184 protein-coding genes and 2 pseudogenes (1 of these 186 cut by a window edge) are annotated in these 230686 nt (G+C 66.7%); 96 read left to right on the forward strand and 90 right to left on the reverse strand.

What is annotated here, in order from left to right:
• The 6 genes from IBJ82_RS18690 to IBJ82_RS18715 all read right to left on the reverse strand — a co-directional run.
• A partial coding sequence (locus tag IBJ82_RS18690) for an MlaD family protein (protein WP_194827810.1) occupies positions 1 to 182 on the reverse strand: 182 nt, incomplete at its 3' end.
• 306 nt (positions 183 to 488) lie between these two features.
• Complete coding sequence (locus IBJ82_RS18695) at positions 489 to 1310, reverse strand: SDR family oxidoreductase (RefSeq protein ID WP_194827243.1); 822 nt, start codon at positions 1308 to 1310, stop codon at positions 489 to 491.
• Entirely contained in the window at positions 1307 to 2509 is a 1203-nt protein-coding gene (locus IBJ82_RS18700; RefSeq protein WP_194827244.1) for a cytochrome P450, read from the reverse strand. Before IBJ82_RS18700 ends, IBJ82_RS18695 begins: the two co-directional genes overlap by 4 nt.
• Positions 2499 to 4067 (reverse strand): bifunctional 3-(3-hydroxy-phenyl)propionate/3-hydroxycinnamic acid hydroxylase, encoded by a 1569-nt coding sequence (locus tag IBJ82_RS18705; protein WP_194827245.1) that lies wholly within the window; start codon positions 4065 to 4067, stop codon positions 2499 to 2501. Before IBJ82_RS18705 ends, IBJ82_RS18700 begins: the two co-directional genes overlap by 11 nt.
• Complete coding sequence (locus tag IBJ82_RS18710; protein WP_194827246.1) at positions 4057 to 4995, reverse strand: fumarylacetoacetate hydrolase family protein; 939 nt, start codon at positions 4993 to 4995, stop codon at positions 4057 to 4059. Before IBJ82_RS18710 ends, IBJ82_RS18705 begins: the two co-directional genes overlap by 11 nt.
• On the reverse strand, positions 4992 to 6128 hold the full coding sequence (locus tag IBJ82_RS18715; RefSeq protein WP_194827247.1) for a VOC family protein: 1137 nt from the start codon (positions 6126 to 6128) through the stop codon (positions 4992 to 4994). The genes IBJ82_RS18710 and IBJ82_RS18715 overlap by 4 nt, the downstream gene beginning before the upstream one ends.
• Positions 6129 to 6276: 148 nt before the next feature.
• Here IBJ82_RS18715 and IBJ82_RS18720 point away from each other — a divergent pair, with 148 nt between their 5' ends.
• Both IBJ82_RS18720 and IBJ82_RS18725 read left to right on the forward strand, forming a co-directional pair.
• Positions 6277 to 6924, forward strand: coding sequence for a TetR/AcrR family transcriptional regulator (locus IBJ82_RS18720; RefSeq protein ID WP_194827248.1), 648 nt, complete (start codon positions 6277 to 6279; stop codon positions 6922 to 6924).
• A gap of 229 nt (positions 6925 to 7153) precedes the next feature.
• Positions 7154 to 7762 carry a TetR/AcrR family transcriptional regulator gene (locus tag IBJ82_RS18725; protein WP_194827249.1) on the forward strand — a complete coding sequence of 203 codons (609 nt, stop codon included), beginning with the start codon at positions 7154 to 7156 and terminating at the stop codon, positions 7760 to 7762.
• Between the two features lie 92 nt (positions 7763 to 7854).
• Here the strand turns inward: IBJ82_RS18725 and IBJ82_RS18730 are convergent, their stop codons facing one another.
• From IBJ82_RS18730 to IBJ82_RS18740, 3 genes are all read right to left on the reverse strand, one after another.
• On the reverse strand, positions 7855 to 8199 hold the full coding sequence (locus tag IBJ82_RS18730; RefSeq protein ID WP_194827250.1) for a nuclear transport factor 2 family protein: 345 nt from the start codon (positions 8197 to 8199) through the stop codon (positions 7855 to 7857).
• A 1098-nt stretch (positions 8200 to 9297) separates the two neighbouring features.
• Complete coding sequence (locus tag IBJ82_RS18735) at positions 9298 to 10044, reverse strand: GAF and ANTAR domain-containing protein (RefSeq protein ID WP_194827251.1); 747 nt, start codon at positions 10042 to 10044, stop codon at positions 9298 to 9300.
• Positions 10045 to 10133: 89 nt separating this feature from the next.
• The gene (locus IBJ82_RS18740; protein WP_228537405.1) at positions 10134 to 10847 is read right to left on the reverse strand and encodes a GAF and ANTAR domain-containing protein; all 714 of its coding nucleotides are present in this window, start codon (positions 10845 to 10847) and stop codon (positions 10134 to 10136) included.
• Positions 10848 to 11197: 350 nt separating this feature from the next.
• On the opposite strand from IBJ82_RS18740, the gene IBJ82_RS18745 reads away from it, so the two are divergent.
• Positions 11198 to 12142 (forward strand): RNA polymerase sigma factor SigF, encoded by a 945-nt coding sequence (locus IBJ82_RS18745; RefSeq protein WP_194827811.1) that lies wholly within the window; start codon positions 11198 to 11200, stop codon positions 12140 to 12142.
• 392 nt (positions 12143 to 12534) lie between these two features.
• On the forward strand, positions 12535 to 12747 hold the full coding sequence (locus tag IBJ82_RS18750; protein WP_194827253.1) for a hypothetical protein: 213 nt from the start codon (positions 12535 to 12537) through the stop codon (positions 12745 to 12747).
• 185 nt (positions 12748 to 12932) lie between these two features.
• On the opposite strand, the gene IBJ82_RS18755 is transcribed toward IBJ82_RS18750, so the two are convergent.
• The 4 genes from IBJ82_RS18755 to IBJ82_RS18770 all read right to left on the reverse strand — a co-directional run bounded on the left by IBJ82_RS18755 (position 12933) and on the right by IBJ82_RS18770 (position 17311).
• A complete protein-coding gene (locus tag IBJ82_RS18755) occupies positions 12933 to 13295 on the reverse strand; it encodes a VOC family protein (RefSeq protein ID WP_194827254.1) in 363 nt (120 codons plus the stop codon).
• A gap of 224 nt (positions 13296 to 13519) precedes the next feature.
• Complete coding sequence (locus tag IBJ82_RS18760) at positions 13520 to 14452, reverse strand: SMP-30/gluconolactonase/LRE family protein (protein WP_194827255.1); 933 nt, start codon at positions 14450 to 14452, stop codon at positions 13520 to 13522.
• A 249-nt stretch (positions 14453 to 14701) separates the two neighbouring features.
• A complete protein-coding gene (locus IBJ82_RS18765) occupies positions 14702 to 16102 on the reverse strand; it encodes a cytochrome P450 (protein WP_194827256.1) in 1401 nt (466 codons plus the stop codon).
• A gap of 246 nt (positions 16103 to 16348) precedes the next feature.
• Positions 16349 to 17311, reverse strand: coding sequence for a helix-turn-helix domain-containing protein (locus IBJ82_RS18770; protein WP_370585374.1), 963 nt, complete (start codon positions 17309 to 17311; stop codon positions 16349 to 16351).
• A gap of 130 nt (positions 17312 to 17441) precedes the next feature.
• Between IBJ82_RS18770 and IBJ82_RS18775 the strand changes: the two genes are divergently transcribed.
• From IBJ82_RS18775 to IBJ82_RS18790, 4 genes and pseudogenes are all read left to right on the forward strand, one after another.
• Positions 17442 to 18635, forward strand: a complete 1194-nt coding sequence (locus tag IBJ82_RS18775; protein ID WP_194827257.1) for an MFS transporter — start codon at positions 17442 to 17444, stop codon at positions 18633 to 18635.
• Positions 18636 to 18926: 291 nt separating this feature from the next.
• Positions 18927 to 19562, forward strand: a complete 636-nt coding sequence (locus IBJ82_RS18780) for a TetR/AcrR family transcriptional regulator (RefSeq protein ID WP_194827258.1) — start codon at positions 18927 to 18929, stop codon at positions 19560 to 19562.
• Between the two features lie 192 nt (positions 19563 to 19754).
• On the forward strand, positions 19755 to 20198 hold the full coding sequence (locus IBJ82_RS18785; RefSeq protein WP_194827259.1) for a hypothetical protein: 444 nt from the start codon (positions 19755 to 19757) through the stop codon (positions 20196 to 20198).
• Positions 20199 to 20521: 323 nt separating this feature from the next.
• Positions 20522 to 20719, forward strand: a pseudogene (locus IBJ82_RS18790) (TerD family protein); the annotation flags it as partial.
• 38 nt (positions 20720 to 20757) lie between these two features.
• On the opposite strand, the gene IBJ82_RS18795 reads toward IBJ82_RS18790, so the two are convergent.
• A complete protein-coding gene (locus IBJ82_RS18795; protein WP_370585375.1) occupies positions 20758 to 21570 on the reverse strand; it encodes an SAM-dependent methyltransferase in 813 nt (270 codons plus the stop codon).
• 95 nt (positions 21571 to 21665) lie between these two features.
• On the opposite strand from IBJ82_RS18795, the gene IBJ82_RS18800 reads away from it, so the two are divergent.
• Complete coding sequence (locus tag IBJ82_RS18800; protein WP_194827260.1) at positions 21666 to 22847, forward strand: cytochrome P450; 1182 nt, start codon at positions 21666 to 21668, stop codon at positions 22845 to 22847.
• Between the two features lie 21 nt (positions 22848 to 22868).
• On the opposite strand, the gene IBJ82_RS18805 is transcribed toward IBJ82_RS18800, so the two are convergent.
• Entirely contained in the window at positions 22869 to 24197 is a 1329-nt protein-coding gene (locus IBJ82_RS18805; RefSeq protein WP_194827261.1) for a cytochrome P450, read from the reverse strand.
• 193 nt (positions 24198 to 24390) lie between these two features.
• On the opposite strand from IBJ82_RS18805, the gene IBJ82_RS18810 reads away from it, so the two are divergent.
• From IBJ82_RS18810 to IBJ82_RS18820, 3 genes are read left to right on the forward strand one after another with little or no spacing between them, the layout of a single operon-like run.
• Positions 24391 to 34536, forward strand: coding sequence for a type I polyketide synthase (locus IBJ82_RS18810; protein WP_194827262.1), 10146 nt, complete (start codon positions 24391 to 24393; stop codon positions 34534 to 34536).
• Complete coding sequence (locus IBJ82_RS18815; protein WP_194827263.1) at positions 34533 to 36878, forward strand: thioester reductase domain-containing protein; 2346 nt, start codon at positions 34533 to 34535, stop codon at positions 36876 to 36878. Before IBJ82_RS18810 ends, IBJ82_RS18815 begins: the two co-directional genes overlap by 4 nt.
• Entirely contained in the window at positions 36875 to 37942 is a 1068-nt protein-coding gene (locus IBJ82_RS18820) for an alpha/beta hydrolase (RefSeq protein ID WP_194827264.1), read from the forward strand. Before IBJ82_RS18815 ends, IBJ82_RS18820 begins: the two co-directional genes overlap by 4 nt.
• On the opposite strand, the gene IBJ82_RS18825 is transcribed toward IBJ82_RS18820, so the two are convergent.
• Positions 37925 to 38926: a Gfo/Idh/MocA family protein gene (locus IBJ82_RS18825; RefSeq protein WP_194827265.1), complete on the reverse strand. Its 1002-nt coding sequence runs from the start codon at positions 38924 to 38926 to the stop codon at positions 37925 to 37927. The genes IBJ82_RS18820 and IBJ82_RS18825 overlap by 18 nt on opposite strands.
• 46 nt (positions 38927 to 38972) lie before the next feature.
• On the opposite strand from IBJ82_RS18825, the gene IBJ82_RS18830 reads away from it, so the two are divergent.
• Together IBJ82_RS18830 and IBJ82_RS35385 are read left to right on the forward strand one after the other, a co-directional pair.
• A complete protein-coding gene (locus IBJ82_RS18830; protein ID WP_194827266.1) occupies positions 38973 to 40262 on the forward strand; it encodes a glycosyltransferase in 1290 nt (429 codons plus the stop codon).
• A gap of 3 nt (positions 40263 to 40265) precedes the next feature.
• A complete protein-coding gene (locus IBJ82_RS35385) occupies positions 40266 to 41495 on the forward strand; it encodes a glycosyltransferase (RefSeq protein WP_370585376.1) in 1230 nt (409 codons plus the stop codon).
• A 246-nt stretch (positions 41496 to 41741) separates the two neighbouring features.
• Here the strand turns inward: IBJ82_RS35385 and IBJ82_RS18840 are convergent, their stop codons facing one another.
• Together IBJ82_RS18840 and IBJ82_RS18845 are read right to left on the reverse strand one after the other, a co-directional pair.
• Positions 41742 to 42248 (reverse strand): hypothetical protein, encoded by a 507-nt coding sequence (locus IBJ82_RS18840; protein ID WP_194827267.1) that lies wholly within the window; start codon positions 42246 to 42248, stop codon positions 41742 to 41744.
• Between the two features lie 209 nt (positions 42249 to 42457).
• A complete protein-coding gene (locus IBJ82_RS18845) occupies positions 42458 to 43894 on the reverse strand; it encodes a DHA2 family efflux MFS transporter permease subunit (protein WP_194827268.1) in 1437 nt (478 codons plus the stop codon).
• 261 nt (positions 43895 to 44155) lie between these two features.
• Between IBJ82_RS18845 and IBJ82_RS18850 the strand changes: the two genes are divergently transcribed.
• Complete coding sequence (locus IBJ82_RS18850; protein WP_194827269.1) at positions 44156 to 44794, forward strand: TetR/AcrR family transcriptional regulator; 639 nt, start codon at positions 44156 to 44158, stop codon at positions 44792 to 44794.
• Here the strand turns inward: IBJ82_RS18850 and IBJ82_RS18855 are convergent.
• Positions 44791 to 45471 (reverse strand): SGNH/GDSL hydrolase family protein, encoded by a 681-nt coding sequence (locus IBJ82_RS18855; protein ID WP_194827270.1) that lies wholly within the window; start codon positions 45469 to 45471, stop codon positions 44791 to 44793. The two genes, IBJ82_RS18850 and IBJ82_RS18855, sit on opposite strands and share 4 nt — an antisense overlap.
• A gap of 329 nt (positions 45472 to 45800) precedes the next feature.
• Between IBJ82_RS18855 and IBJ82_RS18860 the strand changes: the two genes are divergently transcribed.
• From IBJ82_RS18860 to IBJ82_RS18890, 7 genes are all read left to right on the forward strand, one after another.
• Complete coding sequence (locus tag IBJ82_RS18860) at positions 45801 to 52334, forward strand: type I polyketide synthase (RefSeq protein WP_194827271.1); 6534 nt, start codon at positions 45801 to 45803, stop codon at positions 52332 to 52334.
• Between the two features lie 122 nt (positions 52335 to 52456).
• Positions 52457 to 53398, forward strand: a complete 942-nt coding sequence (locus IBJ82_RS18865) for a hypothetical protein (protein WP_194827272.1) — start codon at positions 52457 to 52459, stop codon at positions 53396 to 53398.
• Between the two features lie 13 nt (positions 53399 to 53411).
• Positions 53412 to 55190, forward strand: a complete 1779-nt coding sequence (locus tag IBJ82_RS18870) for an FAD-dependent monooxygenase (protein ID WP_194827273.1) — start codon at positions 53412 to 53414, stop codon at positions 55188 to 55190.
• Positions 55181 to 56518: a GDSL-type esterase/lipase family protein gene (locus IBJ82_RS18875; RefSeq protein WP_228537407.1), complete on the forward strand. Its 1338-nt coding sequence runs from the start codon at positions 55181 to 55183 to the stop codon at positions 56516 to 56518. Before IBJ82_RS18870 ends, IBJ82_RS18875 begins: the two co-directional genes overlap by 10 nt.
• Positions 56519 to 56529: 11 nt before the next feature.
• Positions 56530 to 62919, forward strand: a complete 6390-nt coding sequence (locus IBJ82_RS18880) for a type I polyketide synthase (RefSeq protein WP_194827274.1) — start codon at positions 56530 to 56532, stop codon at positions 62917 to 62919.
• Between the two features lie 39 nt (positions 62920 to 62958).
• A complete protein-coding gene (locus tag IBJ82_RS18885) occupies positions 62959 to 63981 on the forward strand; it encodes an NADP-dependent oxidoreductase (RefSeq protein WP_194827275.1) in 1023 nt (340 codons plus the stop codon).
• A gap of 1 nt (position 63982) precedes the next feature.
• Positions 63983 to 64861: an SDR family NAD(P)-dependent oxidoreductase gene (locus tag IBJ82_RS18890; RefSeq protein ID WP_194827276.1), complete on the forward strand. Its 879-nt coding sequence runs from the start codon at positions 63983 to 63985 to the stop codon at positions 64859 to 64861.
• Positions 64862 to 64915: 54 nt separating this feature from the next.
• Here the strand turns inward: IBJ82_RS18890 and IBJ82_RS18895 are convergent, their stop codons facing one another.
• The 5 genes from IBJ82_RS18895 to IBJ82_RS18915 all read right to left on the reverse strand — a co-directional run bounded on the left by IBJ82_RS18895 (position 64916) and on the right by IBJ82_RS18915 (position 76856).
• Complete coding sequence (locus IBJ82_RS18895; RefSeq protein ID WP_194827277.1) at positions 64916 to 66178, reverse strand: FAD-dependent oxidoreductase; 1263 nt, start codon at positions 66176 to 66178, stop codon at positions 64916 to 64918.
• Positions 66175 to 71619 (reverse strand): type I polyketide synthase, encoded by a 5445-nt coding sequence (locus IBJ82_RS18900; protein ID WP_194827278.1) that lies wholly within the window; start codon positions 71617 to 71619, stop codon positions 66175 to 66177. Before IBJ82_RS18900 ends, IBJ82_RS18895 begins: the two co-directional genes overlap by 4 nt.
• 33 nt (positions 71620 to 71652) lie before the next feature.
• Positions 71653 to 73806: an AMP-binding protein gene (locus IBJ82_RS18905; RefSeq protein WP_194827279.1), complete on the reverse strand. Its 2154-nt coding sequence runs from the start codon at positions 73804 to 73806 to the stop codon at positions 71653 to 71655.
• Between the two features lie 25 nt (positions 73807 to 73831).
• Positions 73832 to 74737 carry a menaquinone biosynthetic enzyme MqnA/MqnD family protein gene (locus IBJ82_RS18910; protein ID WP_194827280.1) on the reverse strand — a complete coding sequence of 302 codons (906 nt, stop codon included), beginning with the start codon at positions 74735 to 74737 and terminating at the stop codon, positions 73832 to 73834.
• Positions 74738 to 74807: 70 nt separating this feature from the next.
• On the reverse strand, positions 74808 to 76856 hold the full coding sequence (locus IBJ82_RS18915) for a LuxR family transcriptional regulator (protein WP_194827281.1): 2049 nt from the start codon (positions 76854 to 76856) through the stop codon (positions 74808 to 74810).
• A 382-nt stretch (positions 76857 to 77238) separates the two neighbouring features.
• On the opposite strand from IBJ82_RS18915, the gene IBJ82_RS18920 reads away from it, so the two are divergent.
• Positions 77239 to 78012, forward strand: a complete 774-nt coding sequence (locus IBJ82_RS18920; protein ID WP_194827282.1) for a thioesterase II family protein — start codon at positions 77239 to 77241, stop codon at positions 78010 to 78012.
• A 282-nt stretch (positions 78013 to 78294) separates the two neighbouring features.
• On the opposite strand, the gene IBJ82_RS18925 is transcribed toward IBJ82_RS18920, so the two are convergent.
• From IBJ82_RS18925 to abc-f, 6 genes are all read right to left on the reverse strand, one after another.
• Positions 78295 to 79752: an FAD-binding protein gene (locus IBJ82_RS18925; RefSeq protein WP_194827283.1), complete on the reverse strand. Its 1458-nt coding sequence runs from the start codon at positions 79750 to 79752 to the stop codon at positions 78295 to 78297.
• A 141-nt stretch (positions 79753 to 79893) separates the two neighbouring features.
• Entirely contained in the window at positions 79894 to 80184 is a 291-nt protein-coding gene (locus tag IBJ82_RS18930; protein WP_194827284.1) for a cupin domain-containing protein, read from the reverse strand.
• A gap of 21 nt (positions 80185 to 80205) precedes the next feature.
• Positions 80206 to 80670, reverse strand: coding sequence for a pyridoxamine 5'-phosphate oxidase family protein (locus IBJ82_RS18935; RefSeq protein ID WP_194827285.1), 465 nt, complete (start codon positions 80668 to 80670; stop codon positions 80206 to 80208).
• 65 nt (positions 80671 to 80735) lie between these two features.
• Entirely contained in the window at positions 80736 to 82220 is a 1485-nt protein-coding gene (locus tag IBJ82_RS18940) for an FAD-dependent oxidoreductase (protein ID WP_194827286.1), read from the reverse strand.
• Between the two features lie 231 nt (positions 82221 to 82451).
• On the reverse strand, positions 82452 to 83207 hold the full coding sequence (locus IBJ82_RS18945) for a dienelactone hydrolase family protein (RefSeq protein ID WP_370585378.1): 756 nt from the start codon (positions 83205 to 83207) through the stop codon (positions 82452 to 82454).
• A gap of 247 nt (positions 83208 to 83454) precedes the next feature.
• Complete coding sequence (gene abc-f / locus IBJ82_RS18950) at positions 83455 to 85071, reverse strand: ribosomal protection-like ABC-F family protein (RefSeq protein ID WP_194827288.1); 1617 nt, start codon at positions 85069 to 85071, stop codon at positions 83455 to 83457.
• A gap of 248 nt (positions 85072 to 85319) precedes the next feature.
• Between abc-f and IBJ82_RS18955 the strand changes: the two genes are divergently transcribed.
• From IBJ82_RS18955 to IBJ82_RS35390, 7 genes are all read left to right on the forward strand, one after another.
• Entirely contained in the window at positions 85320 to 87104 is a 1785-nt protein-coding gene (locus tag IBJ82_RS18955; RefSeq protein WP_194827289.1) for an amidohydrolase family protein, read from the forward strand.
• Positions 87101 to 87706 (forward strand): TetR/AcrR family transcriptional regulator, encoded by a 606-nt coding sequence (locus IBJ82_RS18960; RefSeq protein ID WP_194827290.1) that lies wholly within the window; start codon positions 87101 to 87103, stop codon positions 87704 to 87706. Before IBJ82_RS18955 ends, IBJ82_RS18960 begins: the two co-directional genes overlap by 4 nt.
• 11 nt (positions 87707 to 87717) lie before the next feature.
• Positions 87718 to 88536 carry an alpha/beta fold hydrolase gene (locus IBJ82_RS18965; protein WP_194827291.1) on the forward strand — a complete coding sequence of 273 codons (819 nt, stop codon included), beginning with the start codon at positions 87718 to 87720 and terminating at the stop codon, positions 88534 to 88536.
• 412 nt (positions 88537 to 88948) lie between these two features.
• On the forward strand, positions 88949 to 89989 hold the full coding sequence (locus tag IBJ82_RS18970; RefSeq protein ID WP_370585379.1) for a ThiF family adenylyltransferase: 1041 nt from the start codon (positions 88949 to 88951) through the stop codon (positions 89987 to 89989).
• Positions 89986 to 90618, forward strand: a complete 633-nt coding sequence (locus tag IBJ82_RS18975; protein ID WP_194827293.1) for a GNAT family N-acetyltransferase — start codon at positions 89986 to 89988, stop codon at positions 90616 to 90618. The genes IBJ82_RS18970 and IBJ82_RS18975 overlap by 4 nt, the downstream gene beginning before the upstream one ends.
• A gap of 173 nt (positions 90619 to 90791) precedes the next feature.
• Entirely contained in the window at positions 90792 to 91766 is a 975-nt protein-coding gene (locus IBJ82_RS18980) for a helix-turn-helix domain-containing protein (RefSeq protein ID WP_194827294.1), read from the forward strand.
• 202 nt (positions 91767 to 91968) lie between these two features.
• Positions 91969 to 92184: a helix-turn-helix transcriptional regulator gene (locus IBJ82_RS35390; protein ID WP_056820842.1), complete on the forward strand. Its 216-nt coding sequence runs from the start codon at positions 91969 to 91971 to the stop codon at positions 92182 to 92184.
• A 49-nt stretch (positions 92185 to 92233) separates the two neighbouring features.
• On the opposite strand, the gene IBJ82_RS18990 is transcribed toward IBJ82_RS35390, so the two are convergent.
• Complete coding sequence (locus IBJ82_RS18990) at positions 92234 to 93607, reverse strand: cutinase family protein (protein ID WP_194827295.1); 1374 nt, start codon at positions 93605 to 93607, stop codon at positions 92234 to 92236.
• Between the two features lie 447 nt (positions 93608 to 94054).
• Between IBJ82_RS18990 and IBJ82_RS18995 the strand changes: the two genes are divergently transcribed.
• Positions 94055 to 95122, forward strand: a complete 1068-nt coding sequence (locus IBJ82_RS18995; RefSeq protein WP_370585380.1) for a phosphotransferase family protein — start codon at positions 94055 to 94057, stop codon at positions 95120 to 95122.
• Positions 95122 to 96276: an acyl-CoA dehydrogenase family protein gene (locus tag IBJ82_RS19000; protein ID WP_194827296.1), complete on the forward strand. Its 1155-nt coding sequence runs from the start codon at positions 95122 to 95124 to the stop codon at positions 96274 to 96276. Before IBJ82_RS18995 ends, IBJ82_RS19000 begins: the two co-directional genes overlap by 1 nt.
• A gap of 67 nt (positions 96277 to 96343) precedes the next feature.
• Here IBJ82_RS19000 and IBJ82_RS19005 read toward each other — a convergent pair whose 3' ends face one another.
• Positions 96344 to 96901 carry a hypothetical protein gene (locus tag IBJ82_RS19005; protein WP_194827297.1) on the reverse strand — a complete coding sequence of 186 codons (558 nt, stop codon included), beginning with the start codon at positions 96899 to 96901 and terminating at the stop codon, positions 96344 to 96346.
• A 279-nt stretch (positions 96902 to 97180) separates the two neighbouring features.
• Here IBJ82_RS19005 and IBJ82_RS19010 point away from each other — a divergent pair, with 279 nt between their 5' ends.
• The 6 genes from IBJ82_RS19010 to IBJ82_RS19035 all read left to right on the forward strand — a co-directional run bounded on the left by IBJ82_RS19010 (position 97181) and on the right by IBJ82_RS19035 (position 103173).
• Positions 97181 to 98404: a cytochrome P450 gene (locus IBJ82_RS19010; RefSeq protein WP_194827298.1), complete on the forward strand. Its 1224-nt coding sequence runs from the start codon at positions 97181 to 97183 to the stop codon at positions 98402 to 98404.
• Positions 98405 to 98545: 141 nt separating this feature from the next.
• A complete protein-coding gene (locus IBJ82_RS19015; RefSeq protein ID WP_194827299.1) occupies positions 98546 to 99460 on the forward strand; it encodes an ABC transporter ATP-binding protein in 915 nt (304 codons plus the stop codon).
• The gene (locus IBJ82_RS19020; protein ID WP_194827300.1) at positions 99460 to 100197 is read left to right on the forward strand and encodes an ABC transporter permease subunit; all 738 of its coding nucleotides are present in this window, start codon (positions 99460 to 99462) and stop codon (positions 100195 to 100197) included. Before IBJ82_RS19015 ends, IBJ82_RS19020 begins: the two co-directional genes overlap by 1 nt.
• On the forward strand, positions 100194 to 101330 hold the full coding sequence (locus tag IBJ82_RS19025; protein ID WP_194827301.1) for a histidine kinase: 1137 nt from the start codon (positions 100194 to 100196) through the stop codon (positions 101328 to 101330). The genes IBJ82_RS19020 and IBJ82_RS19025 overlap by 4 nt, the downstream gene beginning before the upstream one ends.
• A 9-nt stretch (positions 101331 to 101339) precedes the next feature.
• Positions 101340 to 102002, forward strand: coding sequence for a response regulator transcription factor (locus IBJ82_RS19030; RefSeq protein ID WP_194827302.1), 663 nt, complete (start codon positions 101340 to 101342; stop codon positions 102000 to 102002).
• A 262-nt stretch (positions 102003 to 102264) separates the two neighbouring features.
• Positions 102265 to 103173: a hypothetical protein gene (locus tag IBJ82_RS19035; protein WP_194827303.1), complete on the forward strand. Its 909-nt coding sequence runs from the start codon at positions 102265 to 102267 to the stop codon at positions 103171 to 103173.
• A 93-nt stretch (positions 103174 to 103266) separates the two neighbouring features.
• Here the strand turns inward: IBJ82_RS19035 and IBJ82_RS19040 are convergent, their stop codons facing one another.
• A complete protein-coding gene (locus IBJ82_RS19040) occupies positions 103267 to 103875 on the reverse strand; it encodes a hypothetical protein (RefSeq protein ID WP_194827304.1) in 609 nt (202 codons plus the stop codon).
• A 308-nt stretch (positions 103876 to 104183) separates the two neighbouring features.
• Between IBJ82_RS19040 and IBJ82_RS19045 the strand changes: the two genes are divergently transcribed.
• Positions 104184 to 104795: a hypothetical protein gene (locus tag IBJ82_RS19045; RefSeq protein WP_194827305.1), complete on the forward strand. Its 612-nt coding sequence runs from the start codon at positions 104184 to 104186 to the stop codon at positions 104793 to 104795.
• Positions 104796 to 104831: 36 nt separating this feature from the next.
• Here the strand turns inward: IBJ82_RS19045 and IBJ82_RS19050 are convergent, their stop codons facing one another.
• Entirely contained in the window at positions 104832 to 105437 is a 606-nt protein-coding gene (locus tag IBJ82_RS19050; protein ID WP_370585381.1) for a TetR/AcrR family transcriptional regulator, read from the reverse strand.
• 149 nt (positions 105438 to 105586) lie between these two features.
• On the opposite strand from IBJ82_RS19050, the gene IBJ82_RS19055 reads away from it, so the two are divergent.
• The 3 genes from IBJ82_RS19055 to IBJ82_RS19065 are packed head-to-tail and all read left to right on the forward strand — an operon-like array spanning position 105587 to position 108692.
• Positions 105587 to 106966 (forward strand): NAD(P)/FAD-dependent oxidoreductase, encoded by a 1380-nt coding sequence (locus IBJ82_RS19055; RefSeq protein WP_194827307.1) that lies wholly within the window; start codon positions 105587 to 105589, stop codon positions 106964 to 106966.
• Positions 106963 to 107916 (forward strand): alpha/beta hydrolase, encoded by a 954-nt coding sequence (locus IBJ82_RS19060; protein ID WP_194827308.1) that lies wholly within the window; start codon positions 106963 to 106965, stop codon positions 107914 to 107916. The genes IBJ82_RS19055 and IBJ82_RS19060 overlap by 4 nt, the downstream gene beginning before the upstream one ends.
• Complete coding sequence (locus tag IBJ82_RS19065) at positions 107913 to 108692, forward strand: SDR family NAD(P)-dependent oxidoreductase (protein WP_194827309.1); 780 nt, start codon at positions 107913 to 107915, stop codon at positions 108690 to 108692. Before IBJ82_RS19060 ends, IBJ82_RS19065 begins: the two co-directional genes overlap by 4 nt.
• 49 nt (positions 108693 to 108741) lie before the next feature.
• On the opposite strand, the gene IBJ82_RS19070 is transcribed toward IBJ82_RS19065, so the two are convergent.
• The 3 genes from IBJ82_RS19070 to fadD1 are packed head-to-tail and all read right to left on the reverse strand — an operon-like array spanning position 108742 to position 112539.
• Complete coding sequence (locus IBJ82_RS19070) at positions 108742 to 109827, reverse strand: phosphotransferase (protein ID WP_194827310.1); 1086 nt, start codon at positions 109825 to 109827, stop codon at positions 108742 to 108744.
• The gene (locus tag IBJ82_RS19075; protein ID WP_194827311.1) at positions 109824 to 110948 is read right to left on the reverse strand and encodes a TIGR03857 family LLM class F420-dependent oxidoreductase; all 1125 of its coding nucleotides are present in this window, start codon (positions 110946 to 110948) and stop codon (positions 109824 to 109826) included. Before IBJ82_RS19075 ends, IBJ82_RS19070 begins: the two co-directional genes overlap by 4 nt.
• Positions 110935 to 112539 (reverse strand): fatty-acid--CoA ligase FadD1, encoded by a 1605-nt coding sequence (gene fadD1 / locus IBJ82_RS19080; protein ID WP_194827312.1) that lies wholly within the window; start codon positions 112537 to 112539, stop codon positions 110935 to 110937. Before fadD1 ends, IBJ82_RS19075 begins: the two co-directional genes overlap by 14 nt.
• A gap of 238 nt (positions 112540 to 112777) precedes the next feature.
• Between fadD1 and IBJ82_RS19085 the strand changes: the two genes are divergently transcribed.
• The 3 genes from IBJ82_RS19085 to IBJ82_RS19095 all read left to right on the forward strand — a co-directional run bounded on the left by IBJ82_RS19085 (position 112778) and on the right by IBJ82_RS19095 (position 117033).
• Positions 112778 to 114316, forward strand: coding sequence for an aldehyde dehydrogenase family protein (locus IBJ82_RS19085; RefSeq protein ID WP_194827313.1), 1539 nt, complete (start codon positions 112778 to 112780; stop codon positions 114314 to 114316).
• A gap of 88 nt (positions 114317 to 114404) precedes the next feature.
• Positions 114405 to 115310 carry an SDR family NAD(P)-dependent oxidoreductase gene (locus tag IBJ82_RS19090; protein WP_194827314.1) on the forward strand — a complete coding sequence of 302 codons (906 nt, stop codon included), beginning with the start codon at positions 114405 to 114407 and terminating at the stop codon, positions 115308 to 115310.
• Positions 115311 to 115365: 55 nt separating this feature from the next.
• Positions 115366 to 117033 carry an FAD-dependent oxidoreductase gene (locus IBJ82_RS19095; protein ID WP_194827315.1) on the forward strand — a complete coding sequence of 556 codons (1668 nt, stop codon included), beginning with the start codon at positions 115366 to 115368 and terminating at the stop codon, positions 117031 to 117033.
• Between the two features lie 55 nt (positions 117034 to 117088).
• Here IBJ82_RS19095 and IBJ82_RS19100 read toward each other — a convergent pair whose 3' ends face one another.
• From IBJ82_RS19100 to IBJ82_RS34715, 6 genes are all read right to left on the reverse strand, one after another.
• Entirely contained in the window at positions 117089 to 117943 is an 855-nt protein-coding gene (locus IBJ82_RS19100) for an LLM class F420-dependent oxidoreductase (RefSeq protein ID WP_194827316.1), read from the reverse strand.
• 20 nt (positions 117944 to 117963) lie between these two features.
• Positions 117964 to 119049, reverse strand: a complete 1086-nt coding sequence (locus IBJ82_RS19105; protein ID WP_194827317.1) for an S-(hydroxymethyl)mycothiol dehydrogenase — start codon at positions 119047 to 119049, stop codon at positions 117964 to 117966.
• 4 nt (positions 119050 to 119053) lie between these two features.
• Positions 119054 to 119605: a nuclear transport factor 2 family protein gene (locus tag IBJ82_RS19110; protein ID WP_194827318.1), complete on the reverse strand. Its 552-nt coding sequence runs from the start codon at positions 119603 to 119605 to the stop codon at positions 119054 to 119056.
• A 171-nt stretch (positions 119606 to 119776) separates the two neighbouring features.
• Positions 119777 to 119974, reverse strand: coding sequence for a hypothetical protein (locus IBJ82_RS19115; RefSeq protein ID WP_194827319.1), 198 nt, complete (start codon positions 119972 to 119974; stop codon positions 119777 to 119779).
• Between the two features lie 288 nt (positions 119975 to 120262).
• Positions 120263 to 120475, reverse strand: a complete 213-nt coding sequence (locus IBJ82_RS34710) for an SDR family oxidoreductase (RefSeq protein WP_370585413.1) — start codon at positions 120473 to 120475, stop codon at positions 120263 to 120265.
• A gap of 117 nt (positions 120476 to 120592) precedes the next feature.
• Positions 120593 to 121705, reverse strand: coding sequence for a GGDEF domain-containing protein (locus IBJ82_RS34715; RefSeq protein WP_228537408.1), 1113 nt, complete (start codon positions 121703 to 121705; stop codon positions 120593 to 120595).
• A gap of 175 nt (positions 121706 to 121880) precedes the next feature.
• On the opposite strand from IBJ82_RS34715, the gene IBJ82_RS19125 reads away from it, so the two are divergent.
• The 4 genes from IBJ82_RS19125 (at position 121881) to IBJ82_RS19140 (ending at position 125051) form a co-directional block, all read left to right on the forward strand.
• Positions 121881 to 122489: a TetR/AcrR family transcriptional regulator gene (locus tag IBJ82_RS19125; protein WP_194827320.1), complete on the forward strand. Its 609-nt coding sequence runs from the start codon at positions 121881 to 121883 to the stop codon at positions 122487 to 122489.
• A 47-nt stretch (positions 122490 to 122536) separates the two neighbouring features.
• Positions 122537 to 123700, forward strand: coding sequence for an oxygenase MpaB family protein (locus IBJ82_RS19130; protein ID WP_194827321.1), 1164 nt, complete (start codon positions 122537 to 122539; stop codon positions 123698 to 123700).
• Between the two features lie 47 nt (positions 123701 to 123747).
• The gene (locus tag IBJ82_RS19135) at positions 123748 to 124584 is read left to right on the forward strand and encodes an LLM class F420-dependent oxidoreductase (protein WP_194827322.1); all 837 of its coding nucleotides are present in this window, start codon (positions 123748 to 123750) and stop codon (positions 124582 to 124584) included.
• 257 nt (positions 124585 to 124841) lie between these two features.
• Positions 124842 to 125051 carry a hypothetical protein gene (locus tag IBJ82_RS19140; protein WP_194827323.1) on the forward strand — a complete coding sequence of 70 codons (210 nt, stop codon included), beginning with the start codon at positions 124842 to 124844 and terminating at the stop codon, positions 125049 to 125051.
• A gap of 57 nt (positions 125052 to 125108) precedes the next feature.
• Here IBJ82_RS19140 and IBJ82_RS19145 read toward each other — a convergent pair whose 3' ends face one another.
• Positions 125109 to 125852 (reverse strand): SDR family oxidoreductase, encoded by a 744-nt coding sequence (locus tag IBJ82_RS19145; RefSeq protein WP_370585414.1) that lies wholly within the window; start codon positions 125850 to 125852, stop codon positions 125109 to 125111.
• Between the two features lie 111 nt (positions 125853 to 125963).
• Between IBJ82_RS19145 and IBJ82_RS19150 the strand changes: the two genes are divergently transcribed.
• Together IBJ82_RS19150 and IBJ82_RS19155 are read left to right on the forward strand one after the other, a co-directional pair.
• Positions 125964 to 126557 carry a TetR/AcrR family transcriptional regulator gene (locus IBJ82_RS19150; protein ID WP_194827325.1) on the forward strand — a complete coding sequence of 198 codons (594 nt, stop codon included), beginning with the start codon at positions 125964 to 125966 and terminating at the stop codon, positions 126555 to 126557.
• Between the two features lie 41 nt (positions 126558 to 126598).
• A complete protein-coding gene (locus tag IBJ82_RS19155) occupies positions 126599 to 127252 on the forward strand; it encodes an NAD(P)-binding domain-containing protein (protein ID WP_194827326.1) in 654 nt (217 codons plus the stop codon).
• Positions 127253 to 127285: 33 nt separating this feature from the next.
• Here IBJ82_RS19155 and IBJ82_RS19160 read toward each other — a convergent pair whose 3' ends face one another.
• From IBJ82_RS19160 to IBJ82_RS19180, 5 genes are all read right to left on the reverse strand, one after another.
• Complete coding sequence (locus IBJ82_RS19160) at positions 127286 to 128044, reverse strand: MerR family transcriptional regulator (RefSeq protein ID WP_056820811.1); 759 nt, start codon at positions 128042 to 128044, stop codon at positions 127286 to 127288.
• Positions 128045 to 128148: 104 nt separating this feature from the next.
• Complete coding sequence (locus IBJ82_RS19165) at positions 128149 to 129669, reverse strand: NAD(P)/FAD-dependent oxidoreductase (protein WP_194827327.1); 1521 nt, start codon at positions 129667 to 129669, stop codon at positions 128149 to 128151.
• Positions 129666 to 130586 (reverse strand): ferritin-like domain-containing protein, encoded by a 921-nt coding sequence (locus tag IBJ82_RS19170; protein WP_194827328.1) that lies wholly within the window; start codon positions 130584 to 130586, stop codon positions 129666 to 129668. The genes IBJ82_RS19165 and IBJ82_RS19170 overlap by 4 nt, the downstream gene beginning before the upstream one ends.
• A gap of 1 nt (position 130587) precedes the next feature.
• Positions 130588 to 131487: an SDR family NAD(P)-dependent oxidoreductase gene (locus IBJ82_RS19175; protein WP_194827329.1), complete on the reverse strand. Its 900-nt coding sequence runs from the start codon at positions 131485 to 131487 to the stop codon at positions 130588 to 130590.
• Between the two features lie 2 nt (positions 131488 to 131489).
• On the reverse strand, positions 131490 to 132452 hold the full coding sequence (locus IBJ82_RS19180; RefSeq protein WP_194827817.1) for an alpha/beta hydrolase: 963 nt from the start codon (positions 132450 to 132452) through the stop codon (positions 131490 to 131492).
• 153 nt (positions 132453 to 132605) lie between these two features.
• Between IBJ82_RS19180 and IBJ82_RS19185 the strand changes: the two genes are divergently transcribed.
• Positions 132606 to 133649 carry a ferredoxin--NADP reductase gene (locus IBJ82_RS19185; protein WP_194827330.1) on the forward strand — a complete coding sequence of 348 codons (1044 nt, stop codon included), beginning with the start codon at positions 132606 to 132608 and terminating at the stop codon, positions 133647 to 133649.
• Between the two features lie 34 nt (positions 133650 to 133683).
• On the opposite strand, the gene IBJ82_RS19190 is transcribed toward IBJ82_RS19185, so the two are convergent.
• Positions 133684 to 134601 (reverse strand): DAPG hydrolase family protein, encoded by a 918-nt coding sequence (locus IBJ82_RS19190; protein WP_194827331.1) that lies wholly within the window; start codon positions 134599 to 134601, stop codon positions 133684 to 133686.
• Between the two features lie 138 nt (positions 134602 to 134739).
• On the opposite strand from IBJ82_RS19190, the gene IBJ82_RS19195 reads away from it, so the two are divergent.
• Entirely contained in the window at positions 134740 to 135639 is a 900-nt protein-coding gene (locus IBJ82_RS19195) for a fumarylacetoacetate hydrolase family protein (RefSeq protein WP_194827332.1), read from the forward strand.
• 11 nt (positions 135640 to 135650) lie between these two features.
• Here IBJ82_RS19195 and IBJ82_RS19200 read toward each other — a convergent pair whose 3' ends face one another.
• A complete protein-coding gene (locus IBJ82_RS19200) occupies positions 135651 to 136124 on the reverse strand; it encodes a MarR family winged helix-turn-helix transcriptional regulator (protein ID WP_194827333.1) in 474 nt (157 codons plus the stop codon).
• Between the two features lie 143 nt (positions 136125 to 136267).
• Here IBJ82_RS19200 and IBJ82_RS19205 point away from each other — a divergent pair, with 143 nt between their 5' ends.
• Both IBJ82_RS19205 and IBJ82_RS19210 read left to right on the forward strand, forming a co-directional pair.
• Complete coding sequence (locus IBJ82_RS19205) at positions 136268 to 137125, forward strand: dioxygenase (RefSeq protein ID WP_228537409.1); 858 nt, start codon at positions 136268 to 136270, stop codon at positions 137123 to 137125.
• A gap of 78 nt (positions 137126 to 137203) precedes the next feature.
• Entirely contained in the window at positions 137204 to 138139 is a 936-nt protein-coding gene (locus IBJ82_RS19210) for an NADP-dependent oxidoreductase (protein WP_194827335.1), read from the forward strand.
• Between the two features lie 102 nt (positions 138140 to 138241).
• Here the strand turns inward: IBJ82_RS19210 and IBJ82_RS19215 are convergent, their stop codons facing one another.
• Positions 138242 to 140056 carry an ABC transporter ATP-binding protein gene (locus tag IBJ82_RS19215; RefSeq protein ID WP_194827336.1) on the reverse strand — a complete coding sequence of 605 codons (1815 nt, stop codon included), beginning with the start codon at positions 140054 to 140056 and terminating at the stop codon, positions 138242 to 138244.
• Between the two features lie 77 nt (positions 140057 to 140133).
• Here IBJ82_RS19215 and IBJ82_RS19220 point away from each other — a divergent pair, with 77 nt between their 5' ends.
• On the forward strand, positions 140134 to 140538 hold the full coding sequence (locus tag IBJ82_RS19220; RefSeq protein WP_194827337.1) for a MarR family winged helix-turn-helix transcriptional regulator: 405 nt from the start codon (positions 140134 to 140136) through the stop codon (positions 140536 to 140538).
• Between the two features lie 61 nt (positions 140539 to 140599).
• Here IBJ82_RS19220 and IBJ82_RS19225 read toward each other — a convergent pair whose 3' ends face one another.
• On the reverse strand, positions 140600 to 141091 hold the full coding sequence (locus IBJ82_RS19225) for a carbonic anhydrase (RefSeq protein ID WP_194827338.1): 492 nt from the start codon (positions 141089 to 141091) through the stop codon (positions 140600 to 140602).
• Positions 141092 to 141478: 387 nt separating this feature from the next.
• On the opposite strand from IBJ82_RS19225, the gene IBJ82_RS19230 reads away from it, so the two are divergent.
• From IBJ82_RS19230 to IBJ82_RS19250, 5 genes are all read left to right on the forward strand, one after another.
• The gene (locus IBJ82_RS19230) at positions 141479 to 141961 is read left to right on the forward strand and encodes a nuclear transport factor 2 family protein (protein ID WP_194827339.1); all 483 of its coding nucleotides are present in this window, start codon (positions 141479 to 141481) and stop codon (positions 141959 to 141961) included.
• Positions 141962 to 142017: 56 nt separating this feature from the next.
• On the forward strand, positions 142018 to 142587 hold the full coding sequence (locus IBJ82_RS19235; protein WP_194827340.1) for a hypothetical protein: 570 nt from the start codon (positions 142018 to 142020) through the stop codon (positions 142585 to 142587).
• 46 nt (positions 142588 to 142633) lie between these two features.
• On the forward strand, positions 142634 to 143446 hold the full coding sequence (locus tag IBJ82_RS19240) for an alpha/beta fold hydrolase (protein WP_228537410.1): 813 nt from the start codon (positions 142634 to 142636) through the stop codon (positions 143444 to 143446).
• Positions 143447 to 143475: 29 nt separating this feature from the next.
• Positions 143476 to 144264: a MerR family transcriptional regulator gene (locus IBJ82_RS19245; protein ID WP_194827342.1), complete on the forward strand. Its 789-nt coding sequence runs from the start codon at positions 143476 to 143478 to the stop codon at positions 144262 to 144264.
• Between the two features lie 863 nt (positions 144265 to 145127).
• On the forward strand, positions 145128 to 145796 hold the full coding sequence (locus IBJ82_RS19250) for a DUF3159 domain-containing protein (RefSeq protein ID WP_194827343.1): 669 nt from the start codon (positions 145128 to 145130) through the stop codon (positions 145794 to 145796).
• A 55-nt stretch (positions 145797 to 145851) separates the two neighbouring features.
• Here IBJ82_RS19250 and IBJ82_RS19255 read toward each other — a convergent pair whose 3' ends face one another.
• From IBJ82_RS19255 to IBJ82_RS19265, 3 genes are read right to left on the reverse strand one after another with little or no spacing between them, the layout of a single operon-like run.
• A complete protein-coding gene (locus IBJ82_RS19255; RefSeq protein WP_194827344.1) occupies positions 145852 to 146124 on the reverse strand; it encodes a hypothetical protein in 273 nt (90 codons plus the stop codon).
• Positions 146125 to 146167: 43 nt separating this feature from the next.
• Positions 146168 to 146572 (reverse strand): group 1 truncated hemoglobin, encoded by a 405-nt coding sequence (locus IBJ82_RS19260; RefSeq protein ID WP_194827345.1) that lies wholly within the window; start codon positions 146570 to 146572, stop codon positions 146168 to 146170.
• Positions 146573 to 146590: 18 nt separating this feature from the next.
• Positions 146591 to 147832 (reverse strand): oxygenase MpaB family protein, encoded by a 1242-nt coding sequence (locus IBJ82_RS19265; RefSeq protein ID WP_194827346.1) that lies wholly within the window; start codon positions 147830 to 147832, stop codon positions 146591 to 146593.
• 418 nt (positions 147833 to 148250) lie between these two features.
• On the opposite strand from IBJ82_RS19265, the gene IBJ82_RS19270 reads away from it, so the two are divergent.
• Positions 148251 to 149099, forward strand: a complete 849-nt coding sequence (locus IBJ82_RS19270; protein ID WP_194827347.1) for an oxygenase MpaB family protein — start codon at positions 148251 to 148253, stop codon at positions 149097 to 149099.
• Here IBJ82_RS19270 and IBJ82_RS19275 read toward each other — a convergent pair.
• The 5 genes from IBJ82_RS19275 to IBJ82_RS19295 form a co-directional block, all read right to left on the reverse strand.
• Entirely contained in the window at positions 149007 to 150296 is a 1290-nt protein-coding gene (locus IBJ82_RS19275; RefSeq protein ID WP_228537411.1) for a CdaR family transcriptional regulator, read from the reverse strand. The two genes, IBJ82_RS19270 and IBJ82_RS19275, sit on opposite strands and share 93 nt — an antisense overlap.
• 315 nt (positions 150297 to 150611) lie before the next feature.
• On the reverse strand, positions 150612 to 151901 hold the full coding sequence (locus IBJ82_RS19280; RefSeq protein WP_370585382.1) for a serine hydrolase domain-containing protein: 1290 nt from the start codon (positions 151899 to 151901) through the stop codon (positions 150612 to 150614).
• A gap of 131 nt (positions 151902 to 152032) precedes the next feature.
• Positions 152033 to 152500, reverse strand: a complete 468-nt coding sequence (locus tag IBJ82_RS19285) for an SRPBCC family protein (protein ID WP_194827349.1) — start codon at positions 152498 to 152500, stop codon at positions 152033 to 152035.
• A gap of 390 nt (positions 152501 to 152890) precedes the next feature.
• On the reverse strand, positions 152891 to 153583 hold the full coding sequence (locus tag IBJ82_RS19290; protein ID WP_194827350.1) for a hypothetical protein: 693 nt from the start codon (positions 153581 to 153583) through the stop codon (positions 152891 to 152893).
• The gene (locus IBJ82_RS19295) at positions 153580 to 154137 is read right to left on the reverse strand and encodes a hypothetical protein (RefSeq protein ID WP_194827351.1); all 558 of its coding nucleotides are present in this window, start codon (positions 154135 to 154137) and stop codon (positions 153580 to 153582) included. The genes IBJ82_RS19290 and IBJ82_RS19295 overlap by 4 nt, the downstream gene beginning before the upstream one ends.
• Before the next feature lie 165 nt (positions 154138 to 154302).
• On the opposite strand from IBJ82_RS19295, the gene IBJ82_RS19300 reads away from it, so the two are divergent.
• The gene (locus IBJ82_RS19300; RefSeq protein ID WP_194827352.1) at positions 154303 to 155436 is read left to right on the forward strand and encodes an acyl-CoA dehydrogenase family protein; all 1134 of its coding nucleotides are present in this window, start codon (positions 154303 to 154305) and stop codon (positions 155434 to 155436) included.
• Between the two features lie 19 nt (positions 155437 to 155455).
• On the opposite strand, the gene IBJ82_RS19305 is transcribed toward IBJ82_RS19300, so the two are convergent.
• A complete protein-coding gene (locus tag IBJ82_RS19305) occupies positions 155456 to 156589 on the reverse strand; it encodes an AraC family transcriptional regulator (protein ID WP_194827353.1) in 1134 nt (377 codons plus the stop codon).
• 499 nt (positions 156590 to 157088) lie between these two features.
• Between IBJ82_RS19305 and IBJ82_RS19310 the strand changes: the two genes are divergently transcribed.
• The 6 genes from IBJ82_RS19310 to IBJ82_RS19335 all read left to right on the forward strand — a co-directional run bounded on the left by IBJ82_RS19310 (position 157089) and on the right by IBJ82_RS19335 (position 165188).
• Positions 157089 to 157841 (forward strand): DUF4239 domain-containing protein, encoded by a 753-nt coding sequence (locus IBJ82_RS19310; RefSeq protein WP_194827354.1) that lies wholly within the window; start codon positions 157089 to 157091, stop codon positions 157839 to 157841.
• Positions 157842 to 158605: 764 nt separating this feature from the next.
• Complete coding sequence (locus IBJ82_RS19315) at positions 158606 to 158752, forward strand: hypothetical protein (protein WP_194827355.1); 147 nt, start codon at positions 158606 to 158608, stop codon at positions 158750 to 158752.
• A gap of 260 nt (positions 158753 to 159012) precedes the next feature.
• Positions 159013 to 160434 (forward strand): family 2B encapsulin nanocompartment shell protein, encoded by a 1422-nt coding sequence (locus tag IBJ82_RS19320; RefSeq protein WP_194827356.1) that lies wholly within the window; start codon positions 159013 to 159015, stop codon positions 160432 to 160434.
• 4 nt (positions 160435 to 160438) lie between these two features.
• Entirely contained in the window at positions 160439 to 162715 is a 2277-nt protein-coding gene (locus IBJ82_RS19325; protein WP_370585383.1) for a germacradienol/geosmin synthase, read from the forward strand.
• Positions 162712 to 164103: a family 2B encapsulin nanocompartment shell protein gene (locus IBJ82_RS19330; protein ID WP_370585384.1), complete on the forward strand. Its 1392-nt coding sequence runs from the start codon at positions 162712 to 162714 to the stop codon at positions 164101 to 164103. The genes IBJ82_RS19325 and IBJ82_RS19330 overlap by 4 nt, the downstream gene beginning before the upstream one ends.
• On the forward strand, positions 164100 to 165188 hold the full coding sequence (locus IBJ82_RS19335) for a family 2 encapsulin nanocompartment cargo protein polyprenyl transferase (RefSeq protein ID WP_194827357.1): 1089 nt from the start codon (positions 164100 to 164102) through the stop codon (positions 165186 to 165188). Before IBJ82_RS19330 ends, IBJ82_RS19335 begins: the two co-directional genes overlap by 4 nt.
• A gap of 146 nt (positions 165189 to 165334) precedes the next feature.
• Here the strand turns inward: IBJ82_RS19335 and IBJ82_RS19340 are convergent, their stop codons facing one another.
• From IBJ82_RS19340 to IBJ82_RS19350, 3 genes are all read right to left on the reverse strand, one after another.
• Complete coding sequence (locus tag IBJ82_RS19340; protein WP_194827358.1) at positions 165335 to 165745, reverse strand: SgcJ/EcaC family oxidoreductase; 411 nt, start codon at positions 165743 to 165745, stop codon at positions 165335 to 165337.
• Positions 165746 to 165852: 107 nt separating this feature from the next.
• Positions 165853 to 166794, reverse strand: coding sequence for an RNA polymerase subunit sigma-70 (locus IBJ82_RS19345; RefSeq protein WP_370585385.1), 942 nt, complete (start codon positions 166792 to 166794; stop codon positions 165853 to 165855).
• An 81-nt stretch (positions 166795 to 166875) separates the two neighbouring features.
• A complete protein-coding gene (locus IBJ82_RS19350; RefSeq protein ID WP_194827360.1) occupies positions 166876 to 167547 on the reverse strand; it encodes a TetR/AcrR family transcriptional regulator in 672 nt (223 codons plus the stop codon).
• Between the two features lie 64 nt (positions 167548 to 167611).
• Here IBJ82_RS19350 and IBJ82_RS19355 point away from each other — a divergent pair, with 64 nt between their 5' ends.
• Positions 167612 to 167914 carry a hypothetical protein gene (locus IBJ82_RS19355; protein ID WP_194827361.1) on the forward strand — a complete coding sequence of 101 codons (303 nt, stop codon included), beginning with the start codon at positions 167612 to 167614 and terminating at the stop codon, positions 167912 to 167914.
• A complete protein-coding gene (locus IBJ82_RS19360; protein WP_194827362.1) occupies positions 167914 to 168309 on the forward strand; it encodes a hypothetical protein in 396 nt (131 codons plus the stop codon). The genes IBJ82_RS19355 and IBJ82_RS19360 overlap by 1 nt, the downstream gene beginning before the upstream one ends.
• Positions 168310 to 168509: 200 nt before the next feature.
• Here the strand turns inward: IBJ82_RS19360 and IBJ82_RS19365 are convergent, their stop codons facing one another.
• From IBJ82_RS19365 to IBJ82_RS19375, 4 genes and pseudogenes are all read right to left on the reverse strand, one after another.
• Complete coding sequence (locus IBJ82_RS19365) at positions 168510 to 169436, reverse strand: inositol monophosphatase family protein (RefSeq protein ID WP_194827363.1); 927 nt, start codon at positions 169434 to 169436, stop codon at positions 168510 to 168512.
• Between the two features lie 291 nt (positions 169437 to 169727).
• The gene (locus IBJ82_RS19370; RefSeq protein ID WP_228537412.1) at positions 169728 to 170468 is read right to left on the reverse strand and encodes a DNA-binding protein; all 741 of its coding nucleotides are present in this window, start codon (positions 170466 to 170468) and stop codon (positions 169728 to 169730) included.
• A gap of 183 nt (positions 170469 to 170651) precedes the next feature.
• Positions 170652 to 170843, reverse strand: a pseudogene (locus tag IBJ82_RS35395) (helix-turn-helix domain-containing protein); the annotation flags it as partial.
• A gap of 528 nt (positions 170844 to 171371) precedes the next feature.
• Positions 171372 to 171974: a TetR/AcrR family transcriptional regulator gene (locus tag IBJ82_RS19375; RefSeq protein WP_194827365.1), complete on the reverse strand. Its 603-nt coding sequence runs from the start codon at positions 171972 to 171974 to the stop codon at positions 171372 to 171374.
• Between the two features lie 150 nt (positions 171975 to 172124).
• Between IBJ82_RS19375 and IBJ82_RS19380 the strand changes: the two genes are divergently transcribed.
• From IBJ82_RS19380 to IBJ82_RS19395, 4 genes are all read left to right on the forward strand, one after another.
• Positions 172125 to 172976, forward strand: coding sequence for an alpha/beta fold hydrolase (locus IBJ82_RS19380; RefSeq protein WP_194827366.1), 852 nt, complete (start codon positions 172125 to 172127; stop codon positions 172974 to 172976).
• Complete coding sequence (locus IBJ82_RS19385) at positions 172973 to 175354, forward strand: glycoside hydrolase family 3 protein (RefSeq protein WP_194827367.1); 2382 nt, start codon at positions 172973 to 172975, stop codon at positions 175352 to 175354. Before IBJ82_RS19380 ends, IBJ82_RS19385 begins: the two co-directional genes overlap by 4 nt.
• 159 nt (positions 175355 to 175513) lie before the next feature.
• Entirely contained in the window at positions 175514 to 176755 is a 1242-nt protein-coding gene (locus IBJ82_RS19390) for an MFS transporter (protein WP_370585386.1), read from the forward strand.
• A gap of 162 nt (positions 176756 to 176917) precedes the next feature.
• A complete protein-coding gene (locus tag IBJ82_RS19395) occupies positions 176918 to 178081 on the forward strand; it encodes a serine hydrolase (RefSeq protein WP_194827369.1) in 1164 nt (387 codons plus the stop codon).
• A 31-nt stretch (positions 178082 to 178112) separates the two neighbouring features.
• Here IBJ82_RS19395 and IBJ82_RS19400 read toward each other — a convergent pair whose 3' ends face one another.
• From IBJ82_RS19400 to IBJ82_RS19415, 4 genes are all read right to left on the reverse strand, one after another.
• On the reverse strand, positions 178113 to 180602 hold the full coding sequence (locus IBJ82_RS19400; RefSeq protein ID WP_194827370.1) for an FAD-dependent monooxygenase: 2490 nt from the start codon (positions 180600 to 180602) through the stop codon (positions 178113 to 178115).
• A gap of 35 nt (positions 180603 to 180637) precedes the next feature.
• Positions 180638 to 187789 carry a non-ribosomal peptide synthetase gene (locus IBJ82_RS19405; protein ID WP_194827371.1) on the reverse strand — a complete coding sequence of 2384 codons (7152 nt, stop codon included), beginning with the start codon at positions 187787 to 187789 and terminating at the stop codon, positions 180638 to 180640.
• Between the two features lie 310 nt (positions 187790 to 188099).
• Positions 188100 to 190244 carry an MMPL family transporter gene (locus IBJ82_RS19410; RefSeq protein WP_194827372.1) on the reverse strand — a complete coding sequence of 715 codons (2145 nt, stop codon included), beginning with the start codon at positions 190242 to 190244 and terminating at the stop codon, positions 188100 to 188102.
• Between the two features lie 231 nt (positions 190245 to 190475).
• Complete coding sequence (locus IBJ82_RS19415; protein ID WP_194827373.1) at positions 190476 to 190775, reverse strand: hypothetical protein; 300 nt, start codon at positions 190773 to 190775, stop codon at positions 190476 to 190478.
• A 97-nt stretch (positions 190776 to 190872) separates the two neighbouring features.
• Here IBJ82_RS19415 and IBJ82_RS19420 point away from each other — a divergent pair, with 97 nt between their 5' ends.
• The 5 genes from IBJ82_RS19420 (at position 190873) to IBJ82_RS19440 (ending at position 197053) form a co-directional block, all read left to right on the forward strand.
• A complete protein-coding gene (locus tag IBJ82_RS19420) occupies positions 190873 to 192072 on the forward strand; it encodes a CdaR family transcriptional regulator (RefSeq protein WP_194827374.1) in 1200 nt (399 codons plus the stop codon).
• 160 nt (positions 192073 to 192232) lie between these two features.
• Positions 192233 to 193681, forward strand: coding sequence for a dihydrolipoyl dehydrogenase (lpdA, locus tag IBJ82_RS19425; protein WP_194827375.1), 1449 nt, complete (start codon positions 192233 to 192235; stop codon positions 193679 to 193681).
• 11 nt (positions 193682 to 193692) lie between these two features.
• Complete coding sequence (gene pdhA, locus IBJ82_RS19430) at positions 193693 to 194781, forward strand: pyruvate dehydrogenase (acetyl-transferring) E1 component subunit alpha (RefSeq protein ID WP_194827376.1); 1089 nt, start codon at positions 193693 to 193695, stop codon at positions 194779 to 194781.
• Between the two features lie 20 nt (positions 194782 to 194801).
• Complete coding sequence (locus IBJ82_RS19435; RefSeq protein WP_200950501.1) at positions 194802 to 195785, forward strand: alpha-ketoacid dehydrogenase subunit beta; 984 nt, start codon at positions 194802 to 194804, stop codon at positions 195783 to 195785.
• 26 nt (positions 195786 to 195811) lie between these two features.
• Positions 195812 to 197053: a dihydrolipoamide acetyltransferase family protein gene (locus IBJ82_RS19440; RefSeq protein ID WP_194827377.1), complete on the forward strand. Its 1242-nt coding sequence runs from the start codon at positions 195812 to 195814 to the stop codon at positions 197051 to 197053.
• Here IBJ82_RS19440 and IBJ82_RS19445 read toward each other — a convergent pair.
• Both IBJ82_RS19445 and IBJ82_RS19450 read right to left on the reverse strand, forming a co-directional pair.
• Positions 197037 to 197693, reverse strand: a complete 657-nt coding sequence (locus IBJ82_RS19445; protein WP_194827378.1) for a CoA transferase subunit B — start codon at positions 197691 to 197693, stop codon at positions 197037 to 197039. The genes IBJ82_RS19440 and IBJ82_RS19445 overlap by 17 nt on opposite strands.
• Positions 197690 to 198451, reverse strand: a complete 762-nt coding sequence (locus IBJ82_RS19450) for a CoA transferase subunit A (RefSeq protein ID WP_194827379.1) — start codon at positions 198449 to 198451, stop codon at positions 197690 to 197692. Before IBJ82_RS19450 ends, IBJ82_RS19445 begins: the two co-directional genes overlap by 4 nt.
• Positions 198452 to 198624: 173 nt before the next feature.
• On the opposite strand from IBJ82_RS19450, the gene IBJ82_RS19455 reads away from it, so the two are divergent.
• The 5 genes from IBJ82_RS19455 to IBJ82_RS19475 all read left to right on the forward strand — a co-directional run bounded on the left by IBJ82_RS19455 (position 198625) and on the right by IBJ82_RS19475 (position 204307).
• Positions 198625 to 199413: an IclR family transcriptional regulator gene (locus IBJ82_RS19455; protein ID WP_370585387.1), complete on the forward strand. Its 789-nt coding sequence runs from the start codon at positions 198625 to 198627 to the stop codon at positions 199411 to 199413.
• A 251-nt stretch (positions 199414 to 199664) separates the two neighbouring features.
• Positions 199665 to 201320, forward strand: a complete 1656-nt coding sequence (locus IBJ82_RS19460; protein ID WP_194827380.1) for a hypothetical protein — start codon at positions 199665 to 199667, stop codon at positions 201318 to 201320.
• Between the two features lie 240 nt (positions 201321 to 201560).
• The gene (locus IBJ82_RS19465; RefSeq protein WP_370585388.1) at positions 201561 to 202127 is read left to right on the forward strand and encodes a hemerythrin domain-containing protein; all 567 of its coding nucleotides are present in this window, start codon (positions 201561 to 201563) and stop codon (positions 202125 to 202127) included.
• Between the two features lie 74 nt (positions 202128 to 202201).
• Positions 202202 to 203566 (forward strand): hydroxysqualene dehydroxylase HpnE, encoded by a 1365-nt coding sequence (hpnE, locus tag IBJ82_RS19470; protein WP_194827381.1) that lies wholly within the window; start codon positions 202202 to 202204, stop codon positions 203564 to 203566.
• A gap of 195 nt (positions 203567 to 203761) precedes the next feature.
• Positions 203762 to 204307 (forward strand): DUF2637 domain-containing protein, encoded by a 546-nt coding sequence (locus IBJ82_RS19475; RefSeq protein ID WP_194827382.1) that lies wholly within the window; start codon positions 203762 to 203764, stop codon positions 204305 to 204307.
• Between the two features lie 13 nt (positions 204308 to 204320).
• On the opposite strand, the gene IBJ82_RS19480 is transcribed toward IBJ82_RS19475, so the two are convergent.
• From IBJ82_RS19480 to IBJ82_RS19495, 4 genes are all read right to left on the reverse strand, one after another.
• Positions 204321 to 205421, reverse strand: coding sequence for a trans-acting enoyl reductase family protein (locus IBJ82_RS19480; RefSeq protein WP_194827383.1), 1101 nt, complete (start codon positions 205419 to 205421; stop codon positions 204321 to 204323).
• A gap of 96 nt (positions 205422 to 205517) precedes the next feature.
• A complete protein-coding gene (locus IBJ82_RS19485; protein ID WP_194827384.1) occupies positions 205518 to 206390 on the reverse strand; it encodes a sugar phosphate isomerase/epimerase in 873 nt (290 codons plus the stop codon).
• Positions 206387 to 207577, reverse strand: a complete 1191-nt coding sequence (locus IBJ82_RS19490; RefSeq protein ID WP_194827385.1) for a dihydrodipicolinate synthase family protein — start codon at positions 207575 to 207577, stop codon at positions 206387 to 206389. The genes IBJ82_RS19485 and IBJ82_RS19490 overlap by 4 nt, the downstream gene beginning before the upstream one ends.
• Positions 207574 to 208740, reverse strand: coding sequence for a Gfo/Idh/MocA family protein (locus tag IBJ82_RS19495; protein WP_194827386.1), 1167 nt, complete (start codon positions 208738 to 208740; stop codon positions 207574 to 207576). Before IBJ82_RS19495 ends, IBJ82_RS19490 begins: the two co-directional genes overlap by 4 nt.
• Positions 208741 to 208914: 174 nt before the next feature.
• Here IBJ82_RS19495 and IBJ82_RS19500 point away from each other — a divergent pair, with 174 nt between their 5' ends.
• From IBJ82_RS19500 to IBJ82_RS19520, 5 genes are all read left to right on the forward strand, one after another.
• Positions 208915 to 209955, forward strand: a complete 1041-nt coding sequence (locus IBJ82_RS19500; RefSeq protein ID WP_062981991.1) for a LacI family DNA-binding transcriptional regulator — start codon at positions 208915 to 208917, stop codon at positions 209953 to 209955.
• A 222-nt stretch (positions 209956 to 210177) separates the two neighbouring features.
• The gene (locus IBJ82_RS19505) at positions 210178 to 210954 is read left to right on the forward strand and encodes an ABC transporter permease (protein WP_228537414.1); all 777 of its coding nucleotides are present in this window, start codon (positions 210178 to 210180) and stop codon (positions 210952 to 210954) included.
• A 46-nt stretch (positions 210955 to 211000) separates the two neighbouring features.
• Positions 211001 to 212041 (forward strand): ABC transporter substrate-binding protein, encoded by a 1041-nt coding sequence (locus tag IBJ82_RS19510; protein ID WP_194827388.1) that lies wholly within the window; start codon positions 211001 to 211003, stop codon positions 212039 to 212041.
• Positions 212042 to 212058: 17 nt separating this feature from the next.
• A complete protein-coding gene (locus IBJ82_RS19515) occupies positions 212059 to 212862 on the forward strand; it encodes an ABC transporter ATP-binding protein (RefSeq protein WP_194827389.1) in 804 nt (267 codons plus the stop codon).
• Positions 212863 to 212877: 15 nt separating this feature from the next.
• A complete protein-coding gene (locus IBJ82_RS19520) occupies positions 212878 to 214017 on the forward strand; it encodes a glycerate kinase (protein WP_194827390.1) in 1140 nt (379 codons plus the stop codon).
• Positions 214018 to 214043: 26 nt separating this feature from the next.
• Here the strand turns inward: IBJ82_RS19520 and IBJ82_RS19525 are convergent, their stop codons facing one another.
• On the reverse strand, positions 214044 to 214757 hold the full coding sequence (locus IBJ82_RS19525; protein WP_194827391.1) for a cutinase family protein: 714 nt from the start codon (positions 214755 to 214757) through the stop codon (positions 214044 to 214046).
• 253 nt (positions 214758 to 215010) lie between these two features.
• Between IBJ82_RS19525 and IBJ82_RS19530 the strand changes: the two genes are divergently transcribed.
• Positions 215011 to 216378: a hypothetical protein gene (locus IBJ82_RS19530; RefSeq protein WP_194827392.1), complete on the forward strand. Its 1368-nt coding sequence runs from the start codon at positions 215011 to 215013 to the stop codon at positions 216376 to 216378.
• 19 nt (positions 216379 to 216397) lie between these two features.
• Here IBJ82_RS19530 and IBJ82_RS19535 read toward each other — a convergent pair whose 3' ends face one another.
• Positions 216398 to 216817, reverse strand: coding sequence for an SRPBCC family protein (locus tag IBJ82_RS19535; RefSeq protein ID WP_194827393.1), 420 nt, complete (start codon positions 216815 to 216817; stop codon positions 216398 to 216400).
• A 13-nt stretch (positions 216818 to 216830) separates the two neighbouring features.
• On the reverse strand, positions 216831 to 217187 hold the full coding sequence (locus tag IBJ82_RS19540; protein WP_194827394.1) for a VOC family protein: 357 nt from the start codon (positions 217185 to 217187) through the stop codon (positions 216831 to 216833).
• Between the two features lie 115 nt (positions 217188 to 217302).
• Between IBJ82_RS19540 and IBJ82_RS19545 the strand changes: the two genes are divergently transcribed.
• The 3 genes from IBJ82_RS19545 to IBJ82_RS19555 are packed head-to-tail and all read left to right on the forward strand — an operon-like array spanning position 217303 to position 220384.
• Positions 217303 to 218097, forward strand: a complete 795-nt coding sequence (locus IBJ82_RS19545; protein ID WP_194827395.1) for an AraC family transcriptional regulator — start codon at positions 217303 to 217305, stop codon at positions 218095 to 218097.
• Between the two features lie 44 nt (positions 218098 to 218141).
• On the forward strand, positions 218142 to 218783 hold the full coding sequence (locus IBJ82_RS19550; RefSeq protein ID WP_194827396.1) for a TetR/AcrR family transcriptional regulator: 642 nt from the start codon (positions 218142 to 218144) through the stop codon (positions 218781 to 218783).
• Positions 218780 to 220384: an MDR family MFS transporter gene (locus IBJ82_RS19555; protein ID WP_194827397.1), complete on the forward strand. Its 1605-nt coding sequence runs from the start codon at positions 218780 to 218782 to the stop codon at positions 220382 to 220384. Before IBJ82_RS19550 ends, IBJ82_RS19555 begins: the two co-directional genes overlap by 4 nt.
• A gap of 67 nt (positions 220385 to 220451) precedes the next feature.
• On the opposite strand, the gene IBJ82_RS19560 is transcribed toward IBJ82_RS19555, so the two are convergent.
• Complete coding sequence (locus IBJ82_RS19560; RefSeq protein WP_194827398.1) at positions 220452 to 221288, reverse strand: SDR family oxidoreductase; 837 nt, start codon at positions 221286 to 221288, stop codon at positions 220452 to 220454.
• Between the two features lie 125 nt (positions 221289 to 221413).
• On the opposite strand from IBJ82_RS19560, the gene IBJ82_RS19565 reads away from it, so the two are divergent.
• Positions 221414 to 221887, forward strand: coding sequence for a MarR family transcriptional regulator (locus IBJ82_RS19565; protein ID WP_194827399.1), 474 nt, complete (start codon positions 221414 to 221416; stop codon positions 221885 to 221887).
• Positions 221888 to 221954: 67 nt separating this feature from the next.
• Here the strand turns inward: IBJ82_RS19565 and fadD11 are convergent, their stop codons facing one another.
• Genes fadD11 through IBJ82_RS19600 form a run of 7 tightly spaced genes read right to left on the reverse strand, consistent with a single transcriptional unit; the run spans position 221955 to position 230432 of the window.
• The gene (fadD11, locus tag IBJ82_RS19570) at positions 221955 to 223754 is read right to left on the reverse strand and encodes a fatty acid--CoA ligase FadD11 (RefSeq protein ID WP_194827400.1); all 1800 of its coding nucleotides are present in this window, start codon (positions 223752 to 223754) and stop codon (positions 221955 to 221957) included.
• Entirely contained in the window at positions 223751 to 224701 is a 951-nt protein-coding gene (locus IBJ82_RS19575; RefSeq protein ID WP_194827401.1) for an alpha/beta hydrolase, read from the reverse strand. The genes fadD11 and IBJ82_RS19575 overlap by 4 nt, the downstream gene beginning before the upstream one ends.
• Positions 224698 to 225570, reverse strand: a complete 873-nt coding sequence (locus IBJ82_RS19580; protein ID WP_194827823.1) for a short-chain dehydrogenase/reductase — start codon at positions 225568 to 225570, stop codon at positions 224698 to 224700. Before IBJ82_RS19580 ends, IBJ82_RS19575 begins: the two co-directional genes overlap by 4 nt.
• Positions 225570 to 227027: an NAD(P)/FAD-dependent oxidoreductase gene (locus IBJ82_RS19585; protein WP_194827402.1), complete on the reverse strand. Its 1458-nt coding sequence runs from the start codon at positions 227025 to 227027 to the stop codon at positions 225570 to 225572. Before IBJ82_RS19585 ends, IBJ82_RS19580 begins: the two co-directional genes overlap by 1 nt.
• A 3-nt stretch (positions 227028 to 227030) precedes the next feature.
• The gene (locus tag IBJ82_RS19590) at positions 227031 to 228503 is read right to left on the reverse strand and encodes an aldehyde dehydrogenase family protein (RefSeq protein ID WP_194827403.1); all 1473 of its coding nucleotides are present in this window, start codon (positions 228501 to 228503) and stop codon (positions 227031 to 227033) included.
• A 19-nt stretch (positions 228504 to 228522) separates the two neighbouring features.
• Complete coding sequence (locus IBJ82_RS19595; RefSeq protein ID WP_370585389.1) at positions 228523 to 229554, reverse strand: 2Fe-2S iron-sulfur cluster-binding protein; 1032 nt, start codon at positions 229552 to 229554, stop codon at positions 228523 to 228525.
• Positions 229551 to 230432 (reverse strand): metal-dependent hydrolase, encoded by an 882-nt coding sequence (locus IBJ82_RS19600; protein ID WP_194827404.1) that lies wholly within the window; start codon positions 230430 to 230432, stop codon positions 229551 to 229553. Before IBJ82_RS19600 ends, IBJ82_RS19595 begins: the two co-directional genes overlap by 4 nt.
• Before the next feature lie 99 nt (positions 230433 to 230531).
• On the opposite strand from IBJ82_RS19600, the gene IBJ82_RS19605 reads away from it, so the two are divergent.
• Positions 230532 to 230686 carry the start of a TetR/AcrR family transcriptional regulator gene (locus IBJ82_RS19605; protein ID WP_062981958.1) on the forward strand. The gene runs 463 nt beyond the window's last position, so the window shows 155 of its 618 coding nt (coding positions 1-155); the start codon lies at positions 230532 to 230534; its stop codon lies beyond the right edge, outside the window.

Consider the following 230686-nt stretch of genomic DNA (forward strand, 5'->3'; position numbering starts at 1 on the left):
GTCATGTGGACCTCGACGTAGGTGCCCTTGGGCACGATCTTGTCGACCTTGCCCACCGCGAGGCCGAGGACCATGATCTCGTTGCCCTCGTACATGCCGGCGATGTTCTCGAAGTCGGCGGTGATCTCGGTCGAGCGGTCGAGCCCGTCGTCGGTGGAAAACAGGGAACAGCTCAGCGTCATTGTCGCGGCGGCGGCCACCGCGACAATGCGAAACGGTCTGTTCACGGTGTTGTGCAGAAGCCCCACGGTGCGTTCCCTCCGGCCGTTGAAGACACGTACACCTCGACAGCCGCGTCCACGGGTCACCAAACTGATGAAATAGTCACATATGACTATTTACTCAGTCAAGGAAGCGGAGGAATCCTCACAACCGTGAGGGCTCCACGCTTGTGATGTCGGCGGATCCCCGCAGGATCGGATGATTTCGCTGTGGTGAATGCGGGCTAGCGCTGACGACGGCCGACCGACCTGCCTCGGCCCGACCGCCTACGGCGCACGTCGGGTTCGCACGGACCCGACGCCGTATGTCTTGGCCATGACGGCCTCGATTACTCTGCGCGGCAACAATCTACGGGCCAGGAACACTGCCGGTGCGTTGCTGCCGACGGCATAGAGCGGCAACGTCTGTTCGGCTTCGACAGCTTCGAGCACAGTGCGGGCGACCTCGTCTGCCGTTATTCCCTGGGCTTCCTTCGCGTCGAGGACGGCGATCGCCGAGGTGAACTGTTCGACGTAGGGGGAGTCGCTGCTGATGTATTTGGTGCGGCGTCCGGACAGTCCGGTTGCGATGGAACCTGGTTCGACGGTGGTGATGTCGATTCCGTACGGCTTCAGTTCATACCGCGCGGCGGTTGCGAAGCCCTTGAGGGCTGCCTTGGTTGCGACATAGGACGATCGGTAGGCGAGGGGGAAGCTCGCGAGCATCGAACCGATGTTGACGATCCTGCCGCGATGCTGCTGTCGCATCCCCGGCAGTAGTGACTGAGTCAGTTCGATGGCACCGAAAACGTTGAGCTGGAACAACCTCCGCACCGCATCCATCGGTAGCTCTTCGAGCGGTCCGCATTGGCTCTCACCGGCGTTGTTCACCAGTACATCGACGGCTAGGCCGTCGAGCGCGTCGACGAATCGGGCAATCGAGCCACGGTCGGTAAGGTCCAGGTCGCGGTAGTCGACGCCAGGCACGGGATCGGCCACGGTCGAGCTGTCGCGGCTTGTCCCGAGCACGCGGTAACCGCGAGCGACCAAGGCGGTGGCGACGGCCCGTCCTATTCCGGAGGACGCCCCGGTGACGATCGCTGTCTTCATGCCGACCTCCTGTCTGCTGGGACGAGCTCGAGCGGAAGACGTTCCAGCCTGCGAATGATGTTGTTGACGGCCCACTTCGGTGTGCCGACCAGCTCGATCCGTTCGACACGATCGGCCAGTGCCCGCAGAATCGAAGTGGTTTCGAGCCGTGCCAACGTCCGGCCCGCGCAACCGTGCACACCCCAGCCGAAGCCGAGCTGCCGGGCCGCGTCGCGGGTGATGTCGAAGGACTCGGGCTGATCCCATTCGGCCGGGTCCCGGTTGGCGGAAGCGAAGAGCACCAGTACGCGGCTTCCACCCGGGATCTTCACCCCACCGATGTCGGCATCGCGCGCGGCCGTGCGAGAGAACGCGCGCAATGGCGATTCGATCCGCACGACCTCGTTGACGGCATGGGGTATCAGTCCCGGATCCGACCGCACGGCCTGCCACTGCCTGGGGTTCTGTGAAAACAGGTAGAGCGCACTCGAGATCGCGCCGATGGTGGTGTCCAGAGACGGGGCCAGGTAGTCGATCATGAGTGCCGGGCACGACTTCTTGTCGATTCTGCCCTCGTCGGCGGCGCGGAGGACGTCACTGCCCATGCTGTCGACGAGAACCGAGCGATCGCGCGCGACACGGCGGGCGAAGGCTAGCATTTCGGAAGCCGCCTTCGCCGCGCCCACGGAGTGCCGGTTGATCGGCCCCATCGAGTCGAACGTCGCACTGGCCCAGCGCAGCAATTCCTCGCGCCCGTCGTGCGGCCAGCCGATGAGATCCGGAACCACCGAAAGTGGCAGTGCGGTCGCGAGATCGTCGACCCCGTCGATGCGGTTGTTCGCCAAGGCCTTGTCCACGACGCTGTCGGCGAAGCGCTCGACGGTATCGGTCACTTCCCGAAGCGCCCTCGGCGTCAGTCGGTGTGCGAGCACGGACCGTTTGATGGCGTGCTCTTCTGCGTCGCTGTTGAGCGTGGTACCCCGGCCGAGGCAGTTGGCAACGGGGTTCAGCGACACCCCCTTACCCGAGACGAAGGTCGCGTCATCCCGGAGGACGGCCTTGCACTCGGCGTATCGGGAGATCGCGAAGACGCGCTGGCGCGGAAGCCACACCACCGGACCGGCCGCGCGCAATGCCGCATAGTGCGGGTACGGATCGAGGATCGCCTCGGTGCTGAAAAGATTCTCGCGATACCGCGGGAGGGAAATGTCAACCGCCATGGGAACTCCTGTGTGTGGAAGTGGTGGTCAGAGCGGGGCAGCTCGGTACACGGGTGTGGAGGGAGGGGACCGATCGGGAGGTCGCCAGCACGGTTTTGTCCGGGCGCACGATCGCAGCCGTCGCGCGTCCGCGGCGCAGCCATTCGCCGAGCTCGGAGGATGCCGGTACCGCCAGGATCGCGGCGCCGCGCCGGTCGAGTTCGGTCCGCTGTTCGCGGGTGAGCGGGGTGGCCGCGAGGAAGAGAAAGCGTCCGGCGGCGATCTCGTCGACTCGTGTGCCGTCTTCGACAACGCAGTTCGGACACAGCGAGCCGGCCAGGTCGCGGGGCCGAAAAGCATGTCGCGCAACGAACATCGACCGGGAAAGGCGTGGTGTGGTGCTGTCGGTGACCTTGGATCTGATGACCGGAACGTGGCCGAGGAGCGGCCACATCCGCTTGCGGATCACCTCGCCCGCCGCTGCGCCACTCGTCATCGCCCATCCGACGGCGACGGCCAGACCGATCATCGAGGTGACGTGCGGTGCACGTTCGGATTGATAGGTGTCGAGGGCGTCGTCGCGCAGTTCCGCGCTCCTGACGGCGACCAGCTTCCAGATCAGGTTCTGGGCGTCACGCAGACCGGCGCCCATGCCCTGCCCGATGAACGGCGGGGTGAGGTGCGCGGCGTCACCGAGCAGAAAGATCCTGCGGTCCCGCCATCGGTCGACCACCTGGGCACGAAAGGTGTACTCGGTGGACCGGATCAGCGTCAGCTCGGGACTTCTCACCTCGCGCAGCCAGGGGGAAAGGAGCGGCTCGATGGTGTCGAGCGTGGCGAACCTGCCCGCGGCTTCGTCGTCGCGGAGGCGGAACTCCCAGCGGTAGCGTGATGCGCCGATGCGCATGTACGTCGCAGCGCGTTCGGCATCGCACACCTGATGCACGCCCTCCCACTGCCCGAGATCGGCGTCGGTGGCGATGTCGACCACCAGCCACCGCTGTTCGAAACCCAGGTCGCGCATTCGCGAACCGATCGACGCGCGCACGACACTGTTGGCACCATCGCAGCCGAGTACGAAATCCGCTGTGACAGCTCGTCGTTCACCTGTCTCGGCATCGCGGTAGGTCACGCGAGCGCGATCACGCAGGTTCGCCACCTCGAGCACTTCGCACCCACCCCGTATCCGCACGCCCTCCGTCGACGCCAGCCTGGACCGCAGCACGCGCTCGAGATCCGGCTGGTCGAACATGTTGGCCAGCGGGAACCCGTGCGGCATCCGGTCGGGGTCGCGGTCGAACTCCGCGAGCGTGGCGATCGCGGAGTCGACCAGCCGAAGGCCGCGGCCGGGCCGGGAGATTCCCGCGAACTCGTCGCTGAGTCCGAGATCGGCCAGAATGCGGTACACCTCGTCGTCGAGATGTACCGCTCGCGGCTGCGGGTACACCTCGTCCCAGCGATCGACTATCAGACACTCGATGCCGTACCGCGCCAGAAGCAACGCGGCGGTCATACCGGTCGGGCCCGCCCCGACGATCACGACCGGGTAGTGCTCGATCCGGCCTCTCTCAGTGCCCATACCGCACCTTCGTGCGCTGAATGCCGAGGTCGAGCGCGCCGTCGGGTGTCGAGACGGTCAACTCCACCACATCGCCGTCCTGTAGATAGCGGGGGTTCGACGCCTGCTTGTTGAAAAAGATCTTCCACTTGAGCGCAGGCGGTACCAGCGACCCGAGGATCTCGATGGGTTTGGCGGGAGCCTTCAGGGCCGTTCCGCCGGGGGTGCCTGTCAGCAGTAGGTCGCCCGCGTCCATGCGCTGGAATCGGGTGAGGGCGCGCAGGGTTTCGAGCGGACTGTAGATCATCTCTGCCGCCGTGCTGTGCTGGCGCACTTCGCCATTGACACGCAGTGTCAGGCAGAGATCGTGGAATCTGTCGTACTCGCCCGCCTCCAGCAGTAGCAACACCGGGCCGACCGGTGTGAATGTCGGATACGACTTGCCCTCGTAGAACTGGGTTTTGGGCAGTTGGACGTCGCGGGCGGACACATCATCGGTGATGACCAACCCCGTGATGACGTCGCCGATGTTCGAGCTGTCGAGTTCGGTGCCGACGGGCAGCGTCGCGCCGAAAACGAGCCCGATCTCGATCTCGTAGTCCAGCAATCGCACGTGCGCCGGTTTGACGATGTCGTCCTCGGGACCGCTGATGGACCCGGACGACTTCCGGAAGAACGTCAGCGGAACGGTCGCCGGGTTCATCCCCGAATCCTGCACGTGCGACACATAATTGGTCATCTGCGCGACAACCCGACACGGCGCGGTCACCGGGGAGACGAGCGCCAAGGTCTCCACGGGCGTGGTGTCGCTGCCGCCGCGCGCCGCTTCGATCGCGGCTCGGTCGGCCAGGAGTTCGCCTGTGGTCGTGGCGGCGGTGTCGATTCGGACGGCGCCGTGCGGGGTCAGTACCCACCATGCGTCGGCGGTACGCAGCACGGAAATGCTCATGAGTTGGCTACTTTCAGCAGGCCCCGCAAGCGCTGGGCGTCGAATTCGTTGTCTCGGTGCAGCGAAGAGAAGATGGACCGGAGTTCCCGCAGCGATTGGCGGCCCGGTGCTAGGCCGAGGAAGTCCTTGGTTGCCGGTGGGCCCCACTGCGCCAGGCCCGAGGCCGTCATCGGCGCCCAGCCCGGTTCCAGGGAACTGTCGAACAGGTCGCCGTCGCTGAAGTGCTCGACGAGGAAACCGTCGGGATCGCGCCAGTAGTCGAAGATCTGACTGCCCTGGATATGTCGTCCGATGCCCCAGGACCGGCGATAGCCGCGTTCGGCCAGGAACTCGCCTCCGGCTGCGAGCGCGTCCAGGTCGCACACCTGATACGCCGAGTGCACGTATCGGTCCGAGGGGCCGAGTGTCATGGCGAGGGTGTGATGGTCGGTGGGCGTGTTCCCGCGATCGCAGCGGATGAAGGCCATCACCGGCCCGCGTTCGCGCTGCCCGTCGTAATACAGGAAGTCGCTGACGATGAGTCCGAGATGCTCGAGATACCAGTTCAGGTTCTCCAGGTAGCGGGTGCGCGAGAGCACCACATGGCCGAGCCGCTCGACACCGGCGGGCACGCGCGGTGGCCGCTGCGTCGCATTGACCCGTGCAGCGGAGTCGCCGACGTTGAGGGGGTGGGCACGCTGCCCCGGTAGCTGCGGCAGCCGACGCGCACCCGCCACGACGCGCACGGTCTTGCCGCCCGGATCGTGCAGGGTGACGCCGATTCCGCCGATGCTCTCGGACAGCCGTTCGACGCGATGGCCCGTCACCTCGGCGAGCCTGAGCACGTCGGACTCCTCCGCGGCCAGGAACGCGGCGCCGACGAAGCGGGTGCGATCTCCCTTGCGAATGATCACGCACGCCGTGCCCGCCTGCGTGCCGCGCAGGTGGATCTCCTCCGAGGAGCGGTAGGCGACAGAGAAACCGAAGGCCAGCGCGAAGGCTTCGGCCTTCAATAGATCGGGCTTGCGGAACTCCAGCCAGGCGAGGTCGGCGACCTTGATGATCGGATCCCTCGCACGGCCGGGGTGCTCGCCCGGCAGCGCGCCCTGATCGACATGCAGGTCGCGATGTGCGTCGCTGCGGACCTCCGACATCCCTCGACTCCTCCGTGCGCGGTGACTTTCTGACGATATCGTCACCTATGACTCTATGATCAGTCAAGGGTTCTGAGGGAGTCGTCAGATTTGAAGGTGGACTAAGATCGCGGCAGCCGAAACCACTGCCAGAAGGTGACCAACGAAAATGTCCGCCACAGCGAACAGGCTCGAACGCCGCAAAGCTCGCACCCGCTCGGCTCTGATCGCCGCTGGGCAACGTTTCATCGCCGAGGGCAGGCTCAACGCGCCCATCCTCGAGATCACGCAGGCCGCGGACGTGGGATTGGGCTCGTTCTACAACCACTTCGACAGCAAGGAAGAACTGTTCGTCGCGGCGGTCGACAGCGCGTTGGAGTCGCTGGGCGACTACCTCGACTCACTCACAGCCGACCTCGTCGATCCGGCGGAGATCTTCGCCACGTCCTTCCGGATCGTCGGCCGGCTGTTTCGGCTACAGCCTGATCTGAGCCTGGTCCTGGTCAACTCCGGCGCCTCGCTGATCGAATCCGAGCACGGCCTCGCGCCTCGCGCCGCACGAGACATCGCCGCCGCGACACGCGCCGGACGCTTCGTGGTCGAAGACACCGATCTGGCGATGGCGCTGGTGACCGGATCACTGCTCGGCCTCGGGCGCCTGCTGCTACAGCAACCCGACCGCGATTGCGCCGTGACCGTGGACGAGATGACCGTGGGAATACTTGTCGCACTTGGCCTCTCGCGTGACGATGCCCAAGAATTATGCAGTAGACCGGTGTCGTTGGATGGCGAGACCGCGGCCGACGCTCCGAGCTGAGACTGCGACCACGGCAATGACATCGAATACCGGGCGACGGTCTCGCATCGCGACTCGGGGCCCGTCTGCGCAACTGGCTCGAGCCGGGAGATGTCCTCGCCTTGACTCTCGACGATATCGGCGAGGTCGAACACCTCGTCACCAGCTGATAGGAATCCGCCGCCTGCTGTCGGCGCTCGGCTGGGTGGTGGTGCGGCGTCGATAGAAGGTGCCACTACTGTATGGCCCCATGGCGCGAATCAAGGCCACGAACACCGGCACCGAGGTTACGCGACGGCAGGTGATCGCCGCCGCGGTGATCGACGTTCTCGCTGAACAAGGTCTTCGCGGGCTGACTCACCGCGCGGTGGACGCCGCCGCCGGATTCGGCAGCGGTGCGGTGAACTATCACGCCCCCACCCGGGCGCGCCTGGTCCATCTGGCACTGGAAGAACTGTTCGCTCGCGACGGGGTCGTCGCCGCCACTCATTTCGCCGATCTGATCAGCACCCCGCAGATTCCCATGGCCGTCGTGGTGGACCGCATGAGCGCGTTCGTGCAGGAAATGACGACCCCTCCGGCTCGTCAGCGTGTTATCGCCCGGCACATGTTGTTGGCGGAGGCTCAACGTGATCCACAGATCCGTGCGGAATTCGATGCGCAGCGTGGCGCGTTCGTGGAGTTCGCCGCGCATATCGTGACCGCGATGGATCACGACTACCCCGCGATCACCGCCGAGGTGGTGGTGATCATGATCGAAGGCTTGATCCAACGCCAAGTACTCATCGGGGCAACACCATTGGCTGATTCGTTGCATCCGATCATCGCAGGCCTACTGCGCTCATGGAACCTCGAGTAATTCCCACCTATTCGATGCTCCGACCCATGTGAAGATCAGGTTCGACGAATTCTTTCGGATGCGGTGAGCCAGGAGATCGACACCCGATAAGGCTAATCCGGCACCCTGTCGACAACGGTCACGATGTTGACGATCTTGTCCCTGTCGACCACGAGACGGTCCGCGCCCCGGCAGCGTAGACGGGGTGGTGCTGTGAGGTCGTAAATTAGCACTGCTGTGGTGTCGTTCCCGAAGGATGCGACCAGCGCCGCCCCTCGGATTGCGGGCAGACACTGTGAGATGAACTGCCTATACGCTCTAGAGCCGCTCACGCGCCTGCCTTGTGTGTCGCAGACTACGTCATCGGCGACATAGCGCATGGCCTTGCTGAGGTCGCCGGCTGTCAACGCGGTGAAGTAGTGCAGGGCTGTCTGTACCGCGACGGTGGACTCGGGCATGACTACTCCTTCAGGCGATGAACGCATCAGGGATCGCGCGGCGGGGGCGGCGTGGGCACCAGGGCGCGCCCCTCGGCATGTCACGCCGAGATGCTTGGATCTGGTCACTCAGTTGGGGCTCGGCGGGGCCGCCGATATCCCTTCGCGAGCGCATCGGGCGGCGGTGCGCTCCAACTCAGCCAACAGCGCACGCTCGGACGCATCATGCACCGTCGCAGCCAGCTCGATGCCCAGCAGTAGCGCGTCTTCCCGGTTCGACCGCACCTGGGGGTGCGGATCGGCGGGTAGTTGACAAGCTGCGGACGGTCTTGCATCGTCTCGCTCGATCGGATCGACCATCGGGATCACGTGTTCCTTTCGTTCATCGCTATCTCGGTCGACGAAGCGGTTTCGCTTTCGAACGCGAAGTACGGAAAGTCCTGTGGCAGAGCGAAATCAGTGACGATGTATCGAAAGTGTGGGTGTATCGGTCTGGTGGTCGACGAATCGTCGGCCGTGGCCGACAAGCGTCATCGCCTAGCGCGTCGAGCGCCTGACACTTTTCAACACCTGTTGAGGATAGGGGGAGTGTTGCGCGCGCAACCGGACCTTGCCAGTTTCGGTGACATGACACAAAGTTCGGGGGCCGAGTTGGTGCACCTCCGGGTGGCACGCGCATCGACAGGTCCAACTCCACGACAGTTGCCGTGAAAGGCCAAACATCACCCAGCGGTGACTCGCACCGCGCCGTGTGTGCGACCGTGGACACGCGCGATTCCGCGAAACCGTCCCCGGACCCGGCCGGCCAAGAGCCAGACTGAGGACACCCGCCAGCCCGACTATCGGCGGGGAGTAGAAGGATTCGTACCCCGCCCGCCTCTGGATGGTCCTCGGACACAGAACCAGGGATTCCGCGGCGCGGCGACGGGATTTCCTGCCCTGCGTGTGGCCAGAGGACGTCAGCGGCGTCTCATCTGGTACCGACTGGTGCATCCACCGGCCTGCCGCACGGTGGCGACCGGGCGGCACCGTCCGTCGAGCACCACCGCGCCGACCGCCTACTTCCTCGAAGAAGGCACTGCGCTCACCGAGGTCGCCGGGGCTGTTCTCGCCGATATGTCAATCGTCGAGAACTGTGCGCGCTGTGGTTACGCCGGTGACCAGTTGATGGGCAATATCGGAGAGTCGTGTGCTTCGTCGACGCCCGTAGGTGCGCAATGCTTGGAATGCCTGGTCCATATCAAGGTTTCCCGCGTGTGCGAGTACACCTTTGGCCTGTTCGATGGTGATGCGATTGGTCAGCGCGACTTGTAGTTGCTCGGTCAGTACCTCACCGCGATGGATCGCCCGTTCTTGCAGGATTCCGATCGTCGCGGTATCAGCAAGGGCTTGAGCTGTCCGAAGGTCTTTTGCGGGCATGGGTCCTGGTTCGCGGCCGAAGAGATTCAGTGCACCGATGGTCTCGCGGCGCAGTCGCATCGGTAACGCATGGACGGCGACGAAACCTTCGTCGAGAGCGCGGGGGACGAACAGCGGCCAGCGGGCGGCCGCGGTGCGGAGATCGGGGACCGAGACCGGTTCGCCGCCGTGCACGCAATCCCAACACGGACCTTCGCTGGTCTGGAGTTGATAGAGCTCGAGCATCCGGGTCTGTTCGGTCGAGGAGGCGAGCACTTGCAGATTTCCCCGTTGGTCGGACAACACGATTCCGGCGGCGGCGGCATCGAGGAGACGAACACAGTGCGAAACGAGCTCGTAGAGCACATCCACGATGTCGTAGTCGTCCACCAGTGTGTCCGCCATTTGGACAAACGCGTCCAAGAGACTGGCTTCTCGTTCTCTGGTCGACAGCGGCGCCTCGGGCATAGCGTTGTCTCCTTCCTCCAGTATCAAAGGTAATCCCCGACTCGCGGTTGCGCGCCTGCGGTCATCGATGGGCTTCGGGTGATCCGGGCTCACGGCTGCTCCAGGTCAGCGGGGGTCAATCGGCGGGCGACCAGATCATCGGCGACTTCATCGACCAAGCGTCCGGTGGCGAAGGAGTAACCACGCAATCGCGCGAGTGCGTGTGCCGCGGAGATACTGAACTCCGCGATGAGCATCCCCGTTGCTTGATGCACCTGGCCGCGGCTGGAGGGCAGGTCGGTCCACCACGGTTGATCCACCACGTTCATCTGCATCTCCAACACAGCCAGCGTCACGATATCCACCGTCTGCAGCGCGATCGCGACCTCGGCTGCGGACAACCAGCCGGGTTGCTCGCGGTAGAGATCCAGCGCGCCGAGGCTGATCGCACCACTGATCAAAGGAAACGCGAAGATCGCGCCGACCGGTTCGTTGATCATTTCCGTGGCGAAGACCGGCCAGGCCGTGCTGACAGCGTGCAGGTCCGCCACCAGCACCGGGCGGTGGGTCTTGAAGGCTTCGAAGCACGGACCTTCCCCGAGACTGAACTGCACCGCATCGATCCGGGCGACCACTTCGTCACTGGCGTACAGGGTTTCACGAATATCGGCATCGGCCATCAGTGATATCGAAGCACCGTCGACAGGCAGCAAGCCCACACACATCCTGCCTAGTCGTGCCACCGCATCCAAGCCGTCGCGGCTACTGTCCAGCGCGGACAGCAGGGCCGCGCGAGCTTCGAGGACCGAGTCCTGTTCAGTCAACGATCGTCGCCACCCCAGGCGGCAAATCAACGGCACCCGCTGCCACGTCCACAATGTGCATCGGTTGCCGCGATTCTCTGAGTAACGCATGGGACTGGTGGCGTACAAGCTACACGTCTCGGACGGAAGCAAACGACCAGTATGTGTTCGTCGGGTGACGGATACGGACTGCGAAAGTGGTCAGCACAGCGCCCGGTTTCGGGGTACCCCCGGGCGGCGCCTTCAACCTACCGTGGCCCAGCCGAAGGCTGTACACTTCGGTGCAGATGCACGATGTCGTGTGCATCGAAGAATTGCTGTCCTTGACCCTGGCAGTCGAACGCAAACACGCGACGACCGAAGGTGTCACCATGGGCAACAGATGGCTCGCTATCGAGCAACTGGACAGCCGAACTTCCGCGGCCGAACCGGTATCGGCAACCGATCAGCAGCTGCCGCCGCAGCAGCAAGTTGCCGGCTCGATCGACGAACACCGGCCTCACCCGAGCGCATCGAATCCCGCTGTCGCACCGGCCTCGCGGCACCTGCGTGGCAGCGACAGCTACGACAACATCGAACCGATACTCGAACAGCTGGCCCAGCTCGGAGCGCAGGATCCGCGCCGTCCGGTATTGCGCGAGAACATCATCGGCCGATGCCTGCCGCTAGCCGACCACATCGCCAGGAAGTTCGCCGGTCGTGGAGAAAACTTCGACGACCTCCAACAGATCGCTCGCCTGGGATTGCTCCAGGCAATCGACCGCTTCGATCCCGCTTACGGTGCGAGCTTCGTGGCATTCGCGGTGCCGACAATCATGGGTGAGGTTCGTCGCCACTTTCGCGACCGCACCTGGGCGGTACGGGTCCCGAGGCGGATGAAGGAAATTCAGCAGCTACTCGGCCCCGCGACCGACGCCTTGACCCATGAGTTGGGCCGCACACCCAAAGCGCGTGAAATCGCCGAGGAACTCGGTATCGATCTGCTCGAGGTCACGCAGGCCTTGATCGCGCGCAACGCTTACCACACGGCGCCGATCGATGCGCCTACCAGCAATGAAAATGACGACACATCACATTCGTTGCTCGACTTCCTCGGCGCCGAGGATCCCGAATACTGTCACGTCGAGGATTTCTTGGCCGTCCGGCCGTTGATCGCGGCATTGCCCGCCCTAGAACGCCAGGTGCTGCACCTGCGGTTCTTCCGATTCCGGTCCCAAGACCAGATAGCCCAACAGATCAGCGTCTCTCAGATGCAGGTCTCGCGCATCCTGTCCCGAACACTGAACACATTGCGAGAGAGCGCGTTACGCGACTGAAAGTGCCGAACGCACCGGGTTGGCTCGAGGCTAGTTGTGTCGTCGGGACAGCGCTACCTGATACCGCAGTCGGATGAAATCTGTGGTGCCGAACGCGTAGTGCCGCGACGGCGGGGAAGCGTTGACCGACAATAACATTCACTCGGATACCAACCTTGTTGCACGCCGGTTCTCGGGTGGTCAGATTGCGGCGTCACGCTCGGGTTGGTGCTGCCGACTGGGTCGTTCGAGCACCCGACTGTCGATGTAGCGACCGCGTGGGCAGCGTCTCGCGACGTGTCAACGGGCGAGCTGTTTGATGTTGTCCGAGAGGGGAATCCGCGTCGAATCAAACTAACAACATTTCGTCTCGTCGGTGACGCGCCGTGCGGGGGACACGCGAGGAGACCATCATGCAGATTTCGACTCCAGCTCAGCAGCTCGGCAGAACACCCGAGTACGGCGATACCGAACCCGCTGCGGCGACCGTGACACATGACAGCTACCTCGTCGGTCACCTCCAGGACCCGGGCCTGCGCAGGCTGTGTATGTGCGCGGCCGGATTAACTCGCCAGGCGCAGCGGCGGCTCGAGGCGGTGGCCGAAGCATTGCGGAGTACCGAATAGGACGCGTCTGCATGAAGTCTCGGCGGTCGCGCAGTTCCACTTGCTCGTGCCTGCCTGGCTCGTAGCTGGATCGGATGCGTATTGCTGTTTACCTGTCGCTCAATCGGTGAGTGGGTTGTGACCAGTGCGGTAGCGGTCGGTTCCAGTCGGGGATCGATCGCGGCGGTGGCAAGATCCTCCTGCTATCAGCCGACGACCAGGCAGAAGGGGTGACCTGCCGGATCCAGCAGCACCCGCCACCGGTCGCCGCCCGGCTGGTGGTCCGGCCTGGCCGCGCCGAACCCCAGCGCCAGCTTCTCCGCCGCGTCGAGGTCCTCGACCTCGAGGTCCAGGTGCAACTGCTGCGGCACGTTCTGACCGGGCCACAGCGGGGCCCGGTATCCGTCGACCTGCTGGAAGCCCAGGTCGCAACCCGAACCATCGGTCAGGGCGACGAACTCGTCAGCGTCATAACCGAGCTGCATGCCTGTCAGCTCTTGGTAAAACCGGGCCAGAGCCCGTGGATCGGTGCAGTCCAGAGTCACGCCTCGCAGTGTGGCGATCGGCATCGTCCACTCCTCAGTCATCCATGTTCGCGGGCCGCGTGGCGGCCCGCCGCAGGTAGTCATCCAACCGCACCGTCGTGGCCCGGCTCCACTCCTTTTCGGGCGGCGGACAACTCCAATCGGCACCACCTTCATCGGAGAGCGTCACCGGTCACGAGCACGCGATCGACTCGACACCCGTTACCGAGGCAACTTTCCTGGACGAGGCACTAGCCATCAGGGGCGGTTCAGGCATTGGAGTCGAAGGCACCTGGTATTTCGTAGATCGCGCCGGTGAAGGTGGCGGCGAACAGACGGCCGGCGGAGAAGCCGGTGGTACCGCGGCCGTAGGTGACGACGCTGGTCGACGGGGCTGCGGTGCCGAGGACGCAGTACCGGCCGGGTGAGTCGATGCGGACAATGCGGCCAGAGAGGTTGAAGGGGACGACGGGTCGATTCTGTGAGTCCAAGGTCAGCCCGTCGGGTGTACCTAAGGTGTCCGTGCCGGACAGGTCCAGCAGCGATTGTGGTGCGCCGGGATCGGCGGTGGGTATCCGGCTGACGCCAGGGTTGACGAAAGTACGGGAGACATAGAGGTATTCGTCGTCGGCGTCGAGCACGGCACCGTTGGCGCTGGGGAACCTCGCCCAGTCCGCCTGCACCGCGCCATTCGGGCTGACGCGGCCGACGAGGTTGCCGAAGTCGTTGGTGGCGTAGACGGTTCCGTCGGCGGCGACGTCCATGCCGTTGGCAGCGCTGAGGCCCGAGGCGAACGGCGTCACCGCACCGGTATCGGGGTCGACCTCGACGATGCCCGCCAGGCGCACCAGGTCGCCGATGACGACCCGAGCGTCCGCGCCGTAACCGACTAGCAGTTTGCCGTCTCGGGTCCAGGCGAGCGCACCGGCGCCGCCGCTGGGCACGGTGGCGATGACTACCGCAGGGGCGCCGGGGGCGTCGATCCGCAAGACGTGTCCGCTCACCAGGTCTGTGGCGTACGCGCGGCCCTGCGAATCGACGGTGAGACCTTCCAGGGCACCCGACACAGCGCCGACCTGCACCGCCGATTGACCGGCGCCCGGGCAGTCGGCGGCAGCTTGCGCGGTCGGTGCGGAGATGGCGGTCGCGGCGATGAACGCCGCTGCTGTGATGGGTAGGACAATTCGACGTAGGGCCTGCACTCGGTACCTCGCTATGTCGGGTGGCTCATTGTTCCACTCCCGCCGTCGGCGGCCACCGTCATTGTAGGAGGGCACCGTGATCGTCTGGGCGGGATGGTGTCATGCTCGCTGTCGAGGAAGACCGGCGCCGCCGAGCACCCCGCTGCCCGAGCCTGCGCCTTGCTGAGGTCGAGGGCTTCATCGACGGATGCCCGTGGTTGCTGGTGGATCGATTGATGTTGTAGCGCAACGCTTCACGATCGCGGACAGCTATTCGGCTTCGATAGTGACGGTGGTCTTCGGCTGCGTGCGGCGCCGGACGTGGCAGGGGACTTCGCCGATCGGGTGCAGGACCACGTCGGTGGTCAGTGCGATGTCGCCGGGTGGGGTTTCGAATTCGAACTCGCGAACCAGGATGGCCAGTGTCAAGGCGGCTTCGAGCATGGCGAAGCGTTGTCCGATGCATCCTCGCGGTCCATGCCCGAAGGGGAACCAGGCGAACTTGTGCCGTTGACCGTCGTGATCGACTTCGAACCGGTCCGGGTCGAACCGGTAGGGATCAGGCCACAGATCGGCACGGTGGTGGATGACCCACGGTGCGATCGTGATGTCGGCGCCGGCGGGGATGTGAAAGCCGCACACGTCAGCGTCCTGCACCGCTCTGCGGGACAGATACGGTGCCGAGGGATAGAGCCGGGTGGCTTCTTTGAGCACCATGGCCGTGTAGGTCAAGGCGTGGACGTCGGCGGCGGTGGGCGTAGGGCTTGTCAAGATCCGGTCGGCTTCCTCGCGCACCCGGGCTTGGGCATCAGGCGCGCTGCCGAGCAGGCGTAGTGCGAAGGTCAGCGCGGTCGCGGTGGTGTCGTGGCCGGCGAACAGGAAGATCTTCACCTGGTCGCGAATTTCGTTGTCGGACAAAGTGTCATCGCCGTCGCGGGCAGCGACCAACCGGCCGATCAGGTCCGAACCGGGCTCTGTCGCGGCTCGCCGATGCGCGATGATCTCGTCGCATGCGGCGTGGATGTGTTGCTGCGCGCGGGCGATGCGCCGGTTCGCCGGCGATGGCCAGTTCAAGGGGATCGGCGCGGGGGAGATGCCGCGCCACCGCGCCGCGCGGCCCAGGACCGGGAAGGTGGATCGCACGATCGGCACCAATCGGGCTGAGTCCTCGCCGAAGAGCACCCGCGCCACGATGGACAGGGTGAGTCGAGTCATCTCCGAACCCACATCGAGCACACCGTCTGGGCGTGCCCGCCATTGGGTTGTCAGGTGGTCGACTTCTTCGGCCATCGCCGAGGTGTAACTGTCGACGCTGCGCGCGGTGAACAGTGGTTGGATGAACCGCCGTTGGCGTCGCCAGGTCTCGTCTTGGCTGGTGACCAGACCGTTTCCGTACAGGTCACGCATCGGTTGATAGAACCCGCTGTCTTTGCGGAAATTGCGGTCATGAGGTGCGAGCAATACTTGGGCGGCGCCCTCGGGATCGCTGATGATGAAGTATTCGCGTCGCATCCCGGGCAGTCCGAAGACGTAGCGCACCACCTCACCGCACTCATCGAAACCGCGTGTACCCAAGCCGAGTGGATCGCGAAGAAACTCCCGGGTGGAGCCGAACAGCCACCCGCCCGACGCGGTCTTCGGCTCCCTCAGATGCGTCACATCGTTGCTCATCGACGACTCCTCAGATCGGTTACTTCGATCCTCGTCCGCCCAGGCAACAAAAGCGCGAGTAATTCACTACTTCATCTGGCGCGGGTGGGAGCAACGTCGGCCTGGTCTCGGGCTGAGCGGCGAGACCGCCGAGGATCGTAGATTGATAACTTGCGTCAGTCGCAACGGACAGTCCGCGCTGCTGCCGCGACGCCGTCGCACGCTCTGGATGTGCAAGAGGTGTCTCATGTGGCGGTGCGCGCCTTGTCAGCGCTGAAAGGACCGGCGGTAGAGCATCGGCGTGACGCCGACCGCACGAATGAAATGGTGTCGGAGGTTGCCCGCGGTGCCCATGCCGCAGAGTTGGCTGATGCGCTCCACCGACAGATCTGTGGTCTCGAGCAGTTGGCGGGCGCGGGCGAGGCGTTCAGCGTGCAGCCAGCGCAGCGGCGTCGTGCCGGTGGCTTCGGCGAAGCGGCGGGCGAGGGTGCGTGTACTGATCCCGGCGGTGCGGGCCAGTTGCGCGATGGTGAGTTGCTGATCGAGATTCTCGCTCGCCCATTGCAATACTGGTCCGAGTCCGTCGCCGTCGGATCGGGGCATCGGCTGCTCGATATATTGCGCCTGACCGCCCGCGCGGTGGGCTTGGACAACCATCCGGCGCGCCACCTGATTTGCGACGTCCGCGCCGAGATCGGTGCGGACGAGATGCAGGCACAGGTCGATACCAGCGCTGACACCCGCGCTGGTGAGCACGCTGCCTTCATCGACGTAGAGGACCGCCGGATCGAGCCGGACGCGCGGATACCGAGTCCGCATGAGTTCGGCATAGCGCCAATGGGTGGTAGCCCGCCGCCCGTCCAGCAGCCCCGCCGCGGCCAACGCGAACGCGCCGGTGCACAGCGAGACGATACGGGCGCCGCGTTCGTGCGCGGTCAGGACGGCGGCCGTCAATCGCGGATCCACAGTGCCTGCGGATACGTCCTCGGGGTCCAGTCCGGGCACGATCACCGTGTCCGCGCTCTCGAGGGCGTGCAGATCGTGTGGTGTGTCCAGGACGAAGCCGTGCGCGATACGCGTCTTGCCGGGATCGGCGGCGCACATGCGCAGCTGGTACCACGGATCGACGATATCGCGCCGAACGATCCCGAATACCTGTGTAGCAATGGATATCTCGAACATCGGCATACCGTCGGTGACGGCGACCGCGACGACTCCCAGGTTACCCACGACCCCAGCCTACTGGCAGAATTTTCATCAAGGTAGTCATTTCTGCCTCTCGTCGAGGATCGTTCCCGCGACGAGTCTGAATCTTGTGACTACGACTGATGTTTCGCGCATACCCCGGCTGTCTCATGAAGTGGCATTCGGCCTTGCCGCGGCGGTGATCGGCTTCTGCCTGGCAGCCTCCGCCGTGCCCTCGCCGCTCTACAAGCTGTACGCGGCGATCTGGCACCTCGACACCTCGACAGTGACGCTGATCTACGCCACCTATTGCTTCGGAGTCTTGGCCACCCTGCTGGTGGTCGGGCGCATCTCCGACGCCGTCGGCCGACGCCCGGTGATCGCTGCCGGACTGGCTGGTCTGCTCGCGTCGATGGTGTTGTTCGGCTATGCCTCCGATGTGATCTGGCTCTTTCTCGCCCGCGCCGTGCAAGGGCTGTCGACCGGTGTCGCCATCAGCGCTGCGGGTGCGGCGTTGATGGAGCTGTACCGAGGTGATAATCCCGCCAAGGCGGGTCTGTACAACGTCGTCGCGAGCTCGCTCGGGGTAGGGGCAGGTGGCATGGTCGGAGCGCTGCTGGTGCAATACGTGGCCCATCCGCTGGTAACGCCGTTCGTCCTGCTCGCGGTGTTGGTGACGCTCCTGTTGCTGGGCACGCTGCTGATGCCGGAAACCGTGGTGTCGCGCGACAGATTTCGGATCACCGCACCCGGTGTGCCGCGTGCGATCCTCGCGCCGTTCATCTTGGCGGGGTTGGGGATCGCGTGTGCGTGGTCGATCATCGGCCTGTTCCTCGGCCTGGTCGGGGCGATCGTCCCGGCTCTGCTGCACACCAGCAGTAATCTGCCCGCCGGTAGTTCGATCATGGTGATGGGCTGCGCGGGCGCGGTGGCCGCGGTGCTCACCCAGAAGACGGCACCGACGGCCCAGATCGCGTGGGGTATGGCGATCATGTCGGCGGGCATCCTCGGGCTGGCTGGGTCTGTGACCGGTGACGGGACCGCGGTGGGATTCCTCGTCTCCGGTGTCGTCATAGGATTCGGCATGGGTAGTGGAATGTTCGGTTGCTTGCGCACGATCGGCGCCGCGGCCCCGCCGGATCGACGAGCCCAGGTGATGGCGGCGTTCTACATCGTCGCCTACGCGGCCATCTCCCTACCGGCCATCGGCGCCGGCTACACGGCTCGCCACCTCGGGGCCGCGCACACCATCCAGATCTTCGGCGCGGGCATCGTCGTCACCTCGCTGGCGACCATGGCACTCGCCCTCACTCGACACCGCGCCGCGGTGAACACCACCAACACACCGCCATTGGTCTCCTCGTCATAGTCCGCGCCTGTCCAACCCCGGGCTGGGAATCCAGAGGACTCGATCGCCGCTTCGCTCAGGCCGACGCGACGCACGTACCTCGGCGGCCCGCGAGCGCGGTTGATGTGGCGACACCAGCAGCGCCCCACAGAAACCCCACACTTTTGACCGGAATCAATGCACAGGCGACGAACGCCTCCATCAAATGAGTGTTGCATTCGTTGTGATCGCCGATCATCAGGCCGGTGAGCCGCGGACGGCCTTTGCACACCTTTGCGCAGGTGTGGGATGGTGGTCGGTGAAAGGACGGACGTGACTGCGACGACGCACTCGACCACCGTCGGCCTCGGGCCGCGCGCACTGGCCAACCGGCGACGCATCGTCGCTGTGGCCGGGGACGAGTTGCTGCGAAATCCCCTGGCGAGCATGGAAGACATCGCCGTTGCCGCGGGGATGGTCCGCCGCACCCTCTACGGTCATTTCCCCACCAGGGAAGCGTTGATCGACGGCATGCTCGACGAGGCTTTCGAACAGGTCGGTCGCGCACTCGACGGTATCGACACCGCGCAACCGCCCGCCCGGGCGACCGCGGATATGACGGTCGCGCTGTGGGCTGTCGGCGACGAGTTCCAGCTGCTGCTGCGTCTGGACGAAGCCGGGTCGCGAGCCCGGATGGCCGACCGGCTCGCGCCCGTCCGTGCCCGGTTGATCACGTTGATAGCGGCTGGTCAAGCCGACGGAACCTTCGCTGGTCACCTTCCGCCCGCAGCGTTGGCCAGGGTACTCACGGCGCTGGTGCTCGAGTTGCTGAACGCGCACAGCGATGGTGAATGGGTCGGTGCCGAAGCCGCGCGTGACGCTGCCCTGGCTTGCCTGATCGCGGTCGGCGTCGACCGTTCGGGTGCTGCGGAAATCGCCCGAGCCGCCGCCGAGGCCGCGCAGCACTGATCGCAGGTGCGCTCGTCGGGGGATCGCTCGTCGAAACATGCTGTCCCCGAATGGATCCAAGGTGTGCTCTCCGGCACGTACCCGGGTGGGTGTGAGTCCCTTCACGAGTTCTTGCACATCGGTGTGCAATGAACGTAGTTTCACAGATACGTGCAATTGCACGAAGGTGTGAAAATGTCGAAGGAGCGGGATATGACCAGCCAGGTGGCAACTGTGCGTATGGCGTACGCGACCAAGACCTCCACCGGGGGTGCCCCCGTCGATGTGTCCTCGTGGACGCTGCGCGGAGTGGGCGCGATCCGCGTCCTGTACGGCCTCGTCCCGTTCGCCACGCTGATCCTGGGGATCGATGTCGGCACCGGAATGGCCGTCCCTGTCTTCGTCGTGGTCGGCCTGGTGTCCGTTTTGCTCGGCCTGGCCACCGTTGCGCTGACTCCTCGGCTACTCAGCCGCGACGACGCTGTCCTGGCCGCCGTCGGCGTCGACGCGATCCTCGTGGTGCTCGGCGTGGCCGCGCTCATGGTGGGCTGGGATCAGTTCACGGTCGCCGCCGCCGCGGTCGTCCTCGGTGGGGTGGTGATCGGGGCGTTGTCCGCGGCGGTCGTCGCGATCGTCACGGCGGTGCGCGAAGCCTGATCCGCTGACGCGGTGCGAAGTGCCCGAGCGGCGCCCTCGGAATTCCGGAGGCGCCGTTCGTGATTGGATGCGGTGCGGTTGATGCGGTCGCCGAAGGTGGCGACGACCACCCAAACGGCGCCGTGTTCCTTGAACGCCTCCACCGGTGCGGGGATTTCAGGGTCGTCATCCCCGGCAGCCGCCTCGACCGCGCGCAACGTCTGGGCGCCGATCGCACCCTCACTCCGTCGGAGTCCATCGCCGCCGATGTCACCGACGCACTCGACGGCCGCAAACCCGACGTCGTGATCGAGGCAAGTGGGGCGCCCGGACGCTGGCGGCGGCACTCGATTCGCGTCGTTAGCCGGGCCAACGGCAACGAACTGGCGCGCTACGACCTGTCCGAGGACGCGTCCACCGGGACGGCCATGGTATTCGGCGAGCTGTACCGCTATGGCGCCGAGTGGAATTTCCGTGCCATCGGCCAGGGGTACGCCTCGGGTCTGGAAGGGATTGCGCGCGACTTCGGCGTCAATCTCTGAGCGATGGTTGCGCCCTCGCCGGTCACCGGCGAGGGCGGTCAGGGAACCCTGGCCATGCCGCAGAGCATCGATACCGCTTCCCGGCGGGGATGCGCGCGCCATTCGGTCGGACGCCAGTCGATGACCGAGGTGATGCCGGGGGGGACCATTTCGAGGTCGTCGAAGAATCGGGTGAATTCGGCGGTGGAGCGGGTCTGGAACGGGACACCGCTGCGCTCGTTGGCTTCGACGGTCGCTTGGAGGTCCTCGACCGAGAGGTGGTCATTGGTGGCGTGGGTCAGCGTCACGTAGCTGCCTGACGGTAGGGCATCGCACAATCGACGGACGATGGCATAGGGATCCATCTCGTCGGTGATGAAGTGCAGGACCGCGCAGAGTATGAGGGCGACCGGCTGCTCGAGGTCGAGAGTGTCGACGAGCGCCGGGTTGTCCAGGATCGAGGCGGGGTCGCGCAGATCAGCATCGATATAGGCCGTCGCGCCGCTGGGATCGCTGTCGAGCAGCTCGCGGGCGTGGTAGAGCACGATGGGGTCATTGTCGACGTAGACGATCCGCGATTGCGGAACGACCGCCTGCGCGAGTTCATGGACATTGCCCGCTGTCGGCAACCCGGTACCGATATCGAGGTACTGCTCGATGCCCACGGTTGAGGCCAAGTAGTGGACCGCGCGGCGCAGGAACTTCCGATTCGCCAGTACCGAGCAGTGGATCGACGGAAACGCGACGGAGACGGCATCGGCCGAGCGCCGATCCGCCTCGAAGTTGGCACTGCCGCCCAACCAGTAGTCGTAGCGGCGGGCCGGGTGCGGTTTGGTGACGTCCACTCGATCAGCTGCCGCCTCGAAGTCCACGACTTCTCCCTATTCTCTCGACTACCGTCGTCCACATCAGTCGGAACGAGACCGGTGGCGTTCGCGTGCCACGCCGCCGCGAAAGGCTAACGACCATGCCCCCCCTGCATTACAGCCCCTATGACTTCGACGTCCACGCCGATCCCTACCCGTACTATGCCAGGTTGCGAAACGAGGCACCCGTCTACCGTAACGAGACCGATGATTTCTGGGCACTCTCGCGCCACGCGGACGTGCGTGCGGCGTTGCGTGACTCCGATCGCTTCTCCAGCGCCAACGGCATCCGCATGGAGCCCGCGTTCTGGGGACCGCAGGCGGAGAAGCTCTTCTCGTTCGTCGCGATGGACCCGCCCAAGCACACCAGAATGCGCGAGCTGGTGGTGCGGGCGTTCACCCAGCGGCGGATTCAGGCGCTCGCGCCGCGACTACGCGAGATCGCCCGCCAGACGCTGCAACCGTTGCTGGCGCAAGGCAGTTTCGACCTGATCGCCGACTTCGCCGGTCCGTTTCCCACCGAGGTGATCGCCGAGTTGGTCGGTGTGCCCGAAGCCGACCGCGAGCTGGTGCGCAAACTCGGCATGGAGATCATGTACACCGACGCGGAATCGACCGATCTGCGGCCGGAGGCGATGGCGGCGATCGGCGCGTTGGTCGGCTACTACACCGAGCTGACTATCGCTCGGAGTCAGCAGCGCACCGACGACCTGCTCTCCGGCCTGCTCGACGCGGCGGACGGTACCGACCGGCTCAGCCCGGAGGAGATCGTCGGGGTGCTGATCCTGCTCGTTGGTGCCGGCATCGAGACGGTCATGCTGACCCTCGGCAACGCCTGGTACAGCGCCGCGCAGTATCCGGAGCAGCGACAGGCGGCCTTCGGCGGTCGGATCGAGGACTGGATCGCGGAGTCGATGCGCTACGACCCGGCCACCCAGACCCAGCTGCGCACCACCACCGCACCGGTCGAACTGCACGGCGTCGAGATCCCGGCGGCTGCCCGGATCCTGCTGCTCACCGGATCGGCGCATCGCGACGAGATGGTCTTCGTCGACCCCGACACCTTCGATCTCGACCGCGACACCAGTGCCGCCTTCGCCTTCGGTGCCGGCCGACACCACTGCGTCGGGATGAATCTGGCGCAGGTGGAACTGCGGGTGGCGCTGGAGGAGATCGTCGCCGCGGTGGCCGACTACGAGATCGACACCGACAATCTGGTGCGGATCCACTCCTCGAACAACCGCGGCTTCGCCTCGCTGCCGACCACGGTTACCCTGCGCTGAACAAGGACGACAGGCGCGTAATCACCGGGGCAGCAGGGTGATTCGCGCGTTGTCGGCCGGGCTGAGGCCGGTGTGATAGCGGCGCGGTGGTTCCATCGGGCCGGCGATCGTTGCGATGCGGCGGTGCTGCAGGACGGTGCGGAACAAGATGCGGGCCTCGGCGAGGGCGAACTGCGCGCCGAGGCAGCGGTGCGCGCCGGCACCGAAGGTGAGCCAGGAGTGGGTGCTCGGTCGGTTGTCGAGGAAACGTTCGGGCTGGAAGGCCATCGGTTCGCTGTAGTGCCGTTCGGATTCGTGGATCAACAGGATCGGCACGATAACGATGGCGCCCCGCGGGATCGCGACACCGTTGATCTCGGTATCGCGCAACGCTCGCCGCCCGGTGAACGGCGACACCGGCCGCAACCGCATCACCTCGGCAACCACGGCGTCGAGGTAGGCGTCGAGTCGGTCGGTGTCACCAGCGTCGACCGCGGCGTCGACCTCGGCCATGGCCGCCGGATGGCCGGCCAGCATGGTGGCGATCCAGCCGAGGGTGATCGCGGTCGTCTCGTAGGCGCCGAGCAGGATGCCACGCATATCGCGGGCAAGCGCGGCGTCATCGTGTTGATCGAGGTCGGTGCCGATGTAGCGCGAGAGCACGTCACGCCGTTCGCTCGCCGCACCGGGAGTGGCGCGACGTGCGGCGATCTCTTCGATGACGACGGCGTCGACCTCGTTCTGGCGGCGCCGCAGCGGCGGGTAGGGCACCGTGTGGCCGCCGATGAACGGGGTGAGCAGGGTGACGGCGAGGAAGCCGCGACTCTCGATCTCGCCGAACCAGCCGCTCACCGCCGCCTTCAGCCGGTCTCGGCGGGCGGGCGCGACATCGCCGAACACGACGCCGAGCAGCACCCCGATGGCCAGGTCATAGCTGGCCGTCAAGAACTCGAACGGTGTACCGACCGGCCAGGCGGGCAGTTCCCGCTCGACCACCTCGACCATCAATTCCTCATAGGATCGCAGCGCGGCGGTCTGGAAAGGCGGTGCGTACAGTCGGCGTTCGCGACGGTGCTCGGCACCATCGAGGAAGATCATCGTCTGTTTACCGAACATGACATCGTGGCTCGAGAATCGGCTCAGCACCTGCCCGATCGAGAAGTCATCGTGATTAGCGAACAATGCGCGCACGTCGCCCATTTCGTGAGTGACCAGCATTGTCGGAAATCCCGGCGGTGTCACGACGAAACGTTCCCCGAGTTCGAGCAGGGGCGAGGCGTGAGTGCCCGGCCGCAGCAGTCCACCGAGTTGAGTGAGGTTGCGGGTGCGTAGCCGGGGCAGATCGCGTAGCGAGATCGCAGTGTTGGACACCCGGCCATCCTCACGGTTGGCTCTGCGACTTGCAATCATGAAATTACTTCCATAGCAATAAGAATCGATTCTGTGGTGCCCCTAATTCCGGGGGCTCACCATGACCGATTCTATTCCGATGGTCACGCTGTGTGCTGCCGTGACAGCTAGGGTGGGCGATGTTCCAGCGCTCCACGGTCAGAGGAAGTAGTTCGTGCTCAACACGTTCGTCGAAACACTGTTTGCCCGGGTAGAGAATCGCCAGGACGGGGCGGTGTATCGGTTCCTGGACAATGGTGACGTCGATGGTTCCGTTCGCGAAATGTCCTATGCCGAGCTGGGACGGCGCGCCCGCGCGATCGGTGCCGTGCTGCAGGATTCGGCGCCGCAACGGGCACTGCTGCTGTTTCCAGCGGGGCCGGAGTTCGCCGAGGCCTTCTTCGGCTGCTTGGTCGCGGGTGTCGTCGCGGTCCCCGCGCCACTGCCCGAACTCGACAACCGCTCGCTGCGCCGCCTCCGGCGGATGGTGGCGCACGCCGACGTCGATGTGGTGTTGGCCCCGCGGCGCGTTGTCGCGGAGTCAGCGGTGCTGTGCGCGGAGGTCCCCGAGCTGACCGGGGTGCCGTGGCTGGCCACCGACGAACTACCCGACGCCGCCGCGCTGCGCTGGCGGGAACCGGATCTGAATCCGGATTCGCCCGCGTTCATCCAGTACACGTCAGGTTCGACGAGCGCGCCGCGCGGTGTCGTCGTGACGCACGGGAACCTGCTGCACAACCAGGAGGCGCTCGCCGCGGGGCTCGGCCACGACCGCGACCTCGTTGATGGTTCCGACGGTGCGCTGTTCGCCAGTTGGCTGCCGATGTATCACGACATGGGTCTGATCGCGCCGCTGCTGCACACGGTCTATCTCGGCGCGAATTCGGTGTTGATGTCGCCGCTGCACTTCTTGCAGCGTCCTGAGCGCTGGCTGCAGGCGATTTCCACCTACCGCGCGCATACCAGTGGTGGTCCCAATTTCGGCTATGAACTGTGTCTGCGGCGGATCACCTCGGCGCAGATCGATGAGCTCGACCTGAGCCACTGGCGGGTGGCGTTCAACGGCTCGGAACCGGTGCGGGCCGCGACGCTACGGCGGTTCACCGAGACCTTCGCCCGCGCGGGCTTTCGCGCCGAATCTCACCAGCCGGTCTACGGATTGGCCGAGTCGACCCTGATCGTGACCGCGCCGTCGACCGCGGCGGCGCCAACACTGCTGACGGTTCCCGGCAGCCTCGGCGACGGATCACGTTCGCGGGGTGCGGAACTCGTCGGGGTCGGCCGGGCAGTCGTCGGCATGTCGCTCGCGGTTGTCGACCCGGACACCGGGGCCGCGCGTGGCGACGGTGTCGAGGGCGAGATCTGGGTCGCCGGCCCCAGCGTGGCCGCAGGCTACTTCCAGGACGAGCAGGCCAGCGCGGCGGTGTTCGGTGCGCGGCAGGTGGGCGACGATCGTCGTTTCCTGCGCACCGGTGATCTCGGAATCCTCGCCGATGGCGAGCTGTTCGTCACCGGAAGGCGCAAAGATCTGGTGATCGTGGACGGTCGCAATCACTATCCACACGACATCGAGTCGACAGTCGAGACGGCCCATAGTGATGTTCGCGCCGGGTGTGTCGCGGCGTTCTCCGTCGATCTCGGGGTGGACGGAGAACAGCCCGTCGTCGTGGCTGAAGTCCGCAGCACCGACCCCGCCGCGCTGTCGGCGATCGAGGGCGCGGTGCGTGCCGCGGTGGCTACCGAGCACGGGCTCACCCTCGCCGCGGTACTGCTGATTCGGCCGGGGACGGTGTTCAAGACCAGCAGCGGCAAGATTCAGCGGTCGGCGTGCCGGGCGGGGTATCTGTCGGGCGAACTGCTCACCCTGCTGGCCGGCCCGATGCGGTCACCGGAGGACGAGTTCGACTTCGAGATCGAGGCCACCGAGTCCGCCGAGCCGGACGAGGCCACCGAATTGTCGGCGGAGGCCGTGCGATCGTGGCTCGTGAGCGCCATCGCGCGGCAGGCGCTGCTGGATCCCGAGCGCATCGACGTGCATCGTCCGCTGGTCGAATTCGGTTTGGGCTCAGCTGATCTGGTGGAGCTCGTCGTCGATCTATCGGACTTCGTCGGCCGCTTCATCGACACCAATCTGTTCTTCGACCACCCGACGATCGACGGTGTCGCGGTGGTGCTGAGCGCACCGACTGACCCGAGTCCCGCGGTGCCCGAACAGGTCGAGGACATCACCACCGCCGACGCCCCTGACGCCCCCGACACCGATGACGCGATCGCGATCGTCGCGATGTCGTGTCGCTTCCCCGGGGCCGCCGATTCCCCCGAGGCACTGTGGCGGCTGCTCGACGGTGATGTCGACGGGCTCAGCGAGGTGCCGCCGGGCCGCTGGGACATCGACGGCCTCTACGACCCGGATCCCACCGCGACCGGCACGGCCTACACCTTCCGCGGCGGCTACGTCGATGGGGTCGACCGCTTCGACGCCGCCTTCTTCGGCATCGGCCCCCGCGAAGCCGCGGTCATGGATCCGCAGCAACGGATGATGCTGCAACTCGCCTGGGAGGCGATCGAACGGTCGGGTCGTGATCCGCGCACCCTGCACGGCAGCGCGACGGGGGTGTACCTCGGCGTGTACAGCACCGGCTATCTTGCCGATCCCGCACCAGAACAGCTCAACGGACAGGTCGGAACGGGACTTTCGCCGAGCGTCGCGTCCGGTCGGATCTCTTACACGCTCGGACTGCACGGCCCGGCCGTCACGTTGGACACCGCGTGCTCGTCCTCGATTGTCGCGATGCACCTGGCGATCCAGGCGTTGCGGGCGGGGGAGTGTGACCTCGCGCTGGCCGGCGGTGCGACGCTGCTGATGTCACCCATCGCCCATATCGAACTGTGCCGATTGGGTGTGCTGTCGCCGACCGGTCGGTGCGCGCCGTTCTCGGCCGAGGCCGACGGAACCGTGTGGGCTGAGGGCGCGGGGCTGGTGCTGTTGAAGCGACTCGGTGATGCCCGCCGTGACGGGGACCAGGTGCTCGCGGTTATTCGCGGGTCGGCGGTCAACCAGGATGGCCGCAGCCAGGGCCTGAGCGCGCCCAACGGTGCTGCCCAGGAACAAGTTCTGCGCTCGGCCCTGCGCACCTGCGGTCTGGCACCACATGACATCGACTATGTCGAGGCACACGGAACCGGGACGGCGCTCGGTGATCCGATCGAAGCGCGGGCCCTGGCACGGGTATTCGGGCCCGGTCGTGATCCACAGCGGCCACTGGGCATCGGGTCGTTGAAATCGCATCTGGGACATACCCAGGCCGCGGCGGGCGTGGCCAGCGTCATCAAACTCGTGCTGGCACTGCAGCACGAACGCATTCCGGCGACCTTGAACGCGAGTGTGCCCTCACCGCACGTCGATTGGGCGCGCAGCGGGGTCGCGGTGCACGCGCAGCCCGCGCCGTGGCGGCGTGGCGATCGGCCACGCCGGGCCGGGGTGAGTGCCTTCGGGCTCAGCGGGACGAACGCGCACCTGATCCTCGAGGAAGCGCCGACGGTCGAGGTGAGCTCGCCGTCGCCGGGTGACGGGCGGGTGTTGCTGCTACCGATCACCGCGCGCAGCGAGGCCTCGGTGCGGGGTCAGGCGCAGCGGCTACTCGACCTGGTTCGCGCCGACCCGACACTGCAACCGGGTCCGCTCGCGCGTGCGCTTGCCCTGCAGCGCACCCAGTTCGAGCGGCGCGCGGTCGTGCTCGCCGCCGACCGCGACGACCTGGTCGGTGCGTTGGGTGACCTGGTCGCCGCGACCTCGTCGGCGAATGTGGTGCTCGGTGCCGGACCGGTGCTCACCAATGCCAAGACCGCCTTCGTCTTCCCCGGGCAGGGCATGCAGTGGGTCGGCATGGGTCGCGACCTGCTCACCGACTCCGCGGAGTTCCGCGCGGAATTCGACCTGTGCGACAAGATATTCGGTGCGCACCTTGGTTGGTCGCTGACCGACCGGCTGACCACGATGAGTGCCGCGGACCTCGTCGACTTCCCGGTGGTCCAGCCGCTGCTGTTCGCCACGATGGTTTCGCTGGCGGCCACCTGGCGGGCGGCGGGGGTATCCCCGGACGCGGTCATCGGGCACAGCCAGGGCGAGATCGCCGCCGCCTACTGCGCGGGTGTGCTCGCACTCGATGACGCCGCCGAGATCGTCGTCACCCGCAGCCGTTTGATGCAGGCCATCGACGAACCCGCCGCGATGGCGATGATCGGTCTGCCCGAGGCCGACGTCGCCACGCGACTGCTGGACTTCGATGGCCGCGTATCGATCGCGGCGGTCAATGTGCGGCGGTCGACGATCGTGGCGGGGGAGCAGGCCGCGGTGACGCGACTGCTGGCCGAGCTCGACCGGGCCGGGATCTACACCAGGCTCGGTGCCGCCGGTCCCGGATTGGCCGGGCACTGCCGAATGATCGAAACGATCCGCGAGCCATTGACCGAGCAACTGGCCGACCTGACCACGGATTCGCCCGCGCTGCCGTGGTACTCGACTGTGACCGGTGCGCCGGTGTCCAGCGCGTCGATCGATTCGGAGTACTGGTACCGCAATGCGCGCGAGACCGTGCGGTTCGCGGCCACCATCGAGCAGATGATCGCCGACGGGTTCCGGTATTTCGTCGAACTCGGCGCGCACCCGTCGCTCACCGCGGCGGTGCGGACCGTGTCCGAGGAGTTGGCGCGCGAAGTGGTGGCTGTCGGCTCGCTCGTGCGCGATGAGGACGGACCGACCGCGCTGGCGCGGGCGCGGGCGCAACTCTATGTCGCTGGGCACGATCTCGACTGGACCAGGTTGGTGCCGGCGACCGGTCGCGTCGACCTGCCCACCTATGCCTTCGATGAACGCCGATTCTGGACCGAGGGAGCCAACCGCGCGAGCACCGCGCTCGGGATCGATGATCTGGCCCATCCAGTCCTCGGCGCCGTGGTGCCGCAGCCGGAGACCGGTGGTGTCAGCCTGACCGGTCGGTTCTCGCGGGCGCGCCAGCCATGGGTCCTCGATCACGCGGGCCCCGACGCGGTGCTGGTACCAGGGGCCGCGCTCGTCGAATGGGCTATTCGCGCCGGTGACGAAGTGGACTGCCCCGCCGTGCGCGAGCTGGTGCTGCGCGCCCCACTGCTGGTCCCCGAACAGGGGTCGGTGCAGATCCAGACGGTGCTCGGTGGTCCCGACGCCGACGATCGCAGGGCCGTGCGCATCTACGCCCGCGACGAAGGTCAACCCGACGCGCAGTGGACGCTGCATGCCGACGGAATCCTGGGCGAGGAACCAGTAGCGGTCTCGACGCAGCAGGACGGCGCGGTATGGCCGCCGACCGATGCCACCCGCGTCGATGTCGATGACCTGTACGGCCGCCTGTACGACCGAGGCCACCACTACGGCCCGCTGTTCCGGGCGATGCGGGCGGCGTGGCGGCGTGGCGACGAGCTCTTCGTCGAGGTCGAACTCGACGAATCCGCGCACGGTGACGCCGCGAAATTCGGCATCCACCCGGCGCTGTTCGACGCTGCCCTACACGCCACCGCGGTGTTCGCTGAGGACGGCGGGCATGCGCTGCTGCCGTTCGTCTGGTCCGATGTCGCGCTGTCGGCCACCGGTGCCACCGCACTGCGGGTGCGGCTCACGCGCTCGGGCCCCGAGACCGTCGCCATGTCGGCCACCGACCGAACCGGACGTCTGGTCGTCTCGGTGGGGTCGTTGTTGTTGCGCCCGGTCGATGCCGCGCAGTGGCAGGCCGCCGCGCTCGCACCCGCCTACCGGCGCCTGTTCCAGGTCGAGTGGTCGCGGCTCGCGCTCCCCGCGCAGCCACGCGCGCGCATCGTCACCGACTGGAACGCCGCCGAGACCACCGCCACCGATACGGTCATTGCGACTGTGCCAGTGGGCAATTCGCCCGCTCAGGTTCATGACGCCGCTCAGCATGTCCTCGCCGTACTGCAGAGCTTCCTCGGCGATCCCCGCTTCGAGCAGTCGACCCTGGTGGTGCGGACCCGGGGCGCGGTCGTGGTGAACGGAACCGGACACCAGCCCGCGGACCCGCACGGTACGCGGGTCGACGGTGCGAGCGCGGTGAGCGCCGAACCGGCGCGTGCGGTCGGCCCTGATCCTGCGGGCGCGGTGGCGTGGGGGTTGGTTCGCTCGGCGCAGTCGGAGAATCCGGGCCGGATCGTCCTACTCGACACCGCCGACCCCGCCGTGGACTTCACGGCTGTGCTGGCGGTCGAACATCAGCAGGTGGCCGTCCGTGACGGTGTGGTTTTCGCGCCGCGACTGGCCCGCCTGGCCGAGACCGCGGTTGCGCACGATCGGGTGGTCTTGGGCGAGGGAGCGGTCCTGATCACCGGTGCGCCCGGTCGACTCGGATCGGCATTGGCCCGACATCTGGCCGATGCCTACGGTGCACGCGAGCTGGTGTTGGTCAGTCGGCGCGGGATCGACGGTCCCGGCGGCACCGAATTGCGCGATGACCTCGAAAAGCGCGGTGTGCGTGTGCGATTCGCCGCCTGCGACATCGCCGACCGGTCGGCGATGGCCGAGCTGCTCGACGGTCTGCCCCTCGCGGGTGTCGTGCACGCGGCCGCTGTGTTCGACGACGCGACTATCGGCTCACTGACACCGTCGCAGTTGACGGCGGTCCTGCGCCCGAAAGTCGATGCGGCGCAACATCTGCACGAGCTGACCGCGGATCGGAAGCTCTCGATCTTCGTGCTGTTCTCCGCGGCGGGCGGACTGTTCGGCACACCGGGTCAGGCCAACTACGCGGCGGCCAACGCCTATCTCGACGCATTGGCGGTGCACCGCCGCGCACTCGGTCTGCCGGGCCAGTCCCTGGCCTGGGGCGCCTGGGACGTCGACGTGCACGACCACCTGGCCGAGGCCGATATTCGGCGGATCAGCCGGGCCGGCGTGCGCGCGTTCTCGGTGCCCGACGGCATGGCCTGCTTCGATGCCGCACTGGCCCACGGTGATCCGGTGCTGGTACCGCTGCTGCTCGACACCGAGGTACTGCGGCGCTCCACCGCGGTGCCGCCGCTGCTGCGCGGGTTGGTGCGGCGCGCACCACGCCGTGCGGTCGCCGATCGAGCATCGGTGGAGCACGTCGCGGGATCGGCGTTCGCGCGAGAACTTCGAACGGCACCGCGGGCCGAGGCCATCATCTTGGCGATGGCCTCGGTCGCCGACTGGATCGGTGAGGTGCTCGGTCATGCCGGTGGTGAGAAGGTCGACGCCGAGCAGACCTTCCAGAGCTTGGGCCTCGACTCGTTGATGGCTGTCGAACTGCGCAACAAGGTGCGCGAACACACCGGCATCGCGATACCGCTCGGCACGATCCTCGCCGAGCGGAATCTCACCGACCTCGCGACCTATCTCGTCGACCAGGTCGCCGCACTCGACACCGGCGCCCGCACCGACACCGTCACCGCCGTACCCGAGGTGGAAACCCTGCCGGTGACCAGGGACATGATGCGACTGCTGCGCAGCGAACAGCTCGGCATCCCCAGCGCCGCGCAGACCGGCGGTGTCGCGGTGCGGCTACCCACTGCCGTCACCAGGGCGCAGCTCGAACAGGCCATCGCGCGACTGGCAGGCCGACATGGCGCACTGCGCACCACCATTCACGCCGGCGACGAGCACGGGCGCCGGCTCGAGATCCGCCGCGACGCCGTTCCGCCGCTCGCCTGGCGCGACCTCGACCACCTCGACACCGCCGTCGCCGAGGCCCATTTCCGGGAACTGATGGCGCGGCCCTACGACCTGGCGGCAGGCCCGCTCTGGCGGTTCGAACTTCTGCATACCGAATCCTTCGGGCAGATCCTGCTGTTCGGCGCGCACCACAGCATGAGCGACGTGCAGTCGATGCTGCTCGTCGCCGGTGAGCTCGCCGCCGAGCTCTCCGGTGCGCCACTCGATGACATCGTGACCAACCGGGACCTGCACCAACTGCTCGCTGCCCAGACGAGCCGCCGCGACGACACCGCGACCACGCGCTGGCGCGCGGCATTCACCGGCGTGCAACGCCTCGAGCTGACCCTGGCCCAGCCACGTCCGGCCCAGCGCAGCTACGGCGCGGGAGCTCTCGCCCTCACCTTGCCTGCGGGCCTGCACGATCGAGTCGCTGACCGGGCTCGCGAACTCGGCATCACCCCCGCCGCGATATTCCTCGGCGCACTGACGCTCACTCTGGCCCGCAGGCAACGGATCGACCGGTTCGCCTTGGCGGTCCCAGTGGACACCCGGATGCACGCCGATGCCACCGACGCCGTCGGATATTTCGGTGTGCCAGTACCCTTCCCCGCGGTGCTCGACAGTGGCGACCTCGTCGCGGATGTGCTGCGGCGCACGGGCGATCGACTACGGAACCTGCTCGCCCCCGGCGCCGGCTTCGCCGAAGTCCTCGCCGCGCTGGCCGGTGCGGGGCTCGCTCGCGACAACGCGCCGCTGGTCGAGGTCTACTTCAACTACCTGCGGGCCAACTCCGCGGTCAGCCACGCTGAGATCGTCCCGGTGAGTACGGGTTTCTCCGACCTCGATCTGATGATCGCGGTGCTGCCCGACACCGGACAGGTGTGGTTCACCTACAACACCGACATCATCGACGCGCGCACCTGCACCGACTTCGGCACCGACTATCTGGCTGTCGTCGAAGCCGCGGTGGCTGATCCCGGTGCGCTCGCGAGACCCGAAACCGTTACGCAGCAGCCGAACTCCGGCGTCCGGGTCGCGCTGGGTGCGACCTTCGCGCTCGGGCGCGTGCCCGAGTTGTTGGTCGCCGCGTCATCGGAGTTCCCGCTGACCGTCGCCGAAGCGCCGTACCACCAGGTGCTGGCGTGTCTGCGCGATCCGTCCGGAGTCTTCGCCCAGCCATCGACAACACTGGGCGCTGTGCTGGTGCGGGCGGCCGATCTGGAACGTTTCGGGGAGCTCTCCGACGAACTGCTCACCGAACTCGCCACCGAATTCCCGGCCGCGGTCGGTGATCTGGTCGCCCGCACCCGCCGACCGCTCATCGTCGCCATCCTGCCCTCGCAGCGGCCCGCGCAGCGACTGCTCGACTGGGAACAGCTCCTCGCGCACCGCCTGCGCGAGGTACCGGGCGTCGCGGTGCTGGACGCGGGGGAGTGGTCGCACCAGCATCCGGTCGAGAATCCCTTCGACGACCGGACCGAGATCCTGGCGCACCTGCCCTTCACCCCCGAATTCCAGGCCGCGCTCGCCCTCACCCTCGTGGCCACCGTGACCGCCGCCACCGAACCAGCCCCGAAGGTCGTCGCCGTCGACGGCGACGACACGCTGTGGGGTGGCATCGCCGGGGAAATCGGTGCCGGCGGTGTCACATTCGACGCGCCGAGGCTGGCCTTGGCGACTCGGCTGCGGCAATGGCGCCAGGCGGGCACCCTGCTGGTGCTGCTCAGCAATAACGACGACGACATCGTCCGCGAGATCCTTCGCCGCCCGGACAGCCCGTTGCGACACGAGGATTTCGCTGTTGTCTCGACCGGCTGGGACGCCAAACCCGCACGGCTCGAACAGCTCGCGCGCACCCTCGGCCTCGGTCTCGACACCTTCAGCTATCTCGATGACAACCCGGTGGAAGTGGCGCGCATGCGCGCCCAGCTGCCCGAGGTGCTGTCGGTGACCTGCCCGCCCGCGGCGCAACTTCCGGCGTTCCTGCGCCGATGGTGGCCGGTCGTTCCGCTCGCCGCGACCGTCGAGGACGGCGACCGCGCCGACTTCTACCGTGTCGAGGCCGACCGCGACCACGCTCGTGCCGGCACGGAATTCGCGGAGTTCCTCGATCGCCTCGACCTCACGGTGACCATCGAGGCACTGACCGAGGACACCGCGCCGCGGGCCGCGCAACTGGTGCGCCGAACCAACCAGTTCACCCTCGCCGCGGTCACTGTCGCGGACCTGGACCGCTGGCGCGCGGACGGCGAAGTATGGACCGCGACGGCGAGCGACCGCTTCGGCGACTACGGGCTCATCTCGGTACTCGCCCTGCGCCCCGACGGCGACACCCTGCGGATCAGCGGCTGGCAACTCAGCTGCCGGGCCTTGGCCCGCGGCGTCGAGGAGCGCCTGCTGTCCTGGGTCGCCGACCGCGCCGAGGTCCTCGGCTGTACGTCGATCGCCATGACGGTCGAACACACCACCCGCAACGAACCAGCCCGCCGGTTGGCCGCCCTTCTGTCCGCGAACCCCACGGGCGAGGGAGCACAGGAGGTCTCGGTGACTCCGCAGCACCTACGTGCGTTCAGGTCCTGGCAGGTAGTGGAGGCAACGCGATGACCGATCTCAACGACCCGATGACAGTCCGCACCCCGGCCGTCGACCGTCGCGCGCGCGGTGAATCGCTCGAACGGGACCCGGGCGGCCTCGATGTCGCGTCGCTGCTCGCGCGGGTCGGTGCCGTCGACACCGCGGCAGCGCCCGGGGTGGCTGGGCCGGAGTCGAGTGCGCGTCGATCGGCGATCGCCGCACCCACACCGCGGACAGGTGCGCCGAGCAGCGTGGACGAACTGGCCGCCGCGATCACCGCGGTGGCGAATCAGTTCACCGACAAGCCCCTCGACCCCGACACCGACTTCTTCGACGCGGGCGCGACCTCCGTCGCCGCTGTGGAATTGGCCGCGGCACTGGCACGTGAGCTCGATCTCGACCTCGATCTCGACACGGTGTTCTTCGACGCGCGACCCCGCAGGCTGGCCCATCACTGGCTGGCCGAGCATCCGGGATATGTGTTGCCGCAGTCGGCTGTGTCGCCGCTCGCCACGGACACCGCGCCGAGCAACCCGGCCGTCACCGCGTCGGCACCTGTCCCGGCCGACACCGATGAGTTGGCCCAACTCTTCGCCGACCTCGCGGGTGCCGATCGCCTGCCGGTGGTGTCAGCGCCGCAACGGATCGCCCCACGACGCATCCTGCTGACCGGGGCCACCGGATTCCTGGGCAGTCATCTGCTACTGGATCTGCTGCGGCACAGCGAAGCCCACGTCGTGTGCCTGATCCGAGCCGACGACGACGCCGCCGCGGCGCAACGTCTCGAGCACGCCATCCGCCGCTACGCCCTGCCCTGGTCACGGGAGGTGCTGCGGCGGGTGACCCCGTTGGCCGGTGATCTGCGGGAGCCGCGGCTGGGGCTGACCGAGCAGCGGTGGGAATCGCTGGCCGCCGACCTCGACTCGATTGTCAATGCCGGTGCCGCCGTGGACTTCCTGCGCGGCTATCCGTCATTGCGGCGAACGAATGTCCTCGGCCCGCTCACCCTTGCCGAACTGGCCTGCACCACCCGCCCCAAACCGCTGCACCACATCTCCTCACTGGCGGTGTTCAACGGATCCGATGCCACCACCCTGGGCGAAGATGCCGCGACGGCGAATGTCGCCGCCTTGCCGATCGGCTACGACCGAGCCAAATGGGCGGCCGAGGCGCTGCTGCGTCGGGCAGGCGAGCACGGTCTGGTGGTGACGGTGCTGCGCCCAGGCGGGATCGGCAGCCACCCCGAGACCGGGGCGCACAACCCGCGCGACCTCGCCACCGGCATCACCGCGGCACTGCTGCACTTGCGCACCGTGCCGGGTTTCCGATATCTGAACGCAGCCCCGGTGGATTGGGTCAGCCGCGTCACCGCGCAGATCGTCACCACCCCGAGTGCCTGGGGCCACACCTACCACCTCACCGGCCCGCCCACCTCCCTCGAACAAGTCGTCGCCGAAACCACGCTGGGCGGCATGGGCGTTCGCGTACAGCACTGGGAACAGTGGTGCGAGGACGTGGTGCGGGCGATCAGGGAGGAACCGGTGCCGCAACTGCAACCCCTGGCCCAGGTGTTGCAGAGTCCGGTGGCACGCCGACAGCTGGCGGCCATGGTGCGCACCCCGCCCGCCACGGCCACCCGCACCGACGCCTTTGTCGCGGCCAACGGCCTGCCCGCGCCGAACACCTCGGGCCAGGCCCGCGGGCGAATGCTGGCGGCGATGGCCGCCCTCGGCCCTCGCCCCGGCGAGCAGCCGTACCTGCGGTTCCTTGAGACCCTGACCGGAACCATCACCGCCGCAGGCGAAACCGGCGAGATCCCGTGCGATCTGCGACTGACCCTGTCGGTAGTGAACAGCGCACAGGCCTTCACCGCGCGCACGCTGGACGTCACCGGCGAGATCACCTGCCCCGCACTGCATGAGCAGCCGCTCATCGTCGAGGGCACCGCGACGGTCCGCCCGCACGACGGGACCCCGCTGCGCAATGAACTACGGCACCCGATCATGCATTATCAACTGCGACTGCGTGATTCGTCGGGTGTCGACTGGTGGCTCGACGGCTACAAGTTCGCCGCGGCGCGTCGACGCCTGGTGCGCCAACTCGGCACCCAGGTGATCGAGATCGGCAGAAGCGGTGCACCGGCCACCTACACCGGTGAGGTCGAGGTCCCCCTGCACACCTACCTGCCCGACCAGATCGACGGCATCGTCATCGACCCACGGCTCTCGCAACGTCAGCAACGCGTGGCGAAACTGCTGTGGCTCAGTTGGTTCGGCGGTCAACTCGGCAAGAGCCTGATGGAACCGGTCCTGCGGGTCGGTATCGACCTGCTCGACCTGCGTCGCGCCATGCGAAAGGAGCAGCGCCGATGAGTGCCCTGCGGTCGACCCCTCTCGAACCCGAGGTGATCGAGTTCCGCACCGACGACGGCCTCGAGCTGCACCTGCGTCGCGTCGGCCCCGCCGATGGCCCCGCGGTGCTCCTGGTGCACGGCCAGGGCGTGTCCTCAGAGATGTTCGCGCTCACCGAGATTCGCAATGTGACCGACGTACTGGCCGACGCAGGCTACCAATCCTGGCTACTCGACTGGCGGGGCAGTTGCCGCCTGCCGTACAACGAATCCGGCCCGCCCTACACCATCGATGACGTCGCGCTCTACGACCTGCCCGCCGCCGTAGCCGAGATCAGAGCACGGATCGGCGACCGTTCGCTGTTCGTGGTCGGGCACTGCATCGGCGCACTGGCCGTGGCGCAGAGCCTCACCGCCGGCCTGCTCCCCGGCCTGGCAGGCGTGGTTGCCCAGGGCGTCTTCCTCACGCCCAAGGTCGCCACCTCGACCCGCATGCGGGTACTGCTGGGCAGCGAACTCCTCGGCTCGCGGGTCAGCCACCTCGAATCCGACTTCCGCAAGGTCGGGCTGTGGTCACGGCGCACCCTGCTCTACGCGGCACTCTCGCGCAAGGGCGAGTGCCCCGACCCCACCTGCCGAATGGTCCACCACGGCTGGGGGACGGGCGCGGAACTGTTCGAACACGACCACCTCGACCCCCGCACGCACGACCGGCTGGCCGAACTGTTCGGCCCGATCGCACTGGGCGTGCTCGGCCATCTGCGGCAGATGGAACTCGCGCACGCCGTTGTGCGCTGGAACGTCGACGACGACCGCTACCGCGTGCTCCCGGAGAACGCACTCGATCACGCCGATCGCATCGACTGCCCCGTGCTGCTGCTCGCGGGTACCCGCAATGCGGCCTGGATCGATTCCAACAAGCTGTGTTACGAGGTGCTCTCGGACCGCAATCCGGGCCTCGATGTCCGCTACACCGAAATCCCTTCCTATGGACACCTCGACACCTTCATCGGCCGTGGCGCGGCGCTCGACGTCTTCGGCTATCTCGTCGACTTCTTCGACGAGCTCTCAGCTGGGCAGGCGTAGTGGTAGGCCTGCCGATTGGTAGATGGCATCGATGACGGACATGGTCTCGACGGCGTCATCGGGCGTGGTCGGCACGGGTACACCGCGCAGGACCGCGGCGGCGAAGGCGTCGAGTTGATAGTCGTAGGAGCTGCGCGATGCGAACCGACGCACCCGCCTGCCCTGTTCGGTGCGGACCACCAGCAGGTGCCCCAGATGCGGCAGCACCGGGTTGAGCAACCGCAGTCGACCGCGCTCGCCGACCACGGTGGCGCTGATCCGCAGCAGGTCCGACGACCACATCGAGCAGCGGATGCGGCCGGTGTGCCCGGACGGGAACCGCAGGTCGGCCGACATCGCGCGATCGATGCGCGCGTCGTGCAGCTTCGCCCGCGCCGCAACCACTTCCGGGTTCTCGCCACCGAGGAGCCGGGCCAGGTGCACGGCGTAGCAGCCCGCGTCCATCAGCGCACCGCCGGCGAGGTCGTAGTCGTAGCGGATATCGGAGAACTTGGGCAGCGGGAACGACAGGGCGGCATCCACGCTCCGCAGCGTCCCCAATTCGCCTGCGGCGATGATCTCCTCGGCGGCCTTCGTCAACGGGTGGTAGCGGTAGTGGAACGCCTCCATCACCACCCGATCGGAAGCACCGGCCAGCGCGGCGATCTCGCGCGCTTCCTCGGCATTGGCGGTGAACGGCTTCTCGCACAGCACATGCTTTCCGGCCGCCACGGCAGCGCGGGTCCAGCGACCGTGCAGACCATTGGGCAGCGGAATGTAGACCGCGTCGATATCGGGTGCGTCGATCAGCTCCTGATAGCTGTCGTACACCGTGCCGATGCGGTGCTTGCGGGCGAACTTCTCCCCCCGCGACCGCTCACGCGCCGCCACCGCGGCGACGACGACCTCCGGATTCCGCTCGGCCGGTCCGATCACCGCCGCGGGCGCGATAGCGGCCGCGCCGAGGATGCCGATACGGAGTTCTGCGGGCCTGTCTTCGCTCACCACCAGACGTTAACACCGGAAACGACCACGAACGGAAGTCGAGAATATGCGTATCGCCTTGTTGACGGCGGGAACCCGCGGCGATCACCAGCCGTATCTCGCGCTGGCCGACGAATTCGCCGCGCGCGGCCATCACGTCGAGATCACCGCCACCGAGAACTACGCGGAGGTGGTGCGGCGCTCGGGTTTCCAACCACACGTCATCCCGTTCAACTCGGCGGAACTGCTGGAATCGCCTGCGGCCAAACGGGCGCTGTCTTCGGGCAAGACGCTGCCGTTCGTGCGGATCATGCTCGACACGGTCAAGATCATGGCGGGCGAGCGCGGTGAGCGCATGCACCACGTGCTCAGCGACGCCTGCGACTCGGCGGATGTGATCGTCAGCTGTGCCTCGACTCTGCCGTGGGCGATGGAGCGGGGCGAGCAGACCGGTCAGCGGGTCCTCGGCTGCCTGCCGTATCCGCTCGAACGGACCGCGGAGTTCCCTTCCTCGTTCATGGTCAAGCGAATGGTGTCCTCGCGCTGGTTGCGGCGTGCCAGCTATTCGGCCTTCGAATTCGCCTACGGTGTCGCCTATCGCCGGGTGGATCGGCGGGTGCGGGAAATGATGAAGTTGCCGGGTGCGCCGCGCAACCCGTTCCGGCGCATCCGCGAGGACGGCATCGCGTTGGTGCACATGGTGAGTCCGGTGCTGCTGCCCACCCCGGCGGACTGGCCGGACCGCTCGATCGTCGTCGGCGCGCCGATCCTGGCACCGCGGCTGCGCGGTGCCTGGGGTGAGGACGAGCTCGATTCGACGCTGACCGAATGGCTCGACGAGGGCGAGCCCCCGATCTACTTCTGTCTGACCGGAATGCCGATCCTCGACCCGGTCGGCTGCTGCGCGTTGATCGCCGCCGTGTGCCGCAGGTTGGGTGCGCGCGCCTTGGTGACGGTCAAGGGCGAGGGATACCCGCGCGGCATCAGCGAGGACCGCACCCTCCATGTCGTCGACTCCTTCGACTATGACCGCGTGCTGCCTCGATGCCGGGCGGTGGTTCACCACGGCGGCAGCGGCAATACCCACGACGTGCTGCGCGCAGGCCTGCCTGCGGTGGTGATCGGGGTGCACAGCGACCAGTTCTTCTACGGCTGGCGCATCACCGCCCTCGGTATCGGCGCCGACTTCCCCTATCCCGCGCTCACCGAGGACCGGCTGCACGACGCGCTGGTCCGCACGCTCACGCCCGAAGCACGCAGCAGGGCAGCGGAACTCGGTCGCGAGGTCGCTGCCGAGAACGGTGTCCGAGCGGCGGCCGACGCCGTGGAACGCCTGGCCGTCGCGACCTCGGTCTGAGCTGTGGGCGATCGCGTGCATGTCGCGCTCTTCACCGACTTCCACCCCGACACCCTCGGCGGCGTACAGACCGCGATGCGGTCGCTGTGCGACGGGCTGCGCGGACTCGGTCATCGAGTGACCGTATTCACCGCTCCCGCACCGGGTTCCGTGCTCGGCGACGCGGACACCGTCGTGCTGTCGGCGTCACCGTTCTCGATGTCGAACGGCCTGCCGATGGTGCTGCCGAGCCGAGCCAACCAGCGCCTGATCGATGCGGCGTTGCGTGCGCGAGATATCGACGTCATCCACTCGCTGACCACCTACGGCGCCGGAATCGCCGGGATTCGCGCTGCCCGCCGACACGGCGTCCCCCTCGTGCAGACCATGCAGAGCCGCGACGACACCGTCATCGAAAAATATTCGCCCGCACCGTATCTCGCCGCGTGGATGATGCGCTGGGTGCACGGCCGGTTCGTACCGCTGCGCCGGCAACCGCCCTTTGCCGGCGACAGTCGCACCGCCCGGCTCGCGTGGCGCCCGCTGATCGCCCAGGCACAGGCCGCCGACCGAGTGATCGTGCCAACCAACCACTTCGCCCGCCGCCTCGCCGATCGTGGCGTCGACCGCCCGATCCATGTGGTGTCCAACGGGATCGATGACGCGCTCCTCGACCGCGTCCGGAACGAGCGAAGTGCGTCGAGGAACACCCATGCCCCACTGCGGGTGCTCTGGTGCGGTCGCCTGTCCGCGGAGAAGCGTCCCATCGAGGCGATCCAGGTAGTGGGCCTCGTCCCCGACTGCACCCTCGACATCTACGGCAGCGGTCCGCTCGCCGACCGGGCTGCTGCTGCCGCCGCCGATCTGCCCGACCGCGTGCGCCTGCACGGCCGAGTCGACCAGGCCAGCTGCCTGGCCGCGATGGGTGCGCACGACCTGCTGCTGCTCACCTCCGACTGCGACACCCAGGGCATGGTCCTGCTGGAAGCGGTGGCCATGGGCCTGCCGGTCCTGTACTGCGACCCTGAACTGTCCGAAACCGTGCCCGCGCAAGGCGGTATCCGCACCACCGATGCCTCGGTGGAGTCCTTCGCCGCCGAACTCGCCGCTCTCGCGTTGGACCGAAACCGCCTGTCCACCATGGTCGAGGCGCTCACCGCCCATGCTGAGGAGCCACGCCAATCCCGACACCTCACCGATATCGTGTCGGTCTACACGGACGCCATGTCCAGGAAGTCAACGACTGCGCGTTGACCTTCTAGCAACCCACGTGCGGGCATCGAACGGGCATCGGCCCGCTGTCCTCGTCTCAGCGGTATCGCGGAAGCTGCAGTCGCTCCAGCCACGGCTGCCGGAACGGCAGAGAGCGGGTCTCCTCGGTCAGTGCCGTCTGGGATTTCGCGCGGACGTAGTCGTGGGACCGCAAGGTGATCTCGGTCTGGTGCGGTATATCGAAGCTGCGATCACTCTCGGCAAGGGCGACGCGCGGTAACGCCGCGATCAGCTGAGCTGGGGCGAAAGAAGCTGTCCGCGAAGGTCGCTACCTTGGAAGTGCGGCGGCTGGTGCACTTGACTCGCTGAGGCATCCACATCTTCGGTCCCCAATGCCGCTGCCACGGTAGCGAGCGACGCGAGCGTGGCGATGGAGGCCCCGGCCATCGCGAGATAGCCGCCGGGGAGCGTGATCTGATACCACGACAGGATCATTGTCGCGATGAGGGCGATCGTCACGACGGCGTCGATCGCGACGACTCCCACGATCCATCCCCCCTCGCCGACCTCGCGGCTACCCCACGCCGTGACGAACGCGGCGACGAAGCACAGTGCTCCGATGAGGTACAGCAGCGGGGTCGACAGGCCGTTGTCGAGCTTCCAGAGGTCTGCCGCGAGCGCGAATGACGCTACGCCGAGACCTGCGTTCGCCGCCGCGGCGACCTGGATGACGCTTCGGTTCAACAATTGCGGCCTGCTCGCGGTGTTGCTCGGGCTCTGTTCCTTGGTGGACATACGAGGCTCCTGATCAGTAGGAGAAACGGAGGTTCGCGGCCGTGACCGGTCGTGGGATTTCGTGCGGGAGCGGTTCAGGACAGGGTGGCTGCCCACGTGGCGTTGCGCTCGGCGATCGCCGAGCCACGGCTTTCCGGTGCGCGCCATGCCCCGGAAACACCTGAGCGGGGCCGCGAATGAGTGATCCGCGGCCCCGCTCAGGGGCGCGGTTACGCCTGTTGCGGTGAAGGCTCCGGCTCGGCGACGGCCTCGGCGATCGGTGTCGAAACGGTCGGACCCATCGGAAGGGCAGCCAGGACTACGGGGATGCACCCGATGGCGCTGAACCAGAACACCGTGTGCAATCCGTCGAGCCAGCCGGTGGTGACCGACGTGGTGATCGCGGCGAAGGCCGCGATGCCCAGGCCGCCGCCCATCTGGCGGGCGGTGGTGCTCATGCCGTAGCCAGAGGCGAACTTCTCCTCCGGCACCGAGGTCGCGGCGGCGCTGGACACCGCCGTCATCACCAGGCCGATACCGAGGCCGAGGAGCAGACCGACCGGGAACCACACCGCCCAGAAGCGCGGCGTCTCATCGAGTAGGAGCGCGAACAGAACCGCCGAGATGCCGAAGCAGATGGTGCCCGCGATCGTCGCGAGGCGCGCGATGTCGGGGTGCTTGGACTTGCCGACGATGGCCGCACCGACCGCCGCGGTGAAGGCGCCGGGAGTGTTGGCCAGACCGGTTTCCCAGACGGAGTAGTCCCAGACGAGCAGGGTCCACAGCGGGGTTGCCAGTAGCCAGGCGAACATCACGATGCCGAACAGGAAGGAGACGGCGCTCGCCGAGGCGAAGGTGCGATTGCGCCACAGGTCGACCTCGAAGGTCGGCACCGGCGTGCGCATCGAGCGCAGGATGCCCAGCGCGAGGAGCACGAGCCCGCCGATGGTGCAGCCGAGGAAGGCCGGACTGGTCCAACCCCATGAGCCGCCCTGGGTCAACCCGACTACGGCCGCGCCGACGCCGACCGCGACCAGGATGGCGCCGATCGGATCGGGCCGTACCGAGGAGGGAACCTTGATCTCGGGCAGCCAGGCGCGGCCCGCGATCAGGGCGAAGATCCCGACGGGGACGTTGATGAGGAAGATGGCGGGCCAATCGAAGGCCGACACCAGGAAGCCGCCGACCGCGGGACCGAAGGCCGCGGACACCGATGCGGCGCCTGCCCATGCCGCGACCGCCGCGACCCGCTTCTCCGGCGGATACGCGCCGAGAACCAGGCCGAGCGCGGCGGGAATCATGCCGCCCGCCGCCATGCCTTGCAGTGCGCGAGCGCCGATTAGAACTTCGATGGTCGGCGCCGCGGCGCACAACGCGGACGCGACGGTGAACCCGAGTAGCGACCACAGGAACACTGTCTTGCGGCCGATCAGGTCGGCATAGCGGCCGACCGGGGTGAGGACCGCCGCGAAGAACACGGCGTAGCCGCTCACAACCCAGGACAGCGTGGAGAGCGACGTGTCCGAGAAGTCCTCGGCGATGCTGCGGAACGCGACGTTCACCACGGACATGTCGAGGAAGGCCACAAAGGTGGCCAGCGCGGTGATCAGCAGAACGCGACGGGGCTCCACCGCGGACGGCGCTTCGGTCGTGGTCTTGTCAGTCATCGTTTACCTGTCCGATCGTCGCACCGTCCGCGCGGGCGCGCGGTGGAGGGGAAAACGTTCATGACGACCTCTCAGTCTTATGTTGAACCGAACGTTCGTACGCATCCATTAACGCACGGGCACTCTGGACATGCAAGAGATGTTGGCTCGGCCGCCGTCAGGTGCTCCAACTGGCCGCACGATTGTTCGGCTATCGTGGGTGATGAGTACGCCACGACACACGGGCGTATTCGGACTTTTGTTGGGAAGGAGTTCGGGTCGATGAGCGATATCCAGACCGCGCGTGGGCAGGACACCCGCCGTGCCATCCTGCGAGAAGCGGTCCAGGTCGGTGCGGTCGAGGGGCTGGACCGGCTCACGATCGGGCGCCTGGCAACCTCGCTAGGTGCCAGCAAGAGCGGCGTGTTCGGGCTCTTCGGTTCCAAGGAGGAATTGCAGCTGGCGGCGATCGAGGAGGCGAAGGCCGAGTTCATCGCGTCGGTGATCAGCCCCGCGTTGCGTCAACCGTCCGGCCTCGTCCGGTTGCGCACCCTCTGCGATGCGTGGATCGACCATCTCAGTGAAGATGTCGGTTCGGGTGGTGCGTGCTTCTTCCTGTCCGTCGGCGCGGAATTCGGCGCACGGCCGGGACGGGTACGCGACGCGATCGTGGCGGTCTGGCAACAGTGGCACGAGTTTCACCGCCAGACCGTGATCGAGGCCAAGCAACTGGGTGAGATCTCGGCCGAGACCGACCCGGCCCAACTGGCGTTCGAACTGGCCGCGATCGAGCGTGCTGCCGCGTCCGACATGATCTTGCTCGGCGACCCGGAAGTCTTCGATCGGGCGCGCGCCACAATGCTGCGGTTGCTGCGCGAATGCGCCACCGGCGGGGCGCGCGCGCCGGCCCTGATCGGCTAAGCGGTGTTGGCCTGCTGCGGAATATGGGCCGCGAGTGCCTTGACGGCTTCGGCGGCGAGTACAGCGTGGCCCGACATGTTGAAGTGGATCCGGTCGTTGCTCATCACGTCGGGGCGATGCCCGACCGAGTGATGCCACAGGTCGATGAGGATCGCGTCGTGCTCGGCAGCGATGTTGCGCACCAGTTCGTTGAGCCGCGCCAAGCTGCTCCGAAAGCGCACCATCGCCGCGTCGGGAAAAGCGTCTGCCAGGGTCATTGTCATCATCTGCGCGCCGATGCCGTTGCCTGCCTCGAACAGTTCGGTGAGATTGGCCGCGATCGCGGCGTAGTCCGGGGTCTCGGCCATCAGGTCGTTGCCGCCGCACGAGATCATCACCAGATCGGGCTTGAACGCCACCATCAGGTCTTTCTGCTCCTCGACGACCTGACGTGAGGTCGCCCACGGGGTGCCGAGGTTCATGTAGTTGATCGGACCGACCGCCATCGCCAAAGTATCGGCCATCCGGGCGAACGATGTCAGCCTGCGGTAGCCACGATAGGGCGCGCCGAGACCTATCGCGGTGCTGTCGCCGATGACGGCGAGCCGCCGCCACGGAGCACCGTCGAGCATCGCCGCGGCGCTGGCGTCGTCGATGCAGTCGGGGTCGGTCTCTTCTGTCCAAGTCTGCGAGGTCATTTCCGGCCCTATCTCCCCTTGGCGTCCGATGGCGATCTGCTGTGCTCTGAACGAACGATCGTTCTTATTTACGCACGCAATGTGGGAGTCGTCAAGTCGTTATGCCGAGACGAACGCTACCCCGGTAGTCGGCAGGTAGCCATCCGAACGGTTGTGCGGCAAGTAGGGGAGTAGCTAGGGGTTCCAGCGAGTGCTGGGTCCGTTGACGATGGGTGATGTTGGCCGCCGGAGTAATCGACGGCGAACACGCCAGCCGGAGTGCGATCCACGCGAAGTCGCGTCGGAATCGGCGAACCGCGAATCACATCGTTCATCGGAGGAAACGCGCAATGGCGACCGAAGAGGAGCTTCGGGCATACCTGAAGCGAGCCGCAATCGACTTGCATCGCACCCGGCAGCGTCTGCAGGAGGTGGAAAACCGGTCGAGCGAGCCCATCGCTGTGATCGGCATGGGTTGCCGGTATCCCGGCGGCGTCAAATCTGCCGAGGACCTGTGGCAGATGGTCGCCGACGGGCGTGACGTGATCTCGGAGTTTCCGACCGATCGAGGTTGGGACGTCGACGGTCTCTATCACCCCGACCCCGACCACGAAGGGACGTCGTACTCTTCGCATGGCGGCTTCCTGGAGAGCGCTGCCGATTTCGACGCTGCCTTCTTCGGAATCAGCCCGCGTGAGGCGCTGGCGATGGAACCGCAGCAGCGGCACATGCTCGAAGTCGCCTGGGAGGCGCTCGAACGTGCGGGCATCGACCCGAATACTTTGCGCGGCACCGATACCGGTGTGTTCGCGGGCATCATCGAGGTCGAATACGGCCCGACCATCATGGAAGATCGCAGTGGTCTGGCGGGCTGGTTGCTGATCGGCCGGACCTCCAGCGTCGCGTCGGGTCGGGTGGCTTACTCACTCGGCCTCGAGGGCCCCGCCGTCTCGCTGGACACCGCGTGCTCGTCGTCGCTGGTGGCGATCCATCAGGCAGCGAATTCGCTGCGGTCGGGCGAATGTTCGTTGGCACTGGCCGGCGGCGCGACGATCATGCCGACACCGGAGGCGTTCATCGCCTTCTCCCGTCAGCGCGTGATCTCGGCGGACGGGCGGGCCAAGGCGTTCGCGGCCGCCGCCGACGGCACCACCTGGTCCGAAGGTGTCGGACTGCTTGTCCTGGAACGACTCTCGGACGCGCAGAAGAACGGCCACCCCATCCTCGCCGTGTTGCGCGGATCCGCGGTGAATCAGGACGGTGCGTCCAACGGCCTGACCGCACCGAACGGCCCGTCGCAGCGGCGGGTCATCGAAGCCGCGCTGCGCAATGCCAAGATTCCGGCGTCCGGCGTCGATGTCGTCGAGGCGCACGGCACGGGTACCCCACTGGGCGACCCGATCGAGGCGAACGCGCTGCTGGCCACCTACGGCCAGGACCGCACGACGCCGCTGCTGCTCGGCTCGATCAAGTCGAACATCGGTCACAGCAGTGCCGCGGCCGGTGTGGCCGGCGCGATCAAGGTGATCATGGCGATGCGGCACGGGACGGTGCCGCCGACCCTGCACGTCGACGAGCCGTCGCACCAGGTCGACTGGGACGCGGGTGCGGTGGAACTGGTGACCGAGGCCACGCAGTGGCCCGAGGTCGACCGTCCGCGCCGGGCGGCGGTGTCCGCCTTCGGCATCAGCGGAACCAACTCTCACGTCATCTTCGAACAGGCGCCCGCCCCCACCACCGAGGCGAGCGGGCCCGAGGAAACCGGTGTCCAGGTCGAGCCCGCGGCCACGGCGTGGGTCGTCTCCGCGGCCACCGCGCCCGCGCTGTCGGATCAGATCGCCCGGTTGAGCACCTTCCTCGACGATCATCCTGAACATTCGCCTGCCGACATCGGGTATTCGCTGGCCACCCAGCGCGCCAGGTTCGCTCATCGCGCGGTGGTGCTCGGCAGCACCCGCGAGGAACTGATCGCAGCGCTGAAGACGGCCGGTTCGGTTGTCGAAGATGCCGCGACGGCCGATTTCGGCGCCGATGTGGTGGTCGGTGTGGCAGGCAGCTCGGCCAAGACCGCGGTGATGTTCCCCGGCCAGGGCGCGCAACGCGTCGGCATGGGACGTGCGCTGTACGAGCGGTATCCGGTGTATGCCGCCGCCTTCGACGAGGTGTGCGTGCGGCTCGATCCGGCACTGGGGCGTTCGCTGCGCGAGGTCGTCTTCGCCGAGCCCGACAACGACGAGGCGGCGCTGCTCGACCACACCGCCTTCACCCAGGCCGCGTTGTTCGCCGTCGAGGTGGCGCTGTTCCGGTTGGCCGAGAGTTTCGGGGTGCGACCGGATCTGGTGCTCGGACACTCGATCGGCGAGATCTCGGCCGCCCATGTCGCCGGCGTGCTGTCGCTGGATGACGCGGCCGCCCTGGTCGCCGCGCGCGGCCGACTCATGCAGGCACTGCCAGAGGGCGGCGCGATGCTGTCGGTGCGGGCGGACGAGCAGACGGTGCTGCCGCTGCTGTCCGGCCGCGAGAGCACTGTGGCCATCGCCGCGATCAACAGCCCGTCGGCGCTGACGATCTCGGGTGTGGCCGACGTCGTCGACGACATCGCGGCGGAGCTGCGCTCGCTCGGACACACGGTCAAACCGCTGCGGGTGAGCCATGCGTTCCACTCGCCGCTCATGGAGCCGATGCTCGCCGAGTTCGGCGCGGTCGCCGCGTCGCTCACCTACCAGCGGCCGTCGATCCCGATCATCTCCAACGTCACCGGCGCGGTCGCCGAATCAGAGCAGCTGTGCACCCCGGAATACTGGGTGCGCCATGTCCGCGAGGCGGTCCGCTTCGCCGACGGAGTGCGCGCCGCGCATGATTTCGGTGCGACAGTGTTCCTCGAGATCGGCCCCGGTGCGAGTTCGACCACCCTGGTCGATGAGGTGCTCAACGACGGTGTCGACGAGGCAGTCGCCGTGGCGACCTCATTGCTGAGGCCCAAGCACGACGAGCCGATCGCGTTCTACGCGGGTCTGGCCGCTGCGCACGCTTCGGGCACCGCGGTCGACTGGACGCAGGGCATCGATGTGCGCGCGGTCGCGCAGGTCGACCTGCCGACTTACGCGTTCCAGCACCGGCGTTACTGGCTGGACAAGCCGACCGGGACCGGCGATGTCGCCGGTGTCGGGCTCGGCGTGGTCGATCACCCGCTGCTCGGCGCGAAGATCACGCAGGCGAGCGGCGGCGACGATGTGCTGTTGACCGGTCTGTTGTCGACTCGGGCCCAGCCGTGGTTGGCCGATCACGTGGTTGGCGGCTCGATCCTGGTGCCGGGCACCGCGTTCGTGGAGATCGCCCTGCTGGCGGGTGGCCAGGTCGGTGTCCCTCGAATCGGTGAATTGGTGCTGCAGGCGCCGCTGGTGTTGCCAGAGCGGGGCGGTGTCGAGGTGCAGGCCGTGGTCGGTGGTTCCGGTGACGATCGGCCGATCACCATCTACTCGCGGCCACAGCAGCTCGACGACGAGGGTGAGCAGGCGGAGTGGACAGTGCACGCCACCGGCTCGATGGTCGTCGATGACGCACCTGCGGTCGTGACACCGGAGCTGGCCACCTGGCCCGTCTCTGGTGCCACCGCGGTCGAGATCGGTGATCCTTACGCCGAACTCGCCGACGCGGGCTATGGCTACGGCCCGGTATTCCAGGGTCTGCGCGCCGTCTGGCGACGCGGCGAGGAATTGTTCGCCGAGGTGGAACTGCCGGAGCAGGCGCGCGGCGCGGCGGGAGCCTTCGGGATCCACCCGGCACTGCTCGACGCGGCGTTGCACGCGATGGCCGTCGCCGGTGGCGATACCGACGGCGACCAGATCCGGTTGCCGTTCGCGTGGGAGGGCGTCACCCTGCACGCGGTCGGTGCCACGGCGGTGCGCGTTCGACTCGCCGCCACCGGCACGGATCGGATGTCGATCACCGCGGTCGACGCGGCGGGAGCGCCGGTCGTCACGGTGGACGGACTATCGCTGCGGGCAATGTCACGTGACGCGCTCGGCGGGTCCACGAAGACAGCGGCCGCCGAGGGTCTGTACGCACTCACCTGGGTGCCGCAGCCGGTGATCGAAGCGGCACAGGGCAACTGGGAGCCCTACGCCGACGTCGAGAACGAGTACGAAGAGGTGGTCGACACCGCCGGCGCCAAGGCCGTGGTGCTGCGCTTCGGCAGCGACACCGCCGAAGTGCCCGGCCCGGACGCGGTGCGCACCAAGGTGACCACAGTGCTGCGGCGGGTTCAGGACGTGCTCGCCGACGAGCGCAACGCCGACGCCACCCTCGTGGTGGTCACCAGCCACGCGGTCTCGATCGAAGGCGCCGAGGCGATCGGTGACCTGGCGGTGGCGCCGGTGTGGGGCTTGCTGCGCAGCGCACAAGCCGAGCAGCCCGACCGCATCCAGCTCATCGACGTCGACGACGCGGACGACTACCGCGCCGCCGTCGCCGCGACGCTCGGCGGTTCCGAGGGGCAGGTCGCGTTCCGGCGCGGTGTGCCGCACGTTCCCCGCCTCGCCCGTCCCGGCGCGGACAGCGCGGCCGGGTCCGCCCTGGTCGGTACCCAGCCATGGCTGCTGACCTCGCTCGGCAAGGGCACGCTGCACGGCGACAACATCGTGCTGGTGGAGAGTTCCGACAGCGAGTCCTTGCAGCCGGGTGAGGTGCGGGTGCAACTGCGTGCCTCCGGCATGAACTTCCGCGACGTACTGATCGTGCTCGGCATGTACCCGGATCCGGACGCGCCGATCGGCGGTGAAGGCGCGGGCATCATCGTCGACGTCGCCGACGACGTCACCGAATTCGCTGTCGGCGACAAGGTGATGGGCCTGTTCTCCGGGCTCGGTTCCACCGTCGTTTCCGATCAGCGCATGGTGGCCGCGATGCCCGAAGGGTGGACCTACGCGCAAGCGGCGGCCGTTCCCGCGGTCTTCGGTACCGCCTACTACTCGCTGGTCGACCTGGCCGGCGTGCGGGCAGGGGAGTCGCTGCTCATCCACGCCGCCACCGGTGGTGTCGGTATGGCGGCGACCCAGCTGGCCAGGCACCTCGGGCTCGAGGTCTACGCGACGGCCAGCGAGCCGAAGTGGAAGACCCTGCGCGAGATCGGCTACGACGACGCCCACATCGGGAACTCGCGCACCCTCGACTTCGAGCAGAAGTTCTCGGCCGCGACCGACGGGCACGGCGTGGACGTGGTACTCGACTCGCTCGCAGGCGATTTCGTCGACGCATCCCTGCGGCTGCTGCCGCGCGGCGGTCGGTTCATCGAGATGGGCCAGACCGACGTGCGTGATCCGGAGAAGATCGCGCAGGAGTATCCCGGTGTCGCCTACCGCGGATTCGTTCTGATGGAAGCCGGCCCCGACCGGCTGCACGAGATCCTCACCGAACTGGTGGCGCTGTTCGCGTCCGGTGCGCTGCAGCCACTTCCGGTCACCACCTGGGATGTGCGCCGGGCACCGGAGGCGTTCCGCTTCCTCAGCCAGGCCAGGCACATCGGCAAGAACGTGCTGACGATTCCGGCCCTGCTCGATCCCGAAGGCACGGTGCTCGTCACCGGCGGTACGGGCGTGCTCGGCGGGGAGATCGCTCGCCACCTGGTGCAGGCCAGGGGCATGCGTCACCTGTTGCTTACCAGCCGTAGTGGTTCGGCGGCGGCGGGTGCGAGCGAGCTGCGCGAGGAATTGATCGCGCTCGGTGCCGAAGTCGAGATCGCCGCGTGTGATGTCGCCGACCGCGACGCACTGGCAGCGCTGCTGGCCGACATCCCGCAGGCACACCCGCTGACCGCGGTCGTGCACACGGCGGGCGTGACCGACGACGCGGTGTTCGGGGCACAGACCCCGAAGAGCCTGGAGACCGCGCTGCGGCCGAAGGTCGATGCCGCGTGGAACCTCCACGAGGCCACCCAGGATCTGGCGTTGGCGGAGTTCGTGCTCTATTCCTCGGTAGCCGGTGTGCTCGGTGGTCCGGGTCAGGCGAACTACGCTGCGGCCAACGTCTACCTCGACGCGCTGGCCCAGCACCGGCAGCGACTCGGATTGCCCGCGACCTCGATCGCGTGGGGACTGTGGGCGCAGGCCAGCGGCATCACCGCCGAACTGTCGGACATCGACCGGGCACGCATGCGTCGTGACGGCATGATCGGCATCGACACCGCCGACGGTGTGGTCATGTTCGACAACGCGCTGTCGATGGGTGCGGCACTCACGGTGGCCGCGCGACTCGATCTCGCGGCGATCAGGGCCGCGGGTGCCGACGACCCGACGCTGTTGCCACCGCCGCTGCGTGGTCTGCTGCGGGCCGCACCTCGGCGTGCCGGTGGTGGCGCGGGGGAGGCGGGCGAGTCCTCGTCGCTGGCGAAGAGCCTGCTCGCGATGAGTCCGGTGGATCAGGAGCGCACGATGCTCAATCTGATCAGGTTGCATGCCGCCGCGGTGCTCGGGCACGATTCGCCCGACGAGATCGGGCCCGGCCAGGCGTTCACCGACCTCGGCTTCGACTCTCTCGGCGCGGTGGAGTTCCGCAACCGACTCAAGTCGGCGACCGGGCTCAAGCTGACCACGACGGTGGTGTTCGACTACCCGACCCCGGCCATCCTGGCGCAGTACATGTGCGAGGAGATCGTCCCGGCCGACGCGGCCGCGGCGCGCATTCTCACCGAGATCGACACCGTCGCTTCGGGTTTCGCGGCAGCGGCACTGAGCAGTGCCGAACGAGTCGACATCGCCGACCGCCTCGACGAGCTCCTGCGCGCCGTGCGGGGCGAGGAAGACGATGCCGTGATCTCCGAACTCGGCAGTGCCGCCGACGACGAACTGTTCGAGTTCTTCGACAACGACCCCGCGAGCCTGGGGTAGGTCGGCCGCCGCCACATCCCGGGCATCGCAGCGGGCGGCGGCGGCACAGTTTGTCATTTCACCCCTGACCCGGCGTCGTCGAAGAGACGGCGTCGGGTCGTCAGAAAGGAAATACCGATCTCATGCGAATGCGACATCATGGTGCCGCCGGAGCGATGCGCACCGCACCGGGAGCGTGGCGCCGACGACTGACGGTGCCCGGAACTCTCCTGGTGTCCGCGTTGGCGGTCATCACCAACGTCATGGCGTCACCGACTGCCGTGGCGAAACCGGGAGTGCCGATCGCGAGCGATCGGTGTACCGCCGAACAGCGCACCGAGTCGCTGCGGGCCGACCAGCAGCGCGTGTTCGACCTGCTCGGTCCGCTGCGGACGCTGAACGGCCCGGAGGATCTGGTGCCGCTGGCGGCCACGGGCACCTACGGTCCCGACTCGCACGGCTGGGTGCAGTACGAGCGGATGGGTGTGGCGCTGCTCGACCTGAACCAGGCGCTGCAGATCATCGGCAAGCAGATGCCCGGTATGAACCCGGGCCGCGACACCGTGGTCAGCGGCAAGCCCGCAGGGTTGTTCTATCGCTCACGACAGACCGGCTTCGACTACCACGACGCCGTGACGCCGGCGTTCCCGTACGACCTGGTCGGCTGGTTCTACGCCGGTGTATACACCCCCGGTGAGACCCCGAACGAGGTGGGACTGTGCATGTTCCGCGGCGACTGGGCCTTCCACGAGCGTGGCGTGCACACCTTCCCCAAGTTCGACATGTACATGATGCCGCCGCAGGAGGACTACCTCGGCCAGAAGCGGGGCGACACCCCACTGCCGGGTGGGTCGACACCGTCCGGGCTGGTCCATCCGCGCGGCTGGGACGTACACATTTTCCTCGACCCTTCGAACCCCACGACGCCGGTGGCCACGGACCTGAGCCCGTTCGGCGACATTCCCGGTGTGGTCGGCGGCATGGACACCGCGTTCCCCTACCCGGTCTGGCCCGACGAGCTCGAGGCCGGCGCCGATCCGCATCCGGTCACACCCGGTATGACCGCCGGGCACAGCCACAATTGATCGGAGCGCACCAATGACACAGTCGGACAACGTCACCGTACTGATCGTCGGCGCGGGCGGGTGTGGGTTGTCCACGTCGATCTTCCTCTCCAATCTCGGCGTGGATCATCTGCTGATCGAGCAACGCGGCGAGACGTCGCGGCTGCCGAAGGCCCATTACCTGAGCCAGCGGACGATGGAGCTGTACCGCCAGCACGGGGTCGCCGACGCGATCACCGCGGTCGGCGCGCCACTGGACAAGTTCGGCAAGGTGGTGTGGCAGACCTCGCTGACCGGCCGAGGTCCCTACGACGGCAAGGTGCTCTACGAACTCGACGCCTTCGGGGCGGGCTCGCTGAGCGAACGCTACGCGGGCGACAGCCCGGTCGATTCGACCAACCTGCCACAGATCCGGCTGGAGCCGATCCTGCGTGACCTGGCGGAGCAGCGTGCGCCCGGTCGCGTCCGGTACGGGTGCGAACTGCTCGACTGGGTCGACGAGGGATCGACGATCGTGGCCCGGCTGCGCGACGCCGACGGCGCGGAGTCGACGGTGCGGGCCAAGTATCTGATCGCCGCCGACGGCGGTCGCACCGTGGGGCCGCGACTCAAGGTGAAGATGGAGGGGTGGCCGAAGTTCCACCAGGTCACGACGGCGCATTTCTCGGCAGACCTGTCGCGCTGGCAGCACGACGGCGCCCTGATCACCTTCTTCATCAACCCCGAACAGGCCGAGTTGTCCGGCGCGATGCTGGTGCAGATGGGCCCCACCTGGGGCAAGTTCTCCGAGGAATGGGGTCTGCACTTCACCGCGGACGCCGACGATCCGGCCCGTACCCGCAAAGACGCGCTGCTGCAACGGATTCGCGATGTGCTCAAGGCGCCGGATCTGCCGATCACCCTGCACAAGGTGAGCAGCTGGACCGTCGACGCGGTGCTCGCGGCGAAGTACCGGGTGGGCAATGTGTTCCTGGCCGGCGACGCGGCGCACCGCATGCCGCCGGCCGCGGGTCTCGGCCTGAACACCGCCATCCAAGACGGACACAATCTGGCCTGGAAGATCGCGGCCGTCGAGTCGGGGCGGTCGGAGGCCACCCTGCTCGACAGCTACGAATCCGAGCGGCGCCCGATCGGCCGGGACAATCTGGACTGGGCGCTGGGCATCCTGAAGAACACCGAGCTGATCACCGAGAACGCGCTCGGTTTCGGTCCCCAGGTGCCACGGCTGGTGCGGCCCGCGTTCTTCCACGTGTACTTCGAGGATTCCCGTCGTGGCGCGACGACCAGGGCGCGCGCCGGTGAGGTGTTCCGCACCCACCGGGTCGACTGCCAGGCGCACGACATGGAACTCGGCCTGGCCTACGCCGAGGGCGCCCTCACCCCCGATGGCACCACGGCACCGCCCCGCGAGCCGATGGGCGATATCTACCACCCCACCACGCGGCCGGGGCACCGGTTGCCGCACGCGTGGGTGGAAAAGGACGGCACCCGGCTGTCGACGCTGGACCTGGTTCCCCGCGACCGCCCGGTATTGCTGGTCGGTCCCGCGGGGCAGCCGTGGCTCGACGCCGCGCGTGAGCTCAGCGCCGATCCTGCTGTCCCGTTCGTGGTCGCCACCATCGGCGACGACCACAGCGCGGCCACCTACCGCGAAAACGGCGCCTGGTCGCGGGTCCGCGAGATCGCCGACGACGGGGCGATCCTGGTACGCCCCGACCACCACGTGTGCTGGCGCAGCCTGAGCACGAACGACAATCCGGCGGACGCGTTGCGCGCCGCCTTCGCGAACATAGGAGCAAGTGGATGGCGATGACACGCCGACGCAACCGGGCCAACTGGCGAGTGCTGGCGATAGTTCCGCTGTTCGCGGGGTTCGTCGCGGTCACCGGTGGATCTGCCGGGTCGGCTCCGGTCGGCGGCGGTTGCGGGGGAAACCACTGGGTGGCGACCTGGATGGCCGCGCCGTCGGATTCGGCGTCGCTGGCCGACTTCTCGTTCAATCCGATCACGTCGGTGGGTGACCAGACCTACCGCATGGTGATCACCCCGCATCGGGCGGGCGCGACCCTGCGCGTGCACCTGACCAACCGGCTCAGCCCCGCCGAGGTGACCTTCACCTCGGTGACGGTCGGCAAACAGGCCGGGGGACCGCAGGTCTCGTCCGACTCACTGCGGACGGTGACCTTCGACGGTGCGTCGTCGGTGACGGTACCGGCGGGCGGCGACGTGGTCAGTGACCCGGTCTCCCTGTCGTTCGGTTCGTTCGAACCGCTGGCGGTGAGCGTCTATGTTCCCGGCAGCTCGCGCGCGCCGACCGAACACCTGCAGGGCATGGCGACCAGCTACTACGGTTCGCCGGGCAGCGGTGACCAGACGCACGATCTCGGCGGCGGATCGCTGGACCGCACAACGACTTCAGTGCTGTATGTCTCCGGTGTCGACGTGCTCGCCCCGGCTTCTGCGTCGACGCTGGTGGCCTTCGGCGATTCGATCACCGAGGGTTTCGTCGGCAGCGGCTACTCCGAGGTGCCGCAGTCACCGGCGGCCGTCGACCAGAATCTGCGCCCGACCGACTTCCTGCAACATCGACTCGACGCGGCGGGTATCCCGGTCTCGGTGGTCAACTCGGGTATTTGGGGCAATCGGCTGCTCGACGATCCGTTGCGTACCCTGCCGCAACTCGGACCCCGTGGCCTGACCCGGATCCAGCCCGACGTGCTCGAGGTGGCCGGAGTCACCGACGCGATCGTCATGTTCGGCGCCAACGACTTCGCGATCCCCGAGTGGGCGACGACCGCGGAGATGATCGCCGGCTACACCGAGGCCGTGTACCGGTTGCAGGCCGCGGGCATCCGGGTGGTGCTCGGCACCAATCCGCCGCTGAAGTACTCGCTGCTGGCGGGCAACTTCGCACCGTTCTCCGATCAGCGCAGGGTCGAACTCAACGACTGGGTGCGCACGCAGCAAATCGCTGACGGCGTCGTCGACTACGACGCGTTGCTGGCCGACCCGAACGCCGACGCGATCATCCTGTCGCAGTACCGGGGCCTGGACAACCACGTCGGCCCCGCGGGTTACGCCGCCATGGCCGACCTCATCGATATCGCCGCGCTGCGTGGCAGCGGCTGCGGCCGCAACTAGGAGCCGTAGCCATGACGCCACACGACAACGAACTGGTTGAAGCGCTCCGTAGTTCGCTGCTGGAAGGCGATCAGCTACGCAAGCGCAACGATCAACTCAGTGCCCAGCTGTCCGAGCCGATCGCCATTGTGGGCATGGCCTGCCGACTGCCCGGCGGCGCCGATTCGCCGGACCGGTGGTGGACGCAGTTACTCGAAGGCGCGGACAGCATCGGCGACTTCCCCGGTGACCGGGGCTGGGCCGACGAACCGGACGCGCCGCCGTACCCCCATCTCGGTGGATTCCTGTACGACGCCATGGATTTCGATCCGGCGTTCTTCGGGATCTCGCCGCGTGAGGCGCTCGCGATGGACCCCCAGCAGCGGCTGCTGCTGGAGGTCGGGTGGGAGGCGATCGAGAGCGCGGGTATCGATCCGGTCAGCCTGCGCGGCAGCGAGACCGGCGTGTACGCGGGGGTGATGTACCACGATTACGCCGATCGCCTGCACGCCGTGCCCAAGCAGGTGGAGGGTCATCTGCGCACGGGCAGTCTGGCCAGTGTCGTGTCCGGCCGGGTCGCCTTCGCGCTCGGGCTCACGGGTCCGGCGGTGACCATCGACACGGCGTGCTCGTCGTCGTTGGTGGCGTTGCATACCGCGGCGCAGGAGTTGCGTCGTGGTGGCTGTTCGATGGCACTGGTCGGCGGCGTCACGGTGATGTCGACGCCGAAGGTGTTCGCCGAGTTCGCGATGCAGGGCGGGTTGGCCACCGACGGCCGGTGTAAGTCCTATGCCGCGGCCGCAGATGGGACGGGGTGGTCCGAGGGCGCGGCGGTCCTGCTGGTCGAAAAGCTTTCGGACGCACGCCGTCTCGGCCACGAAGTCCTCGCCGTGTTGCGCGGCAGTGCGGTGAATCAGGACGGTGCGTCGAACGGCTTGACCGCGCCGAGCCGACCGGCGCAGGAACGGGTGATCGGGCGGGCGCTGGCGGCCGCGGGCCTTACCGCCGACGACATCGACCTCGTCGAAGGACACGGCACGGGCACCCGGCTGGGCGATCCGATCGAGGTGCAGGCACTGCTGGCCACTTACGGGCAGGGTCGGACCCGTCCGCTGCTGCTCGGCTCGGCGAAATCGAACATCGGCCACACCCAGGCCGCCGCGGGCGTGGCCGGGGTAATCAAGGCTGTGCTTGCGATGCGTGGCGGAGTCGTCCCGCCCACGCTGCACGTCGATGACCGCACGCCGCACGCGGATTGGGACAGCGGCGCGATCGAACTCGTCACTACGGCCCGGCCGTGGCCGGAGACCGGCAGGCCCCGGCGCGCGGCGGTGTCGTCGTTCGGCATCAGCGGCACCAACGCGCACGTGATCCTCGAATCCGACACAGCCGGCGCCAGGGTCGGCGAACCGCTGACCGCTGCTCCGGTCGACGCACCGCTGACGCCGTGGATCCTGTCCGCCAAGACTTCGGCAGCGTTGCGCGCCAACGCTACCCGGCTCGCCGAGGTACTCGCCGAGCATCCCGAACATGCGGCCGCCGATGTGGGCTTCAGCGCGGCGGTGAGCCGTTCCCGGTTCAGTCACCGAGCCGTGATCCTGGGCCACGGTCGCGACGAGCTCGAATCCGGGCTGGCGGCGCTGGCGGCGGACACCGAATCCAGCGCGGTCCACCTCGGCTCGGCGGACTCCTCGGCCCGCGTGGCGATGCTGTTCCCTGGACAGGGCGCCCAGCGGGTCGGCATGGGCGCGACGCTCGCCGCGCGCTATCCGGTCTTCGCCGCCGCCTTCGACGAGGTGTGCGCCCACCTGGACGACACGCTGGGTCGATCCCTGCGCGAGCTCGTCATCGACGGCGCGGGCGAGCCGGGACTGCTCGACCGCACCGGCTATGCCCAGGCCGCGCTGTTCGCGACCGAGGTGGCACTGTTCCGGCTGCTCGAATCATTCGGTGTGCGACCGGATTTCCTCGTCGGACACTCGATCGGCGAGGTGAGTGCGGCGTATCTGGCCGGGGTCTGGTCGTTGGCCGACGCCACCCGCTTGGTCGCGGCGCGCGGCACCCTGATGCAGTCGCTGCCCGAAGGTGGGGCGATGATGTCGATCGCGAGCGACGAGCAGACCGTCGCGGCGCTGATCGCCGAGCGGTCCACCCAGGTGAGCATCGCCGCGGTGAACGCGCGCCGGTCGGTGGTGATCTCGGGTGCCGACGCTGCCGTCGCCGAGATCGCCGCGCAGTTCGACGAGGCGTCGGTGAAACGCCTGCGGGTGAGCCATGCGTTCCATTCGCCGTTGATGGCGCCGATGCTCGCCGAGTTCGCCGCCGTGTGCGCCGATCTCACCTATCACGCGCCGAAGATTCCGGTGGTGTCCAACCGCACCGGCGCACGCGCCACCGCGGTGGAGCTGTGCTCGCCCGAGTACTGGGTGGGCCATGTCAGCGACCCGGTGCGCTTCGCCGATGGGCTGAGTTGGTTGCGCGAGTCCGGTCGGGTGGGCGTCTTCCTGGAGGTCGGGCCGGGTGCGGCGCTGTCGTCGCTGGTCCTCGCCGACGACGACGGTTCGTCGAACGCGGTTGTCGCGCCGTTGCTGCGCCCCGCGCAGGACGAGGAACTCTCGGTGTACACCGCGCTCGCCCGCGCCTATTCGGCCGGCGTCGCAGTAAATTGGGCCGGACTGCCCGCGCTGGCAGGCGGGCGACGAATCACGTTGCCTACCTACGCTTTCGAGCACCATCGCTTCTGGTTGGCGGCCGAGGCCGGTGCCGGTGATGTCACGGCCTCGGGTCTGGACGCGGTGGCGCATCCCCTGCTCGGGGCGGAGATCTCGGTCGCCGACAGCGGTCGCGTCGTCCTGACCGGCGTGTTGTCGACGCGGACGCACCCGTGGCTGGCCGATCACCGGATCGACGGCCAGATCGTGGTGGCGGGCACGGTGTTCGTCGAATTGTTGTTGCGGGCGGCCGACAGTGTCGGTTGTGACCGCGTCGACGACCTCATCGTCGTCGCCCCGCTGACGCTGACCGGCACCGATGACGTGCGCGTCCAGCTCATCGTCGAGGTACCGCAGGACGGCCGCTGCCCGGTGACGGTGCACTCCAGCGAGGGTGCGGGGTGGCGCCGCCATGCCGAAGCCACCCTCAGCTCGGGCGGCGAGCTCGGCGAGCGCGCCGCGACCGATACCGGCTCGGCGGCGCCGTGGCCGCCCGAAGGCGCGGTGCCGGTCGAGACCGCCGACTTCTATCAGCGGCTCGAGCGACTCGGCTATCAGTACGGGCCGTTGTTCCGGGGTGTTCGCCAGTTGTGGCGCCGTGGGGACGACGTGTTCGCCACCGTCACCGCGCCCGACCACCTCGACACGACCGCGTTCCACTTGCACCCCGCGCTGCTCGACGCCGCGCTGCACGGCATGGTCGACACCGAACCCGGTGCGCCCCTGCGGTTGCCGTTCAGTTGGGAGGGCGTGCGGCTGCACGCGGTGGGTGCGTCGGTTCTGCGCGTCTCCCTCACAGCGACGGCACCCGATCGTCTCCGGGTCACCGCCGACGACACCGCAGGCCGACCGGTGCTGTCGGTGGACGCCCTGCTGCTGCGCGAGTCGGCGGGATCCGACGAGCGGACCCGATCGAGCGCGCGTCCGCTCTACGCGGTGGAGTGGATTCCACTGCCCGGCGTAGCGCTGCCGAGTACGCCCGCGGCGCCCGTGCCGAGCATCGCCGACCTCGAGAGCACGCAGAGCACACCCGAGCACGCGGTCCTGGTCGTCGCATCACACGGCACCGACAAGCCCTTGGACGTGCGCGCCACCACGGCGCTGGTCCTGGACCAGGTCCAGCGATTCCTCGCGACCGAACGCCTGACCGACACCACGCTGGTCGTGGTGACGCGCGGTGCGGTGGCGGTCGAGGTGACCGACACCGTCGATCTGCGCGGTGCGGCGATCTGGGGACTGCTGCGGTCGGCCCAGACCGAGAATCCGGATCGGCTGGTGCTGCTCGACCTCGGCCCCGACACCGTGCTCGATGATGTAGTCGCCGCGACAATCGCGGCGGGCGAGCCGCAGGTGGCCTGGCGCGGAGCGAGTGCCTCGGTGCCGAGAATGATCCGCCACGACATACACGACGTGGCCGACCCGATCCGTGATCCGCACTGGCGGTTGACGATCGGGGAGAAGGGCACGCTGACCACGATCGGTCTGAGCCGCCTCGCCGAGGATCCCGTTCCCGTGTTGGCCCCGGGCCGGGTACGGGTGCGGATGCGGGCGGCCGGCATCAACTTCCGCGACGTGCTGATCAGCATCGGCATGTATCCGAATCCGGACGCCGTACTCGGCGGCGAGGGCGCGGGTGTGGTCGTCGACGTGGCGCCCGACGTCACCGACTTCGCGCCCGGCGATCGAGTGATGGGCCTGTTCGACGGTGTGGGGTCGACGGTGGTCACCGACCACCGCACGATCGTGCGGATTCCGGCGGGTTGGTCGTTCCATCAGGCCGCCTCGGTACCGGTGGTATACCTGACCGCGTACTACGGTCTGCTCGACCTGGCGAACCTGCGCGCGGGCCAATCCCTGCTGATCCACGCCGCGACCGGTGGCGTCGGTACCGCCGCTCGGCAATTGGCGAAGCACTGGGGTGTGCGGGTCTACGCGACCGCGAGTTCGGGTAAGCAGAACGTGCTGGTCGCGGACGGGTTGGCGCCCGAGCAGATCGCCAATTCGCGGACCCTGGACTTCGAGGAACAGTTCCGTGTCGCGACCGACGGCAACGGTGTCGACGTCGTCCTCGATTCGCTGGCAGGCGAATTCGTCGACGCGTCGCTGCGGCTGCTGCCGCGCGGCGGGCAGTTCGTCGAGATGGGCATGACCGATCGACGCGATCCCGCCGCGATCGCCGCCCAGTATCCGGGCGTCGGCTACCACTCGTTCCTCATCACCGAGGTCGCGCCGGATCGGATCGCGCAGATGCTGGCCGAGATCGTGGCCCTGTTCCACGCGGGCGCGCTCACCCCACCGCCGGTCACCACCTGGGACGTTCGACAGGCCACCAGCGCCCTGCGGTTCGTGAGCCAGGCCCGCCAGGTCGGCAAGGTGGTTCTCACCGTGCCGCCGCCGCTGGACTCGAGCCGCACCGTCATGATCACCGGCGGGGTCGGCACGATCGGTGCCGCGCTCGCCCGGCATGTCGTGGCCGAGTACGGAGTTCAGCGGGTGCTGCTGACATCCCGACGCGGTGCCGAGACGCCGGGTGCGGCCGAACTCGTGGCCGAGCTGCGCGAGTGCGGCGCCGAAGCCACGGTGGCCGCGTGCGATGTCGCCGATCGGGCCGCGTTGGCGGCCCTGCTCGCCGGTATCGATCCCGAGCATCCGCTCGGCGCTGTCATCCACTGCGCGGGCACCGTGAGCGACGCGGCGTTCGAGAAGTTGACCATCGAGGATCTGGATCGGGTGTTGCCCGCGAAGGTCGACGCCGCGTGGAACCTGTACGAGCAGACCCGCGACCTCGACCTGTCGGCGCTGGTCCTGTTCTCCTCGGCGGCAGGCGTTCTCGGCAACGCGGGCCAGGCCAACTACGCGGCGGGCAACGCCTACCTGGACGGGCTCGCGGTGCGCGCCGCCCGATCCGCGGTGCCCGCGACATCGTTGGCGTGGGGGCTGTGGGCACAGCGAAGCGGCGTGAGTGGACATCTGGCGCAGCGAGATCTGGACCGGATGGCCCGCAACGGGTTCACGCCACTATCCACCGCGGAGGCGTTGGGGCTGTTCGACGCGGCGCTGACGTCGGGCACGCCGGCGTCGGTGCCGATGCGCATCGATGTCGCGGCGGCGAGGGCGTCGGCCACGGCCGGGTCGCCGGTGCCCGCGATGTTGAGTACGATCGTTCGTATGCGTCGCAATGCGCAGTCGGCGTCGGTGTCGGAGAACACCGCGCTGCTGCTCGTGGGGCGCAGCGGCGCCGACCAGCGTCGCGTCGTGTCGGAGCTACTGGCACGACATGTGGCCACCGTGCTCGGTCGGGTGGCCGATGAAGCACTCGATCCACAACAGAGATTCGTAGACATGGGGTTCGACTCGTTGACAACGGTCGAGCTCCGTAACCACCTGAAGAAATCGATGGGCGCCATGCTGTCGACGACAGTGATGTTCGACTATCCGACACCGTATGCGCTCACCGAACACCTGTGTGGCCTGCTGGCATCCGATGCCGACTCGGTCGCGCCGCTGCTCGGCGAACTGACCGCTCTGCTCGACAGATTGGGCGGGGCCGATCCGTCGGACGCCGAACGCGATCGTGCCGTCGCCGGACTGCTCGAGGCCGCGCAGCGCCTGCGTGGCCCACAACAACCCGACGTCGTCGGCGAACGGATCGAGCTGGCCGACGACACCGCGATTTTCGAGTTCATCGACAGCAACCCCGCGTCGGCATGACCCCGGCGCGTCGTTCCACCCTGAGCGAAGGAGCTTGCCTTGCCTGTTACCAGCCGTGAATGGCGTTTGATCGCCCGTCCAGACGGAACCCCCTCGCTCGCCGATGTCGAACTGGCCACGGTGACGCTGGCCGATCCCGCCCCCGGCCAGGCACTGATCCGCAACGACTGGATGTCGGTCGACCCGTATATGCGCAGCCGGATGAACGCGGGCGTCGGCTATCTGCCGCCGTTCGATCTCGACGTCGCGCTGACCGGTGCCGCCGTCGGTACGGTGATCGCCTCGGCCAACGACGCTCTTCCGGTCGGCACGGTCGTCAGCCACTTCGACGGCTGGCGCGAGTACACCCTGGCGGCCTGGGCGCAGCCCCTCGACGTGAGCTCCGTTGCGCCCCAGGCGTATCTGGGCGTGCTCGGCACCACCGGGCTCACCGCGTACGTCGGCCTCACCGAGGTGGCGAAGGTGAGCGACGGTGACGTGGTGTTCATCTCGGCGGCGGCGGGCGCTGTCGGCTCGGTGGCCGGTCAGCTGGCGCGCAAGCTCGGGGCCAAGCTGGTGATCGGGTCGGCGGGTGGACCGGAGAAGACCCGAAAGCTGGTGGAGGAGTTCGGGTTCGACGCGGCGATCGACTACCGCGCCGGCGATGTGGCGGGCCGGTTGGTCGCTGCCGCACCGGGCGGTATCGACGTCTACTTCGACAATGTCGGCGGCGAGCAGCTCGATGCCGCGCTCGGCGCGATCAAACCCCACGGCCGCGTGGTCCTGTCCGGCTCGCTCACGACCATCGACGCCGACACCGACTCGCTGCCCCCCGGCCCGAAGAACCTGCCATTGATCATCGGCAAGCGGGTGTCGCTGTTCAGCATGAACGCCGCCGACTACTTCGCGGTCCTGCCCGACTACCTCGCCCAGGCGAAGGGCTGGCTGGCCGACGGCTCGCTGAAGGCCGAGGAGACGGTGTTCGACGGGATCGAGAACGCGTTCGAGGCGTATTCGGCGATGATCCGCGGCGAGAACATCGGCAAGACCGTGGTGTCGCTGTCCGAGTCGACCGAGGGCTGAGATGGCTGACCCGGCGCCCGGATCGATGTCCGGGCGCACTGTCGTCATCACCGGTTCGACCAGCGGTATCGGCTACGCGGCCGCGGCGGCCCTGGGCGCCGCGGGCGCGACAGTGGTTGTGCACGGGCGTGATCCGCGCCGGACAGCGACTGCGGCGCAGCAGTTGGGCGCCGCGGGCGCGGGGCGTTTCGTTCCGGTCGCCGCCGACCTCGGCTCGTTGAGCGGGGTGCGCGCGTTCGCCGAACAGGTGGGGAAGGCCGCGCCCGGCGGTGTGCACGTGTTGCTCAACAACGCGGGCGGCGGTTTCGCCGACCGGGAGCTCTCACCGGACGGGGTGGAGCGGTCGTTCGCCCTCAACCACATCGCCGTCGCGGCGGTGACGCACCGGCTGCTCGACGGACTGCGTACCGGTGCCGACTCGGCCGGGGTGCCGTCACGGGTGATCGTGACGTCGTCGTTCATGGAGAAACGCGGCAACCCGAACCTGGACGACTGGTCCTACGATCGGAAGTTCCGCCAGGTCGCGGCGTACTGTGACGCGAAGTTGGCCGCCCTCGCCTACAGCTACGCGCTCGCGCTGCGCTGGCAGGGCTCCGGAGTCACCGTGAACGCGGCCGATCCGGGCGCGGTGGCGACCCAGTTCGGCGTGGCGGCCGGCGGATTGTTCCGGGTGATCCAAACCGTGGGGCGCCCGTTCATGACCAGTGCGCGCAGCGGGGCGGCCCCGCTCGTCCGGTTGGCCGCCGACCCGGAGTTGGCGCACGACAGTGGCGGCTACTACGACAAGAACGGCCCTGCCCGTTCGTCGTCGGCGTCGCGGGACCCCGCGTTCGGCGCCCGCGTTGTCGAACGCACCGCCGCTGTCGTCGGTGTGGACTGATCTCCTGGTACCGACACGAGAAACGGGGCCTGTCACCAGGCCCCGTTTCTCGTATCAGTGGGAATCTATCGTGGGCAGGTAGGCGCCCTGGTGGATGAGATGCTTCTGGACCGCGCCGACGGCGAGCGCCGTGGTGCGGTCGGCGTAGACCGCCGCGGCGATGCCCGCGGCCTGTCCGGTGGCGAACGCGGTGCCCATCACCCGCAGTGACGCCCCGGCGAGGCGGTCGGCGTCGACGACGCGGCCCGCGGCGAACAGGTTGACGGTGTCGATGCTCTGGAGCACGCCGAACGGGATGTCGTAGAAGCCGTCGTCGTCGATGAACTCCCACTGCGGAAGGACGCCGGCGCCGGGGTGGTATTCGATCGGCCAGGCGCCGAGGGCGATGACGTCCTGGGACCGGGCGCCGCTGCGGACCTGGTCCACCGTCAGCTGATAGGTGCCGACGACGTGGCGTGACTCCCTGGTACCGATCTCGGGGCCGGTGCTCACGATGTAGGCGCGCTCCCACCCCGGGATGGCGCGCAGCGCGGTGAGATAGTCGCGCGCCTGGATCCGCGCGTGGGTCTGCGCGCGGGCCAGCTGCCCCACGTCGCGGGCGTCGTATCCCTCGTCGACCACATAGGTGATGACGTCACCCGACACCGGTAGGCGCGCGACGAGTCCGCGTTCGGCCAGCAGCGGAGCGCCACCGGATTTGGCGGCCCGGATGGCCGCCGACAGTGTGTCGCGGGCGATGTCGGCGTCCGCCGCGATACCACCGAAGCGGACACCGAGCGTGCCGTTCTGGACGATTCCGTCATTGCCGTAGCGCACCGTGGCGCCGCTGAACGTCGCCAGATCGGCCTCGCCGGTCGCATCGACGAACGCGGCCGCGCTGATCTGGCGAACACCCTGATGATCGGCGACGCGAATCGACATGATCTCGCCGGCACCACGATCGGCGGCGACGAGCTGGCTGTCGAGATGGACCTCGACGCCCGCCTCCGCGCAGATCTCGTCGAGGACGACTTTCACCGCTTCCGGATCGAAAACGACGGCGACCGAGGTGAATCGGGTCGGCGGGGTCACCGCGTCCATCGCCCGCAGGCCCGCCAACACCTCGTCGGCGATGCCGAACACCACCTGCTGCGGCGGGTCCGACCTGGTGTAGATCCCGCAGTAGGTGAGCACATTGCGCAGCGTGGCCGCCCCGCCGAGGCACGGACCGCGTTCCACCAGCAGCGTTCTAGCACCCGCCCGGCCGGCGCCGACGGCGGCGGCAACCCCGGCGGATCCGCCACCGACCACGACGACGTCGTATTCCTGATCGTTCACGCTACGGTCCTGTCGTTGTCGCCGCGAGCCATCCGGATCAGCTCGGCCGCCGACATCGACGCGATTGCGGCGGTGCCGGGGTCGGCCACTTCGGCGAAGCGGTCGGGGGCGGTCGGTTCGTGGCTCGCCGGTTCGTCGGCCAGCCGCAACACCGAATCGAGCAATCCGACCTCGCGCAGTCGCTGGATCGGAATCCGTGCCAGTGTTGCGCGCACGGCGTCATCGGAAAGGCCTGTTGTGGAGAGGATCTCGGCCTCGAGACGTTCCTCGAGATGAGCGGCCACGTCATCCGGTGTCGGATAGTCGAAGACCAGGGTGGCGGGCAGGCGCAAGCCGGTCGCCGCACCCAACCGGGTGCGCAACTCCATCCCGGTGAGCGAGTCGAAACCGAGCTCCTTGAACGAGCGGTCGGCGTCGACAGTCGAGTCCGCGGCGTGGCCGAGGACGGTCGCGATGGTGTCGCGCACCAGATCTCGCACGTATTCGCGGCGGCTGTCGGTGTCCATCACAGCGATTCGGGTGGACAGGGCGGCCGGATCGGTGGCGCCGGTGTCGTGGCGCCGGGTGGCGCCCGCGCCGATATCGGTGCGCCGCCGCGGGCGTATCAGGTCGCGCAACGGCGGTGGCGCACCGGCCGGATCGAGCGCGCCGGCCTCGAGTGCGACCGCGGCCAGGAAGGTCTCCTCGCGCTCGCACGCCGCGTCGAACAGGCGCAGCCCCTCGGTGTCGGACAGCGCGAAGATGCCGGTGCGCGCCAGACGGGCGTGATCGGTCGCGTCGAGGTGGCCGGTGATGCCGGTCTGACGGGCCCACAGCCCCCAGGCCAGCGCCGTCGCGGGCAGCCCTTCGGCGCGGCGTTGACCGGCAAGGGCGTCCAGGTAGGCGTTCGCGGCGGCGTAGTTGCCCTGACCGGCCGCGCCGAGGACGCTCGCGACCGACGAGAACAGCACGAACGCAGTCAGATTCAGCTCGCGGGTGGCGTTGTGTAGGTTCCATGCTCCGTCCACCTTGGGACGCAGCACCCGCTCGAACTGTTCGGGGGTCAGTGTGTCGACCACACCGTCGTCGACCACCCCGGCCGCGTGCACCACCGCGATGAGCGGGTGCTCGGCCGGGATCGTCGCGATGGCCTCCGCCAGGGCGGCACTGTCGGTGACATCGCAGGCAGCCGTGGTGACCTGGACCCCGCGGGCCGTCAGCTCGGCGGTGTCGATGGCGCCGCGGCTCACCAGCAGCAGATGCCGGACCCCGTGCTCGGCGGCAAGGTGTCGTGCCACCAGCCCACCGAGGCCGCCGCTGGCACCGGTGATGAGCACGGTTCCCTCGGGGTTCCATACCGATGCGCGCTGGTCGGACTCGGCCGCGCGCCGCTGCGCGGGAACCAGTCGTGGCGCGAGGAATCGGTCGGCGCGGACCGCGATCTGGGGTTCGCCGTAGGGCAGGGTGGCCGGTTCGCTGTCCAGCACGTCGACCAGGACGAACCGGCCAGGATGCTCGGTCTGCGCCGAGCGCACCAGGCCCCAGACAGCAGCGCCGCCCGGATCGCCCACGGTCTCCGCACCGACGGCGACAGCGCCGCGGGTACGGATGGTCAGGACGGCGGATTCCTCCTCGGCCAGCCATGATCGCAGCCGGTCCAGGGTCGCGGTCAGCGCGACGCGAACCCCGGCGGGCGTCGGGTCGGTCGCGGGCACATCGAACCAGGTCGGTGCCGCGCCGGTGATGTCGGCGGTGCGGCCTTGCGCCGGGCGGGCGGCACCGGGCAGTTCCACCCAGGAGAGCCCGAACAGCGCGTCGACGGTGCGCCCGTTCGCCGTCCCGGCCTCGAGCATCTTCGGGTCGACGGTCCGCAGCACCAGTGCCGCCGCCGACAGCACCGGGCGATCGGCGGTGTCGAGGATTTCGACGGTCGAATGATCGTCGACGGTGCTCAGCCGGGCACGCAGCGGACCTGGCCCCGACACGCGATGCAGTCGAATACCTCGCCAGGAGAAAGGAAGTCGCGTTCGCTCGGCGTCCACCGAGGCGAGCGGGTGCAGTGCGGCATCCAGCATCGCCGGATGGACGCGGTGTCCGTCGCTGTCCAGCTCGGGTGCGAGCACCACGTCGGCGAACAGGTCGTCACCGCGGGTGAACAGCGCGGTGGCGCGGAAGGTCGACCCATAGTGGAAACCGGCCGCCGCGAGTTCCCGGTACCGCGCGTCGACGTCGATCGGCACCGCGCCCGTGGGCGGCCAATCGCGCACCGCTGTGGGACCGGTCGAATCGTGTGCCGGACCGTCGGCGCCGAGCGTGGCCTCCACGTGGCGCGTCCACGGATCCGCGGCGTCGTCGCCGACGCGGGAGTGGATGGTCAGCGATCGGGTGCCGTCGGGCTCGGGCGCACCGACCACGGCCTGCAACGACAGCGTCGCGTGCGCGGGCACGATCAGCGGCGCCACCACCGTGAGTTCGTCGACGGAACCGAGCTCGTCCTGGCCGCACCAGCTCGCGGCGAACAGCGCCATGTCGACGAAGGCGGTCGCGGGCAGCAGCGCGACGCCGTGGATGACGTGGTCGTCGATCCACGGGCAGCCCTCGCGCGACAACGACCCGGAGAACAACACCGCGTCGTCGGCCAGCGTCATCGCGCGGTCGAGCAGTCGGTGTCCGGTCGTGGTGGCGCCGGCCAGCTCGTCGGATCCCGCGTCGAGCCAGTACCGGCGACGTTGGAAAGCGTGCGTCGGCAGCGGCACCGGATCGGCGCCGGTGGGTTCGGGGTACCAGTCGACCGGCGTTCCGGCCGCGAAGACGGTCGCGAGGCCGGCGATCACCGCGTCGGTCTCGTCGCGGCGTCCCGGCAGCAGCGGCGCTGTGGTCACGCCGGTCTGTCCGGTGAACGCCTCCCTGGCCAGTGCCGTCAAGGTGGTTCCCGGTCCGATCTCGAGGAACATGCGCACGTCGCGATCGGCGTGCAGGCCGGTGATCCCGTCGTGGAAGCGCACCGGCTGACGAACCTGCGCGGCCCAATACTCGGGCGTGCACAGCAGCTCCGGATCGGCCACCGCGCCGGTCACGTCGGACACGAGGGGGATCCGGGGCGGGTGGTATTCGAGGCGACGGCACACCTCGGTGAACTCGGCGAGCATCGGATCCATCAGCGGTGAATGGAACGCGTGCGCCACCTGGAGTCGTTTCGTGCGGCGGCCCAAGGTCTCCAAGGTGGCCGCGATCTCGTCCACCGCCGTGTCGGTGCCGGACAGCACCACCGCGGCCGTGCCGTTGATCGCCGCCACCGACACCGCGTGTTCGCGACCGACCAGTAGCGGCGCCACCTTGTGTTCCCCGGCCGCCACCGCGAGCATCGCGCCGCGGCCGGGCAGGCGGTCCATCATGCGCCCGCGCGCGACCACCAGCTCTGCCGCGTCGGCCAGGCTCCACACGCCGGCCAGATAGGCGGCGGTCAGTTCGCCGATGGAATGGCCGATCAGGAAATCGGGTCGCAGACCGAAGGATTCGGCCAACCGGTAGAGCGCCACTTCCACCGTGAACAGTGCGGCCTGGGTGTAGCTGGTGCGGTCGAGGCGCTGCGCGGCCGCGGTGCCGGGCTCGGCGAAGATCACGTCGGCCAGCCCGATGCCGTCGAAGCGCCGATCGAATTCGGCGCATATCTCGTCGAAAGCCGCTGCGTAGGTGGGACTCGTCGCATAGAGCGTGCGAGTCATGCCGTTGCGCTGGGCGCCCTGGCCGGGGAACATCACCGCGATCCGACCTTCGTGGGCGACGCCGCACACAACACTGGGGGATTCGCCGCCGACCGCCAAGGTGTCCAAGCCGGCCAGCAACTCGCCGCGGTCGCGTCCGAAGATCACGGCGCGATGGGCGAATATCGACCGGGTGGCGGTGAGTGCGCGACCGGTCGGGGTGGGGGCGAGGTCAGGTCGCGCGCGGACCCACTGTGCAAGCCGTCCCGCCTGGTCGGCGAGGGCCGCGTCGGACTTGGCCGACACGACCCACGTCGCCAGCGGCGAGGCTTGCTCTCGTGCGGACGGTGTCGAATCGGATTGTGCCGGTACGGTTTCCGGTGCCTGCTCCACGATGACGTGGGCGTTGGTCCCGCTGATCCCGAACGACGACACCCCACCGCGCCGTGGTCTGCCGGTCTGCGGCCACGCCCGGCTCTCGGTGATGGGCTGTACGGCGCCATCCGCCCAGTCGACGTGCGGTGTCGGGGCGTCGACGTGCAGCGTGGCGGGCACTGTCGCGTGCTGGATCGCCATGATGGTCTTGATCACGCCCGCGACGCCCGCTGCCGCCTGGGTGTGTCCGAGGTTCGATTTCACCGATCCCAGCCACAGCGGCTCGGCGTCGCGTTCCCCGCCGAACACGTCGAGCAGGGCGCGGACCTCGATGGGATCGCCGAGGGTGGTACCGGTGCCGTGTCCGTCGAGCATGTCGATGTCGCCGGGCTGTATACCCGCGGCGCTCAGCGCCTGCCGGATCACGCGCTGCTGGGCAGCCCCGTTCGGCACCGTGAGTCCGGTGGAGGCCCCGTCGGAATTCACCGCGGATCCGCGCAACACCGCCCGTACCCGATGGCCGTTGCGGATCGCGTCGGAAAGACGTTCCAGGACCAGCACGCCGACACCTTCGGAGAATCCGGTGCCGTCCGCACTTGCCGCGTACGCCTTGCAGCGACCGTCACGGGCGAGGCCGCGCTGGCGACTGAACTCTACGAAGCTCGACGGGGTCGACATCACGGTCACCCCGCCCGCCAGTGCCAGTTCGCACTCGCCGCCGCGCAACGCCCCGATCGCCTGGTGCATCGCCACCAGCGAGGAGGAGCACGCCGTGTCCACTGTCACCGTGGGGCCGGTGAACCCGTAGACGTAGGACAGCCGACCCGACAGCACACCACTCGCGCTGCCGGTGCCGAGCTGGGCTTCGAGTTCGCTGGGCACGGTGCGCAGCCTGCTGGCGTAATCGTGGTACATCGCGCCGACGAACACTCCGCATTCGCTACCACGCAACTGTGCCGGGTCGAGGCCCGCGTGTTCCAGCGCTTCCCACGACACCTCGAGCAGCAGTCGTTGTTGCGGATCCATCGCCAGCGCCTCGCGTGGTGCGATGCCGAAGAAATCAGCGTCGAAATCGAGGGCGTCGTCGAGGAATCCGCCTGTGCGGGCGTATACGGTGCCGCGATGATCGGGATCGTCGTCGAACAGCGAATCCAGTCGCCAGCCGCGGTCATCGGGGAAATCCGACACCACGTCGGCGCCGGAGTTCACCAAGTCCCAGAGGTCGTCCGGCGATTGGATGCCACCGGGATAGCGGCAGCCGATGCCGACGACGGCGATCGGTTCGCTGCGTGCGGCTTCCAACCGGTGCAGGTCGCTTCTGGTCTGCAGTAGTGCGCTGGCAGTGCGCCGCAGATAGTGCCGCAGCGTTGTCTCGTCGGTCATCGACAGGTACCTCTCAGGCCGGGATCGGGGTACTCAGACCGATCCGAGTTCAGCGTCGAGCAGGGTGAACAATTCGGAATCGGATGCTTCGGCTACGGGGTCTGGTCGGGTCATCGTGGCTTCGGTCGTCGCGAGACGATTGAGCGAACTACGCAGCCGGGTGCGAAGTTCGGTGCGCAGCGCGTCACTCGGCGGGTCCTGCCGGACCACCCGCTCGAACTCGGTCAGGTGCTCGAGGGCAGGGAAGCGGCGGACTTCGGCGGCCAGTTGGGTTTGCAGGTGCTTCACCAGGGCGCCGACCGTCGCGTGGTCGAAGACCACAGTGGTCGGCAGGCGCCGACCCAGCGCGAAGCCGAGCCCACGGCTCAGCTCGACCGCCGCGAGTGAACTCAACCCGAGGTCGTCGAAGCGGTCCTGTGCCGTGAGTGTGGCGGGCGCGGCGTGCATGGTGCGGGCGATGCTCGCGGTCACCAGGTCGAAGACCGCGCGGCGCTGCTCGTCGGGCGGCAGGGAAGCCAGGGTTCGCAATCCGCCCGCGCGCGGCTCCGATGCGGTGCCGGCTGTTCGCGCGGGCCCGCCGGCTGTCGCTTCGCTGAAGCGGTGTTCGTCGCCATCGGCGAGCACGGCGCGAATATCGACCTTGTCGATCTTGCCCATCGCGTTGCGGGGGATCTTTTCGGCGTGCACCACGCGGGTCGGCAGTTTGTACCGGGCCAGCTCGGTCCGGGCGAAGCGGCGCAGTTCGACCAAGCTCGGCTCGATCCCTTTCTGGCACAGCACGATCGCGACGACACTCTCACCCTCGTGCGGGTCGGGCACGCCGACCACCGCCACATCGACGATGCCCGGGAAGCGGGCGAGCACCTGCTCGACTTCGGCGGAGTACACGTTGTCCCCGCCCACGATGATCATGTCCTTGAGCCGGTCGACGAGGTAGAGGCAGCCGTCGTCGTCGAGATAACCCACGTCACCGGTGTGGAACCAGCCATCCGCGTCGAACGAGGCGGCGGTGGCGACGTCGTTGTTGCGGTAGCCCCCTGCCACGGTGGGACCGCGCAGGCACACCTCGCCGCGGGCGCCCGGCTCGTCGAGAACGTATCGACTCGCCGGGTCGATCACCCGGATCTCGGTGTAGGGCAACGGCAGTCCTGCCGAGGCAGGCGCCGTCGCGGCCTGTTGGGCGGGCAGACAGGTCGCGAACAAGGTCTCGGTCAGGCCGTATGCCTGTTGCAGGGTGACGCCGCGGTCGAGGTAGCGGCCGATGAGTTCGGCGTGCGCCGGGGCCCCCGCGGTGACAGCGGTGCGCAGCGCCGACAGGTCGGCGTCGGCGAATTCGGGTACCGCGGCCACCGCCGCGAACATCGCGGGTACCGCGAATACCGTGTTGACCCGGTAGTCGACGAGGTCTGCCAGCAGATGCGTCGGCTCGAAGTCCCGGCGCAGCACCACCGTTCCGCCGCGCAGCAGGGTGCGCAGGGTGAAGCAGCCGAACGGCGCGGTATGGAACAGCGGTGCCACGACCAAGGTGATGTCCCCAGGCATCGCGGGTGCGACCATGTCCAGGTTCACGCCGTTCCACCAGAGGTTGCCGTGGGTGAGTTCCACGCCCTTGGGGCGGCCGGTGGTGCCCGAGGTGTAAGTGAGCATCGCGACCCGGTCCGCGTCGCAGCGCAGCGGGGTCGACCGGTCGTCGGCGAACTCCTCGGAGGGTGTGCGGTCGGCGAAGGCGGGGGAAGTGGCCGGTCCGTCGAGAACCGGATCGCCGGGCGCCCACAGCAGCTGCACCCGGTCGTTATCGGTCTCGGCCAGTGCTTCGGCCACGATCTGGCGATGGCCGGGCTCCACGATCAGCGCATGTGGGGCGCAATCATCGAGAATCAGCGCGACCTCCGGCGATGTCAGCCGCGAGTTCACCGGCACGAAAACCGCACCGATCCGAGCCGCGGCCAGGAAGGTGGTCAGAAAGGCGAGGCTGTTGCCGCCGAGATAGCCGATCCGCTCGCCTTCCACCGCACCGCGCTCCGACAGTGTGGCGGCCAATCGCCTGGACTGTGCCGCGACCACGGCGTAGCTGTAGGTAGCGCCCTCGTACACCACCGCGACCTGTTTGCCACGATTCCTGGCCAGCTCGTCGACGCGCGCTGCCGGACTCAGATCGCTGCTGAATGGTGACCCGTGAATTGGCATCACTATCTCCTTCGTCGGTCTCGGCTCAGGCCGAATCGAGCAGCGTCGTAAAAACATCCACCGGAAAGCCCGCCGCAGGCCCGCCCGCCCGCGCCGCGAACTCGGCGATGCCGGCGAGGTGTCGTGGGCCGAGTCCGAAGTCGAGTGCGTCGGTGTAGTACCGGCGCAGGGTGGAGGCGTCGAACTCCTCCCAGTGCGCCAGGCGTTCGCAGAGCTCGTCCATCTCCGACATGGCGATGTCGCGGGCGGCGAGCAGGTCGGCGTGGACGCGGCGCACGGTTTCTGGTTCCCGCTCGACGAAGTCGCGCCGGGCCGCGATCACCGCGAACACAAAGGGCAGTCCGGTCCAGTCCCGCCACATCTGCCCGAGGTCGTGCACCAGCAGTCCAGCGGCGGGAGCGTCGAACAGTGCGGCGCGCAAGGCCATGTCACCTATCAGCACCGCCGCGGGCGCCTGCGCCAGCATTGTTTCCAGGTTCGGCGGACTCACGAAATACTCGGGATGGACCCCGATGTGTTCCGAGAGGAGTAGTTTCGTCAGCCGCACCGAGGTTCTGCTGGTGGAGGTGAGCGCGACTCGTTCGCCGTCGAGCTGATCGAGCGGAATCTTGCTCACGATCAGACAGGACATGACCGGGCCGTCGCAGCCGATCGCGATGTCGGGCAACATCACGAGTTGGTCGGAGTGGCTCAGGAACTCCATCAGGCTGATGGGACCCATGTCGAGATCGTCGGCGACCAGTGCGTCGCTGAGGTTCTCCGGCGTGTCGCGGACGAGATCTAGATCGATGAGATTGCCTGTGCGAGCGAGCCCCCATAGGATCGGCAGCCAGTTCAGGAACTCGATGTGCCCGACTCGTGGCCGTCGCTGACCGGGGGATCGACGGCGGGGGGACCGGTTTGTCGAGCCGGCACCGGAGATTGTGCGCATGACCTCACTGTCGCGTCATCGGTGATGCGTGCAAACCCCTATGCGTCCCCTAATGGGCTTGTTACCGGTCCTAGCTGGCTTCCGATTCCATCGTCCACTGCGCCGGATCACCCAGCACCATCATCAGATCGGCGCGTCGATGCACTCCGACTTTGCGGTAGATCCGGGTCAGGTGTTGTTCGACTGTGCTCTGCGTGATGTGCAGCTCGCGCGCCACGTCGCGGTTGCGGCTGCCCGTCGCGACCAGCCTGGCGACCTTGAGTTCGGCGGGGCTGAGCGTCTCGGTGGTCCGGTCCGTGCGTTCGGTCTCGACGAGCGGACCCGGGCCGTTCGTCGTCCCGGCCAATCGACGTTGCAGGGGTTCGGCGCCGCACTGCTCGGCTAGGAGCAGTGCGCGTCGCGTCGCGGCCCGAGCCCGGTCACGCTCGCCGAGCGAGCGATAGGTCTGCGCGAGATCGGCCAGCGCCGTCGCCAGTTCGAAGGTGTCGTTGCCCGCCGAGGCGAGATCGACGGAGAGTCGGCGCAATTCCAGGTGCCGTTCGCACAGGTTGGTGGCGGCGATCAGCCGCAGCGACACTCCGCCGCTCGAATGCTTGGTGACAGACCCGAGGTGCGTCAAGTGCGCCAGCGCCCAATAGTGGGCGCCATGGCGGTCGCCCTGTGCCAGCGAGACCATGGCCAGGTCGTTACGCCAGGCCATCAGACCGGGGATGTCCATGTTCCATCGCTGCATCCGACCGCCGCAGGCCGCGAAGTCCGCGTAGGCCTGTTCGTAGTTGCCCGTGGCCAGCATGTACTGGCCACGCGCGCGCAGCCACGGCAGCGCGACCCGTGAGTTCAGGACGGTCTCCGGTAGTTCGATGTCGAGGTAGCCTGCCGCTTCCTGATAGCGGCCCGCCGCGGTCAACGCGGAGACCAGTGCGGCCACTGCCAGGCCGACATAGTTGCCCAGGTTCTCGTCGCGCACCCGAACCAGCGCGCCGTCGCCGAGCTCGATCGTCGCCGCCAGCTTGCCTTCTCGCAGCAGGATCGCCGACCGCCAGATCGCGAAGATGGAACGCCAGGCAGGTGCCCGCCGCGCGGTCGCCTCTAGCATCAACGCCTCGCACCAATACCCGGCCACATCGAGCCGATCGATGTAGATCAGCGCGTCCAGGGCCATCAGCAACGCGCCCAATGTCGTGTCGTCGAGCCGGTGTTCGCGGATCAGCCGCTCCGCCCGCGCGACGATGGAGTCGGACGCGCCGTTCGCGAAGACATCGAGCAGCAGCCGAGCTGCTTCCTCGTCGGGTTCGGCCCAACCCTGCTGCGGGAACAGCGCGGAGTCTTCCTGGAACTGCGCGCGCAGCAGAATCGTGGCCGAATCCGCAGAGGGGTCGTCGCGGATGTTGAGCAGGCCCGGATAGTTGCACGACAGCCATTCCTGCATGGCGCCGCGTGCCGCGATGCCAGATTCCTCGCCTGCGGAGGCCGCGTCATCGAGCATCCGCAGAGCGATGCGGGCTTCACCGAGTCGGCCGTGCCAGAGCAGATAGCGCGCGGTTGTCGGGAGACACTGCACCGGGATCGCCCCGTTGCGCAGTGCGGTGACAAGCCGCGCGAAGCTGCGGTTCGCCGTAGACGGATTCAGCCGCCAGCGTACGACCGCGATGATCAGCAGGATTACCGCGCCCTCGCTCCCGTCGCGGGTCAGCCGCCAGGCGAGTTCGAGGTAGTCGATCGCCTTGGAGACTTGGTCCTCGGCGATGGCGGCCGCGGCCGCTCGGCGCAGAACCGGTACGGCCCAAGGGAATCGGATGTCGTCGGCGCCCAGTAGCTGGTCGGCGACCCGCACATCCGGCGCTTCGCGATCGTGCAGCACCTCCGCCGCTCGGTGGCGTAGCCGCTTACGTGTCGACAACGGTGTCTCACGTAGCACGGCTTCGCGCAAATCGCGGCGCCGAAACTCTGTGCAGGCAATGAGTTTCGCGTCGGTCAGCTCACCGATGACCGCGCGTAGCGAATCGATGTCGATGGCGAGGATCTGGGCCAGGATCGGCAGTGAGACAGCCTCGTCGAGTACTGCGAGTAACTGGGCGACTTGAAATTGTCGCGGTCCGCCTTTTCGTAGTTCTGCCAACACAGTGGCCGCTGGTCGCGGCCACTGCAGCGAACTTTCCCCTGGGTCTTTCGATGTTGACCCTGCACTGCTTTCGATAACGCTCAACGTGCTGACCCCCGATAGCTGTTCGTGAGCCTTGCTCACGAAAATCGATCTCGAACCATCGTGGACAACATCGTCCCTTGGATGACGATAGCGGCACCCGAGGGCTTTTGTTAACGGAGGATCGGGCGGCGGTGGTATGTGAGCGAAAGTAACCACGTGCTGAAAGGTGTTGTCTCCCAACACTTCCCGGGATCAACCGAGGTGTGATTCACGCCGCTCCGGCGGGCATGTGAGGTGCCTGCGTTCTATCGTGATGGTTCAGCTACATCGACCACGACATACGGACGCGCTGACTATGGCAGGTACACGAAGTATCGACAGTTTGTGGATTCGCCGCTACCGGGAGGCTGATAGTGGTGCGCCACAACTGATCTGTCTGCCGCACGCAGGCGGCAGTGCGCCCTACTACCTCCCGATGGCCCGCGCGTTGGCGCCGCGGCACGAGGTCATGGCTATCCAATATCCCGGCCGTCAGGACCGCTTCCGCGAGCCCGGCCTCGAGACCGTCGACGACCTCGCTGACCAGATATTTCCGGTGCTACAGCGCAACGTCGCAGACGATTTCGCCTTGTTCGGACACAGTTTGGGCGCGACCCTCGCCTTCGAGCTGGCCCGTCGCTTCCATGCCGCGGGCATGACTCCACGTGTGACGTTCGTCTCAGGGCGGCCGGCGCCCTCTCGGCATCGGTTCGGCTGCACCGTTCATCTCGCGTCAGCGGCCGGCATCGTCGCCGAGGTCCGCTCGCTCAGCGGGACCGACGATCAGATCCTCGACGACCCCGAGGTGCTGGCAATGGCGCTACCCGCCCTCCGTAGCGACTACAAGGCCGCCGAGACTTACGACTACCGCCCCGGCCCCGCATTGACCTCGCCGATCCACGCGATGATCGGGGACACGGACCCGATGGTGACCGAGGATGAAGCGCGGGCGTGGGCGTGCCATACCACCGCACCGTTCACCCTTGACGTCTACCGCGGCGGTCACTTCTACCTGACCGAGCACGGCGGCCAGATTATACGCACGATCGCCGACCGTCTCAGCGGCCACCACCCCGTCGTCGCAGACTGAGAAATTTCGACACCACACATCCACCCGCCGTCACCAGCGACGCGAATGAAGTAAGTGCCTTTAGGCGCCCCTGATCGATCGGCAAGCAAATTCACCCCTCGATGACGCTCTCAGGTAGCTGGCGGTGGTGCGCCCCGGCGCCCTGACTTCCTCGGCGACTCGCTCGCCGCGAACTCGCGTCCCGTTCGGCGTGCCGCTCGGGAGCCACTGACGATGTCCCCGTTGACCGGTAACGAACCCGGGCGGGCGCCGGTCGGGGGGTATCCGGTCCTGGTCCGACGACTAGGCGCCGGCGAACATGTCGACGCCGATACCGAGGATCGACTCAGGATCGTAACGACGCTTGCGGGCGACCAACTCTGGCCAGCGGTCGCCGTACTCGGCCTCCCAGTCCGCCGTGGTGAAGTCTTGGGAGTCGGCCGCGTACCGGACGCCGCCGAGTGCGCGTGCCCGCTCGTACATCTGGCGATTGCGGGTCAGCCAGTACTCGACGTAGGCGGGGTCGGGGCCCGGATGCAGCGAGGTCCGCAGCACGCTCAGCGTGTGGTAGATATCGCTACCGTCCGGGTCGGGCAGCCGGAACATCGGGTTGGACACTCGGGATCGCCGCACCGTTTTCAGGTCGATCACACCGAGACCCATGATCTCGGGCGTCCATTCGGGAAATTCCGCGGCGATGAATTCCGCGGCGACCGAGTCGGGCAGCATCACGTCGAACCAGGGCTTGAGCAGTTGGTCGTAGCCGAGGTTCGAGAACGGATCGACCAGGGCGTCGCTGCGGAGCAGATACGGCAACCAGTCGTAGTCCTCCTGGATCGCCAGCACACCGGGGATCGTCCCTCCGCGCAGATAATGTCCGCCGTCGGGTTCGGCACCGGGTTCGAAGTATTTCGCGACCGTCACCAGCCGGACCGGGCCGGTGGACCCCGGCAGCCATTCCGAGTGCACCTCGTCGAGCTCACCGCGCAGGGTGAACAGGCGAGTGTCGGTGACATGGTCGGCGTTGGAGATGTAGTTGAATCGCCACTCCCGCACCCGCGTCGGCGCGGGGATCAGCGGGAGGGTGGCGCGAACTATCACGCCGAACTGACCGAGACCGCCCAGCACCGCCTCGAACAGATCCCGGTTCCGGGTTGCGGAACAGGTGCGCAGGGTGCCGGTGCCGTCGACGATGTCGAGCTCGAGCACGTTGTCGGTCTGCAGCCCGAAATGGACGTTGGCGCCCGCACCGCCGACCGAGAGGGTGCCACCTACAGTCAATTTGGTGATCGTGGTGATCACCGGCGGCGTGCGTCGCCGCGCGTTGTACGTCGCGACAGCCAGGTCGCCCCAGAAGATCCCCGGATCCACGACGACGTGGTCGTCGGACATCTCGTGAATCGCGGTCAACGAACGGGTCTCGATCGCGAGCCCGTCGGTCAGGGACTGGCCGTGGGTGGCGTGGCCGTCACCGCGCGCGCTCACCGGGATCCCCCGCTGACAGCAGAACTGGATCATCTTCTGGATGTCTGTGGCCGAGCCGGGACGCAGGACGGCCGCGGGTATCCTGGTGACGATCTGACCGCGGTCGGTGGACATACTGGCGCGAGCGCCGTTGTCCAGGAGAAGTTCGCCGTCCAGCTCCGGCACATTGTCGAACGGGGATTGCGCCGCGGCGGTGCCGTGGGTGATCCACTGGCCCGCCACGATATCGAAGCCGATCACCGCGGCGGTGACCGCGAGCATACGACGTCGACTCATACCGCTACGGTCGGGATTCGGTTCGGGCGAGTAAATCTCGGACAATCCAGCTCTCCGTATCGCGAATACGTTGCCTACCAACGTGATACGGACATCACAGGCGACAGCCGATGTCGTCGCCACCCCTAGCCGACCCCTACCTCAGCTCACCTCCTGATGGCGGGGTCCGGACAACTGGAACCAGCGCCAAGTGGTCTCCTGGTGCGGGACATACGGTGGTACGAAGATGAAGTCGCCCGGCCCGGCCTCTGCGACGAATTCCAGCTGCTCACCCCATCGCATCCGGGCGCGTCCGCGGATCACGTAGATGACACTCTCTAGTACGCCGTGATGGTGTGCGCCGGTCTTGGCGTCCGGATGAATCGTGACGGTTCCGGCCCAGATCTTCTGCGCGCCGACACGGGCGAAATCGATCGCGGCCGCCCGCGGCACACTACCGCAGCGAACAGTGCCTTACTCCGAAGGCGACTGTCGCACATTCGAGAAGGGAGTCTGCCAAGCAACCGGGTCCACAACGGGAAACCGGCGACCGGTCACCACGGTGGGTACGAGTCGGATGAAGAAGTCCTTCGCCCCGGCCTGCCACGGAAAGAGGGGGAGATCCACGGTGTCCATCACATCGCCGATCTCACGGATCCCTTCGGCACGGCCCTTGACTACCACGCTCCAAGCTTCGTGAGACCCAGAAATGTAGCCGTCGACTTCCAGCGCGACGGGTGCGTCCGACAACGCGGCGGACATCTTGGTACCTCGTGCGGATCGAAACACGATGGTTCCGTGATCGACCGCGTAATTGAGGGGGAAGATATCCGGATGGTCCTCCACCCACACCGCGAGGCGGCCTACCTCTCCGCCGCGGAGTAACGCCCAGCATTCGTCAACAGCGAGCTCCTTGACACCTGGATCGTCGATTCCCATCGTCTCCGCCTTCCTGTCGTGCGGGCAGCTTGTCGAGGTCCTCGCGCAGGTCTGCTCGTGCGAGGTTACGCCTGGCTCAGTGGACCGCAGCGAACATCGAATCGTGTGCGCACAGTGTCCAGGGTTTGCCGGAGGTGCTCGCGTCCGCGGCGGTGGGTGAGCATGAACCGCGTCGTTCCGATCATGCGGCGCGGCAGCGGGTACCAGCGATCGAGATCGAATCCGCAATCGAGGAACACTTTGTTCGGGACGCTGTCGGCGACGAGGCTGAGGTTGTGCATGGCCAGGGAGCCGAGCACATACGGAAGTGCCGCACTCGACTTCGTCCGTAGGTCCAGTGCGTCGAGTTCATACAGCGGGACTTCCCTGAGCTTGTCCAAGAACAGTAGGTGGGTCAAGAAGTAACCCATGTACGACGTCAGATGGAATGTCGCGGAGCGCGGCTGCACCGAGACGACCGCACCACTGTCGGAAACGTAGGGCTCGTAGGGCGGTGGCGGGTCGCCACGCAGCACATATCCGGTGCAGTTCACTATCCAGCTGCCCGGTTGAATCTTCTTCGCTGTTCCGCTGCGGAACACCAGGTCGATATCGCCGTCGTGGTCGACGGCATCGACGACGTGATCCATGATCACCTCGTTCAGGCCGTCGGCAATAGTCTTGTTCTCCGATTCGGACAGCAAGCCCAGCAGGTAGTTGGCTGTGGTGGGGGTCAACCACGTGCCGTAGGTCGTGCGAAACCAAGTCGCGACATCGGTCTCGTTGGTCCCGTCGAAGCGCCGGCCCAACTCCCTGAAAACGCCGGATGCCAGAGCGCCGCCCCACCATCGTGGGCCGCCTGAAGGGAACAAGCGGTCACGGTCGGAAAAGAACGTGCCTGAACCTGCCACCAGGTTCACTTCCCGACCGGGGTATTCCGTGATCAGCGTGTGAGCGGTATCCATCGCGGTCTTTCCCCCGCCCACGATCCACACAGGGGCGTCGCTCGCCCGCATCTCGTCCCTCCGCATATCGCAGAAGTCGGGTGACACCGACACGATGCGTGCGCTGGAAATCTCGAGCGGGTCGTTGGGCACAACCCCGAATCCGCTGGCTTTGATCAGTCGCTTCGCCTCGACAACCATGAGCTGGCCATCCGACGACTTGCAGGTGAGGCGAACAATCCCGTCGGACTCCTCATGCGAATCCAGCGCCCAGCCGAAGTACTTCTCCACCTGAACTCGTTGTTCGACGATCTCGAGGCAGTGTTCGAAGTGGGCGAGCACCTCGTCCTTGGTTGCCAGGTAGGAGCGATCCTGGCCAAGTGTCCACTTGATGTTGCCTGCGGTGAACAGCCCGTGAGGTTGGTGGAGTCGAACGTAAGCATAGGTGTCGACCCACATACCGCCGGAACGATCGCGGCGATCGACCAGGATGATCTTCTGCGAGCGAGACAAGTAACGACTGGCGACGAACAGGGCATTGATTCCGGCGATGCCGGCTCCGACAATGCAGACGTCGCAGCGCTCTACCCGAACGGACGTCTCGGCTGACGCGACGCCATCTGTCACCGCAACCTCCAGGAGAGCCTCGTGATTCAGCCAGAGTGGGCTCTAGTGACGTCACGCTCCAGCGCGTCTTGGTTGCGACCAGTTGGTCCTCTGTCGATCTTCCTCGCAGGCGGCACGATTGTCACCGATGGTTCGCTGCCCTAAGAGCTTCTCTGGGTGTCGGTCGATGCGCCTGACGCGCGACCCGCTCGGAGCCGTTGGCCAGGCTCGTCGAGCGTCTTCGAAAGAGGTTCAGCGCAGGACGCGCGTGAACAAATCAGTCAGTTCGGTCCAGTGCCGGGCGTCTGCCTCGGCGTTGTAGACGTCGGTGTCGGATTGGGTGAAGCCGTGGTGGGCGCCGGGATACACCTCGGTGCGGAAGGTGGTGCCCGAGGCGGTGAAGGCGGCGTCGAGTCGGTGGATCTGTTCCGGTGGGAGGCTGGGGTCGGCGTCGGCGTGCGCGAGGTAGACCTCGGCGGTGATTCGATCGACCACGGTGTGCGGACTGTGGGGTTCCTCGGTGGCCAGTCTGCCGCCGTGGAAGCCGGCTACCGCGGCCACTCGATCGGGGTAGGCGGCGGCGGTGTGCAGTGCGTTGCGCACGCCCATGCAGTATCCGGACAGGCCCACCGGGTTGCCAGTGGTCAGGGGGGAATCGGCCAGCCACGACAGATACGCCTCGGCGTCCGTGACGACGAGTTCGGGTGTCAACGCGGTCATCAGCGGGCGCAGTGCGCCGAAGATCTCGCCGCGTCGGTCGGCCCCGATGAAGTCGGGAAGCTCGATTACCGGTGCGGAACCGTTGCGGTAGAACATATTCGGAACGAGCACCGTGAATCCGAGGGCCGCGAGGCGTTCGGCGTCACGTCGCACCACCGGCCGCAGCCCGAACGCGTCGGAGAAGACCAGAACCGCGGGGTGGGGCACGTTGTCGTCGGGATAGGCAAGGAAGGCATCGGCCTTACCGTCGGCCGTAGCCACATTGAGGGCGAGCGTGTGTACCGCCACAGCGGAACCTCCTGAGCGCATCGAGTTGGGCACACCTTACTGATCGCGCGGCAGCGATCCGGCGCTCGAGCCGGTCGGAACCAGCATCTGCGCACGCAGCGAATTCGGCGCAGCGCAAGCACATCGCGGTGGAGACCGACTGGCTAAATCGGAAACCCTGGTCCGGGCGGTTGCTGCGGTGCCCCCTGGGCCGGCATCGGCTGTGATGAATAAGGTGGCGGTGGCTGATTTATGGGCGGCAGCAGATCTACGCAGTTCGCACGGAGGCCGACGCTTGTAGGGCGAGGTGGGTGCCTTCCCAGCGGCTGCGCAATCGCCGGTCGTGGCTGACGACCACGATGGCTCCCGGGAAATGGGCGAGCGCGGTTTCCAGCTCCTCGACCAGACCGGGCGACAGATGGTTGGTCGGCTCGTCGAGGAGCAGCACGTCGACGGGTTCGGTGACCAAGCGTGCCAAGGCGAGGCGCTGGCGCTGGCCGGTGGACAGGTCCTCGACGCGCGTCGTGAACTGGGAGACGTCGAACAGGCCGAGTGAGAGCAGTTGGTCGCCGTGGAATTCTGGGTCACCCGGGCGATCGCGCGCGAAGGCGACGAACATCATGCGTCCGCGGACGGCCGGCGGTGGTTCCTGCGCGAGGTAGCCGATCTTGCCGGTCCGGGTGACGGTGCCGGTATCGGGTGCGAGTTGACCGGCCAGCACGCGTAGCAGGGTGGTCTTGCCCGCGCCGTTCGGGCCGGTGATCAGCAGACGGTCGCCCGCGGCGAGCGTCAGGCTGGTCGGCTCGAGTCTGCCCGCGACGGAGATGTCGGTGGCCTCGAGCCCGGTCCCATCTCCGCCGGCGGTCGCCAGGGTGGGCGCGAATCGTAGAGGTTGCGGCGGTGCGGGCACCGGGTTGGCGAGCAGGCGCCGCAGCCGTTCCTGCGCATTGCGAACCCGGCTGGCCACTGATTGCTGCACCCGTCCACCGGCTCGGCTGTAAGCCATCTTGTTGTTGTCGGCCATCGCCCGGCCCGGTGCGACCCTGCGAGCGGTGGTGTCGGCGGCCTCGCGGAATCGTGCGGTATCGGCCAGCCATTGCGCGTGCGCCTGCACCCATCGCGCTCGCTCGGCCGCCTTTTCCGCCAGGAATCCTGGGTAACCGTCGTTGTAGCGGACGACGCGCTGCCGGTCCGCGTCGACCTCCAGCAGGCTGGTTGTCACCCGTTCGAGGAAGGCCCGGTCATGGGAGACCGCCACCGTCGTGCCGCGCCGGGTGATCAGGTGGTCTTCGAGCCAGGTCAGGGCGACGTCGTCGAGGTGGTTGGTCGGTTCGTCCAGCAACAGCAGTTCCGGAGCTGCCGCCAGCACCGCGGCCAGGCGCAGTCGGACCTGCTCACCGCCCGATAGCTCGCCGATCGTGCGGTCGCGATCTACCAGGCCCAATCCCAGGCCGTGAAAAGCCTGTTCCACTCGCGCGTCGGCGTCGTAGCCGCCGTGATGTTCGAAAAGTAGTGTCAGATCACCGTATTCGTCGATTCCGGACTCGTCGCCGTCGGCCATCGTGACCTCGAGGCGGCGCATCTGGGCTTCGACCGCTCGCAGCTCGGTGAGAGCTCGGTCGATGAGCTGCTGCACAGTGAGGTGCTGGGGGAGTTGCTCGTCTTGCGCGAGGTAGCCGATGCCACCCTCGGCGTGGACGACGATTTCGCCGCTGTCGGGCTGCACCCGCCCGGCGAACAAACGCAGCAGGGTGGTCTTGCCGGAGCCGTTTTCGCCGATGATCCCGGTGCGCTCGCCGACGTCGAGCGAGCATGTCACATCCGTGAGTACGGGATCGCCGTCGAACGACTTACTGACCGCGAGCGCGGTGATCTGGGTTGGCATGGCACTCTCCGAAGCATTCGAGGACGACGCAATCAGGGGACTGCGTGGCCGGGTGAAAAGCTCGGAAGAACGATCGGGCAACCTCGCTTGCGTACGACAACTGTCGCACCACGGTAGCAAGACGACGATGGCCTGATCACGGCCGCTCGAAGACCCCGCCGAACAGAAGTATCAACGCCGTCGAATCCAAAAGGTTGCGAGTGATCGCTATCTAAGTTAGCGTGCAGGGAATCTATGACGGAGGTCACATGAACGCTCACCTCTTCGACGTGATCATCAACGGTGGCACGGTGTACGACGGGAGTGGCGGCCCCGGCGTGGTGCGCCACGTGGGGATTCGCGACGGTGTCGTCTGTGCCCTCTCCGCGGAACCTCTCGATTCCTCCGCTGCCGGGGAAGTGATCGACGCGACGGGCCAGTGGGTGATGCCCGGCTTCGTGGACGTCCACACCCATTACGACGCTGAGGTTCTCGTCAGCCCCGGACTCAAAGAGTCTGTCCGACACGGTGTTACCACCGTCATGCTCGGCAACTGCTCGCTGTCGACCATCTACAGCACTGCCGTGGACATCGCCGATCTGTTCTCGCGCGTGGAGGCGTTGCCGCGAGATCACGTCCTCAAAGCCGTCGATGCCGCGAAAACATGGTCCGGGCCGCAGGAGTACATCGAATCCCTCGAGCGTCTGCCGCTGGGACCGAATGTCGCCTTGCTCGTGGGGCACTCCGACTTGCGGGCGCACGTCATGGGACTCGATCGGTCGACCGATCGTCGCCAGAAGCCCACCGGTGAGGAATCTCGGGCGATGGCCGAGGCATTGAGCGAAGCTTTGGACGCGGGAATGCTCGGTATGTCGACGATGACCAATCCATGGGACAAGCTGGACGGTGATCGATATCGTTCGAGGTCGCTGCCGTCGGCCTATGCGAGATGGAGCGAGTTCCGTCAGTTGCACAAGATCCTGCGCAAGCGAGGGCGACTGTTGCAGAGCATCCCGAACCTCAACACCAAATACGACATGATCTTCTTCCTCGGTGCCGCAACAGGTCTCGGACGCAAGTCCTTGAAGGTGTCGTTGTTGGCCGCGGCCGACCCCAAGGCGTCGCCGTGGATCCATCGGATCTTCGGACCGATCGCGGCCGTTGTCAACGGCCCGGGCCGAGGCCAATTCCGATGGCAGCATCTGCCCACGCCGTTCGACGTCTACTCCGACGGCATCGACCTGGTGGTGTTCGAAGAGTTCGGCTCCGGCCGGGCGGCATTGCACCTGCGCGACGAGTTGGAGCGCAACGAACTTCTGTCCGACGAAGCGTATCGACGGTGGTTCCGCGCCGATTTCGAAAAGAAGTTCAGCTCACGGGTCTGGCACCGCGACTTCGCGGATGTGCAGATCACCGAATGCCCCGACGGTTCGCTCGTGGGCAAAACGGTCGCGGATATCGCGAAATCTCGTGACATCCACGTCGTAGATGCCTTCCTCGATCTGGTGGTCGAGCATGGACGCGCATTGCGCTGGCACACCACCATCGCCAACTATCGGCCCCGAACCATGGACCGACTGATCAACGCGCCCGGAGTAACCGTCGGATTCTCCGACGCGGGTGCGCATCTGCGCAATATGGCGTTCTACAACTTCGGTATCCGGCTGCTCCATCGTGTGAAAAGTGCGCGAGGTGAACGAAATCCGTTCATGAGCGTGGAGAAGGCGGTACACAAGCTCACCGGTGAGCTCGGCGATTTCTACGGCGTCGACGCCGGGCATCTGCGGCTCGGTGGACGCGCCGATGTGGTGATCGTCGATCCCGCGGGCCTCGATGACGATGTCACCGCCTATCGCGAGGAGATCATGCCCGAGTTCGGTGGGCTCAGCCGGATGGTCAATCGAAATGATCGAGCGGTGACGGCGACGTTGATAGCCGGCAAGATCGCCTATCGACAGGGGCAGTTCGCGCCGTGGTTCGGCGTATCCGAACGTGCCGGCCGATTCCTGCGGGCCAGCGCTGATGACCCCGTCGCCGCCACGGTGAACGCGTGAGTCGAACCCAGCTGCAACGCCGTACCGAAACCATCCGCAGTCTCATCGACGCCACGATCGAATCGCTGTGTGAAAAAGGTTATGCCGCAACCACGATCAGCGAGATCGTCGCACGGGCAGGGGTGTCCTCCGGGGCACTGTTCCGCCATTTCCCCACACGACTCGATCTGTTGGTGGCAGCGGCAGAAGAGGTCCGTTCTCGACAGTTCACCGAATTCCGCGCCGGACTGAGCGGACTCGGCACCGATTCCATCGACCACTGCCTCACACTTCTGCGAGCGGCATGCCGTGCCCCGATCAACGGGGCTTGGTACGAGCTACTCATCGCCGCCCGCAGCGACCCCGCGCTCCGGGAAAGGCTGTCGCCGTTCACCATTCAGTACCACGAGCAGATCGCACAGCTGGCCAGGGCATTGCCGTTCGCGGCCACCATCGCTCCGCAGCGATTGGATACCGTCATCTTCAGCGTGGTCTACCTCCTCGACGGAGAAGCCCTCGCCGCTGTGGTCCATCCTGACCCCGAGCAAGACGAGTTGCGGCTCACGGTGATCGCGAATCTGCTCCGGGCCGAGGCTGCGAATCAGGAATTCATCAGCGCGTGACACGTTGGACAGTGCCAACTGATGGTGCCAAGATCGCCGTGTTCCAATACGGGAATCCGGACGCCGAGAACACTGTGCTGCTCGTGCACGGGTACCCGGATGATCATCGGCTGTTCCTGCCGATGATCGATGCGCTCGGCGATCGGGTGCGAATCATCGCCTACGACACGCGGGGCGGCGGAGATACCGTGGTCGACGATCCCGACTCGCTGCGCTCGTTCACCCTGCCGCGACTGGCCGAAGATGTCTTCGCCGTGGTGGATTCGATTCCGGCCCCCCGAACTCCGATCCACGTCTTCGCCCACGATTGGGGCTCTGTGCAGATGTGGGAGGCGATGTCCGCACCTCGCGCGGCATCGACTTTCGCTTCGTATACGTCAGTCTCCGGGCCGAGCCTTGACCATCTACGTCAGCTGGCGAGGGCGCGCGCTGTCGCGCTGTCCCGCTGGCCGTCGCTGATTTCGCAGCTCGCGCGCTCCTGGTATATCTGGGGCTTCCATGTTCCCGTTCTTTCGCGGCATATCCCCAGGCTGCTCTCGGCTGCCGGATACTTCGAGGACGCGCCGCCGCGATCACCGGAGAATCGGAGACGGGGCATCGCCCTCTATCGCGCGAACGTAATCGCACGGCTTGTCGGTGGGCCCGCAGCGGTCTGCAATGTCCCCACCACGATCGTGGCCCCACGCGGGGATCGATTCCTGGCCCCGGACCTCACTGACGCTGTGCACCATTGGGTCAGCGACGTCGAGGTCGTCGCTGTGGATGCGCGACATTGGTGGCCCTACTCCCACCCGCGCGAAGCGGCGCAATTGCTGCTGTCGCGCATGTGACGCCTGCTCGGGGAATTTCGTCCTTCGGCGCCATCACTGACCGGAATCGATGCTTGCGGGATTATTGCGAGACTGAGGAAGGGTGCTGGAGCGGTCGCCTTTCCTGCCGACCGGATTGGTCGTAGTCCCATTTCGGCTGAGGTATTTTCGCGCCATGCCGGTGGACCGAAGGTCGATTTGCTGAAGGTGTGCTGTGTGTATCCTTTGCGCGTCCTGGTCGACAGAGGCGAGCGGATGACCGTTCGTCTCATGAGGGTCGGAGGTTTGTGCACACATGGTTCGGCATCGCTCGGTTCCGCGTCCGAAAGTACTCACGCCCGGCGATGCGACATCGCATTTCCGTCCCGTGCTGCTCGATGCATCGAGTCCGAAAGGACTGCGTGACCTAGAAGCGTTGGCAGCGTCGAGTTCTGTGAGTGCCGTGCACGACACGATCGAAGATCAGCTCGACGAACTGATTCGCTGCGAGGAGCCTGCTGTCGCGCATTCGACGGGCTCGCTGGCGGCGTCACGTCGTCGGATCTGTGGCGGGAATCCGTTATGGCGGTGGGGAACGTGGGTGTTCTATCCGTGGAACGGCCGGTTGGTACATGTGCTGCCGCGCGAGGGTTTCCTGCGGGTGCGGACCGATCGGAATCGCAACAAGATCGACCGAGCGCAGCAGCGAGACCTGCGCGAGCGGCGGATCGGTGTGGTCGGGCTGTCGGTGGGCAACAGTGCGGCTGTGACGCTGGCGATGGAAGGGGTCGGCGGATCGTTCCGATTGGCCGATTTCGACACCGTCGGGCTGTCGAACCTGAACCGGCTGCGGGCAGGGGTGGATGATCTCGGGGTTTCCAAGGCTGTGCTGGCGGCGCGTCAGATGTTCGAGATCGACCCCTATCTCGACATCGAGGTGTTCACGGACGGGTTGACCGAGGAGTCGATCGGACCGTTCTTCGACGGCGTGGGCGGCACCCATCCGCTGGATCTGGTGGTGGAGGAATGCGACACGGTGTGGGCGAAAGTCGCTGCCCGGGAGTACGCGCGGCGCCGAGCCGTCCCGGTACTGATGGACGCGAACGATCGCGGGTTGCTGGATGTGGAGCGATTCGATCGCGAACCCCATCGCCCGCTGTTCCACGGCCGCACCGGCGGGTCGACCTCGTCCGATGTCGCGAGGATGAACCGGGGCGAGCGGCTGTCGTTTCTGCTGGCAGTGGTCGATGAGCCGCGGCTGAGCCCGGCGATGCGCGACGCTGTCGGTGAGATCGGCCGGAGCCTGTCCAGTTGGCCTCAACTCGCCTCCGGGGTGATGCTCGGCGGCGCCTTGGTGGCGGACACGGCTCGCCGGATCCTGCTCGGCGAGCTGATCCCGTCGGGGCGAACCTATGTCGACCTCGACGAGCTCATACCCGCGATAGGTCCACGGAGTGCTCCGGCGTCCGTGCGGGTGATGGAGGAAGTCCGTTGACGATCGATCTGCGCAACGTGGAACTGGTCGGCGCGCGGTTGCGGTTGCGTGATCTGCGTGCCGGTGATCTGGGCGTCTATCAGCGGATTTTCACCGACCCGCTCTTGACCCGATATATGGGCACCGACAGCATGGGTGTCCAAGCGGCCTCGGCGTCGTTCGATGCCGCCCTGCGCTCCCGCGGCGAGAGTCCGCGGCGCAGGTACACGTTGGCGATCACGGCGCCGGGTGAGGACACCATGGTCGGCACCATCGGCCTGCTGGTAGAGGATTTCGGCAGCAACGCGATGATCGGCGGTCTGGTCGTGGTTCCGGAAGGGGCGCTGCGGGCGGGTGGTATCGAGGCGGGGCGGCTCATGGCGGCATTCGCCTTCGGGCCGCTCGGGATTCACCGGGTATGGGCGGGGCACCGGCACGATCATCCGGTGATGGACACGGTGATGTCGGGAGTGGGCTTGACGCCGGAGGCACGGCTGCGGCAGCTCTACCGAACCCAGGGTCGGTGGCGCGATGTGTGCACCTATGCGGCTTTGCGACCGGAATGGGCTGCGACGGCGACACCTGCCGAACGCCGAATTCTGACGTTACGGCCTACCGCGGCAAGGGAACACGCCACTGTGGGTCGGTGAAGTCGGTGCGCAATCCCTACCGAATCGGGCTCCGGGCGCGCTGCGGCGCGATAGCATCGCCGACTACAAACCCACGCAGTCACTTTGCCCGAATTTCCACCACCCGAAAACGCGTAGCGGCCGGCGACGGGAGGGGCTCCACCGCCGGCGAGAATCCGAAGTTGAGATCACAAATGGCAGTGCTGATCGACTCCGACTACTTCACGCCGGCGCACCGGCGGGAGGCGGTCACCGCAATCCTGCAGGAAGCCGATATCGGGGCGAACCTGCAGATGTTGGATTCGCCGGCCGAGGTGGTCAGCCGGCATCAGGCCTGGATGCTGGGTCCGATCGCGCTGACCCGCTCGGAGGTATCCGGTCACCAGGTCTGCCGAACCAGTCGGCATGAGCGAGCCACGCCCAGCGACACCTTGACGGTTACCGTTCAGAACGGACAGGTCCGCAGGCACGAACAGTTCGGTGCGCAAACGCTGATCGAACCCGGCGCCTGCGAAGTGATCGACCTGGCCACCGCGTTCGCCTCCGGCTGGCACGGTCTCGGCGGAACGCTGTGCCTGCAGCTGTCCAGGGAACGCCTCGGCATTTCCGCGGAAACGGTGGTCGCGGCTCACGGGCGACTGGCGGCATCGCCGCTGTACCCGATGGTCACGGCGCAGATCCAGCATCTCGTCGGGATCGCCGACCAGCTCGAAGCTGATCCGGCCGCCGCTTCTGTGGGCGAGTCGTGCCTGGAAATGGTTCGGGCGCTTCTGATCTCGGCGGCCGGTCGCGGACCGGGTGACGGTGCCGCCATCCCGGAGCAACTGCTGATCGAGCAGATCCTCGGGTATGTGCGGACACATCTGTCCGATTCGAGTTTGAAAATCCCCGGTATCGCCGCCGCCAACAACATCTCCGTGCGGCACCTGTACAAGGTCTGCGCACAGTCGGGTATCAGCCTCGAGCAGTGGATCATCGAACAACGCCTGGTCAGGGCCCGTGACATGCTGATCGACATCGGCTACGCTCACCGGTCCATCGCGTCGGTGGCCGGCGCCGTGGGTTTCCGCGACGCCGCCCACTTCGCCCGGCGATTCCGCGAAGCATTCGGCATGACGCCCCGTGACTGGCGCCGCAGCGCCACCGCTGCGGATAACCCACCGAAGTAGCCGAAAGTTGCGCGCCCGGCGGCGCGCAAATTTTGTGCGTGCACAGTCAGTTGGCGTGCAGTCACAGTCTCCTTCGAAGGCCGATTCACCGATATCTTTTGAATGTGGCTGCGCGAGACCACATCAGGAGTACGAGTGTTCGCCCACGGAACACTCGCACCGATGCGGTCCGTGCTGAGGGCATCGAAAGAGAGGGGAGACCATGTCCACGACGATTGGCAAAGCTATTCGGGCGGCGAGGATGGCCTCCGGATTCACCCAGGCGGAGTTGGCCGACTGGATCGGAATCGCGGACGGAAATCAGATCAGCCGTTGGGAACGTGATGTGGTAACACCCAGTGCAAACAATGTCGGCGAGTTATCGCGAGTCCTGGGAGTACGGCTCGGCAACTCGGTCGGAGATGCAGTGTCGTGCTGATCTGAAAGCCGTTGCGTCGGCTCGATGCAGGTCGAGCCGACGCAACGGGCTACGAAACAACTTGGGAGCTCAGGTAGTTCAGGAGGATTTGGACGTCGTCGCGGTAGTCGATGTGGGCCTCGGAGGCGTAGAAGTTGGCTACGTCCACGCCTTGGCGGCCCAGTTGGACTAGCTCGTCGACGGTGTCGGGGTCGGTGATGCTGAGCAGGGTTCGGGTGGTTGCGTGGAGGTCTGCTCGGATGCCGGCGGCGACGGGGCCGAGCACCGAGCCGGTGAGGTCGGCGCCGGTGGCGGCCAAGGTCGCCAGGTCGGCGGCGGCGGCGAGAGGGTCGTTGCGATCGAGGGATTCGACCGCACGCCATAGGATTTCCTGAATTCGGCCGACATTGTCGGCGATGCTCAGAAAGTCGATGTCCATGAGAGCGTCGGCGATCACGCTGAGGCCTGCGGTCCGACCAGAGGGGTCGACGGCGGCGGCTGCGCGGATGATCTGGGCGACCAGAACTCGGTCTACACCCGCGGCGGCCTGGACCAACGGGGCAAGGGCAACGTTGACCGCACGCGCGCTCCGGTGCGCACCACGAATGTCACCGGCAGCGAGGAACTCCGGGAGGCGTGTGAGATTGTCGAGAATGGTGGGCAGGTTCGCCGCGGTGGCGGTCCAGCCGGCACCCATGGTGACGGCTTGAGTGATCAGGCTGCTGGGATCGGTCGTAGCGGGGACGAGGTTCGCGATCGGTGAGGGATCACCGCTCAGGACCCGGCCCAACACGGCGAGGAACGGGGAGGTGGCGGCATCGAGGGAGCAGTACAGGTCGCCGTCGGCACACAGGGTGCGAACTCGCTCGGTCAACGCACCGAAATCCCGGCTCCGCGTTCCGGCGATGCCGCGACCGGGCTGCGTATTACCCAGGGAGAGTGTGGTGTTCGGATCGCGATGCGGATCGGACAGTAGCCCGACACCGACCACTCGATCGGCACCGATGGGACCGTCGCCATTGCCGATCTCGGTGGCGAGATCGCCGATGCCGTCCGCGCCCTGGCTGTAGCCGGCGAGGATGACCCGCGTCGAGCCGCACAGGCTACGCAGCGTCTGACGCAAGCGGGATTCCAGGGTGCTCAGGGACTCCGCGTAGCTCAGGCCCTGGTCGAAAGCGCTTGCGGCATAAGGAACGTAGAGGATCGTGATGTCGCGACCGAACTGCCGTCGCAGGCCATCGCCGACAGGTCCGAGCATGCCGACGGGCACCTCGGGATCGGCGCCCAGCGTGGTCTCCCAGGTCCCCGGCCCGAAAATTGCGGTGTACGGGGTGCAGGGCTGGGGGCCGGGTGTTTCCGCCCCTGCGACGCCGACCGTTGCGGTCCCGACCGCGACGACGGTGGCAACCAACATCGCCGCGGCGGATCTCGACAACCTGTTCATCGTCCAATACCTCTGTTGCCGAAGGGGATTCGAGACGGCACGGCAGATGCTGAATCGTGTCGAACCGTCGGGGCCAATTCTCGCCACTCGCCATCGGTTTCGCCGGCACTTTCAGACACATTTTCATTTCAGATTCAGGTGGCGGGGAGGCGCAGGGCCGATTCGGTACGGGCCGCCTTGATGTGGTGTCGGAGTGCATCGGAAGTCGCGATCGATCGAGGTGCCGCGTCGGCGATCAATAAAGTGACGTCCCGTTCTGGATTGGCGTGGCCTCTGTAGCGGCTTGCCGGATGTTGACAGGGCACTTCCCGAGACTCTATGTTAATCACAATTCTCGCAGGTGTCGGCTGTGTGAGAACCCTGTCCGGAGACATCCTGAGCCGGTGCCGCACTGCTCATCACCTCGGCGCTCCGCGCTCAGGAGGCCTGACCCCGTTCGAGGAGAACATGTCCGAGCAAGACGCGATCGATGCTGGTGCCGTTCTCACGCGGACCGATCTGGCAGCGCTGACCACCTGGATGGATGCCCGTGGCCTCGGATCGGGGCCGCTGGTGTCGGTCGAGCCGGTGACCGGCGGGACCCAGAACGTGATGGTCCGATTCGAACGCGAAGACCGCGGCTACATCCTGCGTCGCGGTCCGCGCCATCTCCGTCCGCGCAGCAACGATGTCATCCGGCGTGAATTCACCATCCTGGATGCCCTGGCGAAAACCGACGTCCCGCATGCAGGTTTGATCGCCGCGTGTGGCGACGAGTCGGTCCTCGGTGGTGCGGTCTTCTATCTCATGGAACCGGTCGCCGGGTTCAATGCCGGGGTCGAACTGCCCGACCTGCACGCGAGCGACGTCGCCGTGCGTCGAGAAATGTGCTTCAGCCTCATCGACGCGCAGGCCAGGCTCGGTGCGGTCGACCACATCGCGGTCGGGCTCGGCGATCTCGGTCGGCCGGACGGTTTTCTCGAACGTCAGGTGCCTCGATGGCTCGCAGAACTCGACTCCTACTCGGCGTTCGCGGAATATCCGGGCCCGGCCATCGGGTCGGTCGCCGAAGTCGCGCGCTGGCTGGACGAGCACCGACCTGCTTCGTATTCGCCGGGGGTCCTGCATGGTGACTTCCATGCGTCGAATGTGATGTTCTCCCGCACCGGGCCCGACGTGGTGGCCGTGGTCGATTGGGAGATGTGCACGATCGGTGACCCGCTGCTCGACCTCGGTTGGCTTTTGGCGACCTGGCAGCTACCTGGTTCGCCGAACGAGTTCGCCGGCGAATTGACCCGGATGGGCGGCCTGCCCACGGCCCGAGAACTGGTCGCCCGCTACGGCGAGCAGTCCGATCGCGATATCGCGGCGATCGATTGGTACACCGTGCTGGCCTGCTTCAAACTCGGCATCGTGCTCGAGGGCAGCTATGCCAGGGCACTGGCGGGCAAGGCACCGATGAGTATCGGTGAGCGACTGCATATGACAACTCTGCGCCTGTTCGAACGTGCGCAATCCTTGATGAGTGGAGAGTGATGATCGACTTCGAGATCCCTGCCGAGCTTGCTGAACTGGGTGCCCGGGTACGGAGGTTCGTCGAAACCGAAGTTGTTCCGTACGAACGCGACTCCCGCGTCACCGCGCACGGCCCGACCGACGAGCTGCGCAGTGAGCTGGTAGCGAAGGCGAAGGCGGCCGGTCTGCTGACCATTCAGCAGCGGCCCGAGGGTATGTCGCACCTGGAGCAGGCGGTGGTCTTCGAGGCCGCCGGTTGGTCGACGCTGGGTCCGGTCGCGATGAACTGCGCCGCGCCCGACGAGGGCAATATGTTCTTGCTGTCGAAGGTCGCCTCTCCCGAGCAGGCCGACGAGTACCTGCAGCCCGTCATCGACGGCACGCGGCGTTCGGTGTTCGCGATGACCGAACCCGATGGCGCGGGTTCGGATCCCAGCCAGTTGACGACGACAGCGGTCCGCGACGGCGGCAAGTTCGTGATCAACGGCCGTAAGTGGCTGATCACCGGCGCGATCAACGCCGATACCTGGATCATCATGGCCGATGTTCCCGATGAAGGCGCGACGCTGTTCCTGTGTCACGGAAATACGCCGGGCATTGTCATCGAGCGCGTCATGAACACGATGGATCGCAACTATGTCGAAGGGCATTGCGTCGTCAGGTTCGAAGATCTGGTGTTGCCGGAGTCGGCGATCCTGGGCTCGGTCGGGGAAGCGTTCCGCTACGCGCAGCTGCGGCTGGCCCCGGCACGCCTCACACACTGCATGCGCTGGCTCGGCGCCGCTTCCCGTGCGCAGGCGATCGCCATCGAACACGCGAAGACCCGCACGTCGTTCGGCAAGCCGATCGGTGAGCACCAGGGTGTCGGTTTCATGTTGGCCGACAACGAGATTGCGCTGCAGCAATGCCGACTGATGATCTGGTGGGCGTGCTGGACTCTGGACAAGGGAGGCAAGGGCCGCCACGAGTCCTCGATGGTGAAGTCGATGGTCTCCGAGGAACTGTTCAAAGTCGCCGATCGCTGCGTGCAGGTACTCGGCGGTATCGGAATCAGTGACGAGACGCCGGTCTCGGCGATCTTCACCGATATCCGCGCCTTCCGGCTCTACGACGGTCCGACCGAGGTGCACAAGTACGCCATCTCACGCCAACTGCTGCGGGATGTCGCGAAGTAGAAAAGCAGTCTCGTCGCCGAGCGCCAACGTGCGCGCCCGGCGACGGTGACCGCCACGGGTGACCAAGCTAGTGGGTGCTTTTCGAGCGCGGGTCCTTCGACAGTGCGGCCGCTGGCACCGACCCGACGCCGAGCAGAATCCGGTCACGGTATATGCGCAGTGCCGCGATCACGGCGAACAGTGCGGTGAGTGCTCCCAGCACCACACGCACTGTGTGTGCGCCCTCGATTTCCTGTGCCGTGCGGTGCAATTCGTCGACCGTGTGTAGCGCGCGATCATCGAACAGAATCGTCCACCGCGGCCACAGATACAGCGCCGACAGCAGGAACAGTCCTGAGACCAACGAGAGCATCGAGGCAAGCGTCCAGGTTCGAGACGTTTTCGACCAGAGGGTTGCTCCGACAGCGACGACGCCGGTCAGCATCAGGACAGCGCCCAGCGGACGCATCACGCTGCCGACCGAGACGACGGCGGTGAATTCGTCGGCGACGATCAGCGACGCCGGAATATCGTGAAAGTAGTTCGGGTACAGGAAGACTGTCTCGGCAATCATGGTGCAGAACACCAAGACCGCCAGTGCCGCATAGACAGTGGTGGCCGCGAGTGCCGCAGTGAGTTTTCGCAAGGAACGCCCCTTCTGAAGTTCTGCATAAGACAGTAGGCAGGCTCCGAGTGGGCACATCCGGCGAAAGCCCTGAAATCACATCAGGGAACTCCCTGACTCCACGGTCCGTGAAAGGTCCATCTGGCGTCGGGGCGTCGGGGCGGGGTAGGCGTCGGAGCCACCGTCCGATTTGTCCCCTCGAAGGCCCGGCTGCGGGGTAGGTTTTTCACTACATGTGGTCGAAACTGGCTGCGGCACTGTCGATCACGGGCCGCGGACCCCGGTGTTGAGGAGATTGTCATGGAACCGATCGTGCTGGATACGACCGGTGCCGACATCCAAGGTGAGTCGGCACGCATTCAACAGCGTGGCCCGGTGGCGCTGGTCGAGTTGCCCGGCGGCGTGCCCGCCTGGTCGGTCACCGATCAGGCCGTACTCCGGAGCCTGCTCGCCGACCCTCGGGTGTCGAAGGACCCCAGACAGCACTGGATGTCGTTCATCAACGGCGAGATCACCGAGGCGTGGCCGTTGCTGCCATGGGTGGCCGTAGACAGCATGTTCACCGCCTACGGCGCCGATCACCGCAGGCTGCGTCGACTGGTCGCCCCAGCTTTCAGCCATCGCCGCAGTACCGCGCTGCGTCCGCGGATCGCCGAGATCACAGAGAACCTGCTCGACGCACTGGCGGCCACCCCTGTCGGCGAGCCGGTCGACCTGCGCGACGGCTTCGCCTACCCGGTTCCGATCCAGGTCATCACCGAATTGGTCGGTGTCCCCGAAGGTTTGGGGTCTGCGCTGCACAAGTGCGTGGACGGGTTCTTCGACGGCTCGTTCACCGCCGAGCAGGCGCAGGCCAACTACCTCGAAATGTATGGATTGGTCGGCGAACTCGTTGCCTACCGTCGTGCGCATCCTGGCGATGACGTCACCAGCGTGCTGATCGCCACGCGCGACGAAGACGACTCTCAGCTGTCCGAGAAAGAGCTCGTCGACACCTTGATGCTGGTCATCAATGCCGGACACGAGACCACGGTCAATTTGCTCGATCAGGCGATCGTCGCCCTGCTCACCCATCCCGAGCAGCGTGCGGCGGTGGCCACCGGCCAGGTGTCGTGGACAGACGTGGTCGAGGAGACGCTGCGCTTCCAGGCACCGGTGGCACACCTGCCCCTGCGGTACGCGGTCGAGGATATCGACATCGCCGGGGAGTATCGGATCGGTAAGGGCGAGGCCATCTTGGCCTCCTACGCAGGCGCCAGCCGTGACCCGAAAGTGCACGGCGCCGACACCGCCGAGTTCGACCCCACTCGCGCCACTCGCGAGCAGCACCTCGCGTTCGGCTACGGGGCGCACCACTGCATCGGCGCATCACTGGCCCGTCTGGAAGCGGCCGTTGCGCTGCCCGCGCTGTTCGATCGGTTCCCACAGCTGCGCCTGGCCACGAGCCAGGCCGAGTTGGCGCCGGTACCGAGCTTTATCTCCAACGGGCACGCAACTGTTCCGGTGTACCTGCACGCCGACTAGTTCGAACTCGCCGCCTCCGCGTAGGCCTACGGAGGCGGCGAGGTGCCAACACCGCGATGGTCAGTGATACTCGCGAGCTACTCGGAAAGACCGCTCTCCGGCGGGATGTTCGGGAGACGCCGGGCTCGTAGCGTCGATTGCATGATCGAAGTGGACAATCTGACCAAGCGGTTCGGGGCGACTGCGGCGGTAGACGGCTTGTCGTTCACCGCTCCGGCCGGAACTGTCACCGGCTTCCTCGGCCCGAACGGGTCCGGGAAGTCGACGACAATGCGGGTGATTCTCGGCCTGGCGGCGCCGAGCTCGGGAACGACGCGGGTGTGTGGGGTTCCGTACCGACAGCTGTCGCGGCCGCTGCACACGATGGGCTCATTGCTCGACGCCCACCGGGTGCATCGCGGCCGAACGGGACGAGCGCACCTGTCGATGATCGCGGCCAGCAACGGAATCGGCCGCGGCCGTGTCGACGAGACCATCTCGACGGTCGGGTTGGCGAGTGTGGCCGACAGCAAGGTCAAGGCGTACTCGCTCGGGATGTTGCAACGGCTCGGTGTCGCGATCGCGCTGCTCGGCGACCCCGAGATCTTGATGCTGGACGAGCCTGTCAACGGGTTGGACACCGAGGGCATCCGTTGGCTGCGGACGCTGCTGCGATCGTTGGCCGATGAGGGCCGGACGGTACTGCTGTCGAGCCACGTGATGAGCGAGATCGAGCTGATCGCCGACCGACTTGTCGTCATCGGTGCCGGATGTCTGTTGGCTGACGAACCGATCGACGATTTCGTGCGGCGCCATTCCGCGACGGCAGTCCGAGTCAGGTCGAGCGACGACGAGTTGCTGGCCCAGCGGTTACGTACGCTCGATTGCCGCGTGGTCGAAGAGACAGAAGGTCTGACAGTGCAGGGATTGACCGCGGGGGAGGTCGGCGCCCATGCGTTATCCGGCCGTATCGCGCTGACCGAGTTGACCCCCGTCCGTTCTACGCTCGAAGACGTTTTCACCGAATTGGTCGAACAGCACGGGCAATACCGGCACCGGGAAGCCGAGGTGGCGTAATGAACGCGCAGATCAATGCGGAACTGATCAAGCTCGGATCGGTTCGATCGCTGTGGATTCTTCCGGTGACGGCGGCGGTGCTGATGCCGGCGCTGGCATTGTTCGTCGGCATCAGCGGCAGCCTGGCGCCGGATGACACGATCCTCGGCGGAGCGCTCACCGGGGCGGTGCTCGGTCTCGCAATCGTCGGGGTGTGGGGTGCGTTGACCGTGACGAGCGAGTATTCGTCGGGAACGATCGAACCGACACTCGCGGCCACACCGTCGCGGACACGAGTGCTGGTCGCGAAGGCTGTGGTCGTCGGCATCGCATCGTTCGTCGTCTCGCTCGTCGGCTGCACCGCTGCGTTCGGCGTCGGAATGGTCACCCTCGATCACGAACGCTACGGAATCGGCGAGCCGTTTCCAGCGCTCGTCGGTGTAGCAGTCGGCTTCACCGCCGTGGCACTGCTCGGCGTGGCGATCGGTGCGTTGGTCCGCTCGTCGGTGGCCGCCACGGCAATAGTTGTCGCGGTGTTGATCCTTCCGGAGCTGTTCGGACCGCTGCTCGGTGATCTTCAAGCGTGGGTGACCGGTGCGGCACCTTCGGCGGTTGTGGTGAAGCTGTCGCAGAGCGCCGACGCCGCACCGGAGATGATGGGATCGTTGGGAGGATGGCCGTCACTGATGATCCTGCTCGGCTACGCGATCGTCGCACTCGCCGCCGCCCGCATGGTTTTCGACATGCGCGACGTGTGATCGGGCAGGCTGCCGCCGACCGCGTCGGCTGGTGGTGGGCCCTGGTATTCGCGGGTGCGGCGTTCATCTTCGCGGTCGTCCTGCACACCTTGACCTCCGACACGGATCTGTCCGAACGCCGCGCGATGGCGCTGGCGCTGGCGCAGGCGCTGGCTGTTGTGCTCACGATCAGGCAACCCTTGCTCGGCTGCGCTGTCTCCCTCGGCGCCGTCGTGGCCGCATCGGTGGCCGTCGATATGGCCGTCTGGGTCGATCCCATGCTCAACAGCTACCTGTTCGTCGTCGCGCTCGTCAGCGTCCGGATCAGCCAGTGGGCAGCGGCTGTGGTCTGGTTCGCCACCGTGGTCGCAGGCGCTACAGCCGCTGTTGCTCTGCGCCCGCCCTCGGCCGTATCGGAGATCGTCGGAGGCGCTGCACTGTGCGCATTGGTGCTGGTGGCAGGCGGCGCGGTGGGCGGCCTGATCGAGGCACGCGGTCGACTCGCCGAGCAGGAGGCGCAAACCGAACGTGAGCGCGAACGCCATACCGTCCTCGCCGAGCGAACCCGCATCGCGCGCGAACTACACGACGTGGTCGTCCACCACATGTCCGTCGTCGCGATCCAGGCGCAGGCCGCGCAGTTCAGAATCGACAATCCACCACCGGAGCTGCTGGCCGGCCTCGCGACCATCCACGCCAGCGCATCGGCGGCGATGACCGAGATGCGACGGATCCTCGGTGTCCTGCGTGCCGACGACTCCGGCACGACCGACCCGCCACCGTCGCTGGCCGATGTCGACCGGCTGGTCGAGGCGATGCGCGCCACCGGTGTGCACGTCGAACAGCGGACGACCGGACCTGTTCGCCCTCTGCCAGGGCCGGTAGAGGTTTCGGCGTATCGCATCGTTCAGGAATCGCTGAGCAACGCCGTGCGGCACGCCCCGGGTTCGGAAATCGTGGTTATCGTCCGATACGGCTCCGCCGACGTCGGGATCGAAATACGCAACGGGCCGAGTGCGTCCGTGGTCCCGAGTCGCGGGCCCGGCCACGGACTGGTCGGCATGCGCGAGCGAACAGACATTCTCGGCGGGTCGTTCACTGCCGAACCGACTACTGACGGTGGTTACCGAGTAACCACCCGGCTGCCGATCTGAGGGGTGCGGATGTCGATTCGTGTGGTCATCGCCGACGATCAAGCGATGGTGCGGGAGGGCTTGGGCGTGGTTCTCGACGCACAGCCAGATCTCGACGTGGTGGGCCAGGCCGCTGATGGGCAGGTCGCTGTGGCACTCGCGGCACAGGTAAGTCCGGACGTGGTGCTGATGGATATCCGTATGCCGGTCCTCGACGGGCTCGAAGCGACACAGCGAATCTGTGCCGCGCATCCCGCTAGTCGCGTCATCGTGCTGACGACCTATGACCTCGACGAGTACGTATACCGAGCATTGCGTGCGGGAGCGAGCGGCTTCCTGCTGAAGGACGCGCCCGCGTCGAGCCTGGTCGACGCGGTGCGCACCGTGGCGGCAGGCGACGCACTACTCGCGCCGTCGGTGACCCGGCGACTACTCACCGAATTCACCAGGGTCGGCGCGCCGCGGTCACCGGATCCGGCCCGGTTGGCAGCGCTGACCAAACGTGAGGTCGAGGTGTTCGGGCTGCTCGCGCGCGGCTGCTCGAACGCCGAGATCGCCGATGCCCTCACCATCGCCGAACAGACCGTGAAAACCCACGTGGGTCGGATCCTCGACAAACTCGGACTGCGGGACCGAATTCAAGCGGTCGTCTACGCATATGAGGCGGGCGTCGTCGTACCCCGTCATCGGTGAGATCTCGGGGTACCCGTGGCGGATGCGACGAGTAGGTCCAGGTTCGTAGACCCTGCCGCTCAGCTTCGGGCCGAAGTCGCGACGGCAAATTCTCTGCAATGAGAAGGTCGATGCGAGGTGGGTGAGCCGGTCCGACGGTCCGATCAGGGGGATGCGCGCACATCCTTCGTGAAGCGGTGCGGGCTTGACACGGTGCCGGACACGGCTTTGACTGATTGAAAACCGGTGTTACCTCCTACGACAGTGCTCTGAGAGGTCGACCATGGCCAACACGTGGACAGTGAGCTCGGGGCGTCGGCGCGGATCGCCCGCCCGCCGCGGAGCCCTCTCGGTACTGGCACTGATCGGTGCGTGCCTGCTCTCCTTGACGGCCACCCAGGCCGTCTCTGGGCAACCCATGGCAAACCCCTCGGACACCGGATTCGCGATCCCCTTCGCCGGTGCGCCCGCCTACGAACACGTGGCACCGCCGCTGATGACGAGCCCGGAGCAGCTCAACCAGCCGCTCGGTCAGGCACGGGCCGACACGATCGCCGGTCAGATAGGTCTCGACAGAGCCGACGCGCTGACCGAGCAGCAGTATCGTGACCTCAGCACCGGTGGCGGCGTCGGCGGCAGCCGCGAGGCGGCCGAGGTGATCGTCGCCTGCGTCGAGATCCTTACCAATACGGTTGGCCACCCTCTCTATTCCGAGGTCAACGGGCAGAGCACGCCCTCGGTGCTGGGCAGCTACGGACTGTTTGTGAACCCCGGTGGGCTATTGGAGAGCCCGGCCAACACGGACGCGCCGACCAGGCAGGTGAACACCTTGCTCGCGCCCGGCGGTTACATCGGCACCTGGTTGCGCGACAACGGTGCGGTTCGAACTCTGGCCGCGCTCTACCGGTCGGCCTACACAGTGCAAGCTGCCTACGGCTTTGCGGCACAACAGATTTCGGGCGAGGCTCAACTGGTGAACAACACCAAGGGTGGCGTGAGCACCGTGGTCGGCATGTCGATGGCCCCGCCACTGTGGATTGTGAACTTCGCCCTGATCTACATCTTGAACCCGGCCCTGGCGGCCGAGATGCCGGCCTACTGGGCTCCCATACCCGCGCAGGTCGCCGACGCCATCAATGCGAGCCCGACCGGCCAGGTTCCCTTCGCCGACTACGCGGCCTACTTCGGGTGACGGGCGTTCCACGAGTCGCGCGGGGTCAGCCCTTCAGCCTCAGCTGATCGGACCACCCGGCCGCGGAATGCCGCGGCCGGGAACGTCAGTCGGTCAGGGCTGGCCGCTGACGGCGGCGGTGACGGCGTCGAGGAAGGGCTGGCCGCCCATGGCGTAGCCGCCGGCGATCGCGCCGAGGACCAGGCCGACGGGGCCGGTGATGATGCTGAGGAAACCGAAGCCGAGGACGGTGCCGATGAGGCCGCCGAGGATGCCGCCCGCGACGACGCCGACCACGTTGCGGTTGATCTCGTTCGTCAACTGGGACATGGGGCTGATGGCCTGCATCTCGCCGATCTCGGTGGCGCGCGCCTGCGGGGCGAGGACGAGGTGGTGGCCGTCGTCGGAGATCGTCTGCGCCACCCGCATCTCCTTGCCGGAGATCTGATAGATGAGCGGGATGCGGGTGACGACGGCGCCGGAGTCGGCGACGAGGGTCACCGCGGTGTTGTCGTCGGTGGTGGCAAAGGTGCCGCCGGCGACAGTGGTGGTCAGCACCCGGGAGAACTCGGTGAGGGTGGCCTCGTAGCGCACGGACTGGTCGACTCCGGACGTGGTGGCCTGGGGGGTCGGTGCGACCGGCTGCGCGGCGGTGGTTCCCGCGCTGACCCAGACGGTGGCGCCGACAAGGAGCGTGGCAGCAGGGAGGTAACCGAGTTTCATCAGGCAATTCCTTTACGCAGCACGAATAATTGCGCGGCAGAACGGCGTGCCCCTGTGGGGGCACGAACCATGTTGTCCGCCAGAGAGATCGGGCAGACCCTAGCACCCTTTTCCGGCGCTAGGTTAACCGTGCCGAATTGGGCGGCGGACCAGTATTTCTCATTGTTAAAAGACGTAGATTCACAATTAGACACGTTCGGGTGTGCCGTGTAAGAACTGTCAGGCGAGTGGGACGTCGGTCGGGGACGTCCAGCGGATGAGTAGGGACAACACAGATGGCGCGTCGGAGAAACCTAGCCTTACTCGGCGTGTCCATGGGGGCGGTGTTTGCCCTGGCAGGCGCGTTCTACCTGGCGCTTTCCGTCGTCGTGGGGTTCGCCGCGGAAGAGCCCGAACAGCCTGACAATGCTTCTGCCGCAAAAACTTTGCCGACGGAGGTTTCAGCGACTCAACCGGTGGGAACTGATAATGAGTTCTATGGCGGTGTCGCGTCCACATTGACAAAGTCCGCGACGCAGATTCCCTGGGTGGAACTCAGTGTCGGCGATTGTGTGGATTCGAATGCGAATTCGGCCGATATCCGGAAGGTCGCGTGCGGTGACGCCAACTCCCGCTATCGGGTCACGGAATTGGCGTCCACGGGCGGTCGCTGCCCGGGCGACGTCGACCGCGCGCATCCTCGGACACTGCCGGGCGGCGTGGACCAGACCGTCTGCCTGGATATCGACTGGACCGTCGGCGAATGCCTCGACCTGGAGGGTGACGCGGTCAGGCACGTGGACTGCGCCGCCGACGTCCCCGGTCGGGTCCGCGTCCTCGAGGTCCGCCATGACACGACGGATGTGAATGTCTGCACGATCGGCGACCGCGGTGTCGTCTACGACCAGCGCCGCTACGTGGTCTGCGTCAGCACCCGCTGATCCGACGCGATCGGAAGTCGGCCGCCACATGCGGACTCAGGAAACGCCAGGATCCGCCGTGAGGCCGGGAAGGATATAGCGCCGCACGTGCCGCAGTACCGCCGCCCTGTCATCGGGGTCGATGGTGTCACCGGGGATCGTGCCCAGGCTGATCAGCACGCGCGCCACCCACTCGGAGACCTGAGCGAGGTCGTGACCGGGGTGAATCTCGCCGCGCGCCGCCGCGGCCTCGACGTAGGGGCGCCAGAAGGACGCCAGGTCGGGGATCAGGCCGGAGACGCCCGCGTCGGTGCACAAGGCGAATTCCTCGGGCTCGTCGGTTCGAAGCCGAATGAGCAATGCGCCGGGATCGTCGTATGCCCCTCTGCCGATGCGCACCCCCGCCGCGAGTTGTTCGCCGAAGGTGTCGATCGCATCGAGTTGTCCTCGCGCATCGGTCCAGAAAACGTCGGTCAGCCGGACGAGCGCTGCGCCGAGCAGTGTCGTCTTGTCGGGGAAGTGCCGGTAGAGCCAGGCGCGCGAGACCCCGGCCTCCTCGGCGACCTCGCTGACCGTGGTGGCCCGGATTCCCTTGGTTGCCAACAACTTCTGTGCGGCGTGGAGTAACCGATCCACGACCGTCGCCGTCGGGGCTTCGGTCACGCTCCTCGCTTTCCAGAGTCGACGTTCACGCGGGAACCACATCGGGTTTCCGGAAACCCTAGCAAGCAGTGGACAGATCTGAGAATGTGACAACTGCGAGTAGACACTCTTGCGAATCTGTCTACAGAACGGCTCGGAGGGATCGGGATATGTATCAACCGCGGACCGCGGTCATCGGCGCCGGTATCAGCGGCCTCACCGCGGGAAAGATGCTCAACGACTACGGCCTGCCCTATACCTGCTTCGAGTCCTCGGACCGGGTGGGCGGCAATTGGGCCTTCGGCAATCCGAACGGGCACAGCAGCGCCTATCGGTCGCTGCACATCGACACCTCGAAACATCAGCTGTCGTTCCGGGATTTCCCCATGCCCGAGCACTACCCGGACTTCCCGCACCACACGCAGATCAAGCAGTACCTCGATGACTACAGCACCGCTTTCGGGCTGACCGAGCACATCGAGTTCGAGAACGGCATCGAACACGCGCGCCGCCTGCCCGATGGCGGCTGGGAACTGACAACCCAGCGCACCGGGACGCGCTACTTCGATCTGCTCGTCGTCGCGAACGGACACCACTGGGACCCGCGCTACCCCGACTTTCCCGGCGAGTTCGCGGGCACCACGTTGCACGCGCACCACTACATCGACCTGCGCACACCGATGGACTTCTCGAACCAGCGGATTCTCGTCGTCGGTCTCGGCAACAGCGCGGCCGATATCGCCGTGGAACTGTCGTCGAAAGCGCTGGGCAACACCCTGAGTCTGTCGACCCGCTCCGGCGGGTGGATCGTGCCCAAATACATCGCGGGCCGACCGGCGGACAAGTACTACCGGACCAGCCCCCACATCCCGTACTCGTGGCAGCGCAAGATCGCGCAGTGGGGCCAGCCGCTCATCTCGGGACGCCCGGAGAACTACGGCCTGCCGACGCCCAATCACAAGTTCTTCGAGGCACATCCGACCCAATCGGTCGAACTCCCGCTACGCCTGGGATCCGGTGATGTGATCCCGAAACCCGATATCGCGCGGTTCGATGGCCACACGGTGCACTTCACCGACGGCACCAGCGACGATTTCGACATCGTCATCTATGCCACCGGCTACAACATCACCTTCCCGTTCTTCGATCCGGAGTTCCTCAGCGCACCCGACAATCGGATCGATCTGTACAAGCGGATGTTCGTGCCGGGTATCGACGACCTGGTCTTCGCCGGATTCGCCCAGTCGACGCCCACCCTGTTCCCCTTCGTGGAATCCCAGGCGCGGCTGGTCGGGGCGTACGCGGTCGGACGGTACCGGCTGCCCGAGCCGCAGCGGATGCGCGAGGTGATCGTCGCCGATCAGCAGCGCTATACCGGGCACATGCTCGACCGCCCCCGCCACACCCAGCAGGTCGACTATTTCCTCTACGAACACGATATGCGGACACGAGAACTACCGGCGGGAGCAGAACGGGCCCGGGTCCACGGACCGCCGCGGTGGGCCCAGGTGGCCGACACCGACACGACGACCGTAGGAGCACCCCGATGACCGACGACTACCGGCAGATCTCATTCCCATCGCAGGGAACCACCTGCGATGCCTGGTTCTTTCCGCCGGCATCGGATAGTTCTCTCACCGGGCCGACGGGCGCGCCCGTCGTGGTCATGGCGCACGGATTCGGCGGCACCAAGGATTCCGGTCTCGCGCCGTTCGCGCAGCACCTCGCCGACTCCGGCCTTGCCGTTCTCGCCTTCGACTACCGCGGCTTCGGCGCCTCCGACGGTCAACCGCGCCAACGGGTCTCGATGGCCGCTCAGGTCCAGGACTATCACGCCGCGATCGCCGCGGCGATCGCGCAGCCCGGCGTCGATCCGGCGCGGACAGTGCTGTGGGGCATCTCCCAGTCCGCGGGGCATGCGCTGAGTGTGGCCGCCGAGCGGACCGACATCCGCGCGGTGATCGCGATGGCGCCCATGATCGACGGCATCTCAGCGGGTCGCAACGCCCTGAGCCAGGTGGGCGTCAGCGCGGTCACCCGCTCCGCGATGACCGGTGTGCGCAGCGCGATCGCGGGGCGCCTCGGCGGCACGCCGATCATGATGCCGCTGGTCGGCAAACCCGGCGAGCGGGCCGCCTTGACCGCCGAGGGCTACTTCGAGTCCTACACCGCGTTGGCCGGGCCGACCTGGCGCAACGAAGTCGACGCCGCCGTCGGACTCGAGCTCGGCGGCTATCGGGCCGATCGGCACGCGGACCGCATCACCGCCGCAGTCCTCGTGCAGATCGCCGATTTCGATCGCGCCGCGCCCCCACACGCCGCGGCCAAGGCGGCGTTCAAGGCCCGCGCCGAGGTCAGGCACTACCCGTGTGACCATTTCGACCTCTTCGCGGGCAACCAGTGGTTCCAGACCGCCGTCGCCCACCAGGTGCATTTCTTACGACGACATCTGCTCGACGCAGCGCACAGCCAGGTTCGGACCACGGAGGGGGCAGCATGACCGGCGATCGACGTTCAGCACTGGTGATCGGCGGTGCGTCCGGAATCGGCCTGGCAACCGCACGCACCTTGGCAGCCGAGGGGTACCGGGTGACCATCGCCGATATCGACGACGGTGCGGCCCGTGACGCCGCGGCGCTGCTGGGTGGCGATGTCACGGCGATCGGAATGGATGTCACCGACGAGGACTCGGTGGCGACGGGATTCGAGTCCGCACACGGTGTGCACACCGTGGTGAACTGTGCCGGGCTCTCGATTCCGGGCGCGATCACCGAGCTCGACCTGGCGCACTGGCAGACCACCATCGATGTCTGCCTGACCGGAACCTTCCTGGTCCTCAAACACGCGGGTCGCCACATCACCGAGGGCGGCAGCATCATCTGCATCGCCTCACTCAACGGTCGCCAACCAGGGACAGGTATGGCCTCCTATTGCTCGGCCAAAGCCGGTGTGCTCATGCTGGTCGAGGTCGCCGCGTTGGAACTGGCCGAGCGTGGCATTCGCGTCAACGCGATCTCTCCCGGCCTGGTCGACACCCCACTGGTCGCCGGAATCTCGTTGGTGCCGGGGTTGACCGAGGAGTACCTGGACAACACGCCGCTCGGACGCAGCGGACGACCGGAGGAGATCGCCGAAGCGGTCGCCTTCCTCGCCTCCGACCGCGCGAGTTGGATGACCGGAGCGGCGATCGATCTCAACGGCGGCGCACATCTGCGTCGCTACCCGGATGTGCTGGGCCGGGTACGGGCGATGGCGGCGAACCCGGAGCAGCCGTAAGCCGTTGCCGCACCCGCCTTCTCCGCCGCGATCGCACCGAGTATCGGAATCAGCGCAGTGCGCCCGGTACGAGGTCGTCGATCGCGGCGGCGCTGCGCGTGAGCATCGTGTGGAACATCTGGTCGCCGCGTGGAGTGGGAGCAGCCGCGCCGCAACCGAATACGACGATCAGCGGTGCGTGGATCAGCGACGACACGTAGTCGGCCCAACACTGCTCGGCGCTGTAGCCGGTGACGCCGTGCCGGGTGAGTTCCCGGTGGTAGTCGGCGACGATGGCGCGCTCGTGCAGGCGGCGGTCCTCGATCGTGAGGCTCGTCGACAGCAGGAAGGCGATGTCGCGCAGCGGTTGTCCAGGGGTGATCGTCTGCCAGTCCAGCACCGTCACCGTGCCGTCCGGCGCGAACATCACATTGTCGACGCGTAGATCCCCGTGCAGCAGCGCGAAATGCCGCAGCGGGGCGATCAGCCATTCACCGGCGGACGCGACGAGCCACGCGACGGCGGCCCGTTCGAGGTCGGTGAGCCGATCATCGAAACGCTCGACGAAGGCGTCGGCCATCGGCCCGAGCACCGAGTCCATCAGGTCCCGATCCTCGGCAGTGGGCAGAGACAGGCCCGGTACCTGGAACAACGCGTCGTCACACCAGCGCGGGCCGTGCAGCCCCGCTGCGGCGACGGCGACCGCGCGCGCTTGTTCCACGGTGCAGCCCGCGATCTGGTCACCCTGCACCGCCGGCGCGAGATCATCGAGTAGCAGCACGAATTCGCTGCCGAATTCCGAGACGACCGCGGCGTGACAGCCCGGCACCGGGGTCCGCAGCGTCGATGCCAGGTCGCGGTAGAAGCGCACCTCGTTGCGGAAGGCGCCCGCTCCGAACCGGCGATGCTCTTCGGAACCGATGGCGAGTTTGGCGATCATGCTGACCGGCAAGTTGGTGCTGTCGCGATAGCGCAGCCGCAGCCGGTACGAGCCGGCCATCTGACCCGAACCCACCGGCGTCACGCTCACGCTGTCGACATCCACGGCGTGTCCGTGCGCCCGCAGTGTCGCGGTGAGCCAGGCGGGGGTGAGCGAATCCGGATCGGTCGGGATGTCCTCCGAAACCGTTCCGGGAGGCGTGTATTCGGCGGTCATGCGACAACTCCTGACGAGACCGGTAGCGCGACCGAGCCCGGGTTGGCCGGCAGTGCGCGCCGGGTCGAGCGGATCGCTCGGTAGGCCTCGACGACCGGGACCAATTCGGTGGGGGTGGCGCCGTGCATGATCACCGAGTCGACGCCGAGTTCGAATTGGCGGTCGACCGCCGCGGCGCAGGCGTGCGGGGAACCGGTCGCGCAGTCGCTCACCCATTCCCGCGGAATCACCGCGGCGAGTTCGGCGAGTTCGGCGGCATCGGCAGTCGCGTCGATCGCGCCACGCGCCGAAGTGAAGGCAGTGCTCGCCCGCACCCGCTCCAGATCGTCGCCGCGCCAGCCGTTGGCTCGCATCAGAATCTCGGGATAGCCCTGCAGGTAGGTGGCCAGGCGGCCGTAGAGGCGTCGCAGTTGATCCTGCTCGTCGAGGTCGTCGCCGACAGTGGCCACGACCGACCAGATCCGCACCGAGGCAGGATCGCGCCCCGCGCGTTCCGCGGCCTCGCGCACCGTCGACACCGCGGTTGCGGTGGCTTCGGCGCTGAGGAAGGTGTGCAGGACGACCGCGTCCGCGATGCGGCCTGCCAGTTGCAGGGTTCGTGGGCTCATGGTGACCAGCAGCACCGGCGGTGGCGAATCGAGTGCCACGCCGAGATGCAGAACCGGATAGGAACCGATCGCGCCGTCGTGGCCGATGACCGTCTCCCCGCGCCACAACCTGCGCAGGATGTCGGTGATCTCGGCCAGTTGCGCACCGGTCACGTTCGGTATCCCGAGAACCTGCCACAGTGGCGCGATTCCGCGTCCGAGACCGAGCGCGAAACGTCCGCCACTGAGTTCGGCGAGGGTCGCGCCCATGTTCGCGGTGACGATCGGATGACGCGTGTTGTGGTTGGTCGCGGCGGTGGCGATACCCAGCCTGGTCGACACGGCGGCGAGTGCGCCCGACAGGACCGCGGCGTCTTTGATGTTGAACCGCTCGGAGACGAAGGCGGTGCCCAGCCCGATCCGGTCGGCCAGTATCGCTTCGGCCGCGAGCTCCGCGGGGGTGACGGGATGGCGCGAGAGCGCGTAATAGCCGAGTTCGGTCAGCTGAGGCGGGAGTTGTTCATCTGCTGACATCGGCGGGCACCTCCGGTGCGGCGATTTCGTAAGTGGTCGAGCGTGATTCGCGTCGCCAGAGGGTGCCCTCGCCCGCCGTGGCGCCCTGCTCGACGAGTGTGCGTTTGAGGATCTTGTTGGTGGCTGTCGTCGGTAGATCGGCGGCCAGGCGCACGAAGCGCGGCCAGGCCTTGGGGGAGAGGTCGAGTTGCTCGCCGAGGAACACGGTGAGCTCGCCCGGATCGAGAGAGGCGTTGTCGCGCAAGACGATCGCGGCCATGACGGCATCGCCGACCCGGTCGTCGGGGACGGCGTAGACGGCGACCCGGCTGACCGCGTCGAGCCGTTGCAGGATCCGTTCGATCGGACCCGCGGCGAGGTTCTCACCGTCGACGCGCATCCAGTCGGCGGTACGACCGGCGAGATAGAGGAAGCCGTCCGCGTCCTTGTAGGCCAGATCGCCCGACCAGTAGAGACCGCCGCGGGTCCGCTCGGCGGTGGCTTCCTCGTCGCCGTAGTAGCCCATGAACAGGCCGGTCCCGTCGGCGTTGACGAGTTCGCCGACGGCCTCGTCCGGATTGGCCAGGGCGCCGTGTTCGTCGAAGACGGCGCACGGGCATTCGGTGACGGTGGCCGAGTTGTACACGGCCACACCGGGATAACCCTTGCCGATGGAACCTGGCGGGGTGCCTGGTTCCCTGGTGATGATGATCGCCAGTTCGGTCGAGCCGAATCCGTCCCACACGGTGCACCCGAAGCGCCGGGTGAACTCGTCGATATCGCGGTCGGTCGCCTCGTTGCCGAAGGCGACGCGCAGCGGATTGTCGGCGTCGTCGGGCTGCTGTTCGGTGGCGAGAATGTAGGACAGCGGTTTGCCGACATAGTTCATGTACGTCGCGCCGCTTCGCCGGATATCGGCGAGGAATGTCGAGGCCGAGAATTTGGCGGGCGCCATGGCTGCCCCGCTGGCGAGGGCCACGCAGTAGCCGCCGAGTATCGCGGCCGAATGAAACAGCGGCATCGACAGGTAGCAGATGTCGTCGGCGCCGAGGCCGAACCGGTCGACCAGCGGCGGTCCCGCGAACGGCACCATCATGTGCGCGAGCCGCACGGGCTTCGGGTTCCCGCTCGTGCCCGAGGTGAAGATGAGCATGAAGGTATCCATCGCGCCCGGCACGCTGTGGGGCGTCAATTCTGGTGCACTGTGCAGCAATTCGGTCCAGCGTGGTAGCGAAACGTCGAAGACGGTGACGCCGTCGAGGTCGAGTCCGTCGAGCAGTGCTCGGTGCTCGGCGTCGGTGAGCAGGATCTGGACATCGCCGCGCCGGATGTCGTCGGCGAGGGCCGCGCCGCGCCGGGTGTTGTTGATGCCGACCGTGACGTATCCGCCGAGCGCACCAGCGGCGAGGCTGGTGAGCATCTCGGCAGTGTTGCCCAGCAGTGTTCCCACATGCATCGGACGGGCGGGATCGGCGACGGACAGTATCGTCGCGGCCTGGCGTCGCGCCTCGGCGATGTGCTCGCGCCACGTCCAGGTCCGACCGGGACAGGTGATCGCGAGGGAATCGTCTTCGGCTCGCGCGAGCAGCAATTCGGTGACCGTGGCAGCCATGGCCCAAATTTAGAACACGTTTTAAGCGGCTGTATACAGATTTCAGAAATTGTCTACTCGACGGATCGGCCGTGCGCGGGAGGGATGGCCATTGCTATTCGAGCGCGCCTCATGCTAGCGTCCAGACAAGTGTCCAGGTGAGTGTCCAACGACAGTCCTTCTCGCCTGTCGTGTCGAAGATTCGGTCGGGTCGGGTGCTCGGCATCGACACCTCGAAGACCTAGTTGAGGAGATCGACATGGCGATTGTGCAAGCGCTGCCGCCGGCGGCGGATGGTCGACGTCGTCTCGGGTTGAGCAGTCCGGTGCACGGGGGAGCGGTCGGCAACATTGTGGTGAGCACGGCCGAAGAGGTCGGGCAAGCGGTCGCCCGTGCCCGGGTCGCCCAAGTGGCGTGGGCGGCACGTCCGGTGCGCGAACGCGCTGCCATCATCCGTGCGGCCGTCGAGGTCTTGATCGCCCGGCAGGACGAAGTCGTCGACACTCTTCGGGCCGAATCCGGCAAGCCGCGCGTCGAAGCCTTGGCGATCGAAATCTTGGCCTCGTGCGACTTTCTGAACTATTGGAGCCGCCGAGCCAAGCGGGATCTCGCCGATCATCGTGAACGCTTGCACGGCTATATCCGTCCGTTCAAGAAGCTCACCGTGCACTACCGCCCGTTGGGCGTGATCGGCGTGATCACGCCGTGGAACGCGCCCTTCGTGCTGTCGATGAATCCGGTGGCGCAGGCGCTGTTGGCAGGCAACGCCGTACTGCTCAAGCCCTCGGAAGTCACGCCGCATTCGGGCGGTTGGGTGGTGAAGATCCTGCACGAAGCCGGTGTTCCGGCGGATGTGTTGCAGCTGATTCACGGCGACGGCGAGACGGGCGCCGCCCTCGTCGACGCCGGGGTGGACAAGATCTCGTTCACGGGCAGTGTCGCCACCGGCCGGAAGGTCGCCGAAGCCTGTGCGCGGCAGCTGATTCCGTGCACCTTGGAACTGGGCGGCAAGGACGCCATGATCGTCTGCGACGACGCCGACATCGAACGGGCCGCGGAGGGTGCGGTGTACCTGTCGATGTTCAACAGCGGCCAGGTATGTCTGAGCGTGGAGCGCATCTATGTCGTGGAAAGCGTTGCCGACGAGTTCATCCGGCTGGTCAAGCAGAAGGCGAAGTCGCTGACCTATGGTGCCGGTGACAGCACCGATATGGGTCCGATGTGCTGGGATCGCCAGGTGGCGATCGTCACCCGCCACCTCGAAGACGCGAAACGTCGCGGCGCCGTGCTGCTGGTCGGAGGGGAAGCCGATACCGCCGATGGCTTGTTCTTCGAGCCGACGGTCGCGGTCGACGTCACCCATGACATGGAACTGATGCGGGAGGAGACTTTCGGCCCCGTCGCGGCGATCATGCGGGTCGCGGACGAGGAAGAAGCGATCCGCATGGCCAACGACTGTCAGTACGGACTCAGCGGCAGCGTCTTCACAAAGGACACGGCGAAAGCGCTGCATATCGCCAAGCGTCTGGATACCGGATCGGTTGTCCACAATGACGCCGCCGTGATCTACGGAGTGCCGGAGGCGCCGTTCGGCGGCCGCAAACACAGCGGCCTCGGGCAGACGAACGGCCGCCACGGCCTGCGCGGATTCACCCACGCTCAGCCGATTCTGCTCGACCGGTGGCAGTTGAAGCGGGAACGGATCTGGTACCCGTACACCGAGGAGTCGGTCGCGATGATCGCAGGCACTCTGAAGTACGGGTTCGGCAGCGCGATCGCGCGACGCCTGATGTCCTGACGGCAATTCGGGGTTTCGGCAGGAATTCTTCTGGACCACACCGCGATTCGAGGCGGTGTGGATGTGGTCGACGTGAGCGGAGAACGGAATGAACGGCGAGCGATCGTTGAGTGGGCGCGGGGCGGTCGTGGTCGGCGGAAGTCGGGGGATCGGCTTCGCTGTCGCCGCACTGCTGGCGAAAAACGGTGCGGGAGTGGTGGTCAACGGGCGTGACGAGGCGGCCGTCGACAGGGCGGCCAAGGCGATCACGCTCTCCGGAAATTCGGCTGTGGGAGTGGCGGGATCCGCGGCCGACATCGCCGTCGCGACCCGGGCGATCGACGTCTGTGTCGAAAAGTTCGGCGCCATAGACATTCTCGTCAACTGTGCGGGAATCGCCGAACCGCCCGCCTCGTCGATTCTGGATGCGAAGCCATGGGATTGGCGGGCCCTGCTGGATTCGCATCTCACCACGGTCTTCAACACCTGTCGCGCCGCCGCGCCCCGGATGGTCGAGCAGGGGCGAGGTTCGATTATCAATACCAGCTCTTTCGCCTACCTCGGAGACTACGGCGGGACGGGATACCCAGCGGGCAAAGGAGCGGTGACCAGTCTGACGCTGGCGATCGCGGCGGAGCTGAAAGAGCACGGAGTTCGGGCGAACGTCGTGTGCCCCGGCGCGAAGACGCGCCTTTCCTCCGGATTTGCCTACGAGGCCAAGATTCTCGAACTCTATCGGCGGCAGATGCTCGACGAGATAACGATGCGCGGTTCGCTCGACGCGCCCCCCGCGGACTACGTGGCGCCGCTCTATCAATTCCTGGCCAGCGATATCGCGGCCGACATCACCGGTGAAATCTACATCGCGGCAGGCGGATTCGTCGGCCGCTTCGAACGCCCTACTCCCACCCTCGTGGGCTACCGGGACCATCGGGATGCGCCGCCGTGGACCATGGCGGAGTTGCGTCAGATGATCCCTGAACGCGGGGCGGATCGCTCGCAAGCCGCGGGCTGAGCAATTGCCGATACGCACGACCCTGTCCGATCTACCGTCCATGGAAGGTGTGCTCATGGCCTTTGTCATCACCCAGCGATGCTGCAACGACGCGAGTTGCGTCGCGGAGTGTCCGGTCGACTGCATCCGGCCGCGACCCGGAGATCCCGATTTCGCGAACGCCGAGATGCTGCATATCGATCCCGATACCTGCATCGACTGCGGCGCCTGCATGGATGCCTGCCCCGTGGACTCGATCTACGACGCCGACGACCTGCCGGTGAACCTGCTGCGTTACGCCGAGATCAATGCCGCCTATTTCCAGCACCGCCCGCTCGACACCGATATCACCGTCGGCGCCGCGCCCGCCCGACTGTCGCGTGCGGCGGGCCGGTTGCGCGTGGCGATCGTGGGCACCGGGCCCGCGGCCTGCTACGCCGCCGAGCATCTGCTCAGCCGGGGTGATGTGGAGGTCGAGATGTTCGATCGCCTGCCGACGCCGTGGGGGCTGGCTCGGTACGGAGTCGCTCCCGACCATCCCGAGACCCGCGGCGTCACCACCATGTTCGCGTCGGCGTTCAAACGCGACTCGGTCCGATTCCACCTCAATGTCGAAGTCGGGCGCGACATTTCACATGCCGAACTGCTGGAGCACTGCCACGCGGTGATCTACGCGGTCGGCGCCTCCGCTGACGGGCGACTGCACATACCCGGCGAGGATCTGCCGGGCAGTCACTCGGCCACCGAATTCGTGGCCTGGTACAACGGGCACCCCGACTACGCCGACCACCGCTTCGACCTGTCCGGTGAGCGGGCGGTCATCGTCGGCAACGGCAATGTGGCGCTGGACATCGCGCGGGTCCTGACCACTGATCCCGATCAGCTCGCGGGCACCGATATCGCCGATCACGCCGTGGAAGCGTTGCGTCACAGCAACATCCGCCAAGTCCTGCTACTGGGCAGACGTGGCCTTCGCCAGGCCGCCTACACCGGCCCGGAATTCCTCGCGCTCGGGCACTCGTCCGGTACCGACGTCGTCATCGATCCCGCCGATATCGATGACGACGTGGTCGCCGCACTGTCGGATCCGGCCACCGATCCGACGACCCGCCTCAAGCTGACCCTGGCACGCGAATACAGCACGCGGGGTACCACCGGCGCACCTCGGCTCGTCGACTTCCGGTTCCGTGTCACCCCTGTCGCGCTGACCGGTGCAGGCCGGGTCGAATCACTTCAGCTGGCACACAACGAGATTCACAACGGACCCCAGGGGCCGGTGGCCGTGGCGACCGAGCGCGTGGAAACCATCGATACCTCCCTGGTGCTGCGTGCCGTCGGCTACCGCGGCAGGCAGGTACCCGGTGTGCCGTTCGACTCGGGCAAGGGCATCATCCCCAACGACGGCGGGCGGGTGCTCGACAGCGCGGGCGCGGTACTGCCCGGTGCCTATGCCGCAGGGTGGATCAAGCGTGGGGCGCGAGGCGTGATCGGCACCAACCGCGGCGACGCGGAGCAGACAGTCGCCGGGATCGTCGAGGACTTCACCGCCGGGCGCTTGGCCGCACCAGCGGGCGACCGGGAAGACCTGCTGGCGCTGCTGTCGCGTCGTTGCCCGAATCTCGTCGACCGGGACGGATGGGCGCTGATCGACGCCGCGGAACGCGCCAACGGTGCAGCGGCGGGCCGTCCTCGCATCAAGTTCACCCGGGTCGAGGACATGGTCGAAACCGCCCGCGCACGATAACGAGATGCGGGCCGGCTGCAGTAGCCCGGCCCGCATCTCGGAATATGTTCTCGGGTCAGAGCCCGGTCAGATCGGCGAGTTTCGCCGAGAGCCGGTCGAGATAGTGCAGCACCTCGGTCTCGGTGCGGTCGGGAAGGCCGTACAGCACGTCGGTGACCCCGGCGCCGGCCCACAGCGCCAACTTGGCCGGGTCGGGTTTGAAGTCCAGTGCGACCACGCGTGGTCGGTCACTGCGCCCGGCATCGGCCCAGATCTTGTGCAGCAGCGCCAATCGTGCGGTGATGTCGGTTTCGGTCGGTGTGGTGATCCAGCCGTCCGCGTTGCGGGCGATCCACTCGAAGGTGCGCTCGGTGCCTGCCGCACCGATGAGGACCGGGACATGGCGCTGGACAGGTTTGGGCCACGCCCAACTCGGTCCGAACGACACGTAGTCACCCTGATAGGCGGCTTCCTCCTCGGTCCACAGCGCTCGCATCGCTTCGATGTACTCGCGCAGTACCTTGCGCCGTTTGTTCGGCGGCACGCCGTGATCGGCGAGTTCATCGGTGTTCCAACCGAATCCGGCTCCGAGCGTCACCCGCCCGTCGGAGAGATGATCCAGGGTCGCGACCGTTTTGGCCAAGGTGATCGGGTCGTGCTCGACGGGCAGCGCCACGGCGGTGGACAGCTCGATCCGCTCGGTGACCGCCGCCGCCATGGCCAACGACACCCAGGGATCGAGGGTTCGGGCGTAGCGGTCATCGGGCAGCGACGCGTCGCCGGTCGACGGGTGGGCCGCCTCCCGCTTGATGGGAATGTGGGTGTGCTCGGGCACGAAGAACGAAGCGAAGCCGCGCTCCTCCGCCGCCCGGGCGGCCACCGCGGGCCGAATGCCGCGGTCGCTGGTGAACAGGACGATTCCGAATTTCATCAGTGTCAACTCTTTCCGGTTCACCACGTCACCACGGAGCGCAGTACGCGGCCGGATTTCATGGTCTCGAAGGCCTTTTCGACGTCGGCGAGGCCGATGCGTTCGGTGACGAACAGGTCGAGGGGCAGGCGCTGTTGGCGATACAGTTCGATCAGCGTAGGGAAATCCCGCTCCGGGAGGCAGTCGCCGTACCAGGAGGATTTCAGCGCGCCGCCGTGGGAGAAGAAGTCCAGCAGCGGCATCTCCAGCCGCATCTGGGGCGTGGGTACGCCGACCAGGACGACTGTTCCGGCCAGATCGCGGGCGTAGAACGCCTGCTTCCACGTCTCGGGGCGGCCCACCGCGTCGATCACGACGTCGGCACCGAAACCGTTGGTGAGCTCACGAATTCGCTCGACGGGGTCCTCGGTTCCGGCATCGACGGTGTGGGTCGCACCCAGCGCGGTCGCGCCGGTAAGTTTGGCCGGATCACGGTCCACGGCGACGATGGTGCTCGCTCCCGCCAAGCGCGCCCCGGCGATCGCGGCCGCTCCGACACCGCCACAGCCGATGACGGCGACCGAGTCGCCACGGCTGACGTTTCCGGTGTTGAGAGCGGCCCCCAACCCGGCCATGACGCCGCAGCCGAGCAGGCCGGCCACGGCGGGGTCGGTGGTGGAATCGATGACGGTGCACTGCTTTTCGTGCACCAGGGTCTTGTCCGCGAAGGCCCCGATCCCGAGCGCGGGGGTGAGCGGTGACCCGTCGGCGAGTGTCATCTTCTGCTCGGCGTTGAAGGTGTCGAAGCAGTACCAGGGGCGGCCGCGACGGCACGCGCGGCAACTCCCGCAGACCGCACGCCAGTTCAGAACGACGAAATCGCCTACGGCGACATGGGTTACGGCGGAGCCGATCCGATCGATGACCCCGGCTGCTTCGTGGCCGAGCAGGAACGGGAACTCGTCGTTGATCCCGCCTTCACGGTAGGTGAGGTCGGTGTGGCAGACCCCGCAGGCCAGCACCTTGACGACGACATCCTGGGCTCCGGGTTCGGGGATGATGATGTCGACCATCTCCACCTCGGCACCGGCTCGGCGCGCAATAACGCCCCGCACTGTTTCAGTCATCGCGTCACCACAGGGGGACCGGAGAGGTGCCGAGGCGGTACCAGCCCGGCAGCTTGCCTTTGGAGTTCACGACGCGCTCGATGCGCTTGGTCACTCCGGCGGGCAGGTCGTCGTTGGTGATCATCTCGGTGAACAGCACGGTGAGGTTGCCGTAGTCGAAGAAGTCGCGCTGCCACTTCCATTGGAAGTCGCCGCCGTACTTGAACCAGCTGCCCTGAATGCCGTCGAGGGCGTAGTTCGTGCCGTCGGCGCGTTTGACCTCGCAGACCTGCTTCCACAGACCGAGCATGTCGCCGGTCTTCTCGTCGGTGACCCAGGCCTGATAGGGGTAGGTCCAGCCATCGAGGCCGTCCATTTCCAGGCCGATCGCGTAATCGCGGATCTCGGTGCGCCCGATCGCCATGAAGTCGTGCTTGGGCCCGTAGTTCCAGCCGTAGGTGGCGTCCTCGGTATAGAACTCCGCCAGTGGCCGCCAGTCACCTGCCTGCTCGCACTCGATGTTCGCCTGCAACCACCGTTGGATCATTTCGTCGAGTTCGGCACGGGGAAAGGACATGAACATTGCTCCGATCTGTACAGCGGGCTCCGCGCCGCGTGGCACCGAGCCTGAGAGATAGCACGTACGGTACACACGGCGTGAACAAGTGTATAGACACATGTCCAATTTTGTATCCATATTTTTGAGGCTGCTGCAGTACATGGTTAGAAGAGGGTGTCGAGTTCGGCCCTAGGCCGTGAGGAAGACGGCCCAGAGCAAGGCCGTGATCGCGATCAGGACCGGTGTGGTGATCCGCGCGACCCGCGCCCGCTGATTGCGAGCGAAAACGAAGGGGACAGCCACCGCGGTGACGAGTGCGGCGGGCACCGACAGCACAGTTCCCGCGACGAGTCCGTATCCGTGGGGATCGAAGCCAGGGTCGGACACGAGGCGAAATGCGAGCACAACGTAGACGCATCGCAACCAGACCAACCCGGCGGCAGCACCCACAGCACCGGCCGCCAGCGGAACTACCCAGCGGAGAGCGGACGGCGGGGAGGAAGCGGGTGGGTTCATCGGAGTCGCTGGGCGATCACTTCGGCGATACCGCTCGCCGGACCGCGCCCCGGCCACGGAGATTCTTGTGCATGGATGCCCTCCCGGTGACAATCACAGCACAGTGCCCGAGTCGATGGAAATAGTGTGGCCGAGATCGGCGTCAGCGAGCAGCCTCGTTCAGAACGGCGGCCCAGGTAGCGGCAATATGCCGAGGTTGGCGTCGGGGCCGCCGTCGACGACGAGGGTGGTGCCGGTGATATATCCGGCGGCGGGAGAGGCGAGAAACCAGATCGCCTCCGCCTGTTCTCGGGGCTGCGCGAATCGTCCGAGCGGAATTCGGCGCTCGATCGCGGCGAGCAGCGCCGGGTCCTGCTGGACCCCCGCGGTGATACCGGTGCGGGTGAGCCCGGGGCGATGGCATTGATCCGAACCCCTTGGGCCGCATAGTCGATCGCGACGCGCGGATCAGATTGATCAACGCGCCTCCGTTTCGCATACCGGCCGGCGCTACTTTTCGTCTCCGGGATCGGTCGGGTGATGATGATCCAGCGGCGGGGTGAGTTCGTCGACCACGACCAGATTCCCGCCGGACTGTTTGGCCCTGTACATCGCCGCGTCGGCGGATTGCAGCAGCCGGTCCGCAGTCGGGTGGGGACATCGCGGACAGGCTGTCGCGTCGAACACTGCCACCCCGACGCTCGCGGTAACCCCCACCGCGGCCTCCGCGGGTTCGGCGACGACACGGCACAACCGTTCGGCTTCGCTGCGCGCGGCAGCCGCGGCGGTGGGCACAGCGACCACGAACTCCTCGCCCCCCGTACGGGCCACCACCGCCGTCTCCCCGGCCGCATCGCGCAACCGCCGCGCCGTCCGGACCAGGACGATGTCGCCGATGCGGTGGCCCCAGGTGTCGTTGACACTCTTGAATTGGTCGAGATCGAAGCAGATGACACAGATCGAGAGGTTGCGGTCCATCAGCTGCGGGAGCTGGTTCTCGAGGCCTCGCCGGTTCAGCAGTTCGGTCAGCGGGTCCGACAACGATTCCGTGCGCAACAGCCAATAGAGGAATTGGAACGCGGGTACCGCGATGAACACCGACGAGAGCAGCAGCGCGACCGCGACTGCCAGGTGGACGCCCCCGCCGCCGGTGGCGATCCGCACCGACAACACCAGCACCGACAGCAGCGACCAGGCCGAATGCACGGCCAGCTCCCGGGTGTTGTGAAAAAAGCTCAGGTAACTGCCTGTGCCGAGGAGCAGCACCGTGCCCATCGCCCCGAACAGCCGATCCTGCAGCTGCAGAAACTCCATCGTGAACAGCACATCGGCACAGGCGATCAGCACCAACGACTCGGTCCTGCTCGGCCAGGGCAACAGCCACCAGCGCAGCGCCCACAGGGTCCCGGACAGCACCCCGATCGTCGAAGCGATGCCGGGATGGCCGGGCGGCCCCACCGGTGTTCCCGCGATCACCGCGCCCATCACCGCGATCGTCGCTCCCGCGAGGCCGATCAGTACCTTCAGCGGTAGCAGCGCCGATCGAGCCGCGAGGGTGCGCACCAGCCATCGGTAGTCGGCCTGGTCCACCCACCAGTCCCGCAGCGTCTTGCTGTCATTCATCGACTCACCCTTGGTCCCGACCGCATCGCCCGCCTCGTTTCCTTGTCGAGAGCGAGAACTCCAGGAGATCCCACCAGCTGATCGGCAGTAGTCTAGGTCGGACCTGCGCATACCCGACGCCTGCGTACGTGTCACAGCAGGCGCGGACATGCCGAGGCGCGCTACGTTGCAGCTCGTGACGGAAATTTCAGGAAGCGCCTCCCGCGATGAACGCCGACCGGACGTGGAACGGCGGCTGATCGCGGCCGTCTCGGATCTCTGCGCTGACGGTGCGCGCTTCGCCGATCTGAGCATTTCGCGGATTGTCGGGGCGGCGGCGATCGGACGCGCGACGTTCTATCTGTACTTTCCGGATCGCTCGGCGTTCTCGCTGCGCCTTGTCGATCATGTTCGCGCGGAGTTGGCCGGGAGTGTCGCAGCGGTGTGGCGAGCCGCCGGGGATCGCGGCGCGTTGGAGGCTGCCCTCGCCGATTTCGTCGAGATATACGCGCGCGAGTACCCGTTGATCACCGCGGTCTTCGACGCGGCCGTCACCGATGAACAGGTGGCCGGGCGTATGGATGACAACGTGCGATTGTTCATCGAGGAATCCGCTCGAACTATCGAGCTCGCTCAACAGCGGGAAACCGTTCGCGGCGATCTGCCTGCCGTCGAGACTGCCTCGGCACTGGTCTGGATGGTGGAACGCACCTGCTCCCGAATGATCGGTGGCAGCGATGAGCAGGCACGTGCGCGCCTGACCCGAGCGCTGACGACCATTATCTGGCACAGCCTCCATTCGTGAGAATTGGGGTTGGACAGTGTGTCTAACCCCTGTTAACGTCGTAGTGCATGACGACCACGCGCTTTCTGAACCGAGACCTCGCGCACCACCGTTTCGACCCTCGTCTCGTGCGGCGGTTGGAACAGGGTCTCGAAGAGGCGGACTCGCTCGCCGACGCGGTGGTCGCGTCCTTCGGCTCGAGTCCGCAACACTCGTTTCGCGCCGTCAACGCGTGGCTCGATGGCGAATCCGGTTTTCCGGACAGTCTCGCGACCATGTTGGAGCCGATCGCCGAGCTCCCGGATTGGCTCGATGGGGACGCGCTCGAGCGGGGTTCGACGGCGTTGTGGCGCAATGGGATCCTGTGGATCGGGCTGAGTTTCAACTGCGCGGCGCTGGCGGCCGGATATCAATCGGGGGCAGGGGTGAAGCCCCTCACCTTCACCGGCGAATTGAACTATCGGTCTCGCCGCCGAATGCAGGAGACCGGCCGGTGGTTTCTCGCAGCGACGTCACCGGGGGCATTGCAACGAAACGGCCCAGGCTTTCGGGAGACCGTGCGTGTCCGATTCATGCATGCCGGCGTGCGCAAGCGCATTCTCCAGTCCGGCGGATGGAATCAGGAGGCGTGGGGGGTGCCGATCAACCTCACCGATACCGCCTATGGCGTGTCGGGGGAATTCTCGACGATTCCGCTGGCCGCCATGCGCGATGCGGGAGTGCACTTCACCGAGCGCGACCTCGATGACATCCAACATATGTGGCGCTATATCGGCTATCTGCTCGGCGTACCCGACGATATGTTGCCCTACAACGCGGCACGGGCCAGGGAAATCATCGCGATCAAAGACCTCACGGACACACCCGCCGACGCGGATTCGCGACAGCTGGTGAAGGCATTGATCGAAAACGGTTTCGACCCGGCTACCGTGCTGCCGAAGTCGATGATCAAGATCGGCACCGGCCCTCTCGTCGCGACGCTGTACGCACTGACCCGCCGATGGGCCGGCGAGGAAGTGGCCGACAGTCTCGGCCTGCCGAACACGAGTCTGAAGTACCTACCGACGCTCCTGCGGCCCGCGGTGCGGGCAGGCGAGGTCGCGCGGCGATGGGGCCTGCGTGACGAACAGCGACTGGCCCGCCGGACGCGGGAGAGCTTTCGAGAGCTGCTCGACGACGCCCGAGCTCCGTCGACCGTCGCCGCCGAAGCCGTTGTGCAAGCCGCCCTGTGAAGCGTCGGTCTCGGAATAGTCGCGAGGGGGCCCGTGTTGCCTTCGGCATGACCGGTGATGATCTCGGAAAATTCGGTGTGTGGCGCTATTACAAGGGGTTCACCCCAGCGGCGGCCCGCGAGATCGAAGAATTGGGGTACGGCGCGTTGTGGCTCGGCGGTTCGCCGCCCGCGGATTTGCCGGTGACCGAATCGCTGCTCGAGGCGACAGAGTCGCTGACTGTCGGCACCAGCATCGTGAACATCTGGACGGCGCCTGCGGACATCGTCGCCGAGTCCTTTCACCGGATCGACCAGCGATTTCCCGGCCGTTTCCTGCTCGGCATCGGGGTCGGTCATCGGGAGGCCAACGGCACGGAGGCGATCAAGCCGTATGACGCGCTCGTGGCCTACCTGGACGAACTCGACGCGGCGGGCGTACCGAAGGAGCGCAGGGCATTGGCGGCGCTCGGCCCCCGCGTCCTGAAACTCGCCCGAGACCGGACCGCGGGCGCACTGCCCTACCTCGCCCCGCCGACGCACACCACGATCGCCCGCGAAACCCTCGGCGAAAGCGCGCTACTCGTCGTGGAGCAGAAGGTCGTCCTGGATGAGGATGTGGAGCGGGCGCGTGAGATTGCCAGGGGCACGCTGTCGATGTACCTGGGCTTGGTGAATTATCTGGGCAATCTGCGCCGCTTGGGATTCTCCGAGGAGGACATCACCAAGCCCGGCAGCGACAGGCTCGTCGATGTTCTCGCCATCCACGGCACACCCGCCGAGGTCGGAGCCGGATTGGTGGCGCACCTGGACGCGGGTGCCGATCATGTCGCGATCCAGGCGTTGAACGAGGACTATCTCGCGGCACTACGCGCGCTGGCCACGGTGCTGCCCTTCCAGCGGTGAAGTAGCAGGACGGTCAGCCACGCCGCCGGTCTCGGGGTCCCTCCGACCACGCTGGTGCACCACCCCACATCACGCGGAAGGCGTCACTGCGGGTGGACAGTTCGCCGATCAGGTTCGACAGCTCCCGGTCATAGGGGTTCTTCCCCGCTCGATGCGCAGCGCGCCCACCGCGAAGCGGGCCAGGTAACGGGGTCGGACGACTCGGACGGGTCGAACGTGGGTGTCGCGGGCAGAGGCCAGCGCGCGCGGCGGCGCCGATGTTGGTGGCGATGATCGGCCATGTGGGGTCGGTGCTGATGCGGGGTCGATGCGGTCGGCGGTGGCGGCCCATCGGTGAGCAGTACCCGCTGACCATGATCGAGATCCACCAGGTCGACAACGGCACCGTGCGCAAGATCGACGTCTACACCAAGAACCCCCACGAGCTCGCCGCGTTCTACGCACGCGCCGAGGCGGGCACCCACTAGCGCGTCAGCGGGTGACGAGCACGGTGTGGGCCCCGCCGTCAGCGGTCGAGCCGGATATCAGCCGCCGAATCCGCCGTCGATGTTCAAGCTGGCGCCGGTGATGTAGGCAGCCTCGGGCCCGGCGAGGAAGGAAACGAAAGCGCCGACCTCCGCCGTGGTTCCGAATCGGTCGACCGCCATCACGCTGAGCATGGCCGACGCGGCTGGTCCATCGGCCGGGTTGGCTTCGGTGTCGACCGGGCCGGGCTGGACGTTGTTGATCGTGATTCCGCGCGGGGCGAGCTCGCGGGCGAGTCCACGGGTCAGGCTGGCCAGTGCGCCTTTGGTCATGGCATAGATCGACCCGCCGGGGAAGGGCATGCGGTCGGCATTGATGCTGCCGATGTTGATGATCCGCCCGCCCTCGCCCAAGTGCGCCAGCGATTCTCGGATGGCGACGACCGCCGAGCGCACATTGACCGTCAGCATCGCGTCGATCTGCGACATCGTCAGCTCGGTGATCTCGGTGAAACTGCCGACACCGGCGTTGTTGACCAGGATGTCGAGGCCGCCGAACCGGTCGGCGGTGTGCGCCACCGCAGACACCACATCCTCTTCGGCCAGGCTGTCCGCGTGGATCGCGTGGGCGACTCCTCCGGTCGCGGCCACGGTGTCGGCCACGTCTTGCGCGCGTTCCTTGGAGTTCGCGTAGGTGAATGCCACCCGTGCCCCGTCGGCGGCCAATCGGGCGACGATGCCCGCGCCGACGCCCCTGGATCCGCCTGTCACCAGCGCGGTCTTGCCTTCGAGCGGTCCTGTCACCATGTGCGTCATCCTTGGTTTCGAGTTATGGAGTGATTGATCAAAAATTGCAGACGGTGACGCGTCTTGTCAATTATTGAACGTTCCCTCCATAACTGGTACGGTCGAAAGATGGCCAGGCCGAGGAAGTTCGATGAGCAGGCTGTGCTCACTGCCGCGAGGTCGACGTTCTGGCGCGATGGCTACGCGGCCACATCGGTCCAGGACCTCACCGACGCGACCGGGGTCGGCACGCAGAGCCTGTACGGGGCGTTCGGCAACAAGCACGACTTGTTCGTCCGGATCCTGGAGGATTACTGCGCTCGCCAGTCCGCCGGGCTCGAAGCTGCCATGTCGGCCGACCCGAGCCCATGGCACGGACTCGCCTCGGCGGTCACCTTCGAGGACGGCGGCCGTCTGGATCTACCGCCGCAAGGCTGCCTGATGGCCAACAGCGCCGCGGCTCTGAGCTCCCAGGACGAGCAGGTCAAGGCCATGGCCTGCCAGGCATACGCCGGGACGCTCGAACTGTTCGTTCGACAGATCGATCTGGCCAAAGAGGCGGGCGAGATCGATGCGGGCATCGATGCCGAGCAGACTGCTCGCGCACTGATCGCTGTCATGCAGGGAATCGAATTTCTGCACAAGTCAGGCATCGGTGAGGACGAGCTACGTCGGGCGAAGAGCGCGGCGCTGCAGATGATCGAGAGCGCCCTCGCGCGCTGACGACTCACCCATCCGCCGACACCATTTTTAGGGAAGACACCGTGACAACAATCGCCATCATCGGCGCAGGCGAGGTCGGTAGTCAGATCGCCCGTGCGGCCATCGCGAACGGCTACGACGTCGTCATCGCCAACTCGCGCGGACCCGAGACCCTCCGTGACTTGATCGCTGAACTCGGCCCCTCGGCGCGCGCCGCGTCAGCGGTCGAGGCTGCGGCGGCCGGGGAATTCGCCGTGGTGGCCGTCCCGCTCGCGCTGATCAACAACATGCCCGTCGATCAGCTCGCGGGAAAGGTCGTCCTCGACACGAACAACTACATGGCGTGGCGCGACGGCCGATTCCCGGTCGTCGAATCAGGCGAGAAGACAGTGCACGAGCTGCGCCAGGAACACCTACCCACGTCCAAGGTGGTCAAGACTTTCACCCATATCCAGGCTCCTCGCATCACCACATCGGGTCGACCCGCGGGGACTCCGGGGCGGCTGGCGTTGTCGGCGTCGAGCGACTTTCCCGAGGCGATAGAACTCGTGACACGTCTGTACGACCAGTTCGGCTTCGACACCGTCGACAACAGCCCGCTCAGCGAATCCTGGCGCAGTGGTCCCGGCCAGCCCGCATGGGTCGCGCACGAGTCCCAGACTCGTGCGGAGTTGATCGCCAACCTCGCCGCCGCGCGACGAGATGTCGTGGTCTGAAGGCTGACTGACATCTGCGGGTGTACGGAGGAACTACTCCGGGTCCGCAGCAGAGCGGCTCTCGGCGGTGGTGGCGAGGTACTCGCCCAGTTCCTGGGTCAACGTGCGGTCGAGCGCTTGGACGAGGCTGTGCTGCACGGCGGCAACGGCAACGTCACGCAGGTGATTGATCATGGTGGTGGTTTCGGCGATCTCGGCGTCGGTAGTCGGTAGCCAGCCGGGGCCGTGTAGTTCGACGAGATGGTCGCGGGTGACGGTGAACATCTGGTGGGCGATGTCGTCGAGACGATGCTGGACCACTGCCTGCAGGTCGGCGAGGCGGCGTAGGTCGAACTTGTACTCGCGCAAGTCGACGAAGGTCTCGAGCAGGAGCGGATCGGTGAATTCCACCATGTCGCCGCGGACTCGGAGCACCCCGAGCTCGCTGAGGCGAGTCAGCATCGTCGGGTCGTTCGCCTCGGCGCCGAGGAAGGTCGCGACGAGTTCGAGGGGGACCTCGAGTGAGGCGTCGACCGGGTCGGGGGTCGCCGTACGCGGCAAACCGAGGACATCGACGAGATCCTTGCCGGTTTCCCAGCTGGTGATGAAGTCGGCGATATGCGCGGTGGTGAAGCCGCGTTGCAGCAGCGCGTCAATGAGTTTCAGGCGCTCGAGGTGGGTGTCGTCGTAGATCAGGGCGCGCCCGGCGCGGGCGGTCGGCACCGGGAGCAGTCCGCGCTCTTGATACGAGCGCACGTTGCGGGCGGTGGTTCCTGCGGCGCGGGCGAGATCATCGATGCGGTACTCCGACACCCGTCTCGTCTCCTGTTCGTCTCGCGGCCACCGAGCAGGCACCGGCTGTGTCCATGTCCCCGGATTGCGTCCTCGGGGACATGGACACAGGGATCGTTGTCACCCTAGCCGAGCGGAACCACGGCATGGTCGCTGGTTCCGATCACCGATTCCGCGTCGGCGGGGGTGAATAGGAAGTCGTCGGGGTCGACGACAGCCAGTTGCCGAACGTACTGAGTGCCGAAGCCGGGGAACATCGTTGCGTTGAAGCCGTCCTCGGTGAGGTACCAACTGCGGCAGCCGGAATTCCACGTCGTCGCCGTCAGACGCTTCTGTAGCTGTTCGTTGTACCGGTCCTGTTTGTCGCGGCGAACTTCGAGGGTGCGCAGATTCTGCGTCAGGATCATGCCGATGGCGTCGGTCAGATAGTCGATCTGCGCTTCCATGTACACCAGCGCCGAATTGTGGCCGGGTCCCGAATTCGGTCCGAACGTGAGGAACAGGTTCGGGTATCCGGCCACGGCGACACTCTTGAACGCGTAGGCACCCTTGCTCCATTCGTCCGCGAGGACCCGCCCGTCGCGGCCGGTCACCGGGATCGGGCTGCCGGTCTTGGAAACCTCGAATCCGGTGGCGAAGACGATAGCGTCGAAGCGGTGCTCGATACCCTCGGCGGTTCGGATGCCGTATTCGCTGATGCGGGCGATCGGCCAGGTGACCAGGGTGCAGTTGTCCTTCTGCAGTGCCGGGTAGTAGTCGCTGGTCATCAGCAGCCGCTTGCAGCCGGCACGGAACCCAGGGGTGAGCTGGCGGCGCAGCCACGGGTCGCGCACCTGGGAACGCAGGTGCAGCTTGGCCACCGATTCCACGACCCGGGTCAGCGGCGTGTTCCAGACGACCCCGAGCGCCACCGACTCATGGCCCCAGAACCAGCCTCGGCGGGCGAGGGACTGGGTGACCGGCAGCCGACGATACATCTGCTTGGTTCGCCGACTGGTCGGTCGGTTGACCCGGGGTAGCACCCAACCCGGAGTCCGCTGGAATACCTTGACCGCCGCGGCGCGGCGTACGAGTTCGGGAACGATCTGCACGGCACTCGCGCCGGTGCCGACCACAGCGACCCGTTTACCGGTGAAGTCGTAGTCGTGATCCCAGCGCGCACTGTGGATCTTGTGCCCCTGGTAGTCCTCGATCCCGGGAATACTGGGAAAACTGGCATTGGACAATGGTCCAGAGGCGATGACGATCGTGCGCGCCTGAACTGCGCGCTTACGCCCTGCCATGGCGATGGTCCACAGGCCGCTCACCTCGTCGAAGGTGGTTCCGGTGACGTTGTGCCCGAACCTGATCCGGGGCCGCAGGTCGAATTCCTCGACCATCGACTCGATGTAGTCGAGTATCTCGGAACTGCCGGAGTAGGTGTGCGACCAGTCGGGATTGGGCGCGAAGCTGTAGGAATACAACCGCGAAGGAATATCACACGCGGCGCCGGGATAGGTGTTGTCGCGCCAGGTTCCGCCAACCTCCGACCCGCGTTCGAAAATCGCGAAGTCGGTGATCCCTTTCTGGCGCAACCGAATCGCGGTACCGATGCCCGCGAAACCCGCACCGATGATCGCCACATCCAGCGGCTCGACGGCGCTCACGCGACCGGCTCGTAGGTCAGTTCCTTGGACCAGGTCGGCTGCGGTCCGAGGAAGCGGTCGGGAACACGGGCGGTCAGTTTCACCAGTGCGTCGGCGAGCAGGTGGTAGGGGTGATCGCGGTTGATCACCCAATTGGCGTGCATCTTGACGATGCGGTACATGGGTACGCGGTTGGCGATCGGATTGCGTTCACCGACGGCCCTGAAGCGCCGCATAGCCGCGTACAGACGCTCCTCGTCCACGCCCATGTCGACGACATTGTCGCGCATCTTGTTCAACAGCGGCACATAGCTCAGAACGCCGATGAGTAGCGAGGGCTTGGCCCAGCCGCCGACCAGATCGATGAGCAGTTTGCGGGCGGGGGAGTGGCCGAGCAGTTCCATGACCGCGTAGTCGGTGGCCAGGTGCCGGGATTCGTCGGCATTGATCTTCTTGAACGCGTCCTGCGCGACCGGGTCGGTGACCTCGTCGGTGATGAATTTGATCAGCGCGCCGTCCAGCGCGACCTCGAGCATCGGAATGACCGTGCCGAGGAAGGAAAGCGACATGCCGTCGGCGTGCTTGTCGAGGAAGTCGATCACCAGTTTGACGTTGATATTCGGTTCCGGGATCTCGTCACCGTCGAGCATCCCCCAGCGGCGCATCAGCGCCAGCTCGGCGTTGGCGTGGCGCTGTTCTTCGGCGTGGAAGTAGCGGTAGATCTCACGCAGCGTCTCGGTGGGCGCCTTCTGCGCCATGGCGGCGAATCCGCGGGCGCCGACGTTTTCGATCCACATCAGATCGGCCATGAACGGCTTCAGTTTGGCGTGCAATACGGGGTCGACGAGTTCGGCGCCCGGTGCGTCCCAGTCGATATCGGCCAGTGCCCACTGTCGGGCCTTGATCTTGGCCAGCATGTCGTCGAAGTCGAAGGACATCTCAGACTCCTGTCTTCTCGGTGTCGGTGGTCGTGACGGGCTTCGGGTTCGAATCGGCTTGCGGGAGCAGGCGATTGAGGGTGCCGAGGCCGCGGGTGTAGAGGGTGGGGAATTGCCGCTTGAGTAGCCAGATCAGCCGCGCGTCGAGCTGGGGCAACACATAGAGGCGGCCTCGGTCGTTGGCATCGAGGGTCATCCGGGCGACGCGCTCGGGGGAGTAGCCGGTCCAGCGCATCAGCGTTTCGGCCAGATTCATCGCTGTGGCGTCGATGCGGCCGTCGCGGGCGACATTGGTCTTGACGAAGGTCGGGCACAGCACGGTGACCGCGAGTCCGCTACCGGTGAGCTCGGCGGCCAGTGTTTCCGACAGCGACATGACCGCGGCCTTGGAGACGTTGTAGGGCCCCATGGTCGGTGCGGCGGCGAAGCCCGCCGCCGACGCGACATTGATGATGCCGCCGCGTCCGGCGGCACGCAGTTGCGGGGTGAACAGCTCACAGCCGTGGACCACACCCCACAGGTTGATGCCGAGTGCCCATTGCCAGTCGTCGAGACCGATGTCGCCGACAGGGCTACCGCCGATGCCGACGCCGGCGTTGTTGATTACCAGGGTGGGCGGGCCGCCCAAGAGCAACTCGGTGTGCAGTGCCAGGCTTTCCATGTCGCTGCGGGAGGCGACATCACAGAACAGGGCATGCGCGGTCGCGCCGTGCACGCGTTCGATCAATCGCACCGTCTGCTCGGCACGGTCTTTGTCGATATCGGCGCACACCACCTGGCCGCCGCGGGCCGCGAGTTCGAGCGCGAACGCCCGCCCGATGCCGCTTCCTGCCCCGGTGACCACGGCCTTGGCGCTGAAGGATCGACGGCTGTTGCCCGGCAGATAATCCAGTATTCCCACGGTCAGCTCGCTCGCTCTCGGGTCGAGGTATCGGATGCCGCCAGTGCGTCGGCGATGAAACGGGCCGCTCGGCGCAGCGCCGGTGCGGCCTCTGGCACCAGCAGCGGCAGGGCCTGGAAGACGTGGACCTGTCCGGGCCACAGCTCGAGTTCGCAGGAGCCGCCGGCCGCTGTCACCATCTCGCGCAGGTGCACGGCATCGCCGACCAGCATCTCGGTGTCGCTGGCCTGCACGAACAGCGGCGGTAGCGCCGTGCCGGGCGGGATTGTCAGCCGCAGTCGCGGCGAGTCGGCCGGTTCCTGCGCGATGTACAGCTCGGCAGCGCTGCGGCCTACGCGCGCCGAGGCCATGGCTTCGGTGCCGTGGCGCTGATGGTGCTCGGCCAACCCGAACGAAAGATCGATCAGTGGCGAGAACAGCACGGCACCGGCGGGTTGCGGGGTGGTGGTCCTGGCGTTGTCCAGCAGGAGGTCCATCGTCAGATGGCCACCGGCGGAGTCGCCCGCGATGAGCACATCCGTTGCGCGATAACCATTTCCGAGCAGCCACCGATACCCGGCCGCGACATCGTCGGCCGCGGCCGGGAATCGGTGCTCCGGCGCGAGCCGGTAGTCGATCACGAATACCGGCAACCCGGTCTCCCGTGACAGCCGGGCCGCCAGACCGCGGTGCGTACGCGCCGAGCAGAGCACGTATCCGCTTCCGTGGACGAAATAGATTGCCCGGTCGCCGAATTCGACATCTGCGGCCCGAACCCATTCCCCGCGCACCGCACCGGACCGCACCGGCGTGACCCGGGTTCCCCTGGGGGGCGGTCCGCCCACGGCCATGATCGCGGCTGTCACCGTTCTGGCCGCGGCTATGCCGAGTCGATTGTGCGGAAGTGCGCAGTTGATGGGACGCAGCACGTGGTGGCCCGCTGTCAGTGCCAGCCGGGATCGTCGTGAAGGTGGCACCGCCACCATGTTCGCCAACCGTGAGGTCGCCGTTGACCTTGTCGTTGTCATAGCCACAGTGTCATCAGCTTATGTGCCATTTGTCAATGGCACATTTGTGGTCCACACTGTGGCTGCAAGGGCGCCGAGACTCGATACCCGCCACGAGGGAGTTGCACGACGATGTCAGCCACAGGGCTCGAACAGCACATCTACCAGGTGAAAGTCCGCGATGTCATCCAGGAGACAGCAGATGCGGTGTCGTTGACGCTGGATGCTATGCCGGGTCCGGCGGCCCCGTTCGACTACCAGCCAGGACAGTTCCTGACACTGCGGGTGCCATGCCCGAACGGGTCGCTCGCTCGCTGCTACTCATTGTCGAGTTCGCCGCATCTCCTGGCCCGCCCGACCATCACGGTCAAACGCGTCCCTGACGGCCGCGCATCCAACTGGATCTTCGACAATGCTTCGCCCGGAACGGTTTTCGATGTTCTCGCACCGGCGGGCAGCTTCGTCCCGCGGGACTGGACCGCGCCGTTCCTGCTGGTGGCCGCGGGAAGCGGAATCACCCCGATCATGTCCATCCTGCGGACTGCCCTTGCCCTGCACCACAATCCGATCACGGTGGCCTACGCGAACCGCACTGCCGAATCCGTCATCTTCACTCGCGAACTCGATGCGCTGGCCCGATGCCACCCCGATCGTCTCACCATCACGCACTGGCTGGAATCGGAATCCGGCCGACCCACCGAGGTCGCGCTACGGTCCTGGCTCACCGCGCCCGCGGAGTCACACGCCTACCTCTGCGGTCCGGCCCCCTTCATGGCGGCAGCTCGCGGCGCACTGGTCGCCAACGGCTTTGCCGCGCCTCATATTCACGCCGAGACTTTCATGTCGCTGACCATCGATGCTTTCAGCCCACCCGCCCAGGCGGTCTGCGACAGTGCGTCGAGCTCGACAGCGACGGTCGAACTCGACGATGAGATCCATTCCATCACCTGGCCGACGGACACCGTGCTCCTCGATGTGCTGCTCGCTCGCGGATTGGACGCGCCCTATGTGTGCCGCGAGGGAACCTGTGGTGGCTGCGCGTACACCCTGCGTCGAGGCGAGGTCCACCTGCGCGAGAACCACACCCTCGACGAGCACGATCTGGCCCGCGGTACCCGACTTGCCTGTCAGTCACTGCCTCGAAGCGAAATTCTCGACGTCGCATTCGACCGATGACCCGCGGGCTCGAATGGGTCGCGCTGAATCGGCGTCAGCGGGCGAATTCCTGGTAGAGCTGCGGCAGGAATCCGGCCAGATGGTTCATTTCCTGACCGCAGTGCAGGAGTAGTTCGCGGGCGAGGTCGACATCGAGGACAAGGTCTCGGGGATCGACGGCAGGTCCGCGTTCGATCGCTTGCGCGGCTTGCGACAGGTCGGGTCGGTGGAGGCCGTGGAGATTGAGGTAGAAGCGACTGCGCATTTCGCATCCCGCGGGTATCGGCCTCACCTGGTGCGCCAGCCACCCGAGGTCGACCGGTGCGACGATGCTGCCGACCCGTCCGAGAATGATCGTGTGCTGATCGGGGACGCGAAAGCCGTGGGCACGCGGGTCGGTGAAGGCAATCGCCAGTTGCTGCAGTTTCGGGCCGATGTACTCATCGACATAGGCGATGTTGCCGATGTACTTTTCGCGGTCGGGGATGCGTTCCGCCGACCGGTCTCGGGCGACCGCGCAGTAGAGGTGCGCGTCGGGGTGCCAGAGTTTATAGCGCGCGGATTCGACGGTGTGCCAGGCGAACCACCAGTCCCACATGGCGGCGGTGACGCCCCGCATCTCGGTATGTACAGCGACCCAGATCGCGCCGGATTCGGTTGTGCCGTAGCCGGTTTCCACCGCGGCGATATTGTGCGGTGAGAGGTCCGTCGGGAGTGCGGAGAACTCGGGAATCTGCTCCGGTGGTGTCGGGCCGCCGAGATAGGCCGCGGCCACCGACGGCAGAACAGGAGCGGTTTGCGCGGCCATGAATTTCGCGTACGGTTCGGCGCGGTCCTCGTCAGAGTATCCACGGTATCGAACGTTCGGATCGGCGGTGGCGGGGACCGGGAGACCGGACAGTGCCAAACCTGCGCCGACGGCCGCCGCCAGCTGGATTGCGCCGCGCCTGTTGGGTTTTGGTTGACTCGGCATCTGTCGACCCTATGGTCAGGGAGAACGGGTACCGATGCCTTGGGTCAGGTCTGTGAAGTACCACAACTCGCGAAAGGTGGCATCGGTGCCGAGACGCACGCGAGCCGACTTTCCGCCACAGCGAACAGAGGATCGTCGATGAAGTTGCGTCGTGTTCGGACCGAGGATGGTTTGCAGACACAGTCTTTCCGTGATGGGCAGTGGTCTGCGCATCCGGAACCGATAACGGGCACGGTGTTCAGTGATCAGTGGGAGCTCGACGTCGCTGACGGGCACCTGCGGGAGTCCGAGCTGTTGCTGCCGTTCAACCCGGCATCATTTCGGGACTTCATGGTGTTCGAGCAGCACAATATCGACGCCAGCCGCGGTCTGGTGCGCCGATTCCATCCGACGCAGTACCGGTTGGCCACCGCGGTAGAGCGGCTGAGTGGTCGGAGCTTTCCGCTGTTCAAGCCGAAGCCGTTGTTCTATCAGCAGCCGATCTACTACATGGGAAACCATCTGACATTCGTTCCGTCGGGTACCCCGATCTGCGCGCCGGCCTACTCGTCGGCATTGGATTACGAACTCGAGATCGGATTCGTTCTCGCCGAGCCGCTGTACTGCGCGACGCCGCAGCAGGCCGCGGCCGCGATCGGCGCGTTCGTTCTGCTCAACGACTTCAGCGCGCGAGACATTCAACGAGCCGAGATGGCCAGTGGGTTCGGGCCACAGAAATCCAAGCATTTCGCCAGTTCGATGTCGGCGACAGCCGTGACCGCGGACGAAATCCTGCCACGTATCGATAACCTCACCGGGTCGGTCAGAATCAACGGAGTCACCGTCGACACGGTATCGAGCGCAGGGATGCGATGGAGCCTCGGTGAAGTCCTCGCGCACGCTTCCCGCAGCGAACATCTTTATCCCGGAGAGTTGTTCGGAACCGGCACGCTGCCCGGCGGCAGCGGCATGGAAACCGGCAACTGGCTCGAGCCGGGAGACGTCCTCACCTTGACTCTCGACGATATCGGCGAGGTCGAACACCTCATCACCGGCTGATAGGAATCTGCTCAACCCTGTTCGAGTTCCCCGCGCACGGTGGCGGCGATGCGGGTGAGTGCGGTCCCGAGGTTGCGGCGCTGAGCGGCGGTCAGCGGATCGAATACGAGCCGCTTCACCTGCGCGACGTGCTCCGGGGCGGTCTCGGCGAGCTTCTGGCGGCCGCTGTCGGTGAGGGTGGCGAAGGTGTATCGGCCGTCGCTCGGGTCGGGGCGGCGGGTGACCCAGTCGCGGGCTTCGAAGCGGTCCATCGCTTTCGACAAGCGGGGCTGGGTGCTGTCGCAGACCCGGGCGAGGTCGCTCAGGCGCATCGTGTGGTCGTCGGCCATGGACAGCTGGGCGAGCACCCCGTACTCGAAGTTGGAGATGCTCGCGTCGCGTTGTAACTGGCGGTCGAGAGCCGCCGGGAGGGCGATGACGACCGTCAGTAGTGCCTGCCAGAGCTCCTGTTGGTCGTCATCGAGCCAGGGTGAGGGGGTGTTCATGCGCTCATCGTACTTGCCTGGGAAACCTGCACTTGCCTGGGCAAGTCATTGTGCGCTACATTTTCACTTGCTCAGGCAAGTTAGAATACTTTCCTGGGCAAGCTGAGGAGCTGATTGCGATGACTACGAGCCCAGGGCCTTCCATGAACGACCGAGCTTCCAATAGGCCTGCCGCGGCCTACGCGGATCTCCTCGCTCGCGTCGTGCCACAGGCGCGCGAACAACGCCTGTGGAGTCCGGCAGACGGGCCACTGCCGAGCCTGTTCGTCAGCCACGGCGCCCCGTTCACCCTCGACGATCCGCAGTGGCTCGGCGACCTCTTCGCCTGGGCCCGATCGATGCCCAAACCCCGTGCCATCGTGGTCGTTTCGGCTCACTGGGAACAAGCACCGGCCGCGATCACCGCAGCCGCGGCCGGCACCCCGCTCTACTACGACTTCAGCGGATTCGACCCCCACTACAAGACCCTTCCCTACGCGACCCCGGACGCCACCGACCTCGCTCGCCGACTCGCAGGTCTGTTGGGCTCCACGCCCGTGCACGAGTTCGCCGACCGCGGCCTGGACCACGGCGCGTTCATCCCGCTCATGGCCATGTACCCCGCAGCCGATGTCCCGGTCGTGCAGCTGTCGATGCCCAGCCTCGACCCCCGCGTGCTTCTCGAACTCGGCGCAAGCCTGCGGCCGCTGCGCGAAGAAGGCGTCCTCGTGCTCGGCTCGGGCTTCATGACGCACAGCTTCGCCGTTTTCCGCCGACCGGAGCTCGTCACCGAGACAACAGCTTTCGACGAATGGGCAACCGATGCTCTCGCTCGCGGCGACGTCGATGCTCTCACCGATTACCGCGTGAAGGCGCCCGGTGCCGCCGTCGCCCACCCGACGGCCGAACATTTCGTCCCGCTGCTGCTCACCGTTGGTGCCGCTACCGACCCAGCCAGCGCGGTGAGCGCCATCGACCGCCTGGTCATGGGCAACTCCATCCGCTCGGTCCAACTGACCTGAGTCGGTTCGACTTTCCCCTTCCCACTCGATCGCCTCATCTCGAGGCGACGACATCGAAACACCCCGGAGGACAGTTCCATGAAGGCAATCCGTTTCCACGAGTTCGGCACCAGCGAAGTCTTGCGCTCCGAAGTCATCGACCGTCCGGTCCCCGCGCCCGGGCAGGTGCTCGTGCAGGTCGAGGCCACTTCGTTCAACCCGGTCGACGATCACATCCGCGCCGGCCATCTGGCGGAGATGATCCCGATCGCGCTGCCCTACGTGCCGGGCATCGACCTGGCAGGCACCGTCGTCGAACTCGGCGCGGACGTGACGAACTGGGCAGTCGGCGACCGGGTCGTGGCGATGCTGCCCCTCGACTCCGCTGGCGGCGCAGCCGAATTCGCACTGGTCCCCGCCGAGTCCCTGGCCACGGCACCGCAGACGATCGAGTTGGTCGACGCTGCGGCGCTACCGCTGACCGGCCTCGCGGCCTGGCAGTTGGCGTTCGAGCTCGCCGAGCTGAAACCGGGTCAGACGGTCCTGGTCAACGGGGCGGCGGGTGCGGTGGGCAGCCTGGTGGTGCAGCTCGCTGTCGATGCGGGAGCGCAGGTGACCGCGGTGGACGCGCCGGAGCACGCCGACCGGCTCCGCGGCTACGGCGCGGTCCGGGTCGAAGGCCCGCTCGACCTCGCCGCCGGTCCGGACGCGGTGGGTGGGCCGTTCCAGGTCGTGGTGAACCACGTGCGAGTTTCCCCCGAGGACCTCGCCCAGCTGACGAACTATGTCGCCGACGGCGGGATCGCCACGAGCTCGGCGGGCCCGATTCCCGAGGACACCGCTCGCGGGGTCCGCAGCGAGAGCCTGTGGGTCCGCAGTGACGGAGCCCAGCTGAGCGAGCTGGTCGCCAAGGTGGACGCAGGCAAGCTCCACCTCCACATCGCCGAGCGTCGCCCGGTCGCAGAGCTGGCTGACGTGCATGCCGACGCAGGCGCAGGCCGCCTGACCGGCAAGACTGTCCTGCTCGTTTCCTGATGAGGTACGCACCCTGCGGGAAGGTGTGGGTGCTCATGTATCGAGACCTGCGGAGAGGAGATCCTGGGACGAGCGGCGGTCGCCGGGGGAGTGCCCGTCGGCTCAGGCCGCCACTACCTCGGCGGCGCCGTTGAGTCGCGCGTAGCGTCCCCCGTCGTCGATCAGCGTCGTGTGATCGCCGAGCTCGACGACCCGGCCGTGGTCGAGTACGGCGATCTGGTCGGCGTCGCGGATGGTGCTGAGCCGGTGGGCGATCGTGATCACCGTGCGGCCCTGGGCCACCACGTCGATGGCGGCCTGCACCGCACGCTCGGTCTCGTTGTCGAGAGCGCTGGTCGCCTCGTCGAGCACCAGCACGCGCGGGTCGCGCAACAGGGTGCGGGCCAGGGCGATGCGCTGCTTCTCGCCGCCGGAGAACCGGTGTCCACGCGACCCGACCACGGTGTCGTAGCCCTGGGGCAGCGAGGCGATCAGTTCGTGGATCTGGGCGGCGCGGGCCGCGCGCTCGATCTCGGCGTCGGTGGCGCTCGGCGCGGCGAAGCGGAGGTTCTCGCGAATGGTCGTGTGCAGCAGGTAGGACTCCTGCGACACCACGCCGACGATGCGAGCCAGGGTGCCGAGCTCCAAGTCGCGGACGTCGACGCCGTCGATACTCACCCGCCCGGCGGTCGCGTCGTGCAGTCGCGCGACGAGCGAGGCGAGGGTGGTCTTGCCGGAGCCGGTCTCGCCGACCAGGGCCAGTGTCGACCCAGCCGGCACGACGAGCGAGACGCCGTCGAGCACGTCGGGGCCCGCCGCGTCGTAGCGGAAACCGACATCCTCGAACCGGACCTCGCCCACGACATCGCGCGGGTCCAGGTCGACCGGCTGGGTGGGCTCATCGATCTCCACCGGAAGGTCGAGATAGCCGAAGATCCGGCTGAACAACGCCATCGAACTGGTGACTTCGACACCCACGTTGAGCAGGGCCATCAGCGGCCGGAAGAGACCGGCTTGCAGCGTGGTGAAGGCGACCAGCGTGCCGATCGTCATGCCGCTACTGGTCGCCGGAAGTCCGGCGGCGAGGTAGAGCAGGGCGGGGATGGCCGCGAAGAGGATGCTCATGGTGGCCATCCGCCAGCGGCCCGCGAGCTGCGAGCGCACTTCGAGGCCGACCAGGTCGTGCGAGGTCTTCTCGAACTGGGCGGAGGCGAGGGGACCGGTGCCGAGGGTCTTGCCCAGCTGCACGCCGCTCACCGAAAGTCCCTCCTCGACCTGACCGTGCAGATCAGCGAGGTGGCGTTGGCGTTGAGCGGTGATGTCGCGGCGAAGCAGGGCGACGCGTCGAGTCAGCCAGATCGCCGGCGGCAGCACCACCAGCGACAGCAGCGACAACCGCCACGACAGCACGGCCATCGCGACGGCGGTGCCGACCACGGTAGTGACGTTGCTCGCGATGGAGGTCGCGGTGCTGGTGACCACCGACTGCATGCCGCCGACGTCGTTGATCAGGCGCGACTGCACCTCACCGCCGCGCGTGCGGGTGAAGAACGCCAGCGACTGCCGCTGCAGGTGGCGGAACACATCGGCCCGCAGCACGTGCATGACCTGCTGCCCGACGGTGGTGGAGATGAGCGTCTGGCCGACGCCGAGCACCGCGGTGAGCACGGTGACGGCGAGCATGCCGCCCACGGCCCAGAGCAGCAGCGACACGTCCTGGTGGGGCAGCGCGTCGTCGATCACCAGTCGCAGCAGGAACGGCGAGGCGAGGCTGATCGTCGAACCCGCCACGATCAGGACGGTCAGCAGGGTGAGCTGAAGCCGGTACGGCGCGAAGAGCGCGGCGATCCGGCGCAGAGACACCGGGGACTCGCGCAATTGTGCGCGGTCGGCCGGGTCGGGTCGGCGGGTGCGACCGCCGGAGACTTTCACTTCCATATGCAACCCCCTTGGGTTGTGTTTATGCTGAGGTTACCTCACTATCTGGTAGGGGAAACAAGGCGAGAGGCGGGTTTATGCCCGACAACGAGAGCGACCTGCTGATGCAGGTGGCCAGGACGCTGCGTCGGCGCTGGTCGGCGGTGTACGCGCCGATGGGGCTGACCCCGCACCAGGCCCGCGCGCTCCGGGTGGCAGGCGAGCACGACGGACTCCGGTTGTCGGCCGTCGCCGACGCGTTGCGGATCAGCCCCCGGTCGGCCACGGAGGTGGTGGACGCGCTCGAAAAGGCGGAGTTGGTCACGCGCGAGCCCGATCCGACAGACCGCCGCGCCACTCTCGTGTCGGTGACCGCACAGGGTAAGCGAACCCTCGACGCCCTGACCGAGGCCCGCACGAAGGACGCCGACGATTTCTTCGGAAGACTCACCGACGAGGAGCGGGCCTCGCTGCGGGATATTCTCGGCAAGCTCGTCTCCTGAAGCGCGCCGAGTAGTGCAGATGCCCGAGCAGCGCGGCTGCTCGGGCAGGCTCACCCGAGGATCAGTCGAGCACTTCGTTCAGTTTCCCGGTCGCGACGTCGAAGACGAATCCGCGCAGGGAGGTGGTGCTGGTGATGAAGGGGCTGCGTTCGATGCGGCGCAGCGAGTTGCGGACGTCCTCGTCGAGATCGCCGAAGGCCTCGGCGGACCAGGTCGGCTTGATGCCGATCTCGTCCTGAATGGCCCGTTTGAAATCGTCGTCGGTGAAGGTGAGCATGCCGCAGTCGCTGTGATGGATCAGGATGATCTCGGTGGTACCGAGCAGCCGCTGGCTGATGGCCAGCGAGCGGATCTCGTCGTCGGTGACCACGCCGCCCGCATTGCGGATGACGTGCGCCTCACCGTCCTGCAGACCCAGGATGCGGTAAACGTCGAGGCGGGCGTCCATGCACGCCACCACGGCGACGTGCTTGCTGGGCGGCAGCGGGAGCGGGCCGCTGAATTGCGCTGCGTACGCAGTGTTGTTGCTCAGGTATTCGTCTGTGACGGTCATGGCGGCGTCCTCGGGTCGATGGGTGGCGACATACGAATCTCCGCATTCATGGTTGGTGCTGTGCCGGAGAGCGGCCAGAGATTCGCGCAGATCGAGGAGAAGGGTCGTTCGCAGCGATGCGAACGAGTAGAAGCGCGCATTCCACGCTACCCGATTTGCGATCCGCTGCTGCCCCGCCGATCAGTCCGCAGCCACAGGATGCCGTCCACGTCGAGGCCGTTGTCGAGCACGATGATCCGCGGGTCGCCCAGCAGTCCGGCGCCGTTGGGTCCGAGCAGATAGGTGATCGAGCCGCCGGCCGGCGATCTTCTTCATGACATTCCAACCTGAGTTGGCGAGGTCGGCCGAATGCTCACCCGGATCTAGAACACGTTCTACAATCCGGCCATGGACCTTGTCGCGATCGAGGAGATCAAGCGTCTCAAGCACCGCTATTTCCGCACACTCGACCTGAAGCTGTGGGACGAGTTCGCGGACTGCCTCGCCGAGGACGTCTCCGCGCGCTATGGCACTCAGGCCATGGGCGAGCCGCTGCACTACGACAACCGGGCCGACGTCGTGGCGTTCATGGAGAAGAACCTCGGGCCCGGGATCGTCACGGTTCACATCGCCAACCACCCCGAGATCGAGGTCGACGGCGATACCGCGAAGGGTTCCTGGGCGTTCGAAGACACTGTCCTCGTGCCGAGCGCGAAAGTTCAGATCCGCGGTGGCGGATACTATTCCGACACCTATCGTCGCGACGAGGACGGGTCGTGGCGGATCGCCTCGACGCGGTACGAGCGCATCTACGAGGCATTGACCTCGCTGGAGGACCTTCCGAGCTTCAAGCTGCTCGCCAACCGCTGGGATCCCTCGCTCGAGCACTGACTTTCCGAACATCATGTCGGACTGCACATGTCGGACAGCATTTCTACAATCTCAGCGTGACGCTCACACTCGCCGACCTCGTCGGGTACACCGATCGTGGCCTCGATGCCGATCTCGCCCGCTGGTTCCCGGATGACAGCGAACCCGTTGTCGTCTCCGCCGAAAACCGTTCGGTGGAGCCATTTCTCGAAAAATTGGCCCCTGTCGACGCTGCCGCATTGGCGGCCTTCGACCGCCGGGTGCGCTCCGGTCGGCTGCCGCAGTTCCTCGACATCTTCGACTGGTCCTACGCTTTCGATTTCGCCGACAACGGCTGCAAGATTCTCGATGCCGACTACACCACCGAACTGACCGACGAGGACGTGTTCTCCGTCGGCGCCGACGGCGGCGGCAACCTTTATGTCGTGCTCACGACCGGTCAGGTCGCGGTGTGGTTTCACGAGGAGGAAGTGCTCGAAGGTGGCACCCGCTTCGACAACCTCGATGTCTTCCTCTGGTCGTATGTGCGCTACCGAGCGGTGCGGGCGGGCAAGCTCGCCCTCTCCGACGTCGAGGCCGACTTCGCTGCGCTCGGCCAGGACGGCGCGCTGGCCGAGGACCTGGGGTTGCTGAGTCTGATGGCCTAGGGCACGGTTGACCCTGACGTAGGGGAAGCCCCGCAGCATGGTCGGCATGACTACCAAAGCCGATCACTTCACGGTCCGCCACGACGGCGTCACGATCCCGGTGTCTCGCGGTGGCGAAGGGCGACCCTTGGTTCTGTGTCCTGGTCTGATTTCGACACAGGCAGAACTGCACGAACTCGTCGACGAGTTGCGGCGTGACTTCGACGTGGTGACCTTCGACCTACGGGGCCACGGCCTTTCCTCCGCCGGGGACCGATATTCCTTCGAGGCGTTCTTCGGCGATTTCGTCGCCGTGATGGCGGAGTTGGGCCGCCTCGGCCTGCCCGCTGAGCCCGTGCTCGCCGGTCACTCGTACGGTGCGGATCTGGTCGTGCACTACGCCAGCGAATATCCCGACGCTGTCAGCGAACTCGTCGTCATCGATGGGGCGAATCCGATCCCTGAACCGTTCATCACCGAGATCGACCTGCCGGAATTTCGCGTGCTCTGGGACGACCTGGCGACCTGGCTGGAGACAGTCGAAGGCACTGCGCGCCAAGTGCTGCTCACCGGACAGGAAATCCTCGACCTCAATCTCGAGCTCGATGTGATCCGGTCCGGAATCCTCGACCGGTACCGCCGGATCGACTGTCCGATCCGCGTGATCATGTCGACCTCGATGGCCGGTGACAGCGACGAGGGGCGAGCGCCGCGGCACAATCGGCTCTGGCGTGCGGGCATCGACCGGCTGGTCCGCGAGCGGCCCGACATCTGCCCATCCTGGCTCGATGCCGGTCACGCGCTGGTCCTCACGCACGCTCCGGACATCGCCCGGATCATCCGGGGCGAGCGAACTCCCGCCGACCAGACGGCTTCTTGAAATGCTTGCAGGCCAAGGAGACTGATCCGATGCTGACCATCGGCGAGCTCGCCTCGTATGCCGGAGTGACCGTGCGTGCGGTGCGCCACTATCACGCCAAAGGGCTACTGCCGGAGCCTGAGCGCGACCACTCCGGCTATCGCAGGTACGACGCGGGCACCGTGGTCGAGCTGATAAGAATTCGGACCCTCGCGGGGGCCGGGGTTCCGTTGGCGCGCGTGCGACAACTGCTCCAGGCCGACGCCGAAGAATTCGCGGCGGCGATCGCGGACATCGATACGCGGTTGCGGGCGGAGATCTGGCAGCGGCAGCGGCACCGCGAACGGATCGCTCGCCTCGCCGCGGGGGACAGCCTGGCGTTGCCGCCAGAGGTAGTGGAGTTTCTCGACCACCTGCGCGCACTCGGTGTCGACGAGCGGATCGTCGAGGTCGAACGCGACGGCTGGATCCCGCTGGTCGCGCACTCACCCGAGCGAGTCCCGGAGTTGATGGCACGCAAGCGGGCGCAAATCGCCCATCCGCAGCTCGTCGACTTCTACCTCACCCTGGGCCAAGCCCTCGACCGAACCGACAACGATCCGATGCTGATCGAGCTGGTCGACAATATGGCCGCCTACCTCACACAGCTCGCTGATGAGCAGGGCGAGGACTATGTCGGGGGCGGCTTCGAGCCGTCTTTGGTCGAATTGCTCGACGCGCTGGCGTTCGACGCCGCGCGGCCGACCCGTCGACTGATCGAGTTGCTGAAGCAGCGGGGCTGGACCGGTTGGACCAAGCTCGAACGCGTGGATTCGAGACGCAGTGGTTCCAGTCACTGAGAGTGCTCGATAGGCGGCCGCACAGCGCATCGGAGGGGGTCCGGGCGAAGCTGCCTGTGCCACTTGTGATTGCGCTGGCGCGGCACCCGTGTTCGAGCCGCGCAAGCGCCTAGAGTGAACCTTGCCCCGCGACGTGGCGGCGTGTGTGTGGGTGCATGGGGAAGGGTTCGCCTCGGTCGGCTGGTCGGTCGAGGCGAACCGCATCACCCCGCAACGCCATGCTCGAGCGATCAGCTTCGGGAGTTGCGCTCCTGCGCTGCTTCGGGGCAGTGCCGGGTGAGTCTTCCAGTGCTACCGCGCTGATCCAGAGCCCGATCATGTCAGCGGTTTGGTCGATCACCGCATCGCGGTCCATGCCCTCTTCCTCCATCTTGACCGAGCGTAGCGCGGTGGAGAAGCCCGCGTTGAGCACGATTCAGGCCATCGTGTCGACGTCGAGGCCATGGGTCGGACCGAGGGACTGGATCAGGTAGAGCTCGAGACGACTTCTCGCGGTCGGTGAAATACCGGTACAGGGTGCCGATACTCATGCCCGCTCGTGTCTCCGTCGCACGATCCTGTTGGGGACGTTTGCGCTGTGGATCGGCATCAGGTTGACCTCGAGACAAAGCGGAACCAATTGAGCGGGAACTCGATACATCATCATCACGAGAACACCGAATCGATCAATCCCCGAGTATCGCGAGAGTCCCGGGCAGATCGGCGCGTCGGCGAACAGTATGTCGTGACAGATGTCATGCCGCATCCGTGGCGTTGTCACTCGGAACGGTGTTAACGCGCACTGTTTTCCGGCCTCCGCAGCGACGAACGTTGGAACTGTGCCTCGCACAACACCTTTCTCGCACAACAGCTCGGAGATCACCATGTTTCAGCCCGAACCCCACCGCACACGCGACAGCGTCGACGAGACCGCAGCCCCGCGCGTATCGACGACCGATCCGACGCAGAGCCTGATCGACCAACTCGGCGGTAGGACAGGCATGATCTACACGGCCATCCCGGTCTTTGCCTTCGTGGTGGCGAACGCGCTGGTGGCACTACCGATTGCCATCGGGTCAGCCATCGCGATCGCCCTCGGCATCATGTGGCTCAGGATCGCTCGCGGCGAGCCGGTGGTACAGGCGAGCGGCGGGCTCGCCGGGGTCGTCGTCGCGGGTGGGGTCGCCGCGTGGACCGGCTCGGCAGGCGGGTTCTTCCTGGTCGGCATCTGGGCCAGTCTGGCCGGTGCCATCGTCACATTCGTCTCGCTGCTGGCGCGTCGGCCGCTGACCGGGTTGCTGTGGAACCTATTGCACGGCAACAAGTTCGACTGGCGACACGACCGCCCGTCACTGCGTGGTCACGATCTCGCCACCCTCGCTCTCACCGCGATGTTCACGGCACGCTACTTCGTCCAGGACTGGCTCTACGACATCGAAGCCACCGGTCGGCTGGCCACCGCCAAGATCATCATGGGAACCCCACTGCTGGCGCTGGCCCTGGTGGTTGTCGTCTGGGCGTTTCGTCGCTCGACCAAGCGACTGGCCGCATGAGCCATGCGAACGGTGGACAGCACACCAGTTGTAGTACTTCGGTCGCCGGGTCGGGTCAGTAGCGGGTAGGGGAGCAGGGATCCGGAAGGGCCGAGAACGTGGCCAGGTCGCAGATGCCGCCGGTCAGCATGTGGATCGGGGTGAGACCGAGCAGGACTATCAACCCGATGATGTCGCCGCGCTCGAGGAAGGTGCCGGCCGACTGCACTCCCGCCGAGCCGTAATCGACTGCCGCCGAGCCGGTTTGCCCTTCGGCGACAGCGGTAGCGGTGCCGACGAGCGCCGCTGCCGCGAAAGTGACAGCGGCGATATTCATGGTGGTACGCATCATGTGGTCCTTGGTTTCAGTGGGTGGGGGAGCGGTGGATGGGTCACGGGCCCGAGCAGATGTCATCGGCTAGCGGTGACACCGCGGCAAGGATCTCGGCGAGCAACTCCTGCGGGACTCCGGCGACAGTCATCGCATCGGCGAGGTGCCCTGCGACGAGGTCGAAGTGCGCCTTCGTGATGCCGCGGCCTCGGTGTACCTGCTTCATCGCAGCGCCGATGTAGGGGTCCGGACCGCCGAGGGCGGCGGAGAAGAACTCGACCTGGCGACCTTTCATGCGAGTCATGTTGGTGCCGGTGAAGAATGGGCCGAGCGCCTCGTCGGCGAGTACTCGCGTGTAGAACGCTTCGACGACAGCCTGTAAGGCTTCGTAGCCGCCGACCTGCTCGTAGATCGACGAGGCCGTGCATGGCTCCGGGGTTTCGGACGGTAGCGGGTAGAACGTCATTGCAGCGCCTGCCGTGGTTCAGCGGTGGGGTTGGTTCATGTCGCGGTTCATCGTCGGAATTTCGATGCTGATCGGCATCCGCAGTTCGGCCAGGTAGACCAGGGCGGCCTTGCGCAGGAATTCGTCGAGGAGCCAGTAGGGGTCGCCCAGGGGCGGGATCGCAGTCAGCAGACCCTCGCGAACGGCGATGAACGGACCCCAACTGAACCGCAGTAGCGGGTCCCAGACCGGTTCCCTCGGAATCCCGAGTCCGTCGGCGATGGCATCGCCGAGCAGGAAGCGGGTGAACGCGCCGAGGATCGGCTTGCTCAGTAGCGCGAAGTCGATATTGGCGCCCAACCCCAGCAGTCGATCGGCGAGCTTCGCCCCTTCCGGCGTTGCCTCGATGATGGGGTCGAGGATTTGTGCCGCTTGGGAATTCGCGTCGGGCCACGTCTTGGGGATGTACTCGTCGCGGACACCCAGCAGATGCGCGGCCACCTGCCAGGAATGCAGGAACGCCGCCGATTCGTGCGCCGGGATCGGCACGTTCCAGGAGGTCAGGTGCTTCATGACGGTGGTGGGCAGGCTGTGCCAGGTGACCATGATGTCGTTCTGGCTGATCGGAATATCTTCGGTGGCCGAGTGCACCCAGTGCGGTGACTGCGGCAGCAGGTGGCGCACCGAGGCATGGACGAGGCGGGTCTTGACGCAGGTGACGATCATTTCCCCGTCGGCGGCATAGGCATTCGCGCTACCGATGTCGTAACCGAGTTTCGCGGTCTTGGTAATACGGTCTTTGAGGTCGTGACCGCCCTTGGAGTAGTAGACCGCCCGAGCTTCCTTCGGGATGACGGTGCTCATCATGCCGCTGGCGAACCCGTAGAGGACCCCGAGATACAGTCCGCGCTTCTTGTTGAACTCGATCGCGGTCCCCAGCGCGCCCAGATCGGTCCATTGCGGAAGTTGGCGGGCGTACTCCATGAATTCGCGCAGCTCTGTAGGTAAACCGCCCGGCAACGCTTGGCCGTTTCTGGTCCAGGTCCGTAGCAGTTCGTTGACCCGTGGCACTTCCCCGCGATCGATCAGTCCGGCGACGAGCTCGTCGGCTTCGGGATCCCACACGGTCATCGGGTCGACACCGGACCCGCCCCCGGCCACCGACCCCTGTGGTGACCAGGTCCACGGCTCGGCTCGCACGGGCGTCACGATCGACAGCGCGCCGATCGCGCCCAGGATTCCGCCGGTTTTCAACGCATTACGTCTATTCAGGCCGTCCATGAAGTTACTCCTCATTGAGTATGCGCAGGCCCGGCGTGTGATGAAACTATCCCGTGTCTCAGCTGGTCGAACCTCAGAATCAGTAGTAACTTAGCAAGATTTATTGGTACGGTCGATGTTTTTGCCGAACCTGCTGTGTGCTGCTGCTCGCGCGAGCGACATCGGTGCTGGTTGACCGTAAACTGACTGGCCAGCGTATTATTCAGCCCCCTTGTCGTGCGCCGGCCTCCGCTTGTATTCACGGCGCGAGTGTGAGGATCGAAGTGATCCGGTGGAGGATAGTGGCAAAATTCTTAGTAACTTACAAGCTGGGCGCTGTGCACCTTGTGGATGGCGCAGCGTGCCCGATTGTTGTTGCCGCAGGAGGCATGCGATGAGAGTGTGTATGTAAATCTCTATCATCGACTCTGGAGTGGATATGAATCGTCAGTCCCGGGCCGCGGACCCGTCGGAATCGTCCGGCGACCGTCGGCGCTACCTGGTCGGTCCCGCGGCGCTGCTCGGCGGCCCGGCCAACGTGATCATGCAGCTGAGCTCGGCACCGGTCGGTCGCGGCGTCGTGGAGAGCACGGTGACCAGCGGCCGTTTCGACCTGCGACCACGCAAGCGTGGGCGAACGACCCTGACGTACTTGGCTGTGGCAATGCTCGGTACGGACGAAGACCGCGCCGCGTTCCGTGCCGCCACCGACACGGCGCACCGTCAAGTGCGCTCGGGTCCCGATAGTCCGGTGCGGTACAACGCTTTCGATCCGGAGCTGCAACTGTGGGTAGCGGCCTGTATCTACCGGGGTACGGTCGACTCTCTGACGTATCTGTTCGGCGAGGTGGACGAAGAATTCGCCGACGAGCTGTACCTGGACTCCGCCAGATTCGGGACCACGCTGCAAATGCCCGCGCGACTCTGGCCGCCGAACCGTGACGCCTTCGGAGAGTACTGGGACGCGAAGCTGAGCGCGATCTCCATGGACGACGAAGTGCGGGCCTATCTGCTGGGGCAAGTGGTCGATCTCAGCCCCTATCGTCGGTGGGAACAACTCCTGTTCCGGCGGATTAATCGGTTCTTCACGACCGGCTTTCTGCCGCAGCAGTTTCGCGACGAGCTCGCCCTGCCGTGGAGCGATCGGCGCCAGCGCTTGTTCGAGGTCACGATGCGCACCCTCGGTCGCGTGCTGTCAGTGCTTCCCGAACGCTGGCGGCTGTATCCGTTCGAGTCGTACCTGGCGGACATGCGCCGCCGCCGTGCCCTCGGTCGGCCGCTGGTGTGATGACCGTGCCAGGTCGAATGCGCGGGCGATCACCGCGGACTTCAGCTGCCACAGACCTGAAGCATGCATCGCGTCGAGCCCGGTCAAGCTCGCGATTCGGTGCAGTCGGTAGATGATGGTGTTCGTATGGATGTGGAGGAGCCGGGCGGTGCGTTGACGGTTCATGTCATTGGCGATGAGCATCTGCAGCGTCTGATAGAGATCGGGATGGTTGTCCAACGGTGCGAGTAGCTCGCCGAGCTTGGTCAGGCCGGGGCCGGGCCGCGTGAGCTGGTATTCGAGCGCCAGGTCTTCGAATCGATAGAGGCGCGGGGCGTAGCCGAGCCGCTCGATGATGTCGAGAAGGTCATGAGCGAGCTGTGCGGTGTCCGGGATCTGGCCGGTTGTGGTCGTTATCAGGGTCGCCGTGATGTCGACCCTGGCGGCGCGGGAGAGCGCTCCGATCAGGATGTCGAGTCGGGTGTCGTCGGTATCGGCACCGGGAATCAGGATGGTCCCGCCGTCGACCGACAGCATGGCGAGAGCGTCGTCGGATTGCTCTGCGAGTGCGGTGTGGATTCTGCGGAGCTTTCGTCGTGCGACGATGTCGTCGTCGATCTGCGGGTCTTGATCGTCGGGGTCTCGGGGGATCGACACTGCCATCACCGCATAGGTTTCGGCGACGCTGACGCCGCAGTCGCGGGCCATGCTGGTCGTGGCTCGGCCGGCGAGGAGGGCGGCGGTCAATGCGCGCGTCGCGGTGAGGTGTTCGCTCACCACCCCGCGGTACTCGCGGAGGTAGGCATTGATCATCGTGGTGGACATCAGGTTCGAAATCGCCATGGTCGTGCGGAGTCTGTCGATCAGTGCGTCGCGATCGTAGGCCGCGTCGGAAGTGCAGATCAGGTCAACGCTCGCTCGCAGCGACTCGTAGAACGAATGCAAGATGGTGTCGATCGGCACGGCTTCGCGGGCCCAGCCCGCTGCGGCAGCCGAGAACCAGTCCAGCTGGTCGGATACGTTGTGGCCGGCGATGACACCGTCGCCGATCTCCAGACACTTCTTCGTCACCGTGGCGATGTCACCGTGGATCGCGTCGCCCAATTGGGTATCGCGCGTGGCTACATTGTCGATGAAGTGGCTGACGAGCTGGCCTGCGAGGCTTGCCGTATCAGGCAACGGCGACCGCATCGACGAGCAGTCCAGTTCGATCGGCATCGTGGCTCCTTCGGGTCGCAACCCACACGGCATCGGCCATCGATCGCCTGCGTCGATAGAGGCCGTCCGCGGCATCCTTCTGCGCCGAGAGTCCACGGACCCCGATCGTGCGGTCGACGACCGGGTCGGCCGTTGTGCGTGGATCTAGAATGGATAGTAACTTATCAAGCCCTCTTGCGAGTTGTCCTGTGTTCGACGAATCTGAGGCCGGTTCGCATTGAGGGGTTACCCCTGTCGATGCTCGCCGCGCCCGCTGTCGACGTGCCTCGCGAATAGGAGAACAGCAAGTAACTTCTGTTCGTACGCAGCGTAACGTCAGCGGCCCGTAGTGGTCGGTCCGGCAGGGCTGGTGGGTGAGGTCGTCGCGCCGGTGCTCGGTGCGGCCGGGTTGCCCGGCACCGCCTCGGGGCCGTAGAAGGTCGGCAGCATGGCCTTGACCAGCACCAGCGCCGACCCCTCGCCCGATGGCACCGTCGCCAGGTTCGTGGCGACCACGATCGTGAGGTCCGAGGCGGGGTCGTGGCCCATGAAGGTCATGAACCCGGGCATCTGACCGTCGTGCCCGAACAGATGCAGACCGAATCGGACGATTCCCAGACCGTATCCGGCGACATCGGGAGCGGCGGGATCGATCGGCTGGATGCTGTCCATGCGAACCCGCTGCATCTGTTCATCCAGGAGGTCGCCCTCGACGAGTGCCCGTACATACGTGGCCACATCATCGACTGTCGATATCGCGGCGCCCGCGGTCCAGGTCCACGACGGGCTCTCGTCGGTCGCGTTGCTGGGTTGCAGCGTGCCCGCCAGCGCGGCTGCCTGTTCCTCGGGCGGCAGGGCGTAGGTGTCGATGGTGGAGACATTGGTGCCGAACGCGTAACCCTGCGGGTGCGGATCGGGGATCGAGTGGTCCGCCGCCGCGGGCAACGAGGTGTGCTTCAGGCCCAGCGGCTCGAAGATCCGCTTCTGGAAATTCTCGGCGGCCGACATATTCGTGATCTTCTCGATGACGAGGCCGAGCAGGATGATGTTGGTATTGCTGTAATCGAATTTCTCACCCGGCGCGAAATTGACGGGGTGCGAGAAGGCGATCGCGAGCAATTCCTCCGGCGTCCACACCTTGTTCGGGTCACTGTCGAGCAAGGCGTTGAATTGCGGGTCGAACGTGTAACTGTAGAGCCCGCTTCGCATTTCGGAGAGCTGAGCGATGGTGATGCGATCGCCGTTCGGCACACCCGGCCAATATTTGTCGATGGTGTCATCGAGCGCGAGCTTGCCCTCCTGCACCAACTGGAGGATCACCGTCGACGTCATGGTCTTGGTGTTGCTGGCGATGCGGAAGTAGTCGTCCGCCGACATGGGGTCGTCGGCCCCGATGACGCGGGTACCGAACGTCTCGGTCCAGTTCCCCTTCGTCGGCGATTTGACGACCACGACGGCGCCTGGAATGACATTGTCTTTCATCAGCTGGGTGATCACCGGCCGGAGAGTGGCGGCGTACGCGGGCTCGGCCTGCGAGGGGACCGGCGTGCTCGTGGCGCTGCCGCCGGAGTCCGACGACGTCCCACAGCCCGTGGCGATGAACAAACCCGCGGTCGCGACCAACACTGCGATACTCGTCCGGTGTCCCATGATTCTCCGATCGGCGTTTTGCTCAGGAGGGGAAATGCCGCGCGGTGCAACTCTAACTCGGCTCATGGGAATTCAGGGGGAATGGGCGCTGTGGTGAAAAGTGCGCTTCACCCGTCTCGACTATCGGCCCTCGCGTCCACGTACCCGCCCTCGGCGAGATCGGCTAGCCGTGACAACGACTCACGATTACGTGGCGCGAGTAGCAGCGCCTGAGCCGCGTGCGGAATGAATCGACTCGGTCCGCTAACGGCTCGCTCGGTCATCACGACCTCACACGAGGTGGGGCCGAGGTCGCGCAGCTCCAGCCGGACAATTGCGCCGCCGAATGGCCACAGCCTGGCATCGAGTTCGATGCTGTACGGCGAATCGACAGAGCGGACCGCGGTCGTGTCCTCGATCGTGCCCGGCCACGGCCCGACACTGTGATGAATGCGAGCTCCCGCGGCCGGCCACGCGTCGTCCACTCCGCGGATATGGGAGGCCCCGACGACCCAACTCGCATAGGACCATCCGTCGGCCAGCACAGCGAACACCTCGTCCACCGGGGCCTTGATCGTGCGCGTCACCTGAACCATATTGTGGATCGTCTCCTCGGCTCGGTCATCCTCGCTGGTACATCGGCGCTTACCCGGTCCCGCGACTCCGAACCGGCTTTCGATCGCTGACCTCGCACAGTGCGGGCTCGCCGCGGATCACGGCTGTCCACGGGCGCGGCCCATCACGCGCCCTATTCCGGGTCGTTTTCCCTTGACGACGGACGGTCCGGCGGCTTCTTGCTGCTCTTGCCTCTCAGCAGGACGACCGCGACGAGCACGACCAGCGCGACGATCACGAGGAGTTCCATACGGCGCGCGTACCCACGTTGGGGGAGGTCAATCCGGAGCAGTTCCAGGCAGAAGACAACAGAACCGTACGAGCGCTGCGGTGTATCGAGCGCTCGTACGGTTCTGTGGCAATTACCGAGGTCAGGAGGTGGGAGTCAGAAGCTGGTCGAAGAACGCGCGGTAGCTGCGCAGGGCGCGCCGCAACGACTCGGTGTCCGGGCTCTCCGACCACCGGTCCGCGATGATCTTCTGGCGTTCGGCGTAGGTGCTGGTCAGTTCGTGGATCAGTTCGGCGACCAGATTGTCGGCCTGGGATACCGCATCACGGGGATCGTCGACGAAGGAGCCCTGCAGATCGCGCCAGCGATCGCGCAGGTGTTCCAGGGACTTTTCGTCGAACAGCGGGACGATGTTGTCCTCCGCATCGGCAGCAGGGCTCTTCTGCCGTACCACCGGCTCCTGCCCCGCGTGAACGGAGTCGCTCTTGTGGCCGGGCTGCTCGGCGACGATCGCGTCGCGCTCGGTGTCGGCCTCGGGCCGGGCACCGGTGAGATCCGCGTCGGTCTGGCCTGAGGTGCGGGCCGCGACGGGCGCGTGCTTGCCGTCGACGCCCTGTCCGGCGGTGGTCGTGTCGCTGCGGTGATCCGGCCGCGTCTTGTCCACGGTGCCGGAGGCCTTCGGATCCCGTCCGGAATCCGGATCGATGACCTCGGCGTCGATCACCTGGTGATCGACAGGCTTGCCTGCTGTGAGGCGATCACGTTCGCCGAGAGGGGCGTGCTCGACATCGTCGGTGCGCGCATCGGTCTTGGTGCGGTTGTGTTCGGTGCTCATGACACTGTGTCCTTCTTGTGCGTGGTGTGGCCGTTCGTCAGATCGAGGAACAGCGCGCGGTAATGCACGAGGGCGGTCCGAAGGTCTTCGGTGCTTGCCTTTCCGTCCGCGTGCTTGATCGCGATGGCGTGGGCGTCGCGGTAGTGGCCGAGGGTCGCGGCATGCTCGACGGAGAGGTCGGCGGCCTGCTGGTCGAAACCTTCGGTGGGATAGCCACGTTCGGCCATCACGGTCGTGACGAGCTGGTCGGCCTCGCTGACAGCGTCGGCGGGCTTGTCGACGAAGCGCTCCTGCACGTTCGTCCAGGCCGCGGTGAACTCCTGCTTGCGCTCGGGGGTCAGTTCACGCAGCTCGAGCGAGTGGTGCCTGCGCTCGCGTTCCACCAGTTCGCGTTCGGCGGCGCGGCGATCGTCGGTCTGTTCGAGGGCCCGGTCGTATTCGGACCCGAAGCGGCCTCGCAGACGCCTCCGGCGTAGGTACGGCTGGACCAGAAAAGCCGCACCGGCGAGTACGACCACGATGACAATGACAGCTACCAGAATTCCGGAAGTCACAAGTTCTCCTTCTACGAGCCTCTTGTCCCGGTAATGCCTCGCCAATCGATTCTCAAACAGGCAGAGCTTGCCGCCGTGCCATCCGCCGACCGAAATCCCGATCTCGTGGCGTAGCGCGGCGCGCTGCGTATCCTGGTCGAAACCCTTTCGAGCGGAGGACAATTCGTGGTCAGCGCGCAGTTCGGATCGTCGCCTGAGTCGGGCGAACGGGAGATCCTGGATCGGGTGGCCGAACTGGCGGTGGGATTCGCCGCCGACGCGGCCGGCTACGACGAGCGGGCCGAGATTCCGGTCGAGGAGCTGACCGCGCTGCATGATGCTCAGGTCGATCGGGCGGTGCTGCCTCGCCGGCTGGGTGGGCTCGGATTGAGCTATCAGTCGTTCGGGACAGTGGTCCGGATACTGGCGAAGGCCGATCCGTCCATCGCGACGATCTGGGTGATGCACGCTGGTGCGGGTGTCGCGTTGGCGGAGTTGACCGGCGATTCGGCCGGGTCGTTCTTCGCCGAGGAGTTCCTCGCGGGTAAACGGTTCGCCAACGCGTTGTCCGAACCTGGCAGCGGGAACCGCTTTCTGCAGCCGCAGCAGGTGGCCGAACCCGCGGTGGGCGGCTGGTCGCTCTCCGGTGCGAAACGGTTCGTCTCCGGTAGTGAGATCGCGGACTACTTGCTGGTGAACGCGCTGGTCTCGGGGGTGCCGACGTTCTTCGGGGTGATACCGGACGAGTCCGTATCGATCATCCCGATCTGGGACACCCTCGGTTTGCGAGCGACCCGCAGTCAGCTGTTGGCCTTCGACAACACCGTGTTGCGCACCGAATATCGCGGTCGCGCACCGGGACCGGGCGATTTCGCGGTGATCCCGGCCGGATTGCCTGCCATCTCCCTCGGTATCGCCGACGCCGCGCTTGCCGCGTTGGTGGCGCACGCGGGCTCACGAATGATCCTCGGCAATCCGCTGGCCCATCAACAGTGGGTGCAGCACGAGGTCGCCGACGTGCAGATCCGGCTCGCCGCCGCGCACGCCCTCTACGACCAGGGTCTGCGCGAAGCCGACAGCGCGAGCCCCGCCTTTTTCGCCACTCTGTCGCGGGCGAAGTATCTGGCGAACAAGGTGGCCGTGGATGTCGCGCAGTTGGGTGTGCGCGTGGGTGGAGCGTCGGGTTATCTGCGCGGGTCGCCGATCCAGCGACACCTGCGCGACGCCGAGGCAGGACAACTCATGGCGTACTCGACCGAGGTGCTGGCCGGCGAGATCGGACGGGAGGTGCTCGGCGTCGCTTCGCCGCCGAGCCCTTGATCACCTCGGCCGCGAAACGTCACCACCCCGCCATGGCATCCCTGCGCCGTGCGGTGCGGTAGGCGGCGGGGGTTACCCCGTACTTGGCGCGGAAGGCTCGCGAAAGCTGGTCGACCGTGCGGAAACCGCAGCTGTCGGCGATATCGCGGAGCCCGCGGGTGTCGTCACTGAGCGCGCTCGCCGCGGCAGCCAGTCTGCGGGTGCGGATGAGCCGCCCGACGGACATACCCTGGAGTTCGAACGCCCGGAACAGGGTTCGCCTGCTCACGTGCAACCGAACCGCGACCGCATCCGGGTTCACGGCTGGGTCGGCGAAATTTCGGTCGATGAAGTCGGCCGCGCGGCGGCGCAGCACACCCTCGGCCGTGAGTTCCTTGGTCGCATCCGTGAGATCCCGTTCCAGCAGAGCGACCACCGCTGCCCGGAACAGGATCTCGTCGATGCGCGCGACTATTCGCAAGCTACCGGGAATCGTTGCGCCACAAGATATATCGCGAGCAACCATCAGGGCGGACACTGCCGCCCGCGACAGCGGCCACGACCAGCCGCCCGCCGCGGCGGCGTTCAGACCCCAGGCGGTCAGCGAATCCACTGGGAGGTAGAGGTACAGCACGTCGGTGGCCGGGGTTTCGCATCGGGCGAGAGTCGAGCGGAACGGGCTGTCGAGGCACAGCGCGAAAGCCTCCCCGGCGACCGCGGTCGATCGATGGCCCCGTTGCTCGAGCGTGGCTCGTCCGGCCAGCACCACACCCAGTTGCAGGTACTGGCTGTAGTGGTCGTCGTCGTCACCGATACCGCGCTCGGCGGTGATGTCCGAGGACCGCAGCCGGGCGACCAACACCGACCCGGTGCTCGCGGTCCACAGTGTGGCAGCGAAGTCTTCCCGGGCACGCAGGTCGCAGCCGAACCCCACCCGCTGTAGATCGCGCGATCCACGCAGGGTCACGCCCTGGTCATCGGCGGGGCCAGGACGTTCCAGCGGGCAGATTGTCTCCGGTCGAATCAATTCGCTCGTCGATTGCCCCAATCCGAACAAAACGGACTTCTTTCGTGTCGAGGGCCTCGGATCGATCGTCGTCCGAACCGAGCGCTGCCCGCCGGGCTCGGTCTGTCGTCCGGCCTCGATCCCGTGCGCGTCCGCCTCGCTGTGCATATCCCACCTCCGCGCAGGGGTGCGCGGTCGCCGGAAACGGGGTAGGACGCGGATCCGTCACCGGTTGCCTGCACCTGTCGACAATCTGGAATCGCTCTCGAAAGACCAAGGATAACAGCGTAATTCGGTGACCCGATGCGGTCGGGCCGATCTCGGCGTCGATGCGTGGACGACACTCGCATTCCGTGCCAGGTTCGCCGGGATGTCGTGCCAGGACGGTCTGCGAGAGCCGCGCGGTCGACTGCCCAGAAGGAGGGTCCCGCCTGCCGATTTCGGTCACCCGGCGGTCGGTGCGGGAGCTCGTCGATGGTTTGCTTGGTCATTGCGGCACTCGTGTCCACGGCCTACTCTCGACACCGTTGGCCCCCTTGCTATTCCGTGGTTGTCGGTCGCAGGATTCCCCATCGTGTCCTCCCTTCCTCGGAGGTGGTCCACGCAAATCTTCAGTGATTTCCGGCGCGCATCATCGCCCACCTCGACGACGAAGGACTACCGAGACATGCTCTGGGAAGCACTGCTGTGGGTAATCGTGGCCGCCGGACTGGCCGGGAGCGCCGCCTACTTGCTGCGTAGGCGCGGCAAGGGCCGCGACGGCGAGGCCACCAACGAGTCGGTGGGACAGGTCTTCACCCTCGTCGGCGGACTGCAGGTGGTGCTGGCGTCGTTCTTGCTCATCGGCGTGCTCGATACCAACGCGAGCGCGGCGAAGGCCGCGTCCGACGAAGCGGACCGATTGCTCGCCCTGCAGTGGGCGGGCGACGCGTTGTCCGAACCTGCCCGCAGCACGGTCACCAGGGCCGTTCATGCCTACACCGGCCAGGTGATCGAGGTCGAGTGGCCCGCCATGACCTCCGGCGAAGATGTCGACGACAAGGCGTGGAACCAGCTGTCGAAAGTACGCACCGCCATTGCCGCTACCCCCGCCGCCGACGAATGGCAACGGTCGCGCCAGATCGCGGCGGCCGATCGGCTGTGGGAGGTCTACGAGGCCAGGCAGGCCAGGATCGAAGCCGCGGGTAGCGCGTTGTCGCCGATGATGTGGCTGGCGCTGGCGCTCGGCGCGATCCTGTCGGTGGGTTTGTCACTGCTGTTCTCCGGCACCAGCGCGCGCATTCATGTCGTCGTGGTGGCCAGTTTCGCGGCGGTGGTCACGTTCATGATCTTCACCATCTTCGAGCTACAGAACCCCTACGGCCGGGCCGCTGCGGTCGCACCGACGGCCTTCGACGCCGTACTGGCGCAACTGAGGTGAAAAGGACTGTGCGGACGGGGATCTGGGCTGCCCTGCTGTCGGGGATGGGCCTGTTCGCGCCAGGGTCGGCCGGTGCGACTCCGATGTCCCCGTCGGTCGAGCCGCCGAGTGTCGTCCTACCCCGGAGCACGCCGCGTGCCGGGCCGCTCACCACCACCCCGGCGGAACCCGTGGATACCCCTCGCGTGCCGCCCGGCGCCACGACCGGGCAGCCGATGCCGAACGGGGTTCCTCGATCGGTGCCTCGGTTCGAGGAACCGGAGGTCCCTGACACCCGGCGACCGTTCGCGGAGCCCCTGCTCCCCGGTCAGGGTGAACGGCCCGATCGACCGGAGACAACTACGCCGAGAAGGGCATTCGAGAAGCCGGTCGTTCCCCCGTACGGCGGGCTGGAGATACCCGTTCCCGAACGCTCGTACGAGGTGCCGGTTGCTCCGGAGCGGGTACCGCCCCGCGGGGGTCTGGAGTTGCCGGCTCCAGCCCGCCCGTTCGATGGACCGGACGTGCGTATTCCGGCGCCCCGGCCTCCGCTCCCGCTGCCTGTTCCGGCGCCCCCGCCCTTTCCGTTGCCTGCTCCCGCGCCGCTGCCCGTACCGATGCCATTGCCCTCGGCCCCGCAGCCGATAGTGCCGGCTGCACCCGAACCGTCACCAGTCCCGGAACCACCTCCGGCGCCACCGCCGACCGTGTCGGTCAGTCCCGCGCCGCCGCTTCCGTCACCCGCGCAACAGGCGCCAAGCCCACCCGTCCCGGTCTCCACGCCGATGAGGTTTCTTTCGCCCCCCGAGCGGGAACCGGAGGCGGTGGTTGCCCAGCCGGTGGCCGTCGAACAGCGGCGCTGGGCGCTGACCGCGCTGGTGCTGATTATGGGAAGTGCGGGTGCGGCCAGGGCGGCATTGCGACGTTCGTGAGCAGTAGCAGCAACTACATAGCATCCTCGTGGCAGTGTCGCGATGGCTGCTCCGACCTGGGTTGCCGCATGCCGAGAATCAGTCCATGGCTTTGAATTCTATTAATGCACAACAGAATTCAGATCAATCGCTTCCGAACATCGCATGCTTTCCGCTACAGTTGCTTTGCCGCTATCGATAGCCGGTGGATAACTGTTTCGTTCGTTCCTCCGTGGTGTGTCATCTCGTTTCTCCCATGTCTCTAGAAGCAGGAAGAACTCATGACTGAACTGGCTGAACCTTTCTCTGGAACCATTGCCGCCGCCCAGCTGAGCCTCAGCACTGTGGCCGCGCGAAACCTGGCAACCACCACCAAATCCGTGCCGCAGATGCAAGGCATCACCTCTCGGTGGCTGCTGAAACTGCTGCCCTGGGTGCAGGCAGACGGTGGTGTGTACCGCGTCAACCGTCGCCTCACCTACACGGTCGGCGACGGCTTGATCACCTGCTACGACACCGCGGGCCAGGCCCGGGTTCTCGCGCCCGATCTGCGTGAACTGCGCTATCTGCGTCAGTACTCCGATGACGCTGCCCTGCAGGCGATTGCGGACTCCTTCGTCGAACGGCAGTACGCGCCCGGCGACATCATCGCCGAAGCCGGTCAGCCGGCCGAAGAACTGGTGGTGCTCGCCCACGGCAAGGCCGACAAACTCGGCACCGGCGCCTACGACGAGTCGACCGTTCTCGAGATCATGACCGACGGCCGGTTCATCGGCGAACGGATCCTCGGCGCCGATGCGCAGCCGTGGGACTTCACCGTCAAAGCCGTCACCGCGTGCACCTGCCTGGTCCTCACTTCCCGCGCCTTGGCCGAGGTCAGCGCACGGATCGAAGGATTGCGCGAGCACGTGCGGGTGGCCCAGCTCGACGATGCCGTCGCCGATGAGCGGGCAAACCCCTACGGCGAGAGTTCGATCGAACTCGCCTCCGGTCACGACGGCGAGCCGCAGTTGCAGGGCACCTTCGTCGACTACGACCTGTCGCCGCGCGAATACGAGTTGAGCATCGCGCAGACCGTGCTGCGGGTCCACAGCCGAGTCGCCGACCTCTACAACAAGCCGATGGACCAGATCGAACAGCAGTTGCGGCTGACCATCGAGGCCCTGCGCGAACGCCAGGAAGACGAGATGGTCAACAACCGCGACTTCGGTCTGCTGCACAACGCAGCACCACGTCAGCGGATCAGCACCCGCAGCGGTCCGCCGACACCGGACGACCTGGACGAATTGCTGGCCCTGGTCTGGAAGGAACCCACGTTCTTCCTGGCCAATCCGAAGGCCATCGCCGCCTTCGGTGCCGAGTGCAGCCGCCGCGGCATCTACCCGACGAGCACCGAGCTGAACGGGCATCGGGTGCCGTCGTGGCGCGGCATACCGATCCTGCCGTGCAACAAGATCGGCACCTCGGCCAGCCGCACCACCTCGATCATGCTGATGCGCACCGGTGAAGCGGCCCAGGGCGTGATCGGCCTGCGCCAGACCGGGATTCCCGACGAGTACGAGCCCGGACTGAACGTGCGTTTCATGGGCATCGACGACAAGGCGATCATCTCCTACCTGGTCAGCGCCTACTACTCGGGCGCCGTGCTGGTGCCCGATGCCCTCGCGATCCTCGAGAACGTGCAGCTCGGCGCCGAGGTCTGACATCGTGCAGCCCTTCGAGCTGCCCGAGTTCTACGTGGCTCATCCCGCGCGGCTGAACGCGCACGTGGAACAAGCACGGGCACATACCAAACAGTGGGCCTACGAGATGGGAATGCTCGGCGACACCGTCGGCGGCGACGTGGTCTGGGAGGAGGCGAGCTTCGACGGCATGGACTATGCCGGGCTGTGCGCCTATACCCATCCGGAAGCAAGCGCGCCGGTGCTCGACACCGTCACCGACTGGTACACCTGGGTCTTCTACTTCGACGACCACTTCCTCGACGCATTCAAACGCACCGGCGACATGGACGGCGCACGGCGATATCTCGACCGCCTGGCCACGTTCATGCCGCCCGACGGTGCCGCGATGCCGGAACCTACCAACCCCGATGAGCGCGGTCTCGCCGACCTGTGGACGCGGACTGTACCGTCGATGTCGCAGGGCTGGCAGGAACGGTTCCGCGAAAGCACCCGGAACCTGCTGCTCGACTGCGTCTGGGAGATCGGCAACATCAATACCGCCCGGATTCCCAACCCCATCGACTACATCGAGATGCGGCGCAGAGTCGGCGGCGCACCGTGGTCGGCCGATCTGGTGGAGTACGCCCGCGGCACCGAGATTCCCGAAGCCGTCGTCGGCACCCGGCCGATGCGCGTGCTCAAGGACACCTTTTCCGACGCGGTGCACCTGCGCAACGACATCTTCTCGTATCAACGCGAGACCGAGGAAGAAGGCGAGGTGAACAACGGAGTCCTGGTGGTGGAGCGGTTCTTCGACTGTTCGCCGCAGCAGGCCGCCGATATCGTCAACGACCAGCTCACCTCGCGAATCCACCAGTTCGAGAACACCGTGCTCACCGAGCTGCCCCTGCTGTTCGACGAGCACGGGCTGGACGCGGTGCAGTGCGCGGCGACGCTGTCGTATGCGCAAGGTCTGCAGGACTGGCAGTCGGGTGGCCACGAATGGCATCTGCGGTCCAATCGGTACATGAACGGCTCCGCGGCGGCGGGACCGATGTCGTTCGGTCCCGCGGGGCTCGGCACCGAACTGGCCAGACCCGGGTTCTGGAAGGGTCTGGCCGGGCCGGGCGGAGTGCGTAGTCACCGCCAGATTCCGTTGCGCCGCACCGGGCAATTGCCGTTGCCGGACTTCGACGTGCCGTTCGAGCTGAGTCTGTCACCGCACCTGCCCGTGGCGCGCGCGGCCAGTATCGAGTGGGCGCAACAGGTCGGATTCCACGACCCGCTGCCCGAGCTCGGTGGGCGGCAGTTGTGGGCTCGCGAGGACACGGTCGGGTTCGATTTCGCGCTGTGCTCAGCCGGTTTGGATCCCGACGCCGATATCGAGGCGCTGACGCTGTCGGCCGAGTGGCTCACCTGGGGGACCTGGGGCGACGACTACTTTCCCACCGTCTTCCCGCCCACCCAGGGTGCCGCCGCGATGGCCGGGGCGAAAACATGCAACGCCAGACTGTCGACGTTCATGCCGTTGGACCTGAAAGCGGTTGGTACACCAGTCAATCCGTTGGAACGGTCACTGGTTGACCTGTGGTCGCGCACCGCGCGGCCGATGTCGCCGGCAGCTCGGGGTACGTTCCGGCAAGCGGTGGAATCCATGACCGAAAGCTGGTTGTGGGAGCTGGCCAACCACATGCAGCATCGGGTCCCCGACCCGGTCGACTACCTGGAGATGCGCCGTCGCACCTTCGGCTCGGATCTGACGATCGCGCTGTCGAAGATCGCCCGCGGCGGCCTGATACCCGATGCGGTGTTCGAGTCCACCACCATGCGCGGCATCGAACACGCCGCGCAGGACTACGGCTGTTTGATCAACGACTTCTTCTCCTATCAGAAGGAGATCGAGTACGAAGCCGAGTTGCATAACGCGATCCTGGTGGTCGAGTCGTTCTTCGATTGCGATCGCGACATCGCCGCCAAGGTCGTCGACGACCTGATGCGGGCCAGAATGCGACAGTTCCAGCGACTCGTCGATGACGAATTGCCCGTCCTGTTCGAACACCACCGGCTCGACGACACCGCTCGCGCGGCGCTGACCAGCTACATCGACGAACTGCGTGATTGGATCGCGGGCATCCTGCACTGGCATCGCGGCACCAGCCGCTACCGCCCGGAGCACCTGCACTACCCGGTCGGCAGGCAATCGCACACTGCCGCCCGCCCGGTCCACACGTGGGGACCCTCGGGCATCGGCACCGCCGCCGCCCGCATTCGTCCGCGCGTCGCCACCCATGCCACCTCGCCGGGAAGGACTTCCTCGTGACCAGCACCGCCCAGAATCCACCGACCGCCTTCGGTGTCGCCGCCGCCCGCACACTGGCGACCACCACCAAATCTGTTCCGCAGATGCAAGGAATCACGCCCCGCTGGCTGCTGCGCATGCTGCCCTGGGTCGAGGTCGACGGCGGAACCTACCGGGTCAACCGGCGCCTGACCTACACCGTCGGGGACGGATACGTCACCTGCACGCTGGCCAACGGCCGCTATCAGGTGATTCCGGCCGAACTGCGCGAATTGCGGGCGCTGCGCGATTTCGACGACGACGACACCTTGGTCGAGCTCGCCCGCCTGTTCACGCAGCAGGAGTTCGCGGCGGGGGAGACGATCTGCGAGTTCGGCAACGAGATCGACGCGGCCTATGTGCTCGCCCACGGCCGGGTCGTGCTGACCGGCCCCGGCGAATACGGCCAGCAGGTACAGCTCGACGTGCTCGACGACGGCAGCCACCTCGGCGCAGCCACTCTTCTCGGTGGACAAGCCATTTGGGAATACACGGCCATCGCGAACACCGCCTGTACGGTACTGGCCTTGCCGCGCGCGGTGTTCGACGCATTGTGTGCCCGTGAACCCCGTCTGGCCGCCCACGTCGCCGACCTCGGAACCGTGGTCGCCGCCGAACGGACCGGTGCCGACAAATACGGTCAGGCGGCGATCGGACTGCTGTCGGGCCAGCAGGGCGAGCCGACCCTGCCCGGGACCTACGTCGACTACGACCAGCGACCACGCGAACTCGAGCTCAGCATCGCGCAACTGCTGCTGCGCGTGCACACCCGGGTCACCGACCTCTACAACAAGCCGATGAACCAGCTCGACCAGCAGCTGCGCCTGTCGATAGCAGCGCTACGGGAACGCCAGGAACGCGACCTGCTGACCCACCACGACTACGGCCTGCTGCACAACGTCGACCCGAGTCAGCGGCTGTGTTCTGCCACCGGCCGCCCGACACCCGACGACCTCGATCGCCTGCTGGCTCGCCGTCGTAAGACCGCGTTCTTCCTCGCCCACCCCCGCGTGATCGCCCAGTTCGGCCACGAGTGCACAGCCCGAGGCATCTACCCGGATCCCACCGAAATCGAGGGAAAGCGGGTGCACGCGTGGCGCAATGTGCCGCTCCTGCCCTCGGACAAGATCCCGATTTCGCCGAGCGGGACCAGCACGATATTGGCGATGCGGATCGGTGAATCCGACGACGGGGTGATCGGCCTGCGCCAGACCGGCCTGCCCGACGAAGTCGAGCCAGGCATCAACGTCCGCTTCACCGGCATCGACGACCGGGCGATCTCCTCCTACCTCATCAGCGCCAATCATGCTGCGGCCGTTCTTGTTCCAGACGCCCTCGGTGCGCTGACCGAAGTGCAGGTGAACCGATGAGCACGCCGCAGGCCGCGACCACGCCGATCCTGGCGCAGGCACCTGTGCCAGCACCCGCGGTGTCACCGAGCCCACGCACGGCCGCCGACATACTCGATCAATGTCGCGAGGCCTGCTCCGCCACCCTGCACGCCACCGTGCAGATGATGCCTGCCACGGTTCGCACCATCGTCGGATACCACTTCGGCTGGTGGGACCCGACAGGGCGGCCGGAAAAACACGACGGCGGCAAGGCGATTCGCCCCGCGCTTGTTCTGTCGGCCGCCCGGCTGACCGGCGGTGACGTGGCGGCTGCCGTGCGCGCGGCCGTCGCGGTCGAACTGGTGCACAACTTTTCGTTGCTCCACGACGACGTGATGGACCGAGACACCACCCGACGGCACCGCCCGACCGCGTGGACCGCTTTCGGGATCGGTCCTGCCATCCTCGCCGGCGACGCGCTGGTCGCCCAGGCCTATTCCCTACTCGCCGCGGAGCCGCACTCACCGATCGTCGAAGCGACGAACCTGATGAGCCGCTCGGTGCTGCACCTCGTCGAGGGCCAGTGCGCCGACCTGGGATTCGAGCGGCGCACCGATGTCGAGGTCGACGAATGCCTCACCATGGTCGACCAGAAGACCGGGGCGCTGTTCGGATGTTCGGCCGCGCTCGGTGGCCTGTTCGGAAACGCGGACTCCGGTGAGCTCCTGCACCTGCAAGAGTTCGGCAGGCGCCTCGGCCGTGCCTTCCAGCACACCGACGACCTGCTCGGCATCTGGGGCGACCCACACGTCACCGGCAAATCGGTGTTCTCCGACCTGCGCAGTCGCAAGAAGTCGCTGCCGGTGGTGTTCGCACTGCGCTCGAACACCCCTGAAGCGGGCGCGCTCGCCGACCTCTACCTCCGCGAAAAGCCGCTCGACGACAGCGAATTGGTGCGCGCCGCCGAGCTGATCGAAGCCGCAGGCGGGCGGGAATGGAGCCGCCTGCAGGCGCGACAGCTGTACGAGGAAGCGATGTCGACGATCTCGCAGGTCGGGTCCGACGCCGGAGCCCTGGCAGACCTGGACCTGCTCGCGGCGCTGGCCGCGGACCGAGACTGCTGACGCCACGTGCGATTGGTTTTCATGCCACCGCCCGGCCGCGGCTTCGGCCCCGGCCGGGCGGTGGCTGGTCCGACAGACCCTCAGACCTCGCCGTAGAGCTGACGAGGGTGCCCGTGTAGTACTCATAGTCTTGGGCCCTGAGGCGGCTATGTGTCTGTGACGGTTGTGTCTGGGAACGAGTGGTGTTCGTGCGCGATAACCCAGCGTCCGTGCTCCTTGCGAAGGCCAAGAGTGAGGCGCAAGCGCGTATCCGGTTGTGCAGCAAAGTGTTCCGGAGTGCCACAACGCAGCAGAGCGTTCGCGTAAGCGACGTCGGCTCCCGCGGTTACGTCGAGTTCGACGATGTCGAACTCCGCGCCGCGCGCCAGCCAGGTGAAGAAAGGCGGCCAGGTTTCCCGATAGGCGTCGATACCGCGGACCCCGTTCTGCGGCGGCGGAACATCGAACATGACGATGTCAGCGGTGTGGTCGGCCAGTACGCGGTCGAGGTCACGGTCGCGGACGGCGCTCGCCCACGCGTGCACCAGTGTGCGGATCTGGGCCTGGTCTTCCGACATGTCGGTCTCCCTTCGATGTGCCGAGGCTCTCGGGTCTCGGCCGGTGGGAACGTCCCACTGCTCATATGACCCTGCGATGGGTGCCGAAATAATCGTCGGGCGGGAAATCAGTCGGACACGGTGCCCGGAAGCGCGAAACGGGGGAACAGCGTCGGATCGAGGAACGACACCACTTCGGTGATCGCGCCGTCGCGCACCACCAGCACATCGAGTGCCATGGCGGCGAAAACGCGGCTCTCGGCATCCCATGAATAGGTGCCGAAGGCTGGTTGGCCATTGGCCACGGTGGGCAGGAAGCGCCAGCGCCAGCGCAACGGCTCGGCCAGCAGGAAGTCTCGGATGGCCGTCTGCCCGGCATACCATTCGGGCAGCGGTGGCATGGCGTACCTGGCGTCGGCGGCGAGAAGTTCGACGATGCCGTCCACGTCGGCGGCCTCCCACGCGGCCGCGTAGCGCTGGGCGAGGTGACGAGTCCGTGGATCACCCGGGTCCTGTGACGGTGTGGACGCGTCCCGTTCGGCGCGCGCTCGAGCGCGTTGCAGGGCACTGTTGGCCGACGCGACAGTCACGTCGAGCAATTCGGCTGTCTCGTGTGCGGTGAAGCCGAGGACATCGCGCAGGATCAAGACACCGCGCTGGAGTCCTGGCAGCTGCTGGATCATTGCCACAAAAGCCAATTCCACGGCCTCCCTCGCAGTATAGCGAGCCTCCGGCCCCGGCTCGCCCGCGCCGACGCCCGGAAAGGGATCGAGCCAGATTCGTTCGGCCGCAGGATCATTCGGTGCGCTGTCCATCGGCAGTTCGCGGCGTCCGCGCTGCTCGAGCATGGTCAGGCACCGGTTCGTAGCGATCTTGTACAGCCACGGCCGGAACTTCTGTGGGTCGGTGAGATTCGCCCGGGAACGCCAGGCGCGCAGCATCGCCTCTTGCAGGGCATCGTCGGCGTCGTGCACCGAGCCGAGGAGTCGATAGCAGTGCACGTGCAACTCCGCGCGCAGCGAGCCGACGAGCTGATCGAACTCGGCTCGATCGAATGCGGAATCGCCCACATTGTTCACCCTGCCGATCATGGCACACCGCCGCCACCTCGACAGTCCCCGAACACCGGCTCACCCCGATGGGGTAGCAGCTCAGGCGCGGGGCGCCTCGGGGTCGGTCAACAGCGAGCGGGTCCATGCGTCGATAATCCAGTCTCGGAAGCGCTCTGCCGTCCAACGGCGTTCGCCGACAAGGAGCACCCAGTATTCGGTCGCGTTCATACTCCAGAGGATGTCGGCTACCTCGTCGTCGGACAGATCCTCGCGCAACTGCCCCGTACTGCGCAGGTCGGCCGCGAACTGACGCATGTTGGCGGCACGCCGATCGCCGATTTCCGCCCATACCCGGGCGCAGGACGCGTCGGTCGTCGCGGCATCGCGCAGGGCGAGGAAGATCGGCGCGAGCCGTTGCTGGATCGCGGCCAGCGCGTTGGCGTAGATCGCGATCTTGTCTTCGGCCGATCTCGCCTCGCCGATCGCGCGAACGTACTCCCGCTGCTGGGCCGGAATCGCTTGGTCCGTGCCGGAGAGGGCGGTCTCGACAAGTTCTCGGAGCAGCACCGGCTTGCGACCGATGGACGCATAGACAGTGTCGACGGAAACGCCTGCCTCCGTGGCGATCTCGCTCACGGTGGTGGCGGCGTACCCGTTCTGAACGAACAAGCGCCGCGCGGCGTCGAGGATCGCATGACGCGTATCCGCCGCCTGCGCGGCGCGCCGCGGGGCGTTGTATCGACGCTTGCCGACCTTGACGTTCTCGTCCATGGACGCCTATCCTACCCAGTATTGATCCGAGACTGATTCGGATCAATTCAGAAGGGATACGGCCATGGTCTACGCCTACATTCAAGACGTCCCTATCGGTGAGGAGCTCTACCGCCGGATCATCGAAGAACTCGGTCCTGAGCCGCTCGACGGCTCGCTCCTCCACCTGTGCGTGCGCCGCGCCGACGGCGGCCTGCGCTACATCGACGTGTGGGAATCCGAGGCGCACTGCTCACGCGCCTTCGAAGATCGCATCCATCCCGCCGTCGACACCGCCTTCGCCGGTCACCGCCCGGGCGAGCCGGTGGTAGAGCATCTCGACGTCGTACACGCGACCGGCACGCTCATCGACGCGCAGACCACGTGATGAACAGTGCGTTGCGATGGTTCGCTGTCTGCGCGGCACTGGGCATGTCGGCCGCGTGCGCGAGCACATCGGACACCTCGACCGGGGTACCGGCATCAGCGTCATCTACTGCGAGTCCCCAGCCGACCGGCGACGGGTGCGGCGACGTCGATCAGATCAGGAACGCCGTCTCCGAGTTCGCCATCACCCGAGTCTCGATAACCGGCCAATGCACCGCCGTCAACATCGAGACGAACCTGGCCGACGATCCGACCAGTGCTCAGACCGCACTCCGAATCTGTACTGCGGCAGCAACTGTCGCCTACACCGAGGACGTGAACAGCGTCTCCGTTGTCTCCGCCGATGGGTCCGAACTTGCCGTCGGTATCAAAGGGGCACGCTGCATCGGAGATTGATCAGCTCATCGAGCAATAGGTCCGGCGACCAGCTCTCCATGAGCGTGAACGACTTCTGCGGGCAGCCCAGCTCCGGTTTGCCCGCCTTGTGCCCGACGACCCGGGTCCGCCCTGCCACGGCAGGGCGGCGTTCGGCGGACTGCCAGGGCCCAACGCCGTCACGGAATCGAGTGGTAGGCGAGTCGAAGTGACGCCCGATGTCACTGCTGAATGGCTTCGCGTATCTCATCTGCGAGGGCTCGATTGCCGGCGGCGATGAACTTCCGGCGTGTACCCATCGCCTTGTTGATCTCGGGCGTGCTGTTGAGTCCAGAATCCAGCGAGATCGGATTACCATCAAGATCGATCGTCACACCCCCGGCTGCATGCAGAATGTAATGTCCGGGCGACAGATCCCAAACGGCAAATCCCTTGGCGAACTCCACGGTTGCATCAGTGAATCCCGCAGCGACGTGGCACAAACTGACAGAGCCGAAATCAACCCCGATGCGCCCTCTTCTTTTACCATCTTCCGATTCCGCGCTCAGTGCATCAAAAAATCGTTGCTGCTTTGCCAAGGGGTGAAACCGCTCATCTGGTCGCATCATGTAGTTCGTAACCAGCGCATGGGAAAGTCGGGCGTTCGAAGGCCGGTTCAGCGTGTGGCGGTCTCCGCTCGCAGTGACCATAAAGGCGTGATCGGAACCATCGCTTTCTCGCATGGCTACGTACAACTGAACATGATGAAATATTTCGCCGACTACCGCAATGATAGGTCGCTTCAGCGACCGTGAGTAGACCATGATGTGGGTGTATCCGTGCAGGGATCGAACGGCCAATTCGCTTGTATCCAACGGATCGACGAGGACGCACAAGTCTGGTTCCGGGTCACTTCCAATGACTTGCGGATCGGCCTCTTCTGATGCGTATATGAATGACGGTAAATACTCGGACAGAAGTTCCTTGTAGCGTCCGTGCATCCACAAGTCGTACTCCGACAAGAAGTTGTCCTCGTGGCGGACATTTTCAGTCTCCGAGCGGCGCCCGGTCAGTGCGGCTTCCACAAGGCGGGGCCGTATCTCGGCCATCATGGTTGTCACCATGCCGGTAATGTGCTGCGCCAGCTCGGTCGTGTTCTGATCACTCATGCGAAGGTCACCTTTGCTCGAATCTAGCGCAACTCCAATGGTGGTTCAATGCCGGGCGGGCCCATCGTTGCGGCAATGAAAATGGCTTAGAATTCTGCCGTACGCATAATCTTGGCGCCGGTCAGGTCATCGAAGCTATCGACGCCCAATCGGCGGTCTTTGGTTATGCGCCAAAGACGGCGAAGTACCGGCCTTGGGGTAGCGGTCGCGCAGTTGCCGGGTGAGGTAGCCGAGCGGCTCGTACGGGGCGCGAACCTGGACCCTGAGATTCAGCATTTCCTGGAGTCGCTGTCAGCGGGTTATCTCATCCATGAGCATTCGCAGTGTGAGCGAATGCTTTTCGGGTGGCAGAGCATCTAGCGCTGTCTGTGCGTACACCACCCCGGCTTCGTGATCGCCGGCGCGGACGAGCATCAATCCGCGGTGCATCTCCAGGTGCGTTTGAAAACGTGGGAGGGTGGCTGGAAGCTCCCGCCGGGCTTCGTCCTGTGCGTCAACGGCTTCGGTCTCGTCACCGAGACGAGCGCGCAGCAGGGACCGGAAAACACCTAGCCGCCAATGCGGCACGGCGTAGTCGGAGGCTTCGCCATCTTCTGAGCCGGCTTGGTCGAAGACCCTGCGGCCCTCGATGTCGAGGGCTCGCGCTGTGTCGGCATCACCCATGATGGCGGCGGCGTGAGCCTTGCCGTACAACGCGTTCAGCCGTCCCAGTGACGGCTGGTCGGAGATGGCTAGGGCTTGGTCGGCGAACATGTCAGCAATGGGAAGCGACGCACCTTCGTAGCCCAGAGCGATAGCGGCCCGACCTCGGACCCAAACCCGAGTGTCGACGTCGCCGGAATGGTCGGCGGACTCAGCCGCCATGCGATACCAAGTCACCGCTTTCGATCCGTCTGAACCCGGAAATGTCTTGGCGAACAACGTCATCAGCCGTGCGGCATGAGTCCACATCTGCGGGGTATCGCACTGCTGCTGAATCACCGCAAGGTCAATCGCTAGCCGCTGTTGAATCTCGGCGGCCCCGGATGTCATGTAGTCAGCTCCGTACCCGGTGAGCGTGTGGGCCCATCGGTCGACCGAGGGGCCCGCGCCCCTCAGACGTGCCGAGAACCCCTCTGCGAGTAGATCAGAGGCGACAACGGGGGCCACCGCGGTAGCGGCCATCGTGGATAGGAACTGTCGGCGTTGCACGGTATCGGACTCCATCACAGCAAGGGGAACATCTAAGACGGCGGCTAGGTGCCTGAGCCAGAACGGCGACGGCACCGACTTACACGACTCCCACCGACGCGAAATGTATTCCCGCGTAATCGGTTGCCCCGAGTGCTGCCCGAGTTCGTACGCAAGCCGACTTTGCGACCACCCGCGCGCGTCTCGCAAATCGCGAATGAGCTTGCCCGTGTGCATGAACTCATGATGCCCCGGTATAGCACCGTGTTCCCACAGCGCCAGCACGACACGAAGCGTCTACACCCGATCGAGGTAGCACCCCCGGCCGTGATCCGGCGGTTGCTCGAAGCGTTGGAACGGTTCGAGTGCCGGGAGTGGAGGGCGTCATGACGGAGCCAGTTCGGCCTACGGTCGAGTCGTTGAACGAACGAGCCGCGCTCCGCTCTATGCGTGTTCGCTCATCCCCTGGAGGGTTCCAGCTGGAAAGCCCGTGGCGGGTTGTCGTCACGGGGACGTTGGAGAACCTGGACGCCTACCTGACAGCAGCAGAAGAATGTGACGTTCAGAGCGTCGCACCTCCAGCTGTCGGTTTCAGTGCGGACCTTTGATGACGATCGGCCTGGCGATCGCCTTCGCCGTTCCGACGATTGTGCTCATAGCGGCAATCTTTTGGCCTGGCGACTAGGTGCGGTGTACTGCGCGCATCGAGGGTGCCGACGAAACCATCGAGTGCAGGGAGTGCGAGGACTCCGTCGAACTCGATACCTACGTCGACAGTTGGGTGGTCAAGTCGTCGATGTAGGTGCGGAAGAGCTCGGCCATGTCGACGCGCTCGGGGTCGAGGAGCCACTGCAATTGCAGGCCGTCCATCATGGCCGAGATCTGGCGGGCTACGGCGGGGGTGTCGATGTCGGGCCGGAAGGTTCCGTCTGTGACGCCGCCGTCGAGGGCGCCGGCCAGGTAGGTCTCCAGGATGCGGTAGCGATTGACCACCCAGGCGCGGGCTGGGTGGTCGCTGGTGACGGCTTCGCTGGTGACGACGGTGAAGAGTTGGACGAGGCCGGGGACGTGCATGTTGTGCTCGACCAGTCGGACCAGTTGTTGTAGGGCTTCTTTGCCGCGTAGTTGGCGGTTCATGCCGAGGCGGTCGTAGTCGAGGCGATCGCGGTAATCCAGGACCGCGGCGAGTAGGGCCGCCTTGTTCGGGAAGTAGTGCAGCAGGCCGGGCTGGGAAAGTCCGCAGCGTGTGGCGATGTCGGCGATCGAGGAGTTGTGGTAGCCGTTTTCGGCGAAGCTCCCGAGCGCCTGGTCGATGATCTGCTCGCGGCGGTCCTCACCCCGTCTCCGGCGTTGGGGATGCGGCGTCATGAGCAGCGACAGTAGTCGAACGTGGGGACCCGCAAAACCAGTGAGATAACGAACAGATCACAGTACCGAGTGACCACTCGGTAAACTGGTTGTCCGCTGGCACACTCGTGCCAGCCGTACCGAGACGGGATGTGCGAGGAAGGACAGCCGATGACTCAGGGCACCGAGATGCCGATGGAATCGATCACGCTGCAAGGGGGTGCGGGTGCGCTCGCCGGATGGGAGGTCAACCCGCCCCTGGGTACGCCGAACCTGGGCACCGTGGTGCTGGTGCCGGGCTTCACCGGCTCCAAGGAAGACTTCGAATTCATGCTCCCGCTGCTCGCGGCGGCCGGGTATCGCGCGGTCGCCTACGACCAGCGCGGCCAATGGCAGTCCGAGGGGCCCGACGATATCGCCGGCTACACGATGGACGATTTCGTCTGCGACCTGCGCGGTGTTGTCGATCAGGTCTCGCCGGACTCGCCCGTGCATCTGGTCGGGCACTCCTTCGGCGGTTACGTCTCCCGTGTCAGCGTGGTCGACGAGCCCGCACGATTCCGCAGCCTCACGCTGCTGGCCTCGGGTCCCTCCTCGGTCGAGGACATCAAATTCTCGCCGCCGCAGCTGGTGGCGCAGGTGGTGGAATCCGCCGGCCAGGAATTTCTCTGGCAGCAGATGAGCGATGCCATGGACGCCGCCGGGCAGACGCCGTCGCCCGAGCGCGCCGAATTCCTGCACAACCGGCTCGTGCAGACCAAGAAGGCGAACATCCTCGGCATTCTGAAATGCATGGAGACCCCGCCGCTGGCCGATCCCGCCGCGCTGCGTGATGCCGGTGTGCCGTTGCTCGTCGCCTACGGCGACACGAACGATCTGTGGGACCCCGAGGTCCACGAAAACTTCGCTCGACAGCTACGGGCCAGGACCGCGGTGTACCCGGGTATCGGACATGTGCCGAACGAGGATGTCCCCGCACAGGTAACCGCCGATCTGGTGAACTTCTGGAAAGAGCTGGCATGACCGACAATATCGAAGAGCTCCTCGGCAAACTGGACCTCGAGGCCAAGATCCGGCTCATCTCCGGATCCAATGTCTTCCGCCTCGCCGGCGATGAGAGCATCGGCCTGACCGAGATGCCTGTCTCCGACGGACCCTCCGGTGTGCGCGGTGAGACCTGGGACGAGCGCGACCCCTCGGTGAGCCTGCCGTCCGGTTCGGCGCTGGGCGCCACCTGGGATCGCGAGCTGCTCGCCGAGATCGGTGGGCTCATCGCCGCCGAGGCGCGCCGCAAGAATGTGTACGCGGTGCTCGGCCCGACCGTCAACCTGCACCGATCCCCGCTCGGCGGAAGGCATTTCGAATGCTTCTCCGAGGATCCGATGCTCACCGGTGAGATGGCCGCTGCCTATGTGACCGGCGTCCAGGATCACGGCGTCAGCGCGTGCCCGAAGCACTACGTGGCCAACGACTCCGAAACCGAGCGCTTCACCGCCGACGTGATCGTCGACGATCGCACCCTGCGCGAGCTGTACCTCTACCCGTTCGAACGGTCGGTGGACGCGGGCGCGTGGATGATCATGGACGGATACAACTCCGTCAACGGCGTCACCATGACCGAAAACCCCTTGCTGGACGAGCCGTTGAAGGGCGAGTGGGGCTTCGACGGTGTGGTGGTCTCGGACTGGACCGCCGTGCGCTCCACCGAGGGCGCCGCCAAGGGTACCGACCTGGCCATGCCGGGCCCGTGGGAACTCTGGGCCGCGCCACTGATCGAAGCGGTCCGTCGGGGTGAGGTTCCTGAGGCTGCCATCGACGAAAAAGTGCGCCGCATATTGCGTTTCGCGCAGCGGGTGGGTGCACTCGGTGGAACTCCGCAGCAGCCACCGGCTTTCACCGATGAGGCGGCGCGCCGGTTGGTCCGAGACGCCGCCGCCAAGGCGATGGTGCTGGCCACCAACGACGGTGTACTGCCGCTGAGCGAGCCCGCCCAGGTCGCACTGCTGGGCGCGGCCGCCGCGGAGCCGCGCTTCGGTGGCGGTGGTAGCTCGACAGTCGTTCCATCGCATACGAGTTCGCCGCTACAGGGCCTGCGCGAGGTGCTGCCGGTGATGTACACGCCGGGCGTTCACCTCAACGAGAACATGATCGCTGTGCCGCTGGATCTGGTCACCGATCCGGAGACCGGCACGGCGGGCGTGAACCTGCGCTTCCTCGACGGTGAGACGGTCCTGAATTCCGAGCACCGCACCGCGGGCAATCTCATGCTCTTCGGCACACCCTTCGCCGTGCAGGCCAAGTCCTTCGAGATCCGTGGTCGCCTGCGTGCCGATGCGGCGGGGGAGTGGCGGATCGGCTACGCGGGTGTCGGCACGCTGCGTCTGGAGCTCGACGGTGAGACCGTGCACAGCGAGACCGTCTTCCCCGAGGGCGGCGATCCGGTCGAGATGTTGCTGAATCCGCCGCAGCGCTGGGTCAGCCGCACCCTCGCCGAGGGCGAAGAGGTCGACGTGCTCATCGAACTGGTTCCCGCGCTCGACAAGGGTCTGCCCGCCATGGGCCTCACCTTCGGCATCGGTCGCCCGCGCCGCTCCGCCGACGAAGAGTTCGCCGCCGCGGTGGAACTGGCACGGACCTCCGAGGTCGCCGTGGTCGTGGTCGGTACCACCGAGGCGATCGAATCCGAGGGTTACGACCGCAAGGATCTGTCGCTGCCCGGCCGCCAGAACGAGCTGGTGGCGGCGGTGGCCGCGGTGAACCCGCGCACGATCGTGGTCGTCAATTCCGGTGCGCCGGTGGAGATGCCGTGGCGGGATGATGTCGCCGCCGTCCTGCTTTCGTGGTTCCCGGGTCAGGAATTCGGCGATGCGCTCGCCGATGTCCTCACCGGCGCCACCGAGCCCGGCGGCCGCCTGCCCACCACCTGGCCCAAGGTCATGGCCGACGTGCCGGTCCTGGACACCAAGCCCGCCGCCGACAACGCCCTGCCCTACACCGAGGGCATTCACATCGGCTATCGCGCCTGGCTGAAATCCGGGGTGGCTCCGGCCTATCCGTTCGGGCACGGGCTCGGCTACACCAGCTGGGAACTGGTGGACCTGACCGTGAGCGGTCACACCGCCACCGTCACCCTCCGCAATATCGGCGAGCGTTCGGGCCGCCAGGTGGTGCAGGCGTATCTGTCCCGCGCGGACAGCGCCATCGACCGTCCGGTGCGTTGGCTCGCGGGCTTCGCCGCGGTCGAGGCCGGTGCGGGCGAAACCGTCACCGCCACCATCGAATTGCCGCAGCGCTCCTTCGAGCATTGGACCGAACAGGGCTGGGGCGTCGAACCGGGCGCATTCACCCTGCACGTCGGTACCTCGGTATCCGCACTCCCGCTCACCGCTGAAATCAGCTGATACAACCCCTCGTCCATGTGGCGAGCCACCTCGTCGTCCCGGCCGCGCAATCCCGGGACGACGAGGCGGCTGAGGCGAGGGACCTTCGCGTCGATCGTTCTCGATGAAGCCGCGGCGAACTTCCTGTTCACGCTTTTCTCTCACACCCTGGATTTCACCGTGGCGAACACTGATGCCAATTTCTCTGTCGACGAAACGCCTTCTACCGCAATTACTCCCACCAAGAGGTTGCTGCCTCTTCTCTTCGTCGGCAATGCCGCGATGTACGCGCTGTACTCCGGTGTCGGTGGTGTGCTGCTGCCGCTGCAGATCGAGCACATCGACCCGGCGAACAAGATCGCCAACCTCGGGCTGGTCGCCGGTGTCGCCGCGGTCTTCGCTACCGTGTTCAACCCGGTCGCGGGTGCGCTGTCGGATCGCTCCGGTCGGCGCAATCCGTGGATTCTCGCCGGTGGCCTCGGCACGATCGCCGCCATGGCGCTGCTCGGCAACATGCACACGGTGCTGCTGGTAGCCATCGCCTGGTGCGTGGGGCAAGCGGTCATGAATGTCTATCAGGCCGCCATCACCTCGGTCGTCCCGGATCGAGTGCCCGTCGAACGCCGTGGAACAGCCTCGGCGGCGGTCGGTCTCGGCGTCCCACTGGGATCGGTGATCGGCGTGGTGCTGGCCTCCGTCGCCGCCGACCACTACAGCGCCGGTTATCTCGCCCTCGGCGTGCTGGTCGCCGTGGCCGCGGTGATCTTCACCGCCGGCGCGCGTGAACAACGAATGGCACCCAAAAAGGCTGTGCCCCTGCGTGCTCAGGCGGCGGCGTTCCTGAGTGTGTTGCGCGAGCACGACTTCCGCTGGGCGTTCATCGGCCGTGCTCTGCTGGTACTCGGCTACTTCTGTGTGGTGGGCTATCAGCTCTATATCCTGCAGGACCACATCCGGCTCCCGGAGGGAATGAAACCCGCTACCGCGGTAGCTGTTCTCACGCCCATTTCCGCGGTGGGAATGACGCTGTCGACGATCGTCGGCGGCGTTCTGTCCGACCGGCTGGACCGCCGTAAACCCTTCGTGGCGATCTCGTCGCTGCTGGCGGCCGTGGCGCTGCTGATCCCGGTGTTCAGTTCGACCTGGGGCGGCATGATCGCCTTTTCCGTGCTGAACGGCATGGCGTTCGGATGCTTCATGGCCGTGGACACCGCCCTGGTCACGATGGTGCTGCCCAAAGCCGAGGACGCCGCCCGCGATATGGGCGTGCTGAATATCGCCAGCGCGGGCCCGCAGATTCTCGCGCCGTTCGTGGCGTCGGCGGTGGTCAGCCTGGTCGGCTACGCACCGCTGTTCGTTCTCGGTGGTCTGCTCTCGGTGCTGGGGGCACTCGCCGTCGTGCCGATTCGCTCCGTGCGCTGAACAGCGCCCGGGCTGTCCGCCGACGCCGCACGGTCCGACCTCGTGGTTGGCCCGTTCGACAGCTTCGAACAGCTCGCGAGTCTGAGCCGATTGAGCTCCGTGGAGGCGTAGATTCGGCATCGCTGCTGATCGTGAGTGTTCCTCGACGAAGGGATCTCTGTCATGAGCGAGTCGCCCAGGCATCGCCGATGCCGCAGAGCAGGTGCGATGCTCGCGGTCGTGCTCGCCATCGCCGCGGGCGGCTGCACTACGCAGGAGAAGTCCGACGGTTCCTCACCGGTCGACAGCGCCGAGGCGGCGAAGATCGCCGACATCGTGCGCACCGAGATGAGCGAACTCGACCTCAGTTCCGTGGTCTACGGCGCATGGCGAGGCGAGGATCAGATCGCTCTCGGGGCGCTGGGCGGATCACCGCTCGGTGTGCCCGCGACCACGGATATGCGATTGCGGGTGGGCCAGCCGATGGAACCCATGCTGTCCACGGTCCTGTGGCGACTCGACGGGCAGGGCGTGCTGAAACTCGACGAACCCATCGCTCGCTGGCTGCCCGATTTCCCACGCGCCGACAAGATCACCCCGCGGATGCTCGCCGACAGCACCTCCGGGATCTCCGACTATGTGACCGAACCGGAGTTCCTGAAGATCTTCGGCGAGAACCCGATCCGCGAGTGGACCGCACCGCAACTGCTCGAGCGCGCCAACGCCCGCCCACCACTGTTCGAGCCGGGCACCAGCTTCGCCTACGCCCACAGCGATCTGGTCGTGCTCGGCGAAGTCCTGCAGAAGGCGGCAGGCAAGCCACTGGGCGAGCTGATCGCCGAACACATCACCGTCCCGCTGGGGATGCACGCCAGCACAGTAGTACTCAACCCACAGATCGACGAACCGATCCTGCACGGCTACACCAACGAACGAAACTTCTTCGAAGACTCCACCTTCTGGAACCCCACCGCCTTCCTGCACAGTGGCAACATGAACTCCACCGTCGCCGATGTCGGCCGCTGGGTCCGCGCCCTCGGCACGGGCGAACGACTCACCCCCGACCAGTTCCAGCAGATGATGGGCCCCTCGACCGCCGGCCTCGGCCCCTTCACCACAGAAAAATACTTCGCCTTCGGCGTGGTCCATCTCGCCGACTGGCTGTTCATGAACCCGTCCTACGGCGGCTACGACGGCGTCGCCTTCTACGACACGAAAACCGAGACGACCGTCGTCGTCTACGCCACCCTGGGCCCGGCTTCCAACTCGAACCAGAACAACGCCGTCGGCATCGGCACGGCGATCAGCACCCTCCTGGTCCCCGAGCGCCCGCCGGCGGTTCCCTGAGCAGTCACCTGCTCAGGGAACCGCGCGGAACTCAGTGCACGGCAGCGACTTCCGGCGCGGAAACCAGGCTGAGCAGAGCGTCGACGAGGGTGTCGATCAGTGCCTCCGCGCGTTCGGACGACAGCAGTCCCTCGATGTAGCCGAGGTTCAACGACAATTCGTCGGTGCCGTGGCCGACTGTCAGCATCATCAGACCGCTGATCGACATACCGGAGACGACTTCGGCGCCGGAGACCTCCCACTCACCGATGCGGGCGGGAAAGTCGCGAGTGTCGACGAAGGTCAGGCACAGGTTGCCCGGCCCACGAGCGTCCAGCAGGCTCACCACCTTCTCCGGTTGCGACGGTGTCTTGGGCACCATGAAGCCGATTCCACCCAGGTTGGCCAGGTGTTGGCGCTGTTCGATACGACTCGCGAAGTCGACGGCGAACGCGGTGGCGGTCTTCCAGAGCGGCTGTCCTGCCGGTGTCGGCAGCGCGATCATCGCCTGGTAGGCGCCGGTGTGGGTGGCGTCGAGCGGTCGCTCGAGTTGCTCGCGGAACAGTACCGAGACGCCGACCGGGAAGTGGGCTTCCGGTGCACCGGCATCGTTGCCCGCCGCGCGGGCGAGTGCGGCGGCGACCACACTCGACAGCGGTACGTCGTGTTCATCGCAGGCGGCCAGGAGCGCGCGGTACTCGGTTCCGTCCACGACCCGCCGCGTCAGCTTGGTGAAACGCTGCGTGGGTGCGACTTCGGCCCCGGCGCTGACCCGTACCGGCTTGACCCGAAGATCGCGCAACCCATCAGCCGCCAGCCGGGCGATGGCCTTGCGCTTGCCCCGCCAGCCTTGGAAAGGCCGGGGGAACAAGGCTTCCGGGGAGGGTGGCGCGGGCACCTCGGCGACCCAGCCGCCGGCTTCGGCGGCGAGCTCGAGCACCTGCCGGGCGAACGACAGCACGGTCACCGCGTCGGCGATGGTGTAGGTGGAGGTCAGCACCAGGTCGTGGACGCCGGGCGCGGCGGTGATCAAGGTGGCGCGCAGCAGCGGCGCGGCCGGGTCGAATCGTGTCCGCAACTCGGTGTCGACCTCGGCGGTCCAGTCCCCGGATGTCACCTCACGCAACGGAATCGGCCGCATCGCGATCGGAACGAAGCGTGGCCGACGGCCGTCGTCGCTGCGCACCACGGCGTGCAGCATCGGATGCCGCCGAGTCAGCGCGGCCAGCCCGGCGCGGACCGCGTCCGCGTCGAGATCGCCGGTGACGCGCACCCGCGACACGATGTACAGCGGCGCAACCTGGTCCACGGTCCAATGCCAGCGTTCGAGTGTGGACAACGGCCGGGGCAGCGCAGCGACCGGTTCGGGATCGCCCAGGCCGGGCCAGGTCATCGGTTCGGCCAGACTGGCCTGCAGCTTCGCCTCGTTGCCCTTGGCGATGAAGCCGTCGCGAACGACGATCAGCGCACGATTGCGGGTCTGTTCGAGGCGGCCCAGCTTGCGGGAGCCGTCGACGAGCATCGTGGTGCGCGGAATTCGCCGCTGTTCGTAGACCCGCAGCGCGGTGTGGGCGTCGTCGTGGGTGGCCAGCGCGTGCGCGAGCACCACCGCGTCCTCGATCGCCGAGTTCGCGCCTTGGCCCAGGCTGGGGAGCATCGGGTGGGCGGCGTCGCCGAGCAGGGTCACCCGACCGCTGCCCCACTCGGTCAGCGGCGGACGGTCCTGAGCGGGCAGCGCGAGAATGTCGGATTCCGGAGTGGCGGTGATGATGTCGATGATCTCCGGTGCCCAGCCCGCGAATCTGCTCAGCAGATCGTCCTTGCCGTGCTGCCAGTCGGCGGCCTGCTCGGCGGTGGTGGTCAGGGTGGCCCACCAGTAGACATTGCCGTGCCCGATGTCGTGGATGCCGAAGCGCATGCCCCTGCCCCAGTAGTGGATCGAGGCGCCCGGCTCGATCGCCGGGTGCGCGAACGGCACCAGCGCCAGCCAGCACACGAACTCGCCCGGCCGCGGCGCCTCGGCGCCGTGCAGCTGGGCGCGGATCGCGGAGTTGATGCCGTCGGCGCCGATGAGTACATCGGCGCTGAGGGTGCGCCCGTCGGCGAACTCGACCTGCACCGCGTCGGCGGTCTCGGTGAAGCCGACCGCCTCGGCGCCGAGTTCGACCCGCAGATCGTCGCCGCATGCCGCCAGCAGCACGTCGTGGAGGTCCTTGCGGGCGAGTGCGACCGCGGGAGCGCCCAATTCGGCGTCGATCTCGGTCACATCGACCCGCCGCATGTCCGAACCGTCGGGTCGGCGGAAGGTGAACGATCGCGCTTGACCGCCGACGCGCAGCAGTTCCTCGTCGATGCCCAGGTCGAGCGTGCGCAGCGCGTTCATGGCGTTGGACTGCACCGACAGGCCGAATCCGGCCGCGCGCAGTTCCGGGCCACGCTCGCACAGCACGACATCGATTCCGGCTCGGCGCAGGGCCACGACGGCCGTGAGACCGCCGATGCCTGCGCCGACCACTAGTGCCGACTTCACGGGAGAGTTCACTGGATTTCCTTGCTGTGTAGCGGGATTCGAGAAGGTCATGATGCGGTCGCCGCCGCTTGTTCGAGCAATCGAGTGAGTCGGGCGGCTACCTCGGCGACATGGGGGGACTGGATCAACGTCAAGTGGTCACCCGGCACCTCGATCACCTCGAGATGGCCTGTCGCGTAGGCGTCCCAGCCGTTGGTGGGATCGCGATGCAGGGTGCCCGCCCGGTCGTGGGCGGGACGAAGCACCTGCGGCAGCGGCTCCGCGGCGCGCAGCAGGGTGATGTCGCCGTCGTAGGCCTGCGGCCGGTAGGCGTCGATCGCTCGCCACCCTGCCACGAACACCTCGAACAATCGCCGGACCAGCGCACGGGATCCGGTCGGCGGTAGCACGCCCGCTTCCACGGCGGTGGCGAGGATGAAATCGAAGATGGCATCGTCGGTGTCGAGCTCCTGCGGGATCTCGATCACGGCGGTGTCGGCGCCGCGCGCCAGCCACAGCAATTCCCACAGGAAGAACTCGTAGAGCGCGTGCTCGGGTACCGGCATGCCGTCGCCGTGGCGCACGGTCATGGTGTCGATGAGGGCCAGCGTGCCCACCTCGTGACCGGCCTCGGCCAGTTGGCGGGCCATGTCGAAGGCGACCATCCCGCCCAGTGACCAGCCGCCCAGATGGTAGGGCCCCGCCGGTTGGACTCGGCGCAGCGCGGCGATGTAGTTGCTCGCCATCTCCGAGATGGACTCGGCCGGGGTGCTTCCTGTCTCCAGACCCGCGGCCTGGAGGCCGTACAGCGGCTGGTCATCGGGCAGGTATCTGCTCAATTCGAGGTAGCAGAGCACATTTCCGCCGATCGGGTGCACGAGGAACAGCGGCGTCCCGGTACCCGGTCGCAGGGGCACCAGCGGATCGAAACCCACCTCGGCCCGTTCGTCGAGCTGCGCGGCCAGCGCGGCCACGGTGGGGCCGGTGGCCAGGGTGGAAACCGGCAGGGACACTCCGTAGCGCTGTTCGATGGACACGATCAACCGCATCGCGGTGAGGGAGGTACCTCCGAGAGCGAAGAAGTCGTCGTGCACGCCGATCTCGGGCAGGCCGAGCGCTTCGGCCATCAGTGCGGCCAGCCCCGATTCGGCGGGTGTGCGCGGGCGAACCCGACCCGCCGAAGCAGCGGCGGGCAGTGCCATGCCGGCCAGGACGGCGTCGGCGCGCTTGCCGCTCGGTGTCAGCGGCATCGCGTCGAGCCAGACCAGTCGACTGGGAATCATGTAGTCCGGCAACCATTCCCGCAGTGCGGCAGCGATCTCCGACTCGTCGACATCGCCACGGGAGCCGACCAGGAAGGCCACCAGCAGCGTCTGCGCGCTGGAAGTCCCCGCGGCGGTGTGCGCCACTACGGCGACCTCGCTGACCTCGGGCAATTCCGCGGTGACGCGGTGCAGCGCCAGCTCTACCTCCATCGGCTCCACCCGATGCCCGCGAATCTTGACCTGGCCGCCGCGCCGGCCGTCGCTGATCACCGCACCGCTGGGCAACCTGCGGCCGATATCGCCGGTGCGATAGAGCCGATTGCCCGGCGCGAACGGGTGTGGCACGAAGGCCGCCTCGGTGAGATCGGGCCGGTGCTCGTAGCCGTCGGCGAGTGCGGCACCACCGAGATAGATCTCGCCGGGCACGTTGTCGGGTACCGGGCGCAGCCGGTCGTCGAGGACGAGGATCTCCACCCCGTCGATGGCGGTGCCGATCGGTGGCAGCGCCGGGAACAGCGCCGGGTCGCCGGTCATGGTGTACCGGGTGGCGACATGGGTTTCGGTGGGACCGTACTGGTTCTCCAGCAGCACCCCGGTGCCTGCCGCGCACAGCGCCCGGATCTCGTCGGTGACGCGCAGCTGCTCGCCGGAGGAGATGATCACCCGCAGCCCGGCCGGTGCCGTGCCGAGCCGGATCGCGGCCTCGGCCAGCTGCTGCAAGGCCACGTAGGGCAGGAAGATCCGTTCGGCGCCGGTGCTCGCCAGTAGTCGCGCCAGCGCGGGCAGATCGCGGCGTTGCTCCTCGCTCAGCAGGATGAGGCGGCCCCCGCCACACAGCGTCGAATAGATTTCCTGGAACGACACATCGAACGACAACGGGGCGAATTGTGTTGTCGCCGGTGCGGGCAGAGAGCCGCTGGCGGTCGAGAGCTGCCAGCGGATCAGATTGGCCAGCCCGCGATGCGGCATGGCCACGCCCTTCGGGGTCCCGGTGGAGCCGGAGGTGAACAACACATACGCGGTGGCGTCGGGATCGCCCGTCGGCAGCGCGACGGTGACGCCCGGAGCGATCAGTTCGTCGACGGTGAGTCGCGAATACCGTGGTGGCACCAGAGTTTCGTGGCCCGCACCGGTGATCACCGCGAACGGCTGCGCCTGTTCGAGCATCGCGTTCAGACGCGAGGGCGGATAGCTGACATCGAGCGGTACGCAGGCCGCGCCCGCCTTGGCGATGCCGAGCACCGTCGCGATCTGTTCGGGCGATCGGTCCAGTGCCATCGCGATGCGGTCGCCCCGGCGTGCCCCGCGCGCCACCAGGCTCGCCGCGATGCGGTTGGCAACCGACAACAATTCCGCGTAAGTCATTGTCCAGCCGCAGAATTCGACGGCGACCGCCTCAGGTGTGCGGGCCGCGCAGGCATCGAACAGCTCGATCACCGTGCCGGGTGCGGGCGCGGCGACCAGTGCTTGCGGGGCAGCGCCGAGCGAGCCGAAGTCCACCGTGGCCGAGGGATCGCCGGTGAGCAGGTCGAGGACCCGCAGGTAGGTCTCGCCGACGCCGACCAGTTGATCGCGGGTATAGGACGCGGGGTCGCCGTCGACGCGCAGCGCCATCGTTCCGTCGAGCGGGTTGCGGATGGCGTTGACCAGCAGGGCGAAATTGGTGTCCTCGCGAATGTCGATGCCGAGCAGAGTCACGTCCAGCGCGTCCATGGCCGCGCCCGCGGCATGGAAGTGCACGTAGTTGAACGCGGTGTCGAGGACGACGCCCACCTCACGCTGGATGTCGGTGAGCGGGAACCGCTTGTGCTGTGCGCTGTTGCGCTCGCGCACGAAGACGCCTGTCAGCACCTCGCGCCCGCTGCGGCCGGTGAAGTCCAGCCGCAGTGGCATCGTGTTCAGGAACAGCCCGGCCATGCGCTCGGCATCGATGCGCTCGGGCCGCCCGTGGGTGACGACGCCGGTGGTCACATCCGTGCGACCGGACAGCAGGCCGACGGTGCACAGGTGCGCGGCCAGCAGGACTGCCTTGACCGGGATATGCGCGGCGGCGGCCACTTCGTCGGCGCGGGCCAGCAGATCGGCGCCGACCGGAACCGACACCGAAACACGCGCCTGCGGCGGACCCACGGGAGGCGTCGCATCGACGGGAACGTGGGGACGCGATCCGGGGACGCGGACCGATTCCGCGCCCTCCAGTTCCCTTGCCCAGTATTCCCGGTCGGCCGGATCCTCCAGCGAATCACGCTCGGCACGAACGTATTCGGCGAAGGAAGGGAGTTCGGTGGGAAACGTGCCCGCGCCCCGATAGTCCGCCAGCAGTTCCGAGATCAAGGTGGCCACACTCCAGCCGTCGAGGATGGCGTGGTGGAACGAGAGCACCAGTTCGATCCGGTCGGCGAGCCGGAACACCGCGAGATCGAAAAGGCCTGGCTGCTCGAAGACGTACCGGCGCAGGCGTCGTTGCTCGATATGGTCGCGGATCAAGGCGCCGGCCTCGTCGGCGTCGGTCGTGCGCAGGTCGATGATCGTCAGTGGGGGATCGAGGTGGGCGTGCACGAGTTGCAGTGGCTCGGAGTAGCCGGCGAGCTCGAAGGAGGTGCGCAGCATCGGGTGCCGGGCAACTGATCGGCTCAGTGCGGCGCGCAGTGCGGCCTCGTCCCACGGCATCCGCAGCGAATACCGGAAAACATCGTGGTAGAGCGATGATTCGGCACGTTCGCGGCTGTGGAACAGCATGCCGAGCTGCAATCTGGTCAACGGGTAGGCGTCCACCACGTGCGGTAAGCGGGCCCGGTCGATGCCTGCCACCAGTTCGAACGGCGCGAGGGCCGCGGCGGCGACAGCGCCGGTGCCCGCCCGCTCGGCCAGTTCGGCGATGGTGGGGCATTCGGCGATGTCACGGGCGCTGATCACCAGCCCCCTGGCTTCGGCCCTGGCTCGCACGCGCAGCAGCAGAATCGAGTCGCCACCGAGGTCGTAGAAGTTGTCGAACACCGACACCGACTCACGGTCGAGCACCTCGCGCCAGATGAGCGCCAACTGTTCCTCGACCGGTGTCCGCGGCGCGGTGTGCCCGACGGTCGGGTTCTCGGCGGTGATCGCGGCGAGTGCGGCGCGGTCGGCCTTCCCGCTCGGGGTCAGCGGAATCGCGTCGACCCGAACGAACAGCGAGGGAATCATGAACTCCGGCAGGGTCTTCGCCAAGGCCGCACGCAGCGCGGCGGGCTCCGGTGCGGAGGCCGCCACACAATAGGCGGCCAGATAGGTGGCGCGCTCGGGCAACTGACGGTCGATGACCGTGGCAGCGGTGATGCCGGGCAGTGCGGCCAGCGCGTTCTCGACCTCGCCCAGCTCGACCCGATTCCCGCGGATCTTGACCTGCCGGTCGATGCGGCCCAGGTACTCCAGTTCTCCGTCGGCGAGGCGGCGAGCCAGATCGCCGGTGCGGTACATCCGCTCGCCCGGATGGAACGGGTCGGCGACGAACTTCTCCGCCGTCAGTTCCGGGCGGTCGCGGTAGCCACGCGCCAGACCGGCTCCGGCAATGCACAATTCGCCCGCGACGCCCACCGGCTGGGGCTGGTCGGCGGGGCCGAGCACATACAGGCGGGTGTTGTCGATCGGTCGGCCGATCGGCACCCGGGTCACCGTCTGGGCCGGGTCGACGGGGCAGTCGTAGTACGACACGTCCACGGTGGCCTCGGTCGGGCCGTACAGGTTGACCAGGCGGGGCGCGGTGGCTCCCAGTCCGGCGAAAGTCCGATTCCACCGGTTGACCTGATGGGGGAGTAGCGCTTCACCACTGCAGAACACCGTCCGCAGACCGGCGGCCCTGTCCACCGCGGTCGGGTCCGACTCCAGCAGATCCAGGAAAGGCGTCAGCATCGACGGCACGAAATGCATGACCGTGACACCGAAGTCGGCGACAGCGGCGAGTAGTTCGCGGGGATCCTTCTCTCCGCCGGGCCGCAGCAACGCGACCTGAGCGCCTTCGACCGCCCACCAGAACAGCTCCCACACCGACACGTCGAACGAGGACGGCGTCTTCTGCAAGATCACATCCGTGGGGCCGAGCGGATACTGCCGCTGCATCCAGCCGATGCGATTGAGCACCGAATGATGCTCGACCACAACACCTTTAGGTCGACCGGTGGAGCCTGACGTGTAGATCACGTAGGCCGGGTCCGAGCCCGTCGGGACCGGAGTCCGCGCCGGTGTGTCGGTCGACCAGTTCTTCGGTGACAGCACGATTGGCCCGCCCGACAGCTCGGCGTCGGTCAGCACCACCTTGGCGGCGCTGTCGGCCAGGAGGTAAGCGATCCGGTCGGCGGGGTAGCCGGGGTCGATCGGGACGTAGGCGGCTCCGGCGTGCAGGGTGGCCAGGATCGCGACGAGCATGTCCGGACCGCGCTCGAGCAGCACCGCGACCAGATCGCCCGCCTCGACCCCGGAATCGCGGAGCACACCGGACAGGGCGGCGGCACGGTCGGTGAGAGCGCGGTAGGTGATCGTGGCTCCGGTCGCGGTGTGTACCGCGACCGCGTCCGGCGTGCGCTCGGCCTGGGCCGTGATCCGGGCGATGACGGTGGTCTGGTCCGCGTAGGGGCGCGCCGTCGCGCGAGCGCGGTCGACCAGCAGGTCGTGCTCGGGCGCCGATAACATCGGCAGCAGCGACGGATCGGTGTCGATGGCGTCGACCCCGGCCTCCAACAACGCGATCAGGTGATCGGCGACGGACTCGATCGGATAGTCGGCATCGAAGATGTCGGCGGCGTGATCGAGCCTTATCAGCAGCGGTCCGTCGTCATCGATCTCGGAGATCGTCCAAGCCATGGCCAGTGGGCTGTACCCCTGCGAGGGTGTCTGCACCTCCTCGAGCCCGTCGATCAAACCGGCGGCCGAGGGCAGGCGCGGATAGGCGACCGTCACATCGAACAGCTGCCTCGCCGTGTTGCCGAGGCGACGCAACTCGCCCATGAGATCGCCGAGTGGATAGCGCTCGTGCTGCTTCATCCGGCGCACATCGGCTTTCACCGTGGACACCAATTCTCGCAGGGTGCGATGGCCTGCTGTGCGGATGGGCAGCGGAAGAGTGTTGGCGAAGTGGCCGATGGTGGCCTGCTCGGTGGGGTTGCCGCGATTGCCGAAGGGGATGCCGATGGTGACCTCCTCGGCACGCAGGGTCCGCGACAGGTAGAGGCCGAGCATCGCACAGAAATACGGGTACAGCGACAGGCCGGCATCGCGAATTCGGTTGACCAGCAAGCGATCCAACGTGAACTCGTAGGCCGTGACCGGTGCCAGCCCATCGGTGGTGCGGGGCCGGTCGAACAGGGCGGGGGTGATGGCGTTCAGCCCACCGACCACAGCGTCGCGATCGAGGAGGTACTGATCGCTTGCCCGATAGTCACGTTCGAACGGCAGGCACCCCAGAAACGACGACCCCGGCAGCTCGATCGGATTCCCCGCCATCGTCGTGGCGTAATCGGTGAGGACTTGGGCGCCGATGTGGAACAGCCCGGTCGCGTCGGCGGCGACGTGGTGGGTCGTCAAGACGAGGTAGGAAGACTCTGCACCGGCGCGGATGACATGCGCCCGGAAGGGCACCGCCCCGGTGAGGTCGATCGCCGAACCGGTGAGCCGCTCGATCTGGCGCTGCGCCTCGGCACGCGGATCGGGGGCGTCGCCGACGTCGATCACCTGGACCGGCGGCATCGGGTCGGTCGAGAGTTCCTGGTAGGGAACACCGTCGAGGACGCGGTACCGCAGCCGAAGGCCGTCGTTGCGTGCCCAGGTCCGCTCCATCGCGGCGACCATCGCGACGACATCGACGGCGAGGGAGAAGCGGGCGACCACGCTGGACAGATAGCTGGGCAGACCGGGAAAATGTTCCACGATCGTCCAGATGTCGCGCTGATAGGCGGTGAGCGGATAGCGCATGGAAACGGACATGGATGTACCCCTGAGGTGAAGAGCTGAAATGTGCTCGATCGCGCGGCGCTGCTGCGATCCGAATTCCGTCCGGTGGCGATCTTCGCCCGGCTGATCGGGCGATTTCACGAGTGGTCCGTGCGCCGAAAAGGCGCTCCTATCACTGTGTCATTCGGGCTATTTGATAGCCAATGTTGTTGTGCCGTAACGGAAGTCACTTACACGCATAATCGACCGGCCCGACGCCGAATTATCCGGATAATTAGTTCCGTGAAACGAATACGACGCCGAAAAACTGCATCGGGAACCAAACCGTCGCGCAGGCGGTGAGTCAGTTCTCACGCACCGCGATGTGACGGTGGACTCGTCGCAGGAATGCTGGTGCCCACCAATTCGCGGCGCCCAGTAGGCGCATGAAGGCGGGTACCAACACGCCACGGACCACCGTGGCATCCATCAGCACCGCCAGCGTCAAGCCCACGCCCATCAGTTTGGTGAAGGCGACCTCTGAAAACGCCAGTCCCACACAGACAATCGCCATCAGCGCGGCCGCGGCGGTGACGATGCGGCCGGTGCGCTCCAGCCCGTAGGCGACCGCGTCGGCCGTCACGCCACGCGTCCGGTACTCCTCGGCGATCCGGGACAACAGGAACACCTCGTAGTCCATCGACAGACCGAAGGCCAAGCAGAAGACGAGTACCGGCACCGGGGCGGCCAGATAGCCGGTCTCGGTGAAATCGCCGACCAGCCATTTCAGATGCCCGTTCTGGAAGATGTAGACCATCGCGCCGAAGGTCGCCGACAAGCTCAAGGTGTTGAGCAGCACCGCCTTCAGCGGGATCACTACGCTGCCGGTGAACGCGAACAACAGCACCAGCATCGCAGCCACGATGAGGGCGACGACCAGGGGAAGGCGCCCTGCCAAGCCGGATTTGGTATCGGCGTTCTCGGCCGTGGCGCCGCCGACCAGCAGCGGTGCGGGCGAGTCCGTGCGCCGGATGTCGTCGAGCAAGGTTTCGGCGGCCCGCGAGTACGGGTCGAGGTCGGGGATCACCGTCAGATGCGCGCCCTCGGGCCCGGGCAGGCTACGGACCAGGCGCACATGGGAGAGGTGTTGTATGCGCTGTGTCAGTTCGGCCAGTTCGGTCGTGGTGATCGGCCCGTTGACGATCACGTCGAACCGGCCCGCCGCGGTCGCGGGGAACTCGGCGCGCAGGACGTCACCGACCTGACGGCTCTCCACCGTCACGGGCAAGGCCCGATCGTCGGTCAGTCCCAATCTCAACCCGGCGAACGGCACGCCGAGCAAGATCACCACCAGCAACGCGGCACCACCGAATACCCAGGGGCGCGCGGTGACTCGCCGCGCGGCGCGATACCAGAACCCCTCTTCGGGCCGGTGGGCTGCAGGATCGCGTCGGCCACGCAGCCGCCGTACGCCTCGGCGCAGGTCGAGCGCGTCGATGCGGTGCCCGAACAGCATCAGCAGAGCCGGCAGCAACGTCACGGTGGCGAGCGCGGCCAAGAGTGCCACCGACAGGCAGGCCGCGGCCAGGGAACGCAGGAACGGCATCGGGAACAGCAGCATCGCCAGCATCGCGATGACGATCGTCGCGGCGGAGAAGAGCACGGTGCGGCCGGCGGTCATCACCGTCACCCGTACCGCGGTCGGCACGTCGCGGCCCCCGTGCCGTTCCTCCCGGAATCGGCTGACCAGGAACAGGCTGTAGTCGATGCCGAGCCCGAGACCGAGCACGGTGGTCAGATTCAGCGCATAGCTGGAAACCTGGGTGAACTCGGTGAGCAATCGGAGGATTCCGAGCGTGCCGATGATCGAGACCAGGCCGAGTACCAGCGGCAGTCCCGCGGCGACCAGACTGCCGAAGACCAACACCAGCAGCACCAGCAGGATCGGAATCGTCACCGCCTCACTGACTTTCATGTCGTGTGAGAGTTGCTCGGTCACATCGTGATAGCTCACCGCGGCCCCACCCAGGCGCAGGTGGAGCTCGCCGTAGTCCCGATCCCGGTAGCTGTCGATCAGTCGCGACACCACCGCGTCCACCACGATCTCGTCACCGGGAACATCCACGGCGACCAGCGCCTTGCCGCGATCGGCAGTGCGCAGGAACTCCGGTGATCCGGTGGACCAGTACGAGCTCACCGAACGCACGCCCGTCACCGCGGCCAGCTCGGTGGTCAGCCGCAGGCCGGTGGTGGCGACCGCGGGCGTATCGACGGTTCCCGCCGCAGCCGCGACATCCACCAGCACAATGACGTTCGGTGTTCCGGTGGTGTACTTCTCCGCCAGTACTCGGGCGGCGCGCGCGGATTCGGCGTCCGCGTTCCAGAACCCGCCGCCGGACAGTCGCTGCTGCAGCGAGGCCCCGCCCGCGCCCGCGAGGACGAGCACCAGCGCAATCACCGCGACCACGGTTTTCGGTCGACCCACAGCCATCCGCGCGAGTACTCGCACTGTCCCTCATTTCATGGCGGGCACCGCACGTGCACTCCGTCGCCGTTTCGGCGCGACGGACATCTCCACCGCCGCGGCTCGGGCAGGTAGGGTCGGCGCCGGTGCCATCCCGCAACCCGGGTCGGAGCAAGTATCGATGCTACGAATAGCTTGTGTCACTGCATCATTCGGAGAATTTTGCCCTTCGAATTTGTCTCGCGGACAGAACGCCGCGGCCTTTCGGAAACGTGTTCACCGGTGGCGCCGGACCTCGAGCCGACCGTTGATCGGTGCCAGGTGGCACCCGGCCCTGCTACCGACCAGCAGGAGGTTGGCGACTTGGAGGAGCAGAACGAGGCATGGCTTGCCCGGATGGGACTGTCGGGGCCATTCATGCCAGTAGTGCGGTGAGTCGAGGCGGCTGTCGGGTCCGGTGGGGAGCCGTAGCCGATCGCCGGGCACGAGGACGGTGACGTGGAGATCGGCGAGGACTCCGGTGGCTTCGTCGGACAGGGGCGCGGCCTTGGTGAGCATCGCCCACCGGAATCCCATCGGTGTTCCTTCGGTGTCGGTCGAGCGGCCGGGCGAACGTCGACTCCACGGTAAGCGTGCGGGAGCAGCGGCGCGCCCGGGCGTAGCGTCAGGCGTTATGGCTGCCAGAACCAAGCACACCCCGATCTCGGCGGGTACGAGGCGGTTGGTGGCTGCGTGCCGCACCGATATCCCGGTGCTCACTCGGCAGCTGATCGCCGCGATCTTCACCGACATCCCGGAGTGGACGGACTACTCGCCGGTCAGCCGGGATGACCTGCACACCGCGTGTTGCCGCTATTTGACCAGGGTGCTGGATCTGGTGGCCGGTGAGGTGACCGTCCCCGGTCGCGATGATGTCGCCGCTGCCATCGGCCGCAATCGTGCGGCGCAGGGCGTGCCGCTGGAGGTGATGTTGCGGACGTTCCGGCTCGGCGGTCAGATCGTGTGGGAGGCACTTCTCGACAAGGCGGGCGAACTCCCGCCCGGCGAGGTCCGCAAGATCGGTGTGGCCACCTGGTCGGCTATCGACGGCATGTCGTCGGCGCTGGTCACCTCCTATCGCAGCACCGAATTGGAGCAGGTCCGTCGTGACGAGCGTCGCCGGCACGGCTTGATCGAGGATCTGCTGGCGGGCAGTGCCCGCGACGCGACCTTCGCCGCGCGTGCCGCGCGTGAGCTGAACGTGCCCGCCCACGGCGGGTACCTGGTGGTCGCGGTGCGGGGAGAGCGCCCGAACGTGGAGATTGGCACCGAGGCCGCGTTGGCGGCCTTGGGTATCAGGTCGGTCTGGCACGACCGCGTCGAGACCGTGGTGGGACTGGTCTCGCTCGAGCAGCGGGACGGTTCCGCGGTGCTGGACCAGGTGCGGAATCGGATCCGTGGTCGAGCGGCGGCGTCACCGGTGGTGCAGGGACTGGCGCAGATCGAGACCGGCCATGCGTTGGCGATGCTCGGCTTGGAGACCTTGCCGGACACCGAGCGGGGTCTGGTGTCGTTGGAGCAGCGCTACCCAGAAGCGCTGTTGCTGCGCTCGCCCGACCTGACCGCACTGATGGTCGCTCGCACCCTCGGCCCCGTGCTGGAACTGCCGACGAAGGAGCACCAGATCTTGTTGCGCACGCTGGCGGTCTGGCTGGAGGAGAACTGTTCGGCGGCGAATGCCGCGCCCCGGCTGCACTGCCATCGCAACACCGTGATCAACCGGCTACAGCGGATCTCCGCCCTGCTGGGTCGACGACTGGAAGGGCAGCGGTCCTACCTGGAGCTTTCCCTCGCCCTGGCTGCGCTGGAGATGGGCGTGCGGACACCGGGCTGAGTGCCACACCGCCAGGGCCGATTGGGCGCTGCGCCCATTTTCGAGCCCATAATTCTGGGCTGTCGGTAGATTGTTTGTGCATTTGTGGACAGTGAGACTCGACAGATGATCCAAGCCACGACCGTGGACGGGTCGATCGTCGAGCTGAGGAGCACCACGAGTGCCGGAATTCGATCTACTGGTGATCGGTGGTGGACCGGGCGGATATGTAGCCGCCATCCGCGCCGCGCAACGTGGCCTGAAGGTCTGCGTTGTGGAGAAGGAGCGCCCCGGCGGTGTATGCCTGAACTGGGGTTGTATCCCCACCAAAGCGATGCTCCGCTCGGCGGAGGTCTTCCAAACCCTGGCCAGCGCAGCTGAATTCGGGGTATATGCCGACAATGTGCGCTACGACTTCGCCGCGGTCCGGCAACGCAAGGACTCCATCGTCAAAGAACTGACCGACGGTGTGGCGGGTCTGCTGAAGGCCAACGGGGTCACGGTGATCGAGGGTCACGCCCGGTTCGTCGAGCCGACCGTGGTGGAGGTGCACGAGGTCGGCGCGTCGCCGATCTTCGACGGCGGCCCCCGGTACGCGGCCGCCGCGGGAACCGCGATTCGCCGGGTGAGCGCGCGTGACGTGATCATCGCGACCGGTTCGGTGCCGGTTCAGCCGCCGATTCCGGGCGCGGGGTTGCCCGGCGTGGTCACCTCCGACGGCGCGTTCGGGCTGACCGGGGTGCCGCAACGGTTGGTCATCATCGGCGGCAGCGCGGTCGGGGCGGAATGGGCCAGCCTGTTCGCCACGTTCGGCAGTCAGGTCACCGTCGTGGAAATGCAGGATCGCCTGGTTCCGTTGGAGGACAAGGAGATCGGCGACGCGCTCGGGCGCTCGTTCCGCAAGCGCGGCATCACCGTCCTGACCGGCGCTACGGTCACCGCTATCACCGAGGGCGACGTACTGCGGGTGTCGGTCGGCGGTCCGGCGGCAGCCGACCTGGATGCCGACGTGGTGCTGGTCGGAGTCGGGCGAGCACCCAATACCGCTGAACTCGGCCTCGATGTGGCCGGAATTGCCACGGACGCACGCGGTTTCATCGAAGTCGACGATCGACTGCGAACCGGGGTCGAGCACGTGTACGCCATCGGCGACGTGACCGGGCGGGCACTACTCGCCCACGTCGCCTCACACCAGGGCATCACCGCGGCCGAGGTGATCGCCGGGCACGACGCCCATATCGACTACTCGGTCATCCCGGCCGCGACGTTCACCCACCCGGAGATCGCGAGCGTCGGTCTCACCGAAGAAGCCGCTTGCGCCGCCGGGCACAAGGTGATCACCGCCAAGTTCCCGTTCGCGGCACTCGGCCGGGCCAAGACCTTCGGCGAGACCGACGGATTCATCAAAATTGTTGCGGGGCAAGCGCATCAGGAAGTGCTCGGCGTGCACATCATCGGCCCGTCCGCCAGCGATCTGATCGCCGAGGGCGCACTCGCGATCTCGCTGGAAGCCACGCTCGACGAGCTGGCCGACACCATTCACGCCCATCCCACACTCGGCGAGATCGGTATGGAGGCGGCCATGGCCGGACTCGGACTGCCGGTGCACATCGCGCCACGCAAGCGTTGAGGAGCTAGACCATGACCACGACCACCGCGCGGAGTAAGCCCATCCGCGAGCAGACAGAGACCGCTTCGGACGTCGACTCCGCTGTCGCGGCCGAGAATCCCGAGATCCTGCGTGGTCTCTACCGCGACATGCTGTTCATCCGACGCTTCGAGGAGCGCACCGCGCAGAGCTACCAGCAGGCCAAGATCGGCGGCTACTGCCATCTCAACCTCGGCGAAGAAGCCACCGTGGTCGGCCTGGGCGCCGCGATGCGCCCCACCGACTACCTGTTCACCAACTATCGCGAACACGGCTACGCGCTGGCCAAGGGCATCGAACCCGGTCGAGTGATGGCTGAGCTCTACGGCCGCTCCACCGGCACCTCGAAGGGCTGGGGTGGCTCGATGCACATGTACGACACCGCGACCCGGCTGCTGGGCGGCTACGCCATCGTGGGCGGACAGGTTCCCCTGGCGATCGGCGCGGCGCTGGCCATCGACTACCGCGACGGCGACGACGTCGTGGTGTGTCAGATGGGAGAAGGCACCACCAACATCGGCGCGTTCCACGAGTCGCTCAATATCGCGGCGCTGTGGCGGCTGCCGGTGGTGTTCCTGGTGATCAACAACCAGACCGGCATGGGCACCACGGTCGAGAAGTCCTCGGCCGAACCGGATCTGTGGAAGCGCGCCGCCGCCTACCGCATGCGGGGCGAGCGGGTCGACGGCACCGATGTGCTGGCCGTGCGCGACCTGGCGAGCGAACTCATCGAAGACGCCCGCCGGGGAGGCAAGCCCGCGCTGCTCGAAGCGGTGAGCTATCGACTCAAGGGCCACTCGGTGGTCGACCCGGCCAAGTACCGCAGCACCGATACCGTCGCCGCAGCGCGCGAGCACGATCCGATCGAGCTGTGGCAGCGCCGATTGCTCGCCGCCGGGGTGCTGACCGACCAGACGCTGGCCGATGTCGACCGCGAGGTGGCCGACGGAGTCGCCGCCGCCGTCGAATTCGCCGATTCGAGCCCGCATCCGGAGCCGTCGAGTCTGTTCGACTACACCTATGCCACTCCCGTGCCGGGCGATTCCCGCCGTCTGCCCGCCGATCCGCTCTTCACCCACTGAGGACTTCCACTGTGCCTGTCATGACCTATCGCGAAGCGCTGCGCGAAACCCTGCGCGAAGAAATGCGCCGCGATGACGATGTTTTTCTGATCGGTGAGGAGATCGGCGTCTTCGAAGGCTCCTACAAGATCACCGCCGGTCTGCTCGAGGAGTTCGGCGAGAAGCGGGTGCGCGACACCCCCATCGCCGAGGAAGGGTTCGTCGGTGCGGCGATCGGCGCCGCGATGCTCGGTTTGCGTCCGGTCGTGGAGATCATGACGATCAACTTCTCGCTGCTGGCGCTGGATCAGATCGTCAACCATGCCGCGAAGATCTACGGCATGTTCGGCGGGCAGACCAATGTGCCCATGGTGATCCGGACGCCCGGTGGCGGCGGCCAGCAACTCGGGGCGACGCATTCGCAGAATATCGAGTTGTACTACGCCTTCGTGCCCGGCCTGAAGGTCGTGGCGCCCAGCACTCCCGCTGATGCGCGGGCGTTGCTCAAGGCGGCGATCTCCGACGACGATCCGGTGTTGTTCCTGGAGAACCTATCGCTGTACAACACCAAAGGCGAAGTCCCCGAGGATCTTCCGCCCGTCCAGATCGGCAAGGCGGCGGTCACCCGAGAGGGCACCGACATCACGCTGATCGGCTACTCGCGGATGGCCACCGTCGCGACCGAGGTCGCGCAACGTCTTGCCGGCGAGGGCATCTCGGTGGAGGTGATCGACCTGCGCAGCCTGCGTCCGCTGGACCGCGACACCATCGTGGCATCGGTGCGCAAGACCGGTTGCGCGGTGATCGGCGAGGACGACTGGCTCACCTACGGTATCGGCGCGGAGATCGCGGCGTCCATCTCCGACGGTGCGTTCGACTACCTCGACGCGCCGGTCCGTCGCGTCGCCATGGCCGAGGTTCCGCTGCCCTACGCCAAGCCGCTGGAGAAGCTCGCCTTGCCGTCCGCGGAATCGCTCTACACCGCGGTGACGGAAACCCTGGCGGCCGTCGGCCGGCGGCGCTGAGAACCAGGAACAGGACGGACAAGATCATGCCCGAAATCGTCATGCCCCGGCTCTCCGACACCATGGAGGACGGCGTCGTCTCCGCCTGGCTCAAGCAGGTCGGCGACCAGATCACCCGCGGCGAGATCGTCGCCGAAATCGAGACCGACAAAGCCCTGATGGAACTCGAGGCCTACGACGACGGAGTTCTCGAGAAGATCCTCGCCGAGCCTGGTGTTCGTGTCGCGATCGGCGAACCGATCGCGATCGTCGGCGACGGCACCACATCGACTGCGGCACCCGCGGATTCGAAAAGTGTTGCGGTGACGCCCTCGACTGCCCCGACCGCCGCGCCACAGCCCGGTGCGCACGTCGGCCCGCGCCGGACCGGGGTGGTCAAGTCCTCGCCATTGGCGCGCAAGATCGCACGCGAGATGCGGGTCGATATCGACGCTGTCGTCGGCACCGGTCCGGGTGGGCGGATCACCAAACGCGACGTGGAGGCGGCCCACAGCGCCGTCACCGCGGCACCCGCTGATATCGCGACGCCGTCACGTGACATGAGTGTGACTGCTGTGCAACCTGTTCCGGCGTCAGGGGAGTTCGAGGAGGTTGCGCTGACGAACATCCAGCGCGTCTCCGCGGTACGGCTCACCGAGAGCAAGCAGCAGGCGCCGCACTTCTATCTGACCAGCGCGATCGACGTGACCGAGCTGTTCGCCTTCCGGGCGCAGATCAACGCGACGCTGGACGCGTCGGGTGAGAGCAAGGTCAGTGTGAACGATCTGCTCGTCAAAGCGGTCGCCGTCGCGCTGCGAAAGGACGGCTCGGTCAATGTCAGCTTCGCGGGCGACAAGCTGTTGCGTCACAGGGGAATCCACCTCGGTGTCGCGGTAGCGACCCCGGCCGGGCTGCTCGTTCCGGTGATTCGGGACGCGGACCGCAAGAGCGTTTCCGAGATCGCGACCGAGAGCCGAGACAAGGCGACCCGCGCCCGCGATCGCAAGCTGCGCGCGGAGGAGATGTCGGGCGGCACTTTCACCATCTCCAACCTCGGCATGTTCGGCATCGAGCAATTCACCGCGGTCATCAACTCACCCGAGTCCGCGATCCTTGCGGTCGGGGCGGCGGCCGACGAGCTACGCCTCGACGGCGAGAAGGTGGTTGCCCGCAAGATCCTGCGCGTGACCCTGTCCGCGGACCACCGCGCCATCGACGGCGCGGTGGCGGCCCAATTCCTGGCGAACCTGAAGATACTCCTCGAGAGCCCGCTCAGAATCGTGGCGTGAACGGCTGGGTGCCGATGGTCAGTGGTGTTCCGGTGGCGCGGCGCACCTGCTCGACGCTCACGCCGGGGGCGGTCTCGCGCAGGATCACCTGATCGTCGGAGATATCGAGGACAGCGAGGTCGGTGATCACCCGCTGCACAACGGCCTTGCCGGTGAGGGGCAGGGTGCACGCATCGACGATCTTGGGCGAGCCGTCGCGGGTGGTGTGCTCCATCAGCACGATCACCCGGCGGGCGCCGTGGACCAGGTCCATCGCGCCGCCCATGCCTTTGACCATCGCGCCGGGCACCATCCAGTTCGCCAGATCGCCGTGACGCGAGACCTGCATCCCGCCGAGTACTGCGGTGTCGATGTGTCCGCCTCGGATCATGCCGAACGAGAGCGCCGAATCGAAGAACGAGGCACCGGGTTCGACCGTCACCGTCTCTTTGCCCGCGTTGATCAGATCGGGGTCGACGTCGTCGTCCTGCGGGTAGGGGCCGGTGCCGAGGATGCCGTTCTCGCTGTGCAGCACCACCGCGACGCCATCGGGCAGGTGGTTCGGGATCAGGGTGGGTAGGCCGATGCCGAGGTTGACGTACTCCCCGGGCGAGAGTTCCTGTGCCGCGCGGGCGGCCATTTCTGTGCGTGTCCAGCTCATCGGGTGGCCTCCTGTCGAACGGTCCGCTTCTCGATGCGTTTGTCCTGGGCGCCGGTGTGCACGATGCGCTGGACGAATACCCCCGGAAGGTGAACGTGTGCAGGGTCGAGCTCACCGGCCGGGACGAGCCGCTCGACCTGGGCGATGGTGATCCGACCGGCCATCGCGACCAGCGGGTTGAAGTTCAGGGCCGACTTCTCGAAAACCAGGTTTCCCTCGGTGTCGCCGACGGCGGCGTGAACGAGGGCGAAATCGGCGACGATGGATTCTTCGAGGACGTAGCGGCGGTGTCCGAACTCGCGGACTTCCTTCGGTGGTGAGGCCAGCGCCACCGACCCGTCCGGTGCGTAGCGCCACGGCAGGCCGCCGTCGCTGATCGGGGTCCCGACGCCGGCCGGGGTGTAGAAGGCGGGTATGCCCGCGCCGCCGGCCCGCAGTCGCTCGGCGAGGGTGCCCTGCGGGATCAGTTCCACCTCGAGTTCACCGCCGAGGTACTGGCGCGCGAACTCCTTGTTCTCACCCACATACGAGGCGGTCACCCGTGCGATCCGCCCGGCCGACAACAAGATCCCCAGGCCGTAGTCGTCGACGCCGCAGTTGTTGGAGAACACCGCGAAGTCGGTGGCCCCGCCCTCGGTGATCGCCGCGATCAGCGCATCCGGGACACCGCACAACCCGAACCCGCCGACGGCCAACGTCGCCCCGGAGCCGATATCGGCCACGGCGGCGACTGCCGTATCCACCACTTTCGAGTTCATCCGTGCCTTGCCTCTCGTCTGACCGTTCATTCCTCGGACGCTTGTTTCCGTCGTGCTCACAGAACACTTCAGTGGCTCATGCTGGCAAGATAGATATCTAAGGGAGACGAAATTGCTCGGCGAGTGGACAGGTTGGGGTCATGTCGTCCATTGAGTGGACGTAGGATGGGGGCGTGAGTAGTGAGCCGAATCCATCTGTGCTCGGGCGCGCGGCGTCGCTGTTGCGTGCGGTGGCCGCCGGTGGCGATGTAGGGGTGTCGACCAGTGATTTGGCACGGCGGGCCGACCTCGCGCGACCTACCGCGCACCGGTTGCTCTCCGCGCTGGCCGAGGAGGGTTTTCTCGACCGCGACGCGGGCTCGGGCCTGTGGTTTCTCGGACCGGAACTGTTCCTCATGGGTTCGCTCGCGGCCGAGCGCTACGACATCACCGATGTGGCGCGTCCCGTGCTGCGTGAGCTCGCCCGCGAGACCGGGGAGAGTGCGTTCCTGTCCGCCCGGCGCGGCGACGAGACGGTGTGCCTGGCGGGCGAGGAAGGCAGCTTTCCCCTGCGCTCACACGTGCTGCACGTCGGCATCCGCTTCCCGCTCGGTGTCGCCTCAGCAGGCCTGGCGATCCTCGCGCACCTACCCGATCGCGATATCGAGGACTATCTCGACCGCACCGACCTGAGTGCGCAGTGGGGTGCGAGTCATACTCGTGCCGAGCTCGTGCCGCGGATGGACGCGACCCGAGAAACCGGCTGGTGCGTGAATCCGGGCCTGCTTGTCGAGGGAAGCTGGGGAATGGCAGCGGCGGTGTTCGACCGCCGCGACGAGCCGCGGTGGGCCTTGAGTCTTACCGGGGTCGAGAGCCGATTCCGCGCCGAGCGTCACGATGTGCTGGGTACGCTGTTGCTCCGCCACGCCCACGAACTCTCCATGACTTTGAAACGTCGTGGCTCCGGACCATTCAATCGATGAACGCATTGCTGTGGCGAAGTGCCGACAGTTCTGTCATGCCATTCTGCGACCGGAAAAGTGGGCTCGGACCCGGGAGTTCGTTGTGATGCCGGTGGGCTTCGTTCGGCTCGCTGTTGTGATCGAAAACAGGTGCGGGCCTATTCCTGTTGCCCCACAGTGGGACAGGGTTCGATAGCGGTGACCGTGAATGAAGGAATATTCGTATGCGACTTCGGCGAAACAGCGTCTCGGCATTAGTGACAGCAGTGGCGATGGCCGCAATCGGGGTGTCTGCCGCGACACCGATCGCGCGTGGTGAGGTGCCCGGCCGCACGGAAACGGTGTACGCGACTTCGTCGCCGGTGACGTCGGTCGTCGCATCGAAAGTCACTCTCGCGGTGCCGTTGCCGCCGGGCAGCCTGCCGCATCCGCAGGCGTGCGACACGCTGTCGTATCTGCGGTGGCGAGCGGTGGAGGGACCGCGGTCCTCGGCCGACGCCGAGCGTGTCCTGGTCGCGCAACCTGGCGTCTTCGAGGGTGCGGGCGCTTTCGACAGCGTGGCGCGCAACACCGTCGCGCTGGCCGCCGAGTCGGGAAGATACATCGAATTCTGGGCACTGGATCGTCGGTCGAACTGCCTGGAGGACCACACCGGGGTCGCCGCGGCCTTACGGACCGGATCATTCGATACCGCGGCGGACTACTACTTCCGCGGCGCCGAGGCCGAGGGTCGCCGGTTCAGCGGGTACGCCGAGGGCGCGGCAACAGCGTGGTTGCGCGATCAGGGACTCGCACAAACCCTGCGCGACGAATACGACGTGCTGCGGATCGAATTCCCCGACCAAGCGGTGCGCAAGCAAAAGGTACTGTGCGGCGGGCATTCGCTGGGCGGCTTCGTCACCGGCTATTTCGCGGAGTGGGACTTCGACGGGAATCCGGCGACCACCGAGGACGCCGGATACAACCAGTGCTCCGGCTATTTCGCGCTCGACACCACCATTCAAGCCGGACTGAGCCTGCGTGGCCTTCAGGTCCCCGAGCTTCCCGCACCGATCGCCGGAGTGGTGGAAGCCGTTTCACTGCAACTCGATACCGCGCTGCCGGTCTTACGGCTGCCCGCGGTGATCAACCCCGAAACCACCAATCTCCTCGCCTTGGCGGGCCTCGCGGCCAGACTGAGTCCCGACGGCGTCAACGACCTCGTCCGACGACTGCCCGACAATCCCAACATCGCCGCGACCCTGCGAACTCTGCTCTCTCAGGACGCCGCCATGTTCGTCACCGGACGACCGGATGTGCGAGACCTGAACGCCACCAACGAAGCCGTGCTCGGCGCGATCCTCGACGACAATTCCCAGCCACTCGGATTCCTCCAAGCGAGTGTGGGTTTCCCCACCGGCGGCCCGATCGGCCCGAAATCCTTTCCTCTCCCGGATTCGATCGCGCTGAGCCCGTCGGCGATGGGCATGTTCGGCGACGCACCGAAGGTTTCGCCGACCGTCTACCACCCTGACACCCTCTACCGCTGGGCAGATTACGACGACACAGCGGAACTGACCGCCCCCTATACATCCCCGAACAGTGAAGTGACCGCCATCGGTGAACTGGCCCGCAGTCTCTGCGAACCGCCACTCGACTTCACCGAATGGTATTTCCCCACCCGTCTCAGCCTCGACCTCCAACAGACGACAGCACCGTCGTTCGCCGGTCATCACATCCACCTCGACGGCGTGGATCGCAACCCCATCCTGACTTTCCGCAGCAGCGGTGGTATCCCGGTCGCAGACTCGGGAAGTCCCCGGGACGAAGTGGTCCACCTCCCGGGCTACAACCACATCGACGTCCTCACCGCCGCCGCCCATCAGAACGACGGACGACCCGAGGTGGTCTCCACACGTCTCGCCGAATTCGCCACCGACGCTTCCTGATACAGGTGTGCCGCTCCGATCTGGTTCAACCGTGTCGGCGCGGGTAGACCTCCACCGCGCCCGAATGCAGTTCGACGATGGCGGCCGCTGTCTCGTCGGGCAGGGTCGCGGCGGCGAAGAGCAGGTCGCCCGGTTCCGATCCCGACTCGGCGCCGGAAACTCGGGCTGGTGCGGACCGGAAACGCCGACGGTGCGTTAACGTCGGCGCTGACCTGACCAGCCGTATCAGGGAGGAAAATCGTGGACATTACCGAGCTGATCCTTGATGACCACCGCGAGCAGCGCCGACTGTTCGCGATCTTGGAACAGATCAACCGCACGGAGACCGGCGCGCTGTCGGCGATCTGGGACAGGCTCGCGGCCTTTCTGGAGCTCCATGCGCAGGCGGAGGAGGAGATCTTCTACCCCGCGTTGCTGCAAACGGGGATCGCGGCGAAGCGCACGAGCGCGGTGGAGGACGAGACGCTCGACGCCATCCATGACCACAACGACATCAGGGACGCGGTGGCCGACGTGGCGCGTCACAAAGTCGGCACCGACGACTGGTACGCCGCTGTCGCGGCAGCCAACCTCGCCAACAGCGACCACATGGCCGAGGAGGAACGCGAAGGCCTCACCGACTTCCGGCGCTTGGCCGGCCTGTCGCAGCGCCATCAGCTTGCCGTCACCTTCGCCGCCTACGAAGCACGCAACTACGCCGGCGTGCGGTCCGTCGACAAGGATCCCGACAGCTACGTCCGCGCGGCAGAGAAGGGACAGACCCCGGCGAGCGGATCGCTCACGGTGGGCAGCCTGAAACAGAACTGACCCACGGTGAGGGGAGGTCGATCCGAACCGGCCATTCCTTGATGCAAAGAGAGAGTTAGCGATACATTGCATCAATGGTGGATGTACATGACCCTCGTCGGTTCGTCGTCATCGGGGGAGGCCTGGCGGGCCTGGCAGCCGCGGTGTGGCTGGCGGAGGCAGGCAAACAAGTGACCCTGCTGGAGCGGCGCGCCCGATTGGGTGGACGCACACAGGCCATGCACGTCGCCGAGGTGGACGACCTGCCCGACAACGGCCAGCACGTGGTGGCCAGCGGATATCGCAGCCTGTGGCGGTACCTGGACAGCGTCGGCACCCGCCAGTACGTGGAATTTCCCGGCGCGGGGAGTCTGCGCTGGCCGGGTGGGCGCGCGGTGATGTTGTACACGAAGGGCTTCGGGGCATGGCGCACGCTGATGGGCGCCCATCCCGACGCGGGCCCGCTCGAGAAGCTGCGCGCGTTGAGATCCGCGCTGCAGCTGGTTCGTCAGGCGCTGTGGCAGCCGAAGGACCTCGCCGACATCACGACCGAACAGTGGTTCCAGCGCGTCGGCATGCCCGCGAAAGCCCGTGAGGCCCTGTGGGATTGGCTCGCACTCGGCATCGCGGCCGAGCCGGTGCACATCGAGTCGGCGAAGGTGTTCGCCGATGTGCTGGCTACCGGGGTTCGGATCGGGATGCAGGACCGGGCGGGGGTCACGATCGGCTATCCCACCGTAGACCTGGACACCCTCTACATCGATGGTGCGAAGAAGGTCTTCGAGCGCTATGGGGTCGACGTGCGCTATCGGGCGGTGGCCCGCAAGGTCGTCATCGCCGACGGTAAGGCGACCGGTGTGCAGCTGGCGGACGGCTCGGTGATCGAGGCCGACGCGGTGATCTGTGCCGTGCCGAACTCCAATATCGGCGGACTCCTCGACGACCTGCCCGAACACGCCGAAATCTATGCCGCCGCAGACAAACTGGGCGTCACCCCGATCGTGAGCACGAACCTGTATCTGGACCGGCCGCTGAAGACGAAGTCGGCCATGGAGGCGCTCATCGGCGGCACCGGCGTGATCGATCAGGTCTTCGACCGTCAGCGCATGCACAACCGCACCCCCGACGGCACCTGGCTGTACTGCCTGACCACCAGTGGCGCCTACGAGCAGATCCACAAGAGCAACGACGAGATCCTCACCGAGCAGATGGATCTCATCCGCCGCTACTACCCGGAGGCCGCCGACGCGAAAGTCGTGACCGGCCATGTGGTGAAGATGCCGAAGGCGACCTTCTCGCAGGTTCTCGGCACCGACGATCTGCGCCCGGGACAGCGCACCTCGGTCCCGAATCTGATGCTCGCCGGCGACTGGACTCGCACCGACTGGTCGGCCACGATGGAAAGCGCCGTCCAGAGCGCCGAGCGTGCCGTCGAAGCGCTCCTGGGGCAGTCGAAGTAGGCCCTGTGAGCGGGTGGTGACCGCTCCCGTGACGATTTCTACGGCGTCTTACGGCGTGTGTGGCCGTACTCTGTTGAGTGCGTGCATGTTTGGTGACCGTAGACCGTAGGATGGAGCCTGATGGACCACACGGACCCTTTCCCCCGCCCTATTCCAGTCACGGTGCCGAAGCTGCTTGTGGGCTTAGGGTCAGCGTTGGTTGTCGCTGCCGCGATCGCATCCTTCACCTTCACCTCCACCCTCGCGCGGGTGGCGGGAGTCGCCGAGCACCTGACCTGGCTGTGGCCGGTGGTGGTCGGTCTCACCGTCGCACTCGTCGCCTGCACCTTCATCACGCTGGTAGGTATCCGCGACGAGAAGGCCACCTCCCTGGTGCGGGTCTACGAGTTGTTGCTCGTCGCCGCCGTGCTGTGCAGTATCTGCGGAAACCTCCTTGCCATCTCCCGCGATCCGATCGAGATGGGAACCCTCGGGACCGCGATCGTAGTTTCCATTCCGCCGATCTGTCTGATGATCTGCGTGGGTAACTACCTGTTGCTCACGGCAGTCGTTCCCGTCCGTATCGTGGCCGCGATCCGTGAGGACGATTGGCGACTACGGGTCCTCGGCATACCGAGCACGTCGATGCCGCCGAAGGACCCGAACCCCTCCCACGATGACGGCCCCTCCTGGTGGGACCAGCATCGCAGCGAGGCACGGGCTCCTTCGGTGACACCCACGGCACCGAGAACCCGGCAATAGCGGAACTGCCCGTTCAGCTCGTAGAGGTGGCTGAAAGGCGGGTCCAGCCCGCGTCGAGGGCGGCGGTGTAGAGCGCGTCGAGGCCGAACGCGTCGACCGGGCCCAGCGCGCCGGAGTGGAGCAAGCCGCCGCCCAGTGCTGTGTCGGCTGCCCAGGCCAGGATCGCCGCGGTGAACTCATAGGGGTCGCCACCCTCCAGGGTGACGCTCGCCAGAGTCTTCCCGGCGTCGTCGCGCGCTTCGGCGACTACCCAGGTGCGGTTGCGGCCGCGAGTCTCGGCGCCGGGACCGCCGTTGGAGCCCTTGACGATTCGGGCCAGGGCTTCGTCGAGTCCTCGCTTGAGCGGCGGCACCTTCGCGACGACCGCGGTCAGTCGCGAACTCGCGCGCAACCCCTGTGCGGCAAGCGGAGGCAAGCCGAGGAAGACGTCGACCTCACGCAGGTTCGGGTAGGAGCGAGTCAGCGCGAAATGCTCCGAGCCCGGGATCGAGGTACCGGTCAGGTTCTTTCCCGCCACATCGAAGGAACGCAGGCGTGCGCCGGTGCGCTGCGCGACCACCTGACCGGCGCGCAGGGCGAAGCCGGGTTCGAACAACATTCCCGCCATGGACGCGCGGGTACCGCCACTGGTACTCGGCTTCTCCATGAAGTAGCCGACGTCGACACGAACAGCGGTCGGCGCCTCACGCAAGGCCAGCCCAGCGGCCAGGTTGCCCGGCACGTAGTCGAACCCGAACGCGCTGAGCAGACCTGACCCGGCGGCGCGGGCTTGCTCGTCGTGCTCGAACACGGTGCGGATGAAAGGACCTTCGCCGGTGGAGTCGAAGTAGTGCGCGCCGGCGGCGATCGCCGCGTCCAGCGCTGGACGGCCGTGGCGCAGGAACGGGCCGACCGTCGTCACCAGCACATCGCCGCGACCGAGCAGAGCCCGCACGGAAGCAGGGTCGGTGACGTCGGCGACCGCGGTCTGCGCGCCGCCGAGGTCGGCGGCGAGCTTGTCGAGCGCGGCCCCGTTGCGTCCCGCCAGCACGGGCGAAGCGCCGCGTGCGGTGAGGACTTCGGCTGTCAGGCGTCCGGTGTACCCGGTTGCCCCGAACAAAACAATCTTCGGCATCGCCGTCGTCTCCTCATAGTTGGCCACTTGCCAACGTTACCGGCCTACCCGTGTCGATGGGAGTTTCCAGCCGACCCAAATGCGCCCGCGTCCGGTTCAGCCCACCAGGGACGGAAGGACCAGATCTCGGTAGCGCTGCTTCATCGTCTCGATCACTTCATGGCCGTCGGCGGCCCAGACCGCGGCATTGAAGATTTCGACCTCGACGTCGCCGCGGTAACCGGCGGTGCGAACCCACTGACCGATAGTCGCGAAGTCGATGACGCCCTCGCCCATCATGCCCCGCGACAACAGCGGATCGGCGGTCATCGGGTTCAGCCAGTCACACACCTGATACGAGCTGATCCGTCCCGACGCACCGGCTTGGGCGATCTGTTGTTCCAGGGTCGGATCCCACCAGAGATGGAAGGTGTCGACCACGACACCCACGGTCTGCGCCGAATACGGCTGCGCCATCGACAATGCCTGTGCCAGTGTGGAAATCACCGCGCGGTCCGCGCAGAACATCGGGTGCAGCGCCTCCAGGGCGATGCGGACTCCACGTTCGGCGGCATACGGAACCAGCACGGCGAGCCGCTCTTCGACCCGTGCCCGCGCGGCAGCGAGGTCGCGGTCGGGAATACCGCCCATCACCATGACCAGTTCCCGCGTGGCCAGCGTCGCGGCATCGTCGATGGCACGGCGGTTGTCGTCGAGTGCCGCCCGGCCGTCGCCCGGCTCGGTCAGGAAGCCACCGCGGCACAGACTGGACACACGCAACCCCGCGTCGGCGACGATCTTCGCCGCCGCGGCGACACCGATCTCGTCGACCCGGTCGCGCCACAGTCCGACCGCGCCGAGCCCGGCACGGGCGGCACCGTCCACCGCCTCGGCGAGGGTCCACCTCTTGGTCGTCGCCGTGTTCAACGACAGCGACCGATACGGATCGGCCAGGTCGTATGGCATGTGCTGTGCCGCAACCGATGTCATGAGCCGAGTCCGTTCAGTTCGAGGTAGAGCCGCATGCGGTGCGCGGCCAGTTCCGGGTCCGACAGCAGCCCGGCCTTGTCCGCGAGCCGGAACAATTCGGCCAGATGCGGCACGGATCGACCGGTGGACAGCCCCGCCACCATCGAGAAGCCCGCTTGCTGACCGTTGAGCCACGACAGGAACGCGATGCCCGTCTTGTAGTAGTAGGTCGGTGCGGCGAAGATATGGCGCCCGAGTTCCTGTGTGGCGCCGAGGATCTGCGACGCGCGCGCCGCATTGCCGTTGTCGAGTTCCTGTAACGCGGTGGACGCGGCCGGGTAGATCGCCGCGAAGATGCCGAGCAAAGCATCCGAATGTCCTTGCGCGTCACCGATGATCAGCTCGGGGTAGTTGAAATCGTCGCCGGTGTAGAGCCGTACCCCTTCGGGCAGCGCGCGTCGCAGTGCGACCTCGTGGGCCGCGTCGAGCAGTGAGACCTTGACCCCGTCGATCTTCGATCTGTTGTTCTCGATGAGCGTGCGAAAGGTTTCGGTGGCGGTGTCGATATCTGCGCTGCCCCAATAGCCGTGCAGCGCGGGATCGAACATGGTGCCGAGCCAGTGGAGGATCACCGGTCGATCGACACCGGCCAGCAGTTTCTCGTAGACGTAGAGGTAGTCGGCCTTCGACTGCGCGACCTGCACGAGTGCCCGCGAGGCCATCAGGATCACCTGCGCGCCTGCCTCGGTCACCACGTCGATCTGCTCGCGGTAGGCGTCGACGATCCTGGCCAGCCCCGCCGATCCGGAGGGGAGTCCGGCGAGGTCGAGTTGATCGGTGCCCGCACCGCAGGCGAGTCTGCCGCCCACCGATGCCGCCTCGCCGCCCGATCGGCGGATCAATTCCGCGGTCGCCCGCCAGTCCAGGCCCATCCCGCGCTGTGCGGTGTCCATGGCATCGGCGACACCGAGTCCGTAGGACCACAATTCGTGCCGGTAGGCCAGCGTCGCTTCCCAGTCGACAGCAGCGGGCGCACCCGGTGTGTTGTCGCCCGCCGCACGCGGAATCACATGCGCGGCAGCGAAAGCCACGCGCGAGATGATCGGTCGCTTCGGCCGCGTCCACACACCTGGCGCACCGAGAACGTACGGTTCGAGTCGGCCGTCGACGGGCAGCACCACCGACACACCCGTGGATGTCGAGGTCACAGCGTGACCTCCGGGATCTCGAGCCGACGGCCTTCGGCGGAGCTGCGCAGTCCCAGTTCGGCCAGCTGAACGCCGCGTGCGGCCGACAGCAGCCCGTAGCGGTGCGGCCGTTCGTTCACCACGTCGGCGAGGAACTCCTCCCACTGCAGCTTGAAGCCGTTGTCCAGCTCCGCATTCGCGGGGACCTCCAACCACTGATCGCGGAACGGCTCGGTGACCGGGAGATCGGGATTCCAGACCGGCTTGGGCGTATGCGAGCGGTGCTGGGCAACGCACTTGCGCAGGCCGGCGACGGCGGAGCCGTGTGTTCCGTCGATCTGGAACTCGACGAGCTCATCGCGGTACACGCGCACCGCCCACGACGAATTGATTTGTGCGACAACGCCGTTCTCCATCTCGAAGATCCCGTAGGCGGCGTCGTCGGCGGTGGCCGGGTAGGGCTCGCGCTGTTCGTCCCATCGGGTGGGGATGTGGGTCGTCGCCTTCGCGGTGACCGCCTCGACCTTACCGAGCAGGCCCTCGAGCACGTAGTTCCAGTGACAGAACATGTCGACGACGATGCCGCCGCCGTCTTCGGCTCGATAGTTCCAACTGGGCCGCTGGGCGGGTTGACCGTCGCCCTCGAAGACCCAGTAACCGAATTCGCCGCGCAGCGACAGGATTCGACCGAAGAAGCCTTCGTCGACGAGCCTGCGCAACTTCACCAGGCCGGGCAGGTAGAGCTTGTCGTGCACGACCCCCGCGGTGATGCCCGCGTTCGCGGCGACCCTGGCGAGTTCGACGGCCTCGGCCAGCGTTTCGGCGGTCGGCTTCTCGGTGAAGACGTGCTTGCCCGCCTTCATCGCCGCGGTGAGCGCCTCGGCGCGCCGCGAGGTGACCTGCGCGTCGAAGTAGATATCGATCGACGGGTCGGCGATGACCGCGGCGGCGTCGGTGCTCCATTCGGCGATGCCGTGTTCTTCGGCGAGTTCGGCCAGCTTGGCGGCATTGCGGCCGACCAGGATCGGCTCGACCTGGACGCGGGTGCCGTCCGCGAGCAGCAGGCCACCGCCGTCGCGGATCGGCAGGATCGACCGCATGAGGTGCTGGCGGTAACCCATGCGACCGGTGACGCCGTTCATGGCGATGCGGAGCGTGCGCGGGGGAGTGGTGGAATCGGGCATTGGTATGTGCCTCTTCTGATTTGCGTGGCTGACGACCGCAGAATGGGTCGTGGACGGTGCGGATGGACCCGCACACGTCGAGTGGACAAGTCAGCGTCGGAATGCGCTTTCCAAGCTATGCTAGTCACGAAGTTCGGTCAACCCCCGCGCACCGAGAGAACGAGGCACCAAGCCATGGCGGCTGTGAGATTGCAAGACGTCGCGACCCGGGCGGGCGTCTCCCAGGCGACCGCGTCGCGCGTGCTCAACGGATCGTCGCGGGTGCCCGGCGAAGGAGTCGCCGACCGGGTTCGCGCGGCCGCCGCCGAATTGGGTTATGTGGCAAACGCCCAGGCCCAGGCACTCGCGCGGTCGTCGACCGGGCTCATCGGACTGGTCGTGCACGATATCGCCGATCCCTATTTCTCCTCGATCGTGCAGGGTGTGCAGACAGCGGCGCGCAGGGCGGGCAAACTCGTCCTGCTGGCCAGCACGCAACGCGATTTCGATATCGAACGCGAATCCGTGAGCACCTTCATCTCGCACCGCGCCGACGCGATCATCCTGGCCGGTTCACGCCAGAGCGGGGATCTCGACCGCGATCTCGAGAAGGAATGCGCACGGTATCTGGACAACTGCGGCAAGGTGGTCGTGATCGGCCAGCCGCTGTCCTTCGGTGCGGCCGTGGAGCCCGAAAACCGGGTGGCATCAGCGGAATTGGCGCATGCGCTGCTCGCGCAAGGGCACCGGGACTTCGCCCTCATCGGCGGGCCCGGCCATATCAGAACCGCTGTCGACCGGCGCAACGGCTTCGTCGAAGCGCTCGCGACGCAGGGCGTGACGCCGCTGGTGGAGATCGCGGGCGACTTTTCCCGTGACGGTGGTTTCAGCGCCGCTCGTCGCCTTTCCGCGGCGTTGGAGCTGCGTCCCGGCCAGGTCGACACCGCCGCGCCCTGTGTCTTCGCCGTGAGCGACGTGATGGCGATCGGGGCGATCGCGGCATGGCGTGAGCTCGGCCTCGCGGTCCCCGACGACGTCTGCGTCGCCGGGTTCGACGATATCCCGACGCTACGTGACCACGTGCCCGGCCTTTCGACCGTTGCGCTGTCGCTGGTCGACATCGGCGAGCGCGCCGTCGCGCTCGCGCTCGACGACTCGGCAACGGCCTCGCAGGCACACGAATTCGCGCCCGGTCGCGTGATCCTGCGTGACAGCACCGTTTTTCGGCCCGCCTGACCTGCGACAATTCGAAACCCTTGACACTGTGTGGCCGGTCACACTAGCCTCGGTTCCAGCTTCGGAAAGCGCATTCCCGGCGGGTGCAGTTCGAACCCCGCTCCACTACTAGCTTTAGGACTCCAGATGGCGGTAATCACGTCCGTCGAGGCCAGTTCCTCCGCGCCGAAAGCGACGCAACCCGTCCGCGTTCGGCGCCGAAAGCTCCCTTCCCTCGCTTCCTTGTGGTCGACCGTGTGGCGGCCGCTCGCGCTGGTGGTAGCGCTCATCGCCGCATGGTGGGCCGTCACGAAGTTCGAGCTCGTCGAGCCCTACATCCTGCCGTCGCCGGCGGATACCTGGCGCACCACGGTCGACAACTCGACCTACCTGCTCGAGAACACCTGGGTCACCACCTACGAAACCGTGGTCGGTTTCATCATCGCCGCGCTGATCGGCGAAGCCGTCGCACTGGTGATGATCTACTCACGCGGCATCGAGCGAACGATGTATCCGCTCATCCTCTTCGCGCAGGTGATCCCGAAAATCGCGATCGCACCGCTGTTCATCGTCTGGCTCGGCTTCGGCACCAGCCCCAAGATCCTGGTGGCCGTGCTGATGGCGTTCTTCCCGATCGTCATCTCCGGCATGGCCGGGCTTCGCTCGGTGGATCCGGAAATCCTCGAACTCACTTCCACCATGGGCGCGAGTAATTGGAAGACCTTCGTGAAGGTGCGTTTTCCCGCATCGCTGCCGCAACTGATGTCCGGGCTCAAGATCGCCGCGACCCTCGCGGTCACCGGCGCCGTCGTCGGCGAATTCGTCGGCGCCAACGAGGGACTCGGCTACGTGATCCTGCAAGCCAACGGAAATATCGACACGGCGATGCTGTTCGCCGCCCTGATCATCATGTCCATGCTGGGCATCATCCTGTTCGCGATCATCGAGATCGCCGAGCAGTTCCTCATCCCATGGCACGCCTCCCGTCGATCCACGGCCTCGGTCGTCGGTGGCGCATGAGCATGTCGAACGCACCCCGTATTCGCGCCACAGCTGGAGAACTCGCATGAAATTCCGAACTCGCACACTCACGATGATCGGCGCCGCCGCGGTGGCCTCGATGGTGGTACTGACCGGCTGCGGAAGCGGCGGCAACGACGCGAAGGATCCCGGGACCGATGGGAAGACCACCGCGGTGTCGCTGATGCTCAACTGGTACCCCTACGGCGAGCACGCCCCGTTCTACTACGGGGTGCAAGAAGGCATCTTCGCCAAGCACGGCATCGACCTGAAGATCTCGGCCGGGCAGGGCTCGACCAAGACCGCGCAGGCCACCGGTTCCAAGCAGACCGACTTCGGCTGGGCCGATACCCCGGCCGTCCTCAGCAATATCGACAAGGGCGTCAAGATCAAGAGCGTCGGCGTCTTCCTACAGACCACGCCGTCGGCGGTGCAGGTGTTCGCCGATTCGAATATTCGGACACCGGCCGATCTGGCGGGTAAGACCATCGCCGTCTCCGCCGGCGACGCGCCGACCACCACCTTCCCTGTCTACCTGGACAAGGCAGGCGTCCCGGCGGATCAGGTGACCCAGCAGAGCCTCGATTCGGCGGGCAAGATGTCGGCGATGCTCTCGGGTCGCGTCGACGGGCTGATCGGTTTCGCGCACGATCAGGGCCCCACCATCGCGAACAAGAGCGGCAAAGAGGTCCGCTACCTCCGGTATTCGGACCAGGGGCTGAACTTCTTCAGCAACGGCCTGATCGCCAACCAGGCCACCATCGAGTCCTCGCCCAAGCTGGTGCAGGCCATGGTGGACGCGACGAGTGAGGCCTTCGCCGCCGCGGTCGCCAAGCCTGAGGCCGCCGTCGCCGCGATGGAAGGCAAGGATCCGCAACTGCCGCCGCAGCAGGTTCTGCTCCAGCAGTGGCAGCAGACCATCCCGCTGCTGAGCACCCCGGAAACCGCGGGAAAGGCGCCGGGAACCAATGTCGAAGCGAATTGGCGCGCCACGGTCGATGTTCTCAGCCAGGCGAAGCTCCTCGACAAAGCCGAGGACCCGGCCAAGTACTGGGACTCGAAATTCACGCCGACCAGCAAGCCGTGACCGGAACAGGTGACGATATGAGCACAACCACCGATACCATCGCCCCCACCGATACCGCAGTCGCGGTAGATGACCTGACCGTACGGTTCGCGTCCAAACGTGGTGAGGTCACCGCCCTGCAGAATGTTGATCTCCAGGTCCGCCCCGGCGAATTCGTGTCGATCGTCGGCCCGTCGGGCTGCGGCAAATCGACGCTGCTGAAAGTCGTTGCCGGGCTTACCGAAGCGAGCGGGGGCAGCGTCGAACTCGGCGGCGCCCCCGTGCGCGGGCCGCAGCGCAATATCGGTTACGTCTTCCAGCGAGCCGCACTGCTGGAATGGCGGACCGTCCGCAAGAACATCCTGCTCCAAGCCGAGATGCGGGGCATGAACAAGCGGGCCGCCGAGGCCGAATGCGCGCGTCTGATCGAGATGACCGGACTCAGCGGGTTCGAGAACGCGCTTCCGCACGAACTCTCCGGCGGTATGCAGCAACGGGTTTCGCTGTGCCGAGCCCTGCTGCACGAACCGGAAGTGCTGCTGATGGACGAGCCGTTCGGCGCGCTCGACGCGCTCACCAGGGAACGGATGAACGTCGAGCTGCATCGGATCTGGCGGGAGACGGGCACCACGGTACTGCTGGTCACCCATTCGGTGGCCGAGGCCGTCTATCTCGCCAACCGCGTGGTGGTGATGAGTCCGCGGCCGGGCCGGATCATCGAATTGCTCGACGTCGACCTGCCCGCGCACCGGGATTACGCCACGACGATGGAGACGCCGGAATTCATCACCGTCGCCAACCGGGTCCGGGATCTGCTCGGCTCGGTGGCGCAAGCGGACTGATAGGAAGTCATTCGCGTGAGGGTTCTGGTTGCCCCGGACAAATTCAAAGGAAGCCTGACCGCCGCCGAGGTGGCCGACCGGTTGGCGGAGGGCTTGGCGTCGGCGGGCGTCGACAGTCATCGAATGCCGCTGGCCGACGGCGGTGACGGGAGCGTCGACGCTGCAATAGCGGCCGGTTTCGCTCCCCATCCGGTGACAGTGGCCGGGGCCGCGGGTATCCCGAGGTACGGGCGGATCGCGGTCGCCGGCGGCACCGCTGTGGTCGAGGTCGCCGATACCTGCGGCTTCGCCACCCTGCCGAGCGGTCGCATGCTGCCGTTGGATGCGAGCAGTCTCGGTCTGGGACAAGCCATCTCGCAAGCGTTGCGGTTTCGGCCGCAGCGGTTGGTCCTCGCCCTCGGTGGCAGTGCCAGCACCGACGGTGGGATGGGACTGCTCGCCGCACTCGGCTTCACCTTCGCCGATGCCAGGGGTAGGCAACTACACGCGTGCGGACGGAATGCGGCCCTCGTCCACACCGTCGACTCCTCCCGGGCGGTGAGACTGACCGGGGTCGACATCGTGATCGCCAGTGATGTCACCAATCCCTTGCTGGGACCGGACGGTGCGGCGGCCGTATACGGGCCGCAGAAGGGTGCGACCGACGCCGAGGTGGCGTTCCTCGACGCCGCTCTGCACAATCTCGTCCGAGCGTTCGGCCGCAGCGGCTACCCGGACGCGATGGCTGTCGCGGCCGCAGCCGGGGCGGGCAGCGCGGGCGGGATCGGTTTCGCCGCGCTCCTGCTCGGCGGCACGATCGTGTCCGGTGCCGAGTTCTTCCTCGAGTTGTTCGAGTTCGACCGGCACCTGCCCGGTTTCGACCTGGTGGTCACCGGGGAGGGAAGCATCGATGAGCAGACAGCGAACGGCAAACTGCCTGCGGTTCTGGCCCGCCGCGCCTATCCTGTTCCGGTCGTCGCCGTCGCGGGTCGGTCCACGTTGTCCCCGGACCGATGGGACGCGGCGGGATTCACCGGCATCTATTCCCTCGGCGACTACACCGTCAGGGATACCGCCGGTGACCCCGAACTGACTCGGCAGCTGCTGACCCGGATCGGCCGCCAGATCGGCGGCGCCACAGCCGTGTCGGCGGTTTCCGTGTGCCTGAACCGATGACCCGGACTCAGTGACGGCGCGGACAGCTATTCGCTGAGCTGTCCGCCGACAAATGCCGCGGCTTGGTCGCGGTTGTCGTTCAAGAAGTACGCGACATGGCCGTAGCTCGCAGCGTTTCCGAACCCGGCGGCCGGATCGCCGCCCTGGCAGACTCGGTCACCGACATTGCAGAAGTCGCGCAGGCGGTCGGCGAATTCGGCGAGCGCCCCGACGCGCAGCACACCGGTCCCGGACAGGGCGGAATCGAAGCTGCCGCGGTTGTAGGGCTCCGCGCCGTTGAACAGCGGGCTACCGAACAGGGCGATGGCGTCGATTCGCGCGGCGGCCTGGTCTGTCAACGCGGTTCGCGCGGCGAGGGAGTTGCCGATAACGCGCGCGCCTTGCGAGTAGCCGAGTAGGACGAGCCGCTGGTCAGGGCAAGCGGCAGCGGTCTCGTTCAGCAGCGCGGTCAGATTCTCGATACCGCGCACGGCGCTGTCGGGGGCCGTCGAGGCCGGATACTCGAGTTCGGTCACCGTGGCGCGGCGGCCGGATTCCTGGGCGATCCGCCCGCCCAGCGGAGTGAGCAGCAGGCTGCCGGACTGCGGTTCGAAGGTGCCCCGCACAGTGACGACCCGGACCTCCGCGCAGCCGTCGGGCTGGGGGACCGGCTCGGCTGCCGCAGTCGGGAGGGTAGGCAGCGCGAGTGCTGCGGCGACTGCTGCGGTCGAACTCAGCAGTATTCGATATCGTCCACGCATTCGGCCACTGTATTGCGCCCCCTGGCGGCATTCAGCGGTTTCGAACCGTTCGGGCGGGGCGCGGTGTCGACGCCGGTCACGATCAATTCATCGGAGATCTCATCCCAAAAGGGTGAGGACTTCCGGTCACCGCAGGCGGAGACTCGATCCGAGCACCGCTGTCTTCGCAGTCCAGAGGACCCCGTAGCCCCTGATTTCACCTCTCGCTGAGCGGGGATTCGATCGGGAAGAGTCGTCGCATCGAAGGAGCATCGTGAATGCCTCATCCGGAGCTGATGAACCTCTGAACGCTTCCGAGCGCGAGGAACTCGAGCGTCTGCGGCGGGAGCGTGCGGAGCTACTCGGCAACGAAACCTCGACCGCGGGCCGCACACAAGCGTCCGGTCACCGGAAGTTGCGGTGGACGGGTGCGGCGATACTGCTGGTGTTGGTCGTCGTCCTGTCTTTTTTCGCGGTCCTGGCCCGCTACACCCACAACGAGGTCCTCGATTCCGACCGCTATGTCCAGAAGATGGCGTCGCTGGGATCGAATCCGGTGCTGCAGGGCGAACTCACCGATCGGATCACCAAGGAGATCGTGACCCGCCTCGACGTCGAGGCCGTCACCGCCGACGCACTGCGGTCGATCGCCGAAGAGGCTCCTCGGGTGCCGCCCGCCGTGGTCGGGCTGGCGCCGGTGATCGCCGATCAGGCCGAGACGTTGGTGCACCGGACGGTGGAATCGGTCGTGGCCTCCGACAAATTCGAAGCCCTGTGGATCGAGGCCAACCGGCAGGCGCACCAGCGGCTGGTCGCGGTATTGACCGGGGATACCCGACCTGGCGTCGAGATCAGTGACAAGGGCGTGGTCAGCATCTCGCTGGCCCCGATCATCGACCGGGTCCGCGCCGCGTTGATCGATCGGGGGTTCGCGTTCGCGAACGAGATCCCCACGATCGACAAGTCGTTCGTGCTGTTCGAATCGTCCGAACTCGCCACGGCACAGCGGGCGACCTCAGCGTTGGACAAGGCCTCCTCGGTGCTGCCCTGGTTGGTGCTGTTGGTTGCCGCGGGTGCGGTATGGGTGGCACCGAAAGGCGCACGCCGACGGGCTATTTCGCTGGTGGGAGTCAGTATCGCGGTGGCGATGGCGCTGCTGGCCGTGGCGATCGCTCTCGGCCGGTCGCTGTATATGGGGGCCATCCCGGCAGAGGCCTTGTCCCAGCAGAGTGCCGCGGTGCTGATCGACACGATGCTGGTCCCGCTGCGCACCATGTTGCGGGCGGTTTTCGTGGCAGCGGTGGTGGTCGCTGTCGTCGGCTATCTCACCGGATCGTCGGGATCGGCGGCCACGGTCCGTGGCGCGGGTGTGAAGGCGCTCGACGCGCTGCGTGTGCCGAAGAACGGTCGGGCACCGTATCCGGTCGAGTCCGCGGTCGCGCGGTTCCGGGTTCCGCTGCGGGTGATCATCATCGTGATCGCAGTGGCGACCCTGGTGTTCTGGCCGTACCCGTCGGGCGTGGTCGTGGTGGTGACCGTGCTCGTCGCGGTAGCGGCCCTGGTGGTGGTCGAGTTGATCGCCCGACCGGCTCTGGTGGAACACGACACACCGGATGCGGCGGTGCTCACCCGCAACGAGTGAGCACCACCGACGAACCGGGTCACGAGATCGGCTTGATCGCCCCCGCCTCCAGCGCCGAACGCATCACCGTGGCTCCGTGCTCGACGAATTCGGCGATCGGTGCGGCGAGAGTTTCGGGAAGAACATCGATGTGCCAGATGAACCGCGTCCTGCCCTCGGCCTCCGGTACGGCCTGCATCGAGGCATGGTGATGCGAGGGGTGCAGAGTCCCGCCGACCACGGTGTAGGCGACACGCCTGCTCACCGGATCGAGGTCGACGAGCCGTTCGGCCACGACGGTCCCGTCGGCGAAGGTGACGGTGCGGGTGTCGGCGTCGAGCCGGGTATCGGTGACGAAGCCCGGAGCCAGTCGTTCATGGACAGCGCCGAAATCGCGCAGTACATCCCAGACCTCGTCCGGTGAGGCGTCGACGAGAAACTCTTGGTGAACAGATGCCATGGTGTCCTCCTGGTCAAGCCGCGGCGATGCAGAACAGGTGACCCTCGGGGTCGGCCAAGACCGTCCACTGGTCCGCCCCGGGCTGGAACTCCGGTTTGGTCGCACCGAGTGCGAGCAGGTGCTCGGTCGCGTCGGCCACATCGGCGACGGTGAAGTCGAGATGGACTTGCTTACCGGGACCTGGCCAGCTCGGGCTCTTGTAGTCATCGACCCGCTGGAACGCCAACTGTATCGGGCCTTCACCCAGATAGGCGGAATCCTCGTCGCTGTGGGTGATCTTCCAGCCGGTGAGGTGGTGGTAGAACTGCGCCAGCGTTTTCGGTGCGGCGCAGTCGAGAATGATGGCGGTGAGTTCCGCGTGGGCGGTCATGTCAGGGTCTCCTCGGTATCGGTCAGTGCCCACTCAGCATTCAGCCCCGACCCGTCCCCGGTCTTGAAGATCTTTGCGGGGTCGATGTGTCGTAGCCTCGGCGTACGGTCAGCCCATGCTGTGCGCCGTACCCCTTGCCGCCCGGCCGGATTTCACCGTGACCACGGTGACCTGCCACGCCGACCACACCCGATGGTCGGCGCCGGAGGCTTGCGGGGAACACCGCCTCGTTCTCGTGCGGCGCGGTAGATTCCGGCGTCGAGCCGACGGGGTCGAGGCAGACCTGGATCCGACTTTCGGCTACCTGGGCGCACCCGGGGAGGAAGAACGGTTCGCCCATCCTGCGGGTGGGGACGTCTGCACCTCGGTGAGCATCGCGCCCGAGTTCTGGGAGGGACCGACGGCCGCGCGGGCGGTGTACATCGACGCGCGCGTCGAGCTGGCCCATCACAGGTTGCTCGGTGCCGCCGCGGTCGGCGATATCGATTACGCGCTGACCGAGGAACTGCTCCGGCTCGTCGCTGTCGCCACCGGCCGTTCGGCCCCGCGACCCCGGCCTGCCGACCAGGCGATGGTCGCCGCCGCGCGCCAAGCGATCCTCACCGGTGCACCCGAAGCCGCTGGGTTGCGGTCGCTGGCCGGACTACTGATGGTCTCGCCGTACCGGCTGAGCCGGGTGTTCTCCCAACACATGGGTGTCTCACTGACCCACTACCGCAACCGAGTCCGCGTCGGCCAGGCCCTCGATCGGCTCACCCACGGCGACACCGGCCTCGCCGATCTCGCCGCCGACCTCGGTTTCGCGGACCAACCCCACCTGACCCGGACCGTCCGCGAGCACCTCGGCCACACCCCGGTCGCGTTGCGCCGATTACTCACTCGGCAAGCGGCCGGGCTCGGCGGGCGATGATTTGCAGTTTATGAAATATTGCAGTTTGTGCTAATTTTATCGACGTGACTCAGGAGCCGGCCAAACAGGCCTCGATCGGGCTGCGCGAACAGAAGAAGCAACGGACTCTGCTCGATCTGTGCCTGGCCGCACGGCGGTTGGCGGTCGAGCACGGGCTGGATGCGACGAACGTCGACGACATCGCCAAAGCGGTGGGTGTCTCCTCGCGCACCTTCTTCAACTACTACGACACCAAGCTCGACGCGGTGGTCGGCCCGATCGAGGAGATCGGCACGCCCGAAGCCAGGCGGCAATTCGTCGCGGGCGGTCCGACCGGTGTGCTCATCGAAGACCTCACCTGGCTGCACGCTGCGGGCTTTCAGCCGGAAAACGAAGTGCGCGAGGGTATCTCGCTGGTCACAAAACTGGTGATGGCCGAGCCGAGAGTGCTCGCCGCGTTCATCGCCTCCGGCGCTCGGATGGAGGCCGCCACGGCCGAACTCCTCTCGGCCAGGCTCGGGGCCGACGTCGCTCCCGAATTCGCCTCGCTCACCGCGGGAATCATGACCACCATCACCACGCGGGCAGCGATGTCGCTGGCCGCGGACCCGAACGGGTCGCTGGCTGCAGCGCTGCACGAGCACTGCGCCATGGCCGCCCGGCTGTTCGATCGGCCGGACGACAGCACAAGGGAGACGCTCCGATGACCACGACGGCCGACTCGCCGCCCACCCCGATCGTTCTGACGCAGAAGCGAATCTGGCTGATCTTCTCCGCGCTGATCGCGGGCATGTTCCTGGCCAGCCTCGATCAGATGATCGTCGGCACCGCGATGCCGACGATTGTCGGCGAACTCGGCGGGGTCTCCCACATGGCCTGGACCGCCACCTCGTATCTGCTCGCCACCACCATCGTGATGCCGATCTACGGAAAACTCGGCGACATGTTCGGCAGGCGCTGGCTGTTCTTGTTCGCGATCGCCGTGTTCACCGCCGCGTCCATCGGCGCCGCCGCGTCGACCGGGTTCTGGGAATTCATCGCCTTCCGCGGCCTGCAGGGCGTCGGCGGCGGTGGTCTGATGATCCTGGCGCAGGCCATCATCGCCGATGTGGTGCCTGCCAAGGACCGCGGCAAGTACATGGCTCCGATGGGTGCGGTTTTCGGTATCACCTCGGTCGCCGGACCGCTGCTCGGCGGTCTGTTCGCCGATCACCTCGACTGGCGGTGGTGCTTCTGGATCAATGTGCCGATCGGCCTGGCCGCGCTGTTCATCGCCTTCCGCTACCTCGATATCCCGAGCCATCGCCCCAAGTCCCGGCCCGACTACCTCGGCATCGTGCTCATGTCGAGCGCGACCACTCTGCTGATCCTGATCACCGACTGGGGCGGCAAGCAGTACGACTGGGGCTCGACGGTGATGGTGTCGATGATCGCCGCCTTCGTCGTGGTGGTCGCGGCCTTCGTGTTCGTCGAGTCGCGGGCCGCGGAGCCGATGCTGCCGCTGTGGCTGTTCCGCAATCGGACCTTCGTGCTGACCTCGCTGATCGGTTTCCTCGTCGGTCTGGTGATGTTCGCGGCGATCGGCTTCATCCCGACCTACCTGCAGATGGCCAGCGGTACCTCCGCCTCGGTGTCGGGCCTGCTGCTGATCCCGATGATGATCGGCATGATGCTCACGCTGATCACCTCGATGAACGCGATCACCAAAACCGGTCGCTACCGGGTGTATCCGCCGATCGGCGCCGCGCTCATCGCGATCGACATGCTGTGGCTGACGCGCCTGGACGCCAACACCTCGATGTGGCTGGTCTCGGCCATGCTGTTCGTCATGGGCGCGGGCCTCGGCCTGATCATGCAGATCATCGTGCTCGTGGTGCAGAACGCGGTGGCACCCGACCAGATCGGTACGGCGACCAGCGCGAACAACTACTTCCGCGAGATGGGCGGCGCACTGGGCATCGCCATCTTCGGCTCCATCTTCACCAGCAGGCTGACCGAGAATCTCACCGGCGCGTTCCAGGCGAACTGGCAGGAGGCGATGGCGGCGAAAATCGACCCGAGCGCGCTGATCCCCTCGGTGGTCAAGAACCTGCCGGACAAGCTCCACGACGCGATCGTCGGCGCCTACGTCGACGCACTGGTCCCCGGATTCTGGTACCTGATCCCGGGTGCGGTGCTCGCGTTCGGACTCGCATTGTTCATCCCGCACCTGACACTGTCCGACGAGGCCGGCATGGTCGCGCGCGGTGAAGCGGTGATGGAGGAGACGGAGACGGAGTCGGCCCCGGAACTGGTCAAAGAGGGCTGAGCAAGCCGAAAGCGCCCGTCACACCACCTGGTGTGACGGGCGCTTTTCGCGGGTGGGGTCTCAGTGATCAGGAATTCTGATGTGTGGCGTCGAGCAGCGGCTGTCCGATGACGCCCATCGCTTGCGATGCGCCACCGAGCACCCAGCCCCCGTCGGCGGGCAGCACGACGCCGGAGACGAAGTCGGCGAGTGGGGAGGCGAGGAATCGGCAGACGTTGGCGACGTCGCGGGGGGTGCCGTAACGGCGCAACGGGACGCTGTCGGTGACCAGGGCTCGATCCTGCTCGGTCGGCGCCAGGCGGGCCATACCCTCGGTCCCATCGATCGGGCCGGGGATCACGCCGTTGACGCGGACTCCGTGCGGACCCCATTCCAGCGCCAGGACCTTGGTGAGCATGTCGACGCCTGCCTTGGCGGCACACACGTGCGCCTGGGTGATCGTCGGAAGCTCCGACTGCGGTGCCGAGATGTTGATGACCGAGGCGCCCGGCTTGCGCAGGAACGGGTAGCTCGCGCGCAGGACGTTGAAAGTGCCGAGCAGATCGATGTCGACCACCGACTTGAACCCGTTGGCGGACATGCCTAGGGCGGCGGCGGGGAAGTTGCCTGCCGCGCCGGAGATCATCACGTCGAAGTCGCCGAACTGCTGATGCACCGATGCCAGGACCGCTTCGGTCGCGCTGTAATCGCGGACATCGGCGCTCCCGCCGATCGCCTCGGCACCGAGCGCGCGAAGCCGTTCGACGGCCGCGTCGACCTTGTCCACGGAGCGACTGAGCACCGCGACCCGAGCGCCCGCTCGCGCGAAGTCCTCGGCCACACCGAGATTGATGCCGCTGGTCCCGCCCGCGACGACGACGACCTTGTCGGTCAGGTCGATCTTCTGGATGAATTCTGACTCCATGCGAGGCAGACTATCAGTAGTACGAACTATTACTTGTCGCGATTATCGGCTGCGGTGGCCGAGGCAGGGTGTCGTCCCGACTACTATCGGTCTGCTGTCCAGTCCAGAAATCGAGGTTTCCACCAGTGACCGAACCGTTGATCCCGGATATGGTCGCCGACCACACCACCTGCCTGCTGATCAAGCTCGGACAGGTGATGTTTCGAGTCAGCGAGGATCGGCTCGCCACGCTGGGGCTGCGGACGAGGCACTTCATGATCTTGAAGGTGCTGGCCGGCGACAAGGCCAGCTCTCAGCTCGAATTGGGCACGCGCTTGCGCATCGACTCGACCACGATGGTCGCCGCGATCGACCATCTGGAGGCAGCCGGGCTCGCCGCCAGGATTCGCGATCACCGCGACCGCCGACGGTTTCTCATCGAGATCACCGAGGAGGGGATGCGCGCGGTCGAGCAGGCCGACGAGCTGGTCGGCACGCTGAACAACGACCTGCTCGAGGGTCTCGATCCCGACGAGCGCACCAACCTGCATCGAGCGCTGCTGGCGCTGAATTCCGGCGATGCGCTGCCGCTGGCCTACGACGCCGTCCGGCAACGCTGACGTCCGTACGCCAACAGCCCCAGCCGGAATCGGCTGGGGCTGTTCGCTTTTCGGTTGAGGTGATCGGCTACCCGACGTTGACGATGTCGGCGGACGGGTTCTCGGCGTAGAGCTCGTCGATCTGCGCGGAGTACTTCTCGGCGATCACCTTGCGCTTGAGCTTCAAGGTGAGCGTGACCTCGTCGCCGCCCGCCTCCCAGAACGTGGGCAGGATGCGGAAGCGCTTGACCTGCTCGACGCGCGAGAGCTTGCTGTTTCCCGCTGCCACACCGGCTTCGATCGCGGCGAGCACCGTGGCGTCGACGGCCAGCGCGGCGGCGGAGGCATCGGGCAGCGCGTGTTCGCGCGCGTAGGGCTCGACGGATTCGGCGTCGAGCACGATCAACGCGGTGTTGTAGGACCTGCCGTCCCCGAGGACGGCCATGGCGCCGATCAATGGGGTGGCGGCCTTGATCGCGTTCTCGATATTGGTGGGCGACATGTTCTTGCCCGCCGCGTTGATGATCATCTCTTTCTTCCGGTCCACGACCCGGAGGTAGCCCTCGTCATCGATGCTGACGATGTCACCGGTGTGCAGCCAGCCCTCGGCGTCGATCGCCTCGGCGGTCTGCGTGGGCAGCCCGCGGTAGCCCTTCATCACCAGCGGTCCGCGCACGTGCAGTTCGCCGTCGTCGGACAGGCGTGATTCCATGCCGGGCAACAGCTTTCCGACCGCGCCGAGCTTGGCGTCGCGGGGATGGCTGACGCTGCAGATGCACGACAGCTCCGACATGCCCCAGATCTCGGCGATCGGAATGCCGAGTCCGGCGAAGAAGGCCAGCGTCTGGGGCGGGATCGGGGCCGCGCCCGACATGGCCCACCGCACCCGGTCCAGACCGAGGGCGGCGCGCAGCTTGCTCAGCACCAGTTCGTCGGCGCGCGCCCATTCGGCGGCGAGCTCGGCGGGCACCGGTTCGTCCGCCAACTGGTGGGCGCTGCGGGCCGCGGCGACCGACATCGCCCAGGCCATGGCTTGGCGGCGGGTCTCGTCGGGTTCGGCCGCGACCTTGAATTCGATGGCGGCCTTGAGCTTCTCCCATACCCGCGGCACCGCGCCCCAGATCGTCGGATGCAGGTCGGCGAGAGCGGCGGCGATCAGCTTGGGGTCGCCGACGCTGGTCACCTGGGTGCCGAGCACCTCCTGGACGTAGAGCCCGGTCAGGCGGTCGGCGATGTGGGCGGTCGGCATGAACGAGGTGATGGTGTCACCGAATTCGATGCCGAGGATCTCGGCGATGCCGTACACCTGGAACAGCAGTGCGGCGTGGGTGGTCTCGACACCCTTGGGCGCGCCGGTGGTGCCCGAGGTGTAGATCAGCGTCGCGACATCGTCGCCGCGCACCGAACGCCAAGCGGCGTCGAAATCGAAATCGTCGCGGCCCGCCGCCAGCAGGTCGCCCACCGACAGGGTGCCCTCAGGCGCCTCGTCCACACAGACGATGTGGTCGAGGTCGACACCGGAGGAGGCGATCAGCTTCGCGTACTGCGGCTCGCAGATCACCACGCGCGCCGCGGCATTGCCGAGCACATAGGCGAGCTGATCGGGGGAGAGGGTGTTGTACACCGAGAACGAGGTGGCGCCCAGATGCTGTGCGCCGACCTCCAGGGGATAGAACTCCACCCGATTGCTCATCATCAACGCGACGGTGTCGCCGCGGCGGACCCCGAGACCGGCCAGCCCGGCGGCGACCGCGCGAACCTGGGCCGCGTACTCGCCCCAGGTGATGGTCTTGGTGTCACCGGGGGTGCGCAGAGCGACCGCGTCGGGATAGCGCGATGCGGTGTGCTGGAACGCTGCGGGCAGGGTGTCGAAACGGGAAATGCTCACGAGGCAGGCACTTTCTGGGTCATGACCGCGGGGGCGGTGTCGAGATGGGTGGCGACGAAACGGGCCGCCGCGCGATAGGCCGTCCTGGACTCGGGGACGACGGCGGGCAGCGTCTGGAAGGCATGCATCTGATCCGGCCACACCTGCAGCTCGCAGTGCGCCCCGGTGGCCTGCCAGCGCCGCGCCAGTTCGGTCGCGTCGGCGCCGAAGTACTCGGTGTCGCTGGCGTGGATCAGGGTGGGCGGCAACCGCATTCCGTGGACGGGCTGCAGCTCGAACGGTTCGGCGGTGAAGGCGGCGATCGCCTGCCTGGCGATCTGGGTGGACAGCAGACCGTCGCGGTGCTCGTGCTTCTCGTGGTCGACCGCGATGGCCAGACTCAGATCGGTCATCGGGGAGAACAACACCAGCGCACCCGGTTCGGGCCGCCCCGCGCGGGCATTCTCGACGGTCAGGTGAGCCGCCAGGAAGCCACCGGCCGAATCCCCGGCGACGACGATCCGGTCGGCGCTGTAACGCCGAGTCAGCCACTGGAACGCGGCGGCGACATCGGACGGCGCGGCCGGGTAGGGATGCTCGGGAGCGAGTCGGTAGTCCAGGGTGAACACCGGAAGCTTTGTCGCGGTGGACAATCGGGACGCGACGCCGCGATACCCGAGGGCCGAGCCCGCGACGAACCCACCACCGTGGACGTAGAGGACCACCGCGTCGGTGCGGTCGGCTCGCGGCCCACGCACCCACTCGCCGCGGATTCCGTCGGTGTCCACGCGCTCGGTTATCGTCGCGCGCAACGGCGGCGCGCCCGCCCGCATGGCCTGCTCGATGAGCAGTCGCGACGGCGGCAGCGTGTACCCGTTCACCGGCGTGAGCGCGGCCAACTGTCCCACGGTGAACGCCGACATCTGCCGAAGCGTGCGAGCCCGCAGCGACCCGCGTTCGGCGCTCATCGGCGACGCTCGATCGCCCGGATCAGCTCGTGCACCGTGGTGTCGGCGGCGAGCCGGTGGTCGAGGACGACATTGATCGCCCCGCGCAGCAGTGCGTAAGGCTCCCACCCGCTGGGTGCGATGGTGCGAGGCGCCCGGCGGGCGATGCCGTCGGCGATCGTGCGGGCCGCGTACTCGGCGGTGATCCGCACATTGAGCGGCCACGGCAGCATCCCGTCGAGCTCTTTGCCCAGCTCGTCGGTATCGAGCATGTCGTGGGTCATCGCGGTGTCGACGATGCCGAAGTAGGCCACGCCCGCGCTGGCCCCGCTCGCGGCGAGTTCCACGCGCAGTGCCCGTCCCAACTGCTCGACCGCGGCCTTGCTCACCATGTACGGCGACCCGCCCATCCCCGGCGCGAAGGCCGCGCACGACGACACCACCACGACGTGTCCGCGCGCGGACACGATGTGGTCCAGCGCCGGATGCACGGTGTTGAACACACCGGTGAGGTTGATCCCGATCACCCGGTCGAAGTCCGCCGGGTCCATCGTGCGCACGGTGGCGGGCACGGGAGTTACGCCCGCGTTGGCGACAACCACATCGAGCGTGCCGAACCGCTGCACGACCTCCTCGACCGCGGCGGTCATCTGCGCCCGGTCGGCGACATCGGCGCCGATGCTGTGGGCGTCGGACCCCAACTCGTCGGCGGCGCGGCGGGCCGCGACCGCATCGATGTCGATCACGACGACCTCGGCGCCGCGCCGGTGCAGGATCGAGGCCAGTTCGCGCCCGATGCCCTGTCCGGCGCCGGTGATCAGGACGACCTTGCCCGCCACGTCATAGGAGGGCGCGAACCAGGTGGACGGCGCGAGATCGGGCAGGCGCATCATGCCGACACCTCATAGGACTCGATGTCGAATCGACGGGTGCGGCGACGGTATTCGAAACTCCAGTTCGGATACAGCCCGGCGTTGCCGCCTTCGGCGGTGGTGTAGTAGCTCTCGCAGCCCCCGGTGAGCCAGACGGTGTCGGCGCTGCGTTTGCCCATCTCCTCCACGAAATCGCGCTGCACCTGCGGACGGACCTCGACCCTGGTCTCGCCGCGGGCGCGCAGCGTGCTCAGCGCGTCGACGATGTAGGCGATCTGCGACTCGATCATGAAGACCGCCGATTGGTTGCCCGCCGCACCGAACGGCCCGAGCGTGCAGAAGAAATTGGGGAATCCGGACACCGCGGCGCCGAGATAGGTTTGCGGCCGCTGCTGGAAGACCTGCGCGATCGAGCGCCCGTCGTGGCCGACGATGCGGTCGAAAACACTGGGCGTGGTAGTGAATCCGGTGCCGTAGATGATGGTGTCCACGGGGATCTCGACCCCGGCGCGAGTGAGGATGGAATGCGCGCGCACCTCGGCGATGCCGTCGGCCACCACCGCGACGTTGTCCTTGTCGAGGGCGGGGAGGTAGGCGTCGGAGAAGATCGCCCGCTTACAGCCGATCATGTAGTCCGGCGTCACTTTGGCGCGCAGTTCCGGGTCGCGGATCTGGCGCCGCAACTGGATTCGGCCGAGCAGCTCGAAGGGATGACGGAACCGGTTGTCGACGAACCCGACCAGGCCGAATCCCTCGATCAACGAGTACCAGGTACCGCGAACGGCCTTCTGCGCCAATGGGATCTGCCGCAACAGTCGCCGTTCGAGCCCGATGGTCGCCCGGTCCATCCGCGGCACGATCCACGGCGCCGATCGCTGGAACACCGTCAGCGCGGCGACCTTCGGCTGGATCTCCGGCACGAACTGGACCGCGGAGGCGCCGGTGCCGATCACCGCGACCCGCTTGCCGGTCAGATCGTGGTCGTGATCCCAGTGCAGGGAGTGGAAGGCCGTGCCCTCGAAGGTCTCGATGCCGGGCAGCGACGGGTACTTCGCCTCGGCGAAAATGCCCGCCGCGGACAGGAAGTAGTCCGCGGTGAGCTCGCCACGCGAGGTCTCGATCCGCCACAGCGACTGCTCGTCGTCCCAGCGGGCTTCCAGCAGTTCGGTGCCGAGGCGCACGTGCCGGATCACGTCGTTGTCCTGGGCGACCGCGCGCAGGTAGTCGAGGATCTCGGGCTGCTTGCCGTAGGTACGCGACCAGTCCGCGTTGGGCGCGAAGGAGTAGCTGTAGAGCTGGGAGGGGACATCGCACGCACAGCCGGGGTAGGTGTTGGCCTGCCAGGTGCCGCCGAGGTCATCGGCGCGTTCGAGCACGACGATGTCGTCGAACCCGGCTTCGCGCAGCTTGATCGTCAGCCCGATTCCGCCGAATCCGGCGCCGAGCACGACGATGTGCGTGTGTTCTGTGGGCATGGGTCAGCCGATCCTTCCGTGCAGCACCGACACCAGGCGATCGACGACGGTGTCGATCCGGGTGCTGCGGGTGAACGTCGTGAGCGCCAGCGGCGAGGAGAACCGTTGCCGTGTAGTCGCTTTGGCGTAGGTGAACTCGCGCAGGCCGTCGGGACCGTGCACGCGGCCGAAGCCGGAGGCGCCGACCCCGCCCAGCGGCAGCGCGGGGATGGTGGCGTGCGCGACGAACGCGTTGATCGAGGTGGCGCCCGCCTCGATGCGGTCGGCGATCGCGTCGCCGTCGCGCTGGGCGAACACGGTGGCGCCGAGTCCGTATTCGGAATCGTTGACCAGCTCGATCGCCTCGTCCATGGACGCGACCCGGGTCACGACCAGCGTCGGGCCGAAGGTCTCCTCGGTGACCGCCGCGCTGTCGTGCGGCACGTCGACCAGGATGGTCGGCTGCACGAACTGGCCGTCGATGGCGTCGGGCCCGCCGAGCAGTGCACGGCCGCCGCGCGCGAGGGCGTCCTCGATGTGGCGCCGGATCACCGCGAGCTGCTTGGGCATGGTGATCGGACCGATCTTCGCCGCGTCCGGCCCGGCGCGCAGGTCGGCCGCACGGTCGAGCAATTCGGTGAGGAACGCGTCGTAGACGTCGGTGTGGACGTAGATCCGTTCCACCCCGAGGCAGGTCTGCCCGGCATTGGACATACCGCCCCACAGTGCTGCGTCGGCGGCGGCGCCGAGGTCGGCGTCGGCGTCGACGACGAGTGCGTCCTTGCCGCCGCATTCCATGAGCACCGGGGTGAGCCGTTGCGCGCAGGCGGCCATCACGCGCTTGCCGGTCTCGGTGGAACCGGTGAACCCGATCTTGCCGACCCGGCTGCGGCACAGCGCCGCGCCGGTCTCACCGCCGCCGGTGATCACCTGCAGGACCGGCTGTTCGGGGACGGCGCGGGCGAACGCCGCGGCCAGCCAGATTCCGACCCCCGGGGTGTATTCGCTGGGCTTGAACACGACCGCGTTGCCCGCGGCCAGGGCGAACGAGATCGAGCCGAGCGGGGTGAACACCGGGTAGTTCCACGGGCCGATCACCCCGACCACACCGAAGGGGCGGTATTCGACCCGGCAGGCGTGGTTGACGGTCAACAGACTGGGTGCGACCGAACGCGAGCCGAGCACGTCTTTCGCATTGTGCGCGGCCCATTTCAGGTGTTCGAGCGCCATCACGATCTCGAGTGCGGCGTCGGAGTGCGGCTTGCCCATCTCCTGGCTCATGATGCGGGCCAGTTCGTCACGGCCGCGGGTGATCTCGGTTCGCCAGCGATCGAGGCGACGGGCGCGCTCGTCGAAACCCGCTGCCCGCCACCAGGTCGCGGCACCGTGAGCCCGGTCGACGGCCGCCTCGACGGCACTCTCGTCGTGGCTGGGATAGGAACCGACCAGGGCGCCGGTCGCCGGACTGTGGACGTCGAAGGTGAGGGTGGTGGTCATGGGACCATGCCTTTCGCGGTCAGAGATCCAGCGTGAGTGCGCCACCCGCGGAACGGGACACGCAGGTGAGCATCTGGTCGGCGCGCTCGCCCGCCGGGAGCAGTCGGTCGCGGTGATCGATCTCGCCCGCGATGACCTTGGTCTTGCAGCTGCCGCAGAAGCCCTGTCGGCAGGAGTAGGCGACGTCGGGTCGGGCCCGGCGGATCGCGTCGAGCGCGGTCTCGGTGCTGCCGACGCGCAGGGTCTCGCCGGTCCGGGCGAGGGTGACGTCGAATTCCTCGCCGTCGGTCACCGGCCGCGCTGAGAACAGTTCGGTGTGCAGTGAGGCAGTGGGATTCACCGCGAACAGGCTGCGCTGGGCGGCGTCGAGCACCGGGGGAGGCCCGCACACGTAGACCGCGGCGCCGCGGGCGGCGGTGGCGAGCAACGCGGGCAGGTCGGGTGTGCCGAACTCGTCGTCGGGGCGCAGGTCGGTGCCCGGGGGGAGCTCGCCGAGGAACGGCATGGTCTCCCGCGACCGGCCCAGGTAGACCAGCCGTCCGCGAGCACCGGCGGCGCGCGCCATCGGCAGGATCGGGGTGATCCCGATACCCCCGGCGATGAACAGGTACGACGGGGCGGTCTCGACGAAGGTGAACGCGTTGCGCGGACCGCGGATTCGCAGCCGATCACCCGAGCGAAGGGTGTGCATCTCCCGCGATCCACCGTCGCCGTCGTCGAGGCGCCGCACCGCGATGCGGTAGCGGTGACGGTCGCGCGGATCGCCGCACAGGGAGTACTGGCGCTGGCGACCCGAAGCGAGGAAGACGTCGATGTGGGAACCCGGCCGCCACGACGGCAGAGACCCTCCTTCGATGCCGGCCAGGGTCAGGCTCACCACGTCGGTGGCCTCGGCGTGTACCGCTTCCACCCGGACGTCGAGGTCGAAGCCGTTGTGTCGCACCGGACGTGGTGGCGACAGCGTGGGCTGGGTGAACACCTTCTTGTAGACGTCGACGGCGGCACCGATGACCCGCAGGCTCGGTGTCGCGGCTGCGGCGGAAGGATTCACGCGCGCGCCGCCGGCGAATGCGCCAGGTACCGCAGGGCGTTGTCCATCGAACCCAGTTGGGAGGGATGGAAACTCGGCCGCAGGTAGCGAGGCATCTCGGTGACGAAGGTCGTGAAGCTCGGGATCACTCCGCGCACAGTCGCGCTCACGAACTGCCTGGCCCAGGAACGGCCCTTGTCCTTGCTCGGATCCTGGCGATACAGGTACGCGGTCGAGATGATGAACAGTGGCAGCAGGGTGCCGCTGGCGAGCAGTCCGGTGCGTAGTCGTCGGGCGTAGCCGCCGTCGACGTGCATGTAGGCGTCGAACACCACGCTGCGGTGCTCGACCTCTTCGGCGCCGTGCCAGCGCACCAGGTCGAGCATGGTCGGATCCATCCCGAGCTCGGCCAGCACATCCGATTCCAGCAGCCACTCGCCGATGACGGCGGTGAAGTGCTCCATGCCAGCGAACAGGCCGAGGCGTTCCTTGAGCCATTCCTCCTTGGCGCGCCCGGTGAGTCCCTGGTCGCCCAGGGCTCGGTCGACGAGCCAGCCGATCTTGGCGACATAGGACTCGACATCGAGTCCGATCGACTGCAGATGCCGTCGCGCGCCTTCGTGGCTGCTGGCGTGCATCGATTCCTGGCCGATGAACCCGGTGACCTCCTCCCGCAGCCGCTCGTCCTCGATATAGGGCAGGGCCTCGGCGAGGCAGGTCGCCATCGCTCGTTCGCCTTCGGGAAGTACGAGATGCATCACATTGGTGACATGTGTCGCGAGTACTTCGCCCGGGATGTAGTGCATGGGCACCGACGAGAAGTCGAAATGCACATCCCGCGCGTGAATTGCGTGCGCTTCTTCCTGATAGGAGCGCGCCGTTGCACTGTTATCAGCCATACCGGAACCGTACAGTGCAACAAATAGTATCGCAATGTTGCAGACGAATCCGATCCGCGGTTGTGATCGGCACCCCGCCGCGCCTGATACCGTCGAAGTGTGCTCTCCACCGCCGCGACCTCGGGGAATTCGCCCACCGCCGACTCGGTCGAAGAACGAATTCTCGATGCCGCCCTCGTGCAGTTCGAGCGGGTCGGCGTGCGCAAAACGACGATCGAGGACATCGCCAAGGCCGCCGACGTCGACCGCGCCAC

This window comes from Nocardia sp. XZ_19_231 (assembly GCF_015355705.1).
In the GTDB taxonomy this organism is placed as follows: Bacteria; Actinomycetota; Actinomycetes; order Mycobacteriales; family Mycobacteriaceae; genus Nocardia; species Nocardia salmonicida.

Coding starts and splice junctions, on each gene's coding strand:
- IBJ82_RS18925 (WP_194827283.1), bottom strand. CDS start 79,752: ATGAGTCGACGTCGTATGCTCGCGGTCACCGCCGCGGTGATCGGCTTC.
- IBJ82_RS19525 (WP_194827391.1), bottom strand. CDS start 214,757: ATGCGTGGACGATATCGAATACTGCTGAGTTCGACCGCAGCAGTCGCC.
- IBJ82_RS19385 (WP_194827367.1), top strand. CDS start 172,973: ATGACCGACAATATCGAAGAGCTCCTCGGCAAACTGGACCTCGAGGCC.
- pdhA (WP_194827376.1), top strand. CDS start 193,693: ATGACCACGACCACCGCGCGGAGTAAGCCCATCCGCGAGCAGACAGAG.
- IBJ82_RS19395 (WP_194827369.1), top strand. CDS start 176,918: ATGAGCGAGTCGCCCAGGCATCGCCGATGCCGCAGAGCAGGTGCGATG.
- IBJ82_RS18910 (WP_194827280.1), bottom strand. CDS start 74,737: ATGCGCACAATCTCCGGTGCCGGCTCGACAAACCGGTCCCCCCGCCGT.
- IBJ82_RS18745 (WP_194827811.1), top strand. CDS start 11,198: ATGGGCAACAGATGGCTCGCTATCGAGCAACTGGACAGCCGAACTTCC.
- IBJ82_RS19450 (WP_194827379.1), bottom strand. CDS start 198,451: ATGAACTCGAAAGTGGTGGATACGGCAGTCGCCGCCGTGGCCGATATC.
- IBJ82_RS19215 (WP_194827336.1), bottom strand. CDS start 140,056: ATGGAAGTGAAAGTCTCCGGCGGTCGCACCCGCCGACCCGACCCGGCC.
- IBJ82_RS19255 (WP_194827344.1), bottom strand. CDS start 146,124: ATGCGTACCACCATGAATATCGCCGCTGTCACTTTCGCGGCAGCGGCG.
- IBJ82_RS19210 (WP_194827335.1), top strand. CDS start 137,204: ATGAAGGCAATCCGTTTCCACGAGTTCGGCACCAGCGAAGTCTTGCGC.
- IBJ82_RS19580 (WP_194827823.1), bottom strand. CDS start 225,570: ATGCGCCTGCCCGATCTCGCGCCGTCCACCTGGTTCGCGCCCTCCTAT.
- IBJ82_RS18720 (WP_194827248.1), top strand. CDS start 6,277: ATGTCCGCCACAGCGAACAGGCTCGAACGCCGCAAAGCTCGCACCCGC.
- IBJ82_RS19500 (WP_062981991.1), top strand. CDS start 208,915: ATGGCGGCTGTGAGATTGCAAGACGTCGCGACCCGGGCGGGCGTCTCC.
- IBJ82_RS18765 (WP_194827256.1), bottom strand. CDS start 16,102: ATGAGCAACGATGTGACGCATCTGAGGGAGCCGAAGACCGCGTCGGGC.
- IBJ82_RS19585 (WP_194827402.1), bottom strand. CDS start 227,027: ATGCCCACAGAACACACGCACATCGTCGTGCTCGGCGCCGGATTCGGC.
- IBJ82_RS18715 (WP_194827247.1), bottom strand. CDS start 6,128: ATGTCGGAGGTCCGCAGCGACGCACATCGCGACCTGCATGTCGATCAG.
- IBJ82_RS19355 (WP_194827361.1), top strand. CDS start 167,612: ATGGTCTACGCCTACATTCAAGACGTCCCTATCGGTGAGGAGCTCTAC.
- IBJ82_RS19140 (WP_194827323.1), top strand. CDS start 124,842: ATGTTGGTGGCGATGATCGGCCATGTGGGGTCGGTGCTGATGCGGGGT.
- IBJ82_RS19200 (WP_194827333.1), bottom strand. CDS start 136,124: ATGAACACCCCCTCACCCTGGCTCGATGACGACCAACAGGAGCTCTGG.
- IBJ82_RS19405 (WP_194827371.1), bottom strand. CDS start 187,789: ATGTCCGTTTCCATGCGCTATCCGCTCACCGCCTATCAGCGCGACATC.
- IBJ82_RS18820 (WP_194827264.1), top strand. CDS start 36,875: ATGAGTGCCCTGCGGTCGACCCCTCTCGAACCCGAGGTGATCGAGTTC.
- IBJ82_RS18905 (WP_194827279.1), bottom strand. CDS start 73,806: ATGCCAATTCACGGGTCACCATTCAGCAGCGATCTGAGTCCGGCAGCG.
- IBJ82_RS19085 (WP_194827313.1), top strand. CDS start 112,778: ATGGCGATTGTGCAAGCGCTGCCGCCGGCGGCGGATGGTCGACGTCGT.
- IBJ82_RS19130 (WP_194827321.1), top strand. CDS start 122,537: ATGACGACCACGCGCTTTCTGAACCGAGACCTCGCGCACCACCGTTTC.
- IBJ82_RS19170 (WP_194827328.1), bottom strand. CDS start 130,586: ATGTCCTTCGACTTCGACGACATGCTGGCCAAGATCAAGGCCCGACAG.
- IBJ82_RS18855 (WP_194827270.1), bottom strand. CDS start 45,471: ATGACCTCGCAGACTTGGACAGAAGAGACCGACCCCGACTGCATCGAC.
- IBJ82_RS18710 (WP_194827246.1), bottom strand. CDS start 4,995: ATGAGCATTTCCGTGCTGCGTACCGCCGACGCATGGTGGGTACTGACC.
- IBJ82_RS19055 (WP_194827307.1), top strand. CDS start 105,587: ATGTATCAACCGCGGACCGCGGTCATCGGCGCCGGTATCAGCGGCCTC.
- IBJ82_RS19335 (WP_194827357.1), top strand. CDS start 164,100: ATGAGCACGCCGCAGGCCGCGACCACGCCGATCCTGGCGCAGGCACCT.
- IBJ82_RS19095 (WP_194827315.1), top strand. CDS start 115,366: ATGGCCTTTGTCATCACCCAGCGATGCTGCAACGACGCGAGTTGCGTC.
- IBJ82_RS18750 (WP_194827253.1), top strand. CDS start 12,535: ATGCAGATTTCGACTCCAGCTCAGCAGCTCGGCAGAACACCCGAGTAC.
- IBJ82_RS19555 (WP_194827397.1), top strand. CDS start 218,780: ATGACCACGACGGCCGACTCGCCGCCCACCCCGATCGTTCTGACGCAG.
- IBJ82_RS18785 (WP_194827259.1), top strand. CDS start 19,755: ATGACCAGCCAGGTGGCAACTGTGCGTATGGCGTACGCGACCAAGACC.
- IBJ82_RS19540 (WP_194827394.1), bottom strand. CDS start 217,187: ATGACCGCCCACGCGGAACTCACCGCCATCATTCTCGACTGCGCCGCA.
- IBJ82_RS18880 (WP_194827274.1), top strand. CDS start 56,530: ATGACGCCACACGACAACGAACTGGTTGAAGCGCTCCGTAGTTCGCTG.
- IBJ82_RS19350 (WP_194827360.1), bottom strand. CDS start 167,547: ATGGACGAGAACGTCAAGGTCGGCAAGCGTCGATACAACGCCCCGCGG.
- IBJ82_RS19105 (WP_194827317.1), bottom strand. CDS start 119,049: ATGACTGAAACAGTGCGGGGCGTTATTGCGCGCCGAGCCGGTGCCGAG.
- IBJ82_RS19460 (WP_194827380.1), top strand. CDS start 199,665: ATGGCCGCAATCGGGGTGTCTGCCGCGACACCGATCGCGCGTGGTGAG.
- IBJ82_RS19320 (WP_194827356.1), top strand. CDS start 159,013: ATGACTGAACTGGCTGAACCTTTCTCTGGAACCATTGCCGCCGCCCAG.
- IBJ82_RS18865 (WP_194827272.1), top strand. CDS start 52,457: ATGCGAATGCGACATCATGGTGCCGCCGGAGCGATGCGCACCGCACCG.
- IBJ82_RS19190 (WP_194827331.1), bottom strand. CDS start 134,601: ATGCCGAGTCAACCAAAACCCAACAGGCGCGGCGCAATCCAGCTGGCG.
- IBJ82_RS19150 (WP_194827325.1), top strand. CDS start 125,964: ATGGCCAGGCCGAGGAAGTTCGATGAGCAGGCTGTGCTCACTGCCGCG.
- IBJ82_RS19000 (WP_194827296.1), top strand. CDS start 95,122: ATGATCGACTTCGAGATCCCTGCCGAGCTTGCTGAACTGGGTGCCCGG.
- IBJ82_RS18990 (WP_194827295.1), bottom strand. CDS start 93,607: ATGAACAGGTTGTCGAGATCCGCCGCGGCGATGTTGGTTGCCACCGTC.
- IBJ82_RS18800 (WP_194827260.1), top strand. CDS start 21,666: ATGCCCCCCCTGCATTACAGCCCCTATGACTTCGACGTCCACGCCGAT.
- IBJ82_RS18830 (WP_194827266.1), top strand. CDS start 38,973: ATGCGTATCGCCTTGTTGACGGCGGGAACCCGCGGCGATCACCAGCCG.
- IBJ82_RS18705 (WP_194827245.1), bottom strand. CDS start 4,067: ATGGGCACTGAGAGAGGCCGGATCGAGCACTACCCGGTCGTGATCGTC.
- IBJ82_RS19240 (WP_228537410.1), top strand. CDS start 142,634: ATGACTACCAAAGCCGATCACTTCACGGTCCGCCACGACGGCGTCACG.
- IBJ82_RS19445 (WP_194827378.1), bottom strand. CDS start 197,693: ATGAGCTGGACACGCACAGAAATGGCCGCCCGCGCGGCACAGGAACTC.
- IBJ82_RS19290 (WP_194827350.1), bottom strand. CDS start 153,583: ATGAGCACCGAACACAACCGCACCAAGACCGATGCGCGCACCGACGAT.
- IBJ82_RS18920 (WP_194827282.1), top strand. CDS start 77,239: ATGGCAGGTACACGAAGTATCGACAGTTTGTGGATTCGCCGCTACCGG.
- IBJ82_RS19590 (WP_194827403.1), bottom strand. CDS start 228,503: ATGACCACCACCCTCACCTTCGACGTCCACAGTCCGGCGACCGGCGCC.
- IBJ82_RS18870 (WP_194827273.1), top strand. CDS start 53,412: ATGACACAGTCGGACAACGTCACCGTACTGATCGTCGGCGCGGGCGGG.
- IBJ82_RS19365 (WP_194827363.1), bottom strand. CDS start 169,436: ATGAGTGATCAGAACACGACCGAGCTGGCGCAGCACATTACCGGCATG.
- IBJ82_RS18980 (WP_194827294.1), top strand. CDS start 90,792: ATGGCAGTGCTGATCGACTCCGACTACTTCACGCCGGCGCACCGGCGG.
- IBJ82_RS19360 (WP_194827362.1), top strand. CDS start 167,914: ATGAACAGTGCGTTGCGATGGTTCGCTGTCTGCGCGGCACTGGGCATG.
- IBJ82_RS19515 (WP_194827389.1), top strand. CDS start 212,059: ATGAGCACAACCACCGATACCATCGCCCCCACCGATACCGCAGTCGCG.
- IBJ82_RS35390 (WP_056820842.1), top strand. CDS start 91,969: ATGTCCACGACGATTGGCAAAGCTATTCGGGCGGCGAGGATGGCCTCC.
- IBJ82_RS18845 (WP_194827268.1), bottom strand. CDS start 43,894: ATGACTGACAAGACCACGACCGAAGCGCCGTCCGCGGTGGAGCCCCGT.
- IBJ82_RS18700 (WP_194827244.1), bottom strand. CDS start 2,509: ATGGCGGTTGACATTTCCCTCCCGCGGTATCGCGAGAATCTTTTCAGC.
- IBJ82_RS19510 (WP_194827388.1), top strand. CDS start 211,001: ATGAAATTCCGAACTCGCACACTCACGATGATCGGCGCCGCCGCGGTG.
- IBJ82_RS18890 (WP_194827276.1), top strand. CDS start 63,983: ATGGCTGACCCGGCGCCCGGATCGATGTCCGGGCGCACTGTCGTCATC.
- IBJ82_RS19415 (WP_194827373.1), bottom strand. CDS start 190,775: ATGGGATTCCGGTGGGCGATGCTCACCAAGGCCGCGCCCCTGTCCGAC.
- IBJ82_RS19040 (WP_194827304.1), bottom strand. CDS start 103,875: ATGAAACTCGGTTACCTCCCTGCTGCCACGCTCCTTGTCGGCGCCACC.
- IBJ82_RS19600 (WP_194827404.1), bottom strand. CDS start 230,432: ATGGCTGATAACAGTGCAACGGCGCGCTCCTATCAGGAAGAAGCGCAC.
- IBJ82_RS19380 (WP_194827366.1), top strand. CDS start 172,125: ATGACTCAGGGCACCGAGATGCCGATGGAATCGATCACGCTGCAAGGG.
- IBJ82_RS19110 (WP_194827318.1), bottom strand. CDS start 119,605: ATGTCCTTTCCCCGTGCCGAACTCGACGAAATGATCCAACGGTGGTTG.
- IBJ82_RS19075 (WP_194827311.1), bottom strand. CDS start 110,948: ATGTCAGCAGATGAACAACTCCCGCCTCAGCTGACCGAACTCGGCTAT.
- IBJ82_RS19495 (WP_194827386.1), bottom strand. CDS start 208,740: ATGCCCGATTCCACCACTCCCCCGCGCACGCTCCGCATCGCCATGAAC.
- IBJ82_RS19135 (WP_194827322.1), top strand. CDS start 123,748: ATGACCGGTGATGATCTCGGAAAATTCGGTGTGTGGCGCTATTACAAG.
- IBJ82_RS18735 (WP_194827251.1), bottom strand. CDS start 10,044: ATGCCCGAGGCGCCGCTGTCGACCAGAGAACGAGAAGCCAGTCTCTTG.
- IBJ82_RS18995 (WP_370585380.1), top strand. CDS start 94,055: ATGTCCGAGCAAGACGCGATCGATGCTGGTGCCGTTCTCACGCGGACC.
- IBJ82_RS19180 (WP_194827817.1), bottom strand. CDS start 132,452: ATGGTGGCGGTGCCACCTTCACGACGATCCCGGCTGGCACTGACAGCG.
- IBJ82_RS34715 (WP_228537408.1), bottom strand. CDS start 121,705: ATGAATGACAGCAAGACGCTGCGGGACTGGTGGGTGGACCAGGCCGAC.
- IBJ82_RS19015 (WP_194827299.1), top strand. CDS start 98,546: ATGATCGAAGTGGACAATCTGACCAAGCGGTTCGGGGCGACTGCGGCG.
- IBJ82_RS19265 (WP_194827346.1), bottom strand. CDS start 147,832: ATGGACGGCCTGAATAGACGTAATGCGTTGAAAACCGGCGGAATCCTG.
- IBJ82_RS19485 (WP_194827384.1), bottom strand. CDS start 206,390: ATGACATCGGTTGCGGCACAGCACATGCCATACGACCTGGCCGATCCG.
- IBJ82_RS19370 (WP_228537412.1), bottom strand. CDS start 170,468: ATGACATCCGGGGCCGCCGAGATTCAACAGCGGCTAGCGATTGACCTT.
- IBJ82_RS18850 (WP_194827269.1), top strand. CDS start 44,156: ATGAGCGATATCCAGACCGCGCGTGGGCAGGACACCCGCCGTGCCATC.
- IBJ82_RS19220 (WP_194827337.1), top strand. CDS start 140,134: ATGCCCGACAACGAGAGCGACCTGCTGATGCAGGTGGCCAGGACGCTG.
- IBJ82_RS19035 (WP_194827303.1), top strand. CDS start 102,265: ATGGCCAACACGTGGACAGTGAGCTCGGGGCGTCGGCGCGGATCGCCC.
- IBJ82_RS18695 (WP_194827243.1), bottom strand. CDS start 1,310: ATGAAGACAGCGATCGTCACCGGGGCGTCCTCCGGAATAGGACGGGCC.
- IBJ82_RS19060 (WP_194827308.1), top strand. CDS start 106,963: ATGACCGACGACTACCGGCAGATCTCATTCCCATCGCAGGGAACCACC.
- IBJ82_RS19185 (WP_194827330.1), top strand. CDS start 132,606: ATGTCAGCCACAGGGCTCGAACAGCACATCTACCAGGTGAAAGTCCGC.
- IBJ82_RS19420 (WP_194827374.1), top strand. CDS start 190,873: ATGGCTGCCAGAACCAAGCACACCCCGATCTCGGCGGGTACGAGGCGG.
- IBJ82_RS19535 (WP_194827393.1), bottom strand. CDS start 216,817: ATGGCATCTGTTCACCAAGAGTTTCTCGTCGACGCCTCACCGGACGAG.
- IBJ82_RS18900 (WP_194827278.1), bottom strand. CDS start 71,619: ATGACCGACGAGACAACGCTGCGGCACTATCTGCGGCGCACTGCCAGC.
- IBJ82_RS19230 (WP_194827339.1), top strand. CDS start 141,479: ATGGACCTTGTCGCGATCGAGGAGATCAAGCGTCTCAAGCACCGCTAT.
- IBJ82_RS18935 (WP_194827285.1), bottom strand. CDS start 80,670: ATGGGAATCGACGATCCAGGTGTCAAGGAGCTCGCTGTTGACGAATGC.
- IBJ82_RS19030 (WP_194827302.1), top strand. CDS start 101,340: ATGTCGATTCGTGTGGTCATCGCCGACGATCAAGCGATGGTGCGGGAG.
- IBJ82_RS18955 (WP_194827289.1), top strand. CDS start 85,320: ATGAACGCTCACCTCTTCGACGTGATCATCAACGGTGGCACGGTGTAC.
- IBJ82_RS19205 (WP_228537409.1), top strand. CDS start 136,268: ATGAACGACCGAGCTTCCAATAGGCCTGCCGCGGCCTACGCGGATCTC.
- IBJ82_RS19270 (WP_194827347.1), top strand. CDS start 148,251: ATGAATCGTCAGTCCCGGGCCGCGGACCCGTCGGAATCGTCCGGCGAC.
- IBJ82_RS19285 (WP_194827349.1), bottom strand. CDS start 152,500: ATGGTTCAGGTGACGCGCACGATCAAGGCCCCGGTGGACGAGGTGTTC.
- IBJ82_RS19070 (WP_194827310.1), bottom strand. CDS start 109,827: ATGACCGCCGAATACACGCCTCCCGGAACGGTTTCGGAGGACATCCCG.
- IBJ82_RS19100 (WP_194827316.1), bottom strand. CDS start 117,943: ATGAAATTCGGAATCGTCCTGTTCACCAGCGACCGCGGCATTCGGCCC.
- IBJ82_RS18860 (WP_194827271.1), top strand. CDS start 45,801: ATGGCGACCGAAGAGGAGCTTCGGGCATACCTGAAGCGAGCCGCAATC.
- IBJ82_RS19250 (WP_194827343.1), top strand. CDS start 145,128: ATGTTTCAGCCCGAACCCCACCGCACACGCGACAGCGTCGACGAGACC.
- IBJ82_RS18815 (WP_194827263.1), top strand. CDS start 34,533: ATGACCGATCTCAACGACCCGATGACAGTCCGCACCCCGGCCGTCGAC.
- IBJ82_RS18725 (WP_194827249.1), top strand. CDS start 7,154: ATGGCGCGAATCAAGGCCACGAACACCGGCACCGAGGTTACGCGACGG.
- IBJ82_RS19010 (WP_194827298.1), top strand. CDS start 97,181: ATGGAACCGATCGTGCTGGATACGACCGGTGCCGACATCCAAGGTGAG.
- IBJ82_RS19315 (WP_194827355.1), top strand. CDS start 158,606: ATGAGGTTTCTTTCGCCCCCCGAGCGGGAACCGGAGGCGGTGGTTGCC.
- IBJ82_RS19310 (WP_194827354.1), top strand. CDS start 157,089: ATGCTCTGGGAAGCACTGCTGTGGGTAATCGTGGCCGCCGGACTGGCC.
- IBJ82_RS19440 (WP_194827377.1), top strand. CDS start 195,812: ATGCCCGAAATCGTCATGCCCCGGCTCTCCGACACCATGGAGGACGGC.
- IBJ82_RS19435 (WP_200950501.1), top strand. CDS start 194,802: ATGACCTATCGCGAAGCGCTGCGCGAAACCCTGCGCGAAGAAATGCGC.
- IBJ82_RS19340 (WP_194827358.1), bottom strand. CDS start 165,745: ATGTCGGAAGACCAGGCCCAGATCCGCACACTGGTGCACGCGTGGGCG.
- IBJ82_RS19090 (WP_194827314.1), top strand. CDS start 114,405: ATGAACGGCGAGCGATCGTTGAGTGGGCGCGGGGCGGTCGTGGTCGGC.
- IBJ82_RS19545 (WP_194827395.1), top strand. CDS start 217,303: ATGCTGTGCGCCGTACCCCTTGCCGCCCGGCCGGATTTCACCGTGACC.
- IBJ82_RS19575 (WP_194827401.1), bottom strand. CDS start 224,701: ATGAGCGCCGAACGCGGGTCGCTGCGGGCTCGCACGCTTCGGCAGATG.
- IBJ82_RS19260 (WP_194827345.1), bottom strand. CDS start 146,572: ATGACGTTCTACCCGCTACCGTCCGAAACCCCGGAGCCATGCACGGCC.
- IBJ82_RS19275 (WP_228537411.1), bottom strand. CDS start 150,296: ATGCCGATCGAACTGGACTGCTCGTCGATGCGGTCGCCGTTGCCTGAT.
- abc-f (WP_194827288.1), bottom strand. CDS start 85,071: ATGCCAACCCAGATCACCGCGCTCGCGGTCAGTAAGTCGTTCGACGGC.
- IBJ82_RS18755 (WP_194827254.1), bottom strand. CDS start 13,295: ATGCCGATCGCCACACTGCGAGGCGTGACTCTGGACTGCACCGATCCA.
- IBJ82_RS18840 (WP_194827267.1), bottom strand. CDS start 42,248: ATGTCCACCAAGGAACAGAGCCCGAGCAACACCGCGAGCAGGCCGCAA.
- IBJ82_RS18730 (WP_194827250.1), bottom strand. CDS start 8,199: ATGCCCGAGTCCACCGTCGCGGTACAGACAGCCCTGCACTACTTCACC.
- IBJ82_RS19245 (WP_194827342.1), top strand. CDS start 143,476: ATGCTGACCATCGGCGAGCTCGCCTCGTATGCCGGAGTGACCGTGCGT.
- IBJ82_RS19305 (WP_194827353.1), bottom strand. CDS start 156,589: ATGCACAGCGAGGCGGACGCGCACGGGATCGAGGCCGGACGACAGACC.
- IBJ82_RS19480 (WP_194827383.1), bottom strand. CDS start 205,421: ATGCCGAAGATTGTTTTGTTCGGGGCAACCGGGTACACCGGACGCCTG.
- IBJ82_RS19020 (WP_194827300.1), top strand. CDS start 99,460: ATGAACGCGCAGATCAATGCGGAACTGATCAAGCTCGGATCGGTTCGA.
- fadD1 (WP_194827312.1), bottom strand. CDS start 112,539: ATGGCTGCCACGGTCACCGAATTGCTGCTCGCGCGAGCCGAAGACGAT.
- IBJ82_RS18875 (WP_228537407.1), top strand. CDS start 55,181: ATGGCGATGACACGCCGACGCAACCGGGCCAACTGGCGAGTGCTGGCG.
- IBJ82_RS19225 (WP_194827338.1), bottom strand. CDS start 141,091: ATGACCGTCACAGACGAATACCTGAGCAACAACACTGCGTACGCAGCG.
- IBJ82_RS19065 (WP_194827309.1), top strand. CDS start 107,913: ATGACCGGCGATCGACGTTCAGCACTGGTGATCGGCGGTGCGTCCGGA.
- IBJ82_RS19560 (WP_194827398.1), bottom strand. CDS start 221,288: ATGGAGTCAGAATTCATCCAGAAGATCGACCTGACCGACAAGGTCGTC.
- IBJ82_RS19375 (WP_194827365.1), bottom strand. CDS start 171,974: ATGACGCCGCATCCCCAACGCCGGAGACGGGGTGAGGACCGCCGCGAG.
- IBJ82_RS19195 (WP_194827332.1), top strand. CDS start 134,740: ATGAAGTTGCGTCGTGTTCGGACCGAGGATGGTTTGCAGACACAGTCT.
- hpnE (WP_194827381.1), top strand. CDS start 202,202: ATGGTGGATGTACATGACCCTCGTCGGTTCGTCGTCATCGGGGGAGGC.